This window comes from Streptomyces sp. MUSC 14 (genome assembly GCF_001866675.1).
In the GTDB taxonomy this organism is placed as follows: Bacteria; Actinomycetota; Actinomycetes; order Streptomycetales; family Streptomycetaceae; genus Streptomyces.
The window spans coordinates 1-224,802 of the sequence record NZ_MLYN01000037.1 but is presented as its reverse complement, the minus strand read 5'-3'; the positions used below and the strand labels follow the sequence as shown (position 1 = coordinate 224,802).

202 protein-coding genes and 8 pseudogenes are annotated in these 224,802 nt (G+C 72.6%); 118 read left to right on the top strand and 92 right to left on the bottom strand.

Annotated elements, in window-relative coordinates:
• The first annotated feature begins 244 nt into the window (after positions 1–244).
• The 4 genes from BIV25_RS24385 to BIV25_RS24370 all read left to right on the top strand — a co-directional run bounded on the left by BIV25_RS24385 (position 245) and on the right by BIV25_RS24370 (position 4,952).
• Complete coding sequence (locus BIV25_RS24385; protein WP_071374527.1) at positions 245–682, top strand: DUF6643 family protein; 438 nt, start codon at positions 245–247, stop codon at positions 680–682.
• 43 nt (positions 683–725) lie between these two features.
• Positions 726–1,550 (top strand): MOSC domain-containing protein, encoded by an 825-nt coding sequence (locus BIV25_RS24380; protein WP_071374526.1) that lies wholly within the window; start codon positions 726–728, stop codon positions 1,548–1,550.
• A gap of 186 nt (positions 1,551–1,736) precedes the next feature.
• A complete protein-coding gene (locus tag BIV25_RS24375; protein ID WP_071374525.1) occupies positions 1,737–2,342 on the top strand; it encodes a hypothetical protein in 606 nt (201 codons plus the stop codon).
• Positions 2,343–2,513: 171 nt separating this feature from the next.
• Positions 2,514–4,952 (top strand): right-handed parallel beta-helix repeat-containing protein, encoded by a 2,439-nt coding sequence (locus BIV25_RS24370; protein WP_071374524.1) that lies wholly within the window; start codon positions 2,514–2,516, stop codon positions 4,950–4,952.
• A 34-nt stretch (positions 4,953–4,986) separates the two neighbouring features.
• On the opposite strand, the gene BIV25_RS24365 is transcribed toward BIV25_RS24370, so the two are convergent.
• On the bottom strand, positions 4,987–7,401 hold the full coding sequence (locus BIV25_RS24365; protein ID WP_071374523.1) for a hypothetical protein: 2,415 nt from the start codon (positions 7,399–7,401) through the stop codon (positions 4,987–4,989).
• Positions 7,402–7,697: 296 nt separating this feature from the next.
• On the opposite strand from BIV25_RS24365, the gene BIV25_RS24360 reads away from it, so the two are divergent.
• The gene (locus BIV25_RS24360; RefSeq protein ID WP_071374522.1) at positions 7,698–8,540 is read left to right on the top strand and encodes a DeoR/GlpR family DNA-binding transcription regulator; all 843 of its coding nucleotides are present in this window, start codon (positions 7,698–7,700) and stop codon (positions 8,538–8,540) included.
• Between the two features lie 80 nt (positions 8,541–8,620).
• Positions 8,621–9,082 carry an SRPBCC family protein gene (locus tag BIV25_RS24355; RefSeq protein ID WP_071374521.1) on the top strand — a complete coding sequence of 154 codons (462 nt, stop codon included), beginning with the start codon at positions 8,621–8,623 and terminating at the stop codon, positions 9,080–9,082.
• Between the two features lie 418 nt (positions 9,083–9,500).
• Here BIV25_RS24355 and BIV25_RS24350 read toward each other — a convergent pair whose 3' ends face one another.
• Positions 9,501–10,625, bottom strand: coding sequence for a PLP-dependent cysteine synthase family protein (locus BIV25_RS24350; RefSeq protein ID WP_071374520.1), 1,125 nt, complete (start codon positions 10,623–10,625; stop codon positions 9,501–9,503).
• Positions 10,626–10,917: 292 nt separating this feature from the next.
• On the opposite strand from BIV25_RS24350, the gene BIV25_RS24345 reads away from it, so the two are divergent.
• Together BIV25_RS24345 and BIV25_RS53125 are read left to right on the top strand one after the other, a co-directional pair.
• On the top strand, positions 10,918–11,241 hold the full coding sequence (locus BIV25_RS24345) for a hypothetical protein (protein ID WP_071374519.1): 324 nt from the start codon (positions 10,918–10,920) through the stop codon (positions 11,239–11,241).
• Positions 11,242–11,497: 256 nt separating this feature from the next.
• Positions 11,498–11,971 (top strand): annotated as a pseudogene (locus tag BIV25_RS53125) (ATP-binding protein); the annotation flags it as partial.
• A gap of 1,160 nt (positions 11,972–13,131) precedes the next feature.
• Here BIV25_RS53125 and BIV25_RS24335 read toward each other — a convergent pair.
• Genes BIV25_RS24335 through BIV25_RS24325 form a run of 3 tightly spaced genes read right to left on the bottom strand, consistent with a single transcriptional unit; the run spans position 13,132 to position 16,732 of the window.
• The gene (locus tag BIV25_RS24335; protein WP_071374517.1) at positions 13,132–15,693 is read right to left on the bottom strand and encodes an ABC transporter permease; all 2,562 of its coding nucleotides are present in this window, start codon (positions 15,691–15,693) and stop codon (positions 13,132–13,134) included.
• The gene (locus BIV25_RS24330; protein WP_071374516.1) at positions 15,690–16,442 is read right to left on the bottom strand and encodes an ABC transporter ATP-binding protein; all 753 of its coding nucleotides are present in this window, start codon (positions 16,440–16,442) and stop codon (positions 15,690–15,692) included. Before BIV25_RS24330 ends, BIV25_RS24335 begins: the two co-directional genes overlap by 4 nt.
• Positions 16,439–16,732 (bottom strand): SHOCT domain-containing protein, encoded by a 294-nt coding sequence (locus tag BIV25_RS24325; RefSeq protein ID WP_071374515.1) that lies wholly within the window; start codon positions 16,730–16,732, stop codon positions 16,439–16,441. The genes BIV25_RS24330 and BIV25_RS24325 overlap by 4 nt, the downstream gene beginning before the upstream one ends.
• 209 nt (positions 16,733–16,941) lie before the next feature.
• Here BIV25_RS24325 and BIV25_RS24320 point away from each other — a divergent pair, with 209 nt between their 5' ends.
• The 3 genes from BIV25_RS24320 to BIV25_RS24310 are packed head-to-tail and all read left to right on the top strand — an operon-like array spanning position 16,942 to position 19,021.
• On the top strand, positions 16,942–17,532 hold the full coding sequence (locus BIV25_RS24320) for a TetR/AcrR family transcriptional regulator (protein WP_071374514.1): 591 nt from the start codon (positions 16,942–16,944) through the stop codon (positions 17,530–17,532).
• Positions 17,533–17,537: 5 nt separating this feature from the next.
• Complete coding sequence (locus BIV25_RS24315; RefSeq protein ID WP_071374513.1) at positions 17,538–18,116, top strand: DUF4865 family protein; 579 nt, start codon at positions 17,538–17,540, stop codon at positions 18,114–18,116.
• Complete coding sequence (locus tag BIV25_RS24310) at positions 18,113–19,021, top strand: phosphotriesterase (protein WP_071374595.1); 909 nt, start codon at positions 18,113–18,115, stop codon at positions 19,019–19,021. The genes BIV25_RS24315 and BIV25_RS24310 overlap by 4 nt, the downstream gene beginning before the upstream one ends.
• A gap of 50 nt (positions 19,022–19,071) precedes the next feature.
• Here BIV25_RS24310 and BIV25_RS24305 read toward each other — a convergent pair whose 3' ends face one another.
• The 3 genes from BIV25_RS24305 to BIV25_RS24295 all read right to left on the bottom strand — a co-directional run bounded on the left by BIV25_RS24305 (position 19,072) and on the right by BIV25_RS24295 (position 21,738).
• Positions 19,072–19,704: an NUDIX domain-containing protein gene (locus BIV25_RS24305; protein ID WP_107486289.1), complete on the bottom strand. Its 633-nt coding sequence runs from the start codon at positions 19,702–19,704 to the stop codon at positions 19,072–19,074.
• Between the two features lie 98 nt (positions 19,705–19,802).
• Positions 19,803–21,041, bottom strand: a complete 1,239-nt coding sequence (locus BIV25_RS24300; protein WP_071374511.1) for an ROK family protein — start codon at positions 21,039–21,041, stop codon at positions 19,803–19,805.
• 46 nt (positions 21,042–21,087) lie between these two features.
• Positions 21,088–21,738: an alpha-ketoglutarate-dependent dioxygenase AlkB gene (locus tag BIV25_RS24295; protein ID WP_071374594.1), complete on the bottom strand. Its 651-nt coding sequence runs from the start codon at positions 21,736–21,738 to the stop codon at positions 21,088–21,090.
• Between the two features lie 79 nt (positions 21,739–21,817).
• Here BIV25_RS24295 and BIV25_RS24290 point away from each other — a divergent pair, with 79 nt between their 5' ends.
• A complete protein-coding gene (locus tag BIV25_RS24290; protein WP_071374510.1) occupies positions 21,818–22,951 on the top strand; it encodes a methyltransferase in 1,134 nt (377 codons plus the stop codon).
• Positions 22,952–22,968: 17 nt separating this feature from the next.
• Here the strand turns inward: BIV25_RS24290 and BIV25_RS24285 are convergent, their stop codons facing one another.
• On the bottom strand, positions 22,969–23,829 hold the full coding sequence (locus BIV25_RS24285; RefSeq protein ID WP_071374509.1) for a class II fructose-bisphosphate aldolase: 861 nt from the start codon (positions 23,827–23,829) through the stop codon (positions 22,969–22,971).
• Between the two features lie 139 nt (positions 23,830–23,968).
• On the bottom strand, positions 23,969–24,850 hold the full coding sequence (locus tag BIV25_RS24280) for an SIS domain-containing protein (RefSeq protein WP_071374508.1): 882 nt from the start codon (positions 24,848–24,850) through the stop codon (positions 23,969–23,971).
• A gap of 123 nt (positions 24,851–24,973) precedes the next feature.
• Between BIV25_RS24280 and BIV25_RS24275 the strand changes: the two genes are divergently transcribed.
• Positions 24,974–25,753, top strand: coding sequence for a DeoR/GlpR family DNA-binding transcription regulator (locus BIV25_RS24275; RefSeq protein WP_071374507.1), 780 nt, complete (start codon positions 24,974–24,976; stop codon positions 25,751–25,753).
• Positions 25,754–26,110: 357 nt separating this feature from the next.
• On the opposite strand, the gene BIV25_RS24270 is transcribed toward BIV25_RS24275, so the two are convergent.
• Positions 26,111–26,506 (bottom strand): luciferase family protein, encoded by a 396-nt coding sequence (locus tag BIV25_RS24270; protein WP_177235397.1) that lies wholly within the window; start codon positions 26,504–26,506, stop codon positions 26,111–26,113.
• A gap of 417 nt (positions 26,507–26,923) precedes the next feature.
• Here BIV25_RS24270 and BIV25_RS24265 point away from each other — a divergent pair, with 417 nt between their 5' ends.
• Complete coding sequence (locus BIV25_RS24265; protein WP_071374506.1) at positions 26,924–28,111, top strand: MFS transporter; 1,188 nt, start codon at positions 26,924–26,926, stop codon at positions 28,109–28,111.
• 72 nt (positions 28,112–28,183) lie between these two features.
• Positions 28,184–28,960 (top strand): maleylpyruvate isomerase family mycothiol-dependent enzyme, encoded by a 777-nt coding sequence (locus BIV25_RS24260; protein ID WP_071374505.1) that lies wholly within the window; start codon positions 28,184–28,186, stop codon positions 28,958–28,960.
• A gap of 28 nt (positions 28,961–28,988) precedes the next feature.
• Here BIV25_RS24260 and BIV25_RS24255 read toward each other — a convergent pair whose 3' ends face one another.
• The gene (locus BIV25_RS24255) at positions 28,989–29,387 is read right to left on the bottom strand and encodes a MarR family winged helix-turn-helix transcriptional regulator (RefSeq protein WP_071374504.1); all 399 of its coding nucleotides are present in this window, start codon (positions 29,385–29,387) and stop codon (positions 28,989–28,991) included.
• 85 nt (positions 29,388–29,472) lie between these two features.
• Here BIV25_RS24255 and BIV25_RS24250 point away from each other — a divergent pair, with 85 nt between their 5' ends.
• Positions 29,473–30,969, top strand: coding sequence for an MFS transporter (locus BIV25_RS24250; protein WP_071374503.1), 1,497 nt, complete (start codon positions 29,473–29,475; stop codon positions 30,967–30,969).
• A 71-nt stretch (positions 30,970–31,040) separates the two neighbouring features.
• Complete coding sequence (locus BIV25_RS24245; RefSeq protein ID WP_071374502.1) at positions 31,041–31,325, top strand: DUF6332 family protein; 285 nt, start codon at positions 31,041–31,043, stop codon at positions 31,323–31,325.
• Here BIV25_RS24245 and BIV25_RS24240 read toward each other — a convergent pair.
• The 3 genes from BIV25_RS24240 to BIV25_RS24230 all read right to left on the bottom strand — a co-directional run bounded on the left by BIV25_RS24240 (position 31,286) and on the right by BIV25_RS24230 (position 33,973).
• Positions 31,286–31,951 (bottom strand): response regulator transcription factor, encoded by a 666-nt coding sequence (locus BIV25_RS24240; RefSeq protein WP_071374501.1) that lies wholly within the window; start codon positions 31,949–31,951, stop codon positions 31,286–31,288. The two genes, BIV25_RS24245 and BIV25_RS24240, sit on opposite strands and share 40 nt — an antisense overlap.
• Positions 31,948–33,186: a sensor histidine kinase gene (locus BIV25_RS24235; protein ID WP_177235396.1), complete on the bottom strand. Its 1,239-nt coding sequence runs from the start codon at positions 33,184–33,186 to the stop codon at positions 31,948–31,950. The genes BIV25_RS24240 and BIV25_RS24235 overlap by 4 nt, the downstream gene beginning before the upstream one ends.
• 100 nt (positions 33,187–33,286) lie before the next feature.
• Positions 33,287–33,973, bottom strand: a complete 687-nt coding sequence (locus tag BIV25_RS24230; RefSeq protein ID WP_071374499.1) for a TetR/AcrR family transcriptional regulator — start codon at positions 33,971–33,973, stop codon at positions 33,287–33,289.
• Between the two features lie 126 nt (positions 33,974–34,099).
• Between BIV25_RS24230 and BIV25_RS24225 the strand changes: the two genes are divergently transcribed.
• Positions 34,100–34,549, top strand: coding sequence for a nitroreductase family deazaflavin-dependent oxidoreductase (locus BIV25_RS24225; protein ID WP_071374592.1), 450 nt, complete (start codon positions 34,100–34,102; stop codon positions 34,547–34,549).
• Here BIV25_RS24225 and BIV25_RS24220 read toward each other — a convergent pair.
• The gene (locus tag BIV25_RS24220) at positions 34,539–35,780 is read right to left on the bottom strand and encodes a geranylgeranyl reductase family protein (RefSeq protein WP_071374498.1); all 1,242 of its coding nucleotides are present in this window, start codon (positions 35,778–35,780) and stop codon (positions 34,539–34,541) included. The two genes, BIV25_RS24225 and BIV25_RS24220, sit on opposite strands and share 11 nt — an antisense overlap.
• A 131-nt stretch (positions 35,781–35,911) precedes the next feature.
• Between BIV25_RS24220 and BIV25_RS24215 the strand changes: the two genes are divergently transcribed.
• Both BIV25_RS24215 and BIV25_RS24210 read left to right on the top strand, forming a co-directional pair.
• A complete protein-coding gene (locus tag BIV25_RS24215; protein ID WP_071374497.1) occupies positions 35,912–37,264 on the top strand; it encodes a dipeptidase in 1,353 nt (450 codons plus the stop codon).
• A gap of 83 nt (positions 37,265–37,347) precedes the next feature.
• Positions 37,348–38,052 (top strand): MBL fold metallo-hydrolase, encoded by a 705-nt coding sequence (locus tag BIV25_RS24210; protein WP_071374496.1) that lies wholly within the window; start codon positions 37,348–37,350, stop codon positions 38,050–38,052.
• Between the two features lie 346 nt (positions 38,053–38,398).
• Here BIV25_RS24210 and BIV25_RS24205 read toward each other — a convergent pair whose 3' ends face one another.
• Together BIV25_RS24205 and BIV25_RS24200 are read right to left on the bottom strand one after the other, a co-directional pair.
• Positions 38,399–39,442 carry an NUDIX hydrolase gene (locus BIV25_RS24205; RefSeq protein ID WP_071374495.1) on the bottom strand — a complete coding sequence of 348 codons (1,044 nt, stop codon included), beginning with the start codon at positions 39,440–39,442 and terminating at the stop codon, positions 38,399–38,401.
• A 148-nt stretch (positions 39,443–39,590) separates the two neighbouring features.
• Entirely contained in the window at positions 39,591–39,851 is a 261-nt protein-coding gene (locus BIV25_RS24200) for a hypothetical protein (RefSeq protein WP_071374494.1), read from the bottom strand.
• A gap of 221 nt (positions 39,852–40,072) precedes the next feature.
• Here BIV25_RS24200 and BIV25_RS24195 point away from each other — a divergent pair, with 221 nt between their 5' ends.
• Positions 40,073–40,930, top strand: a complete 858-nt coding sequence (locus BIV25_RS24195) for a maleylpyruvate isomerase family mycothiol-dependent enzyme (protein WP_071374493.1) — start codon at positions 40,073–40,075, stop codon at positions 40,928–40,930.
• Positions 40,931–41,144: 214 nt separating this feature from the next.
• A complete protein-coding gene (locus tag BIV25_RS24190) occupies positions 41,145–43,208 on the top strand; it encodes an NPCBM/NEW2 domain-containing protein (protein ID WP_177235395.1) in 2,064 nt (687 codons plus the stop codon).
• A gap of 392 nt (positions 43,209–43,600) precedes the next feature.
• Here the strand turns inward: BIV25_RS24190 and BIV25_RS24185 are convergent, their stop codons facing one another.
• Positions 43,601–44,545, bottom strand: coding sequence for an ROK family protein (locus BIV25_RS24185; RefSeq protein ID WP_256256031.1), 945 nt, complete (start codon positions 44,543–44,545; stop codon positions 43,601–43,603).
• 238 nt (positions 44,546–44,783) lie between these two features.
• On the opposite strand from BIV25_RS24185, the gene BIV25_RS24180 reads away from it, so the two are divergent.
• The gene (locus BIV25_RS24180) at positions 44,784–45,833 is read left to right on the top strand and encodes a LacI family DNA-binding transcriptional regulator (RefSeq protein WP_071374491.1); all 1,050 of its coding nucleotides are present in this window, start codon (positions 44,784–44,786) and stop codon (positions 45,831–45,833) included.
• Between the two features lie 24 nt (positions 45,834–45,857).
• On the opposite strand, the gene BIV25_RS24175 is transcribed toward BIV25_RS24180, so the two are convergent.
• The 6 genes from BIV25_RS24175 to BIV25_RS24150 form a co-directional block, all read right to left on the bottom strand.
• Positions 45,858–47,627, bottom strand: a complete 1,770-nt coding sequence (locus BIV25_RS24175) for a serine/threonine-protein kinase (RefSeq protein ID WP_071374590.1) — start codon at positions 47,625–47,627, stop codon at positions 45,858–45,860.
• 122 nt (positions 47,628–47,749) lie between these two features.
• Positions 47,750–49,048, bottom strand: coding sequence for an aldolase (locus tag BIV25_RS24170; RefSeq protein WP_071374490.1), 1,299 nt, complete (start codon positions 49,046–49,048; stop codon positions 47,750–47,752).
• Between the two features lie 183 nt (positions 49,049–49,231).
• Entirely contained in the window at positions 49,232–50,194 is a 963-nt protein-coding gene (locus BIV25_RS24165; RefSeq protein ID WP_071374489.1) for an electron transfer flavoprotein subunit alpha/FixB family protein, read from the bottom strand.
• 53 nt (positions 50,195–50,247) lie between these two features.
• A complete protein-coding gene (locus BIV25_RS24160) occupies positions 50,248–51,042 on the bottom strand; it encodes an electron transfer flavoprotein subunit beta/FixA family protein (protein WP_071374488.1) in 795 nt (264 codons plus the stop codon).
• Positions 51,043–51,259: 217 nt separating this feature from the next.
• On the bottom strand, positions 51,260–51,769 hold the full coding sequence (locus tag BIV25_RS24155) for a flavin reductase family protein (RefSeq protein WP_071374487.1): 510 nt from the start codon (positions 51,767–51,769) through the stop codon (positions 51,260–51,262).
• Positions 51,770–51,977: 208 nt separating this feature from the next.
• Positions 51,978–52,283, bottom strand: coding sequence for a TlpA family protein disulfide reductase (locus tag BIV25_RS24150; protein ID WP_371273062.1), 306 nt, complete (start codon positions 52,281–52,283; stop codon positions 51,978–51,980).
• Between the two features lie 336 nt (positions 52,284–52,619).
• Between BIV25_RS24150 and BIV25_RS24145 the strand changes: the two genes are divergently transcribed.
• Entirely contained in the window at positions 52,620–53,348 is a 729-nt protein-coding gene (locus tag BIV25_RS24145) for a 1-acyl-sn-glycerol-3-phosphate acyltransferase (protein WP_071374485.1), read from the top strand.
• A 428-nt stretch (positions 53,349–53,776) separates the two neighbouring features.
• On the opposite strand, the gene BIV25_RS24140 is transcribed toward BIV25_RS24145, so the two are convergent.
• The 4 genes from BIV25_RS24140 to BIV25_RS24125 all read right to left on the bottom strand — a co-directional run bounded on the left by BIV25_RS24140 (position 53,777) and on the right by BIV25_RS24125 (position 57,739).
• The gene (locus BIV25_RS24140; protein WP_071374484.1) at positions 53,777–54,370 is read right to left on the bottom strand and encodes a transglutaminase domain-containing protein; all 594 of its coding nucleotides are present in this window, start codon (positions 54,368–54,370) and stop codon (positions 53,777–53,779) included.
• Between the two features lie 89 nt (positions 54,371–54,459).
• Entirely contained in the window at positions 54,460–55,530 is a 1,071-nt protein-coding gene (locus tag BIV25_RS24135; RefSeq protein ID WP_071374483.1) for a low specificity L-threonine aldolase, read from the bottom strand.
• On the bottom strand, positions 55,527–56,276 hold the full coding sequence (locus BIV25_RS24130; RefSeq protein ID WP_071374482.1) for an SDR family oxidoreductase: 750 nt from the start codon (positions 56,274–56,276) through the stop codon (positions 55,527–55,529). Before BIV25_RS24130 ends, BIV25_RS24135 begins: the two co-directional genes overlap by 4 nt.
• Before the next feature lie 65 nt (positions 56,277–56,341).
• Entirely contained in the window at positions 56,342–57,739 is a 1,398-nt protein-coding gene (locus tag BIV25_RS24125) for a DUF6421 family protein (RefSeq protein ID WP_071374481.1), read from the bottom strand.
• Between the two features lie 396 nt (positions 57,740–58,135).
• On the opposite strand from BIV25_RS24125, the gene BIV25_RS24120 reads away from it, so the two are divergent.
• A complete protein-coding gene (locus BIV25_RS24120) occupies positions 58,136–58,819 on the top strand; it encodes a glycerophosphodiester phosphodiesterase family protein (RefSeq protein WP_079176858.1) in 684 nt (227 codons plus the stop codon).
• A 15-nt stretch (positions 58,820–58,834) separates the two neighbouring features.
• On the opposite strand, the gene BIV25_RS24115 is transcribed toward BIV25_RS24120, so the two are convergent.
• Positions 58,835–59,374 (bottom strand): GNAT family N-acetyltransferase, encoded by a 540-nt coding sequence (locus BIV25_RS24115; protein ID WP_071374479.1) that lies wholly within the window; start codon positions 59,372–59,374, stop codon positions 58,835–58,837.
• 70 nt (positions 59,375–59,444) lie between these two features.
• Here BIV25_RS24115 and BIV25_RS24110 point away from each other — a divergent pair, with 70 nt between their 5' ends.
• The 3 genes from BIV25_RS24110 to BIV25_RS24100 all read left to right on the top strand — a co-directional run bounded on the left by BIV25_RS24110 (position 59,445) and on the right by BIV25_RS24100 (position 62,461).
• Positions 59,445–59,837, top strand: a complete 393-nt coding sequence (locus tag BIV25_RS24110) for a VOC family protein (RefSeq protein WP_071374478.1) — start codon at positions 59,445–59,447, stop codon at positions 59,835–59,837.
• 700 nt (positions 59,838–60,537) lie between these two features.
• A complete protein-coding gene (locus tag BIV25_RS24105; protein WP_071374477.1) occupies positions 60,538–61,302 on the top strand; it encodes a VOC family protein in 765 nt (254 codons plus the stop codon).
• Positions 61,303–61,408: 106 nt separating this feature from the next.
• On the top strand, positions 61,409–62,461 hold the full coding sequence (locus tag BIV25_RS24100; protein ID WP_071374476.1) for an aldo/keto reductase: 1,053 nt from the start codon (positions 61,409–61,411) through the stop codon (positions 62,459–62,461).
• A gap of 9 nt (positions 62,462–62,470) precedes the next feature.
• Here the strand turns inward: BIV25_RS24100 and BIV25_RS24095 are convergent, their stop codons facing one another.
• Positions 62,471–63,190 carry a MarR family winged helix-turn-helix transcriptional regulator gene (locus BIV25_RS24095; RefSeq protein WP_256256030.1) on the bottom strand — a complete coding sequence of 240 codons (720 nt, stop codon included), beginning with the start codon at positions 63,188–63,190 and terminating at the stop codon, positions 62,471–62,473.
• Positions 63,187–64,872, bottom strand: coding sequence for an FUSC family protein (locus BIV25_RS24090; protein WP_071374475.1), 1,686 nt, complete (start codon positions 64,870–64,872; stop codon positions 63,187–63,189). Before BIV25_RS24090 ends, BIV25_RS24095 begins: the two co-directional genes overlap by 4 nt.
• A 165-nt stretch (positions 64,873–65,037) precedes the next feature.
• Between BIV25_RS24090 and BIV25_RS24085 the strand changes: the two genes are divergently transcribed.
• The 4 genes and pseudogenes from BIV25_RS24085 to BIV25_RS24070 all read left to right on the top strand — a co-directional run bounded on the left by BIV25_RS24085 (position 65,038) and on the right by BIV25_RS24070 (position 68,332).
• Positions 65,038–65,607, top strand: coding sequence for a DUF5134 domain-containing protein (locus tag BIV25_RS24085; protein ID WP_071374474.1), 570 nt, complete (start codon positions 65,038–65,040; stop codon positions 65,605–65,607).
• A gap of 115 nt (positions 65,608–65,722) precedes the next feature.
• A pseudogene (locus tag BIV25_RS24080) lies at positions 65,723–66,677 on the top strand (M56 family metallopeptidase).
• Positions 66,678–66,763: 86 nt separating this feature from the next.
• The gene (locus BIV25_RS24075; protein WP_071374473.1) at positions 66,764–67,456 is read left to right on the top strand and encodes an HAD family hydrolase; all 693 of its coding nucleotides are present in this window, start codon (positions 66,764–66,766) and stop codon (positions 67,454–67,456) included.
• 207 nt (positions 67,457–67,663) lie between these two features.
• On the top strand, positions 67,664–68,332 hold the full coding sequence (locus tag BIV25_RS24070) for a TetR/AcrR family transcriptional regulator (RefSeq protein ID WP_071374472.1): 669 nt from the start codon (positions 67,664–67,666) through the stop codon (positions 68,330–68,332).
• Between the two features lie 13 nt (positions 68,333–68,345).
• On the opposite strand, the gene BIV25_RS24065 is transcribed toward BIV25_RS24070, so the two are convergent.
• On the bottom strand, positions 68,346–69,026 hold the full coding sequence (locus BIV25_RS24065) for a DUF6214 family protein (RefSeq protein ID WP_071374471.1): 681 nt from the start codon (positions 69,024–69,026) through the stop codon (positions 68,346–68,348).
• Positions 69,027–69,234: 208 nt separating this feature from the next.
• On the opposite strand from BIV25_RS24065, the gene BIV25_RS24060 reads away from it, so the two are divergent.
• Positions 69,235–70,572, top strand: coding sequence for an FAD-dependent oxidoreductase (locus BIV25_RS24060; protein WP_071374470.1), 1,338 nt, complete (start codon positions 69,235–69,237; stop codon positions 70,570–70,572).
• Between the two features lie 145 nt (positions 70,573–70,717).
• A complete protein-coding gene (locus tag BIV25_RS24055; RefSeq protein WP_071374469.1) occupies positions 70,718–72,088 on the top strand; it encodes a nucleobase:cation symporter-2 family protein in 1,371 nt (456 codons plus the stop codon).
• Here the strand turns inward: BIV25_RS24055 and BIV25_RS24050 are convergent.
• Positions 72,059–72,412, bottom strand: coding sequence for a helix-turn-helix transcriptional regulator (locus tag BIV25_RS24050; RefSeq protein WP_071374468.1), 354 nt, complete (start codon positions 72,410–72,412; stop codon positions 72,059–72,061). The two genes, BIV25_RS24055 and BIV25_RS24050, sit on opposite strands and share 30 nt — an antisense overlap.
• Before the next feature lie 155 nt (positions 72,413–72,567).
• Here BIV25_RS24050 and BIV25_RS24045 point away from each other — a divergent pair, with 155 nt between their 5' ends.
• Positions 72,568–73,647 (top strand): NADH:flavin oxidoreductase/NADH oxidase, encoded by a 1,080-nt coding sequence (locus BIV25_RS24045; protein WP_071374589.1) that lies wholly within the window; start codon positions 72,568–72,570, stop codon positions 73,645–73,647.
• A gap of 210 nt (positions 73,648–73,857) precedes the next feature.
• Complete coding sequence (locus tag BIV25_RS24040; RefSeq protein ID WP_079176857.1) at positions 73,858–76,137, top strand: DEAD/DEAH box helicase; 2,280 nt, start codon at positions 73,858–73,860, stop codon at positions 76,135–76,137.
• Positions 76,138–76,286: 149 nt separating this feature from the next.
• Here BIV25_RS24040 and BIV25_RS24035 read toward each other — a convergent pair whose 3' ends face one another.
• The gene (locus BIV25_RS24035) at positions 76,287–76,697 is read right to left on the bottom strand and encodes a DUF6221 family protein (RefSeq protein ID WP_071374467.1); all 411 of its coding nucleotides are present in this window, start codon (positions 76,695–76,697) and stop codon (positions 76,287–76,289) included.
• On the bottom strand, positions 76,694–77,452 hold the full coding sequence (locus tag BIV25_RS24030) for a PaaX family transcriptional regulator C-terminal domain-containing protein (protein WP_071374466.1): 759 nt from the start codon (positions 77,450–77,452) through the stop codon (positions 76,694–76,696). The genes BIV25_RS24035 and BIV25_RS24030 overlap by 4 nt, the downstream gene beginning before the upstream one ends.
• Before the next feature lie 72 nt (positions 77,453–77,524).
• On the opposite strand from BIV25_RS24030, the gene BIV25_RS24025 reads away from it, so the two are divergent.
• Positions 77,525–79,204, top strand: coding sequence for an acyl-CoA dehydrogenase family protein (locus tag BIV25_RS24025; protein WP_071374465.1), 1,680 nt, complete (start codon positions 77,525–77,527; stop codon positions 79,202–79,204).
• A 147-nt stretch (positions 79,205–79,351) separates the two neighbouring features.
• Positions 79,352–81,346 (top strand): PBS lyase, encoded by a 1,995-nt coding sequence (locus BIV25_RS24020; RefSeq protein ID WP_071374464.1) that lies wholly within the window; start codon positions 79,352–79,354, stop codon positions 81,344–81,346.
• A 46-nt stretch (positions 81,347–81,392) separates the two neighbouring features.
• On the opposite strand, the gene BIV25_RS24015 is transcribed toward BIV25_RS24020, so the two are convergent.
• A complete protein-coding gene (locus tag BIV25_RS24015) occupies positions 81,393–81,983 on the bottom strand; it encodes a hypothetical protein (protein ID WP_071374463.1) in 591 nt (196 codons plus the stop codon).
• A 272-nt stretch (positions 81,984–82,255) separates the two neighbouring features.
• Between BIV25_RS24015 and BIV25_RS24010 the strand changes: the two genes are divergently transcribed.
• From BIV25_RS24010 to BIV25_RS23995, 4 genes are all read left to right on the top strand, one after another.
• The gene (locus tag BIV25_RS24010) at positions 82,256–83,344 is read left to right on the top strand and encodes a sialidase family protein (protein ID WP_071374588.1); all 1,089 of its coding nucleotides are present in this window, start codon (positions 82,256–82,258) and stop codon (positions 83,342–83,344) included.
• A gap of 101 nt (positions 83,345–83,445) precedes the next feature.
• Positions 83,446–84,123 (top strand): uracil-DNA glycosylase, encoded by a 678-nt coding sequence (locus tag BIV25_RS24005; protein ID WP_071374462.1) that lies wholly within the window; start codon positions 83,446–83,448, stop codon positions 84,121–84,123.
• Positions 84,120–85,094 (top strand): N-acetylglucosamine kinase, encoded by a 975-nt coding sequence (locus tag BIV25_RS24000; RefSeq protein ID WP_071374461.1) that lies wholly within the window; start codon positions 84,120–84,122, stop codon positions 85,092–85,094. Before BIV25_RS24005 ends, BIV25_RS24000 begins: the two co-directional genes overlap by 4 nt.
• A gap of 188 nt (positions 85,095–85,282) precedes the next feature.
• A complete protein-coding gene (locus tag BIV25_RS23995) occupies positions 85,283–86,209 on the top strand; it encodes a sirohydrochlorin chelatase (RefSeq protein WP_107486281.1) in 927 nt (308 codons plus the stop codon).
• Between the two features lie 87 nt (positions 86,210–86,296).
• Here the strand turns inward: BIV25_RS23995 and BIV25_RS23990 are convergent, their stop codons facing one another.
• Together BIV25_RS23990 and BIV25_RS23985 are read right to left on the bottom strand one after the other, a co-directional pair.
• On the bottom strand, positions 86,297–87,334 hold the full coding sequence (locus tag BIV25_RS23990; RefSeq protein WP_071374459.1) for a lactonase family protein: 1,038 nt from the start codon (positions 87,332–87,334) through the stop codon (positions 86,297–86,299).
• 114 nt (positions 87,335–87,448) lie between these two features.
• Positions 87,449–88,966, bottom strand: a complete 1,518-nt coding sequence (locus BIV25_RS23985) for an FUSC family protein (protein ID WP_071374458.1) — start codon at positions 88,964–88,966, stop codon at positions 87,449–87,451.
• A 230-nt stretch (positions 88,967–89,196) separates the two neighbouring features.
• Between BIV25_RS23985 and BIV25_RS23980 the strand changes: the two genes are divergently transcribed.
• Both BIV25_RS23980 and BIV25_RS23975 read left to right on the top strand, forming a co-directional pair.
• Entirely contained in the window at positions 89,197–89,673 is a 477-nt protein-coding gene (locus BIV25_RS23980) for an Lrp/AsnC family transcriptional regulator (protein WP_071374457.1), read from the top strand.
• Positions 89,674–89,770: 97 nt separating this feature from the next.
• Complete coding sequence (locus BIV25_RS23975) at positions 89,771–91,243, top strand: MFS transporter (protein ID WP_071374456.1); 1,473 nt, start codon at positions 89,771–89,773, stop codon at positions 91,241–91,243.
• A 63-nt stretch (positions 91,244–91,306) separates the two neighbouring features.
• Here BIV25_RS23975 and BIV25_RS23970 read toward each other — a convergent pair whose 3' ends face one another.
• Positions 91,307–92,068, bottom strand: a complete 762-nt coding sequence (locus BIV25_RS23970) for a LysR family substrate-binding domain-containing protein (RefSeq protein WP_107486278.1) — start codon at positions 92,066–92,068, stop codon at positions 91,307–91,309.
• Positions 92,069–92,173: 105 nt separating this feature from the next.
• Here BIV25_RS23970 and BIV25_RS23965 point away from each other — a divergent pair, with 105 nt between their 5' ends.
• Together BIV25_RS23965 and BIV25_RS23960 are read left to right on the top strand one after the other, a co-directional pair.
• On the top strand, positions 92,174–92,569 hold the full coding sequence (locus tag BIV25_RS23965; RefSeq protein WP_071374454.1) for a DUF5997 family protein: 396 nt from the start codon (positions 92,174–92,176) through the stop codon (positions 92,567–92,569).
• A gap of 211 nt (positions 92,570–92,780) precedes the next feature.
• Positions 92,781–94,178 carry a cytochrome P450 gene (locus tag BIV25_RS23960; RefSeq protein WP_256256029.1) on the top strand — a complete coding sequence of 466 codons (1,398 nt, stop codon included), beginning with the start codon at positions 92,781–92,783 and terminating at the stop codon, positions 94,176–94,178.
• A gap of 16 nt (positions 94,179–94,194) precedes the next feature.
• Here BIV25_RS23960 and BIV25_RS23955 read toward each other — a convergent pair whose 3' ends face one another.
• From BIV25_RS23955 to BIV25_RS23935, 5 genes are all read right to left on the bottom strand, one after another.
• Entirely contained in the window at positions 94,195–95,637 is a 1,443-nt protein-coding gene (locus BIV25_RS23955) for a DEAD/DEAH box helicase (protein WP_071374453.1), read from the bottom strand.
• Positions 95,638–95,806: 169 nt separating this feature from the next.
• Positions 95,807–96,010: a cold-shock protein gene (locus BIV25_RS23950; RefSeq protein ID WP_071374452.1), complete on the bottom strand. Its 204-nt coding sequence runs from the start codon at positions 96,008–96,010 to the stop codon at positions 95,807–95,809.
• Between the two features lie 259 nt (positions 96,011–96,269).
• Positions 96,270–97,736 (bottom strand): amidase, encoded by a 1,467-nt coding sequence (locus BIV25_RS23945; RefSeq protein WP_071374451.1) that lies wholly within the window; start codon positions 97,734–97,736, stop codon positions 96,270–96,272.
• 75 nt (positions 97,737–97,811) lie between these two features.
• A complete protein-coding gene (locus BIV25_RS23940; protein WP_256256028.1) occupies positions 97,812–98,834 on the bottom strand; it encodes a glycoside hydrolase family 3 N-terminal domain-containing protein in 1,023 nt (340 codons plus the stop codon).
• Between the two features lie 486 nt (positions 98,835–99,320).
• Positions 99,321–99,743 (bottom strand): secondary thiamine-phosphate synthase enzyme YjbQ, encoded by a 423-nt coding sequence (locus BIV25_RS23935; protein ID WP_071374449.1) that lies wholly within the window; start codon positions 99,741–99,743, stop codon positions 99,321–99,323.
• A 387-nt stretch (positions 99,744–100,130) separates the two neighbouring features.
• Between BIV25_RS23935 and BIV25_RS23930 the strand changes: the two genes are divergently transcribed.
• The 3 genes from BIV25_RS23930 to BIV25_RS23920 are packed head-to-tail and all read left to right on the top strand — an operon-like array spanning position 100,131 to position 102,820.
• On the top strand, positions 100,131–101,033 hold the full coding sequence (locus tag BIV25_RS23930; protein ID WP_071374448.1) for an ABC transporter permease: 903 nt from the start codon (positions 100,131–100,133) through the stop codon (positions 101,031–101,033).
• On the top strand, positions 101,006–101,752 hold the full coding sequence (locus BIV25_RS23925; RefSeq protein WP_071374447.1) for an ABC transporter ATP-binding protein: 747 nt from the start codon (positions 101,006–101,008) through the stop codon (positions 101,750–101,752). The genes BIV25_RS23930 and BIV25_RS23925 overlap by 28 nt, the downstream gene beginning before the upstream one ends.
• A 60-nt stretch (positions 101,753–101,812) precedes the next feature.
• Positions 101,813–102,820 (top strand): ABC transporter substrate-binding protein, encoded by a 1,008-nt coding sequence (locus BIV25_RS23920; RefSeq protein ID WP_071374446.1) that lies wholly within the window; start codon positions 101,813–101,815, stop codon positions 102,818–102,820.
• 25 nt (positions 102,821–102,845) lie between these two features.
• On the opposite strand, the pseudogene BIV25_RS49520 reads toward BIV25_RS23920, so the two are convergent.
• Positions 102,846–102,994: pseudogene (locus tag BIV25_RS49520) on the bottom strand (IclR family transcriptional regulator); the annotation flags it as partial.
• A gap of 20 nt (positions 102,995–103,014) precedes the next feature.
• Here BIV25_RS49520 and BIV25_RS53120 point away from each other — a divergent pair.
• Positions 103,015–103,317, top strand: a pseudogene (locus BIV25_RS53120) (MFS transporter); the annotation flags it as partial.
• Positions 103,318–103,806: 489 nt separating this feature from the next.
• Positions 103,807–104,886, top strand: a complete 1,080-nt coding sequence (locus BIV25_RS23910) for an NAD(P)-binding domain-containing protein (RefSeq protein ID WP_071374444.1) — start codon at positions 103,807–103,809, stop codon at positions 104,884–104,886.
• A gap of 263 nt (positions 104,887–105,149) precedes the next feature.
• Here BIV25_RS23910 and BIV25_RS23905 read toward each other — a convergent pair whose 3' ends face one another.
• Positions 105,150–106,958: an ABC transporter ATP-binding protein gene (locus BIV25_RS23905; protein WP_071374443.1), complete on the bottom strand. Its 1,809-nt coding sequence runs from the start codon at positions 106,956–106,958 to the stop codon at positions 105,150–105,152.
• Positions 106,959–107,072: 114 nt separating this feature from the next.
• On the opposite strand from BIV25_RS23905, the gene BIV25_RS23900 reads away from it, so the two are divergent.
• Complete coding sequence (locus tag BIV25_RS23900; protein ID WP_071374442.1) at positions 107,073–107,522, top strand: MarR family winged helix-turn-helix transcriptional regulator; 450 nt, start codon at positions 107,073–107,075, stop codon at positions 107,520–107,522.
• 200 nt (positions 107,523–107,722) lie between these two features.
• On the opposite strand, the gene BIV25_RS23895 is transcribed toward BIV25_RS23900, so the two are convergent.
• Entirely contained in the window at positions 107,723–109,333 is a 1,611-nt protein-coding gene (locus tag BIV25_RS23895; RefSeq protein WP_256256027.1) for a peptide-N4-asparagine amidase, read from the bottom strand.
• Positions 109,334–109,384: 51 nt separating this feature from the next.
• Positions 109,385–110,128 (bottom strand): L,D-transpeptidase family protein, encoded by a 744-nt coding sequence (locus tag BIV25_RS23890; RefSeq protein WP_256256026.1) that lies wholly within the window; start codon positions 110,126–110,128, stop codon positions 109,385–109,387.
• Between the two features lie 306 nt (positions 110,129–110,434).
• On the opposite strand from BIV25_RS23890, the gene BIV25_RS23885 reads away from it, so the two are divergent.
• The 4 genes from BIV25_RS23885 (at position 110,435) to BIV25_RS23870 (ending at position 115,314) form a co-directional block, all read left to right on the top strand.
• Positions 110,435–112,240, top strand: a complete 1,806-nt coding sequence (locus BIV25_RS23885) for an ABC transporter ATP-binding protein (protein ID WP_071374440.1) — start codon at positions 110,435–110,437, stop codon at positions 112,238–112,240.
• A complete protein-coding gene (locus BIV25_RS23880) occupies positions 112,237–114,018 on the top strand; it encodes an ABC transporter ATP-binding protein (protein ID WP_071374439.1) in 1,782 nt (593 codons plus the stop codon). Before BIV25_RS23885 ends, BIV25_RS23880 begins: the two co-directional genes overlap by 4 nt.
• Positions 114,019–114,537: 519 nt before the next feature.
• Entirely contained in the window at positions 114,538–115,008 is a 471-nt protein-coding gene (locus BIV25_RS23875) for a DUF5709 domain-containing protein (protein WP_071374438.1), read from the top strand.
• A 42-nt stretch (positions 115,009–115,050) separates the two neighbouring features.
• A complete protein-coding gene (locus BIV25_RS23870) occupies positions 115,051–115,314 on the top strand; it encodes a type B 50S ribosomal protein L31 (protein ID WP_071374437.1) in 264 nt (87 codons plus the stop codon).
• Positions 115,315–115,403: 89 nt separating this feature from the next.
• Here the strand turns inward: BIV25_RS23870 and BIV25_RS23865 are convergent, their stop codons facing one another.
• Entirely contained in the window at positions 115,404–116,198 is a 795-nt protein-coding gene (locus BIV25_RS23865; protein ID WP_071374436.1) for a metal-dependent hydrolase, read from the bottom strand.
• Positions 116,199–116,343: 145 nt separating this feature from the next.
• Here BIV25_RS23865 and BIV25_RS23860 point away from each other — a divergent pair, with 145 nt between their 5' ends.
• Together BIV25_RS23860 and BIV25_RS23855 are read left to right on the top strand one after the other, a co-directional pair.
• Entirely contained in the window at positions 116,344–118,857 is a 2,514-nt protein-coding gene (locus BIV25_RS23860; RefSeq protein WP_071374435.1) for an RNA helicase, read from the top strand.
• Positions 118,858–118,897: 40 nt separating this feature from the next.
• A complete protein-coding gene (locus BIV25_RS23855; protein ID WP_071374434.1) occupies positions 118,898–119,764 on the top strand; it encodes an acyl-CoA thioesterase II in 867 nt (288 codons plus the stop codon).
• A 47-nt stretch (positions 119,765–119,811) separates the two neighbouring features.
• Here the strand turns inward: BIV25_RS23855 and BIV25_RS54520 are convergent, their stop codons facing one another.
• From BIV25_RS54520 to BIV25_RS23820, 7 genes are all read right to left on the bottom strand, one after another.
• Positions 119,812–121,191: a DUF6397 family protein gene (locus tag BIV25_RS54520; RefSeq protein WP_371273061.1), complete on the bottom strand. Its 1,380-nt coding sequence runs from the start codon at positions 121,189–121,191 to the stop codon at positions 119,812–119,814.
• Between the two features lie 126 nt (positions 121,192–121,317).
• The gene (locus BIV25_RS23845; protein ID WP_071374433.1) at positions 121,318–121,731 is read right to left on the bottom strand and encodes a roadblock/LC7 domain-containing protein; all 414 of its coding nucleotides are present in this window, start codon (positions 121,729–121,731) and stop codon (positions 121,318–121,320) included.
• A 273-nt stretch (positions 121,732–122,004) separates the two neighbouring features.
• Positions 122,005–122,604, bottom strand: a complete 600-nt coding sequence (locus BIV25_RS23840; RefSeq protein WP_071374584.1) for an ATP/GTP-binding protein — start codon at positions 122,602–122,604, stop codon at positions 122,005–122,007.
• Positions 122,605–122,801: 197 nt separating this feature from the next.
• The gene (locus BIV25_RS23835; protein ID WP_071374432.1) at positions 122,802–123,215 is read right to left on the bottom strand and encodes a DUF742 domain-containing protein; all 414 of its coding nucleotides are present in this window, start codon (positions 123,213–123,215) and stop codon (positions 122,802–122,804) included.
• Positions 123,216–123,232: 17 nt separating this feature from the next.
• Positions 123,233–123,670, bottom strand: a complete 438-nt coding sequence (locus tag BIV25_RS23830) for a roadblock/LC7 domain-containing protein (protein WP_071374431.1) — start codon at positions 123,668–123,670, stop codon at positions 123,233–123,235.
• Positions 123,667–126,225, bottom strand: a complete 2,559-nt coding sequence (locus BIV25_RS23825) for a nitrate- and nitrite sensing domain-containing protein (RefSeq protein ID WP_177235393.1) — start codon at positions 126,223–126,225, stop codon at positions 123,667–123,669. Before BIV25_RS23825 ends, BIV25_RS23830 begins: the two co-directional genes overlap by 4 nt.
• A 48-nt stretch (positions 126,226–126,273) precedes the next feature.
• Positions 126,274–127,047, bottom strand: a complete 774-nt coding sequence (locus BIV25_RS23820; protein WP_071374430.1) for an MHYT domain-containing protein — start codon at positions 127,045–127,047, stop codon at positions 126,274–126,276.
• 151 nt (positions 127,048–127,198) lie between these two features.
• Here BIV25_RS23820 and BIV25_RS23815 point away from each other — a divergent pair, with 151 nt between their 5' ends.
• On the top strand, positions 127,199–127,798 hold the full coding sequence (locus BIV25_RS23815) for a class I SAM-dependent methyltransferase (protein WP_071374429.1): 600 nt from the start codon (positions 127,199–127,201) through the stop codon (positions 127,796–127,798).
• A gap of 128 nt (positions 127,799–127,926) precedes the next feature.
• Here the strand turns inward: BIV25_RS23815 and BIV25_RS23810 are convergent, their stop codons facing one another.
• Positions 127,927–128,832, bottom strand: coding sequence for an oxygenase MpaB family protein (locus tag BIV25_RS23810; protein ID WP_071374582.1), 906 nt, complete (start codon positions 128,830–128,832; stop codon positions 127,927–127,929).
• Positions 128,833–129,145: 313 nt separating this feature from the next.
• Between BIV25_RS23810 and BIV25_RS23805 the strand changes: the two genes are divergently transcribed.
• Positions 129,146–130,024: a hypothetical protein gene (locus BIV25_RS23805; protein WP_071374428.1), complete on the top strand. Its 879-nt coding sequence runs from the start codon at positions 129,146–129,148 to the stop codon at positions 130,022–130,024.
• A gap of 190 nt (positions 130,025–130,214) precedes the next feature.
• On the opposite strand, the gene BIV25_RS23800 is transcribed toward BIV25_RS23805, so the two are convergent.
• Positions 130,215–130,397, bottom strand: coding sequence for a hypothetical protein (locus tag BIV25_RS23800; RefSeq protein ID WP_071374581.1), 183 nt, complete (start codon positions 130,395–130,397; stop codon positions 130,215–130,217).
• Positions 130,398–130,830: 433 nt separating this feature from the next.
• On the opposite strand from BIV25_RS23800, the gene BIV25_RS23795 reads away from it, so the two are divergent.
• Together BIV25_RS23795 and BIV25_RS23790 are read left to right on the top strand one after the other, a co-directional pair.
• Positions 130,831–133,734: a DEAD/DEAH box helicase gene (locus BIV25_RS23795; protein ID WP_071374427.1), complete on the top strand. Its 2,904-nt coding sequence runs from the start codon at positions 130,831–130,833 to the stop codon at positions 133,732–133,734.
• The gene (locus tag BIV25_RS23790; protein WP_071374426.1) at positions 133,731–135,062 is read left to right on the top strand and encodes an SWF or SNF family helicase; all 1,332 of its coding nucleotides are present in this window, start codon (positions 133,731–133,733) and stop codon (positions 135,060–135,062) included. The genes BIV25_RS23795 and BIV25_RS23790 overlap by 4 nt, the downstream gene beginning before the upstream one ends.
• A 173-nt stretch (positions 135,063–135,235) precedes the next feature.
• Here BIV25_RS23790 and xylA read toward each other — a convergent pair whose 3' ends face one another.
• Positions 135,236–136,402, bottom strand: coding sequence for a xylose isomerase (xylA, locus tag BIV25_RS23785; RefSeq protein ID WP_071374425.1), 1,167 nt, complete (start codon positions 136,400–136,402; stop codon positions 135,236–135,238).
• Positions 136,403–136,523: 121 nt separating this feature from the next.
• Here xylA and xylB point away from each other — a divergent pair, with 121 nt between their 5' ends.
• From xylB to adh, 7 genes are all read left to right on the top strand, one after another.
• A complete protein-coding gene (xylB, locus tag BIV25_RS23780; protein ID WP_071374424.1) occupies positions 136,524–137,978 on the top strand; it encodes a xylulokinase in 1,455 nt (484 codons plus the stop codon).
• Between the two features lie 34 nt (positions 137,979–138,012).
• The gene (locus BIV25_RS23775; protein WP_071374423.1) at positions 138,013–139,221 is read left to right on the top strand and encodes an ROK family transcriptional regulator; all 1,209 of its coding nucleotides are present in this window, start codon (positions 138,013–138,015) and stop codon (positions 139,219–139,221) included.
• A gap of 255 nt (positions 139,222–139,476) precedes the next feature.
• Entirely contained in the window at positions 139,477–140,961 is a 1,485-nt protein-coding gene (locus tag BIV25_RS23770) for an APC family permease (protein ID WP_071374422.1), read from the top strand.
• A gap of 90 nt (positions 140,962–141,051) precedes the next feature.
• Positions 141,052–142,065 carry an acetamidase/formamidase family protein gene (locus BIV25_RS23765; protein WP_071374421.1) on the top strand — a complete coding sequence of 338 codons (1,014 nt, stop codon included), beginning with the start codon at positions 141,052–141,054 and terminating at the stop codon, positions 142,063–142,065.
• A gap of 103 nt (positions 142,066–142,168) precedes the next feature.
• The gene (locus tag BIV25_RS23760) at positions 142,169–142,822 is read left to right on the top strand and encodes an N-acetylmuramoyl-L-alanine amidase (protein ID WP_079176863.1); all 654 of its coding nucleotides are present in this window, start codon (positions 142,169–142,171) and stop codon (positions 142,820–142,822) included.
• A 182-nt stretch (positions 142,823–143,004) separates the two neighbouring features.
• Entirely contained in the window at positions 143,005–144,312 is a 1,308-nt protein-coding gene (locus BIV25_RS23755; protein ID WP_071374420.1) for a GAF domain-containing protein, read from the top strand.
• A 56-nt stretch (positions 144,313–144,368) separates the two neighbouring features.
• Positions 144,369–145,892 (top strand): aldehyde dehydrogenase, encoded by a 1,524-nt coding sequence (gene adh / locus BIV25_RS23750; protein ID WP_071374419.1) that lies wholly within the window; start codon positions 144,369–144,371, stop codon positions 145,890–145,892.
• Positions 145,893–145,980: 88 nt separating this feature from the next.
• Here the strand turns inward: adh and BIV25_RS23745 are convergent, their stop codons facing one another.
• A complete protein-coding gene (locus tag BIV25_RS23745) occupies positions 145,981–146,523 on the bottom strand; it encodes a hypothetical protein (protein ID WP_371273060.1) in 543 nt (180 codons plus the stop codon).
• Positions 146,524–146,701: 178 nt separating this feature from the next.
• Here BIV25_RS23745 and BIV25_RS23740 point away from each other — a divergent pair, with 178 nt between their 5' ends.
• Positions 146,702–148,336, top strand: coding sequence for a translation initiation factor 2 (locus tag BIV25_RS23740; protein ID WP_071374418.1), 1,635 nt, complete (start codon positions 146,702–146,704; stop codon positions 148,334–148,336).
• A 44-nt stretch (positions 148,337–148,380) separates the two neighbouring features.
• On the opposite strand, the gene BIV25_RS23735 is transcribed toward BIV25_RS23740, so the two are convergent.
• Together BIV25_RS23735 and BIV25_RS23730 are read right to left on the bottom strand one after the other, a co-directional pair.
• On the bottom strand, positions 148,381–150,399 hold the full coding sequence (locus BIV25_RS23735; RefSeq protein WP_071374417.1) for a tetratricopeptide repeat protein: 2,019 nt from the start codon (positions 150,397–150,399) through the stop codon (positions 148,381–148,383).
• Positions 150,400–151,018: 619 nt separating this feature from the next.
• Positions 151,019–152,671 carry an FAD-dependent monooxygenase gene (locus BIV25_RS23730; RefSeq protein WP_071374578.1) on the bottom strand — a complete coding sequence of 551 codons (1,653 nt, stop codon included), beginning with the start codon at positions 152,669–152,671 and terminating at the stop codon, positions 151,019–151,021.
• Between the two features lie 74 nt (positions 152,672–152,745).
• On the opposite strand from BIV25_RS23730, the gene BIV25_RS23725 reads away from it, so the two are divergent.
• The 4 genes from BIV25_RS23725 (at position 152,746) to BIV25_RS23710 (ending at position 157,300) form a co-directional block, all read left to right on the top strand.
• Positions 152,746–153,468, top strand: a complete 723-nt coding sequence (locus BIV25_RS23725; RefSeq protein WP_071374416.1) for a TetR/AcrR family transcriptional regulator — start codon at positions 152,746–152,748, stop codon at positions 153,466–153,468.
• Between the two features lie 647 nt (positions 153,469–154,115).
• Positions 154,116–155,291 (top strand): PLP-dependent cysteine synthase family protein, encoded by a 1,176-nt coding sequence (locus tag BIV25_RS23720; RefSeq protein WP_079176854.1) that lies wholly within the window; start codon positions 154,116–154,118, stop codon positions 155,289–155,291.
• Entirely contained in the window at positions 155,288–156,544 is a 1,257-nt protein-coding gene (locus BIV25_RS23715) for an MFS transporter (RefSeq protein WP_071374415.1), read from the top strand. Before BIV25_RS23720 ends, BIV25_RS23715 begins: the two co-directional genes overlap by 4 nt.
• A gap of 129 nt (positions 156,545–156,673) precedes the next feature.
• Complete coding sequence (locus tag BIV25_RS23710; protein ID WP_071374414.1) at positions 156,674–157,300, top strand: DedA family protein; 627 nt, start codon at positions 156,674–156,676, stop codon at positions 157,298–157,300.
• 60 nt (positions 157,301–157,360) lie between these two features.
• Here BIV25_RS23710 and BIV25_RS54515 read toward each other — a convergent pair whose 3' ends face one another.
• From BIV25_RS54515 to BIV25_RS23700, 3 genes and pseudogenes are all read right to left on the bottom strand, one after another.
• Positions 157,361–157,690, bottom strand: coding sequence for an amidohydrolase family protein (locus BIV25_RS54515; protein ID WP_071374413.1), 330 nt, complete (start codon positions 157,688–157,690; stop codon positions 157,361–157,363).
• 181 nt (positions 157,691–157,871) lie between these two features.
• Positions 157,872–157,961: pseudogene (locus BIV25_RS54510) on the bottom strand (hypothetical protein); the annotation flags it as partial.
• A 546-nt stretch (positions 157,962–158,507) separates the two neighbouring features.
• Positions 158,508–158,996 (bottom strand): hypothetical protein, encoded by a 489-nt coding sequence (locus BIV25_RS23700; protein WP_071374412.1) that lies wholly within the window; start codon positions 158,994–158,996, stop codon positions 158,508–158,510.
• A 141-nt stretch (positions 158,997–159,137) separates the two neighbouring features.
• Between BIV25_RS23700 and BIV25_RS23695 the strand changes: the two genes are divergently transcribed.
• Positions 159,138–159,497 (top strand): DUF779 domain-containing protein, encoded by a 360-nt coding sequence (locus tag BIV25_RS23695; RefSeq protein ID WP_071374411.1) that lies wholly within the window; start codon positions 159,138–159,140, stop codon positions 159,495–159,497.
• Between the two features lie 95 nt (positions 159,498–159,592).
• Entirely contained in the window at positions 159,593–160,828 is a 1,236-nt protein-coding gene (locus BIV25_RS23690; RefSeq protein WP_371273059.1) for a phosphodiester glycosidase family protein, read from the top strand.
• Positions 160,829–160,841: 13 nt separating this feature from the next.
• On the opposite strand, the gene BIV25_RS23685 is transcribed toward BIV25_RS23690, so the two are convergent.
• From BIV25_RS23685 to BIV25_RS23660, 6 genes and pseudogenes are all read right to left on the bottom strand, one after another.
• On the bottom strand, positions 160,842–161,036 hold the full coding sequence (locus tag BIV25_RS23685; RefSeq protein WP_071374410.1) for a hypothetical protein: 195 nt from the start codon (positions 161,034–161,036) through the stop codon (positions 160,842–160,844).
• A 103-nt stretch (positions 161,037–161,139) separates the two neighbouring features.
• Positions 161,140–162,002 (bottom strand): annotated as a pseudogene (locus BIV25_RS23680) (phosphatidylinositol-specific phospholipase C/glycerophosphodiester phosphodiesterase family protein).
• A 160-nt stretch (positions 162,003–162,162) separates the two neighbouring features.
• The gene (locus tag BIV25_RS23675; RefSeq protein ID WP_071374409.1) at positions 162,163–163,263 is read right to left on the bottom strand and encodes an acyl-CoA dehydrogenase family protein; all 1,101 of its coding nucleotides are present in this window, start codon (positions 163,261–163,263) and stop codon (positions 162,163–162,165) included.
• A complete protein-coding gene (locus tag BIV25_RS23670; protein ID WP_071374408.1) occupies positions 163,260–164,441 on the bottom strand; it encodes an acyl-CoA dehydrogenase family protein in 1,182 nt (393 codons plus the stop codon). The genes BIV25_RS23675 and BIV25_RS23670 overlap by 4 nt, the downstream gene beginning before the upstream one ends.
• Positions 164,438–165,403, bottom strand: coding sequence for an NADPH:quinone oxidoreductase family protein (locus BIV25_RS23665; RefSeq protein WP_071374407.1), 966 nt, complete (start codon positions 165,401–165,403; stop codon positions 164,438–164,440). The genes BIV25_RS23670 and BIV25_RS23665 overlap by 4 nt, the downstream gene beginning before the upstream one ends.
• Before the next feature lie 117 nt (positions 165,404–165,520).
• Positions 165,521–166,093, bottom strand: a complete 573-nt coding sequence (locus BIV25_RS23660; RefSeq protein WP_071374406.1) for a helix-turn-helix domain-containing protein — start codon at positions 166,091–166,093, stop codon at positions 165,521–165,523.
• Between the two features lie 64 nt (positions 166,094–166,157).
• Here BIV25_RS23660 and BIV25_RS23655 point away from each other — a divergent pair, with 64 nt between their 5' ends.
• The 5 genes from BIV25_RS23655 (at position 166,158) to BIV25_RS23635 (ending at position 170,880) form a co-directional block, all read left to right on the top strand.
• Entirely contained in the window at positions 166,158–167,096 is a 939-nt protein-coding gene (locus tag BIV25_RS23655) for an NAD(P)/FAD-dependent oxidoreductase (protein WP_071374405.1), read from the top strand.
• Between the two features lie 52 nt (positions 167,097–167,148).
• Positions 167,149–168,693: an ATP-dependent DNA ligase gene (locus tag BIV25_RS23650; protein WP_071374404.1), complete on the top strand. Its 1,545-nt coding sequence runs from the start codon at positions 167,149–167,151 to the stop codon at positions 168,691–168,693.
• Positions 168,690–169,163, top strand: coding sequence for an NUDIX domain-containing protein (locus BIV25_RS23645; protein ID WP_071374403.1), 474 nt, complete (start codon positions 168,690–168,692; stop codon positions 169,161–169,163). Before BIV25_RS23650 ends, BIV25_RS23645 begins: the two co-directional genes overlap by 4 nt.
• A 75-nt stretch (positions 169,164–169,238) precedes the next feature.
• On the top strand, positions 169,239–170,624 hold the full coding sequence (locus BIV25_RS23640; protein WP_071374402.1) for an NADP-dependent succinic semialdehyde dehydrogenase: 1,386 nt from the start codon (positions 169,239–169,241) through the stop codon (positions 170,622–170,624).
• 25 nt (positions 170,625–170,649) lie between these two features.
• The gene (locus BIV25_RS23635; RefSeq protein WP_071374401.1) at positions 170,650–170,880 is read left to right on the top strand and encodes a DUF6213 family protein; all 231 of its coding nucleotides are present in this window, start codon (positions 170,650–170,652) and stop codon (positions 170,878–170,880) included.
• 6 nt (positions 170,881–170,886) lie between these two features.
• Here the strand turns inward: BIV25_RS23635 and BIV25_RS23630 are convergent, their stop codons facing one another.
• Entirely contained in the window at positions 170,887–171,543 is a 657-nt protein-coding gene (locus tag BIV25_RS23630) for a transcriptional regulator (RefSeq protein WP_071374400.1), read from the bottom strand.
• 185 nt (positions 171,544–171,728) lie between these two features.
• On the opposite strand from BIV25_RS23630, the gene BIV25_RS23625 reads away from it, so the two are divergent.
• Genes BIV25_RS23625 through BIV25_RS23615 form a run of 3 tightly spaced genes read left to right on the top strand, consistent with a single transcriptional unit; the run spans position 171,729 to position 174,544 of the window.
• Positions 171,729–172,793: a type III polyketide synthase gene (locus BIV25_RS23625; RefSeq protein ID WP_071374399.1), complete on the top strand. Its 1,065-nt coding sequence runs from the start codon at positions 171,729–171,731 to the stop codon at positions 172,791–172,793.
• 7 nt (positions 172,794–172,800) lie between these two features.
• Complete coding sequence (locus BIV25_RS23620) at positions 172,801–174,015, top strand: cytochrome P450 (protein WP_071374398.1); 1,215 nt, start codon at positions 172,801–172,803, stop codon at positions 174,013–174,015.
• A gap of 7 nt (positions 174,016–174,022) precedes the next feature.
• Positions 174,023–174,544, top strand: coding sequence for a cupin domain-containing protein (locus tag BIV25_RS23615; protein ID WP_071374397.1), 522 nt, complete (start codon positions 174,023–174,025; stop codon positions 174,542–174,544).
• Here the strand turns inward: BIV25_RS23615 and BIV25_RS23610 are convergent.
• Positions 174,541–175,770 (bottom strand): acyl-CoA dehydrogenase family protein, encoded by a 1,230-nt coding sequence (locus tag BIV25_RS23610; protein ID WP_071374396.1) that lies wholly within the window; start codon positions 175,768–175,770, stop codon positions 174,541–174,543. The genes BIV25_RS23615 and BIV25_RS23610 overlap by 4 nt on opposite strands.
• Before the next feature lie 169 nt (positions 175,771–175,939).
• On the opposite strand from BIV25_RS23610, the gene BIV25_RS23605 reads away from it, so the two are divergent.
• The gene (locus tag BIV25_RS23605) at positions 175,940–176,584 is read left to right on the top strand and encodes a TetR family transcriptional regulator (protein WP_071374395.1); all 645 of its coding nucleotides are present in this window, start codon (positions 175,940–175,942) and stop codon (positions 176,582–176,584) included.
• A 129-nt stretch (positions 176,585–176,713) separates the two neighbouring features.
• Here BIV25_RS23605 and def read toward each other — a convergent pair whose 3' ends face one another.
• The gene (gene def, locus BIV25_RS23600) at positions 176,714–177,253 is read right to left on the bottom strand and encodes a peptide deformylase (protein WP_071374394.1); all 540 of its coding nucleotides are present in this window, start codon (positions 177,251–177,253) and stop codon (positions 176,714–176,716) included.
• 150 nt (positions 177,254–177,403) lie between these two features.
• On the opposite strand from def, the gene BIV25_RS23595 reads away from it, so the two are divergent.
• From BIV25_RS23595 to BIV25_RS23545, 12 genes are all read left to right on the top strand, one after another.
• A complete protein-coding gene (locus BIV25_RS23595; protein WP_071374393.1) occupies positions 177,404–178,642 on the top strand; it encodes a MurT ligase domain-containing protein in 1,239 nt (412 codons plus the stop codon).
• A gap of 37 nt (positions 178,643–178,679) precedes the next feature.
• Positions 178,680–179,408: a type 1 glutamine amidotransferase gene (locus BIV25_RS23590; protein WP_071374392.1), complete on the top strand. Its 729-nt coding sequence runs from the start codon at positions 178,680–178,682 to the stop codon at positions 179,406–179,408.
• A gap of 202 nt (positions 179,409–179,610) precedes the next feature.
• The gene (locus BIV25_RS23585) at positions 179,611–180,636 is read left to right on the top strand and encodes a 6-phosphofructokinase (RefSeq protein WP_071374391.1); all 1,026 of its coding nucleotides are present in this window, start codon (positions 179,611–179,613) and stop codon (positions 180,634–180,636) included.
• Between the two features lie 120 nt (positions 180,637–180,756).
• Complete coding sequence (locus BIV25_RS23580) at positions 180,757–181,707, top strand: cytochrome c oxidase assembly protein (protein WP_071374390.1); 951 nt, start codon at positions 180,757–180,759, stop codon at positions 181,705–181,707.
• 93 nt (positions 181,708–181,800) lie between these two features.
• Positions 181,801–181,968, top strand: a complete 168-nt coding sequence (locus tag BIV25_RS49510) for a hypothetical protein (RefSeq protein WP_107471099.1) — start codon at positions 181,801–181,803, stop codon at positions 181,966–181,968.
• Between the two features lie 37 nt (positions 181,969–182,005).
• The gene (locus BIV25_RS23575) at positions 182,006–182,500 is read left to right on the top strand and encodes an Lrp/AsnC family transcriptional regulator (protein WP_071374389.1); all 495 of its coding nucleotides are present in this window, start codon (positions 182,006–182,008) and stop codon (positions 182,498–182,500) included.
• A gap of 151 nt (positions 182,501–182,651) precedes the next feature.
• Positions 182,652–183,461, top strand: coding sequence for a dimethylargininase (gene ddaH, locus BIV25_RS23570; protein WP_071374388.1), 810 nt, complete (start codon positions 182,652–182,654; stop codon positions 183,459–183,461).
• Positions 183,461–184,693 carry an ornithine--oxo-acid transaminase gene (gene rocD / locus BIV25_RS23565; protein WP_071374387.1) on the top strand — a complete coding sequence of 411 codons (1,233 nt, stop codon included), beginning with the start codon at positions 183,461–183,463 and terminating at the stop codon, positions 184,691–184,693. Before ddaH ends, rocD begins: the two co-directional genes overlap by 1 nt.
• A 149-nt stretch (positions 184,694–184,842) precedes the next feature.
• A complete protein-coding gene (locus tag BIV25_RS23560; RefSeq protein ID WP_371273058.1) occupies positions 184,843–187,299 on the top strand; it encodes a SpoIIE family protein phosphatase in 2,457 nt (818 codons plus the stop codon).
• Positions 187,300–187,411: 112 nt separating this feature from the next.
• Positions 187,412–188,641: a PP2C family protein-serine/threonine phosphatase gene (locus BIV25_RS23555; protein WP_071374385.1), complete on the top strand. Its 1,230-nt coding sequence runs from the start codon at positions 187,412–187,414 to the stop codon at positions 188,639–188,641.
• 240 nt (positions 188,642–188,881) lie between these two features.
• A complete protein-coding gene (locus BIV25_RS23550; protein ID WP_071374384.1) occupies positions 188,882–189,616 on the top strand; it encodes a 1-acyl-sn-glycerol-3-phosphate acyltransferase in 735 nt (244 codons plus the stop codon).
• A gap of 84 nt (positions 189,617–189,700) precedes the next feature.
• Positions 189,701–190,741 (top strand): NAD(P)-dependent oxidoreductase, encoded by a 1,041-nt coding sequence (locus BIV25_RS23545; RefSeq protein ID WP_256256025.1) that lies wholly within the window; start codon positions 189,701–189,703, stop codon positions 190,739–190,741.
• Positions 190,742–190,799: 58 nt separating this feature from the next.
• Here the strand turns inward: BIV25_RS23545 and BIV25_RS23540 are convergent, their stop codons facing one another.
• The 8 genes from BIV25_RS23540 to BIV25_RS23505 form a co-directional block, all read right to left on the bottom strand.
• Complete coding sequence (locus tag BIV25_RS23540) at positions 190,800–192,407, bottom strand: alpha/beta hydrolase (protein ID WP_177235392.1); 1,608 nt, start codon at positions 192,405–192,407, stop codon at positions 190,800–190,802.
• 167 nt (positions 192,408–192,574) lie between these two features.
• Positions 192,575–193,345, bottom strand: coding sequence for an urease accessory protein UreD (locus BIV25_RS23535; protein ID WP_177235391.1), 771 nt, complete (start codon positions 193,343–193,345; stop codon positions 192,575–192,577).
• The gene (gene ureG, locus BIV25_RS23530) at positions 193,333–194,010 is read right to left on the bottom strand and encodes an urease accessory protein UreG (RefSeq protein ID WP_071374382.1); all 678 of its coding nucleotides are present in this window, start codon (positions 194,008–194,010) and stop codon (positions 193,333–193,335) included. The genes BIV25_RS23535 and ureG overlap by 13 nt, the downstream gene beginning before the upstream one ends.
• Before the next feature lie 59 nt (positions 194,011–194,069).
• Complete coding sequence (locus BIV25_RS23525) at positions 194,070–194,744, bottom strand: urease accessory protein UreF (protein WP_071374381.1); 675 nt, start codon at positions 194,742–194,744, stop codon at positions 194,070–194,072.
• Positions 194,744–196,465 carry an urease subunit alpha gene (locus tag BIV25_RS23520; RefSeq protein ID WP_071374380.1) on the bottom strand — a complete coding sequence of 574 codons (1,722 nt, stop codon included), beginning with the start codon at positions 196,463–196,465 and terminating at the stop codon, positions 194,744–194,746. The genes BIV25_RS23525 and BIV25_RS23520 overlap by 1 nt, the downstream gene beginning before the upstream one ends.
• A complete protein-coding gene (locus tag BIV25_RS23515) occupies positions 196,458–196,769 on the bottom strand; it encodes an urease subunit beta (protein WP_071374379.1) in 312 nt (103 codons plus the stop codon). Before BIV25_RS23515 ends, BIV25_RS23520 begins: the two co-directional genes overlap by 8 nt.
• Before the next feature lie 11 nt (positions 196,770–196,780).
• Positions 196,781–197,083: an urease subunit gamma gene (locus tag BIV25_RS23510; protein ID WP_071374378.1), complete on the bottom strand. Its 303-nt coding sequence runs from the start codon at positions 197,081–197,083 to the stop codon at positions 196,781–196,783.
• Positions 197,084–197,317: 234 nt separating this feature from the next.
• Positions 197,318–197,602, bottom strand: a complete 285-nt coding sequence (locus BIV25_RS23505) for a type II toxin-antitoxin system Phd/YefM family antitoxin (protein ID WP_071374377.1) — start codon at positions 197,600–197,602, stop codon at positions 197,318–197,320.
• A gap of 88 nt (positions 197,603–197,690) precedes the next feature.
• Between BIV25_RS23505 and BIV25_RS23500 the strand changes: the two genes are divergently transcribed.
• From BIV25_RS23500 to BIV25_RS23490, 3 genes are all read left to right on the top strand, one after another.
• Positions 197,691–198,326: an ATP-dependent Clp protease proteolytic subunit gene (locus tag BIV25_RS23500; protein ID WP_071374376.1), complete on the top strand. Its 636-nt coding sequence runs from the start codon at positions 197,691–197,693 to the stop codon at positions 198,324–198,326.
• 7 nt (positions 198,327–198,333) lie between these two features.
• Positions 198,334–198,639: a hypothetical protein gene (locus tag BIV25_RS23495; RefSeq protein WP_071374375.1), complete on the top strand. Its 306-nt coding sequence runs from the start codon at positions 198,334–198,336 to the stop codon at positions 198,637–198,639.
• Positions 198,640–199,217: 578 nt separating this feature from the next.
• Entirely contained in the window at positions 199,218–199,691 is a 474-nt protein-coding gene (locus BIV25_RS23490; protein WP_071374374.1) for a C40 family peptidase, read from the top strand.
• 7 nt (positions 199,692–199,698) lie between these two features.
• On the opposite strand, the gene BIV25_RS23485 is transcribed toward BIV25_RS23490, so the two are convergent.
• A complete protein-coding gene (locus tag BIV25_RS23485) occupies positions 199,699–200,205 on the bottom strand; it encodes a LysE family translocator (RefSeq protein WP_071374373.1) in 507 nt (168 codons plus the stop codon).
• Positions 200,206–200,258: 53 nt separating this feature from the next.
• On the opposite strand from BIV25_RS23485, the pseudogene BIV25_RS23480 reads away from it, so the two are divergent.
• A pseudogene (locus tag BIV25_RS23480) lies at positions 200,259–201,037 on the top strand (LysR family transcriptional regulator).
• 7 nt (positions 201,038–201,044) lie between these two features.
• Here the strand turns inward: BIV25_RS23480 and BIV25_RS23475 are convergent.
• Complete coding sequence (locus BIV25_RS23475; protein WP_071374372.1) at positions 201,045–201,476, bottom strand: ATP-binding protein; 432 nt, start codon at positions 201,474–201,476, stop codon at positions 201,045–201,047.
• Between the two features lie 211 nt (positions 201,477–201,687).
• Here BIV25_RS23475 and BIV25_RS23470 point away from each other — a divergent pair, with 211 nt between their 5' ends.
• Together BIV25_RS23470 and BIV25_RS23465 are read left to right on the top strand one after the other, a co-directional pair.
• The gene (locus tag BIV25_RS23470) at positions 201,688–202,548 is read left to right on the top strand and encodes a helix-turn-helix transcriptional regulator (RefSeq protein WP_071374371.1); all 861 of its coding nucleotides are present in this window, start codon (positions 201,688–201,690) and stop codon (positions 202,546–202,548) included.
• 15 nt (positions 202,549–202,563) lie between these two features.
• A complete protein-coding gene (locus tag BIV25_RS23465; RefSeq protein WP_071374370.1) occupies positions 202,564–202,785 on the top strand; it encodes a DUF397 domain-containing protein in 222 nt (73 codons plus the stop codon).
• Between the two features lie 80 nt (positions 202,786–202,865).
• On the opposite strand, the gene BIV25_RS23460 is transcribed toward BIV25_RS23465, so the two are convergent.
• Entirely contained in the window at positions 202,866–203,993 is a 1,128-nt protein-coding gene (locus BIV25_RS23460; RefSeq protein ID WP_071374369.1) for an 8-amino-7-oxononanoate synthase, read from the bottom strand.
• A 147-nt stretch (positions 203,994–204,140) separates the two neighbouring features.
• On the opposite strand from BIV25_RS23460, the gene bioB reads away from it, so the two are divergent.
• From bioB to BIV25_RS23440, 4 genes are all read left to right on the top strand, one after another.
• Positions 204,141–205,361, top strand: coding sequence for a biotin synthase BioB (bioB, locus tag BIV25_RS23455; RefSeq protein WP_071374368.1), 1,221 nt, complete (start codon positions 204,141–204,143; stop codon positions 205,359–205,361).
• Complete coding sequence (locus tag BIV25_RS23450; RefSeq protein WP_071374367.1) at positions 205,354–206,634, top strand: adenosylmethionine--8-amino-7-oxononanoate transaminase; 1,281 nt, start codon at positions 205,354–205,356, stop codon at positions 206,632–206,634. Before bioB ends, BIV25_RS23450 begins: the two co-directional genes overlap by 8 nt.
• A 1-nt stretch (position 206,635) precedes the next feature.
• Positions 206,636–207,352 carry a dethiobiotin synthase gene (gene bioD, locus BIV25_RS23445; RefSeq protein ID WP_071374366.1) on the top strand — a complete coding sequence of 239 codons (717 nt, stop codon included), beginning with the start codon at positions 206,636–206,638 and terminating at the stop codon, positions 207,350–207,352.
• Positions 207,353–207,421: 69 nt separating this feature from the next.
• Complete coding sequence (locus BIV25_RS23440) at positions 207,422–208,114, top strand: class I SAM-dependent methyltransferase (protein WP_071374365.1); 693 nt, start codon at positions 207,422–207,424, stop codon at positions 208,112–208,114.
• Positions 208,115–208,150: 36 nt separating this feature from the next.
• On the opposite strand, the gene BIV25_RS23435 is transcribed toward BIV25_RS23440, so the two are convergent.
• Both BIV25_RS23435 and BIV25_RS23430 read right to left on the bottom strand, forming a co-directional pair.
• On the bottom strand, positions 208,151–208,525 hold the full coding sequence (locus BIV25_RS23435; protein WP_071374574.1) for a fic family toxin-antitoxin system, toxin component: 375 nt from the start codon (positions 208,523–208,525) through the stop codon (positions 208,151–208,153).
• 4 nt (positions 208,526–208,529) lie between these two features.
• Positions 208,530–208,775 (bottom strand): toxin-antitoxin system, antitoxin component, encoded by a 246-nt coding sequence (locus BIV25_RS23430; protein WP_071374364.1) that lies wholly within the window; start codon positions 208,773–208,775, stop codon positions 208,530–208,532.
• A gap of 133 nt (positions 208,776–208,908) precedes the next feature.
• On the opposite strand from BIV25_RS23430, the gene BIV25_RS23425 reads away from it, so the two are divergent.
• The 8 genes from BIV25_RS23425 to mug all read left to right on the top strand — a co-directional run bounded on the left by BIV25_RS23425 (position 208,909) and on the right by mug (position 218,864).
• Entirely contained in the window at positions 208,909–209,703 is a 795-nt protein-coding gene (locus BIV25_RS23425) for an ABC transporter ATP-binding protein (RefSeq protein WP_071374363.1), read from the top strand.
• Positions 209,697–212,264: an ABC transporter permease gene (locus tag BIV25_RS23420; RefSeq protein ID WP_071374362.1), complete on the top strand. Its 2,568-nt coding sequence runs from the start codon at positions 209,697–209,699 to the stop codon at positions 212,262–212,264. Before BIV25_RS23425 ends, BIV25_RS23420 begins: the two co-directional genes overlap by 7 nt.
• A gap of 162 nt (positions 212,265–212,426) precedes the next feature.
• Positions 212,427–212,861 carry a GNAT family N-acetyltransferase gene (locus BIV25_RS23415; protein WP_071374361.1) on the top strand — a complete coding sequence of 145 codons (435 nt, stop codon included), beginning with the start codon at positions 212,427–212,429 and terminating at the stop codon, positions 212,859–212,861.
• Positions 212,862–213,013: 152 nt separating this feature from the next.
• Complete coding sequence (locus BIV25_RS23410; protein WP_071374360.1) at positions 213,014–214,357, top strand: hemolysin family protein; 1,344 nt, start codon at positions 213,014–213,016, stop codon at positions 214,355–214,357.
• Positions 214,354–215,373 (top strand): hemolysin family protein, encoded by a 1,020-nt coding sequence (locus BIV25_RS23405; protein ID WP_071374359.1) that lies wholly within the window; start codon positions 214,354–214,356, stop codon positions 215,371–215,373. Before BIV25_RS23410 ends, BIV25_RS23405 begins: the two co-directional genes overlap by 4 nt.
• A gap of 586 nt (positions 215,374–215,959) precedes the next feature.
• Entirely contained in the window at positions 215,960–216,748 is a 789-nt protein-coding gene (locus BIV25_RS23400) for an SGNH/GDSL hydrolase family protein (RefSeq protein WP_071374573.1), read from the top strand.
• A gap of 131 nt (positions 216,749–216,879) precedes the next feature.
• Positions 216,880–218,322: an adenylosuccinate lyase gene (purB, locus tag BIV25_RS23395; protein WP_071374358.1), complete on the top strand. Its 1,443-nt coding sequence runs from the start codon at positions 216,880–216,882 to the stop codon at positions 218,320–218,322.
• 44 nt (positions 218,323–218,366) lie between these two features.
• Positions 218,367–218,864: a G/U mismatch-specific DNA glycosylase gene (gene mug / locus BIV25_RS23390; RefSeq protein WP_079176851.1), complete on the top strand. Its 498-nt coding sequence runs from the start codon at positions 218,367–218,369 to the stop codon at positions 218,862–218,864.
• Positions 218,865–218,881: 17 nt separating this feature from the next.
• Here mug and BIV25_RS23385 read toward each other — a convergent pair whose 3' ends face one another.
• Positions 218,882–219,292: a hypothetical protein gene (locus BIV25_RS23385; RefSeq protein ID WP_071374357.1), complete on the bottom strand. Its 411-nt coding sequence runs from the start codon at positions 219,290–219,292 to the stop codon at positions 218,882–218,884.
• 41 nt (positions 219,293–219,333) lie between these two features.
• A pseudogene (locus BIV25_RS23380) lies at positions 219,334–219,816 on the bottom strand (ABC transporter permease); the annotation flags it as partial.
• Between the two features lie 100 nt (positions 219,817–219,916).
• Between BIV25_RS23380 and BIV25_RS23375 the strand changes: the two are divergent.
• Positions 219,917–221,074 (top strand): ROK family transcriptional regulator, encoded by a 1,158-nt coding sequence (locus tag BIV25_RS23375; protein WP_071374356.1) that lies wholly within the window; start codon positions 219,917–219,919, stop codon positions 221,072–221,074.
• A 58-nt stretch (positions 221,075–221,132) separates the two neighbouring features.
• On the opposite strand, the gene BIV25_RS23370 is transcribed toward BIV25_RS23375, so the two are convergent.
• Together BIV25_RS23370 and BIV25_RS23365 are read right to left on the bottom strand one after the other, a co-directional pair.
• Complete coding sequence (locus tag BIV25_RS23370; RefSeq protein WP_071374355.1) at positions 221,133–221,894, bottom strand: GntR family transcriptional regulator; 762 nt, start codon at positions 221,892–221,894, stop codon at positions 221,133–221,135.
• 248 nt (positions 221,895–222,142) lie between these two features.
• Positions 222,143–223,039 (bottom strand): RNA polymerase sigma-70 factor, encoded by an 897-nt coding sequence (locus BIV25_RS23365; RefSeq protein ID WP_256256024.1) that lies wholly within the window; start codon positions 223,037–223,039, stop codon positions 222,143–222,145.
• A gap of 192 nt (positions 223,040–223,231) precedes the next feature.
• Here BIV25_RS23365 and BIV25_RS23360 point away from each other — a divergent pair, with 192 nt between their 5' ends.
• Together BIV25_RS23360 and BIV25_RS23355 are read left to right on the top strand one after the other, a co-directional pair.
• On the top strand, positions 223,232–223,885 hold the full coding sequence (locus BIV25_RS23360; protein WP_071374354.1) for an NADPH-dependent F420 reductase: 654 nt from the start codon (positions 223,232–223,234) through the stop codon (positions 223,883–223,885).
• A 91-nt stretch (positions 223,886–223,976) separates the two neighbouring features.
• Positions 223,977–224,802: alpha/beta fold hydrolase (locus tag BIV25_RS23355; protein ID WP_071374353.1), on the top strand; the 826-nt coding region annotated here is incomplete at its 3' end.

Sequence of the window (224,802 nt, the reverse complement as noted above, 5' to 3'; positions counted from 1 at the left end):
CCGGTCATCCCTACCCGCACAACCTATTCCCGGGACGGGCGAACTCCCCTGAACAGCACCGGAAGATCGCCGGTCGACCGCCGGTAACCCCGCAGAAAGACTCCCTTTACATGATTCAAACGCGGGCCGGTGCCCCATTTTGCCAAGTTCGCTCGGATTGGGGATCCCAGGTCACTGCCGACACGGAAAAGAACCCTCTTATCGGTCTCCCCAACGAGCACATCGTGGGCTTAACTTATGTGCCATGACCTCCCCCCGCTCCACTTATGGTGGCGGCTACTACTCCGCCTCCTTCCCGGACACCCCGATCTACGACTCCCTCGTCGCCGAGCGGGGCACCCCGCAGATCGCCCCGATCCGGGTCCCCGCCGCCTACGACATGGGCAGCAACCTGCCCGCCCTGCCGTCGGCACTGCCCGCCCTCCCGGCGGCCCCCTCCCCGCAGCCGCCTGCCTACGGCTACCCGCAGACGCCGCAGCCCGCGCCGTTCCAGCAGGCGCCCACGGCGCACATCCCGCAGCAGGCGAGCGCCCCGCGCGGTTACCCCGGTCCGCAGGCCCCGCAGCCGCAGCGCCCGATGGCGGGCGGCACGGGGTACGAGGCCATGCGCCCCGCCGCGCCGCGGCCCGCCCCGGCTCCCTACCAGGACCCGTACAACAACCAGCAGTACCGCGGCTACTGACCGGCGCCCCCTCGCTGTCGGTGCCGCCTGGCACGATGGCGTCATGGGACACGCCGAAGTGCAGTCGATCCACGTCCATCCGGTCAAGGCGTTCCGGGGATTCGCACCCCAGGAAGCTGTGGTGGAGCCCTGGGGCCTGGCCGGAGACCGGCGCTGGACACTGATCGACGACGGGGGAAAGGTCGTCACCCAGCGCGAGCAGCCGCGCCTCGCGCTGGCCGTCGCCGAGCTGCTGCCCGGCGGCGGAGTTCTGCTGTCCGCGCCCGGTCGCACGCCGTTGGCGGTGACCGTGCCCGAGCCGGGCGAGACCGTGCCGATCAGCGTCTTCGGCACGAAGGTGGAGGCGGTCCCGGCCGGGCCGCCCGCGCATGCCTGGTGCAGCGCCTTCCTGGAGGCGGACGTCCGCCTGGTGCACATGGACGACCCGGCCGCCCGCCGCCCGGTCGACCCCGCGTACGCCCTGCCCGGGGAGACGGTCAGCTTCGCCGACGGCTATCCCCTGCTGGTCACCGCCGCCGCCTCCCTCGACGCCCTCAACTCCCTGATAGCCGAGGGCACTCACGGCCACGAGGGTCCGCTGCCGATGAACCGCTTCCGGCCCAACCTCGTCGTCGCGGGCACCGAAGCCTGGGCCGAGGACCACTGGTCCCGCATCTCCGTCGGCGACGTGGTCCTGCGCGTCGCGAAGCCGAGCGGACGGTGCGTCGTCACCACGACCGACCAGGACACCGGCGTACGCGGCCGCGAGCCCCTGCTCACCCTGGCGCGGCACCGCAGGGCCGGCTCGATGCTGGTCTTCGGGCAGAACCTGGTGCCCGTCACACCCGGCACGATCAGGGTCGGGGACCCGGTGCGGGTGCTGGAGTGACACGCGACAACGGCCGGACACGGACGGGAACCCAAAGGGGGACACGGTCGTTGACAGTGCATGAGAAACGCGTGAGAAGCCGCGCTCGGCACCGTCCGCGGCGGACGTGACGTCGCTCTCTCTTGCTCCGGGGCACGGATGCACGCCCGCGCCGGGGGCTATGACGGAGCGGAAGGGGGTGGGGACATGCGGGCCATCAGGGGGCTGTGGCGCTGGCGGCACAACCCGCTGCGCCGACCGACCGATCTGGCCGAGGCGTGGGTGGCGCTCGTGGCGCTGGTGCTGATCGCCGTGGCCGCGCCCGTGACGGGTGGTCTGGTCGGAGCCGTCGCCCAGGACTCGCTCCAGCGGTCGGTGCGCGAGCAGCAGCACACGCGCCATCTCGTCACCGCCACGGTGGTGCGCACCCTCAAGGACACCCCGCTGGAGACGGATCCCGACGCCGTCGCGGTGCGCGAGTCCCGCCACCGCGTCCTCGCCGACTGGACCGCGCCGGACGGCTCCCAGCGGTACGGCTCGGCCCTGGCGGACCTCAAGTCCCCGCACACGGGCGACCACTTCGCCGTCTGGACGGACCCGCGGGGCCGAATAACCACGCGTCCGCTGGACTCCCCCACCGCGACGACGCACGCGGTGCTGGCCGGGTTCGGCGCGGCCCTGCTGATCGCCGGCCTGGTCGAGGGCGTCCGGCGGCTGGCCGTATGGCGCATGATCCGCCGGCGGTACGCGTGCTGGGACCAGGCCTGGGACCGGGCCGGACCGGACTGGGGCAAGGCGGGCACCGGCAGCTGACGGCCTGACGGCTCTGGTCAACCCACCACGCACGCACACGCTACGGTGGACCGGCCGAAACGCTTTCGGCGACAACCCGCGGATGAGCGAACCGCAGGGACGCGCAGGTTTTCGAAGAGCGCGCACGCGAATCGAGTCATCAGTACGACGAGGTGGGGGCACGGCAACGCCATGGCACAGGGCACGGTCCAGGTGACGCACACCGGTACGTCGCGGTGGCGGCGCCGCACGGGTGAGTACGCATCTCTCGCCGCCGCCCTGGAGGCCGCCGCCGACGGTGACGTCCTCACCATCGCCCCCGGCACCTACCGGGAGAACCTCGTCGTGCAGCGGTCCGTGACGCTCCGCGGCCCCGACGGCTCCCCCGGATCGGTGCGGATCGCGCCCGAGGCGGGAGTGCCGCTGACGGTGCGGGCCTCGGCCGTGGTGCAGGACCTGCACGTGGAGGGCCAGGACTCGGCGGCACCGGCGTTGCTGGTCGAGGAGGGCACGCCCGAACTGATGGACGTGCGGATCGTCACGCGCTCCGCCGCCGGCATCGAGGTGCGCGGCGGCGCCCGCCCGACCGTACGCCGCTGCACGGTGGACAACCCCGCGGGCATCGGCATCGCCGTGCTCGACGGCGGCAGCGGGGTGTTCGAGGAGTGCGAGGTCGTCGCGGCCGGACAAGCGGGCGTGGCCGTCCGCGGCGGCGCCCATCCGCGCCTGGTGCGCTGCCGCGTGCACCACGCCTCCGGCACCGGGCTGACGGCGACCGGGGAGAACTCCGCCCTGGAGGCGCTGGGTTGTGAGATCTACGAGGTCCGCGGTTCCGGCGTGCAGGTGAGCCAGCGCGCCAGCGCGCATCTGACCGACTGCGACGTGCACCGCACCACCGCCGACGGCGTCACGCTGGACACGGACGCGGTGCTCACCCTCGCCGACTGCCGTATCCACGACATCCCGGAGAACGCGGTCGACCTGCGCTCCCGCTCGGTGCTGACACTGACCCGCACGACGGTCCGCCGGTTCGGGCGCAACGGCCTGTCGGTGTGGGACCCGGGCACCAGGGTGGACGCCAACCAGTGCGAGATCTTCGACAGCACGGGCGACTATCCGGCGGTGTGGGTGAGCGACGGCGCCACGGCCGTCCTCGACTCCTGCCGGGTGCACGACGTGCCGGACGCGCTGTTCGTGCTGGACCGCGGCTCGCGCGCGGACGTCGTGGACAGCGACCTGTCCCAGGTGCGCAACACGGCGGTGTCGGTGAGCGACGGGGCGACCGCGCAGCTCGACGACTGCCGAATCCGGGAGGCGGCCACCGGCGCCTGGTTCCGCGACCACGGCAGCGGCGGCACGCTGAACAACTGCACCCTGGACGGCACCCAGACCGGCGTGATCGTCACCAAGGGCGCCGACCCCACCGTCGAACGCTGCACGGTCGACTCCCCCGCCGAGGCCGGTTTCTACGTCTCCGCGGGCGGTCGCGGCAGCTTCCTCGACTGCCGGGTCAGCGGCAGCAGCGGCTACGGCTTCCACGTGATCGACGGCTGCCGGGCGACCCTGCGCAAGTGCCGTACGGAGCGTTGCGCGCGCGGCGGTTACGAGTTCGCCGACAACGGCCCGGACGCCGGTTCCGGGACGGGCCCGGTCGTGGAGGACTGCAGCAGCGACGAGAGCGGGGGCCTGCGGCCCTCGGCGGTGCGCGAGACCGCCGTTCAGACGGCGACGCACGCCGGCGGCCTGCTCGGCTCGATCCCCGGGCAGCGCACCACGGAGCAGGAGCAGGTGGCCGACACCGCGGAGCCGGCCGCACCGGCGCGCACCTCGAAGGACGTGCTCGGGGAACTCGACGCGCTGGTCGGGCTGGAGAGCGTCAAGCGCGAGGTGCGGGCGCTGACCGACATGATCGAGGTGGGCCGGCGCCGGCAGCGGGCGGGCCTGAAGGCGGCCTCGGTCAAGCGGCATCTCGTGTTCACCGGCTCCCCCGGCACCGGAAAGACGACCGTCGCCCGGCTCTACGGCGAGATCCTCGCCTCGCTCGGCGTGCTGGAGAAGGGGCACCTGGTGGAGGTGTCCCGGGTCGACCTGGTCGGCGAGCACATCGGCTCCACGGCGATCCGCACCCAGGAGGCCTTCCAACGGGCGCACGGTGGCGTGCTGTTCATCGACGAGGCGTACGCGCTCTCGCCGGAGGACGCCGGCCGGGACTTCGGCAAGGAGGCCATCGACACCCTGGTGAAGCTGATGGAGGACCAGCGGGACGCGGTGGTGGTGATCGTCGCCGGGTACACGGCCGAGATGGAGCGCTTCCTGTCCGTCAACCCCGGTGTCGCCTCCCGCTTCTCCCGCACCATCACCTTCGGCGACTACGGGCCCGAGGAACTGCTGCGGATCGTGGAGCAGCAGGCCGACGAGCACGAGTACCGGCTGGCGTCGGGCACGTCCGAGGCGCTGCTGAAGTACTTCACGGCGATCCCGAAGGGCCCGGCGTTCGGCAACGGCCGCACCGCCCGGCAGACGTTCGAGGCGATGGTGGAGCGGCACGCGAGCCGCGTCGCCCAGCTCGCCGACCCGAGCACCGACGACCTGACCCTGCTGTACGCGGAGGATCTGCCCGAACTGCCGTGAACGCCGGGCGGCACAGGTAGGTCCGGCTCACGGTCTAGCCGGCGCCGCCCGCGAAGTCTCGCGGATCCGGATCCGGTCGCCGCTCCGGACGCTGAACCGGCAGCTCCGGGCGCAACCGGGCCAGCAGGCGGGCGCGTTCGCGGTCGAAGTCGGGGTCCGCCTGATAGTCGGAGTGGCCGAGGATGGGTGCCGGGAGCGGATGGTCCGCGGTCCGGCCGTAGGCGAGGGGGTCCCGCAGGGGGCCGTGGTCGACCTCGGGGGTCGTGCCGTCGGGGACGCGGACGGGGCCGCCGATGGGGTCGGTCCGGCGGTAGAGGTTGCGCCAGCAGGCGACGTCGCGGTGCAGGGCGGCGAGCGCGGGCGGCCCGAAGTGGGCGGGGAACCAACAACCGTAGAGCCGCTCCAGCGGGGAGCCGTAGGTCAGCAGGGCGATCCGTCTGCGGGTCGGCGGGGTCAGCTGCCAGGCGGCGGCCGCGGCCAGGACGCTGCCTTGGGAGTGGCCGGAGAGGACCAGGCTGCCGCCGGTGCGCTGCGTCCAGGTCGCCATCCGCCAGGTCAGATCGGGCACGGCGCGCTCGGCGTAGCACGGGGGCGCGAAGGGATGGGCGGCGCGCGGCCAGAAGGTGCCGACATCCCACAGGATGCCGATGGTGCGCCGTGCCGAGGCGTCCTTGTAGGCGCGCCGGCCCCAGGTCACGAAGAGCAGGAAGCCGAATCCGACCAGCCAGGAGCCCAGCGCCTGCGAGGTCTCGGCCGCCGCCCGCAGCACGTCGGCGTCGCGGTGGGCGGCGCCGTCGGGCGTCGTGCCGGTGGTCATGGCGCCGGCCAGCGCCATGGCGCCGAGCACGAGGGTGGTGACGGTGAGGACGGCGACGACGAGGGGCGCACGGTCGGTGAGCGTGGCCATGGCCCGGACCTGGGCGATGGTGCGGGTACGGCCGGGGTCCTCGGGTTCGCCGGGGTGCTCGTGGCGGACGCGGGCGCGTTCGGCGCGGGCGAGCCGGGCGGTGCCCAGCCCGAGCCGGATCCCGAGGAGCAGCAGGACCGCGAGGACCGGCGGGATCGTGGACGCCTGCCAGGTCAGCAGGACGGGCGGCCCGGCGGGCAGGGCGCCGCTGCCGTCCAGCCAGCCCGCGACGCGCTGGGCGATCCCGCCGGACATCACGCCGCCCAGGGAGCATGCGAGCAGTGCGACGGCCGGGCCGCCGAGGCCGCGCATCCCGGCGCGCCGGTCGGGTGCGCGGCGGTGCAGGTCCCGGGCGACGACGGCGAGCGCGATCACCAGCAGGCCCTGGGCCAGCATGAGCGTGCCGAAGGCCGGGTCGCCGGGCAGCCGCCCGGTGGAATGCCAGCCGGGCCGGGACCAGCCGGCGTAGAGCGCGGTGAGCAGCAGCAGGCCGAGCGCGCCGAGCGGCAGCCGGCGTACGAGATGCCGGTCGAGCGCCTGGTCGAGGGTGTTCTCGCTGCGGCCCCGGCGGCAGACCACGCCCACCGCCGCTGCCGCGCCGGCCAGCAGGGCCGGGGTCAGCAGCCAGCTCAGGACGTTCAGGCTCTCGGGACCGCCGGGCCGGTGGTCGAAGCGGGTCGCCGGGGTCGCGACGGCGGCGGCCACCGTCAGCAGGCCGGCGGCGGTGTGCGCGGCGCGCAGCCGGGCCACGAGGCGACGCCCGTACCAGAAGCCGGGCATCGCCAGCGCGCTGCCGTCGGCCTCCGGCTCCGGTTCGCGGGACATCGGCCGGTGCGACTCGTACGCGCTCCAGGTGCGGCGCGAGAGGTACCAGAGCAGCACGGTCAGCGCGACGGGCACCAGCGCCGCGAGGGCGAGCCGACGGCCGGGCAGGCTCCACCAGCCGCCGTCCGCGGCGGACGCCGCGACGCCGGAGAACGTCAGCCAGGTGTGGCGGCGGGCGCACGCGGGCGCGCCCGCGCACTGCCAGGCGACCAGGTCCAGGGCCACCTCGCAGGCGGCGGCCACCAGCAGCACGGTGAGGGTGAGGGCGGTGAGACGCACGAGAAGGCCGTACAGGCGGACGGCGCGCGGCCGGTCCGTCGCGGCGGGGCGCATCCAGTGGGCGAGGTTGACCACCATGAACGGCAGCAGTAACAGCCACAGGGCACGGCTGCTGTCGCCGGAGGTCAGGTTGCACCAGACGTACGCCTCCCGCACCGGCTCGCCGCTCGGTGCCTTCCCGGGTTCGGCGTCCGCCGCGCGCCGGAACACGGCGGCGGTGTCGTCGCCGGTGACCCGGACCGTGCGCGAGTCACCGAGCATCTTCTCGGGTGTGGTGCCGCCGACTCCGTGCACCAGCAGTTCCAGCTCGGCGCGCGGCCCGGCACTCCTGTCCGCCGGAGCGGGCTCCCCCGAGGTGGGCCGGTGCGCCCGGTCGGTGCCCGGCTCGCCGGGCCGGTCGGTCTGCCGCCCCGTGGAGCGGTTCTGCGCACGTTCCACTGTCGTCGCACTCCCGTGCCCACGCCCGAAGGGTCTGAGTCGATGCGGGCTTCAGGATCTCCGCTCCGCCGGTGCCGTGTACCGCTCGTCACGGAATCTCCCCGATCCGTGTGACATCGGGACGGCACACGCGTGACACGGGTGGCATGTGCGCTTCGTGACGGGCGGGTGGCGCGACCCCTGCCGAGCCGTGAAAGGATGGGACGCCCGCGCACCTTCGGTGCTCCGGATTCTCCTGGTCGGAGCCGGTGCGGCGGGCGTGTCGGACGGTTGGCGGCGAAAGGACCGGTGCGTACGTGAGTGAGAATCAGAACCTCCTCGCGGAGCAGCGCCGCGCCCTGATCCTGGACGAGGTCCGGCGCCGGGGCGGTGTGCGGGTCAACGAGCTGACCCGCAAGCTCGGCGTGTCGGACATGACCGTGCGCCGTGACCTGGACTCCCTCGCCCGTCAGGGCATGCTGGAGAAGGTGCACGGCGGGGCGGTGCCGGTGGTCGAGGCCAGCACCCATGAGCCGGGGTTCGAGGCCAAGTCGGGTCTGGAGCTGACCGCCAAGGAGGACATCGCGCGGACGGCGGCCCGGCTGGTCAGCCCGGGCGCGGCGATCGCCCTGTCCGGCGGTACGACGACGTACGCGCTCGCGCAGCATCTGCTGGAGGTGCCCGACCTCACCGTCGTGACGAACTCGGTACGGGTCGCGGACGTCTTCCACGCGGCGCAGCGCACCTCGGGTCAGCGCCAGGGCGCGGCCACGGTGGTACTGACGGGCGGGGTGCGCACTCCGTCGGACTCGCTGGTGGGACCGGTCGCCGACCAGGCCATCGCCGCCCTCCACTTCGATCTGCTGTTCCTCGGTGTGCACGGCATATCGGTCGAGGCGGGACTGTCCACGCCGAACCTCGCGGAGGCCGAGACCAACCGGCGCCTGGTGCACTCCGCGCGCCGGGTGGTGGTGGTCGCCGACCACACCAAGTGGGGCACGGTGGGCCTCAGTTCGTTCGCCACGCTGGAGCAGGTGGACACGCTCGTGACCGACGCGGGGCTGCCGGCCGAGGCGCGTACGGAGATCTCGGAGCACCTGCCGCGGCTGATCGTGGCGGGCGAGAGCGAGAGCGAAATCGAGGCAGCCGAGGACATCTGACGGTCCGTCAACTACGCTGGAGCTCCCTCAACTTCCCTGCTGTGAGGCGGGACTTCGGACGTCACGAGAGGGTTCTCGTCATGCCGCACCGTCTGCGCCCGGTCGGGCCGGAGTTCGTCGACAACGCGCCCGTACGACTCGTGTTCACACGGGACATGGCCGCCCCTCCGGAGTCCGTCTTCCACGCCCTCGCCGAGGACGTGCCCGGCTGGCCACGCTGGTTCTCGGCCATCGCCTCCGCCCGGCCGACCGAGGGCGGGCGCGAGGTGCGGCTGCGCGGCGGCATCCGTTTCCGGGAGACGGTGCTCGCGGCGAAGGGTCCCGAGGTGTACGCCTATCGGGTCGACGTGACGAACACGCCGGGCGCCCGCGCCTGGATCGAGGAGTGGCGGCTGGCTCCGGCCGGTACGGGAACCCGGGTGCGGATGACCTTCGCCCTCGACGGCACGGCGCCCTTCCGGCTGGCGTGCGGCCTGGCCCGCCCCGGGGTCGGCCACTCCTTCCGCACGGCGGTCGCCGCCCTGGACCGACACCTGCGCTGAGCCGCCCGCCGACCCGCTCCCAGAGCCGGCCGCTCCTCCCGCACCGCGGACGCCGCCCCCGATCGACACCTACGCCGGACCGCCCACGGCACCGGACCGCCCCACCGACCCGTTCCCGAAGCCGACCGCTCCTTCCGAATTGCGGTCACAGCACTCGACCGGCACCTACGCCGAGCAACCTGCGGCGTGGGACCGACCACAGCACAGGAACCGCCCGCCGACCCACCCCAGGAGCCGGCCGCTCCTTCCGCACCGTGGTCACGCCACACCCTGGACGCGTGCGCCGAACCGCCCACGGCGCTGGACCGGCCGCACCGCCCGACCGGCACGTGCGTCGAGCACAGCCCGCGGCGGCCGGACCGCCGCCGCCCATGAACCGCCCGCGGCGTCGGAACCGCCCGTCGGACCGGCCAGGTGCTCAGTCCGGCCAGGCGCCCGTCGTCAGGAGGGTGTCGATCGCTGCCGAGTACGGCGTGATGTCGAGGCCCTGCTCCGCGAGCCAGGCGTCGGAGTAGTACTTGTCCAGGTAGCGGTCGCCCGGATCGCACAGCAGGGTGACGACGCTGCCGGTGCGGCCCTCGGCCACCATCTCGGAGACGATCTTCAGCGCGCTCCACAGCCCGGTGCCCGTGGAACCGCCCGCCTTGCGGCCGATGGCCCGCTCCAGGGCGCGTACCGCGGCGACGCTCGCCGCGTCCGGCACCTTCATCATCCGGTCGATCGCGCCGGGCACGAAGCTCGGTTCCATGCGCGGCCGGCCGATGCCCTCGATCCGGGAGCCGCAGTCGCAGGTGACGTCGGCATCGCCGGTCGTCCAGCCCTCGAAGAAACAGGAGTTGTCCGGGTCGGCGACGCAGACGCGGGTGTCGTACTGCATGTAGTGCACGTAGCGGGCGAGGGTGGCGGAGGTGCCGCCGGTCCCCGCCGTCGCGACGATCCAGGCCGGCTCCGGGAAACGTTCCAACTCCAGCTGGCGGAAGATGGATTCGGCGATGTTGTTGTTGCCGCGCCAGTCGGTGGCCCGCTCGGCGTAGGTGAACTGGTCCATGTAGTGGCCGCCGGTCTCCACCGCGAGCCGGGCCGACTCCTCGTACATCTTCCGTGAGTCGTCCACGAAGTGGCACTGGCCGCCGTGGAACTCGATCAGGCGGCACTTCTCGGCGCTGGTCGTGCGCGGCATGACAGCGATGAAGGGCACGCCGATCAGCTTGGCGAAGTAGGCCTCCGAGACGGCCGTCGAGCCGCTGGACGCCTCGATCACCGGGCGGTCGGGACGGATCCAGCCATTGCAGAGGCCGTAGAGGAACAGGGAACGGGCGAGGCGGTGCTTGAGACTCCCGGTGGGGTGCGTCGACTCGTCCTTGAGGTAGAGGTCGATGCCCCACCGCTCGGGCAGCGGGAAGCGGAGCAGGTGCGTGTCCGCCGAGCGGTTGGCGTCGGCCTGGACCTTGCGTACGGCTTCTTTCAGCCAGTCGCGGTAGGCGGGGTCGCTGCGGTCCACGTCGAGGGTGGCGCCGGTCCGGATCTGGGGGGTGGTGCTCACGGCGGTGCTCCTTACGCTGGGCGCCGACAGCGCCTGACGCGGCCGACACCTTGAGCATAGGCATCTTTGACACCGCTTCCCACCTGCATAAACGCATCTTTGGGCGCCCCAAAGCGGCCCTGGGGCACGGGCCGGCGCGGCGGCCGGGGGCGCATGGCGGGAGTGCTCCGGGCAGTCGTCGCACGCGCCCCGCGTGTACTGGTGCTCTCGGCCGCCTCGGGGCAGACTGCACGCAACGGGACCTATCGTCCCGCTGGGTCGCGGAAGCACACGCGCAAGGGGGCTGCAAGCGATGGCGGAGCCGGAGTTCACGGCCACGGGCGTGCGGATCGGCAAGCGGCTGCGTTCGCTCACGCGTGCCGGCCAGGTCCGGATCAACGACGGCAGGCTGGAGTTGCTCAACAGCTACGGCAGTGAGATCGACAGCGCGCCGGTGCAGGCGGTGCGGGCGTCGAAGCCGTGGTTCGCGGCGGACGACCGGGCGCTGGCCGATCTCAACGGCCAGCGGTATCTGCTGACGCTGGGTGAGCACGACCCCGCTCCCGGCGAGCCCGGGCCGCCCGCGGCCCGCCGGTTCATCGAGGCGGTGCGCCGGGCCGCGGGCCGCGGCGGCTGAGCGCCGTACGGCCGCCGGGCGGGGAACCGGACGGCCACACACTCCGAGCAGCGTTGCGCCGCGGCGAGTTGCGGGAGCGCATCCGCCCTGTCACGCTGTTCACACACGTCACTCTGGGTTTACCGGCGATAACGCTGCGAACCAGCCCGCCGGCCATGACAGCAGGCGGACGTTTGGACGCAAGCACCCTGCTGGATCCGTTGTTCTCCGTGTTCTTCCGGTCCCTTCGGACCTCTACATCGGGGAGTCGCGAGCCGTGATCAGTCATCCGAGCAGGCACTGCACGGTGGAGCTCCAAGCCCTGCCGTCGCGGATCGGCCAGGTCCGCAGAATCGTATCTGCGCAGTTGCGCTACTGGCATATGGACCCGTTGATAGACCGGGCGGCACTCGGTGTGACGGAGCTGCTGAGCAACGTCCACCGGCACGCCAGGCCCGACAAGACGTGCACCGTCGAGCTGGAGTTGCTGGCGGACCGGCTCACGGTCTCGGTGCGCGACAGCGACCCGCGGCTGCCGGTGCCGTCCGACACGTCCGCGGACGCGCCGGACGCCGGGCCGCTCGCCACCTGTGGCCGGGGGCTGGCGATGGTGGCCGCGGTGAGCGACAGCTGGGGCGCGCGGCCGGACGGCGAGAACGGCAAGGTCGTGTGGTTCACGCTGCCCGCCCCGGAGGAGGCCCGGACGCATCCGGCGAAGACCCCGCGCCGTCCGGCACAGGCCGCGCAGCCGGTCCGGCCGACGCCGGTACCCGTGCCCGTGGTGGCCGCGGTGCCGGTCACGGTGGCGGCTTCGGTGACCGCTGCCGGGTCTCCCGCGACTGCCGGGGCTGTGGTGGCCGCGGCGATGGCCGTGCCCACCGGAACGCCCGTGGGCGCCGCCGTCGGTGTCGCGAGCGCGACTCCTGCGCCCACCCCGACCCCGGCTCCCGTTCCCGCGGTGGCACACGCCTCCGCCGGACCCGGGGCACAGGCTCCCGCCCGGTCGGCCGTTCCCGGCTGACCGGGCGGTGAGACCGCTCCCGGACACGGACGACCGCGACTGCCTGTCGGCCCGGGCCGGACCTGGTTCGGCCGGCCGATCCGCTGCGGCCGGCCACAGCGGTTCCCGCCATCCCGAGCCGGTCACGTCGGACCCCGCACCCCGGAACCCCGACGACCACGCTCGCCCCCCGAGACACACCAGACCAAGCCCAACCAGCAGATCCCACACAGCCGGGTGCAACAGACCCCGCACCCCCGGAACCCCGACGACCACCCGGGCACGCCGGACCACGCCCAGCCAGCAGATCCGCCGCGGCCGGCCACTGCGCTACCCGCGCCCCGGAACACGAACCACCACCCCCGCCCACCGAGACACGCCACACCAAGCCCAACCAGCAGATCCCACACAGCCGGGTGCAACAGACCCCGCACCCCCGGAACCCCGACGACCACCCGGGCACGCCAAAGCACGCCGGACCAAGCCCAACCAACAGAACCGACACAGCCGACCACAGCGCTGCCCGCGCCCCAGAACACGAACCACCACCCCCGCCCACCGAGACACGCCACACCAAGCCCAACCAGCAGATCCCACACAGCCGGGTGCAACAGACCCGCGCCCCCGGGACCCGAACAACCCGCACGCCCACCGGACGAGAACGGCCCCTGCCCGGCCGCAGGATCGACGCGGCCAGTCATGGCGGACCCGGCACGCCACGAGGCGCATACAGCCACGCCCGCCGGACCGGGACGGACCGCGCACCGCCGTGAATCCGATGCAGCCGGGCACAACAGACACCGAGTCCCCGCGATTCGGCCGAGCCGACCCCCGCCGGACCAGCACGGACTGTGCCCGGCTACGGGTCCGACGCAGCCGGGCACATCAGACTCCACTCGCCCTCGGGGCGGTCACTGCGTCGCGATCGCCCGGAGGACGTCCAGGTGGGCAGCTCGTCGGGCCGGGCGTAGGCCTGCGAGGGCACCGGCGGTGAGTCCGACGAGGGCGACCACGGCGAGTCGGGTGGGGGGCAGGGCGAAGGCGAAGGCGGTGTCGCTCGCGCCGTCGGAGGCCTTCACCAGGACCCAGCCGAGGAAGGTGCCCAGGCCGAGTCCGCCGACCGTGCCGAATGCGGCGACCAGGACCGACTCCCAACGGACCATGGCCCGCAACTGGGTGCGGGTCTGGCCGACGGCCCTCAACAGCCCCAGTTCCCGGGTGCGTTCGTGCAGCGCGAGGGTCAGGGTGTTGGCGATGCCGAGCAGCGCGATGAGCACCGCGAGGGCGAGCAGGGCGTAGACGAGGGTGAGCATCATGTCGATCCCGCCCGCCGAGGACTGCGCGTACTCGTCGCGGGTCTGCACCTGTGGGTTGCCGTAGCGTGCCGCGACCTGCTTCACCGCCGCCTCGCCCGCGTCGGCGCCCACCCCGTGCCTGAAGGTGACCGCGATCAGCGTGTCGGAGTCCTGGGTGCGGTGCGGGGCCCAGGCGGCCCGGGTGATGACGTAGTCGCCGGCGAGTTCGGACCGGCCGTACACGGCCCGGACGGTGAAGTTCTCGCGCGTGCCGTCGGCGAAGGCCAGGCGGGCGGTGTCGCCGGTGCGCAGATGCTGCCGGTCGGCCTCCGCCCGGGTGAGGGCGATGCCGTCGGTGCCGAGGTCGCGCAGCGAACCGGTGACCGTGCCGAGGTCGAAGGTGCGGGCGAGCGCGGCCGGGTCGGTGACGGTCAACGCCCTTCCGGTGCCGTCGACTTCGGCGACCCCGCGGCCGAGTCCGACGGCGGTGTCCACCTGGGGGAGCCGGTTCAGCGCCGGGGCGAGCCGGGGGCTGAGTCCGCTGCCGCCCGCGCCGAAGGAGGGGTTGCTGACGGCGACGTCGCCCGCGAAGGAGCGGGACACCGTCTGGTCCATGGTGGCCTTCAGCGAGGCGCCGAAGACGGTGAACAGGGACACCACGGCCACACCGACCATCAGCGCGCTCGCCGTGGCGGCCGTCCGCTTCGGGCTGCGCAGCGCGTTGCGCCGGGCGAGGCCGCCCGTGACCCCGCGCAGCCGGTCCAGCGGACGGCCGAGCAGGCGTACGACGGTGGTCGCGGCGACCGGCCCGAGGACGACGAAGGCCGCCAGGGCGAGCAGTGCGCCGAGTCCCGCGAGCCATACGGACGGGGTGACGAGGACGCCGCCGAGGGTCGCCACGAGCGCGAGCGCGCCGAGAGCAGCGCCGGTGACCGCGCGCGGCCGGGAGGCGCCCGAGGTGTCGACGTCCGTCTCGCGCAGGGCGGCGAGCGGCGCGGTGCGTCCGGCGCGCAGGGCGGGCAGCAGCGCGGAGGCCAGACAGACCACCACGCCGACCGTGAACGGCAGGGTCAACGACAGGGTCTTGATCACCAACTCGCCGTCGGGGAACGGAAATCCGATCGCAGGGAAGAGCGCCTGGAGCCCGGCGGCGATGCCGATGCCGCCCGCGAGCCCGGTGAGCGAGGCGGTGAGCGCGACGGCGAGCGCCTCGGCCAGGGCGATGGCGGTCACCTGCCGACGGGCGGCGCCCAGGGCACGCAACAGGGCGTTGTCCCGGGTGCGTTGGGCGACCACGATCGCGAACGTGTTGTGGATGGAGAAGGTGGCGACGAGCAGGGCGACGCCGGAGAACACGAGCAGGAAGGTGGTGAAGAGGGTCAGGAACTGGCCGGAGATCATGTCGGTGTTCTCGCGCGCCGACTGCTGTCCGGTGATGGCCTCGACTCCCCTGGGCAGTACGGGAGTCAGCCGCCGTACGAGTTCGCTCTGACCGACTCCGGGCGCCGCCCGCACGTCGATGGCCGCCGCCTGTCCCGGCCGGGCGGTGAGGTAGCGCTCGGCATCCGCCTGGGTCATGCCGGTGAAGGTCACCTGGGCCATGCCGTCCTGGCCGTCGAAGGTGGCGAGGCCCACGACGGTCACGCGCACCGGGTCGGGGGTGCGCAGGGTCGTGGTGTCCCCGATCTTCAGGCCCGCCTTCTTCGCCGCGCCCCGGTTCACCACGACCTCGCCGGTGCGGGCGGGGGCGCGGCCCTCGGCGAGCCGGTACGGGTTGAGCCGCGGGTCGGTGATCCAGTTGCCGGCGAGGGTGGGCGGTCCCTGTCCGCCGACGGGTTTGCCGTCGGCGCCCACGAGTTGGCCGCGCCCCTCGATGTCCGGGGCCGCGGCGGCCACGCCGGGTACCCGCTCGACGGTGCGCACCAGCGAGGTCTCGACGGGCTGCCGTACGCCCTGGCCCTGGCCGGGGGCGGTGATGGCGTCGGCGCCGCGCACCACGGCGTCCGTGCCGGCGGTGGCCTCGCCGAACATGGTGCCGAAGCTCGCCCTGAGCGTGTCGCCCATGACGAGGGTGCCGGCCAGGAACGCGACGCCGAGGAACACGGCGAGGAAGGTGCCGGCGAAGCGGCGTCGGTGCGCGCGCAGCGAGGCGCGGCTCAGTCGGAGCGAGGCGTTCACGACCGCACCTCGAAGGCTTTCATGCGGTCCAGGACGCGGTCGGCGGTGGGCTCTGCCATGCGGTCGACCAGGTGGCCGTCGGCGAGGAAGAGCACCTCGTCGGCGTGCGCGGCGGCCACCGGGTCGTGCGTGACCATGACGACCGTGCGGTCCATCTCGCGCACGGCCCGGCCGAGCAGGCCGAGGACCTCGGCGCCGGAGCGGGAGTCGAGGTTGCCGGTGGGCTCGTCGGCGAAGACGACGTCGGGCCGGCCGGCGAACGCCCGTGCCACGGCGACGCGTTGCTGCTGGCCGCCGGAGAGTTCGGACGGCCGGTGGTGCAGCCGGTCGCGCAGCCCGACGACGTCCACGAGCGCGTCGGTCCACGCCGGGTCGCCGCGCCGGCCGGCCAGGTCCAGCGGGAGGGTGATGTTCTCGGCGACGGTCAGGGTCGGCACCAGGTTGAACGCCTGGAAGACGAACCCGATCCGGTCGCGGCGGAGCAGGGTCAGCCGGCGGTCGTCCAGCGTGCTCAGGTCGGTGTCGCCGATGCGGGCGGTGCCGGAGGTGAGGGTGTCGAGGCCGGCCGCGCAGTGCATGAGCGTGGACTTGCCGGAGCCGGAGGGGCCCATGATCGCCGTGAAGCGTCCGGCGGGGAAGTCCACGGTGACACCGTCGAGCGCGTGTACGGCGGTGTCGCCACCGCCGTACACCTTGACCGCGTCCGTCACCCCGGCCGCGGCCCGCCGCAGTGCGGTCGTCGTGGTCATGCCGGGCCGCCCTTGCCCGTGCGGCCGAACTGCTCGTCCAGGACGGACAGGCGGCGCCAGTACTCGTCCTCGTCGATCTCGCCAGAGGCGAAGCGGCGGCCCAGGACCGCGAGCGGGGAGTCCCCGGCCGGACGGCCGCCGTCGACGGGCCGCTGCCAGGGACCGCCGCGACCGCGCCACACGGTGCGGCGCAGGAGGGTGACGGCGCCGATGACGACGGCCGCCCAGATCAGCGGGAAGAACAGGATCCATGGGCCGGGCCCGCCGTGCCAGCTCGCCAGGGTCTGCACCTCGGGTCATCTCCCTTGTCGTCGTGTCGTCCCCGGTCTTCGGGGACGACACGAGACTCCCTCCGGCAGGGGGTCCGGGTCGTCGTGCGCCCGGCGGCACCGCGCGTACCTCCCGGGGAGTACGGGACCGGGGGCGCGCCTGCTCCATGAGGACCGGTGCTCCGCGGGGACGGACGCTCCTGGGGGATTGGCGGACTGTAACTACTAGTATGTACAGTGGATGCATGAGCACCCCGGAGCGACTGATCGAGTCCACGCGCGAACTGCTGTGGGAGCGCGGTTACGTGGGCACGAGCCCGAAGGCGATCCTGGAACGCGCGGGCGCGGGCCAGGGCAGCATGTACCACCACTTCAAGGGCAAGCCCGATCTCGCCCTGGCGGCGATCCGGCGGAGCGCGGACGAACTGCGCGCCACGGCCGAGCGTGTCCTCGCCGGGCCGGGCACGCCGTACGAGCGCATCGAGGCGTATCTGCTGCGCGAGCGGGACGTGCTGCGCGGCTGTCCGGTCGGCCGTCTCACGATGGATCCTGACGTGATCGCCAGCGATGAGTTGCGCGCGCCGGTGGACGAGACGATCGCGTCCATCCGGCAGCGGATCGCCGAGCTCGTCGAAGAGGGCAAGCGGCAGGGGCAGTTCGCGCCCGGACTGGACGGCGCGGAGATCGGTGCGGCCGTCCTCGCGACGGTCCAGGGCGGCTACGTCCTCGCCCGCGCCTCGGGCTCCCCCGCCGCGTTCGACGCGGGCGTGCGCGGCCTGCTCTCCCTGCTGACTCCTCCGGCCACCGGAAAGGACCGCTGAATCCGATGCATGCCATGCAGTACGAGCTGACGCTCCCCGCCGACTACGACACGGGGATCATCCGTACCCGGGTCGCCCGGATCGGGCATCTGCTCGACGACTGGGACGGCCTCGGCATCAAGGCGTACCTGCTGCGCGAACGCGGACGGCACGCCTCCATGGTGAACCAGTACGCACCGTTCTACCTGTGGAACACGGTCGAGGGCATGAACCGCTTCCTGTGGGACGGCGCCTTCCAGGGGCTGGTGAACGACTTCGGCAGGCCCGCCGTGCGGCAGTGGACCGGGCTGGGCTGCGCCGAGGGGACGGGTTCGCGCGCGGCGTTCGCGGTGCGACGCCGTCAACCGGTCGCGGAGGGTGCCGAGTTGGCCGAGACGATGGAGGATGCCGTCGCCGAGGCGGAGCGGCTGGCCGCAGAGGACGGCGCGGTGCTGGCGGCGGCGGCCGTGGACACGCGCGCGTGGGAGCTGGTGCACTTCTCGCTCTGGGAGCACGACGCCCCGAAGGCCGAGGGGGACGTCTTCCAGGTGCTGCACCTGTCCGCGCCCGGCCGGGACCGGCTCCCGCGGGGCCGGCAGTGGTGAGGTACGTCCGTACGGTCCTCGGCGACATCCCGCCCGAGGACCTGGGCGTGTGCGACGCGCATGACCATCTCTTCCTGCGCAGCCCGAAGTTCCCGGGCCAGGAGCTGGACGACGCCGCCGCGGCCCGGGCCGAGTTGGAGGCCTTCCGCGCGGCGGGCGGGGCGGCCGTCGTGCAGTGGACGCCGTACGGCATGGGACGCCGGGCGGCGGACCTGCCCGAGCTGTCCCGGGATACGGGAGTGACGCTGCTGTGCGCCACCGGCCTGCACCAAGCCGCCCACTATCCACGCGAGTTGCTCGCGGGGCTGCGCGGTCGGCTGGCCGAGGTGTTCGTGTCCGAGCTGACCGAAGGCATCGGTACGACCGGGGTCCGGGCCGGTCTGATCAAGGTGGCGGGCGGCTTCCACGCGCTCGACGCGCACGCCCGCTGGACGATGACGGCGGCGGCCGAGGCGAGCCGTGCCACCGGCGCGCCGATCGCCGTGCACCTGGAGATGGGCACCGGTGCGCTGGACGTACTGGACCTGCTGTGCGGGGAGTTGGACGTGCCGGGCGAGCGGGTGATCCTCGGGCACCTGAACCGCTCCCCCGACCCGGTGGTGCAGCGGGAGGCCGCCGGTTCCGGCTGCTGGCTGGCTTTCGACGGGCCGTCCCGCGCCCACCACGCCACCGACTGGCGCATGCCGGACGCGGTGCGCGCCCTGGCGGAGGCCGGCTTCGCCGACCGGCTGCTGCTGGGCTGCGACACCGTGCTCGCCGGCACCCGCTCGGTCGACGGCGGGCCCGGCATGCCGTATCTGCTGCGCAGGGTACGGCCGCGGCTGGTGGCGGAGTTGGGTACGGAGCTGGTGGAGCGGATCCTCACGGGGCATCCGGGGCAGGCGTTCGGGATCGACGGGCGGTGAGCGGTGGTCGCCGGCAGGGCGCGTGCGCTCCTGCGGCGGTGCGGTACGGCTCAGTTGTCGGCGTAGTGGCGTAGGACCGGATGCAGGTAGTCGACGTGCGGGCCGGGGAGCCCGGACAGGTCCGATGCCGAGCCGACCAGCTCGATCCGGTCGAACTCGGGGTCGTCACCGCGGGCGGTCTCCGTCGCCACCAGCGCGGCGTACCGGTCGTGCAGCTCCTGCGCGGGACGCGGCGGGGCGAGGAACATCACGCCGACGCTGCCGCGCTCGCCTCGGGTGGCCAGCCACCGGGTCAGGGCCTCGGGCGGGGTGTCGGAGCCGGTCTCCTCGGCCAGTTCGCGGGCCGCGTGGGCGCGCAGCGCGGCGAGGTCCAACTCGCCTGGCCGGTCCGGGGGTTCGACGGTTCCGCCGGGCAGCTGCCAGCGGCCGGGAGCGGCGGTCGAGGGGCACATCCGGCCCACCATCAGACGGCCGTCGTCGGCGGGCTGGGCCACGGCCACGAACAGGGACGAGAGCGCGGGCGCGCCGGGCACGTGCCGCAGCGCGCGGTACCGGTACGTGGCCCGCGCCCAGGTCAGCACCAGGCCGTCCGCGCTGTCGCGGTCCACTCCTACGAGCGCTGCCGCCGGGCCGTCGAAGAGGGCCGGATTCGCCCGGACCGCCTCCTCCCACGCCTCATCCATCGCCGAGCGATGCGGCCCCGACAGCCTCGGCAGAACCGACTCGACCAAACGCACCCGTGCGACCGACAAAAGCTCCACGACCGGGGCACCGTAACCAGTCACCGCAGGGCCACCAACGGGTCGTCCAGGACCGGCTGCCAGGCCAGTTCGGCCGCGCCGACCAGGCTGTTGTGGTCCAGGGTGCACGGCAGGATCGGCACGCCGCCGCTCTGGCCCCACAGGCTGCGGTCCGCGACGACCGCGCGCAGTCGGCCGGGGTCGGCGTCCAGCAGGGTGCGGTGCAGGCCGCCGAGGATGATGCGGTCGGGGTTGAGGATGTTGACGAGCCCGGCGAGACCGAGGCCCAGGCGGTCGACGAGGGCCTCGGCGGCCGTACGGACGGACGGGTCGTCGTACCGCGTGCGCAGCAGGTCGTTGGCCTGCTGGAGCAGGGACACCTCGGGGCCCGGCTCGCGGCCCGCCTCGATCAACAGCGCCAGCGGGTCCGCCTCGACGTCGAGACAGCCACGGCTGCCGCAGTGACAGGGGCGGCCCTCCGGGTTGACCGTGAGGTGGCCGACCTCCAGCGCCAGGCCCGAACTGCCGGTGTGCAGACGGCCGTCGAGGACCAGGGCACCGCCGACGCCCCGGTGTCCGGTGGCCACGCACAGCAGGTCCCGGGCACCCCGGCCGGCGCCGTGCCGGTGTTCGGCGAGCGCGGCGAGGTTGACGTCGTTGCCGGCGAACGCGGGGCCGGTGAGGCCGGCGGCGCGCACGCACTCCGCGAAGATCCGCCGGACGGGGGCGCCGACCGGCCAGGCCAGATGCAGCGGGTTGAGGGCCAGCCCGTCGGGTTCGGCGACGGCCGACGGTACGGCGAGCCCGGCGCCGACGCAACGGCGGCCGGTCGTACGCAGCAGCTCGGCGCCCGCTTCCACCACCGAGCCGAGCACCTTCGCCGGGTCGGCGTCGACGGTCTCGCAGCCCGGCGCGGTCGCCACGATCCGTCCGCCGAGGCCGACCAGCGCGGCCCGGAACCCGTCGGCGTGGACCTGGGCCGCCAGCGCCACCGGCCCGTCCTCGGCCAGCTCCAGCCGGTGCGAGGGCCGGCCCTGGGAGCCGGCGGCCGCGCCCGGCCGGGCGTCCACCCGGATCAGCCCGAGCGCCTCCAGCTCGGCGGCCACCGCTCCCGCCGTCGCCCGGGTGACCCCGAGTTCGGCGGTGAGCACGGCCCGGGTCGGTGCCCGCCCGGTGTGCACGAGCTCCAGCGCGGGCCCGAGCGCGCCGCGCCCCCGGTCCAGTCGCGCCCTCGGGGTCGTCCTCTCCCCCGCCGTCCGGGGGTCCGCCTTGCCGCTCATGAGGGCGAGTCTCCCATGATCCGCAGTCACGGGTCCGGGCCGCCCGCTACAGCCCGCTCACCCGCAGGGTGATGTTCAGCCGTCCGCGGAGCCCCAGCCAGGGCGGTGCCGTACCGGGACGTACGCGCGGCACCCCGTGGTAGGCCTGCCGGGACGGCCCGCCGAAGACGAACAGATCGCCGCTGCGCAGCTCCACGTCGGTGGACGGCCGGGCGCGCGTCCGGGTGTTGCCGAAGCGGAACACGCACGTGTCGCCGAGGCTCAGCGAGACCACCGGCGCGTCCGCGCGCTCGTCGGCGTCGCGGTGCATGCCCATGCGGGCGTCGCCGTCATAGAAGTTGATCAGCGCAATGTCGTACGACCCCGAAGGGACCGCCGCCGGGCCGAGGGTGCCGGCGACCGCGCGGCGGCCCAGCTCGCCGGGCCAGGCCGGGAGGGGCTTCACCGGGGCGCCGTCGCCGTCGACGGCCGTGGGGGCATAGGCGTACGGGTACCAGTGCCGGCCCCGGCAGACCTGCCGGGCGGTCATCGTGCCGCCGCCTGCTGTGCGGACCGTGCGCAGTCCGGCCGGGGGCCGGGCCCAGTCCCGGCAGGCGGCGAGCAGGTGCCGCTGCTCCTCGTCGTCCAGCCGGCCCGGGGCGTGCACGGCGCCCGGTGCGACTCCCGCGCGCTCCCTGGGAAACAGCTCCGCGTCCACGCGCTCCATCATGGCGCAGGCCCGCCGCACCGCCCCTGATCTGCGGCTCCGCTAGCCTGGGGGCACGATGAGCGAGCGTATGACGACACCGTGGGGCGAGGTCGAGCTGACCCGCTTCCCCGAGGATCCCCGCGACCGGCTGCGTGCCTGGGACGCCTCCGACGCGTATCTGCTGCGCCACCTGGCCGACGAGAAGGTGCCGCTCACCGGCTCGGTCGTGGTGGTCGGGGACCGCTGGGGCGCCCTGGCCACGGCGCTCGCCGCGCACCACCCGACGCAGATCACCGACTCCTTCCTCAGCCGGGAGGCGACCCGGGCGAATCTGGCGCGGGCCGGCGTGGAGCCGGGTGCCGTCCAGCTGCTCACCACCCAGGACCCGCCGCCGGAGCGCGTGGACGTGCTGCTGGTACGGGTGCCGAAGAGCCTCGCACTGCTGGAGGACCAGCTGCTGCGGCTGGCGCCCGCCGTGCACACGGGCACGGTCGTCGTCGGCACCGGCATGGTGAAGGAGATCCACACCTCCACGCTCCAGCTCTTCGAGCGGGTCCTCGGTCCGACCCGGACCTCGCTGGCGCGCCAGAAGGCCCGGCTGATCTTCTGCACCCCGGACCCGGCGCTGCGGCGGCCCGCGAACCCGTGGCCGTACACCTACGCCCTCCCGGACGGCATCGGGCCGGCCTCCGGGCGCACGGTCGTCAACCACGCCGGCGTCTTCTGCGCCGACCGGCTCGACATCGGCACGCGTTTCCTCCTGCGGCATCTGCCCGGCCCGGGCGCCGCCCGCGTGGTGGACCTCGGCTGCGGCAACGGCGTCGTCGGTACGGCGGTGGCGCTGGCGGACCCGTCGGCCGAGGTGCTGTTCGTCGACGAGTCGTTCCAGGCGGTGGCCTCGGCGGAGGCGACGTACAAGGCCAACGGGGTACCCGGGCACGCGGAGTTCCGGGTCGGCGACGGGCTGGCCGGGGTGGCTCCGGGCAGCGTGGACCTCGTCCTGAACAACCCGCCGTTCCACTCCCACCAGGCGACGACCGACGCGACGGCATGGCGCATGTTCACCGGCGCGAAGCGCGCGCTGCGACCGGGCGGCGAGCTGTGGGTGATCGGAAACCGCCATCTCGGGTATCACGTGAAGCTGAAACGGTTGTTCGGCAACTGCGAACTGGTCGCCTCCGACCCGAAGTTCGTGGTGTTGCGGGCGGTCAGGAAGGACTGACGGGACACCGCGTACGGTCAGCCCGAGGTCCGGCTCAGCACCCCGATGATCCGGCGTACCTCGTCCGCCATCGCCTCCCTCCCCACGCTCAGGTACTTCCGCGAGTCGACGGCCTCGGGGTGGGCGGCGAGGAACTCCCGGATCGCCCCGGTCATCGCCACGTTGAGCGCCGTGCCGACGTTGACCTTGGCGATGCCGCCCGCGACCGCCTCGACCAGGCCGTCGTCCGGTACGCCGGAGGAGCCGTGCAGGACGAGCGGGACGGCGAGCGCCGCGGACAGCTGCTTCAGCAGGGCGTGGTCGAGGCGGGCCGTACGGGTGGTCATCGCGTGCACGCTGCCGACGGCGACGGCGAGCGCGTCGACGCCGGTTCCGGCCACGAAGTCACGGGCCTGGTCGGGATCGGTGCGCGCGCCGGGTGCGTGGGCGTCCAGCGGAGGTCTGCCGTCCTTGCCGCCGACCTGCCCCAACTCGGCCTCGATCCAGAGCCCTTGGGAATGCGCCCAGTCGGCGGCGGCCCGGGTGGCGGAGAGGTTGTCGGCGTACGGCAGCCGGGCCGCGTCGTACATCACCGAGCCGAACCCCGCGCCCGGCGCCTGTCGCAGCAGGTCGTCGCTCTGCACGTGGTCCAGGTGCAGAGCGACGGGCACAGTGGCCCGTTCGGCGGCGGCGACGGCGGCGCGGGCCAGCGGCAGCAGGCGTCCGTAGCGGAACTTGACGGCGTTCTCGCTGACTTGGAGGACGACGGGGGCTTTGGCCGCTTCGGCGCCGGCGATGACGGCTTCGATGTGTTCCAGGGTGATGACGTTGAACGCTGCGACGGCGGAGCGGGCCGCGGAAGCGGAGGTGATCAGCTCGCCTGTGTTCACGAGGGGCACGTCGGGTGTCCTTCCGAGACGCGGACCGGGGTGGCTGAGGGCTGAAGACTGGGGTGGGCGTCGGCCGAGGACCGGTCTGGGGCCGGGGTCGGCCGGGGTCGGCCAGTTGTCCGTCCGAGACGACCCGGGCGGCCGGCCTTCAGGGAGCGAGGATCACCGAGCGGGTGAGGTGGCGGGGCCGGTCGGGGTCGAGGCCGTGCGCGGCAGCGACGGCGACCGCGAGCCGCTGGACCCGGACGAGTTCGGCCAACGGGTCGAGCTCACCCTCGATCCACAACCCGCCGGTGGCGCCGACCTGTTGAGCAAGTCCCTCGGGTGCCTCGCCGAGCATCCAGGCGGCCCTGCCCCCGCTGGTGATGCTGATCGGGCCGTGCCGGTACTCCATCGCCGGATAGGCCTCGGTCCAGGACAGCGAGGCCTCGCGCATCTTCAGCCCGGCCTCGTTCGCGAGCCCGACGGTCCAGCCGCGCCCGAGGAACGTGAACTGGGTGCAGGCGACGAGCTGTTCGGGAAGAGGAGTGGAGAGGGCCGTGCGCGCGTCGGCGACGACGGAGCCGGTGTGCAGGCCGAGATGGGCGCGCAGGAGGGTGAGGGCGGTGGTGGCGAACCGGGTCTGGACGACGGAGCGTTCGTCGGCGAAGTCCAGGACGACGAGGTCGTCGGCGGCGGACATGACGGGCGTGTCGGGGTCGGCGGTGACGGCGGTGGTCCGCGTCCGCCCCTTCAACGCCCTGAGCAGCTCCAGCACTTCGGTCGTCGTACCGGAGCGGGTGAGGGCGACGACCCGGTCGTACGACCGCCCGTGCGGGAACTCGGAGGCGGCGAACGCGTCGGTCTCGCCCTGCCCGGAACCCTCCCGCAGCCCGGCCACCGCCTGCGCCATGAAGTACGAGGTCCCGCACCCCACGATCGCGACCCGCTCCCCGGACTCCGGCAGCGCGGCCTTGTACCGCTGCGCCCCCTCGGTGGCCCGCGCCCAGCACTCCGGCTGGCTGTTCAGCTCGTCCTCGACATGGGTCATGCCCACACCCTTCCCTCGCTGATTGTTCCTGCAAGATATAGCGCACTTTCGAGCACAATCAAGCATCCACGCTCAGAGGGCCGTGCGCTAGGGTCACCGGGAACACGGAGAAGGAGGCTGCGGATGTCCCGGGACGCCCGCTGGAAGGCGCTGCTGGAACTGCTCGTGGAGCGCGGCCGGCTGGAGGTCGAGGAGGCGGCGGCCGAGCTGGAGGTGTCGGCGGCGACGATCCGCCGGGACTTCGACCAGCTCGCCGAGCAGCAGATGCTGGTGCGCACCCGGGGCGGAGCGGTGGTGCACGGGGTGTCGTACGAACTCCCGCTGCGCTACAAGACCGCCCGCCGCGCCTCCGAGAAGCAGCGCATCGCGAAGGCCGTGGCCGATCTGCTGGCGCCGGGCGAGGCGGTGGGTCTCACGGGCGGCACGACCACCACGGAGGTGGCCCGCGCCCTGGCCGTGCGCGGCGACCTGTCCAGCGGCTCACCGGCGCTGACCGTCGTCACCAACGCGCTCAACATCGCCAACGAGCTCGCGGTACGGCCCCAGTTCAAGATCGTGGTGACGGGCGGGGTCGCGCGCCCGCAGTCGTACGAACTCATCGGCCCGCTCGCGGACGGGGTGCTCGGACAGATCACGCTCGACGTGGCCGTACTCGGCGTCGTCGCCTTCGACGTCGCACACGGCGCGGCGGCGCACGACGAGGCGGAGGCCGCGATCAACCGGCTGTTGTGCGAGCGAGCGGAGCGGGTGGTGGTCGCCGCCGACTCCAGCAAGCTGGGCCGGCGCGCCTTCGCCCGGATCTGCGGAGCCGAGCTGGTGCACACACTCGTGACGGACACGGCAGTACCGCAGGAGACGGTACGCCTCTTCGAGGAAACAGGGATCCACGTCCTGGCGGTGTGACGCCCACCCGAAACCCCACCGACACGCCAGCCAACCGACCCCGCCGCAACCACCCCACGCACGACGCCGACCCACACCGACCCCACCCACCAACCCGGCCCGCACAGAACCCGCGCGCGCCACTGACGGATTCGGCTCCGCCCACGCCGGATTCGACCACGTCCGACTGGGCCGCTTCGGTACCGACCAGCGCAGGGAGGCGGCCTGTACGGCGGCCGCGCCGGATCCGGCGTCCTCGGAGCCGGCCCTTTCGAGACCGCCGACTCGGAACCGGCCGCTTCCGCGCCAACTGCTCCCGCGCCGACGACCCCTTCCGCACCGACCACCTCAGAACGGACCGCGCCGGACCCGCCCGCCTCAGAACCGACCGAGGTCAGCCTTCACGAACCCCGCCCCCCGCTGGTCGTTGCACCCGGTCGGCGGCCGGTCGGCCGGGTCGGGCCAGGCCTGCTGGGCCTGGAGGGCCACGCTCACCAGGGTCAGCAGCAGGTCGACGTCGCTCGCGGCGTCGAGGCGCAGGGTCACCCACTGGGAGCCGGGGACGATTCTGATCGCCCCCGAGTCCTTCAGGTCCTTCGCGAAGCGCCGGATGGCCCGGTCGGTCAGCCGTAGATCGACATCACGGTCCGAGTGGAAGTGGGCGATCTCGCCCTGGGCCGAACTCACCGCCTCTCCCAGACCGCAGCTCGGGACCGCCTGACTCAGGTCGGGCCAGGTCGCCAGTTGCGCGAGCGCGCGCGAGGCCAACGTCATGGGCCCATCATGGACCGCTCACCCCTCGGCAACCAGCTCGTGAGCAAGCATTAACCGACCTGTATCCACCAAGGGGCCACGCAAGGAAAGGTTCCGGCCGCCCCGAACGGGGCACGCGGTGCGCGGGGTTGACGGCCCGGCCGGCAGGAGGGCACACAAGTCGACGCAGGTCAAGGACGCATCGTTCACGCCACGCGCGGGCCGGAACCGGTCGCACGCGGCCGGAGGCGGCCCGTGCGGCACGGGGAGGCCCTCGTCACCGAGGCGGGTGATGGCGCGTTTCCGGTTGTCTCGCGATGTGAACACCCTCGGCCCGTCGGCCCGCGCGGGCTCCCGGAACCGGCCTTGCCCCTCCCCTCACCCTCCCTCTAACCTGATTTTGTGCCGCCAATAAACAAAACCCGATCGCACAGCGTCGTGCCGGGCAGCAGTATCGATCTCACCCGGCTCCGGATCGCCCTGACCGCATTCTTCGCTCTGGACGGCTTCATCTTCGCCGGGTGGGTCGTCCGGATCCCCGACATCAAGGAGCAGACCCACGCCTCGGCCAGTGATCTGGGCCTGGCACTCCTCGGTGTCTCCGCCGGTGCGGTGATCACGATGACCCTCACCGGGCGCCTGTGCCGGCGCTACGGCAGCCATCCGGTCACCGTGGTCTGCGCCGTTCTGCTCTCCCTCAGCGTCGCCCTGCCCGCGCTCACCCGCTCCGCGCCCGCGCTCGGCGCCGTACTACTGGTCTTCGGCGCCGCATACGGCGGCATCAACGTGGCCTTCAACAGCGCCGCCGTCGATCTGGTGGCCGCACTGCGGCGGCCCATCATGCCCACGTTCCATGCCGCGTTCAGCCTCGGCGGCATGATCGGGGCGGGCCTCGGCGGACTGGTCGCCGGTGCCCTCTCCCCCACCCGGCATCTGCTCGGCCTCACCGTCACGGGGCTGCTCGTCACCGCCCTCGCCGGGCGCACCCTGCTGCGGCAGGAACCGCCCGCGCCGACGCGAAACACGAGTACCCGCCCGTCGCCGCGCCGGGTGCCGCAGGCCGACCGCACACGACGCGACGGCCACCGCGGCCTGGTGCTCGTCTTCGGGCTGGTCGCGCTGTGCACGGCCTACGGCGAGGGCGCCATGGCCGACTGGGGCGCGCTCCACCTCCACCAGGACCTGGCGGCCTCGTCGGGTGTGGCGGCGGCCGGTTACTCGTGTTTCGCGCTGGCCATGACCATCGGCCGGGCGACCGGGACCACACTCCTGGAACGCCTCGGCCGCGCGCGCACCGTGATCGCCGGCGGCACCGTCGCGGCGGCGGGCATGCTGCTCGGCTCGCTCGCACCCTCCGTGTGGGCGGCGCTGATCGGCTTCGCCGTCACGGGGCTCGGGCTCGCCAACCTCTTCCCGGTCGCCGTCGAGCGAGCGGGCGCGCTGACCGGCCCGTCCGGGGTCGCCGTCGCCTCGACGCTCGGTTACGGCGGCATGCTGCTCGGACCGCCCTCGATCGGTTTCATGGCCGACTGGTTCTCCCTGCCGACCGCGCTCACGAGCGTGGCGGCGCTGGCCGCCGTCGCCGCGCTCATCGGAGTCACGACGCGGCGGACCATGGGGCGCTGACGGCCTCGGCTACCCGGCGGAAGACAGAAAAAGGCCGGCCTTCGAGCGGGCTCCATCCGGCACACTCGCCCCATGGAGACTGCCGACTTGCTTCAGACCCTGGACCGCGAGGGCCGACTGCTCGCCGCGGCCGCCGACGCCGCGGGGACCGACGCCAAGGTGCCCACCTGCCCGGAGTGGCAGGTGCGCGACCTGCTGCGGCACACCGGCGCCGTGCACCGCTGGGCCGCCGGCTACATCACCGAAGGGGGCAGCGCACGACGCCCGTTCGGCGACCTGCCGGAGCTGGACGGCGCCGAGCTGGTGGCCTGGTACCGGGACAGTCACCGCCTGCTGGTCGACGCGCTGGCCGCCGCACCCGCCGACCTGGAGTGCTGGACGTTCCTGCCGACGCCCAGCGCCTCACCGCTGGCGTTCTGGACCCGCCGACAGGCACACGAGACGACCGTCCACCGGTACGACGCGGAGGCGGCGCGCGGCGGTACGGCGTCCCCGGTCGCCCCGGACTTCGCGGTCGACGGCATCGACGAACTGCTGCGCGGCTTCCACGCCCGCTCCCGGAGCCGGCTGCGCACCGAGGAGCCGCGCGTCCTGCGGGTGCGCGCGCTGCGCGCGGGGGCGGACGGGACGGAAGGCGCGGACACCGTGTGGACCGTGCGGCTGTCGCCCGAGCCGGCGGTGACCGTGCGGAACACGGCCGGCGGACAGGAGGAGGCCGGCGAGGCCGAGGCCGAACTCTCCGGGCCCGCCGACGAGTTGTACCTGGCGCTGTGGAACCGCAAGCCCGTGCCGAGCGTGCGCGGCGATCACGCGCTGGCCGAACTGTGGCGGGAGAAGGGCGGGGTCTGACACACCCTCAGCTCCCTCCGTCACTCTTTCATTCGGCGTCGGTCAGCATCCGTGCCAGCACCGCGCGCTGCACGGGCCGCACCCGGCCGTGCAGCGCGCGCCCCTTGCCCGTCAGGGCCACCCGGACCCCGCGCCGGTCCTCGGCACACATCGCGCGGTCGACCAGACCGTCCTTCTCCAGACGGCCGATCAGCCGGGACAGGGCGCTCTGACTGAGGTGAACCCGCTCGGAGATCTCCTGCACGCGGTAGGCGCAGCCGCCGTCGGCCGCCACTCCCTCGACCAGCAGGTCGAGCACCTCGAAGTCGCTGCCGCACAGGCCGTGTTCGTGCAGCGCCCGGTCCAGCTCGCACTGGGTGCGGGCATGCAGGGCCAGGATGTCCCGCCACTGCTCCACGAGCGCCTGCTCGGCCTTGTTCGCCGCCATGGGCGCACCGTAGCAGAGAACCAAGATTGTTGCATCGTAATTAAATGCATTTGCATTCGATGCATGCGCATGTACTGTTCTCGGCATGACCTCTCCGCTCACCCACTCCGCGGCCCCGTCCCCGGCCGTCCGCTGGACTCCTCGCCTGTGGGGCACCCTGCTGGTGCTCTGCGCGGCGATGTTCCTCGACGCGCTGGACGTGTCGATGGTCGGAGTCGCGCTCCCGTCCATCGGCTCCGACCTGCATCTGTCCACGTCGACGCTGCAATGGATCGTCAGCGGCTACATCCTGGGCTACGGAGGCCTGCTCCTCCTCGGCGGACGCACCGCCGACCTGCTCGGCCGGCGCCAGGTGTTCCTCGTCGCGCTCGGGGTCTTCGCACTCGCCTCGCTGCTCGGCGGGCTCGTGGACTCCGGTCCGCTGCTGATCGCCAGCCGCTTCATCAAGGGCCTCAGCGCGGCCTTCACCGCGCCGGCCGGACTGTCGATCATCACCACGACGTTCCCGGAGGGCACGCTGCGCAACCGCGCCCTGTCCATCTACACCACCTGCGCCGCCACCGGCTTCTCCATGGGCCTGGTGCTCTCCGGCCTGCTCACCGAGGCCAGCTGGCGCTTCACCATGCTGCTGCCCGCGCCGATCGCCCTGATCGCGCTCGTGGCGGGCCTCAAGCTGCTGCCGCGCAGCGCCCGCGAGGAGAACCACGCCGGCTACGACATCCCGGGCGCCGTCCTCGGCACCGCGTCGATGCTCCTGCTGGTCTACACCGTCGTCCAGGCCCCCGAGGCCGGCTGGGCCTCGGCCCGTACGCTGCTGTCCTTCCTCGCCGTCGCCGTGCTGCTCACCGCGTTCGTCCTGGTCGAGCGGCGCTCGCCGAGTCCGCTGATCCGGCTGGGCGTGCTGCGCTCGGGCAGCCAGGTGCGCGCCCAGCTCGGCGCGATCGCCTTCTTCGGCTCCTACGTCGGCTTCCAGTTCCTGACGACGCTCTACATGCAGTCCCTGCTCGGCTGGTCCGCGCTGCACACGGCGCTCGCGTTCCTGCCGGCCGGCGCACTGGTGGCGGTGTCGTCCACGAAGGTCGGCGCGATCGTCGACCGGTTCGGCACGCAACGGCTGATCGCACTGGGCTTCGCCTTCATGGCGCTCGGGTACGCCCTGTTCCTGCGCATCGATCTCGACCCGGTGTACGCGGCGGTCGTCCTGCCGTCGATGCTGCTGATCGGCGCGGCCTGCGCGCTGGTCTTCCCCTCGCTCAACATCCAGGCCACCAACGGGGTCGAGGACCACGAGCAGGGCATGGTCTCCGGTCTGCTCAACACCTCGGTGCAGGTGGGTGGCGCGCTGTTCCTGGCGGTGGTGACGGCCGTGGTCACCGCGGGCGCCCCCGCACACGCCACCCCGCAGGCCGTCCTCGACAGCTACCGGCCCGGCTTCCTCGTCGTCACGGGCATCGCACTGGCCGGCCTGCTGATCACGCTCACCGGTCTGCGCCACGGTCGCAGCCGGCCGACCGTCGTGGTCGCCCGGTCCACGTCCACTGTGCGGGAGGCGGAAGCGGAGCGCGTGCCGGTCCGCGACTAGGGGGACGCCTCCAACCGTGCGCCCGGCGGGGCTGTTTGCTCCGCCGGGCGCACGTCTGTGAAGCTGAGGTGATGGACAGCTACGGGGGACGCCGCACCAAGGCCCGACAGGACGCGGCCACGGTCGAGATCGGCTATGCGCTGGTGAGCGCCGGCTTCGCGGCCGCGGTACTGTTCGGGGCCGTCGCGGGGCCGGCGCTGCTCTTCGATCTGCCCCGGGCGTTGGAGACGGCGCTGGTGTGGATCGGTCTCGTGGTCGCGCCCGTGGTCTTCCTGACCCGGGTGGTGAGCGTGCTGGTGCGCTTCCGGCGGGGCGCTCAGCCCAGCCAGCCGGGTCGTACCAACCCCGACTCGTAGGCCAGCACGACGAGTTGGGCGCGATCGCGGGCGCCCAGCTTCACCATCGCGCGGCTCACATGGGTCTTGGCCGTCAGCGGGCTGACCACCAGCCGGCGGGCGATCTCCTCGTTGGACAGGCCGATGCCGACCAGCGCCATCACCTCCCGCTCCCGCTCGGTGAGCCGGGCCAGGTCGTCGGCCGCCGCGGGCTCCTTGGAGCGGGCCGCGAACTCGGCGATCAGGCGCCGGGTGACGCCGGGCGACAGCAGCGCGTCGCCGTCGACCACCGCCCGTACGGCGCGCACGAGTTCGTCCGGTTCGGTGTCCTTCACCAGAAAGCCGGAGGCACCCGAACGGATGGCCTCGAAGACGTACTCGTCGAGCTCGAAGGTGGTGAGCATGACCACCTTCACGTCCCCGAGATCCGCGTCGCCGGTGATGCGCCGGGTCGCGGCCAGGCCGTCGAGCCGGGGCATGCGGATGTCCATCAGCACGACGTCCGGCGCCCGTTCGCGCACCAGACGCAGCGCCTCCTCGCCGTCGGCCGCCTCGCCGGCCACCTCGATGTCCGGCTGCGCGTCGAGCAGCGCTCTGAAGCCGGCCCGCACGAGCGACTGGTCGTCGGCGAGCAGTACCCGGATCACTGGTCCTCCCTGAGGTGCGACGGCAGTACGGCGAGCACCCGGAAGCCGCCGTCGGGGCGCGGGCCCGCCTCGATGGTGCCACCCAGCGCGGCCGCCCGCTCCCGCATGCCGGCCAGCCCGTTCCCGCCGCCTCCGGCGTCGGCGCCGGTCGCGGGTCCGTCGTCGTCGACGCGCAGCCGCAGCGCGTCGCCGTCATGGGCGAACGCCACGCGCGCGTGCCGCGATCCGGAGTGCCGTACGACGTTCGTCAGCGCCTCCTGGACGATGCGGAAGGCGGCCAGGTCGGCCCCCGCCGGCAGCTGTGGCGGCGCGCCCTCGACCTCGACCGTCAGCCCGGCCGCTGCCGCCTGTTCCACCAGTTCCGGCAGCCGGTCCAGACCCGGGGCGGGCGTGCGCGGGGCGGCGTCTGGGGCGCGCAGGGTGTCGAGCACCTGGCGCACCTCGCCGAGGGCCTCCTTGCTGGCGGCCTTGATGGTGGTGAGCGCGGTCCGCGCCTGCTCGGGGTCGCTGTCGAGCAGCGCGAGGCCCATGCCGGCCTGGACGTTGATGACGGAGATGCTGTGCGCGAGGACGTCGTGCAGTTCGCGGGCGATCCGCAGCCGTTCCTCGTCCGCGCGCCGTCTGGCCGCCTGCGCCCGGTCCGCCCGCTCCCGGGCCCACTGTTCGCGCCGTACCCGGGCCAGTTCGGCCACGGCGAAGACCGCCAGCACCCAGGCGGCGATGCCGATCTCCTGGATGATGCCGCCGCCCTGGTCCCCCGGGGGCGGAAGCCAGCGGTAGAGCCAGAGCGCGACCAGGGCGTGCCCGGCCCACAGCAGCCCCACGGACGCCCAGGCGGCCCGCCGGTGCCCGGCCACGACAGCGCTGAAGCAGGCCACCGCGACCGTCAGATAGACCGGCCCGTAGGGGTAGCCCGCGGCCAGATAGCCGAGGGTCACCGCCGCGGTGCCGAACGCCACGGCCACCGGGTGGCGGTGCCGCCACAGCAGCAGGAGCGAGGCGGCGAGCAGCAGCACGCGCGCGTAGGGGTCGAGCGGCACCCGGTGCGGCTGGCCGTGCGCGGCGAAGTTGCTGCCGACCAGCACGAACACGGTGAACAGCGCGGTCGAGCGCCAGGGCCACGCCCGCCCCCGGTGCGGCTCCGGGTCGTCCGGGCCGTCGCGCCACGGAGGGCCGTACCGCGACCACGGGGGCCCGTACCGCCACCGCGGCGAGGGGGCGCGCTGCTCTTCCATGTCCGCCACGCTAGACGCCGGCGGCGGTGCCGGACGTCAGCCGGGCGTGGTGATCACTCGTACTCCCGGGGGAGTACGACGCCCACCACGGCCACGGCGCCTACCGGAGCCCCACACCGAGCGCCAGCTGCGTGACCGCGTGCCGGAAGAAGTCCTCCCGGTCCTCGACCACGTTGCGGAACTGGCCGAACAGCTCGAAGCTCACCAGCCCGAACAGCTGGGACCAGGCCGCCACCATCGCCACGGCGACCTCGGGGGGCAGGTCGGGGGTGAGGTCGGCGGCCATGCGCTCGGCCTCGGGGCGCAGGGAGGCGGGCACGGTCAGGCCGGCGAGGCCGGGGCCCTCGTGGGCGGCGCGGATGATGCCGATGAGGACCAGGCCGACGCGGGAGGCGGCCGGGACGGTGGTCTCGGGGGCGGCGTAGCCGGGCACGGGTGAGCCGTAGATCAGCGCGTACTCGTGCGGATGCGCGAGCGCCCAGCCGCGCACCGCCTCGCACACGGCGGTCCAGCGCGCCACGGGCGCGGCCCCGTGCGCCGTGTCGCGCGCCCGCTCCGCGCTCTCGCCGAGGGAGTCGTATGCGTCGATGATCAGGGCGGTCAGCAGCTCGTCGCGGCTGGGGAAGTACCGGTACAGGGCCGAGGAGACCATGCCGAGTTCGCGGGCGACGGCCCGCAGCGAGAGCTTCGCCGCGCCCTCGTCCGCCAGCTGTCTGCGGGCCGCCTCCTTGATGGCGGCGGTGACCTCGGCCCTGGCCCGTGCGCGGGCGCCCTGTGGGGTGCTCATGCCATCAGTCTGCCACGTGAGAGAGCGGTGCACACAAAAGAGAGCACCGCTCTTGCATTCTCGTGCCGACCTCCCCCACACTGAAGTCAAGCGAGAGCACCGCTCTCCCAAGCCGTGGGGGTCACCATGTCGTCACACGTCAAGAAGCCGGGCTGGTTCACCGTCAATGTCTTCAACCGGGCGGTGGCCTGGCTCACCGGGCGCGGCATCAGCATCTGGGACTCCCGGGTCCTCGCGGTGCGCGGACGCAAGAGCGGGCAGTGGCGTACGACTCCGGTGAACCTGCTGACGGTGGACGGGCAGCAGTACCTGGTCGCCCCGCGCGGCCATGTCCAGTGGACCCACAACATGCGGGCGGCCGGCGGGGGCGAGCTGAGGCTCGGCAGCAGCGTGGACGTCTTCAGCGCCGCCGAGGTCGCCGACGACGACAAGGTCCCGCTGCTGCGCGCCTACCTCAAGCGCTGGAAGGCGGAGGTCGGGGTCTTCTTCGACGGCGTCGGCCCCGACTCCCCGGACGCGGACCTGCGCCGGATCGCCCCCGACCACCCCGTCTTCCGGATCACCGTCACGAACTGACCGGATCCTCCACCGGGTGGCCCTGCTCCCGGTCCAGCGCGGTCAGGGCGCGCTGGGCGATCGGACGGGAGCGGACGATCTCGGCGACCGAGGTCTTCCCCTGGGTGATCTCCCGGAAGGCCCGCCAGGCGGGGCGGAAGCCGGTGAGGGCCGCGTGGAAGAGGCCGGGACGCTTCTCGAACGCGGTCAGCAGCCGCCCGCCGACGCTCATCTCGACACCGAGACCGGCCTTGACCGCGAACGCGTAGTTCAGGGCCTGGCGGCGGGTGTCGACCGCGTCGTGCGCCTCGGCGATGCGCACCGCCCACTCCCCCGCGAGCCGGCCCGAGCGCAGCGCGAACGAGATGCCCTCGCGCGTCCACGGCTCCAGCAGACCGGCCGCGTCACCGCAGACCAGCACCCGGCCCCGGGACAGCGGCGAATCGTCCGCGCGGCAGCGGGTCAGATGCCCGGAGGAGATGGACGGCTCGAAGCCCGCCAGGCCGAGCCGGGCGATGAAGTCCTCCAAGTACCGCTTCGTGGCGGCGCCTTCGCCACGTGCGGAGATCACGCCGACCGTCAGGGTGTCGCCCTTCGGGAACACCCAGCCGTAACTGCCCGGCATCGGGCCCCAGTCGATGAGGACCCGGCCCTGCCAGTCCTCGGCGACGGACTCCGGGACCGGGATCTCCGCCTCCAGACCGAGGTCCACCTGGGCCGTCTTCACGCCGACATGAGCCCCTATCCGGCTCGCACTGCCGTCGGCGCCGACGACCGCGCGGGCCAGCACCGTCTCGCCGCCCTGGAGCAGGACGGCGACCGTGCGCCGGTCGGGGACCGCCGAGCCGTGCTGCTCCACGCGCTGCACCGTGACGCCCGTACGCAGCTCGGCGCCCGCCTTCTGGGCGTGCTCGACCAGCTGCTGGTCGAACTCGGGGCGGTTGATCAGTCCGAACAGCATGTGCTTGGAACGGCGGGTGCGGGCGAAACGGCCGTTGTGGGAGAAGGTGACCGCGTGCACCCGGTCACGGAGGGGCAGCTCGAAGCCCGGGGGCAGTGCGTCGCGCGAGGAACCGATGATGCCGCCGCCGCAGGTTTTGTAGCGCGGCAACTCGGCTTTCTCCAGCAACAGCACGCGCCGTCCCGCGACCGCGGCCGCATAGGCGGCCGAGGCCCCCGCGGGTCCCGCGCCCACCACGACGACGTCCCACACCTGCTGCACGTCGTCCGCCGAAGAGTTCTCGCCGCTCACGATGGTCTACTGCTCCGATCCAGCCGCTGCCGTAGTGTCCCCCGCATCCTACGGCGGTCGTCGCCGCAGGCCACTGTGCGAGTATCGGGGTACTCACCCAGTTCAACGTCGCACCCACGAGGAGCGTGCCCATGTCGTCGAATCCGGTCGCCGAGACCGTCGCCTCGCTGATGCCCCGGGCGAAGGCGGAGCTGACCGAGCTCGTCGCCTTCCGGTCGGTGGCCGACTTCGCGCAGTTCCCGAAGAGCGAGAGCGAGGCCGCCGCGCGCTGGATCACCGAGGCGCTCACCGCCGAGGGCTTCGTCGACGTGTCCCCGCTGGACACCCCGGACGGCACCCAGTCGGTCTACGGCTACCTGCCGGGCCCCGAGGGTGCGAAAACGGTTCTGCTCTACGCCCACTACGACGTGCAGCCGCCGCTGGACGAGGCCGCCTGGACCACCCCGCCGTTCGAGCTGACCGAGCGCGACGGCCGCTGGTACGGCCGCGGGAGCGCCGACTGCAAGGGCGGCTTCATCATGCACCTGCTCGCGCTGCGCGCCCTGAAGGCGAACGGCGGCGTCCCGGTGAACGTGAAGATGATCGTCGAGGGCTCGGAGGAGCAGGGCACCGGCGGCCTGGAGCGGTACGCCGAGCAGCACCCCGAGCTGCTCACGGCGGACACGATCGTGATCGGCGACGCGGGCAACTTCCGGGTCGGCCTGCCCACCGTGACCACGATCCTGCGCGGGATGACCCTGGTCCGGGTGCAGATCGACACCCTGGAGGGCAACCTGCACTCGGGGCAGTTCGGCGGTGCCGCCCCGGACGCGCTGGCCGCGCTGATCCGGGTGCTGGACTCGCTGCGTGCCGCGGACGGCTCGACCACCGTCGACGGTCTCGACGCCTCGGCCACGTGGGACGGCCTGGAGTACACCGAGGAGCAGTTCCGCTCCGACGCCCGGGTGCTCGACGGTGTCGGACTGACCGGCGGCGGCGCCGTCGCCGACCGGCTGTGGGCCCGCCCGGCGGCCAGCGTCCTCGGCATCGACTGCCCGCCGGTCGTCGGCGCGACCCCCTCGGTGCAGTCCACGGCCCGGGCCCTGATCAGCCTGCGGGTGCCGCCGGGTGTGGACGCCGCCGAGGCGACCAAGCTGCTCCAGGCGCACATCGAGGCGCACACCCCGTGGGGCGCCCGCGTCGGCGTCGAGCAGATCGGCCAGGGCCAGCCGTTCCGCGCCGACACCACCAGCCCGGCGTACCAGGCGATGGCCGACGCGATGGCCGTGGCCTACCCCGGCGAGTCCATGCAGTACGCCGGGCAGGGCGGCTCCATCCCGCTGTGCAACACGCTGGCGGGGCTGTACCCCGAGGCGGAGATCCTGCTGATCGGCCTGAGCGAGCCGGAGGCGCAGATCCACGCGGTCAACGAGAGCGTCTCCCCCGAGGAGCTGGAGCGGCTGTCGGTCGCCGAGGCGCTGTTCCTGCGCAACTACGCCGGCTGACCCCTTCGGGTCTCCCGTCCGCCCCTTCTGCCGCCGGCAGAGCGCCCTCGCCTCCGGGCGGGGGCGCTGCCTACGGTCGGGGCATGGACGTCATCGAGCTGCTCCCCCGACTGCACATGCTGCGCTTTCCCGTCGGCCAGGCCTATCTCTGGCGCGACGACGACGAGTTGACGCTCGTCGACGCGGGCGTGCTCGGCGCCGGCCGGACGATCGCCGACGCGATCACGTCCCTGGGCCGTGCACCCGGGGACGTACGGCGGATCGTGCTGACCCATTTCCACGAGGATCACGTCGGCGGGGCGGGCGAGTTCGCGGCGCTGAGCGGCGCCGAGGTGCTCGCGCACCAGCTGGAGGCCCCGATCATCCGCGGTGAACTCCCAGGCCCGCCACCGCGGTTCGAGGACTGGGAGCTGCCGATCCACGCGGAGGCCGTCAAGCACCTGCCCACGGGCGAACCGGTGCCGCCGGCCTCGGTCACCACGGTGTCCGACGGGGAGGTGCTGGACTTCGGCGGCGGTGCTCAGGTCGTCCATGCACCCGGCCACACGGACGGCAGCATCGCCCTGTTCCTGCCCGCCGAGGGCGTGCTGTTCACTGGGGACACGGTGGCGGCCTCCCCCGTCGACGGCACGGTGATACCGGGCGTCGGCAACCTCGATCTCCCCCAACTCCTCGACTCTATCGGCCGATTGGCCGCACTGGACGCGGACGTCATGTGTTTCGGCCACGGAGACCCCGTCGTCGGGGGCGCGGCCACCGCGCTGAGCCGGGTGGTGGACGCCCGCTGAGCCCGGGGTACGGCCCGCGGCCACCGCCTGCCGTTCCAGGCCACCCGACCCAGCCGCGCACACAGCCCCGCGATACCCTCTGCGCTCCCCCAGGCCGAGCAACCCAACCGACCACGGGCGCACCCCGCCGACCACCACCAGCCCCCCACAAGCCGACCCCGGGTATGGCCCCCACCACGCCGAGCAGTCCAACCGACCGCGCGGCACAGCCCGCCAACGACCACCAGCCCCACGCACGAGCCGACCGCCCCGACCAGCCAACGGGCACTACCATCCCGCCCGGGCCGGGAGGTTCGATCGGCACCGGTGCGGGCTCCGACCAGTACCGGTCCGCACGGGTCGGCGGTCAGCCGACCGGCACTCCGCCCTCCAGATACAGGGCGGTTCCCCGTTCGCGGGCCCGCAGTGCCCAGCGCAGTCGCTCGTAGCGGACCGGCGGGAGCATCGCGGCGGCCTCCTGCTCGCCGGCGAAGCGCCAGGCGCGCAGCTCCGGGCCCGGCAGCAGCACGCGGGACGCCTCGGCGGGCTCCAGTCTGCCGCCGTCGAACAACAGCCGCAGCCCGCCGAAACCGGGCGGTGCGGGCCGCTCCCAGTCCACGACGAGCAGCCGGGGCACCTCCCGCAGCTCTATCCCGGTCTCCTCGGCGACCTCCCGCATCCCGGCGCGGGCAGGCGCCTCACCGCGCTCGACCACCCCGCCGGGGAACTCCCAGCCCGGCTTGTAGGTGGGGTCGACGAGCAGCACCCGGTCCTGCTCGTCGAAGAGCAGCACCCCGGCGGCGAGCGTCTCGGCGGTCGGCTCGGGGGTCTGCACGATGTCGCAGGGGGGTACGGTCCCGCCGGAGACGGCGTCGGCGATGCGGGCGGCGGTCTCGTACGGGGTGAGATCGCCCGTGTCCACGAGGTGGGCGTCGGCGGTGAGCCAGGAGGCGAGGGCGGCGCGGTAGGGCTCGATGTGGTCGTACGCCCACTGCCGTATCCGTATCTCGCCGTCGGGCAGGTCCGGCGGGATCTCCCGGCGGGCTATCCGCTCACGCAGGATCGTTTCGGCCGGGGCGAGGAGCAGATGGTGCACGGGGATCCTGCGGGCGGCCAGGCCGCCGAAGATCTCGTCGCGGTACTCCTGGCGGAGCAGGGTCATGGGCACCACGAGGGTCCCGCCCAGTTCGGCGAGCATCGCTGCTGCCGTGTCGACGACCAGCCGGCGCCAGATCGGCAGGTCCTGGAAGTCGCCGACCTCGGCGAGGCGTTTGGGCGGCAGCAGGTGCGTGAGCGACCCGCCGACGACCTCGGGGTCGAAGAGCGTGCTGTTCGGGATCAGCTCGATCAGTTCCCGTGCGGTGGTGGTCTTCCCCGCACCGAACGCGCCGTTGATCCAGACGACGGTCACGGACTCCCCCTCTTCTGTTGGCCCCCTGTGGCTTGCCCGCAACACCCTGCCACGGAAACCCCGCCCCGGTGAGGGCGCCCGCACGGGGGTGCCGGTGCCCCCTGCGGCGGGAACACCGGCACGCACGCGGAGAACGCAGGACCCGGCTCTACCCGAGGCCCTGCCCCATGCCCTGCACGGACTCCTGCGGGAAGACCCGTTCGAAGGCGTGGTCGAAGGCCTGGGCGCCGGACTGCCTGCCGGAGGGGGCGAGACCGTCCTGATCGATGAGGTCGCCGGTCGAGTGGACGGTGTCCTGGACGCCGAGCTCGTCGAGCGTCCCGTTGTCCGCCGCGTGGGACGGGGTGACGGCGGCCACGACGAACCCGGTGGCCAGGGTGGCGAGGGCGAGGATGCTGCGCTTCTTCATGCGCTGCCCAACTGGAAAGGCGGCCGGGGGTCACGCGGACCGCGCGCTTTCCGTTCATCAGGCCGATCGCCGTCCGGCGCCCGGGCGCCCCGGACGGGTGGGCGCCCCGGCCGGAATATTCCGTGGCCCCGCCGATCATGGGCCGGATATCCTCCGGAGCCAGAGCGTCGACGATCACCTTCTTCGGCTCAACGCCCCACCACCGGACGGATCGAGGCCGCATGCGCGTGCAGGTGAGCGGTTTCCCGGCCGCCGGCTCCGACGACGATCCCCTCGGCCTCGTGACGCGCTCGGCCGACCGGCTCCTGCGGTCCGCAGGCGCGCTGTCCGACGCCGCGCTGCGTGCCCCGTCGGAGCTGCCCGGGTGGACGCGCGGCCATGTGCTGGCCCATGTCACCCACAGTGCCGACGCCTATGTCTGGCTGCTCGGTCTCGCGCGCACCGGCCGCGAGCCGGGCCCCCGCAGGGACCGGGCGGCACTGGCCGCCGCGCTGGAGCGGGACGCGGCCCTGCCCGCCGGCCGGCTCACGGCTTTGCTGCGGGAGAGCCTCGGCCGGTTCACGGCGCAGGCGCGCACGACGCCCGCCCCCGCCTGGGACCACCTGGTCGCCGCGCTGGCCGGCTGGCGACACCCGGCCTGGTATCTACTGCTGCGCTGCCTGCGGGAGTTGGAGACCCACCACCTGGACCTCGGCACCGGCTACGGCACCGAGCAGTGGCCCGGCGCGTACGTGTCCTGGGCGCTGGACGACACCCTCGGCACACTGCGGACGCAGGGCTTCGCGCTCGCCTCGGTGGAGGCCGTGGATCTGGGCCGGCGCTGGACCCTGGCGGCGCAGGGCCCCTCGGTCACTGCGGCCGGACACCGGATCCTCGGCTGGCTCACCGGACGCCTGCCCGCCGAGGCCCTGGCAATCGACCCTCTGTCCGCCGACGCCCTGCCTCCCGACGCTCTGCCCGCCGACGTTCTGATCGCTGACGCCCCGATCGCCCGTGCTCCGGCGCATCTCCTGCCCCGGCCGCCCGCCTGGCCCCAGCCTCCGCTGCCCGGCTGGGGCCGCGTCGGCGACGATGTATGAGCCGAGCGAAGCCAACACATCCGAACACTCAGCGGGCTCACAGGGTGAAATAGCTCAGCTGTCAAGGCTTTTGACGGGATATCGAACAGTCCAGACCCACCCCTTCCAACAGACTCCGACAGGTCCTACCGTAAACGCGCACAGCTGACCCTCACTGGCAACCGGGCGTCGCCCGGTCGTCAGCCACCGTTCGCGAGTCGGAGGAACGTCCACGATGCGTCACCCTCACACCCGCACGACCCGCACCGCCCGCCGAAGACTGCTCGGGGCCCTCGGCGCCGGGCTGCTGTGCACGGCGGGCCTCGCCGTCCCGGCCGCCGCCACCCCCGCCGTCACCCTCGCCGCCCGCACCCCCCTCACCACGGCCCCCGCGCAGACGCCCGCCCTGGCCGACGGTCTCGCCCTCACCCCGCCGATGGGCTTCAACAACTGGAACTCCACGCACTGCCGGGCCGACTTCAACGAAACGATGGTCAAGGGGATCGCGGACCTCTTCGTGGCCAAGGGGCTGAAGGACGCGGGCTATCAGTACGTCAACCTGGACGACTGCTGGGCCCTGCCGAACCGCGACGCGAACGGCAAGCTGGTGCCCGATCCGGCCCGCTTCCCGAACGGCATCAAGGCCGTCGCCGACTACGTCCATTCCAAGGGGCTGAAACTCGGCATCTACACCAGCGCCGGGATCAAGACCTGCAACAGCGCGGGCTTCCCGGGCGCGCTCGGCCACGAGTACAGCGACGCACAGCAGTTCGCGGACTGGGGCGTGGACTACCTCAAGTACGACAACTGCAACAACCTCGGCGTCGACGCCCAGGTGCGCTACCGGACCATGCGGGACGCGCTGAGAGCGACCGGCCGGCCCATCGTGTACAGCATCTGCGAGTGGGGCGAGAACAAGCCGTGGGAATGGGCCGCGGACGTCGGCAACCTCTGGCGGACCACCGGTGACATCAGCGACGACTGGGGCTCGATGGTCTCGATCCTCAAGCAGAACCTGCCGCTCGCGCCCTACGCCGGCCCCGGGCACTGGAACGACCCCGACATGCTGGAGGTCGGCAACGGCGGCATGACGGACACCGAGTACCGCTCGCACTTCTCGCTCTGGTCGATCATGGCCGCACCCCTGCTGATCGGCACCGATCTACGCAAGGCCACCCCGGCAACCTTCGACATCCTGGACAACAAGGACATCATCGGCGTCGACCAGGACCCGCTCGGCAAGCAGGGCACGGTCGTCTCCTCCGGAGGCGGGCGCTGGGTCATCGCCAAGGAGATGAAGGACGGCAGCCGGGCGGTCGCCCTCTTCAACGAGTCCGGCACGGCCCAGCGGATCGCCACCACCGCGAGCGCCGTCGGCCTGCCCGCCGCCCCCGCCTACACCGTGCGGGACCTGTGGCAGCACCGCGACGACAACACCGCCGGCACCCTCGCCGCGACCGTACCGGCCCACGGCACGGTGCTGCTGCGCGTCTCCACCGACCCGCGCTGGGCGACCCACCCGCCGGCGGTCGAACTCGGCCTGGACGGAAGCCCGTTGCTGGAGGCGGCCACCCCGGTCACGCTGACCGGCACGGTCACCGACCTCGGCCGTACGCCCGCGCGCCGGGTCTCCGTCTCCCTCACCGGACCGGCCGGCTGGACCGTGCGGCCGACCTCGGCGACCACGGCCGCCGTCCTTCCGACCGGCCGGACCCTGCGCACCGGCTGGCGCGTGACCGCCCCGGCCGGAACACCGGCCGGGGCCTACGACCTGACGCTCCGGGCCCGATACCGCTCACCCTCCGGCGAGCAGGTCACCAGCGCCCTCCCGCTCAGCGCGTCCGTGGTGGTGCGGCCGCCGGCCGGGACGTCGTACCTCAGCGATCTGCCCTGGCTGTCGGCGAGCAGCGGCTGGGGGCCGGTGGAACGCGACACCAGCAACGGGGAGAGCGCCGCGGGCGACGGGCACCCGATCACCATCGGCGGCACCGTGTACGCCAAGGGGCTCGGGGCGCACGCGCCGAGCGACATCTCCTTCTACGCCGGCCGGGCCTGCACGAAGGTCCGCGCGGACGTCGGTGTCGACGACGAGAAGGGACTGAAGGGCACCGTCGCCTTCGAGATCTGGGCGGACGGCACGAAGGTCGCCGCCACCGGCGTCCTGACCAACGCGATGCCCGCCCAGCCCCTCACCGCCGACGTCACCGGCGCCCAGGTGGTCCGGCTCGTCGTCACCGACGGCGGCGACGGCAACGACTCGGACCACGCGGACTGGGCGGACGCCGCTCTGACCTGCTGACGGCGCCCACCCGCCGGGGCGGTGCGACCCGCGCACGGGCGGGGCCGCTCGGGGCCGACACGGGGAACCGAACCGGGGACGCCGGTACCGACAGCGCGCACCGGCGAACAGCGCCGGCTCGTGGTCCCGGTGCAGGCGACCCCGATGCCCTGGCGACCGGCGCTGCCGGGCCCGGCACCCACCGCCGCGAGCCGCTCGGGGCCGACACGGGGAACCGAACCGGGGACGCCGGTACCGACAGCGCGCACCGGCGAACAGCGCCGGCTCGTGATCCGGTGCACGCGGCCCCGGCGCCCTGGCGACCGGCGCTGCCGGGCCCGGCACGCACCGCCGGGGAGGGGGCGCCGGGGCCCTTCGCGCGCGCGGCGCCGCGATGTGCGCCCCGTCCCCGCTCAGACCCCCGCCGCGTCCGGCCGCCGCGCCAGCGCCGCCGCGGCGGCCCCGACCAGCCCCGCGTCGGTGCCCATCTGGGCGGGGACGACCGTGAGCCGCTGCACGAACGACAGGGTCGCGTAGTCGGTGAGCGCCTTGCGCAGCGGCGTGAGGAGGATGTCGCCCGCCTTGCCGACGCCGCCGCCGATCACTGCGATGTCGATCTCGACCAGGGTCGCGGTGGCCGCGATGCCGGCGGCCAGCGCCCGGGCCGCCCGCTCGAAGGAGGCCACGGCGACCGGGTCGCCCGCGCGGGCGGCGGCGGCCACCGCGGCGGCCGAGGTGTCGCCGTCGGGGCCCGGCAGCCAGCCCTGCTCCAGGGCACGGCGGGCGATGTTGGGCCCGCTGGCGATGCGCTCCACACAGCCCCGCGAACCGCACGGACACGGGTCGCCGTCGAGGTCGACGCTGATGTGGCCGATGTGCCCGGCGTTGCCGGTCGGGCCGGGGTGCAGCTGCCCGTTCAGGACCAGGCCGCCGCCGACACCCGTCGAGACCACCATGCACAGCGCGTTGTCGTGGCCGCGCGCGGCGCCCTGCCAGTGCTCGGCCGCGGTGATCGCGACGCCGTCCCCGATCAGCTCGACCGGCAGGCCCCCGGTGGCCGTACGCACCCGCTCCACCAGCGGGAAGCCCCGCCAGCCGGGCACGTTGACCGGGCTGACGGTGCCCGCCGAGGCGTCCACCGGGCCGGCGCTGCCGATGCCGAGAAGGCTCGCTCGGCCCCACAGCGGCGACCCGGCGAGCTCGCCGAGCACCACCTCGACAGCCCGCATGACCGTTTCACCGTCCTGCTGGGCGGGAGTGGCGCGCTGGGCGCGCTCCAGGATGCGACCGTCTCCGTCCACCAGTGCGCCGGCGATCTTGGTGCCACCGATGTCCAGGGCCGCCACAAGGTCGGTCATGAGAGTCAGATCTCCCCGTCGAAGCTTGATAACCATACAGAGCAGGGCCGGTCAAGCGGTGGGGGCGCAGGCCGACAGACAGCGGTGGACAGTGTCTCGCGCAGCTGACAACGTTGTCCAGGCTCTATGCTCGACGCCACATCCTCATACAAACGCCGGATCGGCGCAGCTCCCTCGGAACAAGCGCTCACACACCGACCGCGCGGACGAGACGGACGACAGGACAGGACCCCGCATCGTGCCCGACAGCACCCGCTCCACAGACCGCCTGCCCGGCACCCGCTACGGCAACCGCCCGACGATGAAGGACGTGGCGGCGCGGGCCGGTGTCGGGCTGAAGACGGTCTCCCGGGTGGTCAACGGCGAGCCGGGCGTGACCCCGGACACCGAGCGCCGGGTGCAGGAGGCCATCGACGCGCTGGGCTTTCGCCGCAACGACAGCGCGCGCGTGCTGCGCAAGGGCCGTACGGCGAGCATCGGCCTGGTGCTGGAGGACCTCGCCGACCCCTTCTACGGCCCGCTCAGCCGCGCCGTGGAAGAGGTGGCCCGGGCCCATGGCGCCCTGCTCATCAACGGCTCCAGCGCCGAGGACCCGGAGCGTGAGCAGGAGCTGGCCCTGGCACTGTGCGCGCGCCGGGTGGACGGGCTGGTGGTGATTCCGGCCGGGGACGACCACCGTTATCTGGAACCGGAGATCCGGGCCGGGGTGGCGACCGTGTTCGTGGACCGGCCTGCCGGGCGGATCGACGCGGACGTGGTCCTGTCCGACAACTTCGGCGGCGCCCGGGACGGTGTCGCGCATCTGATCGCGCACGGCCACCGCCGGATCGGGTTCATCGGCGACATGCCCCGCATCCACACCGCCGCCGAGCGGCTGCGCGGCTACCGGGCGGCCATGGAGGACGCGGGGATACCGGTCGAGGACGCCTGGATGTCGCTCGGGCAGACCGATCCGGAGCGGGTGCGCCGGGCGGCGGAGGAGATGCTCGCCGGTCCCGAGCCCGTCACCGCGATCTTCACGGGCAACAACCGGGTGACGGTCACCGTGATCCGGGTCCTGGCCGAGCACTCCCGCCGGGTCGCCCTGGTGGGCTTCGACGACTTCGAGCTGGCCGACCTGCTCCAGCCGGGCGTCACGGTCGTCGCCCAGGACGCGGCCGCCCTCGGTCGTACGGCGGCCGAGCGCCTGTTCCGCCAGCTGGACGGCGGGCTCATCGCCCCGGAGCGCATCGAGCTGCCGACCCGGCTGATCACCCGCGGCTCGGGCGAACTGCCGCCGGCGGACTGAGCCACGCGCCACCGGAGCACCGTGTCAGCAGGTCGGCAGGCCGGGCACGCGGGCGTCGTTGTTCCCGCCTACCAGGTAGACGTCGCTGACGTAGACGCCGGTGTTGCCGCTGTCGTCGTCGGTCTTCGCCCACCACACGTTCGTCCAGCGGCCGTAGGTCTCCCGGCGGCCCAGGTTCGCCTGGCAGTAGAAGTAGTTGGTGCCCGCGTTCAGGGTCCCGGCCGCGGCGCCGGAGGCCGTGTAGGACGTGGCGGTGCGCCACACGCCGCAGGTGTACTTGCCACCACCGGTGGACCGGCACGCTGCCGTCGGGCTGGTGGTGCGGCTCGGACCGCCGGTCGGGGCCGCGCTGTGGGACGGTGTGCGCGGCGCGGCGGCCGTGGCGGAGGCCGAGGCGCGCGAGGCCGGCCCGGTGGGGTCCGGGCTGCTCGGCGTCGGGCCGGGCTCGGCGCTCTTGCTGCCGTTCGGGCGGGTGCGCCCGGGCCGGGCGGACGACTCGGTGCCGGCCCTTTTCACGGTGGCGCTCGCGGGGTGCGAGGCGGCGGCCGCGGCGGAGGTCCTCGACGGGCTCGGGGCGCGCAGCGCGGCGACGGTGACCCCGGCCGCGGCGAGCACGACGGCGACGGCAGCGGCGGCGAGCAGGGCGCGGCCCCTGCGCCGGGGTGCGACCGGCGGGGTGTCCATGGGGCCGGTGGGGATGCCGGGTGCGAAGGCGGGGGTCGGTCCGGTGGAGCCCTGGGCGTGGGCGGGCACCGGGCTCACCGGCGCACCGGCAGGGGGCGCGGGGGTGTGGGCGGACTGTCCGGCCGGGCCCCGCGGCACCGGGCCGAATCCCGGCGGCGCGGCCGGCACGGTGGGTTCCGCGGGCGCGGGCGCGCCCGGCGGCGTCGCGCGCAGGGTGGTCGTCGGCGTGTCCGGGGTCCGTGTGCCGGTCACCTCGCGCAGCGCCTCGCGGGCCTCCTCGGCGTCCGGGCGGGCGTCCGGACGCTTGTCGAGCAGGTGCCGCAGGACCGGCGCCAGCGCTCCGGCCCGGCGGGGCTCGGGCAGCGGTTCGGTGACGATCGCGGCGAGCGTCGAGTAGGTGGACGTACGGCGGAACGGGGAGGCGCCCTCGACGGCCGCGAACAGCGTGGCGCCCAGCGCCCAGACGTCGGACGCCGGGCCGGGCTCGGCGCCCTGGGCGCGCTCGGGAGCCAAGTAGTCGAGGGAGCCGACGAGTTCGCCGCTGCGGGTGAGACGGGTGGCCGAGCCGTCGCCGGGGTCGTCCATGCTGGCGATGCCGAAGTCGGTGAGGACGACGCGGCCGGAGCGGTCGAGGAGGATGTTGCCGGGCTTGACGTCGCGGTGCAGGACGCCGACGCGGTGGGCGGCGGCCAGGGCGTCCGTCACGGCGGCGCCGATGCGTGCCGCCTCGTACGGGTCGAGGGTGCCGCGCTCGCGCAGGACGTCGTCCAGGGAGGGGCCCTCGATCAGTTCCATGACGATCAGCGGGCGTCCGTCGTCCTCGGCCACGTCGTGCACGGCGACGACACCGGGGTGGCGGACCCGGGCGGCGGCCCGGGCCTCGCGCTGCATGCGCAGCCGCAGTTCGGACAGTTCCGGTCCGGCCGCGTCCGTGTACGTGCGCAGTTCCTTGACGGCGACCTCGCGGCCGAGGACCTCGTCCACCGCCCGCCAGACCACGCCCATGCCACCGCGTCCGAGCCGTGCGGTCACGCGATAGCGTCCGGCCAGCAGCCGGCCGGTTCCGTCCGTGTGCCCGTACCGCTCCGGTCCCTGTTCCCCCGAAGACACCGCCGCCCCGTTCCTGAAGTCGTTGCCTGTCGCGTTCGCCTGGTCGATGCGTGGCGTCCAGCGTACGGGGCGGCCGCGCCGGTCCACGCCCCCGGCCGGGGGTCGTGACCGGTCCGCGACGTCTACTTCGCGGAGGCGGTCAGGTCGCCGCGCCGGGGTGCGGCGAAGCCCTCCAGGTCGTGGCGGGTCAGGCCGGTGAGGCGGGCGACCTCGGCGATGTCGAGGGCGCCGCAGTCCAGGCCGCGCAGCAGGTAGCCGCTGAGGGCCTTGGCGGTGGCGGGCTCGTCCATGACGTCGCCGCCGGCGTGGTTGGCATAGCGGGCGAGGCGGCCGGCGGCCTGCTCGAAGCCCTCGCGGTAGAAGGCGAAGACGGCGGCGTAGCGGGTCGGGATGTGCCCGGGGTGCATGTCCCAGCCCTGGTAGTAGGCGCGGGCGAGGGCGCGGCGGGTGAGCCCGTAGTGCAGCCGCCAGGCGTCGTGGACCTTGGCCGTCGGGCCGACGGGCAGGACGTTGGTGGAGCCGTCGGAGACGCGTACGCCGGTGCCCGCGGCGGCGACCTGCATGACCGCCTTGGCGTGGTCGGCGGCGGGGTGGTCGCTGGCCTGGTAGGCGGCGGAGACCCCGAGGCAGGCGCTGTAGTCGAAGGTGCCGTAGTGCAGGCCGGTGGCGCGGCCCTCGGCGGCCTGGATCATCCGGGCGACGGTCGCGGTGCCGTCGGTGGCGAGGATGGACTGGCTGGTTTCGATCTGGATCTCGAAGCCGAGCCGCCCGGCGTCGAGGCCGTGCACCTTCTCGAAGGCCTCCAGGAGCCGGACGAACGCGCCGACCTGCTCGGGGTACGTCACCTTCGGCAGGGTGAGGACCAGGCCCTCGGGCAGGCCGCCCGCCTCGATCAGGCCGGTGAGGAAGACGTCGAGGGTGCGGATGCCCCGGTCGCGGACGGCGGCCTCCATGCACTTCATGCGGATGCCCATGTACGGCGCCGCCGTGCCGTTCGCGTACGCCTCCGCGATCAGGCGGGCCGCGCGGGCCGCGGTCGCGTCCTCCTCGGCGTCGGGGCGGGGGCCGTAGCCGTCCTCGAAGTCGACGCGCAGGTCCTCGACGGGCTCGCGCTCCAGCTTGGCGCGCACGCGGGCGTAGACCGGCTCGGCCAGTTCGTCCGCGAGGCCGAGGACGGCCGCGAAGGAGGCGGCGTCCGGGGCGTGTTCGTCGAGGGCGGCGAGGGCCCGGTCGCCCCAGGAGCGGATGGTGTCGGCGGCGAAGGCGTCGCCGGGGACGTAGACGGTGTGGACGGGCTGCCGGGTGCCGGGGTCCCCGGGGTAGAGGCGCTCCAGCTGCGCGTCGACCGCTGCGAGGGAGGCGCTGATCTCCTCGCTCACGGCGCCCGCGAGGCTCGTCGCCACCTTCTCCTGCTGACCCATCCCACACCCTCCAATTTTCCGCTGTACGGAATCAATAATCCGCAGAATGAAGTTATCCGGGTGGTTCACGCTGGTCAACACCCTGTCCGGACGTCGGCCCACGACAGACGGTCGTCTTCAGGATGCACCGAGGCCCCGGCGACCGCGTCGGTCACCGGGGCCTCGGACAGCGTCCGGCCGGACTCAGCCCTTGCGGGCCTTGATCTCGTCGGTCAGCTGCGGGACGACGTCGAAGAGGTCGCCGACGACGCCGTAGTCGACCAGCTCGAAGATCGGGGCCTCGGCGTCCTTGTTGACGGCCACGATGGTCTTCGAGGTCTGCATGCCAGCGCGGTGCTGGATCGCGCCGGAGATGCCGTTGGCGATGTAGAGCTGCGGCGAGACCGACTTGCCGGTCTGGCCGACCTGGTTGGTGTGCGGGTACCAGCCGGCGTCGACGGCGGCACGCGAGGCACCGACGGCCGCACCGAGGGAGTCGGCGAGCGCCTCGATGATCGAGAAGTTCTCGGCGCCATTGACACCACGGCCGCCGGAGACCACGATCGCGGCCTCGGTCAGCTCCGGGCGGCCCGTGGACTCGCGCGGCGTACGGGCGGTGACCTTGGTGCCGGCCGCCTTGTCCGAGAAGGTCACGGCGAGGGCCTCGACCGCACCGGCGGCCGGGGCGGCCTCCACGGCGGCCGAGTTCGGCTTGACCGTGATGACCGGGGTGCCCTTGGAGACACGGGACTTGGTGGTGAAGGACGCGGCGAACACCGACTGGGTGGCCACCGGACCCTCGTCACCGGCCTCCAGGTCGATCGCGTCGGTGATGATGCCGGAGCCGATGCGCAGCGCCAGGCGGGCGGCGATCTCCTTGCCCTCGGCGGAGGACGGGACCAGCACGGCGGCCGGGGACACGTGCGCGTGGGCGGCCTGGAGGGCGTCGACCTTCGGCACGACCAGGTAGTCGGCGTACTCGGACGCGTCGTGGGTGAGGATCCGCGCCGCGCCGTGCTCGGCGAGGACGGCGGCGGTGTCGGCGGCGCCGTTGCCCAGCGCGACGGCGACGGGCTCGCCGATGCGGCGGGCCAGGGTCAGCAGCTCCAGGGTGGGCTTGCGGACGGCACCGTCCACGTGGTCGACGTAGACGAGGACTTCAGCCATGGGATTGCTCTCCTGCGTAAGGAAGTTGAGGGGCGGTCAGCGGGGGCGAGCCCTTAGATGAACTTCTGGCTCGCGAGGAACTCAGCGAGCTGCTTGCCGCCCTCGCCCTCGTCCTTGACGATGGTGCCGGCCGTGCGCGCCGGGCGCTCGTTCACGGCCTCGACCGCGGTGAACGCGCCCTCCAGGCCGACCTCTTCGGCCTCGATGTCGAGGTCCGACAGGTCCCAGGACTCCACCGGCTTCTTCTTGGCCGCCATGATGCCCTTGAAGGACGGGTAACGCGCCTCGCCCGACTGGTCCGTCACGGACACGACCGCCGGGAGGGACGCCTCCAGCTGCTCGCTCGCCGCGTCGCCGTCACGGCGGCCCTTCACAGTGCCGTCCTCGACCGAGACCTCGGAGAGCAGGGTGACCTGCGGGACACCGAGACGCTCGGCGACCAGCGCCGGTACGACACCCATGGTGCCGTCCGTCGACGCCATGCCGGAGACGACCAGGTCGAAGCCGGCCTTCTCGATCGCCTTGGCCAGCACCAGCGAGGTGCCGATGGCGTCGGTGCCGTGCAGGTCGTCGTCCTCGACGTGGACGGCCTTGTCGGCACCCATCGACAGGGCCTTGCGGAGCGCGTCCTTGGCGTCCTCCGGGCCGACCGTCAGCACGGTGACCTCGGCGTCGCCGTCACCGTCGTAGTTCTCCGCGATCTGGAGGGCCTGCTCGACCGCGTACTCGTCCAGCTCGGAGAGCAGACCGTCCACGTCGTCGCGGTCGACGGTCAGGTCATCGGCGAAGTGCCGGTCGCCAGTGGCGTCGGGCACGTACTTCACAGTGACAACGATCCTCAAGCTCACGCCGGCTCTCCTACTGCATCGACATTTCCGGGCTGCCTCTTGCAGGCAGCATAGGCGCCTCAAGCGGCCGATCCCGGTCGGGGCGTCCGCGCGCTCCGACCGAAATATTACTCGTCAGTACACCCAGTCTGCGCCCGCTAAGCAAGCGCTTTGAACTGTGACCTTCGCAACGCAGCGTAATCGGAATTCGACCGGCTCGCGGAAGACGGCGGCGTGATCAATCCCGCAGGCCGTTGAAGCGCCCCTGGTGGTACAGCAGCGGGCGGCCGGTGCCCGAGGGGTCGCCCAGCACGACCTCGGCGAGCACGATGCGGTGATCACCCGCCGGCACGCGGCCGACGATCCGGCAGACCAGCCAGGCGAGCACGTCGTCGAGCACCGGTACGCCGTGCGGGCCCGCGCGCCAGGCCGTGGGCGCGCCGAACCGGTCGGCGCCGCTGCGGGCGAAGGTGCCGGCCAGCTCGCCCTGGTGCTCGCCGAGTATGTGCACCCCGACATGGTCCGTCTCCGCTATCGCGGGCCAGCTGGAGGCGCCCGTGCCGATACCGAAGGAGATCAGCGGAGGGTCGGCGGAGACCGAGGTGAGGGAGGTGGCGGTGAAGCCGACCGGACCGGCGGCGCCGCGCGCCGTGATCACCGCGACACCGGCGGCGTGCCGGCGGAACGTCGAGCGGAGCAGGTCGGGGGAGCCGAGCCGGGGAGTGCCGAGTTCGGGCGAGGCCGTCATGGAAGGGTCCTTCTGCCGAGGGGGACGAGCCGATGCGTAGCTGCTCAACAGCCCGGACAGCGCGCGCTCGCGGTGCGGGCGAGGTCGATGTGGGCCCGCCCGAAGAGAAGGAGTTCGATCGGCATACGGTCAGGCTGACGATAGGGGGCGCGTACAGTCAAGTGCGTTCCGGTGGCCGGAAGATGGAGCGCCGCCGGTGGAGACACCCTCACACCGCCTCCCCGAGGGCCGCGATGACGTCGGCCTTGCGCGGCTGTCCGGCGGCGCGCCGCACGACTCTGCCGTCCGCGTCGAGGACGAGCACAGTGGGCGTCCTGAGGATCTCCAACTCGCGTACGAGACCCAGGCGGGCCTCGGCGTCGATCTCGATGTGCGCCACACCGGGGACCAGCGCCGCCACCTCGCCGAGGACGCGCCGGGTGGCCCGGCAGGGCGCGCAGAAGGCGCTGGAGAACTGGACGAGGGTGGCCCGCTCCCCCAGCCCGGCGCCCAGTTCGGCCGCCGTCAGCCGCATGCCGTCGCGCCCGCGCACCCGTACCCCTCTCCCTGCTCCGTCATTTCTGGTCGACACTTCTGGTCGGCACTCCCGGTTTGCATCCGCACCAGCGCGGATCAGCCCGTGAAGATTCCTCCAGCATGACGGAAGCTTCGCATCGCACGTAAAGCCGATTTAAAGATCCGAGGTGGGATGTAGGCCGACGTGACGAGGATCTCGCCGCCGCAAGGCACCAGGACTGGCTACCCGTCCGTTCTTCGGGCACGATCTGCGAGACGCCGTAAACCTACGGCTGCGTAACTTTCCCGCCGGGAGCCCCTTTCCCGAGCAGAGCAGAAAGGGTCCACCCCGCCCATGGCAGAGCTGGTCTACCGTCCCGTCATCGGTTTCGCGAAGACGTTGTTCAAGGTCTGGGACCTGAAGATCGACTGCCAGGGGTCGGAGAACATCCCGCGTTCGGGCGGTGCCGTGCTGGTGAGCAATCACATCAGCTACCTCGACTTCATCTTCAACGGCCTCGCGGCCCTGCCGCAGAAGCGCCTGGTGCGTTTCATGGCGAAGGAATCGGTCTTCCGCCACAAGGTCTCCGGCCCGCTCATGCGCGGCATGAAGCACATCCCGGTCGACCGCAAGCAGGGCGAGAACGCCTACGCGCACGCGCTGAACTCGCTGCGCTCCGGCGAGGTCATCGGGGTCTTCCCGGAGGCCACCATCTCGGAGTCGTTCACGCTGAAGAGCTTCAAGTCGGGTGCGGCGCGCCTGGCCCAGGAAGCCGGCGTCCCGCTCGTCCCGATGGCGGTGTGGGGCACGCAGCGCCTGTGGACGAAGGGCCACCCGCGCAACTTCAAGCGCAACCACCTGCCCGTGACGATCCGCGTGGGCGAGTCGGTCGAGGCCCCGCGCGACCAGTACGCGGGCGCCATCACGCGCCGCCTGCGCGAACGCGTCCAGGACGTGCTCGACGCCGCCCAGCGCGCCTACCCCGGCCGCCCCAAGGACTCCGAGGACTCCTGGTGGCTCCCCGCCCACCTGGGCGGCACGGCCCCGACGATGGAGCAACTGCGCGCGGCCGAGGCGCACTGAGACACGGGGCACGGGCCGCCGAAGGGGCTCTGCGAAGCAGACTTCGGCGAGGACTCGCCAACGCGGCTTCGCCGAGGGAGCTTCGACGGCAGGCTCCGGCAGGGACCTTGCCGGCCGGGGCTCTCGGGGGTCCGGTGGCGTGTGACCAAGGCCGGGGGACCCACGGACGTACGGTCAGGGGCGGTCGGCGCGCACAGGTGACCGAGGCGCACTGACCACGCGCGTTCGACGGAGGGCCGCGGCCCGGGACACGCGGCCGGGAGGCCACCGACCCGATACGGCCCGGCCCGGCCCGGTCACCCCCGGCGGCCCAACGACCCTGCCATGCCCGGGACTTCACGCCACCGTCGGCCGAACCGGCACCGTGGCGCCGAGGCTTCCCCGTTGCTCAACGAGCAGGCAGGGCAGGCAAGCCGGCTTGGCAGGTCTCACAGTGCGTCGGGGAGTGTCCGCCACAGGGACGGCCGGTCCGGCGCGGTCTTCAGGGCGTCGAGGACGCGCGGATGCGGTGCGGCGTACAGCATCGGGTAGTCCGTCTCACCGGCCGCCGGGTCGGGGATCCAGGCCAGCCGTTCGCCACCGAGGGAGAACCGCGCGTCCACGCCCGGTTTGTTGCCGCGGGGGTCCTGCCGGTGCCAGGCACCGTGGAAGCGCACGGCGACCAGACCGTGCACGGCGTGACCGCTGCCGTCGTCGTGCGCCAGCCGCTGGTAGCACAGGGCGGTCGGGATGCCCTCGGCCCGCAGCAGCGCGGCCAGGGCGTGGGCCTTGGCGTAGCAGATGCCGGTGCGCAGTTCCAGGACGTCCGAGGCGCGCCAGGTGACCCGCAGATCACCGGCGTCGGCGGAGTGCGGAATGGTGTCGCGGACGAATGCGAAGGCGGCGCGTGCATAGGCATACGAGTCGGCGACCCCTTCGGCCAGCCGTGAGGCCGTTTCCCGGACCAGGGGATGATGATGGTCGATGGCCTCGTCGTCCGCCAAGTAGGCAGAGAGGTCGGCGGTGTTCTGGATCAGCTCCATAAGCTCAGAGCATAGGAATGCGACCGCCCGAGATTCAATCGACTTTCGGGCAGCCGCATATCTATGCAATCTGTCGAATGGCGGTGCGGCTAGCGCGCCATCTCCTCCTTGAGCGCCGCCACGAAGGTGTCGACGTCCTCCTCCGTGGTGTCGAAGGAGCACATCCAGCGCACCACTCCGGCGCCCTCGTCCCAGAAGTAGAACCGGAACCGCTTCTGCAGCCGCTCGCTCACGTCGTGCGGAAGCTTCGCGAAGACGCCGTTGGCCTGGACCGGGTAGCGGATCTCCACCCCGTGCACCGCGCGCACCCCGTCGGCGAGGCGCTGGGCCATCTCGTTGGCGTGCCGGGCGTTGCGCAGCCACAGGTCCTTCGCCAGCAGCGCCTCCAACTGCACCGACACGAAGCGCATCTTGGAGGCGAGCTGCATCGACAGCTTCCGCAGGTGCTTCATCTGCCGCACCGCGTCCTGGTTGATGACGACGACGGCCTCGCCGAAGACGGCGCCGTTCTTCGTCCCGCCGAGCGAGAGGAGGTCGACGCCGACCGCGTTGGTGAACGTCCGCATGGGCACGTCCAGCGAGGCGGCCGCGTTGGCTATGCGGGAGCCGTCCAGGTGCACCTTCATGCCGTGCGCATGGGCGTGCTCGCAGATCGCCCGGATCTCCTCGGGCGTGTAGAGCGTGCCCAGCTCCGTGGACTGGGTGATCGAGACGACCTGCGGCATCGCGCGGTGCTCGTCCTCCCAGCCCCAGGCCTGCCGGTCGATCAGCTCGGGCGTGAGCTTGCCGTCGGGCGTGGGCACGGTGAGCAGCTTCAGCCCGCCCATCCGCTCGGGGGCGCCGCCCTCGTCGACGTTGATGTGCGCGCTCTCGGCGCAGATCACCGCGCCCCAGCGGTCGGTGACCGCCTGGAGCGCGACGACGTTCGCACCGGTGCCGTTGAAGACCGGGAAGGCCTCCGCCGTGGCGCCGAAATGGCCGCGGATGATCCGCTGGAGGTTCTCGGTGTACTCGTCCTCGCCGTACGCCACCTGATGGCCGCCGTTGGCCAGGGCCAGGGCGGCCAGCACCTCGGGGTGGGCTCCGGCGTAGTTGTCACTGGCGAAACCGCGGACCTGCGGGTCGTGGTGGCGACGCGCGTCGGTCTTGGGTGGGTTCACGGCTTCTCGGTCAGCCACAGACGGTTTCCGTTCACTTCGGCGGCGGACTTGCTCCAGACGCCCTCGACGGCCTCGGCGAGGTCCTTGACGTCCGTGAAGCCCGCGAACTTCGCGTTGGGGCGTTCTGCGCGCATCGCGTCGTGCACCAACGCCTTCACCACCAGGATGGCAGCCGCCGCACGCGGACCCTCCTCGCCCCCGGCCTTGCGGAAACCGTCCGCCATGGCGAGGGTCCAGGCCTCGGCGGCCGCCTTGGCCGCGGAGTACGCCGCGTTGCCCGCCGTGGGCTTCGAGGCACCGGCCGCACTGATCAGCAGGTAGCGGCCGCGGTCGCTGCGCTGGAGGGCGTCGTAGAAGGCCAGGGAGGTGTGCTGGACCGTGCGGATCAGGAGCTTCTCCAGCAGGTCCCAGTCCGCGAGATCGGTCTCGGCGAAGTTCGCGCTGCCGCGCCAGCCGCCCACGAGGTGGACCAGGCCGTCGATGCGGCCGTGGTCCTTCTCGATGCGCGCCGCCCAGTCGCGGGTCGAGCCGAGGTCGAGCAGGTCGACCGTCTCGCCGGTGACCGTGGCGCCGCCGTTCGCGTAGCGGGCCGCGTCCACGGCCTCCGCCAGGCGCTCGGGGTTGTTGTCGGCGCCGACGACGACGGCGCCGGCCTCGGCGAGCCGGACCAGCGTCGCGTGCCCGGCGGGTCCGCCCGCGCCGGCCACCGCGATCACCGTTCCCTTGAGAGACCCGTTGTTCCCCACGTTCTTCCCCTCTTGAACAGCTTGAACAGCTCGAACAGCGTGACCGGTGCTCCGGTCGCGGTCGCTCACGCAGCGATCCGCTCGGCACCGTCCGCCGTGATGCCCTTGGTGGAGGCGATCACGTTCTTCAGCTTCTTGGACAGGGCTTCATAGAACATGCTCAGCGGAAACTCGTCCGGAAGCACGTCGTCCACGAGCTTGCGGGGCGGCTGGGTGAGGTCCAGGGCGTCCGGACCCTTGGCCCACTTGGAGCCGGGGTGCGGGGCCAGATAGGTGGCGACCAGCTCGTACCCGGCGAACCAGTGCACCAGCTTCGGGCGGTCGATGCCGTCCTTGTAGAGCTTCTCGATGTCGGCGCACAGCTGGTTGGTGACCTGCGGGGCGCGCTCCCAGTCGATGGAGAGCTTGTTGTCGGTCCAGCGGACGACGTCGTGCTTGTGCAGGTAGGCGAAGAGCAGCTGGCCGCCGAGGCCGTCGTAGTTGCGGACGCGGTCGCCGGTGACGGGGAAGCGGAACATCCGGTCGAAGAGCACCGCGTACTGCACGTCACGGGCCTGCGGGACGCCGTCCGCCTGGAGCTTCACGGCCTCCTTGAAGGCGGTGAGGTCGCAGCGCAGCTCCTCCAGGCCGTACATCCAGAACGGCTGGCGCTGCTTGATCATGAACGGGTCGAACGGCAGGTCGCCGTGGCTGTGGGTGCGGTCGTGGACCATGTCCCAGAGCACGAAGGCCTCTTCGCAGCGCTTCTGGTCGTGGACCATCGCGGCGATGTCCTCGGGCAGCTGAAGACCCAGGAGGCCGACGGCCGCGTCGGTGACGCGGCGGAAGCGGGCGGCCTCGCGGTCGCAGAAGATGCCACCCCAGGAGAAACGTTCCGGCGCCGTGCGTACGGCGATGGTCTCCGGGAAGAGGACGGCCGAGTTGGTGTCGTAGCCGGGGGTGAAGTCCTCGAAGGTGATGCCGCAGAACAGCGGGTTGTCGTAGCGGGTGCGCTCCAGCTCGGCCAGCCAGTCCGGCCAGACCATGCGCAGCACGACCGCCTCCAGGTTGCGGTCGAGGTTGCCGTTCTGCGTGTACATCGGGAAGACAACCAGGTGCTGGAGGCCGTCCGTGCGGTCGGCGGCGGGCTGGAAGGCCAGCAGCGAGTCCAGGAAGTCCGGCACCTCGAAGCCGCCCTCGGCCCAGCGGCCCAGGTCCCGCACCAGCGCCTCATGGTAGGCCTTGTCGTGCGGGAGCAGCGGGGAGAGCTGCTCGACCGCGTCCACGACACGCCGTACGGCCGCCTGGGCGTCTGCCCCGGCCGGGGCACCCACGGCGTCGAAGTCGATCGACCCGTCCTTGGACTGCCATGGCCGGATCTGCTCCACGGCACTCTTGAGCACCGGCCAGGCCGGGTGCTCAATCACCCTGGTCGACGAAGGAAGCTGCCCCTTCATAGCCGTCTGCTCAAGAATTTCCGTCATGACCCATCCTTCACGGGAGAACCTCTCGTAAGGACACCGTATGCATACCCAGATTCCGCCATCAAGAGGCAGCTCGGGAAAATTTCCCGTGACATCGCTTGGTCACCGACGATTTTCCTGCTCCAAACCGTGACGACGCTCACTTCCGTCGCGCGCAGCGCGCCTGGGCAGGGTGAGGCTCCGGCCGGTCAAGAGTCCGAGGACTCGCCCACGCGCGGGTGACGGTGGGGGCGCATATCGGCCGGTTGAGGCACGCGGCACGCACCCGTACGGCGTGCACGTGCGGGTTCATCACCGGCCCCGGCGATTAGGCTGCGAGCCTGCCCGCGCGGACGACGACGTCCGTTCGTCCGTCCCGCGCGCGCCGAGCCGCCGTCGACGGAAGCGAGTCGAACCTTGAACTTCCTTACCATCGGTCACCGCGGGGTCATGGGTGTCGAGCCCGAGAACACCCTTCGCTCCTTCGTCGCCGCGCAGGACGCCGGCCTCGATCTCATCGAACTCGATCTGCATCTGAGCAAGGACGGCGCCCTCGTCGTCATGCACGACGCCGAGGTCGACCGTACGACCGACGGCACCGGGCCGATCGCCGAGAAGACCCTGGAGGAGCTGCGCGGCCTGGACGCGGGCCGCGGGGAGCGGGTGCCCGTGTTCGAGGAGGTGCTGGACACGGTGCGCAGCCCGATCCAGGCGGAGATCAAGGACGTGGCGGCGGCCAGGGCGCTGGCGAAGGTGATGCACGAGCGGGACCTGGTCGGGCGGGTCGAGGTGTCCTCGTTCCACGACGAGGCGGTCGCCGAGGTCGCCCGGCTGGTGCCGGGGGTGCGCACGGCGCTGATCGCCGAACGCTACGGCACCGACGTGGTGAAGCGGGCCGTGACCGTCGCCGCCCCGACCCTGTGCCTCGACATCCGCAGGCTCACCCTGGAGATCGTCGAGCACGCGCGCGAGGCCGATCTGCGGATCATCGGCTGGGTGGTCAACACGCACGACCATCTGCGCCTCGTCCGCGCCCTGCAACTGGACGGCGCGACGACCGACTTCCCGGAGATCAAGCGCGCCGCGCGTTTCACCGCGTGATCGCGCGCGTGAGGGTCACACCAGCGGCTTGACCAGCAGCTCGAACTGGAGGTCGGTGCGCTGCGGGATGCCGAAGCGCTCGTCGCCGTACGGGAACGGACTCATCTGTCCCGTACGGCGGTAGCCGCGGCGCTCGTACCAGGCGATCAGGTCGTCACGCACGGAGATCACCGTCATGTGCATCTCGCGGACGCGCCACGCCTCGCGCGCCTGGCGCTCGGCCTCGGCCATGACGACCTTGCCGAGACCCGCGCCCTGCATCGTGGGGCTGACGGCGAACATGCCGAAGTAGGCGTGTTCACCGCGGTGTTCGAGCTGGCAGCAGGCGACGATACGGCCGTCCCGCTCCACCGCCAGCAGCCGGCTGTCCGGCGACTTGATCACGTCGAGCACGCCCTCGGGATCCGTGCGCTGCCCTTCCAGGATGTCCGCCTCGGTGGTCCACCCCGCCCGGCTGGCGTCGCCGCGGTACGCCGACTCGATCAGCGCGACCAGCGCGTCGACGTCGGCGTCCGTGGCGTCGCGGAAGGTGACGGAGGTGGCGCTGGTGTCCATGGGCGGCCTTTCGATCTCGGGCGTGGCTGAGCCAGGGTCGAGGGTAACCCTGCCAGTAGGCTCCGCCGGCATGGTGCATGTACTCAGCAGCCGGACGCTGCTCACCCCCACCGACCCCGAGCGCTCCCGCGTCTTCTACGGCGAGCGGCTGGGGCTGTCCGTCTACCGCGAGTTCGGTACCGGCCCCGAGCGTGGCACGGTCTACTTCCTCGGCGGCGGCTTCCTGGAGGTCTCCGGCCGCGCGGAGACCCCGCCGTCGTCCGCTGTCCGGCTCTGGCTCCAGGTCGACGACGTGACGGCGGCGCACGAGGAACTCCGTGCGACGGGCGTCGACGTCGTCCGGCCACCGGTGAAGGAGCCATGGGGCCTGATCGAGATGTGGATCTCCGATCCGGACGGCGTCCGCATCGCCCTGGTGGAGGTCCCGGCGGAACATCCGATGCGGTACCGGCCCGGGATCTGATCGGGGGGTGATGACGGTCGCGGCGGCGCGCGGGGCCGGGGGATGTGCGGTGCAGGTGCAGAGCTGCCGTGGCCCCGGGCCCCGGGAAGATTCGGCGACAGCCGGGCGGCGGCACCCCACCGGCCAGGGATCTGATGCGGTGCCGGCACGGGTCTCGCGTGTGGCCGCGCCGGCGGGCGCGCCCGCACATCGGGGTCGGTCGACGGCTCTCTGGACCCGGCGCCGCACGCTGTCTCCCGGTCGGCGGAGCAGCGTGGCCTCCGGCCGGATGTGACCGTGTTGTCGGGCACAGCCCGGCGGACGTGAGGAGCGGGCTCGCGAGCGGGGTGACAAACACGGCCGGATCCCGCCCCGCACACGGCCCGACTCCCGAACCGCGAAACCGAGCGACATCCCGACCAAACCGACCACGGCCTCCAAGACCACTCGGCAGACATGACAGACAGACCCGTAGACGGGGTGACAAACACGGCTGGATCCCGCCCCGCACACGGCCCGACTCCCGAGCTGTGAAGCGGAACGACAGCCCGGACCGGCGTGGGTGTGGTCTGCGAGACGGATCGGCGGGGCTCGTGGGAGTGGCCGGGGGACGGGGTGTTCCGGATGGCCGGGGATGTGGGGTGGGGTTAGCGTGCCGGGAGAGGGGTCCGTGGGTGCGGCGGGCCCGGCTGTTCAACGCGCCCGTCCGGAAGGAACCGCGATGGAGTTCGACAAGCCCGTGACCGGCGGCCCGTGCTGGACCGAGCTGGGGACCAGCGATCTGGAGGGGGCCAAGCGGTTCTACGCCGAGTTGTTCGGGTGGCGGCCCGAGACGGACCCGCGGCCCGAGGCGGGCGGCTACACGGTGGCCCACCTGGGCGACGCGCCCGTCGCCGCGCTCACCCCGCTCTACCAGGAGTCCCAGCCGGTGGCGTGGAACGTCTCCTTCTCCGTGCCGGACGCGGACGCGGCGGTGCGGCGTGTGGAGGAGGCCGGCGGAACGGTGGTCGTCGGCCCGATGGACGTGTTCGACGTGGGCCGGTTCGCGGTGGCCCTCGATCCGACGGGCGCGGCCTTCCAGTTGTGGCAGGCGAGGACGTTCCGGGGCGCCGGGCTGTTCAACGCGCCCGGCACGCTCGGCTGGGTGGAGCTGGCGACCCGGGACACCCGCCGGGCCCGGGAGTTCTACACCACGGTGTTCGACTGGAGCGCCCAGTCCTCCGAGTGGTACACGGAGTGGGCCCTCGACGGCGCGGAGTTCGGCGGCATGGCCGACATGACCGACCGGTTCCCGCCCGACGCGCCCGCGCACTGGATGCCGTACTTCGCGGTGACCGACGTGGACGCGACGGCCGAGGTCGCGGACCTGGCGGGCGGTGCCGTCGTCATGCCGCCCGCGACCGTCCCGGACGGCCCGCGGATCGCGCTGCTGCGGGATCCGCAGGGCGCGACTTTCGGGGTGCACCTGATGGACCCCGAGGGCTGAGGAGCGGGCCGGGCCGGTGTCCGGGGCACGCGGCGCGGCTTGCCTTCGCGCGCACTCCAACTCGTAGCGTCGTAGACCCCATCACCCATGAGGAGAGAGACCCTACGTGCGTTACACACTGTTCGGACGGACCGGTCTGCGCGTCAGTGAACTCGCGCTCGGCGGGATGACCATCGGCGACGACCTGGGCTGGGGGGCCGACAAGGACGTCAGTGCCCGTATCGTCGACGCCTACGCCGACGCGGGCGGGAACTTCATCGACACCGCGAACATCTACACCTCGGGCAGCTCGGAGCGGATCCTCGGCGAACTGCTCGCCGGGCGGCGGGATTTCTTCGTCCTGGCCGGCAAGTACACCTGCGGCACGCGCGACGGGGACCCCAACTCCGCGGGCAACCACCGGAAGAACCTCGTGCAGTCCGTCGAGGAGAGCCTGCGGCGGCTGCGCACGGACCGGCTCGACGTGCTGTGGGTGCACGCCCGCGACAACTTCACGCCGGTCGGGGAGGTGATGCGGGCCCTGGACGATCTGGTGCGCTCGGGCAAGGTGCAGTACGTGGGCGTGTCGGACTGGCCCGCGTGGGAGATCGCTCAGGCCAACACCCTTGCGGAGCTGCGGGGCTGGACGAGTTTCGCGGGTTCGCAGCTGCGCTACAGCCTGCTGGAGCGCACCCCGGAGCGTGAACTCCTGCCGCAGGCCCGGGCGTTCGACCAGGCCGTCTTCGCCTGGGCACCGCTGGCCTCCGGCAAGCTCACCGGCAAGTACCGGCGCGGGGAGACCGGCCGCCTGAACACCACGGGTGGCACATCGGAGGCCTGGGAGGAGGACGTGATCAGCGTCGTCCTGGAGATCGCCGAGCAGGGCGGATGGACTCCGGCGCAGGTGGCGCTGGCCTGGCTGCTGGGCCGGCCCGGCAACGTCGTACCGATCGTCGCGGCCACGAAGACGGCCCAGCTCGCTGACAACCTGGCGAGCACCGAGGTCCGGCTGGACGCGGACGCCGTACGGCGGCTGGACGAGGTGAGCGCGATCCCGCTGGGCTTCCCGCACGACTTCCTGCGCGAGCCGCCCGTCACGCGGAACGTCTACGGCGACCGCTGGCCGGACATCGACGACCGGCGCTCCACCCACCGCCGTACGGTCCACGACATCCTCTGACCCGGCCCGCTAGGCGCGCAGCGCCCCCGTCCGGCCCTCCAGGCGGCCGAGCAATTCCCCCAGCAGGATGGCGAGTTCAGCTTGTCCCTCCGGGGCGAGGATCGACAGTACGGCGGTCTCGTAGGCGAGTTGCTCGGGCAGGATGCCGTCGACCAGGTCACGGCCGGTGTCGGTGAGCCGGAGGTGGGCGACGCGGCGGTCGCGGGTGTCGCCACGCCGCTCGACCAGCCCGCGCTCGGTCAGCTGCTTGAGCCGCTTGGTGACGGCGGCTCCGGAGGAGAAGGTCTCGCGGGCCAGCTCGCCCGGGGTGAGCTCGTGGCCGGTGCGGCGCAGCGCGCCGAGCAGATCGAACTCCGGGCGGCTGAGCCCGGCCCTGCGCAGGGGCGCGTCCTCGGCCTGCTGGAGCAGGGCCGCACAGCGGTTGATCCGGCCGATGACCTCCATGGGCCCGGTGTCCAGCTCGGGATGCACGGCCCGCCACTGCCGGACGACGGCGGCAACGGTGTCACCGGGCGAGGCCGCGGAACCGAGGCCCGGGCCGGTACCGAGACCACCGCCGGCGCCCGTACCGGTGCCGGTGGATGTGCGGGCCCCCGCGCCGCTCCCGGCGTCGGCCCCACTGCCGCCTGCAGATCCGGAGCCGGCGCCGGAACCCGGGCCGGCGCCCGTGCCCGCCTCCGCCCCGGTCGTGTCGTCCGCGGGTGCCGGTCCGCCGTTGCTCGCCGTCATGGCCGTATGTCCTCCGTCGCCCGGCCCGGGTCCCGCCTCCGGCCCCGGGCCTGCTCCTCGTCCTGCCCCGGTACGTACCCCTGACGTCGTACCGTCGCCGCGAGCGTACGGTGTCCGGACTGCTCGGCGAGCACGACCCGCTCCTCGGGCAGCGCGCGCTGCCACCATTCGCCCGCGGCGGCGTCGGCTGTGGCGCGCAGCTCGGCGAGGGCGGCGGCGAGGGCACGGCGGGCGCTCTCCAGCGCGCGGTGGTCCGGGTGCGGCTCGGCCAGCAGCCGGGCGGCGTGCTCCCGGGCGCGTTCCGTGGCGGTCAGGTCGTGTTCGAGGCGGTCGCCCGCGCGCCGGTTGGTGACGGCGACGGCCGCACCGAAGCCGACCAGCGCGCCGACGAGGGTGTCCAGGGCCCGCTCGGTCATCAGCCGCCCCGGGTCCTGACTGCGGGCGAACTCGGTGATGAGCAGCGCCATCGGAGTGACACAGACGCTGCCGAGCCAGTAGTTGCGGCCCATCAGCGCCTCGGCGCCGAAGCTGAGGGCGAGACAGCACAGCACCAGGGCGGCCGGGTGGAGATGGGCGAGCGGGGCGAGGGCCGCGAAGGCGAGCACGCCGACGAGGTTGCCGACGACGCGCTGGACAGCCCGGTTCCAGGTGAGCGTGATGTTCGCCTGATAGAGGGAGGCCGCCGTGACCAGGGCCCAGTAGGGGCGGCCGACGCCGAGCGCGAGGGCGGCGTAGCCGGCGAGGGCACAGCCGGTCGCGGTGCGTGCGGCGATCGGCGCGAGCGGGGCGAGGCGGTGCCGCAACGACTGTGGCCGCAGGGCGAGTTCGGTGTCCGCGCCGAGGAGTTCGTCGGCGGATTCACGGGGCGGCGCGACCCGCGGTACCCGGCCGGTGCCACCCAGTTCCCGGGCCCAGGCACGCAGCCGGGCGGGGTCGCTGTCGGCGGGGGCGGCGAGGGCGACCTCGGCGCGCACCACGAGCTGTTCGAGGGCGCGGCGGGCCCGGTCGGGGCGTGCGGCGAACAGGGACTGCCAGGCGGCGTGGATCGCGGCGGCGCTCGCGGCGCGGGCCTTGGCGTGTCCGTCGCCGGTGCCGTCCGTGGCGGCGTACGCGGCGGCGGCGTTCAGGGCCTGGGCGGTGGCGCGCCGTTCGGGGCCGTACGGGCGCAGCAGCCCGGGCGCCATGCCGACCACCCAGGCCCAGGCACCCGCGGCCAGGGCGAGTCCGACGTGTCCGGGGACCTGGCCGAGGGTCTGCGGTGCGAACAGCGAGGCGGAGCTGATGAAGGTGAGGACCACGTTGGCGGGCGGCCCGAGCCGGGTCACGTCGCACACGGCCTTCTGCGCGGCCGCCATGACGGCGCCGACCGTGACCAGGACGACGGCGTTCGTGGTGAGCGATGCCGTGAGCAGCGCGACGGCGAGGCCGCCGACCATGCCGGCCACCACCCAGCCGAGGACGCGGGCGCGGGCGGCGTAGGGCCGGTTGTGGCCGTAGAGCGCGCACAGGGATCCGGCCATCGTGTACATGGCGAGGTCGAGGCGGCCGAGCGCCAGCAGGATGAGGTTGGGCGGGGCGATGGCGACGACCACGCTCAGCGCGGGCTTGAACCAGATGTCGGAGGGCCGCCCGAGGCGGAGTGCTCCGGAGAAGGGAAGTCGGCGAAGGGTCGCACTGCTCATACCCATCAATTTAGCACGTGTTTTACCTATAAAATATTTACCGCTCGACCCCGCTCACCTGCTGCGCTCCGTCGAATGCTCCCCGTGTACCCCCTTGCGCTCGCGTGCGCCCCGTCCGGCCGGGGCATCGCATCCCTCGACCGAGCGTCGAGCGGGGAGGTGCGCGTGCACGGACCGGTACCGGCCGCCTGGCTGCTGGTCGCGCTGTGCGCGGCGACCGGGGGCTACTGCCTGCTGCGGATGCGCAGCGGAGTCGAGGAGCAGCGCCGCTCCGCGGGCGGCGAGGCGCTGATGGGCTTCGGCATGGCCGTGATGGCCGTACCGGCCGCCGCCTTCACCCCGCCGAGGTGGGCGTGGCCGGCGTACGCGGCGGTGTTCGGGGCGGCAGCCCTGCGCGCACTGTGGGCCGCCCGCACGACGCCGCACCATCTGCACCACCTGGTGGGCACGTTCGCGATGGTCTACATGGCGGCGGCGATGGCCGTGGCGCCGCCCGCCGCGCACCATGCGCACGGCGGCCTGGGCGTGCCGGTGCTGACCGGCGCACTCCTGGTCTACTTCACGGGGTACGTACTGCTCGCCGGCTCCCGCCTGGTGCCGGGCGTGGTCGCCGCGGCCGGACCAGGATCCGGCCTGGCATCCGGACCGGCGCGCTGGGGAGACCGCCCGGAACTGGCCAGAGCCTGCCGCTTGTCGATGGGGATCGGGATGGTGGCCATGCTGCTCACGATGTGAGCGAGCGCCCCAGGACCCGAGGACCCGACCCGAGGACCCGACGGGAGCGATGCCTGCGTCACTTCGGCGTCACGGCCCGTACGGTGAGCGGCCCCGCGCTCATAGGGTGCTGTCCATGGTGGTCCCCGTGGCACTGTTGCCGCTCGGCGCCGTGACCGCCCTTGCCGCTCCCCGGCTGCTCGTCCGGGCCGACCGGGCGGACCGCGAACCGGTCGTCGCCCAGTGGGTGTGGCTGGGGGCACCTGCCTCTGGGGGAGCGTCGTGGGAGCCGTCCTGCTGTGCTGCGCGCTGTCGATGACCCTCAGCGCGGCTGCGGCCTGGGGGCCCTGCGCGGGAACGTGTTCGCCCCGGCGCCGCGCGGTCGTGGACGCCTACGCGCTCGGCGCCACCGGTCCGTGGGCCGCGACCACCGCCGTGCTGCTCGCCTCCGGAGGTCTGTGGAGCCTCGCGACGCTGGTGCGCGAGGTCGTACGGTCCCGGACGCGGCGGCGGGCACGGCGGACCGAACTCCTCGTGCGCGCACCGCTGTTGCCCGGCGAGGAGCAGGTGGGCGGACGGCTGGTGGTGCTGGAGGGCGAGCGTCCCGACGCCTGGTGGCTGCCCGGGCGCCGCGCCCCGGCTCGTCATCACCACGGCCGCGCTGCGCCGCCTGAAGGGGCGCCAGTTGGACGCGCTGCCGGCGCGCGAGCAGGGCCACGCACAGGCCCGGCACGACTGGCTGCTGCACGGTTCGGCCGCGCCGGCGGGCGGGTTCCCGCAGGTGCCGGTGTTCGCCGCGTTCCGCGACGAGATGCACCGGCCGGTCGAGCTCGCCGCCGACGACATGACCTCCCGGCGTTTCGGCCGGCTGACGACCGCTCTGGGGCCCTGGCCGAACTGAACGAGGAGCGCGGCATGTTCGGCCCCTCCCCGCTCCGCAGGCCCAGGTCCCGCAGCGCGTGCACCGCCTGCTCACCGCCCCGGACCGGCTCCCCGCCCTGCACCGGCTCCGCCTCACGGCGCTGCCCGCACTGGTGCCGGTTCTCCCGGTACTGGTGGCCCTCGCACCGGGGCGGCGGGCGCTGGGCTGAGCCGCCGCGCTCCGCCCCGCACCGCACCCCTCTCGGGCTCGACCGGCTCAACTCCCCTGTACTCCGGTCTCGATAAGGTCAACGGCATGACCGCTGTGCTGTTCGACTTCTCCGGGACCCTGTTCCGGATCGAGTCCACCGAGTCCTGGCTGCGCGCGACGCTGGACGCGTCGGGGCGCGGCCTTCCAGAACCGCAACTACTGGAGGCCGCAAGAGCGTTGGAAGCCTCCGGCGCACTGCCGGGCAGTGCCGTGGAGCCGGTCGGCCTGCCGGCCGAACTGGCCGGGTTGTGGGCGGTGCGGGACGAGAGCGCACAGCTGCACCGGGCCGCCTACACCGGCGCGGCCCGGCAAGTTCCGCTGCCCTGGCCGGAGTTGTACGACGACCTGTACGAGCGGCACATGACCCCCGCCGCCTGGTCCCCGTACCCGGACGCGGCCGAGGTGCTGAGCGCGCTGCGCGGGCGCGGGATAGGTGTCGGCGTGGTCAGCAACATCGGCTGGGACCTGCGTCCGGTCTTCCGCCATCACGGGCTCGACGCGTACGTGGACGCGTACGTGCTGTCGTACGAACACGGGGTGCAGAAGCCGGACCCGCGGCTGTTCTCGGTGGCCTGCGCGGCACTGGGCGCCGATCCGCGGGAGGTGGTGATGGTCGGCGACAGCAAGGAGGCGGACGGCGGTGCGGCCGCGCTCGGCTGCCGGGTGCACTTCGTCGACCATCTGCCGGTGGCGGAGCGGCCCGACGCACTGCTGCCGGTGCTGGACCTCGTGGACTGAGGCCACCCCCGGTCACGCTGCGGCCCGGTCCGTCCGAGCAGGGCACTGACGAGCGGGGAGAGTAATGGCTCGCTCACGCGCCGTCCGTCTGAGACGATCCCCCGCGTCGCCCCAGACGGACGGCAGCCCTGGACCGGTCCCACCCATGGCGGGGCCACCCGCGTTGAGTATAGTTGGCTGGCAGCCAGTCAACGCAGGAGTTACAGGATGTCCCCGCGAAGCGCCTCGGTCAATGAAGAGTTGCGACGGCGTTCCCGGGAACGGCTGTTGCAAGCGGCAGTGGAGATGGTCGACGAGCACGGCTTCGAGGCCACCACGCTGGGCGACATCGCGGACCGGGCCGGTTCGGCGCGCGGCCTGGTGTCGTACTACTTCCCCGGCAAGCGCCAGCTGGTGCAGTCCGCCGTGCACCGGCTCATGCATCGCACGCTGGAGGAGGCGCTGGAGCGCGCGCCGCACACCGAGGACGGCAGGGAGCGGCTGGCCCGGGCCATCGACGCCATCCTGGGCCTGACCCGCGATCACCCCGTCCTCATGCGCCAGCACATGGCCGGTCTGCTGCAGGCGGAGGGCTTCGTGCAGTGCCCGGAGCAGCAGCGGCTGGGCGAACTGCTGGGGGACACCGTCGCCCGGTACGGCTCCGCGGACGTCCCGGCCGACTACCCGAAGCTGCGGGCCCTGTTGATGGGAGCGGTGTACGCGGCGCTGATGCCGGGGGCGCCGATGCCGCTGCCGGTCCTGCGCGCCGAGCTGTTCCAGCGGTACGGGCTCGACTGGTCGATGGGGGTGCCGCCGGAGAGCGCGCCGGACACCGGGGCGCGGGCGCAGGACCTGTCCCGGTTCTTCGCCACGGAGGCCCGGCCGGAGCAGGGCTGAGGGCCAACCGCCCTCAGCCGCGGCGTGCGTGACGCGCCGTCAGGAATCCCGCGTCCCGTGCCTGGGCGATCAGTTTGAGGGAGCGGCGGCGACTGCGCCCGGTCGCGGTCATCACGGCGAGCACCGGATCGACGCCCTCCTCCTGCGCGGCGCGGTACTCCTGGGCCGCCCGCCGACACCCCTCGACACCACGCGGCCAGGCCGACCGCTCACGTCGAGGCGTGGCGCAGAGACCGGCCGTTTCCCCGCCGTCCTCGCCGCTCACACCGTCCTCGCCGTCCTCGCTCCTCCCGTCTGCCTCGCCCTCCTCGACCGGCGCGGTGTTCACACCCGCCTCGTACGACTCCTCGGGCACACGAGCACCCTCCTCGGCGACCGACTCGGGCGCCCCCTCGGCCACTCCTGCACCCGCACCCGCCCCCTCGCCCTCGTCCGTCCGTCCCTCCGCCGCGTCCACCGTGTCCCCCGCCACCCCGCACGCCCCGGAGAGCGGCCCCTTGAGCCAGTCCGCGAGGGCTGTCAGATCGGCGAGGGACAGGGCCGGTTCGGCCTGGACGTCCTCGATGGACACGCGTCCCTCGCGGGCGACGGCCAGCGCGTCCACGCGGGCGCCGTCGGGAAAGGCAAGCCGGACGTGGAACCAGGACAGGGTGCCGTCGCGCTCCCGCACCTCCCACGCGGGCCAGACGGACACCGCACCGTCGTCCGGGTCCCGATCAGTCAGATTGAGGTCAGAAAGATCAAGAAAGGATGCTCCAGGCACGCATGCAACGTAACCGCATGATCACACTCCATACGAACGGACACGCGTCCGCGTCACCCCGGCGGCCCCTGCCGTACCGGGCCGGGCAGTGCCATGCTGGTGACGTCCGCACACTCTCCTTCCCTCGAGGAGTTCCGCTGTGCTGCGTGTCGCCGTCGTCGGTTCGGGCCCGAGCGGGTGTTACACCGCCCAGAGCCTGGTTCAGCGGGATCCCGGGGTCCGCGTGGACGTCCTGGACCGGCTGCCGTGCCCGTACGGCCTGGTCCGGTACGGCGTCGCCCCGGACCACGAGAAGATCAAGTCGCTCCAGGGCAGCCTCGCGGCGGTGCTCGAACACGAGCGGGTGCGGTTCCTCGGCGGGGTCCGGGTGGGCGGTCCGGGCGGGCTGCCGGTCGAGCGGCTGCGGGAGCTGTACCACGCGGTGGTGTACTGCGTGGGCGCCGCCGGCGACCGCCGCCTCGGGATCCCCGGCGAGGAACTGCCGGGCAGTTGGCCGGCGACCGACTTCGTGGCCTGGTACAGCGCGCATCCGGACGCGATCGACGCGGGCTTTCTGCACCGCGTGCGCTCGGCCGTGGTCATCGGCGTGGGCAATGTGGCGGTGGACGTCGCACGGATGCTGGTCCGCGGCGCCGCGGAGCTGACCCCGACGGACATTCCGCAGGCGGCTCTCGACACCCTGACGGAGAGCAGGCTCAGCGAGGTGCACGTGGTGGGGCGGCGCGGCCCGGCACAGGCCCGCTTCACCACCAGGGAGCTGCGCGAGCTGGGCGGCCTGCCCGACACCGAAGTGACCGTACGGGCAGATGAGTTGGCGCTGGATCCGAGCGACCCCGGCGCGCTGCCAGGGGTGTCGCGGCGCAATCTGGAGGTGCTGCGCGGCTGGGCGGAGCCCGCGCCGGAGCCGGCCGTGCGACGGATCGGCCTGCGGTTCTTCCTGCGGCCGGTGGAACTGCTCGCGGGCGAGGGAGGCCGGGTGGGTGCCGTCCGCTTCGAGCGAACGGCACCGGACGGACAGGGCGGGGTCACGGGCACGGGCCGGTACGAGGAGGTGCCGGCCCAGTTGGTGCTGCGGTCGGTGGGCTATCGCGGAGTGCCGCTGGACGGGCTGCCGTTCGACCCGGTGAGCGGCACCGTGCCGCACGAGGCGGGCCGGATCGTACGGGGCGGTGCGCCCGCTCCCGGCGAGTACGTCGCGGGGTGGATCAAGCGCGGCCCGACGGGTGTCATCGGCACCAACCGGCCCTGCGCGAAGGAGACGGCCGCCTCCCTCCTCGCGGACGCGCCCGCGCTGCTCGGCAGAGCCGTGCCCGGGGATCCGGTACCGGCGCTGCGGGCGGCCGGGTTCGATCCCGTGCCGTGGTCGGGCTGGCTGGCGATCCGTCGGGCCGAAGCCGCGCTGGGCGCGCGGCTCGGGCGGGGCGTGGTGAAACTGGCCGACTGGGACGCGCTGCGCACGGCGGCCCGTACGACGTAGCCCGGCCGGCTCCGCTGTGCCATGGCAGCGCGGGCCGGGGGTGACACACACCGGCAACAGTCCGGAAATCAACAAACTGTTCAAGGCGCTTACGGTCTCCTCCTGTTCGGATGTCACTCCCCACCCGCCGCTTGCTGGAGTCCCCATGACCACCACCGCACAGGTGCACCCCGTCGACGAGATACCGCCGGTACGGCAGCTGGCCGCCTTCGGGTTGCAGCACGTGCTCGCGATGTACGCGGGCGCCGTCGCCGTGCCGCTGATCGTGGGCGGCGCGATGAAGCTGTCGCCCGCCGACCTGGCATACCTGATCACCGCCGATCTGCTGGTGTGCGGCATCGCCACGCTGATCCAGTGCGTCGGCCTCTGGCGGTTCGGGGTGCGGCTGCCGATCATGCAGGGCTGTACGTTCGCCGCCGTGTCGCCGATGGTGCTCATCGGCACGACGAACGGCGGACTGCCCGCGATCTACGGCGCGGTGATCGTCGCGGGGCTGGCGATCATGTTGCTGGCGCCGGTCTTCGGCAGGCTGCTGCGCTTCTTCCCGCCGCTGGTGACCGGCACGGTGATCCTGATCATCGGGGTGTCGCTGCTGCCGGTGGCGGGCAACTGGGCCGCCGGCGGCGCCGGGGCGAAGGACTTCGGCGAGCCGAGGAACCTGGGGCTGGCGGCCTTCGTGCTGGCGGTGGTGCTCGGCGTGCAGCGGTTCGCGCCGGCCTTCCTCGCCCGGATCGCCGTGCTGATCGGTATCGCGGTGGGCCTCGCGGTCGCGGTGCCGTTCGGGTTCACCCGCTTCGGCGGGGTCGCGGACGCCGACTGGGTCGGCATCAGCACGCCGTTCCACTTCGGCGTACCGGCGTTCCACGTGTCCGCGATCGTGTCGATGCTGGTGGTGGCGCTGGTCAGCATGACCGAGACGACCGGCGACCTGATCGCCGTCGGCGAGCTGACCGGGCGGAAGGTCGAGCCGCGGCCGCTGGCCGACGGGCTGCGCGCGGACGGTCTGTCGACCGTGCTCGGCGGGGTGTTCAACACCTTTCCGTACACGGCGTACGCGCAGAACGTGGGTCTGGTCGGCATGACCCGGGTGCGCAGCCGCTGGGTGGTCGCGGCGGCCGGCGGGATCCTGGTGCTGCTCGGTCTGCTGCCGAAGCTGGGCGCGGTGGTCGCGGCGATCCCCGCGCCGGTGCTGGGTGGCGCCGGTCTGGTGATGTTCGGCACGGTCGCGGCGAGCGGGCTGCGGACCCTGGCCCGGGTGGACTTCCGCGGCAACGACAACCTGACCGTGGTAGCCGTCTCGGTGGCGATCGGCATGCTGCCGGTGGGAGTGCCCACGGTCTACGACCGGTTCCCGGACTGGTTCCAGACGGTGATGAACAGCGGCATCAGCGCGGGCTGCCTGTCCGCGATCGTACTGAACCTGCTCTTCAACCACCGCACGACGGCGGCGGGTTCGGGTGCCGGTGACGCGGCGGGGCAGACGGACTCAGGCGCCGCCGATTCGACGGAGCTGTAGCTCGGTGGCGGCGAGCAGGCGGTCGAGCAGCCCGGGAAAGAGGTCGTCGAGATCATCCCGGCGCAGGACGTTCATCTTGGCCGTGCCCCGGTAGACCTGCCGGATGACCCCGCTCTCGCGCAGCACCCGGAAGTGGTGCGTGGTGGTGGACTTGGTCACCGGCAGGTCGAACTGCGAGCAGCTCAACTCTCCCTCACCGGAGGAGAGTTCATGGAAGATGCGCAGCCGCATCGGGTCGGCGAGCGCGTGCAGCACGGTCTCCAGCCGGATCTCGTCGCGTTCCGGGTGCGGCAGCGCGCGGCCGGTGGTGGCGGTGTCGGTCACGGCGGCGCCCCTTTCGTCCCATGATCCCTGCTGGTCTCGGCCCGTCGATCCTGCCCATCGACCATTGTACGAGACTCATAGTAGTTTGACATCTCTCGTAGTACGAGGGTTATCGTACGAGTCGACCACCGGTCCCGTGACGAATGGAGTCCGCCGTGAGCGCGCTCTTCGAGCCCTTCACCCTGCGCGAAGTCACCATCCCCAACCGGGTGTGGATGCCCCCGATGTGCCAGTACTCAGCCGACCCCGAGGGGCCGCTCACCGGCGCCCCGAACGACTGGCACCTCGCGCACTACGGAGCGCGCGCCACGGGCGGCACCGGCCTGATCATCATCGAGGCCACCGCCGTCTCGCCGGCGGGCCGGATCTCCCCCTACGACCTCGGCCTGTGGAACGACACCCAGACGGAGGCCTTCCGCCGGATCACCCGCTTCCTGACCGCCCAGGGCGCGGTACCCGGCATCCAGCTGGCCCACGGCGGCCGCAAGGCCTCCACCGACCGGCCGTGGAAGGGCGGCGCGCCGGTCGGCCCGGAGGCGCACGGCTGGCGGCCGGTGGCACCGAGCGCGGTGCCCTTCGACGAACGGCATCCCGTGCCCATCGAATTGACGGTCGATCAGATCACCAAGATCGTGGGCGAGTTCGCCGCCGCCGCGCGCCGTGCGCTCGACGCGGGCTTCGAGGTCGCCGAGATCCACGGCGCCCACGGCTACCTCGTCAACGAGTTCCTCTCGCCGCACTCCAACCGCCGTACCGACGCCTACGGCGGCTCGTACGAGAACCGCACCCGCTTCGCCCTCGACGTCGTGGACGCCGTGCGCGCGGTGTGGCCCGAGGACAAGCCGGTGTTCTTCCGCATCTCGGCCACCGACTGGCTCCAGGACGGCGGCTGGACCACGGAGGACACGGTGCGCTTCGCCCGCGATCTGCACGCCCACGGCGTGGACCTCCTCGACGTCTCCACGGGCGGCAACGCCTCCGGCGTGACCATCCCGGTCGAGCCGGGCTACCAGGTGCCGTTCGCCGCCCGGGTGAAGGCCGAGACGCCGCTGCCCGTCGCGGCCGTGGGCCTGATCACGGAGGCGGAGCAGGCCGAGAAGATCCTCACGAACGGCGAGGCCGACGCCGTCCTGCTCGGCCGCGAGCTGCTGCGCAGCCCCTCGTGGGCCCGGCAGGCGGCGCGCGAGCTGGGCGCCGAGACCCGGGTGCCGGTGCAGTACCACCGGTCGGTCTGAGCCCCGCGGTCCCCCGCCGGTCGGCCAGCGCACCGCCCGGTCGAAGCCGATCACCGCGTCGAAGTGGCCTGCCCGGCAACGAGATCGCCGGGTGACGGTGCACCCCGCCTCGGCGTAGCGGCAGATCACCACCGTCGGCGCCCTGCCGCACGCCCGTCCCCTCCCGTCCGCACCGGCCGGTGACAGGATGTGCGGGCGAGGGGAGAGCGGATGGGGCGCAGGGAACGGGAGACGGTCGCTCGCGCGGCACGGCTGTACGAGGCGGCACGGTCGCTGGCCGACGACCACGACAAGGCCGTCGAGGGGGTACGGGCGGCACTGCGGCCGATCGAGGACGCGGCGGTGGAGGAGGCGCTCGACGCCCTGCCCGTGGCCCGGCTGCAGGACGCCACCGGCGGGCGGCTGCGGCTGGGCGAGGTGGACGGCAGCGGGCTGCACACGGTGCGGCAGGTGCTCGACGCCGGTCCCTACCGGCTGCGGCAGATCCCCGGGGTGGGTGAGCGGACCGCCGGCCAGATCGTCGCGGCCGCGCGCCGGCTCGCCGACGCCGTACGGGAGACCGTCGCCGTACACCTCGACGTCGACCGGCCGCAGCCGCGCACGACGGCGCTCGTCAGGGCGCTTCAGGTGCTGGTGGAGGCCGGGCCGGAGGCGCGGCGTGCCGTCGGCGCGGCTGACGTGCTCGCGCAGCGTCTCGAACCTCTGCTGTCCGACGCCCGCCCCGCCGCCGGGCGCCTGGGCCTGCTGGTCGCCGGGCAGGAGAAGAAGGCCCGCGCGCTGACGGCCGTCGAGCAACTGCGCACGGCCCTGGCGGAGGCCCAGCGGGCCGGCACCCCCGGGGCGCTCGCGCAGGCGTCGGTGGACCTGCTGCGGGCGCCGTCGAACGACGCCGCGGCCTGGGTGGACTTCGAGCTGCGCTCCGCCGAGTACTACGGCCTGCTCACCGAGATCTCCGGGCACGTGCCCGACACGGCGGCCGCCGAGGGCTTCCTGCCCGACGAGATCGCCGAGCGGGTGCACGGCCAGCAGGTGGACGACTCCCGGCTGCGGGTGTCACTGCGCGGCTATCAGGCGTTCGGGGCCCGCTTCGCGCTGGCGCAGCGCCGGGTGCTCCTCGGCGACGAGATGGGGCTCGGCAAGACGATCCAGGCGCTGGCCGCACTGGCCCATCTGGCCGCCGAGGGGCAGCGCCACTTCCTGGTCGTCTGTCCGGCGAGCGTCCTGGTGAACTGGACGCGGGAGATCGAGGCGCGCACCTCGCTGCCTGTCACGCCGTTGCACGGACCGGACCGGCACGCGGCGTTCGCCCACTGGAAGGGGCGGGGCGGGGTGGCCGTGACGACCTTCGACGCCCTGCGCGGATTCCCGGCGCCGGGCGCGGGCGAGATCGGGATGCTGGTGGTCGACGAGGCGCACTGTGTGAAGAATCCCAAGGCCCTGCGCTCCCAGGCCGTCGCCCAGTGGGCCGGCCCCAGCGAACGGGTCCTGTTCATGACGGGCACGCCGATGGAGAACCGGGTCGCCGAGTTCCGCAACCTGGTCCGGATGCTCGACGAGGCGGTGGCGGAACGCATCGGCGACCGTACCGGGCTGCCCGGTTCCGTGGCCTTCCGGAAGGCGGTCGCCCCCGTCTATCTGCGCCGCAACCAGGTGGACGTGCTCGCCGAACTCCCCGCGCTCCAGCACACGGACGAGTGGGAGGAACCGAGCGCCGCGGACGAGGAGGCGTACCGCGACGCGGTGTGCTCGGGGAACTTCATGGCGATGCGCAGGGCGGCGTACGCGCGTCCCGAGCGGTCCGCCAAGCTCGTCCGGCTCCGCGAGATCGTGCACGAGGCGCGGGAGAACGGTCTGAAGGTGGTGGTGTTTTCCGCCTTCCGGGACGTGCTCGGCGTGGTATGGGAGGCGCTCGGCCCCGAGCCGCGCCGGGGCGGCGGGCCGGTGCTCGGCCCGCTCACCGGAAGCGTGCCGCCCGAACGGCGCCAGCTGCTGGTCGACGAGTTCGCCGCCGTGTCCGGCCCGGCGGTGCTGCTGGCACAGATCCAGACGGCGGGTGTCGGCCTCAACCTCCAGGCCGCCTCCGTCGTGGTCATCTGCGAGCCGCAGCTCAAACCGACCGTCGAACAGCAGGCGGTGGCGCGGGCTCACCGCATGGGCCAGGTACGTCCGGTCCGGGTGCACCGGCTGCTGGCGCCGGGCGGGGTGGACGAGCGGATGGTGGAGATGCTGAACCGGAAGGCCCGCCTGTTCGACGTCTACGCCCGCCGCAGCGCGCTCGCGGAGGCGACCCCGGACGCCGTCGACGTGTCGGACTCGGACCTGGCCCGCCTGATCGTCGAGGAGGAGCAGATCCGGCTGGGCCTGGCGAACGGCGGGCGGGGGGCCGGGGAGGCCGAGGCGACCGACGGCGAAGTCGGCTGTGCTGCCGAGGAGTTCCGCGGTGCGGGCGCCGCCGGCGGCGCGACGGACGGCCGTTCCTTCCCGGCGTGACGCACGCACCCGGAACGGCTCCCGGGCAGATGCACGGCGGAGGAGGGAGTCGACGCGATGGGAGGGTGCCGCCTCTGGGGGAGCACGTGCCGGACGCCACGCGCCAGGCGGCATTTTGACGACAGGGCCAAGGGGCGCCAGAGGTCGTCCTAGGGACGCCAGAGGTCGTCGTATCCGGGATGATCGGCGTAGGGCAGCGCGAGCAGACGCAGGGTGGTGCAGGGCGAGCGGGGGCGCTCTCCCGCGCGGCAGGTACGGCAGCTGCCGTCGCCGCCTGTCCGGTGCTCCGCCGACAGTGCCTGTTTCGACCGGAGTTCACGAAGCACCCGGGCCGGATCGTGCCGGGCCACGTGGGTCAGCAGCTTCACCGGGTCCTCGGCGCCGAACTGCACCATCGGCGTGTGCGTGGACCCGCCGTCCCGGGACGTGAGCACCTGCTCGGTCGCGTCCGCGAGGACGCCCCACACGGCGCCGGGCGCACCCGCGATGGCGTCGCGGGCCACCCGTTCCTCTTCCTCGAAACGGTCCCGCAGGAACGTCTCCAGAGCCGTCGGCGTCATGCGGCGCGCTCTCTGCGGCCGACCGAGGCGGACAGCTCCCGCTGGTAGTCGGCGTAGGCCGTGCGCAGAGCCTCCCCCGGCCAGTCGGCGGGGAGGAGCGCGGGCGGCAGGACGGGGTCGGTGAGCAGATGGCGGACGGCCGCCGCGCAGGCCGTGAAGCGGTCCGCCGGGCCGCGGCCGGCCGCCGTGTGCGCGAGGAGTGTCCGCGCGGTGGCGGCCCAGGAAGCCAACGGCCAGAGCCGGGCGGCCAGTTCGGGGGCGGGACCGTCGGGGCGGGCGGTGTACGTGAGGGCGACGCGGTGCAGGTCGGCCGGGAGCGGGCGGTCGAGGTTGGCCGGGCGCAGCCACACGCCCTCGCGGAGTTCGGCCAGGCGCAGTGAGGTCAACCGGGCGCGCAGGTCGGCGCGTTCCGCGGGGCCGCGGCCGGTCACCGTGATCACCACCATCTCCCACTCGCCGTCCCACGCGCGCGTGCCGGGGCGCAGTGCCTCGTCCTGGCGGCGCTGGCGGGCCAGCAGCCGGCCGCTGAGCCGGTAGACGCCGTCCGTGCGCCGCAGGTCCCCGGCGGCCACCATCCGGCTGAGCGCGGCGCGCAGCGTGGAGCCGCCCACGCCGAACGGCTCCACCAGCCGGACCAGGTCCTTCACCGGCAGCTCGGGCGGGTGGGCGCCGAGCAGGAGACTCAGCACGGCCGACCGCGCGGACAGCGGCCGCAGGTCCGCCTCCTCCGGCTCGGGCGGGACGTTCATGCGCATGGGCACGTACTCTACGTGCGCCCCGGCTGCTGCGTTATTGCTACAGCCGCAGGAAGAGTGCAACATGGCCGTATGGTCTCCATACCCGCAGAGCAGCGGTCGCAGTCTGCGGCTCAGCCGCCGTACGCCACGCACGACGTCACCAACCAGGCCCCGCCCCTGGCTCCGTACGACGCCTCCGACGACCGGGCCCTGCTGGAGGGGCTGCGCCGGGAGGGTGCCGGGTGGGCCGAGGAGGACCTCCGGCGGCTGGGGGCGCGCGCCGGGAGCGCGGAGGCGCAGGAGTGGGGCGAGCTGGCCAACCGGCACGAGCCCGAGCTGCGCACCCACGACCGCTACGGCCACCGGATCGACGAGGTCGGCTTCCACCCCAGCTGGCACCACCTGATGCGCACGGCGGTCGCCGAGGGCCTGGCCGGCGCCCCGTGGGCGGACGAGCGGCCCGGCGCCCATGTGGCCCGCAGCGCGGGCGGGCTGGTCTGGGGGCACACGGAGGCCGGGCACGGCTGCCCGACGTCGATGACGTACGCCGCCGTCCCCGCGCTGCGCGCCCAGCCGGAACTGGCCAAGATCTACGAGCCGTTGCTCACCAGCCGGGAGTACGACCCCGAGCTGCGCGTGCCGGCCGAGAAACCGGGTCTGCTCGCCGGAATGGGCATGACCGAGAAGCAGGGCGGCTCGGACGTCCGGACGAACACCACGACGGCCACGCCCACCGGCGAGCCGGGCGTGTACACCCTGCGCGGGCACAAGTGGTTCACGTCGGCACCGATGTGCGACGTGTTCCTGGTGCTCGCGCAGGCCCCGGGCGGCCTGTCCTGCTTCCTGGTCCCGCGGATCCTGCCGGACGGCACCCGCAACACGTTCCGCATCCAGCGGCTGAAGGACAAGCTGGGCAACCGCTCCAACGCGTCCTCCGAGCCGGAGTTCGACCGGACGGTGGCCTGGCTGGTGGGGCCGGAGGGGCGCGGGGTGAAGACCATCATCGAGATGGTCAACTGCACCCGACTGGACTGTGTGATGTCCACGGCGACCCTGATGCGCAAGACGCTGGTCGAGGCAGGGCACCACGCCCGGTACCGCAGCGCGTTCGGCGCCCGGCTCCTCGACCAGCCGCTGATGCGCAACGTCCTGGCCGATCTGGCGCTGGAGTCGGAGGCGGCGACGACGCTCACGCTGCGGCTGGCCGGCGCGGCCGACCGCGCGGTGCGCGGGGACGCCGGCGAGCGGTCCTTCCGGCGGATCGCCACCGCCGTGGGCAAGTACTGGGTCACCAAGCGCGGCCCCGCGTTCACGGCGGAGGCCCTGGAATGCCTGGGCGGCAACGGGTACGTGGAGGACTCCGGCATGCCCCGGCACTACCGGGAGGCCCCACTGCTGTCGATCTGGGAGGGCTCGGGCAACGTCAACGCGCTCGACGTGCTGCGCGCCCTCGGCCGCGAACCGGACTCCGCGGAGGCACTGTTCGCCGAACTCGCCCTCGCGCGCGGGGCGGACGCCCGGCTCGATGCCACGGTGGCCGGGCTGAAGGACCAGTTGGCCGAGACCGACCAGGTGGGCGCCCGCCGGCTGGTCGAGCGGATGGCGCTCGCCCTGCAGGCCTCGCTGCTGGTCCGGTACGCCCCGCAGCCGGTCGCGGACGCCTTCTGCGCGAGCAGGCTGGGCGGCGACTGGGGGCACGCGTTCGGCACGCTGTCCGCCGGGACCGGCCTCGACGCGATCCTGGAGCGCGCCCTGCCCGGCCTGAACTGACCCCTCCCTCCGGGCGAGTGCGGGCCACGCGCGCGTGTGGCCGGTGACAGCCGACGGATCGCACACAGTCAGGCCGTGGCTGCGGACCGTTGTCAGTGCCGTGGTGCACACTCGCGATCAGGTGGCACTCGCCCGGGGGAGGACTAGGTGTTCACGGGGATCGACGAGGTCGACTGGGCCTCGCTGCGGCACGCCCGCGGCAGCGCGCGGGACGTGCCCGGATGGCTGCGGGCGCTGGCCTCCGCGGACGACGCCGAGCGGGCGACCGCGCTCGACGGGATGTACGGCGCGCTGCGCCACGAGGACGGGGTGTACGACGCGACGCCGGTCTGCGTCCCCTTCCTGTTCTCGCTCGCGGCCCGCGCGGAGGTCCCGGACCGGGCCGGCATCGTGGAACTGCTGGTCGGCGTCGGCACGAAGGGCACGGACGGCGACACGCGTGCGTGGGACGCGGTGCGGGCGGGCGCGGAGGACTTCGTCCCGCTCGCCGCGGACCCGGACCCGGCGCTGCGCGCGGCGGCGGCCGGGGCCCTCGTGCGGTTCCTGACCGAGCCCGCGCGGACCCTGGAGGTGTTACGGCGGCGGCTGCGGGCCGAGCGGGACGGCCAGGTCCTGCTCGCCCTCACCGAGGCGCTCGGCCAGTTCGCCCGCGGGCACCCGGCGCACGCCGACGCCGCGGTGGACCTCCTGGCCGAGCTGAGCGCGCCGCCGCACGACGCGGGGCTGCGGCTGGCCGCCCTCGGGCAGCTCGCGCTCGCCGCGCCCGCCCGGCTTCCGGCCGGCCTGGTGCCGACGGCGGTCGGGCTGCTGCGGGAGCGGTCCGCGCGGCGCGCCGGCGCCGCCGAGCGGCCCGCGGCCGACACCCTCGTGGGGCGGCTCCGGCGACTGCGCCCCTCGGACGAGGAGGGCGCCCGTCTGCTGCGCACCCTGCACACCGCGCTCGGCGACCGCGTGGCGGACCGCAGCGCCCTGCTGTCCGGGCAGTTGACCAGCACGGACCCGGTGGACCGGTGCAACGCCGTCTGGCTGGCCGCGGCCCTGCTGCGCGGCTGGCGCGGCGACCACACGGCGACCGTGGCGCTGCTGGGCCGCCAACTGGGTACGGAACAGGACCGGTTGCGGGACGCGGCGGCCGCGGTCCTGGCGGAGCTGTTCGCGCTGGCGGCGCCCGCGGCCGACGCCCTGCACGCGCTGGTGTGCGCCCGGCCGGACCTGTGGACACACCGCTGGGAGCGCGGCTCCCCCGTGCTCGGCGGTCCGCTCAAGGCACTGGCCAGGAGCGGCGATCCCCGCGCGGTCCCGGCCCTGGCCCAGCTCCTGGCGGGCCCAGCGGCGCCGATGGACCTGGGGTTCGAACTGGCTCACCTGGGCGCCGCCGCGGCCCCGCTCGCCCCGGCGGTACGGCACCGGCTCGGCCGGGTCCTGCTGTCCTCCCCGTCCGCCGCCCGGATCGCCGCCCCGCTGCTGGCGGCGGTGGGAGCCGCGGGGGACGCGGACGCGGTCCCGGAGGTGTTACGGCTCCTGTCGGACGCCCCCGACGCCCTGGGGACACGGGACGCGCTCGCGCGTCAGGTGATCGCAACGCTGGAGGCCCTGGGCGCCACCGCGCGGGCGATCCCGCCTCTGCACGCGCTCCTGTCCACGCGCCACGCGGCCGCGGCGGCCGGAGCGCTCTGGTCGGCACACGGAGACAGCGCCGCCGTACTCCCGGTCCTGCTAAGGGAGTTGGCCGACGGCGACCCGGCCGGCCGGTGCGTGGCCGCCCGCCGGCTGGGCAGGCTCGGCCCGGCCGCGCGGCCCGCCGTGCCCGCACTGTGCCGCGCCGCCCGGTCGGGCCGGACAGGTCAGCGGACGTCGGCCGCGTGCGCGCTGTGGCACATCGCCGCGGATCCGGAGCCCGTGCTCGCCGTCTTCCGGGCGGCCTGGACGGAGGACGTGCGCACCCGCGGCACGATCGCCCACTGCCTGACCACGATGGGCCCGGCCGCGTCCCCGCTACGGGACCTGGTCACGGCGGAACTGGCCGCTCCACGGCGTCATCTGGCCCGCGCGGGCGCGTCCTGCCGCCGGGGCGTACCGAAGGACGAGGCACTGCTGCGCGCCTGCCGGGAGGTGCTGATGGTGATGCAGCGGGTGATGTGACCGGCGGTGCAGGGGATGTTGCGGGTGGCTCGTGCGGGTGTGGTGGTCAGACCATCCGGCCCCACTGCGGGCCGAGCCGCGCCCATTCCGTGTCCCAGGCGTCCATCCGGCGGCGTTCGAGCCGGCCGCGCAGGGCCAGGCCGCCGACGAAGGGCACGGCCGCGGCGCTCAGGCCCACCAGTCCGCCGATGAGGGTGCCCCGGAGAGCGGCCTCGGAGGCGGAGGTGGGGCGGCCGACGAGACGGCCCCGGGGATCGGTCCAGACGGTCACCTGCGTACCGGCCTTGCTGCCGAGCTCCACCCTGACCTGCCCGGTGTGGGCGGTGCCGTCGGCGACCGTCCAGCGCACCTCGGCCCACACCCGCGCCTCCGCGGCGGCTTGGCCGTGCCGGGAGGAGGTCTGCCCGGCGGGTCGGACGACACGGGCCACGACGGGCTGCCGTTCGGCGCGCTCCCGGGCGAGTCCGTGCTCCACCGCCCCGGCGGCCGCGAGGCCGGCCAGCACCCCGGCGACGGCGGTCAGCAGCCACGTGCCGAGCACCACCCAGGCCTCCACCACGTCGGCCCGGCGTTTGAGCGGGTTGCGCCGCCAGCGCCAGAGCCACACCTTCGGACCGCGGAACGCCTTCAAAGGCATCCTCCTCACGAGCGCACCGACCGGCCGGACCGCCCTCCCATACGCGGGAGATCGCTCCGTTGCTCACGACGAGCCGTCTCCTCGACGGTCGCACGAGACACCCGGTTCGCGCAGGCACATGCCGGAACGCATCCGGCCGATCCTCACCGCAGACCGACGACACCGCCGTGACCTGCGCCGACGCTCGGCCGGAGGGAGAGTGTCAGTGGTGGGGTGCAGACTGGCCGACATCTGACGACTACCTGGACAACGGCGTCCCGGAGGTGATCGGCATGACCGACGTTCTACTGGCGGTGGGCACCCGAAAAGGTCTGTTCATCGGGCGGCGACAAGGCGGTGGCCGCTGGGAGTTCGACGACGGCCCGTATTTCAACGCGCAGGCGATCTACTCGGTCGCCATCGACACCCGGGAGGACCGGCCCCGGCTGCTGGCGGGCGGTGACAGCGCGCACTGGGGCCCGTCGGTCTTCCACTCCGACGACCTCGGCCGCAGCTGGACCGAGCCCAAGCGGCCGGCCGTCACGTTCCCCAAGGACACCGGCGCCTCGCTGGAGCGCGTCTGGCAGCTGCATCCGGCCGCGGCCGAGCCCGGTGTGGTCTACGCGGGCACCGAGCCCGCGGCGCTGTACCGCTCGGCGGACCGCGGCGAGAGCTTCGAGCTGGTCCGGCCGCTGTGGGAGCATCCGACGCGCGCGCAGTGGGTGCCGGGCGGCGGCGGTGAGGGTCTGCACACGGTGGTCACCGACGCCCGCGACCCGAAGGCGGTGACCGTGGCCGTCTCGACGGCCGGGGTGTTCCGCACGACGGACGGCGGCGCCAGCTGGGAGCCGTCCAACTCCGGTGTGTCCGCGGTGTTCCTGCCGGATCCGAACCCGGAGTTCGGCCAGTGCGTGCACAAGATCGCCAAGGACGCGGCCGACCCGGACCGGCTGTATCTGCAGAACCACTGGGGGGTATACCGCAGCGACGACGCGGGCGGGCACTGGACCGACATCGGCGCGGACCTGCCGTCCACGTTCGGCTTCGCGGTGGCCACGCATCCGCGCCGGGGCGACACGGCGTACGTCTTCCCGATCAACGCCGACGCGGACCGGGTGCCCGCCGAGCACCGCTGCCGGGTCTTCCGCACCACGGACGCGGGCCGCACCTGGGAGCCGCTGGCCGCGGGGCTGCCGCCGGAGGATCACTACGGCACGGTCCTGCGGGACGCGCTGTGCACGGACGACGCCGACCCCGCCGGTGTGTACTTCGGCAACCGCAACGGCGAGGTGTTCGCCTCGTCCGACGACGGCGACAGCTGGCAGCAACTGGCCTCGCACCTGCCGGACGTGCTGTGCGTGCGCGCGGCGGTGATCGGCTGACACCTCACACACACGCGCGTGCGCGGCAGGACCGCGGCATGGGCGTCGAGCTCCGGCCATCGGTTGATCACGGGCCCGTGTACGGCAGTAGGGTGACGCCCGTGGCACCACGACCCTTGCATGAAATCGTCGAACCGGGCTGGGCGAAGGCCCTGGAACCCGTCGCCGGGCGGATCGCACAGATGGGCGACTTCCTGCGCGCGGAGATCGCCGCGGGACGCACCTATCTCCCGGCCGGATCCAACGTCCTGCGGGCGTTCCAGCAACCCTTCGACGACGTACGGGTCCTGATCGTCGGTCAGGACCCGTATCCGACCCCCGGGCACGCGGTGGGCCTGTCGTTCTCGGTCGCTCCCGAGGTACGCCCGCTGCCGCCGAGCCTGATCAACATCTTCCGCGAGCTGAACACCGACCTGGGCCTGCCCCAGCCGTCCAACGGCGACCTGACCCCGTGGACGCAGCAGGGCGTCCTGTTGCTCAACAGGGCGCTGACCACGGCTCCGCGCAGCCCGGGTGCCCACCGCGGCAAGGGCTGGGAGGAGGTCACCGAGCAGGCGATACGGGCGCTGGCGGCGCGCGGCACGCCGCTGGTGTCGGTGCTCTGGGGCCGGGACGCGCGCAATCTCCGCCCGTTGCTGGGCAGCCTGCCGGCGGTGGAGTCCGCGCATCCCTCGCCGATGTCGGCCGACCGCGGGTTCTTCGGTTCGCGCCCCTTCAGCCGGGTCAACGACCTGCTGGTCCAGCAGGGCGGACAGCCGGTGGACTGGCGTCTGCCGTGACCGTCCCCGGATACCTGGCGGTCGACTCCGGAGGCTCCGGTCTCCGGGTCGCCGTCGGCGTGCCGGGGCGGGCACCGGCCGCCCAGCGGGAGTCACGGGAACCCGTGCGCACGGGTGCGCGGGGCATCGATCCGGCCCATCTGCTGGCACAGCTCCTCCCCCTGGCCCGCGCGGCGGTCGCGGAGGCCGGCGTGGACGAGGTGGACACGGCCGTCGTCGGCGCCACCGGATTCGCCACGCTGGGCGACGCCCTGCGCGCCGAGCTGCCGGGCGCCCTGGCCCGGGAGCTGGGAGCGCGGCGGATGGCGCTCGCGGCCGACGCCGTCACCGCCTACGTCGGCGCCCTCGGGCCACGGCCGGGCGCGGTGCTCGCCGCGGGCACCGGGCTGATCGCGGTCGGCACCGACCTCGCGCGGTGGCGGCGGGCCGACGGCTGGGGGCATCTCCTCGGCGACTGCGGCAGCGGCGCCTGGATCGGCCGGGCCGGCCTGGAGGCGGCGCTGCGCGCCCATGACGGCCGCGAAGGCGGCTCCGCGCCCTTGCTGGCCCGCGCGGAGGAGCAGTTCGGCCCGGTGCGCGAACTGCCGGGCAAGCTCTATCCGCGCACCGACCGGCCCGCCGTGCTGGCCTCCTTCGCGCCCGGGGTGGCCGCGTGCGCCGCACACGACCCGGTGGCCGCGGACATCCTGCGCGCGGCGGCGCGGCACATGGCCGACTCCGCCGCGGCGGTGTGCCCGCCGGACGGCGCGCCCGAAGTGGCGCTCACCGGCGGCCTGTTCCGCATGGGCGAGCCCCTCCTCGGACCGCTGCGCGAGGAGCTGGCGAGCGGGCTGCCGCACGCCCGGCAGGTGCCGGCCGAGGGCGATCCCCTGCACGGCTCGGTACGCCTCGCGACCGACCTCGCGACGGGCCGGCTCACTCTGCCGGGTGAACCGGCGATGCTCTACGTGGTCCCCCGGCAAGGGGGTTGAGCGAACGGGCGGACCAAGAGGTCGAGATCGCCGTAAAAGCGGATTGTTCGCCCTGTCGGCTCATGTTCCCGGCACGTGCCCGGAACACGTGTCCACGGTATTAACTCATCAGACAAAACAGGACGGATACCGCTCACCTGCACCCTCCCCGAACGGAGGAACCCCCGAAGCCAGTAACATGCGGCGCCATGAGCTCCCCCACTGGACCCGCGTCCGGCCTGCCAGTACGAATGCCGCGACCCCGTCAGCCCGGACGGCACCGCCGACCGGAACCGCTGGCGGCTCCCGAGGGCGCGCCCGCGCTCGTCCTCGCGGTGCCCGGCGCGCCCAGCACCGCCACCCGTGGCCTCGCCGAGGAGGTCGTGAGCATCGCCCGCTCCGAGCTGCCCGGCCTGGACGCCCGGATCGGGTACCTGGACGGGGACGACGTCGAGTTCCCCACGCTCCGCTCCGTGCTGGCGTACGCCGCCGAGGAGCGCGCGGCCCGCTACGAGCAGGCCGTCGCCGCCGGTGTCGAGGGGATCAAGGAGCCCGACGGCCCGGTCGCCGTCGTCGTACCGCTGCTGGCCGGTCCGGACAGCGCCCTGCTGCGCCAGATCCGCCAGTCCGTGATGGACAGCCGGGTCGCCGCCGATCTGACCGATGCCCTCGGCCCGCACCCGCTGCTCGCCGAGGCGCTGCACGTGCGACTGTCCGAGGCGGGCCTGGCCCGCGCCGACCGTGCCCGGCTGTTCACCGTGGCCACCGCCGCCGACGGCATCGTCCTGGCGTCCGTGGGCGGCGACGAGGCGGTGCAGGCGGCGGGGATCACCGGCATGCTGCTCGCCGCGCGCCTGGCCGTGCCGGTGATGGCGGCGGCCCTGGACCAGGAGGGTTCGATCTCCTCAGTCGCCGAGCAGCTGCGTTCCTCCGGCTCGCAGCAGCTGGCCCTGGCCCCGTACCTGATCGGTCCGGAGATCGACGCGGGGCTGCTCGCGGCCGCCGCCGAGGAGGCGGGCTGCGCCACGGCCGAGTCGCTCGGCGCGTACCCGGCGATCGGCAAGCTCGCCCTCGCCAAGTACACGACCGCGCTCGGCATCGCCCCGCAGCAGCCGCAGGGCACGCCGGTCCGCTGATCCCACGCCGGCACCCGCCCGGCGTCCGCACGGCCAAGGGCCCGCTCCCCACCCCGGAGCGGGCCCTTCGCGCTGCTCCGGCACGGCTCAGCCGAAGACGACGCAGGAGGCCGCGGGCACCGGCACCGAGCCGTCGTAGCGGGGCAGCCCCGTCGCCTCGTCCACCGCGAACCAGGTGACGTCGCCGGAACGCTCGTTGGCCACGTAGAGGAAGCCGGCGTGCTCGGCGAGCGCGCGCGGCCAGTTCCCGCCGCAGGTCACCGCGCCGACGAGCCGGAGCGCGTCGCCCTCGACGGCGAGGACCGACAGGACGTCCTCGCCGCGCGTGGCGGTCCACACGAAGCGGCCGTCGGGCGAGACCACGATGCCGGACGGATAGGCGTCGCCCGCCGGGGCGCCGGGCAGCACGGGGACCTCGGTCAGCGGCTTCAGGGAGCCGCCGACGGCGTCCCAGCGGCAGACGGTCACCGTCGGGGTGAGTTCGTTGACGACATAGGCGTGCCGGCCTTCTGGATGGAAGGCCAGATGACGGGGGCCGGCGCCGGGGCGCAGGGCGATCTCGCGGTGCAGGACGGGCACGCCGGCCGCGAGGGCGCACACCCGTACCGAGTCCGTGCCGAGGTCGATGCTGACGGCCCACCGGCCGCTCGGGTCGGACTGGACCTGGTGGGCGTGGGGGCCGCGCTGGCGCCGGTCGTGCGGGCCGGAGCCGGTGTGCTGGAGCAGTCCGGAGGCCTTGGCGGCGAGAGTGCCGTCGGGACGCAGGGGTACGGCGGTGACGCTGCCGGAGCCGTAGTTGGCGGTCAGTACGTGGCCGTCGTACAGGCCGAGGTGGGTGGGGCCGCTGCCGTCCACCGGCACGGGCGGTCCGGCGAGTTCGGGCCGCTCGCCGCCGACCCGGAAGGCGGCGACGGCGCCCTCGGCCGTCTCGCTGACCGCGTAGAGCGTGCCCCCGTCGGGTGAGAGGGCCAGATACGACGGGTCGCGGACGTCGTCGGCGGCGGCGCCGAGCGTGAGGGCACCCCCGGCCGACGCCACGGTTGCGGTCACCAGTCCGGGGCCGCCCGCCGCCGTGAACGAGCCGATGAACGCCCGGTGCCCGCCGGAGCTGCCGTCCTGTGCCACCGCTGTCCCCTCTCGGTCCTCCCGGTGGAGCCGGTCCGGGGCCGACGGTAGCAGCCGATCAGGCAGGGTCTAGACCAAGAGACACGGGGCGCGTCCCCGGGTCGCGGCGCCGGCTCAGGCGCCCGCCAGCCGCGAGCCCGACGGTGCCCGCAGCGGCTCGGCGAGGTCGGCGAGGGCACGCTCCAGGCCGTGCAGATGGGCCAGGGCGGGCAGGTGCGCCTGGGCGGACTCGGCGGACGGTGCGGTGCGACCGCGGACCGGCTCCGGGCCGCCCGCGGTGAGCGCCTCGACTGCGGCCTCCACCCGCCAGCAGGCCGCGGCCAGCCGGGCGTCGTGCGAGGCCTCGGGGTCGGCCGCGACCGCCACCAGGCCGCGCACCTCGCGGACGCAGTCGTCGAGGAGCGCGAGGACACGGCGGGCGCGCTCCTTGCGGGCCGGCATCGGGTTCAGCGGGTGCACCAGCGGGGCGACCGCGAGCCGGACCCGGCCCAGCAGCTGGTCCAGCTCGGCCACGCGCGGCGCCGGGTCGGCCGTCGCGGAGCCCGCGAGCCGCTCGGCGGCCTCGGCGGTGCAGGCGTGGACGCAGCGCAGGGCGCGCTGGATCCAGCCGTCGGTGACGGCGTGGGTGGTGACCGGCAGGACGAACAGCACGGCGAGCACGGCGCCGAGCGCGCCGACACCGGTCTCGACCAGGCGCAGGCCGAGCAGGCCGGGGCTGAGGACGCCGAGGAGACCGTACAGGGACTCGGCGAGCACGGTCACCCAGAGCATCATCCAAGTGTAGGAGACGGCGGCCGAGTAGAAGATGCCGAAGACGGCGATCGTGACGAGGACGGCGGTCGGGACGGGCGCGCCGTGTACGGGCACGGCGAGGAGGAAGCCCAGGCCGATGCCGATCAGTGTGCCGAGGACACGGCGGAAGCCGCGCACCAGCGTCTCGCCGCGCGAGGCGGTGTTGACGAAGACCCACCAGGTGGCGCCGACGGCCCAGTACCAGCGCTGTTCCGACACCAGCTGGCCCACGACCAGCGCGAAACCCGCGCCCGCGGTCGCCTGGACGGCCTGTCGCGTGGTCACCCGGGCGAGGCCGGTCCCGGCCGGCCCGGACGGTGCGGGTGATGCGGCGGCCGGGGGCAGCCGGCGCTCGTAGCACCACAGGCCGAAGCGCACGACGGCCGCGCTCAGCACGGACAGCAGGACGGCGGCGTACAGCTCGGGCAGCTTCTCCGGGGTGGCGTGCACGAACTGGGCCACGAAGTAGGTCATGAAGGCGAACACGCCGAGGCTGTGCCCGCGCGGTCCCCAGCGGCGCGCGTACACCCCGGCGCCGACGACGGCCAGGAAGGCGAGGTCGCGCGCGACGGGGAACGCGTGCAGTTCGGCCGCCGCGGCGAGCACCGGCACGCCCACGACGGGCAGCAGGGCGGTGGTGACCGCCTGCCCCCGCACGGTCGCGTCGGCCACGGTGAACAGCGCGAGCAGCGCGGCTAGGCCGCCGGTGACCGCGCCGACGAGGGAGTGTCCGGCGGCGAAGCAGACGACGACCGCCAGCCCGATGCCGAGGACGGCCCGCGCGGCGAAGCGCAACCGCGCCCGGCCCGGGTCCGGCGCCACGAACATCCTCTTCAGCACTGCTGCCCTCCCCATGGAACACCGGCACAGAAAAGGCGCCGCGGGGATCCGCAGCGCCATCGACGTCCCCATGAGAGCATCACCGGGCTCACTGGCTCAAGTGTTCGCCGATTCACTGGTCCATTGGCACAGTGGAGGCGATGCGGCGGGGTTCATGGAAAAGCCAACGGACCAGGTCGGACGGTCTGCGTCCAGGCAGCAGGCCTGAGCCATTGGTACAGTCACCGGTCATGGCCGTGGACGAACTCGACACCCGCATCCTGCGACTGCTGCTGGAGCAGCCGCGCACCAGCGTGCGCGAGTACGCCCGCGTTCTCGGCGTCGCCCGCGGCACGCTCCAGGCCCGGCTGGACCGCATGGAGCGGGACGGCGTGATCACCGGCACGGGCCCGTCGCTCTCCCCCGCCGCGCTGGGCCATCCGGTGCTGGCGTTCGTGCACATCGAGGTCACCCAGGGCCATCTGGACGACGTGGGGGACGCGCTGGCCGCCGTACCGGAGATCGTGGAGGCGTTCTCCATCACCGGCGGCGGGGATCTGCTCGCGCGCGTGGTGGGCCGGGACAACGCCCATCTGGAGGACGTCATCCAGAAGCTGATCAGCCTGCCGGGCGTGGTGCGCACCCGCACCGAGGTGGCCCTGCGCGAGCGCGTCCCGTACCGGCTGCTGCCCCTGGTGGAGTCGGTCGGCCGCGCGTCCCGCGCCTGAGGCGGGGCCCGCGGATCGGCTCGGCGGGCCGGGGCACATGAGCGGTCACGGGAATCCCCGTCGTGCGCGCGCGACCGTGACTGCATAGCGTGATCGCATGACCACAGACCAGGCCGGATCGGTTCCGGTCGTCGGTGACCGGCGGTGGAAGGCGCTCGCCGTCTGTCTGACCGCGGCCTTCATGACACTGCTGGACACCTCGATCGTGAACGTGGCCCTGCCCTCGGTGGAGCGCGGGCTGCACGCCGACGAGGCCGAACTGTCCTGGGTGATGTCCGGCTACGCGCTCGCCTACGGCCTCTGTCTCGTCCCGGCGGGCCGGCTCGGGGACATGCGCGGGCGGCGGCAGACCTTTCTCACCGGGCTCGCCCTGTTCACGCTGGCGTCGGCGGCCTGCGGGCTGTCGTCCGGCGCCGCCTGGCTGGTGCTGTTCCGGCTGCTCCAGGGGGCGTCGGCGGCGCTGATCGCGCCACAGACCGCGGCGCTGATCCAGCAGATGTTCCAGGGCCCGGAGCGGGCGCGCGCGTTCGGCATGATGGGCAGCACCATCGGGATCTCCACCGCGGTCGGCCCGCTCGCGGGCGGCCTGCTGATCCAGGCGTCCGGCGGCCCCGAGGGCTGGCGCTGGGTCTTCTACGTCAATCTGCCCATCGGCGTGGCCGTGTTCTGCGCGGCCCTGCGACTGCTGCCCCGCTCCCCCGGTTCGCCGGGCAGGCGCGGCGAGGGCTTCGACCTGCTCGGCGTCCTGCTGCTCGGTGCCGGCGTGCTCGCCCTCATGCTGCCTCTCGTGCAGAACCAGCAGTGGCACGAGCGGTCGAAGTGGGCACTGCTCCCGGCCGGCGCCTGCCTGCTGGCCGCGTTCTGGGTGTGGGAGCGGCACCAGGGGCGGCGCGGCCGGGCGCCGCTGATCGACCTCGGGCTGTTCCGGCTGCGCTCCTTCACGCTCGGCGCGCTGCTGAGCCTCGTGTACTTCGGCGGCTTCACGACCCTGTTCTTCGTCTACACGCTGTTCCTCCAGAACAGCATGGGGTACGGCGCGCTCGCGGCAGGTCTGTCCTCCATGCCGTTCGCGCTGGGCGCCGCGGTGGGCGCCGCGCTCGGGGGCCGGCTGGTGCTGCGGTTCGGGCGCCGGACGGTCATCGGCGGTCTGACCACGGTGGCGGTGGGGATGGCCGGCGTCGTCACGGCCGTGCAGTTCGCACCGGGGCGGGCGGTGGCCTGGGGAGTCGCTCTGCCGCTGCTCGTCGCCGGGCTCGGCTCGGGCCTGACCATCTCCCCGAACACCACCCTCACCCTCTCCCGCGTCCCGGTGGGGCGGGGCGGGGCCGCGGGCGGGGTCCTCCAGACCGCTCAGCGCATCGGCTCGGCCGCCGGCATCGCGGTCGTGGGCTCGGTGTACTTCGCCCGTCTGGCCCACCGCGGCAGCCCCGCGACCGCACTCCAGCTGGGCCTGCTCACATCCGTCGGCATCATCCTGCTGGCCCTCGTCCTGGCCTACGCCGACCTGCGCGAACGGCGCTCGCATCCGGAGGAGGAGAGAGAGCCGGAGGCCGCCCGGCAGGGGGCGTAGCCGGAGTCGTGCCAGGGCGCGGGACGGGACGGCGCGTGCCGCGTCGCACCCACCCCGTCGGCCTCACGACCTGCGGCGCGGCTTCCCTCGCTTCGGCGTCGGTTTGCTCCCCGCCGTGCGGGCGCGGGGCGTGCGGGCCGCGGGCTTCGCCTGGGGCTTCTGGCGGGTGCCCGCGCCCTCGGAGCGCTTGGGCTTCTGTTCGGCCGGCGGTTGGGCGCGGCCGCGGGTGCTGTTGACCGTGCGGCCGCGGACGATGCCGATGAAGTCCTCCACCAGATCGGTGGTGGCCGCCTCCGGCCAGGACAGGGCGACGCCGGACCGGGGGGCGTCGGTGACCGGACGGTAGGTGAGGTCCCTGCGATGGTAGAGGCGGGCAAGGGACTGCGGGACGAGCAGGAGTCCGACGTTCGCGGCGACCAGCTCGATCGCGTCCGGCGTCGTCGCGGGCCGCTCGAAGGCGGGCTCGCCGGGCGGGCTGTCCCAGTCGAAGACGTCGTCCAGGGGGTGGAAGAGCACCTCGTCGGCGAGGTCGGCGAGGGTCACCTCGTCCACGGCCGTGATCAGGTGGTCCTTGGGGACGACGACCACCGTGGTCTCGGTGTAAAGGGGGATGGCGCTGAAGTACGTACGGTCGACGGGGAGCCGTACGAGGCCCGCGTCGGCCTCGGCGGCGCGCAGCACCCCGGGTGCCTCGGCGGCCGGGACCTGGACGAGGGTGAGCGGGATGTCCGGCCGGCGTTCGTTCCAGGTCTTCACCCATTTGGCGGGCGTCACTCCGGGAACGTACGCGAGCCGGAACGACGGTGATTCCTCCGAGCCTGTCACCAGGCCAGGTTACCGGCCGTGGGCTGCCGCGCCGTCACCGGCGGCCCGCCCTGCCGCGCACGGCCGTGGTCGGCGGCCGGGCACGCGGCCGATACTCTTGACCTCATGAGTTCGCAGCAGAACACCCAGACGATGAAGCCCGCGACCGCGGCGAAGAAGCTGGATGTGTACCTCCCCGCCACCCCCGCCTCGTTCCAGGAGGGCGTCGTCACGCGCGCCGAGCTGAACGAGCTCCAGGCGAACCCGCCGGAGTGGCTGAGCGAGCTGCGCCGCACCGGCCCCCACCCGCGTCCGGTGGTCGCCGCGAAGCTCGGCGTCTCCATCGCCGGTCTCGCGCGCGGCGGGGTGACCGAGGCACTGACCACCGAGCAGATCGAGGCACTCAAGCAGGAGCGGCCCGAGTGGCTGGAGAAGGAGCGCGCCACCCAGGCCGAGGTCCGCAAGGAAGCCGCACGGATCAAGCAGCGGAACGCCGACCGCGCGGAGCAGGCCCGCCCCTGACGCACTGAGCGTACCGCGACGCCCGGAGCGTTCCCGCTTCCCCGACGCCCCCGTCGCCGAGTCGTACGGCGGCGGGGGCGTCGTCGTGCTCAACTTCGGCTGCCCCGCTGGTGAGAGGCCCCTGGCCCGTCGTCCCCAGGGCCCAGGGGCGTTGTCAGTGGTGTGCCCTACAGTTCCGGTCACTTGATCAGTGCGGGTGCGGGAGGCACGTATGGGGTGGGTGTCGGCCGGCGACTACGAAGTCGCCCTCGACGGTGGGAAGGTGGTGTGCCGCAACGCCTCGGGGCGGCTGCTGAAGTCGGTGCCCCCGGAGATCGCGGACGATCCGGCGGTCGTGGGTCTGAAGCAGCTGACGGAGTGGCCGGAGCGGCACGAGCGGCAGTGTCTGGCCGATACCGAGCGGTGGATGGTGCGTTCGCTGCCGGTCCCGCTCGACGTCTTCCCGCTCGGCTCCGCGACCACGCTCACGGAGCTGACGGACGACCCGCACCCCCGGCTGGCCCTGCTGCGCGCCCACGAACCGGTGTCATGGGTCCCCGTGCTGGGTGGCTGGCTGGTGACCCGGCGTGATCTCGCGCTGCGCGTGATGCGCGACGCGGCGACCTTCACGGTGGACGACCCCCGCTTCTCCACCGCCCAGGTCGTCGGTCCGAGCATGCTGTCCGTGGAGGGCGCCGAGCACAAGCGGCACCGCGCCCCCTTCACCGACCCGTTCCGCGCGCAGGATGTGCACGACCGGTTCGCGGGCTTCGTGGAACGGGAAGCCGCCCGGCTCGTGGACGGTATCCGGCCGCGGGGCAGCGCCGAGCTGCGCCGTACGGTGGCCGGACCGCTGGCCGTCGCCGTCGTCGCCGAGTCCCTGGGCCTGGTCGGCGCGGCCGCGGAGGCGGTGCTGGCCTGGTACGACGCCATCGTGAGCACGGTCTCCGACATCACCGCCGGGCTGCCGGCGAACCCCGCCGGGGCGGCGGCCTTCGATCAGCTGCGGAGAAGCGTCGAGGCGACGGTCGCGGCAGGAGGCGGCACGTCGCCGCTGGTCGCGGCGGCCGAGAACGAGCGCCTGACGCTTCCTGAGGTGGTCGCCAACGCCGCGGTGCTGATGTTCGGCGGTATCGAGACCACCGAGGGCATGATCGCCAACGTGGTACTGCATCTGTTGGCACACCCCGGTCAACTCGCCCTCGTGCGCGGCGATCCGGACCTGGTCGACGCGGCGATCGAGGAATCGCTCCGTCTGGAGCCCGCCGCGGCCAACGTGGACCGCTACGCGACCGCCGACGTGACCATCGGCGGGGCCGACGTGCGGCGCGGTGATCTGGTGGTCGTCTCGCTCACCGGCGCGAACCGCGACCCCGAGACCTTCCGGGATCCCGACGTCTTCGACCTGCGGCGGGGCAACTCCCGCCTCCAGCTGGCCTTCGCGCACGGCCCGCACTTCTGTCTGGGCGCCCACCTCGCCCGTCTGGAGACCCGCGCCTGCCTCCTCGCGCTCCTCGACCGGCTCCCCGGCCTGCGGCTCGACCCGGCCTCGCCCACCGCGCCGAGAGGTCTGGTCTTCCGGAAGCCCCCGGCCCTGCGCGTCCGCTGGGACGTGCCGGTGCGGCGCTGACGCGACGCCGGCCCGGCTACGCGCCGCGACGGACCCGGGCAGCCTCGCGGGCCTCGGCCATCCGGCGGGCCTCGGCGGACCGGCGCGAGGAGCCACCGCCGCCGGCCCGCCCCGGTCGGGTGCCCAGACCGCGGAACGGGGCACCACCGCGCTGCGGACGCTCCGCGACCGGCGCACTGCCGCCGACGGGGACACCGGAGGGAGCCTGGGCTCCGGTGATGCGGCTCAGCTCGGCCTCACCGGAGCGGACCTGCGCGGTCCGCGGCCTGATGCCCGCGTCGGACATGAGACGGGCCATGTCGCGGCGCTGACCGGGAAGGACCAGGGTGACCACGCTTCCGGACGCGCCGGCGCGGGCGGTTCGGCCGGCGCGGTGCAGGTAGTCCTTGTGGTCGCCCGGCGGGTCGACGTTGACGACGAGATCGAGGTCGTCGACGTGAATGCCCCGCGCCGCGACGTTGGTGGCCACCAGCACCGTGACGTCGCCGGTCTTGAACTGAGCCAGGGTGCGGGTGCGTTGGGGCTGCGACTTGCCGCCGTGCAGCGCCGCGGCCTTCACGCCGCTGCTCAGCAGGTGCCTGGTGAACTGGTCGGCGGCGTGCTTGGTGTCCAGGAACATGATCACGCGCCCGTCGCGGGCGGCGATCTCGGTCGCGGTGGCGTACTTGTCGGCGCCGTGCACCTGCAGCACGTGGTGTTCCATCGTGGTGACGGCGCCCGCCGACGGGTCGACCGAGTGGACGACCGGGTCATGGAGGTAGCGGCGGACCAGGAGGTCGATGTTGCGGTCCAGCGTGGCCGAGAACAGCATGCGCTGGCCGTCGGGACGTACCTGGTCCAGCAGTGCGGTGACCTGCGGCATGAACCCCATGTCGGCCATCTGGTCGGCCTCGTCCAGGACGGTCACGTTCACCCGGTCCAGGCGGCAGTCCCTGCGCTCGACGAGATCCGTGAGGCGGCCGGGAGTCGCGACGACCACCTCGGCCCCGGCCCGCAGTGCGCCGGCCTGCCTGCCGATCGACATGCCGCCGACCACCGTGGCCAGCCGCAGCTTCAGCAGTCGGGCGTACGGGGTGAGCACATCGGTGACCTGCTGGGCCAGCTCGCGCGTGGGGACGAGGATCAGGGCCAGCGGTTTGCGCGCCTCGGCGCGCTGTCCGCGCGTGCGCACGAGGAGCGCCAGGCCGAAGGCGAGCGTCTTGCCCGATCCGGTGCGCCCGCGCCCCAGGACGTCGCGCCCCGCGAGGGAATTCGGCAACGTGGCCGCCTGGATCGGGAACGGCTCGTGCACGCCGCGTTCGGTCAGCATCTTCAACAACTCGGCAGGCATGTCCAGTTCACCGAAGGCCGCGACCGCGGGCAGGGCCGGGGTGACGGTGACCGGCGGCGCGAACTCTCCCTGGGATGCGGAGGGACGGCGCCCGGTATGACGGTCGTTCGTGCGGGCTGAGCGGCTCATGGAGAACCTTCCTCGACGGGGCACGCATCGAGGAATTCACGACAGGAATGAGCCGGATGAATTGCAAGAACGAGCCGAATGCAAGACTGAAAGAATTTCGCCGGAATACAAAAATACATCTGGGGCCCCGCCGCAGGACGGGGCCCCAGATATCTCACACGCTTCGCCGTCAGGCGGGGGTGATGTTCTCCGCCTGCGGGCCCTTCTGGCCCTGCGTGACGTCGAAGTTCACCTTCTGGCCCTCGTGGAGCTCACGGTAGCCCTGGGTGGCGATGTTCGAGTAGTGGGCGAAGACGTCCGGGCCGCCGCCGTCCTGCTCGATGAAGCCGAAGCCCTTTTCCGAGTTGAACCACTTCACGGTGCCAGTAGCCATGTCACATCTCCTTGGGGGCAGTGCCCGCGGGTCCACACCGTGTGAACCCCTGCGTTGCCACGCTGAACCCCGTCCGGATAAGCACCGGATAAACAATAATGCCCGGCGACATACGGTCGCCGAGGCACTTGAAGTTTCGGGAACCACAACTGCAACTACCGGTAAGTTTAGCAGAGTACGCGGACCTGTACTACTTTCATCATGGAAGGTGAACCTCCAGATGACACAGGGCGCAACCAGCTGAAACAAGGCACCGGCGTCAGGCTCCGGTCTCACATTCCGGCGCCTGGAAGCCGCCGATCCTCTGCTCCAGCAGTTCGGCCAGCCGCAGCGGGGTGCGGTCCTCGTACATCGGCCCGATGAGCTGCACTCCCACCGGCAGGCCCTCGGCGGACCGGCCCGCCGGTACGGCGGTGGCGGGCAGGCCGGGCAGGGTGGCCAGACCGGCCCAGACGAGCTGGTCGAGGTACGGGTGCTCGACGCCGTCGATGTCGATCCGGCGTTCCCCCGGATCGGGGTTGTGGTCGTGCGGGAACGCCGGAGTGGGCGTGATGGGAGACACCACGGCGTCGAACTCGGCGAAGAGCTGCCGCCACGCGTGGCGGTGAAGCTCGCGGCGTTTGTCGGCCTCGATCCAGTCCCGGTGGCTGAGCACCATGCCGCGCAGCCGGGCCGCATCGAGACTCCGGTCGTCCGCGCTCAGCGCGGCGACGCGGGTGCGCAGCCGCTCCTGCACCTCGACGGGAAAACGCCCGACGGCGCCCGAGACCACCAACTGCGTGTAGAGCAGGGCGGCTTCGGCCAGGTCCGGCAGCAGCGGACTGTGCCGTTCGACGCGGGCACCGCCGTCAACGAGCGCCTCGGCCACCCGGTCCACGCCCGCCCGCACAGCGGACCCGGTCGCAATGAACGGATGCTCGTCGAGGACCAGGACCCGGAAGTCGCGGAGCCGCTCGTGACGCGCGGGCGGCAGCCTGACGTCGTGCGCCACACCGAGCGTCAGGGGGTCGGGTCCGGCCATGACGTCGAGCAGGAGCATGAGGTCGCGGGCGCTGCGCGCCATCGGACCGACGACGGCGAGGTCGTGATCGACCGGCAGGGCCGGCGCGGGCGGCGGGACCATGCCGCGGGCCGCCGCCAGCCCCAGTGTCGGCTTGTGCGCGTAGACACCGCAGAAGTGGGCGGGGGTGCGCAACGAACCGGCCATGTCCGAGCCGATGGACAGCGCGCCGAATCCGGACGCCAGTGCCGCCGCCGAGCCGCCGGAGGAGCCACCGGGCGTGCGACTGTGATCCCACGGGTTGCCGGTGGTGCCGTAGATCTCGTTGAAGCTCTGTATGTCCTGCAGCCCCAAGGGCACATTCGTCTTGCCGAGCACCACCGCGCCCGCGGCCTTGAGCCGCGACACCTGCACCGCGTCCTCGGCCGGCAGGTAGTTCCGGTGCTGCGGTATTCCCCAGGTCGTGGGCAGCCCGGCGATGTTGTAGGACTCCTTGACCGTGACCGGAATGCCGAGCAGCGGCCGGTCCTCACCGCGGGCGCGCGCCTCGTCGGCATCGCGCGCGGCGGCCCGCGCACGGTCGAAGTCCGGCACACAGATCGCGTTGACCGACTTGTCGTCCCGCTCGATGCGGGCGATCGCCTCGCCGGTCAGTTCCACCGAGCTGACTTCACCGGCACGCAGGGCAGTCGCGAGTCCTTCGGCGGTCTGAAATCTCCACTCCATGAACCAGACCGTACCGGCCTCGGGAACAGGCCACGAAATGCCGCTTTGCACAACGGGTTTATGCCTCGGTGTTCCTCAACCGCAGTCGAGCTGGCCCGCGTTGTGCTTGGCGTCGAGTATCCGGCGCACACTGTCGTCGACCTTGGCGCGGAACGAGGCGTCCTGTCCCATCCGGGTCTGGATGGCCTGCGCCATCGCGGGTATGGTGCTCGGCCGCACCGTGAGAATCATGTCTCCGCCCGCCGCGATGAAGTTCACGGCCCGCTGGGCAGGTGTGAAGGACCGCACCGCGACTGCGTTGCCGAGGTCGTCCGAGATGACCACGCCCTTGAAGCCGAGTTGGCCGCGCAGCAGATGATCGATGACCGTCGGGGAGAAGGCCGCCAGGTGGTCGGGGTCGATCTTGGTGTAGGTGGCCGACGAGATCATCACGAAGGGTGATCCCGCCTGGATCCCGGCGCGGAACGGCGTGAGGCTGGAGCTGTCGGCGGTCGTCACCGAGTCGACGACGTCGGCGGTGGTGTCGGTGTTGCCGATCACCTGGCCCAGTCCGGGAAAGTGCTTGAGCGTCGTCATCACGCCCGACTGCGCGAAGCCGGCGGCGAAGGCGCCGGTGTGGGAGGTCACGACGTCCGGGGTGTGGCCGTACTCCCGCTGGAAGGAACCGATGGGTATGTTGCGGGCGCCCAGCGCGGCCGGGACCACGTCGGCTACCGGTGCCAGGTTCAGGTCGACCCCCGCGGCCTTGAGCTCGTTGGCCCATGCGGCGGCCCGGGTACGCAGCGTCGCGACCGGCCAGCTGCCCTGGGTCAGGCCGCTGGGCATGGCCGAGAAGCCGGGGCCGTTGAGGACCTGTACCCGGCCGCCCTCCTGGTCGGTCGAGACCAGCAGGCCGACCCGCCGGCCGGCGACCTGGTCCGCCTGGCCGCGGAAGCCGTCGACGACCTTCCTGGTCGCCGTCGTACCGGCGGTGCTGCGGCCCGTCAGCATGACGGACCCCACGTGGTTGTCGCGCAGGATGCGCAGCTGGGCCTGGTCGGGCCGGGACGCGGAGATTCCCCCCATGAGCAGCTGCCCGACCCGCTGAGCAGTGGTCATGCCCGACAGGTAACGGTCGGTGCAGGTGGCGGCAGGCGCCGACGGGCTGGCACTCGCGGTGGCCGGGGCCGCATCGGCACTGGTGCGACCCGGCAGGGGGCTGGCGGTACCTGGGCTCGGCGTGCCATGGCTGGCAACGGGGCTTCGGGGGGATTCGGGTGTCGCCCCTGGCGCTGCCGATGAACCACAGCCCGCGACGGCGAGTGCCAGGGTGACCAGCGGGACCCTGGTGCGCAGGGCTGAGCAGCGGCGGTTCCTGGGCTGCTGCCGGACGCGTATGGTCATGCTTCTTCCTCCGGCCTGGACGAGCCGGGGGCACCGCGCGCTGCGTAGCCACTTCCGTCACGGCGGGCCCGGCTTGCTGCGTCCATCACACCGTACGGTATTGGGCATTTGTTCGCCCCTCGGCCCAGCGATCGGGGCTCTGGAGCGGACCGATGCGACACCGCGGCGGCGCGTCGGCAGCCCGGGGAGCCCGCCTCGGAACTACCCGAGGAACGACAGACGCACCTGACGGTCGGGGTTGTCCTTGTTCGTGTCGACCAGGCACACCGACTGCCAGGTGCCCAGCGCCAGCCGGCCTGCGATGACGGGGAGGGTCGCATGCGGCGGGACGACGGCCGGCAGGACGTGGTCGCGGCCGTGGCCGGGGCTGCCGTGGCGATGCTGCCAGCGGTCGTCGGCGGGGAGCAGGGTGTGCAGGGCGGCGAGAAGGTCGTCGTCGCTGCCGGCGCCGGTCTCGATGACCGCGATCCCGGCGGTCGCGTGCGGGGTGAAGACGTTGAGCAGCCCGTCACGGCCCGCCGCCGCCTCCCGCAGGAAGTCGTCGCACTCGGAGGTGAGGTCGACGACGCGCTCCTGGGTGCCGGTGGCGACGTGCAGCGTTCGGGTGGTGAAGGCATCTGGCATGCTCCCATCCTGGCCCATACGCCGGGCTTCCCCCTCGGCGGCACGATCGGCTGCTGATATCCATGGTCCACAGGACGAGACACCGTTGACCGTGGACCGTCCATCTGGCTACGTTCAGCCGCATGTTGCGTTCAGCCCTGCTCACCACGCGCGGTCACATCGACCTGCTGTGGGTGGCCTCCGCCGCGTGTCGCCGCGGCCGCTGACGCCCTTTTCCACCGCATCCTTCCGCTCTCCGGCGCGCTTCGCCGTCGATTGCGCGCACTTGTGTCCACCCGGTCCGGCTGCTCCCGTACGACGGTGACCGGCTGCTGAGACGGGCATGAGACGCACCCCTTCCTTCTCTCCTTCCCTCTCCTTCGCTCACCCTCTCCCCGCGGAGCCTCCATGAGCATCAGCCATGCCCCACCCAACTCCCCCGAGCCCGATATTTCCGGTATCTCCAAGGCTGAGTCCCGCGGGGCGACGCGGACGGACGCCATCGACCTCGACCTCCAGCCCGTCGTCCCCGCCTCCACCCGCTCCGTGCGCATCCCCCGCTGGCTGCGCCGCACCACAGGCCCGATCCTGCTGCTGGCCCTGTGGCAACTCCTCAGCGCCACCGGCGTCCTGACGCCCGACGTGCTCGCCTCGCCGGGCCGGATCACGCACGTCGGCTGGGACCTGATCAGTGACGGATCGCTGCCGTCGGCCATGGGGACCTCGCTCCGGCGCGTGGCGCTCGGCCTGCTCTTCGGCACCCTCACCGGCACCGGACTCGCCCTGGTCTCCGGGCTGTTCCGGATCGGCGAGGACGTGGTGGACGCCCCGGTGCAGATGCTGCGGACGGTGCCGTTCGTCGGCCTCATCCCACTGTTCATCATCTGGTTCGGCATCGGCGAGGCCCCGAAGATCGCCATCATCACGCTCGGCGTGACCTTCCCGCTCTACCTCAACGTGTACGCCGGCATCCGCGGTGTCGACTCCCAACTCGTCGAGGCGGGCGAGTCGTTGGGGCTCTCCCGCTGGGGGCTGGTACGGCACGTCGTCCTTCCGGGTGCGCTGCCCGGCGCGCTGACCGGACTGCGCTACTCCCTCGGCATCGCCTGGCTCGCGCTGGTCTTCGCCGAGCAGGTCAACGCCGACTCCGGCATCGGCTTCCTGATGGTGCAGGCGCGGGACTTCCTGCAGACCGACGTGATCGTGGTCTGCCTGATCGTCTACGCCTTCCTCGGCCTGCTCGCCGACTTCGTCGTCCGTTCTCTCGAAAGGGTGTTGCTGCAATGGCGACCGACGTTCACCGGCCGGTGACCCGTCCGACGACCCGGGCCGTGCACGTGGAGGGGCTCACCCGGTCCTTCGACGGCCGTACGGTCATCGACGACCTGCGTCTCGACATCGCGCCCGGCGAGTTCGTCGCCCTGCTCGGCCGCAGCGGCTGCGGCAAGTCGACGCTGCTGCGCATCCTCGCCGGGCTCGACCGCGACATCCAGGGCACCGCACTGGTCCCGCGCCGCAGAGCCGTCGCCTTCCAGGCGCCGCGGCTGATGCCCTGGAAGAAGGTCTGGCGCAACGTCCTGCTCGGTCTGCCCGGCAAGCCCGAACGCGCCGTCGCCGAGCTGGCGTTGGACGAGGTCGGGCTCGGTCACCGCGTCGACGCCTGGCCGAGGACGCTGTCCGGCGGCGAGGCCCAGCGCGCCTCCCTCGCCCGCGCCCTGGTCCGCGAGCCCGATCTGCTGCTGCTCGACGAGCCGTTCGGCGCGCTCGACGCACTCACCCGGATCAGGGCCCAGCGTCTGGTCGGGGAGTTGTGGCAGCGCCGCGGCTGCGCCGTGCTGCTGGTCACACACGACGTCGAGGAGGCCGTCCTGCTCGCCGACCGCGTCCTGGTGATGGACGACGGCCGCATCGCCCATGAGCAGCACGTCGACCTCGACCGGCCGCGCGAGATCACCGATCCCCGCTTCGCCGCGCTCCGCGCCGGTCTGCTGGAACGGCTCGGCGTCAACACCGCCGCCGAAGCCGCCTGATCATCCGGTACACACCCGCATCCCCTGCACGCGCCCCCTCCGCACAGGAACGGAACCGTCATGCGACGACGACTCGTCCCCGCCGCAGCCCTTCTCCCCCTCTCGCTCCTGCTCACCGCCTGCGGCGGGAACTCGGCGGCGAACACCGACATCGACGGCACGGGCTCGGTCACCCTCGACGTCGGTGATCAGAAGGGCGGTTCCGAAGCCGTCCTGCGCGCCGCGGGGGAGCTGAAGAACCTGGACTACAAGATCAGGTGGTCCACCTTCACCTCCGGCCCGCCCCTGCTGGAGGCCGTCAACGCACAGGCTGTCGACATCGGCGGCGTCGGCAACACCCCACCCGTCTTCGCGGCCGGTGCCGGTTCGAAGATCTCCGTCGTGGCCGCCTGGCACGGCACGTCCAAGGGCGACGCGATCCTCGTGCCAGGCGACTCCAAGCTGACCGGCCCGAAGCAGCTCAAGGGCAGATCCGTCGCCGTGGCGCAGGGCTCGTCCGCGCACTACCAGCTGATCGCCTCGCTCAGGGCGGCGGGGCTCAGCCTGTCCGACGTCAAGGTCAAGTACCTCCAACCGGCCGACGCACTCGCCGCGTTCACCTCCGGCAAGGTCGACGCATGGGCGGTCTGGGACCCGTACACCTCCCAGATCCTGCGGGCCAAGCAGGGCCGTGTGCTGACCACGGGCGAGGGCGTCACCAACGGGCTCACCTTCCAGGTGGCCGCGCCCTCCGCGCTGAAGGACACGAAGAAGGGCGCCGCCATCAAGGACTACCTCACCCGGCTGCGGCGGGCGACGGCCTGGGTCCACGACCATCAGCAGGAGTGGGCCGAGGTGTGGGCCAAGGACACCGGGCTGCCGTACGACGTGGCGCTGGACTCGGTGAAGCGGACCAACTCCACACGGGTCGCCGTCGCCGTCGACAAGCCGCTCATCGCCTCCGAGCAGCAGATCGCCGACGCCTTCACCGAGTTGAAGCTGATCCCGAAGAAGGTGGCCTTCGCCGACTTCGTGGACACCCGCTTCAACGCCGGCCTGTCCCCGTCGACCACACCGGCCAAGGACTGAACCCGGCAGGACGCGGCCGGGGCCGTCAGCCGTTGCCCCGCAGTGCTCGGGACAGCCCCGGTGCGGCCGTCCGTACGGCCGGGGCACGTCGGGCGGGGCTGAAGCGGGTACGGGGCACGGCCACGGAGAGGGCGGCCACCGTGGTGCCCCAGCGACGACGGGAGCCGCGGTGCAGCCCGTATCGCCGGCACTGATGGGCGCTGCTGGTGCTGTGTCTCAGCCTGCTGATCGTGGCGGCGCCGGACATGTCGAAGGACCTGGGCCCGTCCAGCAGTGACCTGCAATGGGTCATCGACGGTCACCCCGTCCCGTACACCGCGCTGATGCTGGTGCTGGGCTCGATCAGCGACAAGTGCAGCCGCCGCGGCGCCCTGGTCCTGGGGCTGCCGATCTCCGCGGGTGGCTCGGTGGCGGGCAGCCGGGTCCACCACACCGACCTCGTCATCACCGCCCACGCCGGCATGGGCGTCGGTGCCGCCGCCGTCATGCCGGCCACCGGAGCGGCGCCGATCACTGCGGGCGGCAGACGGGAAGGGAAGACACCGTCGCGCTGTCCGTACTCCACGATGGCGTTGGCCCTGACACGGGCGGGCTCAAGGACCTCGTCGACACGTGCCGCACCCAGGTCCCGGTGGGCGAGCGCCAGGAGCATCCGGTAGCGGTCCCCCACCGGCCAGATCGACAGGGTGAATCGCACGGGTGCCCGCTCAGCCGACTCGGTTGCGGGCGCCTCGACCGCCACGGCGGCCGCGAGGGATTCGGCGGCCTCCTCGGCCAGCGCCTCCAGAGCACCGCCCGCCCGATTTGGACCGTGCATTGTGTCGCTGTGGCACGCGACCGACGGGCTGGTACACGGAAAGCCTCGATGAAGACCAGGCGCAGCACGAGCGCCTCCGATCTGACATGCGAGTCTCCGGCACGGTCTGCGGCCGCGTCGGCGGTTCCGGCCTGGGAAGATCTCAGACCCCTCCCCAGTTAGTAGAAGCGTGAACGAATCACGCGAGGTCGAGGTTGTCGTCATCGGGGCCGGTCAGGCCGGGCTGTCCAGCGCCTATCACCTGCGGCGCACCGGCCTCGGGCCGGACCGTGACTTCGTGGTGCTCGACCACTCCTTCGCGCCGGGCGGCGCCTGGCAGTTCCGGTGGCCCTCACTGACGTACGGCAAGGTCCACGGAATGCACGCGCTGCCCGGGATGGAACTGACGGACGCCGATCCGGCGCGGCCGTCGGCGGAGGTCATCGGCGCGTACTTCGACCGCTACGAGCGCGCCTTCGACCTGCGGGTGCGGCGGCCCGTCGACGTACGGGCCGTCAAGGAGGGCGTCGGCGGCCGGCTGTCCGTGGAGACCTCGGCGGGCACCTGGTCCACGCTGGCGCTGATCAACGCGACCGGAACGTGGGACCGGCCCTTCTGGCCGCGCTATCCCGGCCAGGAGACCTTCCGGGGACGGCAGTTGCACACCGCCCAGTACGCCGGTCCCGAGGAGTTCGCCGGGAAGCGGGTCGTGGTCGTGGGCGGCGGCGCCTCGGGCACCCAGCATCTGCTGGAGCTGGCTCCCTACGCGGCCGCGACCACCTGGGTGACCCGCCGGCCTCCGGTGTTCCGCGAGGGGCCGTTCGACCAGGAAGCGGGCCGGGAGGCGGTCGCGCGGGTGGAGGAGCGGGTGCGCCGGGGACTGCCTCCGCGCAGCGTGGTCTCCGTCACCGGGCTGCCCCTGAACGACGCCGTCCGGCAGGGCCTCGCGGACGGGGTGCTGGACCGGCAGCCGATGTTCGAGCGGATCACCCCGGACGGGGTGGAGTGGAGCGACGGCCGCCGTGTCGCCGCCGACGTCATTCTGTGGGCCACCGGGTTCCGGGCCGCGCTGGACCATCTCACGCCGCTGCGGTTGCGCGAGCCGGGCGGCGGGATCCGGGTCGAGGGCACCCGGGCCGTCGCCGATCCCCGTGTCCACCTCGTCGGCTATGGCCCCTCGGCCAGCACCATCGGTGCCAACCGGGCCGGACGCTCCGCCGTACGGGACATCAGACGGCTGCTGTCCGAGGAACAGCCGGTCGCCGCCTGAGACACGTACGGCTGTCGATGCCCCTCGCTCTGGTGGAGGTCGCCGAACTCCGCCATGTCGCGCAGGTGCGCCCTGCGGTCGGCGGAGAAGCGGTGGAGTCCCTCTGTAACAGCGTTCCACGGTCCTGCCGGTCGAAGACAACCCGGGCCGCCTTGCACCGTGCCCATGTCCGTCTCCGTCGCGACCTCACCCCGGACGAAACCGACGACGGTGACAGCCCGGTGGCGGAAGGCCGAGAACCCGGACAGCCCTCCCTCCCGGATTCAGCCGGCCGGCTCCAGCTGCGCGTCCCGGCGCACCAGAGCGGCATACCGCCCGTCCCGCTCCAGCAGTTCCTCGTGCGTGCCGCGTTCGGCGACGCGGCCGGAGTCCAGCACCACGATCTGGTCGGCGTCCCGGATCGTGGACAGACGGTGGGCGATGGTGATCGTGGTCCGGTCGGCGGACAGGGCGTCGATGGCCTCCTGGACAGCGGCCTCCGTACGGGTGTCGAGCGCACTGGTCGCCTCGTCGAGTATGAGGACCGGCGGATCACGCAGGATGGTGCGGGCGATCGCGAGGCGTTGTTTCTCGCCGCCGGAGAAGCGGTGGCCGCGTTCACCGACGACGGTGTCGTAGCCGTCGGGCAGCGCGGCTATGTGGTCGTGTATCTGCGCCGCCTCGGCCGCCGCGTGCAGCTCCTCGTCGGTGGCGTCGGGTTTGGCGAAGCGGAGGTTGTCGGCGACGGTGGCGTGGAAGAGGTACGTCTCCTGCGAGACGACGCCGACCGCGCGGGCGAGGGTGTCGAAGTCGAGATCGCGGACGTCGACGCCGTCCAGCGTGACGCGACCGCCGGTGACGTCGTAGAGCCGGGGCACCAGATAGCCGAGCGTGGACTTGCCGGCGCCGGTGGGGCCGACGACGGCGAGGCCGGTGCCCGCGGGCACGGTGATGTCGATGCCGCCGAGGACCGGGCGGACCTTGTCGTCGCTGTCGTAGCGGAACTCGACGTCCTCCAGCCGGACTTCGCCCTTGATCTGGTCGAGGTGAACGGGCCGCTCGCGCTCGGTGATGTCGATCGGCAGGTCGAGGTACTCGAAGATGCGCTGGAAGAGCGCAAGGGAGGTCTGGATCTGGACGCCGGTCGCGAGCAGGCTCACGGCCGGGCGGAACAGACCCTGCTGGAGCGAGACGAAGGCGACGATGGTGCCGAGCGAGACCTTCGGACCGCCGAACTGGAGGGCCAGACCTGCGGTCCAGTAGATGACGGCCGGCATCGCGGCCATGACGATCGTGATCACGGCCATACGCCAGCGCCCAGCCATGTTCGACCGCACCTCCAGGTCGACCAGGCTCTCGGACTCCTCGGCGAAGGACGCGGTCAGCGAGTCCGACCGGCCCATGGTACGGCCGAGCAGGATGCCGCTGACCGAGAGCGACTCGGTGACCGTGGCGGCCATGGCGGCCATCTGCTTCTGGCGCTGTGTGGTGATCTTCTTGCGTTCCTTGCCCACACGGCGGCTGATCCAGACGAACACCGGGAGCAGGAGCAGCGAGACGACCGTGAGCCGCCAGTCGAGCGCGACCATCGCGACGATCGTGGCGACGACGCTGGTGGCGTTGGAGACCAGGGAGGTGGCGGTGGAGGTGACGGTGGCCTGCATGCCACCGATGTCGTTGGCTATCCGGGACTGCACCTCGCCGGTGCGGGTGCGGGTGAAGAAGGCGAGCGACATCCGCTGGAGCCGACCGTAGACGGCCGTGCGCAGGTCGTGCATGACGCGCTGGCCGACGGTGGTCGAGATCAGTGTCTGGAGCACGCCGAAGACGCTGGACAGGACCGCGCTGAGGATCATGCCGAGCGCGAGCAGGCTCAGCAGGCCGGTGCGCCCCTGGGGGATGGCGACGTCGAGCGTCTCCTTCAGCAGGAACGGCGTGGCCACCGAGACCAGCGAGGCGGCGCCGACCAGCAGGCCGACGACGGCGAGCCGCCCGCGGTAGGGACGGAAGAGCTTCAGGATGCGGCGCACCTGCCGGGGCTGCTCCTTGGCGTCGGCAGGTGGAGTCCAGGAAGTATCACGGTCGGGATGCATGGGCTCCTACGGGGATGGACGGGGGCCGGTCAGGAACCGGCCGACGATGACTGACTGATCATAGCTCATTGTTACCTATACTCACAATGAATGTCGTCCTGATATTGTTCCCGCATGAGCACCCCCGATTCCGACGGCCTGCTCGCCGAGCAACTGCTGCGGCTCACCCGACGCGTGCACCGCATCCAGAAGCACCACCTGGAGCGGCGCGATCTGGGCGTCACTCCTGCCCAGTCCCGGCTGCTGCGCACCCTCGCGCACTACCCCTCGCCTCCGCGCATGGCCGACCTGGCCGAGCGCCTGGAAGTGGTGCCGCGCGCGGTGACAACGCTGGTCGACGGGCTGGAGGCGAGCGGGAAGGTACGACGGGCGGCGGATCCCGCAAACCGACGGGTGACCCGGATCGAGCTGACCGACGAGGGGCGCGCGACCCTGCGCGAACTGCGCGGCGCGCGCCGGTCGGCGGCCGAGGAGATACTGGCCCCGCTGACCGAGAAGGAGCGCGAGGTGCTCGGCGTACTGCTGGACACGCTGATCGACGGCGAGTCGGCCAAGAGCTGCTGACGGCGGAGCCCACCCCGCCGTCAGGCCCTGCCGGCGCTCCCAGGGGAACGCCGGACTCACGGAAGCCGAACGGGACTTCTGCGATGCGGAATGCGACTCCGATTGACGATCATCCTGGTGGCGCCGTCGGTCCGTTCCGAGGCACCCGTGTCACAGCAGCGCACAGCATCCTGTGCGTGGCGCATCCCGCACGGCCGCGCTCAGCACCGCTCGCGATCCTCCGTCAGCACCCCCTGAGCCGTGGCCAGCGAACGGTCGTAGCAGCCTTCGGAGCCGTAGCTGCGGTAGCGCTCGCCGGATGTGCCGACCGCGTGCCGCTGCTCGCGCGGGACATCGACCGTGTACGCCGCGTCGCCGCTGTAGGTGTCGTCGAGCCGCGACCACGCAGCGCGCCGGCCGTCCTGCCGCCGCGTCACCGACGCTCGGTCGCCGAGCGTCAGCACCGTGCGCAGCCGGTGGTCCGACCCGATGGTCGTCGTGCCGTTCAGCGTGTACGTCCGCCGTGCATGCGTCACCCCTGCGGGGCCGTGTCCACCGGTGGTGACCGTCTCGTCGTCGGTCCAGGTCGCGTCCAGCCCGTCCGTGTTCTCACCCTCGGTCCAGCGGTGCACGGAGGTGTTGGCGACGGTGCGGCTGACGGTCGTCGTCACACGGCCGTGCGAGGTGTCCAGGTATCCGGAGACGGTGAGCCGGTGTCCGGCCTCGGTGTTCACCCGGTTCTCCGAACCCGGCACGTACGTGGAGGAGTTGACGAGGTCCGTCGCCGTGTCCGCGGTGAGCGCGCCGGTGACCCGGGCACGGTGCGCGTCCTGCCAGACCAGTACGTTCACCGGCGTGCTCCAGCCCGACTGCCCCGCGGGCACGCCGACCACGGAGACCTCGACCCGGTGCGGGCGGCCGTCGTTCAGCAGGCCCGCGAAGGGCGTGAGGTCGTACTGGATGGGCCGCACGTCGAAGGCGCCCTGCGCCGGGATGACGTACCAGAGGAAGGGGTTGGACCAGCCGCCTGTCCAGACGTTCGGGAACGGCGCGGCGATTCCGGCGAGTCGGCCGTCGACCTTGACCTGCACCTCGCGGTAGGGACCGTGATCGGCCTTGCAGGAGTACGAGGCCGGGTCGGCCACGGTCAGATACCAGAACTCCTCGCAGCCGCCGCCCGAACCGGTCGCGTACACCTCGGCGACGATCCGTTCGCTGTTGCGCGGGGTGGTGAGGGTCGTGCCGTTCGGAGTGTCCGCGAGGGTGAGGACCCGGTCGGGGGTGCGCTCGGCGGGGCGGCCCGCGTAGAAGGTCAGCGTGGCGTGCACGTCGATGACGCCGGTGTACGTGCTGTCCACCACGTTGCCGATCAGCATCTCGACGTCCTGCGGCCGGCGAAAGGTGTCGCTGTAGCGGGTGACGTCCTTCTCGACGTGCCACGCGATGCCGTCGGGCGAGGGCTCAGGGGTGGAGGTGCGCAGGATCTCGACCCCGCCGACATGCAGATAGCCCAGCCTGTCGTACTGACGGCCCTTCACCTTGCCGTCGAGGCTCAGGACGACCTTGCTCCAGTGATCGCCGCAGCCCTGGGGCGGGGTGTACGTGCCGCGATAGGGCGTGAAGTCACGGAACTGGGCGTCGGCCAGGGTGACGTGGCACGACGTGGTGTGTGGCCGGTCGACGGGCGGCGCGGCGGTGACCGGGTCGTGCCAGTCGGTGCCGAACTCGGTGGGCACGTCGGCCGCTTGAGCGGTGCCGGCCCCGGTGCCGAAGAGTGCGCTTGCCAGGAGGGTCACTCCGGCGAGCATGGACATGACTATCCGTCTTCTCATGGCCGTGTTCTACGGCCAGTCGACCCCACCCCGCAATGACGCCTCGTCGCGTCAGGCGCGCAGTTCCCTCTCGTCCCCCATCACCATCACCGGATGCTGGGCCGGGTCGAGTGTGCGCAGCAGGAACTTCATCGCCCCCTTGGGCAGGCTGACACAACCGGACGTGCCGTCGCCGTGATCGAGATGCAGCCAGATACCGCCGCCCCTGTCCTCACCCAGGGGGCGGGTGGGGTTGTGCGGGACGGTGCCCGGCAGGCGGTTGTAGTCGATCGCGATGACGTAGTCGAAGACGTGGTCGTAGGCCACGGCGTTGACCGTCGGCGCGTAGGCCACGTAGTCCTGGTCGTACGGCAGCCTGCTGCCGGGGTCGTCGAGCACGCCACCCGCATCGGTGAGACCGAACACGCCGACAGGGCTGCGGTCGTCGCCCGAATAATGCTCCACGGTCCAGCCCTTCCGGCCATTATGGGCAGCCCAACGGGCCACACGCTGCCACTCCGGACCCTCCTTCATGTAGAACACGGCCGTGGAATCGGGTGAGTTCTCGCCCTCGCCGTACACCACCAGAACCTGGCCGGTGTCGGCGGGGATGCGACGCTGGAGGCGCTCGCCGACGTCCGGGATCAGGGTCGGATCGGTCGCGGGCAGCGCTGTCACGCCCGGAGCGCGGCGACCTTGCGCACCGCCGGCGTCGACGGGGCCGGACGGTCCGTCACTGCCGCACCCGGAGAGGGTCGCCAGGACAGCCCCGAACGTCACCGCGGCTGCCACGAGCCGCACGCTGTAGATCTTCACAGGACCATCGTGACATCACACGACGATCGATAATGTGACTAATGCGACCATTTCACCGGGTTGGCTGACAGCACAGCGCGGGTGACCTGCACGGGATCCGATCACCCGGCCGCCGAGGACGACCGGACCCCCTGCGTGGATGGCAACCTCGCCCCGGCCTCAGGGATCCGGTGGCCGGAAGCCGGTTGATTCGGGCGGCCCATCGGGAAAACCGTTTGAAATTCACCACTCTGCGACGCGAACCTTTCACGGCTTGTTGGCACATCCCTCCGCCTCCCCCTCCCTGACACGAGCCACTGGGACGTCATGCAGATTCAAGACCTTCCGTATTCCGATCCGGGGGTACCGGACACGCGTTCGGGTCCCCGATTCCTGTGGTGGCTCTGGCGCAACCAACTCGGCGGACAGCTGAAGTCACTCGCCTGGGGCCTGCTCCACTTCGTCTCCGTCTCGGCCCTGCCCTTCTGCGTCGGCCTGGCCGTGCAGGCTGTCGTCGACCGCTCCGGCACCCGGCTCGCCCTGACGGGCGTTCTGATGCTGCTGTGCGGCACGGGCATCGCCCTCGGCGACACCTTCCTGCACCGGGCCGCCGTCACCAACTGGATCACGTCCGCCGCCCGGGTCCAGCAACTGCTGGCCCGCAAGGCCTCCCAACTCGGCTCCGCTCTGACCCGGCGGGTCGCCGCGGGCGAAGTGGTGGCCGTGTCCACCGGCGACGTCGAGAAGATCGGCTGGTTCGTCGAGGCGATTTCCCGGTTCACCGCCGCAGCGCTCACGGTCGTCGTGGTCGGTGTCGGCCTCCTCGTCTATCAGCCCGCCCTGGGCGTGGTCGTCGCGATCGGACTGCCGATCATCGCGGTCTCCGTGCTGCCGCTGCTGCCCCGGGCCACGCGTCGCGCCGATGTGCAGCGCGAGAAGGCGGGCCGAGCCACCGAACTCGCCTCGGACACGGTCGCCGGACTGCGCGTGCTGCGCGGCATCGGCGGCGAGGAGCTGTTCCTCGACCGCTACCGCCGAGCGTCGCAGGAAGTACGGCACGCCGCCGTGCACAGCGCCCGGATGTGGTCGCTGATCTCCGCCATCCAGGTACTGCTGCCCGGACTGCTGCTCATCGCCGTCGTCTGGCACGGCATCCATCTGGCCCGTCAGGGCCGGATCACGGTCGGCGAACTCGTCACCGTCTACAGCGCGGTCATGGTCCTCAACTACCCGCTGCGGCACTTCGAGGAAATCGCCATGGCGTACTCCTTCTCCCGTCCGTCGGCCAAACGGGCGGCACGGGTGCTGTCACTCGAGCGGTCCACGGCCACGGACGGCACCCGCGCGGCAGAGGTGCCGACGGGGGATCTGTACGACCCCGAGACCAAGCTGCTCGCGCCTGCCGGCCGGCTCACCGCCGTCGTGTGCGGCGATCCCGACGCGGCCGGACGCCTGGCGGAACGTCTGGGCGGCCACCCTGCCGAGCCGGGCCGCTCGGTGCTGCTCGGCGGGGTCGCCCTGGACGAACTTCCCCTGGACAGCGCCCGGACCGCCGTCCTCGTCCAGGACAAGGACCCGGTGCTGCTCTCCGGCACCCTGCGCGAACTGCTCGACGTGCCGGCCTCCGCAGCAGTGCCGGCCGAGGATGCCCTGGCCGCTGCGCGGTGCGCCGACGTGCTGGACGCGCTCGTACAGGGATCGGTGGACGCCGCCGACCCGATGGACGCACGCATCACCGAGCGTGGCCGCTCCCTCTCCGGCGGCCAGCGCCAACGGCTCGCACTGGCCCGGTCGTTGGTCACCGATCCCGAGGTACTGGTGCTGGACGAACCGACCTCCGCGGTCGACTCGCACACCGAGGCCCGGATCGCGGACGGGCTGCACCGGCTGCGCTCCGGCCGGACGACCGTGGTCTTCACGTCCTCGCCGCTCCTGCTCGACCGCGCGGACCGGGTCGCCCTGGTCCATGAGGGCGAGGTCGTGGCGGTAGGCGTGCACCGCGACCTGGTCGACAGCGAGCCGCGGTACCGCGCGGTGGTGACGCGGGAGACGGACGAGGAACTGGCCGAGACCGACGAAGAGGTCCTGCTGGACACCTTCCAGGAGCTCGAAGAGATCGAGGAGAGCGCATGATCGGCGTTGCGCCACCGGCGTACGACCCGGCGGCCCCGACGACCGCCACCACCCTGCCCGTCGGCGCGAGCGCGACCGTGCGCGCCTACGTCACCGAGCTGTTCCGCCGTCACCGGCGGGCCTTCCTGCTGCTCGTCGCCGTCAACACGGTCGCCGTGATCGCCTCCATGGTGGGTCCGTACCTGCTCGGCGGCCTGGTCGAGCGGGTGTCCGACCGCTCCCGTCATCTCCAACTGGGTCTGACCATCGGACTGTTCGCGCTCGCGTTGGCCGTCCAGGCCGTGTTCGTACGCCAGGTGCGGCTGCGGGGTGCGGTACTCGGCGAGCGGATGCTGGCCGACCTGCGCGAGGACTTCCTCGTCCGCTCCGTCGGGCTGCCGCCGGGCGTGCTGGAACGGGCAGGCACCGGCGACCTGCTCTCCCGTATCACGACCGACATCGACCGGCTGGCCAACGCGATGCGCGAGGCCGTGCCACAGCTGGCGATCGGTGTCGTGTGGGCACTGCTGCTGCTCGGCGGGCTCGTCGTGACAGCCCCGCCACTGGCGGCCGCCGTGCTGCTCGCCGTCCCGGTGCTGCTGGCCGGATGCCGCTGGTACTTCAAACGCGCGCCCTCCGGCTACCGCTCCGAGGCCGCAGGGTACGCCGCCGTCGCCGCCGCGCTCGCCGAGACCGTGGACGCGGGCCACACCATCGAGGCGCACCGCCTGGGCGCCCGCCGCGTCGCCCTGTCGGAGCAGAGGATCAAGGAATGGACCGCCTGGGAGCGCTACACCCTGTGGTTGCGGTCCGTGCTCTTCCCGGTCATCAACGCCGTCCATGTCATCGTCCTCGGTTCGGTCCTGATGGTCGGCGGAGTCTTCGTCCTGCAGGGCTGGATCGACGTGGGTCGGCTGACCACCGGTGCCCTGATCGCGCAAATGCTGGTCGACCCGGTGAACCTGATCCTGCGCTGGTACGACGAGGTGCAGGTCGCCCAGGTGTCGCTGGCCCGGCTGGTCGGCGTGCGGGACATCGAACCGGATGCCGGGGACGCCTCGCTGGATCCCGAGGGACGGGACGTGTCCGCCGACCGGGTGCACTTCGGCTACCGCAAGGGCGTCGACGTGCTGCGCGAGGTCTCGCTGGAGATCGCCCCGGGCACCCGGCTGGCCCTGGTCGGTCCGTCGGGGGCGGGCAAGTCCACGCTGGGCAGGCTGCTGGCCGGGATCTACGCGCCCCGGGACGGCACGATCACCCTGGGCGGCGCCGAGCTGTCCCACATGCCGGCCGAGCGCGTCCGCTCGCACGTCGCCCTCGTCAACCAGGAGCACCACGTCTTCGTCGGCTCCCTGCGTGACAACCTCCTGCTGGCCCGCACCAGTGCCACCGACGCCGAGCTGTGGGCGGCGCTGGGAGCGGTCGACGCGGACGACTGGGCGCGAACCCTGGACAGCGGCCTGGACACCGAGGTCGGCTCGGGCGGCCTGGCGCTCACCCCGGCACAGGCCCAGCAGATCGCGCTGGCCCGGCTGGTGCTGGCCGATCCGCACACACTGGTCCTGGACGAGGCGACCTCGCTGCTCGACCCGCGTGCCGCCCGTCACCTGGAGCGTTCCCTGGCCCGGGTCCTGGAGGGGCGAACGGTGGTCGCGATCGCCCACCGCCTGCACACCGCCCACGACGCCGACGTGATCGCCGTCGTGGAGAACGGCCGCATCAGCGAGCTGGGCAGCCATGACGAGCTGGTCACGGCCGACGGCGCGTACGCAGCCCTGTGGCGCTCCTGGCACGGATGAGGAACCGCCGAAGCGGCCGGCGACCGGTAGCGCGGTGAGGCATCCGCTGCCGGTACCGGTCGCCCCGGTCACGGGGCTCCCGGCGCCTCGGCTGCCCTGGCGGCGTGGGACCGGTGTGGTTTCCGGGCCCGAGGTGGCTTCGGCTCCCGGGGCGCGGAGCGGCCGAGCCGTGGCCGACCACTCCGAGGCGGATGCCGCCACAGCCGGAGCCCGGACCGGCCGGACCCCGGTGCACCGGCCCGCCCCGGGTCCCGCCCCGGCCGAACCATGAGGGGATCGGGACTCGGCGGGATGCGTCTCGGGGCGCCCTGCCGGGTACCCGTGTTCGCGCGCAGGCCTCCGCCGGGAGCCGTGCCGTTGCGCGGTCCCGAGCCGGGGTGGAAGGCTGGAGAGCGGCACCGGTTCGGGGAGCGTCGACGAACCGTCTGGTTCGCGGCGTGTGGCACCCGCGCCGCACGTGCCGACGGCCCGCCGCCCCGAGCGGTGGTAGGAGGCCGTCCTCATCACCCGGAGGTACTCGTGGACAGCGCCGACAGCTGGGGGGACGATGTCTACCAGCCCGATCCCTCGGAGATCCGGGAGGACTCGGGGGTCCTCGACGTCGAGGACACACTTGACTTCGACGGCGTCGACGACCCGCTCGACCGTGGCTGGTCCCCTCCCGAGCGCCCGTGGGCGGTGGAACACACCGGTGTGACGGCCGCCGAGCGCCAGGCGGGCGAGACACTGGACCAGCGGCTCGCCGAGGAACAGCCCGACCTCGCCGCTCCCGACGGCGACGGCATAGGCGACTGCGACGGCACCGACGGGGAACTCCTGGACAACGAGGTCGGCGACCTCCGCTCCGGCCGGCTGGTGGCCCCCGACGAGGGTGCCCACGAGGACGACGAGGCCGCCCTGCTCGCCACCGATGTCGGCATCGACGGTGCCGCGGCCTCCGCCGAGGAGGCAGCGATGCACATCGTCGACGAGGACTCCTTGTCCGGCTGACCCGCAGGCCCCCTGCCCGACCGCCCCGCACGAGGAGCCGCCATGCAGCAGGACAAGCATCCCGACTACCACCCCGTGGTATTCCGCGACCGCGCCGCCGGATACGCGTTCCTGACCCGGTCCACGGCGCAGAGCGAACAGACAATCGAGTGGGACGACGGCGAGAGCTACCCGGTGATCGACGTGGAGATCTCCTCGGAGAGCCACCCCTTCTACACGGGCAAGGCCCGCACGGTCGACACGGAGGGCCGCGTCGCCCGCTTCGAGCGCCGGTACGGCGGAGCGGAGCCCGGCGAGGCAGGCTGACCGGGAGCGAGGCCTCAGCCCTTCCGGGCCAGAGCGAAGGAACCGGCCGTAGAGGCTGCCCCACGCCCACGCACGGGCGGGGCCCGTCGTCAGATCACATTGAGTGCGGCGGCGCAGCCCACCCCGCCGAGCAGCATGAACACGGGCATCAGGACCTTCAGCTCCACCCAGCTGCCGGCCCGGAACCGTATCGCCTTCGGCGGCCCCACCGGATACCAGCGCTTGCGGCCCACCGGAATGGGCCACAGGATCGGGCAGCCGGACACGGTCAGCGCGTCCCCGAGGTCGTGCACCAGCGCGCCCAGCACGATCGGCAGCCCCAGCCACAGGTACTGCTGGTCCGGCGCGGTGAACAACCAGTCGGAGCCGTTGCCCGGCTTGTCCAGGATGTCGGCGAGGATCCACGCGCTGGTCGCGGCCAGCAGCCAGACGAGAATGTCGCTGCTGGAACCCCGGGCCGCCCGCCACAGCAGGCCTTCGATCGCCAGCACCATGTGCACGAACAGGATCGCCAGCACCGCCCAGCGACCGCCCGTGATCGCCGCCGCCGAGGCGCCTGCTCCGAGCAGGACCGCCCACACCCAGGTGTGCGTCAGCGTGCGGTGGCCGCCGTTGCGTCGCGGGTCGCCCTTCATACGCGTCGCCTTGTAGACGGCCCAGGACAGCTTGTCGACGATCTCGCAGACCCAGTGGGAGAGCGGCCCGAAGGCCCGCGAGATGGTCGCCGCCTTGTGGTCGAGGTCCGGGGCGAGCGCGGCGCCGGCACAGATCAGCGCGCCGACGAGAAGAACGGGCCAGGGCATCGGGTGTCCGTACGCCGCGGCGGCCGCTCCGACCCCGAGCCAGGCCGCGGCCCCCGACAGTGAGTGTGCTGGTCCCATCATGGCCGCTTCCCGCCCCATTCCTCGTGTATCGCTGTCCAGTTGACCCGGTGCGCTGACGCTTCGTCGGCGACACAGCGTAGCTGCCATGATCTTCGTCGTCGCAGCCGATTCCCCTCTCGGGGGCCGGGCCAGGCAAGATGGGTGCGTGACCCTCATCGATCAGCTGCCGCCGACCGCCGACCCCGACGCCCTGTACGAAGCCTTCGAGTCGTGGGCGCAGGAGCGCGGCCTCACCCTCTACCCGCATCAGGAGGAGGCGCTGATCGAGGTGGTGTCCGGGGCGAACGTGATCGTCTCGACGCCCACCGGATCCGGCAAGAGCATGATCGCCGCGGGCGCACACTTCGCCGCGCTGGCCCGGGACGAGGTCACCTTCTACACCGCCCCGATCAAGGCGCTGGTGTCCGAGAAGTTCTTCGAGCTGTGCAAGATCTTCGGCACCGAGAACGTCGGCATGCTCACCGGCGACGCCTCCGTGAACGCCGATGCCCCCGTGATCTGCTGCACCGCCGAGGTGCTGGCGTCGATCGCGCTGCGCGACGGCAAGGACGCGGACGTCGGCCAGGTCGTCATGGACGAGTTCCACTTCTACGCCGAGGGGGATCGCGGTTGGGCGTGGCAGATCCCGTTGCTGGAGCTCCCCCAGGCGCAGTTCATCCTGATGTCGGCCACTTTGGGTGACATGTCCTTCTTCGAGAAGGACCTCACCCGCCGCACCGGCCGCCCCACGGCGGTGGTCCGCTCGGCGACCCGCCCAGTGCCCCTCTCCTACGAGTACGAGCTCACCCCGCTCACGGAGACGCTGACGGATCTGCTGGAGAGCAGGCAGGCCCCCGTCTACATCGTGCACTTCACACAGGCGCAGGCCGTGGAGCGGGCGCAGGCCCTGATGAGCATCAACATGTGCTCGCGCGGGGAGAAGGACCAGATCGCCGAGCTGATCGGCAACTTCCGCTTCACCACCAAGTTCGGCCGCAACCTCTCCCGTTATGTCCGGCACGGCATCGGCGTCCACCACGCCGGCATGCTGCCCAAGTACCGCCGTCTGGTCGAAAAGCTCGCCCAGGCTGGCCTGCTGAAGGTCATCTGCGGCACGGACACGCTCGGCGTGGGGGTCAACGTACCCATCCGCACGGTGCTGTTCACGGCGCTGACCAAGTACGACGGCAGTCGCGTGCGCACTCTGCGGGCCCGTGAGTTCCACCAGATCGCGGGCCGGGCCGGGCGGGCCGGCTTCGACACCGCCGGGCTCGTCGTGGCACAGGCACCCGAGCACGTCATCGAGAACGAGAAGGCCCTGGCGAAGGCGGGCGACGACCCGAAGAAGCGGCGCAAGGTGGTGCGCAAGAAGGCGCCGGAGGGCTTCGTCGCCTGGACGGAGAACACCTTCGAGAAGCTGATCGCCGCCGAGCCCGAGCCGCTGACCTCGCGCTTCCGGGTGACGCACACGATGCTGCTGTCGGTGATCGCCCGCCCGGGCAACGCCTTCGAGGCGATGCGTCATCTGCTGGAGGACAACCACGAGCCGCGCAAGCAGCAGCTGCGGCACATCCGCCGCGCCATCGCGATCTACCGTTCGCTGCTCGACGGCGGGATCGTGGAGAAGCTCGACAAGCCGGACGCCGAAGGGCGCATCGTCCGGCTCACGGTCGACCTCCAGCAGGACTTCGCGCTCAACCAGCCGCTGTCCACGTTCGCGCTCGCCGCGTTCGAACTCCTCGACCCCGAGTCGCCGTCCTACGCTCTCGACATGGTGTCCGTCGTCGAGTCCACCCTGGACGACCCGCGACAGATCCTCGTCGCCCAGCAGAACAAGGCGCGCGGCGAGGCCGTGGCCGCGATGAAGGCGGACGGCGTCGAGTACGAGGAGCGCATGGAGCGTCTCCAGGACATCACCTTCCCGAAGCCGCTGGAGGAGCTGCTCTTCCACGCGTACAACACGTACCGCAAGAGCCACCCCTGGGTCGGCGACCACCCTCTCTCGCCCAAGTCCGTCATCCGTGACATGTACGAACGGGCGCTGTCCTTCACGGAGTTGGTGTCCTTCTACGAGCTGGCCCGCACTGAGGGCATCGTGCTGCGCTACCTCGCCAGCGCCTACAAGACGCTCGATCACACCATCCCGGACGACCTGAAGTCCGAGGACCTTCAGGACCTGATCGAGTGGCTCGGCGAGATGGTGCGTCAGGTGGACTCCAGCCTGCTCGACGAGTGGGAACAGCTGGCCAACCCCGAGGAGATGACCGCCGAGGAGGCGCAGGAGAAGGCCGACGAGGTGAAGCCGGTCACCGCCAACGCGCGCGCCTTCCGGGTGCTGGTCCGCAACGCCATGTTCCGTCGCGCGGAGCTGGCCGCCCTCGACCAGGTCGAGGAACTCGGCGAGATGGACGCCGACTCCGGCTGGAACGCCGACGCCTGGGGCGAGGCGATGGACAAGTACTGGGACGAGTACGAGGATCTCGGCACCGGCCCCGATGCCCGTGGCCCCAAGCTGCTGGTCATCAAGGAGGAGCCGGAGAACGGCCTCTGGCGCGTCCGCCAGATCTTCGACGACCCGAACGGCGATCACGACTGGGGCATCAGCGCGGAGATCGATCTCGTGGCCTCGGACGCCGAGGGCCGAGCCGTCGTCCGCGTCACCGAAGTCGGCCAGCTGTGAGCCGTTCTCGACCAGGTGCGAGCCAAGGAGAGACCCACCGATGACGAACCCGGCCGAGAGACTGGTCGACCTGCTCGACCTGGAGCAGATAGAGGTCAACATCTTCCGTGGCCTCAGCCCGCAGGAGTCCTTGCAGCGGGTCTTCGGCGGCCAGGTGGCGGGCCAGGCGCTGGTCGCCGCCGGCCGCACCACGGACGGCAACCGCCCGGTGCACTCGCTGCACGCGTACTTCCTGCGCCCGGGGCGCCCGGGCGTGCCGATCGTGTACCAGGTGGAGCGGGTCCGCGACGGCCGGTCGTTCACCACGCGCCGGGTCACGGCCGTACAGCAGGGCCGCACGATCTTCAATCTGACCGCCTCCTTTCACAAGCCTGAGGAAGGACCGTTCGAGCACCAGCTGCCGCCGGCTCGCGAGGTACCGGACCCGGAGTCGCTGCCGACGGTCACCGAGGAGATCCGAAAACACCTCGGCGCGCTGCCCGAGCAGTTGGAGCGGATGGCGCGCCGCCAGCCCTTCGACATCCGGTACGTCGACCGGCTGCGCTGGAACGCCGAGGAGATCCAGGGGGCCGAGCCGCGCAGCGCAGTGTGGATGCGCGCGGTCGGACCACTGGGCGACGATCCGCTGGTCCACACGTGCGCGCTGACCTACGCCAGCGACATGACGCTCCTCGACGCGGTCCGCATCCCGGTCGAATCCCTGTGGGGTCCGCGGAACTTCGACATGGCATCGCTGGACCACGCGATGTGGTTCCACCGGCCGTTCCGCGCGGACGAGTGGTTCCTGTACGACCAGGAGTCGCCGATCGCCACGGGTGGGCGCGGGCTGGCCCGCGGGCGTATCTACGACCTACAGGGGCGACTGCTGGTCTCGGTCGTCCAGGAGGGTCTGTTCAGGTCCCTGTAGGGAACCCTCGCCCGGATCCGCGGCCCGCTGCGCGTCACCGGCCGGGCTCAGCGGCGTTCAGGGCGTGGACCTCCGCGCCTCAACCAGCCGCGCAGACCCCGGCCCGCCGGCGCCGGGGCGGCCCGCTCGGGCCGGCGGTCCCGGCGCGTGGGCGGCCCGGCCTGCCGTACCGTCGGCGCGCGATGCCACGCGAAGGCTCGGCCCGCGGCCCTGTCCTCGGGCCAGGGCACCCCGAACACCGGACCTTCGTGTCCTTTGGACTCCCCGGGAGTCGGCCTGGCGTCCGGCTCGGCAACCGCAGCAACCTGCTCACCGTCCGGCGCGGCCGCCCTTGTCGCCGGCCTCCGCCGCGTGTCCGGTGTCGCAGGCGCCGGACCGGCCGTGGGATCAGGTTTCCCCACCGCGAGCTCACCGTGCCGCTCGGATGCCTGCACCGCGGGCGCACCGTCCACCGCGCACGGCCCTGCCGCCGGCTGATCCGCCGGCTCGGTGGCCCCGGCCGCCGTCTCGTCGTCCCGCACCGGCACTCCCGTGATCATCATGCCCGCCGGCACCACCAACTCCCTGTCCCGCGTGACCGTTCGGGCCAGGGGCGGGATCGGGCGAGCCGCCGCTCGCACGGAGGGCGCGACGCGCCGGAAGGCCGGGCGCGGAGCGGGCGTCACGCTGCGGGCCTCCTCCAGCACGTGGGCCAGTTCGCCGCGCAGCCAGTCGATCTCGTCCGCGTCCTGCGCGGTCGTGATCCGCTCGGCGAGTTGCGCCGCGGCCGATCCCGGAAGGCCCTGGCCGGGTGGCGTGGGCCGGAAGCGGTTCACATACGAGCGTTCATAAGGGTCCTTGACGACGTCGGCGATCTCGACGGGTGCGAGGAACGCGGCCACGGCTCCGGCGCGCACCCACGGTTCCTCGGTCTGCCGCAGCAGGAAGCCGAGGTGCCGTCCGCGCCAGTTGCGGGCCCGCAGGTCGACTCCCGCTTCCAACTGGCCGCGCAGGGTCTCGGGGGTGCGTCCCTTGAGCAGATGCGCGTTCTCCGGGCACAGGGTGAAGTGCCGCAGGTCGTCCGCGAGATAGAGCCAGACCACGGCGCGGTAGCGGTTCACGTACCAGCGCACGGGCACGAGAAGTCCCAGTCGGGCGAGGCGGGTGAAGCGGCCGGCCGGGATCTCCATGAGCGCCGCGCCCTCGGTGGTGCCCACCACCTGGACACGCTTGCGGAGGGAATCCGGGAAGTCGCGCCGCTCGCGGAGTCGGTCGAGCTCCGTGAGCTCCACCCGCCGGGCTCCTCCCCCGCCCTCGTCGGGCACGGTGCGGATGTGACCGAGATGCACAGCGAGGTCGAACTCGCTTCGTTTGAGGCCCAGTTCCCGAGCAGCGCGGCTCAGGGTGTACGTGGCGGGCCGGGGCGGGCTGATGATGCTTGCCGACATGGTCGTCGCTCCCCCGTGGAGTGGAGGCTCACGCCTCGTGCGCGAACCGTGTACACACCGTAGCCGGGTCGGGGCAAATCGTGGCGAGCCTGTGGATAACTCCACGCGGGCAGGCAAACGTGCAGCTCAGAGATCCTGGTTGGGAGCTCGCTCGGGTTGCCTGGCGTCGACGCCGAGGTGTTCACCGACGCGGTTGACGAGCAGAGTCATCTCGTAGGCGATCTGACCGATGTCGGCCTCCGCACCGCTGAGCAGACACAGACAGCTACCGGTGCCCGCCGCGGTCACGAACAGCACGGCGTCGTCGTACTCGATCATGGTCTGTCGCACACTGCCGGCACCGAAGTGGCGCCCCGAACCCTTGGCCAGGCTGTGCAGCCCGGATGCCACCGCAGCCAGGTGCTCGGCGTCCTCGCGGCGCAGGCCCGTACTCGCCCCCGTGACGAGTCCGTCGTTCGACAGGACCAGCGCGTGTCGCACATGGTCCACCCGCTCGGTCAGATCGTCCAGGAGCCAGCCGAGTCCCTGGTTCTGCGCCATCTCCGTCTCCCCGTGTGACATCCCCCTGACTGGAGGAACTCCCCGCCAGCCTTCACCACCTCCGGCGTCCGGGCAAGCCGGATCGGCGCGTGGCACAGAAGATGACCGACGGGCAATGTCGGACCTTCGCCCCGGACGGTACAGATACGGCCAACCTGGCCACCTTGCGCGACGACGAAAACACTGACGCGCCGACCGGTCGGCTCGCGCCGGGCAGGGACGGACCGCTTTCGGCGCGAACGGGAGCACCTCGACGAGGCGCGATCTCGCGGCTCAGCCGACCGAGTTGAGGATCCGCGCCGTGTGCATCCGGCCCGCGTACTCGACGAGCCGGATCAGGACTTCCTTGCCGGAGTCCCGGTCGCGTGCGTCGCAGAGCACCACGGGGGTGCCGTGGTCGAGATCGAGGGCCCGGCAGACATCGCGGGCGCCGTAGGTACGGGCTCCCGCGAAGCAGTTGACGGCCACCACGAACGGGATGCTCCGGTGCTCGAAGTAGTCGACGGCGGGGAAGCAGTCCTCCAGGCGCCGGGTGTCCGCGAGGACGACGGCACCGAGGGCGCCCTGTGACAACTCGTCCCAGAGGAACCAGAAGCGGTCCTGTCCCGGCGTGCCGAAGAGATAGAGGGACAGCCCCGAGCGGATGGTGATACGCCCGAAATCCATGGCGACAGTGGTGGTGACCTTGCGGTCCACGCCATCGGTGTCGTCGACCAACTGCCCTGCTTCGCTGAGCAGTTCCTCCGTGCGCAGCGGCCGGATCTCGCTGACTGCCCCGACGAGGGTCGTCTTGCCCACGCCGAACCCTCCGGCGACCAGTATCTTCAGCGCCAGCGCGGTGTCGCCGGTGACGTCGGAGTGCTCGGAAGCCATGATCACTTCTCTCGGGAGGGCCGGTCGCGGTCGACACCCGCGCGCGTCGGGCGCGGCATCGACATCGTGACGAACAGGGCAGCCTTGCGGACTGTTTGACTGAAACACGACTGATATGAGCGACTTGCGCTCGGCCGGAAGCACAACGCGCCCGGATGGGGACGGGGCGCGGCGTACGACGCGCTCCGCGCGGTCATCTACAGCGCCCGCAATCCGGCGATGACCTCGCGCAGAATCCGCTCGTCGGGCAGGTGTGCCGGGGGCACAGGGCGGCTGATGACCACACGGCCGAGTTCCAGGAGGTCCCCGAGGAGCACCCTGACCACGCCGACGGGAAGGTCGGCGTCCGCGGCGAGTTCGGCAACGGACTGCGTCTCCGTGCAGCACAGCCGGATCAAGGTCCGGTGTTCGGGGCCGAGCGCCGTCGCGTCATCGAGGGCCGGGGCCGCTGGGTCGAGGGCGACGAGGGCGATCAGGTCGAAACGCACCCCGGAGGGCCCGGCCTGGGTACGTCCACCCGTCAAGGCGTACGGGCGGACCAGGGGCCCGGCCTCCCCGTCGTACCACTGGCTGCCCGGCTCCCGCGGGCCGTCCATGGGGTTCTCGGTCATCGGTGGCGCCTTTCGGCTCATCCGGCGACGGGCGGCTGTGCTGCGACGCGCGGTGGCGTGTGGAGGTGTTCGCCGACCCGCTTGACCAGGCGCGCCATCTCGTAGGCGACCAGCCCGATGTCCGCGGTGACCGCAGTGAGCACGGCGAGGCAGGAACCGTCCCCCGCAGCGGCCACGAACAAGAACGCGTCGTCCATCTCCACCATGGTCTGGCGCACCCCGCCCGCTCCGAAGTGCCGGCCCGCGCCCTTGGCGAGGCTGTTGAAGCCGGAGGCGACAGCGGCGAGATGCTCGGCATCCTCGCGTGCGAGGCCGGTGGAGGCGCCTACGGCCAGCCCGTCGTTGGAGAGCACGACGGCGTGCCGTACCTCCCTCACGCGCGTCACCAGGTCGTCGAGCAGCCAGTCCAGCTCGCCGGATCGCCGGCCGGCACTCGTGTAGGGGTCCTGGATCATGCCGGGTCTCCTTCGCTGCTGTCGTCACTGGCCGTTACGGTTCCCGGAGCGGCTCCGCGTCCGGGCTGTCTGCCGCCGCCGCGCGCCCAGCCGTCGCGGTAGGCCGCCATGCGGTCCCGCACCAGCTCGGGGGTGCGCCGGTCGTCACCACGCCGATCGGGCGCCGCTTCTTCGGGACGCTGTTGCCGGAGTTGGGGAGCGAGGCTCGCCTGGCGCACACGGCGTGGCAGGTCGCCGGAGGGCTCGGAGTCGTTCGGCGGGTGGTGCGGGCGCAAGGCGGTGACTCCGGGCGGCGGTGTTTCGACGGTCATGCCGTGTCCGCCCTGCGCCTCGTCCCTGTCGTGGTGTCCAGGCTCGCCGGCCGTGGGGTGCGGACCGGGCATGGTGGCCGCGAGGGCGGGGCGGTCCGGCCGTGCGGTGACGGCCTCGTGGAGTCCGCTCGTGCCGGGCACGCGCGCGTACGCGCGTTGCTGGTCGTGGTGGGCCTGTCCGGGGTGTGGAGCGGGGGAAGCCATCGAAGCGCCGTGGAGCAGGGCCCTGGGCAGCAGAACGACGGCGGTCGTGCCACCGTAGGGTGAGGTCCGCAGGTGCACCCTCACCTCGTGCCGCGAGGCGAGTCGGCTGACGACGAAGAGACCGAGGCGGTCGCTGTCGAACAGGTCGAGGGCCTCGGACTGTTCGATGCGCCGGTTGGCCTCCGCGAGCGTCTCGGCGCCCATGCCCAGTCCCCGGTCCTCGATCTCCAGCGCGTAACCGCTGCCGACGGGTTCGCCGGTGACACGCACGCGCGTGTGCGGCGGGGAGAACTGGGCGGCGTTCTCGACGAGTTCGGCGAGCAGGTGGGTGAGGTCGGCGACGGCGGCACCGACGACGTGCGCCTCGGGGAACTGGCGGACCTCCACGCGCGCGTAGTCCTCGACTTCCGATACGGCGGCCCGTACGACGTTCGTGAGCGTCACCGGCATGCGCCAGGCCCGGCCGGGTGCCGCGCCCGAGAGGATGATCAGGCTTTCGGCGTGGCGCCGCATCCGGGTGGTGAGGTGGTCCAGTCGGAAGAGGTCGCTCAGTTCGTCGGGATCGTCGGAACGGCGCTCCATGCTGTCGAGGAGGCTGAGCTGACGGTGGACCAGCACCTGACTGCGGCGCGCGAGGTTGACGAAGACCCCGGAGATGCCGCTGGCGAGCTCGGCGCGCTCCACGGCGGCGTGCAGGGCAGCACGGTGAACGGTGGAAAGGGCTTCCGACACCTGGCCCGTCTCGTCCTCGGCCGGTGGTCCCGCGGGGGCCTCCTCCTCGATGTCGAGTTCCTCGCCCGCGCGTAGTCTGCGCATCGCTTCCGGGAGTTTGCGGCGGGCGATGTCCAGGGCGTCGTTGCGCAGGCTCACGAGTTCGACCACGAGTCCGCGTCCGATGCGCACGGAGATGACGAGTGAGGCGACGACAGCGGCCAGGCCGAGGAGTACGGCGGCACCGGCGGGGCTGAGCAGTCCGCGGGTCACCGGGTCGGCCCGGCCCGCGACATTCCGGCCCGTGTCCGTCGCAATGCTCCGCATGCCGTCCTGCACGCGTGCGTGGGCGGCACTCCAGGCGGCTTGCGGTCCCGCCCCGGCCGGCCTGCCGCCGGGCCCTGCGGTGAGGATCTTGTCCTCGGCCGCCCCGAGGGCCGTGTAGGAGGCGCTGCGGGACAGGTCCCGCCAGGCTCTTCGCTGGGCTGTCGGAAGATCGGCGACGGCCGTGTCGGTGAACGTACGGCGCGCGGCGACAGCGGCGCCGAACAGCCGCAGCCGCTCCCCCTGAAGGCCGCCCGCGCCGCCGCCGAGCAGCGTGTCCTCCTGAGCGAGCGCCTCGGCGGCCAGGGAGAATTCGAGCAGCACGCGCGCGTCGGAGCCGACGTCGGCCTGCTGGATGCCCGTCAGAGCGCCGTCCACCGCGAAGGCTGCGCCGATGGTCTTCGTGTACTGCGCGTACGCCGTGTCCCAGCCGGACTTGTGGTCGAGTACGGCCGCCCGCAGCGCGCGCAGATGCTCGGCGCCGGTGACGAAGGCGGCGAGGCGCCCGGAGACGTCGGCGGGCAGCTCCTCGCTGTCTGCGACGGTGTTGTCCCCGCCGAGGCGCAGCTCGGCCACGGCCCGGTCGGTACGGTCGGCCAGGCCTTGGAGATCGCTGCCGTCGGCCGCGCCGGGTGAGAGGGTGTGGCGCACGGCCGCGGCGCGCTCGGCCTGGAGCGCGGCGACGGCTATGGCCACCGGCGTCCGCAGGTCGGCGTCGACCTGCTGGGACTGACGCAGCCGGGCGACGTCCTGGGCGGTGCTCACGGTGGCGTAGGCCCACAGGGAGAGCAGGGAGACGACGGGCACCATCAGCAGGCTGACGACCTTGGCGCGCACGGTACGGGGCCGCAGGTACCGGCGGCTCCCACGCGCGTGTGCCTGTGCCGGAGACGCGCCGACGAGCCGGTCGGCGACCTCGTCGGCAGGCGGACCGGCATGCGCACGGCGGCCGCGCGGGGCGGGTGCCGAGGCATCGGATTTCGGGGTGGTACGGGGCGGGCGCATGGCCTCCTCGATCGGGACGTGGGTCGGGGCGCTCCGGCCTGGCTGCCCCTAGCGGGCAACGGTCTCGACGGGCCGCTGCGCGGAGGCGGAGGCCTCGCGCTCGTCGGCCGTGGGCGAGAGGGCGACGAAGGCCGAGGTGATGAAGAGATAGGACCCGAGGCCGACGGCGAGGGGGAAGATGAACTGCATCGCCGTGGCCCCGGGCAGCTCCTGGCCGGAGGGATTCACACGTACGCTCACCGCGAACATCCCGGTGTAGTGCATGCTGCTGACGGCCGCTCCCATGACGAGGGAGGCGGCGGTGACCGCACGCGGCGACGTGATGTTGAGGCCGGCCCACAGGGCCGCCGTCGCCGCCACGACGGCGATCAGCACTGACAGTCCGACGAGGACGGGGTCGTACCGGACGTCGCCGTGCAGCCGGACCGCCGCCATGCCCAGATAGTGCATGCTGGCGACGCCCAGCCCGGTGGTGAGTCCGCCGAGCAGCAACGCCCGGTTGCGATCGCGGCTGTAGCCGACGGCGAAGACACCGGCGCAGACGACGACCATCGCGACGAGGAGGCTGAGGATGGTCAGGGGTACGTCGTAGCGGATGCCGGTGCCGCTGACGCGGAAGCCGAGCATGGCCACGAAGTGCATCGTCCAGATGCCCGTCCCGATCGCGGATGCGGCGGTGACGAGCCAGTTGCGGCGCGAGCGGCCGGTGGTGGCGAGCGCGCGGACAGTGCAGCGCAGTCCGAGTGCGGCGCCCGTACAGGCCATCAGGTACGACAGCACGGGGGTCAGCCAGCCGAAGGCGGCGTGGTCCAAGTGTCCCATGGCCAAGGGACGCTAGGGGGGCACGGGCGCACACAGGGGGCGCATTTCGAAACGTGCTGGAATATGACAGGCGGGTGCGACGGAACGATCGAGTCCGGCCCGAACATGTGCGCCCGTGTATCCCCCGTGACGGTGAGGAATTATGCGGAGCATGAGCGAAGACCACACACGCGTGCAGGAGTTCTTCGGTGTCCGGGCGGCCGACTGGGACAGCAGGTTCCCCGACGACGGCCCCGCCTACACGGCCGCCGTGACCGATCTCGGGCTGAGGAAGGGGGACCGGGTGCTGGACGCTGGCTGCGGCACGGGGCGCGCCCTGCCGCCGCTGCGGGCCGCCGTGGGCCCCTCCGGGGTGGTGCTGGGCGCCGATCTGACTCCGGCGATGCTCAAGGCGGCCGCACGGGCGGGCCGGGACCGCGACGGGCGATTGCTGCTCACGGACGTCGCCGCGCTGCCGCTGCGCTCGCGAACCCTGGACGCCGTGTTCGCGGCCGGCCTGATCGCCCATCTGCCGCAACCGGTGGACAACTTGCGGGAGCTGGCCCGCGTGGTACGGCCGGGCGGCGCGCTCGCGCTGTTCCATCCCATCGGGCGTGCGGCCCTGGCGGCCCGGCAGGGCCGGCAGATCACGACGGAGGATCTGCGCGCCGAGGCCAACCTCGGTCGGCTCCTGGCCGGTTCGGGATGGCGCATGACGTCGTACGTCGACGAGGACGCACGGTTCCTCGCTCTCGCAACACGCGAGAACTGAGCAACATATCGACAAAGACGCACTCACGCGGTGCCGTGCCGCGGCGGCGCCCGCCCTTGCGGTCCGGCCTCCCCACCACGCGGGTGTCGCGAAGCGGACCGAACTCCCCGGGCGTCGGCGCACTCGCGTCAATCGGCGGCATCGATGGCTGAGACGTCCCGGTGCCGCACCGGGCATCCGCGTAGTCCGGGGGTCGGACGGGTCCCCAGGCCGGCGACACGGTAGCCGTTCGGGTAGCCCTTGATCTCGCGGTTCTGGCGGGCGAAGTGGGGGGCGCTGCGTGGCGGCAGCAGCCGGACGAGCCTGCCACGCGTGCGTACCGCGCGACGCACCAGAGCGGTCGTGGCAGCGCCGGGTGGCGGGTAACGGAACGTACGCAGCAGCGGCTCGTCGAGCAGCGCCAGCGTCGCCGTGCGCAGCACCGGCGCCAACGGGCGCGGATACCAGGACGTCATCAGTTCGAGGGTGGCGTCGGAGACCTGCCGGGCCCGCTCGTCCCAGCCGAAGTGATCGCGCTCGTAGGAGTCGAGGAGCGCCTCGAACTCCTCATAGGTCGCGGGGATGCCAGGGATGCCCATGTGCCGGCCGAGAGTGCGGTAGTACTCGGTCGCGGCCACGATCTCGTGCCGTGACAGCCGCCGCCATCCGTAGGCGTCGATCCAGCGTCTTGGCACCACGACGAAGGTGCTCAGGACATAGCGCATGTCGTCGTCGCCGATGTCGTAGCTGCCGTGCATCTGGTTGATGCGCCGGATCGCCGTGCGGCCCTCCTCGGCGGCGAAGCCGTGCTCGACGATGGTGTCGAGGAGCAGCGCGGTGTCGTCGTACCGCTTCTGCGTACGCTCGGTCAGCTCGCCCGTCTCGGCGAGCAGCCGGCCGATGCTCGGCACGGCGTAGGTGCGGTACAGGGCCAGTTCAAGAGCGCGCGTGTAGTCCCAGGGGAACTCGAACGCCGCACTCAGCCGGTAGATCTCCACCGCGTCCGCCACCGGATCCAGCCGACGGATCCGCTCGAGGCGCTCGAACCGCTTCACCACACCGTTGCCCTTCTTCCGCCTCTTCCGACGAAAGTCCAACTCTACGGTGGGTGACCACGGATGAGCTGTCGGCGACGGTAAGATCGGGACGTGGAGGCGGTGCGCACACAACATGTTCGAGACAGCGGCGACAGCGGCCTGCGATCCGCTCGGGCCGCTCCGCACCATGGCGACGCCTCGGGTCCGGCGTGGCCGTTTCGCCCCCGTCCAGGTGGAAACCAGCAGCTCCGCGTGGTGTGGGCTGTCGTGACAAGGGGCTTGCCCTCGCACTAGGGTGCGCGCCGTTGGAAGAACCACTGGGGAGGCTGGGATGGCCGGGACGGACGATGCGGCCGTCGCCGCCGCGGACGATGCGCTGTACGTACTGACGGCGGTGCTGCTCACGCCGGCGCAGTTTCCGAGCGTGCTGGGCGACGACTATCCGGAGGCGTGCACGGCGCTGGGGCTGGCGCCCCGTGCCGACGGGTACGGCCTGGTGCTGGGCCAGGACGGTGACGGCGCCCGCTGGACGGTTGTCATCGACGACGTTTCGCTGGTCGCCGTGGCGATCGCGTCCTGGGACTGCGGCATGGAGTACGAACTGTCGCCGGACGAGCGCGCGGTCGTGGCCGCGCTGCCGGGCTGGCCCCTGGCTGTCGCAGTGTCGGCCCCTGGTGTCCCCGCGCCGCACGACCCCGCTCCCGAGCTGACGGAGGGACCCCCGCTGAGCCCGCCGGACACCAGCGCCTGGGGACCGGCCCAGCGCCGCCTGGGCGCCGACGAGATCGCGTTGCAGTGGGCGGCATGGCGGGACCAGATCGACGACGAGAAGTTCTCCGCACCGGACGGGCCGGCGCAGGCCGCCGAGCCCCCGACGCAGGGCACGGAAGCCGGCGAGTCCGCCGAACCGGCGCCGGGCGGCGGAAACCTGCCGCGCAGCGGCCATCGCGGTGTGAAGCGGGTGCTCGCGGAGGCACGCGCCTACGTCGACTCGCCGCCGCCGCTCGGCCGGGTGCGCTCGTCGTTCGCCCCGGGAGACGCCCGTACGCTGCGCGCTGACGGGCCCGGCTGGTCGATGGTGGCCCGCACCGACGACATCGCGTTCGTCCTGCTGGACGAGGAACCCGGTGAGGTTCTGCCGGTGGGCCGGGGCCCCGAGCTGCCGGGCCTGCTGGAGGCGCTCGACAAGATGGCCGTACGGCCCATCTGAGAGCAGGCGGCCCTCGTCCCGGGCCGCCGTACCCGCCGCCCTGCGCCAGACGCCCGTATCGGCCCCGGGAACCGCGCTTCCGGCGACGGCGCGCCCCTCGGAGTCGCGCCCTGATCTCCGCGGGTGCCTGTTCGAGCGCCTACGCCCGCCCGGAGCCCGGGCGGGGCATCTCCGGCTGTCCGCCGCCGCCTCAGCGACCGAGTTCCTTGCGGGTCACCCTGCGAAGCCTGCGCCGCTGCGAGGGGTCCAGCGTCAGGTACGCGGCCACGGGGACCCCGACCACAATCAGGAATGACACCCACCAGGGCAGCCATACGAGCAGGATCAGCCCGACCGCCACGCCTCCTGCGGCGATCTTCGCGTTCTTGGACATGAACGTCGCCTCCTTCGCGGCCACTGCCGCTCTCTGCTCAGAAAACGGCCCCGCGCTCCCCGCGGTTCCGGACCCCGACCCTGAGACATCCCCGAGGCCCGCCCCCTAATGGTCCTGCCGGGGCCTGCGCACAGCTCGCCCCTTATCGCGGCCCGGTCGTTGTCGCAGTCCGGGCTCTGCTCGCAGTATCGCTCGTCCACGCGCCCGGTGTCGGCCGCCGGTACGAGCAATTTCCACTCCCTCCCTCACGCGCTTTCCGGCCCGCCCAAAGCGACCGCCGGACGTGGTGACGCCAGGGCCCACGCCCCGCCGGTGCTCCGTGAACGGTCCTGCTGCGGCCCCGCTGGTCGAACAGATTGTGAAGTGACCTTGATCATGACGCCGGCATGCCCGGTTACACCCTCGGCGTGCTGTACCCTCGGCGACTCCAACCATGGTAGTCAAATTTGAGGAGTGCGGCAGAGCTGTGCAGACCATTCCCACGGCACCCTTCTCAGAATTCTCCGAACTGGCCCGCTGCTGCGTCGAGTTCCTGCCGTCCGACCCGGCGCGGGACGGCAGTTTCGCCTTCTGGAGCTGGGACGGTGGGACCCCGCCCACGGTCCCTGGTGGCTCCGCGACGGAGCTGGACGTCGTGCTGCCCACCGAGGACGGCGGTGTCGAGCAGGTCCGTACTCCCGCGGTCCTGCTCCCCGTGCAAGAGGCCCTGCCGCTGCTCACGCGCACGCGTGCATTCCCGGAGGCCCACCGCTCGGCCGACTTCTGGGCAGCTGCCTGCGGACTGGCCCTGCACTTCCTCGCCCGCGGACTGCTTCTACCGGGTCTGTCCGCGGGCGATCACGACGTCTGGCGGGTGGGCCCACTGTCCGCACAGGACGCGGAGCTGGTGCGCGAACTCGCCGCCGCCATGCCTCCGGAGGCCCATGCGGTGCCGCTCACGGCCGATGAGCCGGCCCGGCTGCCCGACCCGGAACGACTGCTCCGGGCGTTCCTGGACGCGGTCGCCGACGTGCTCCCGCGCTCTCCCGCGGCCTCCTGGGTGACCGGCGGCCCCGCGTACGCGACGCCCGAGCCGCAGCGCCTGCCCGGGCTGCGGGCCTGGGCGGACGACATCGCCGCCGCCCATGACGCCGGCATACGGCTGTCGCTGCGCGTGGAGGTGTCCGGGCTCGGCCCCGCCGCTGCGCAGGACAACGGCCGGGTCCGGTTCCGCGCGGTGCTGCAAGTACACGGGCCGAGCGGGGCGCCGGACGTCATGGACGCCGCCGGTCTGTGGAGCGGCACCGGGCAGGGACACGAGTCGTCCGGTACACGCGCGCGTACAGACACGCTGCTGGCGCTGCGCCGCGCGGCCCGCGCCTGGCCGCCGCTGACGCCCCTGCTCACCGCCGCCGTGCCGGACGCCGTGGACCTCGCCGACGACGAGACCTCCGAACTGCTGGGTGAGGGCAGCGGCGCCCTGGCCGCGGCGGGCGTCGACGTGCACTGGCCGAAGGATCTGTCGCGCGACCTGGCCGTGTACGCGACTGTCGGTCCGCCGGACGACGACAGGTCCTCCACAGGAGATGCCCCGGCTCCCTCGGCATTCCTTTCGGCAGGCACCTCCGTCGGCTTGTCCTGGGGTTTCGCTCTGGGCGGGCGGGAGCTGTCCCGGGCGGAGCTTGACCGGCTCGCGGAGGCCAAACGACCCCTGGTGCGGTTGCACGACGGATGGGCCCTGGTCGACCCGCGACAGGCGGACGACGCCCGGAGCCGGCACGACCGCTCGGTGGCTCCCGTCGAGGCACTGGTCGCCGCGCTGACGGGGTCGACCGAGGTCGACGGCCAACCGGTCGACGTGCGCTCGACAGGGTGGCTGGAACGGCTCCGGGAGCGGCTCACGGACCCCGAGCCGGTTCGCACCGTCGGCTCCCCGCCGGGCCTGTCCGCCACGCTGCGGGACTACCAGTTGCACGGCCTCGACTGGCTGGCCCGCATGACCTCCCTCGGCCTGGGCTGCTGCCTCGCCGACGACATGGGCCTCGGCAAGACCGTCACACTGATCGCACTGCATCTGTACCGGCAGACGGACGCCTCGTCCGCCGGCCCGGCGCTCGTCGTCTGCCCGGCCTCCCTGCTCGGCAACTGGCAGCGCGAGATCGAGCGGTTCGCTCCCGGTGTGCCGGTACGCAGGTTCCACGGGCCCGGGCGTGATCTCGGTTCCGTCGCGTCGGGGGAGTTCGTGCTCACCACATACGGCACCATGCGCCTCGACGCGGAGCATCTCGCCGAGGTGCCCTGGGGTCTGGTCGTGGCCGACGAGGCTCAGCATGTGAAGAACCCCTACGCGGCGACCGCGCGGGCGCTGCGCTCGATCGGCTCACGCGCGCGTGTGGCGCTCACCGGCACCCCGGTGGAGAACAACCTCACGGAACTGTGGGCGATCCTCGACTGGACGACGCCTGGCCTGCTCGGTCGGCTCGGTGCCTTCCGCGCGCGCTATGCGCAGCCGGTGGAGGGAGGCGTTGACCCGGCCGCCGCGGGGCGGCTCTCGAAGCTCGTGCGGCCGTTCCTGCTGCGGCGGCGAAAGTCGGACCCCGGCATCGCGCCCGAGCTGCCGCCGAAGACCGAGAGCGATCGCCCCGTGGCCCTCACACCCGAACAAGCAGGACTCTACGAGGCGTTGGCTCGCGAGACACTGGACCGGATCATGGCCACCGACGCCATGGCCCGCCGGGGCCTGATCGTGCAGTTGCTGACCGGCCTGAAGCAGATCTGCAACCACCCGGCGCAGTTCCTCAAGGAGGACGAGCCTCGGCTCACCGGGCGCTCCGGGAAGCTGGAGCTGCTCGACGAACTGCTCGGCACGATCCTCTCGGAGGGTTCGGGCGTGCTCGTCTTCACGCAGTACGTACGCATGGCCCACCTGCTCGAGCGGCATCTGACGAACCGTGGAGTGCCCTCGCTGCTGCTGCACGGCGGGACGCCGGTCACCGCGCGCGAGGCGATGGTTCGGCGCTTCCAGGAAGGTGAGGTGCCCGTGTTCCTGCTGTCCTTGAAGGCCGCCGAGACGGGCCTCAACCTCACGCGGGCCGAGCATGTCGTGCACTACGACCGCTGGTGGAATCCTGCGGTCGAGGCGCAGGCCACCGACCGCGCGTACCGCATCGGGCAGACCCGTCCGGTGCAGGTGCACCGGCTGATCGCCGAGGGCACTCTGGAGGACCGGATCGCGGAGATGCTTGCCCGCAAGCGGGAGTTGGCGGACGCGGTGCTCGCCACCGGAGAGGCCGCACTGACGGAGTTGACCGACACGGAACTGGCCGCGCTGGTGGAACTGCGCGGGGAGGCGCGATGAACCGTTACGGCCAGAGGAACACGCGCGTGGCCGGGCGCACGTTCGCCGCACAACCACCCGCGCATGGAAAGGCGTTCGCGGGAACCTGGTGGGGCCGCTCCTGGCTGCGAGCGCTGGAGGACGGGGCGTTGGACAACGCGGCGGTCACGGCGGGGCGCCGGCTCGCGCGCGCGGGCAGCGTGGGTGCGATGACCGTACGGCCGGGCCGCGTCACAGCCGTCGTACGGGAGCCCGGAGGCGCTGCCCACCGGGCCGACGTGCTGCTGCCGGAGCTGTCCGAGGAGGAGTGGGCCCGGTTCCTGGACGTGGCCGTGGAGCAGGCCGGTCACATGGCGGCGCTGCTCGATCGGGAGCTGCCCGCGCATCTGATCGAGGACGCCGCGGTGAGCGGTATCGATCTGCTACCGGGCCTCGGCGATCTGGAGCCGGAGTGTGACTGCGGAACGTGGGACCACTGCGGGCACACCGCCGCGCTGTGCCACCAGGTTGCGCGTCTGCTGGACGAAGATCCGTTTCTGCTCCTGCTGTTGCGGGGCCGGGAGCGGGAGGTCTTCCTCACGGAGCTGCACGTACGCGGTAGCGCCTCCGCGTCCCGGTCGGAAACCGACGCGCGCGTGGCCGAAGGAGTGGACGCGGCGGAGGCATGGGCGACCGGTGACATCCTGCCCCCGCTCCCCGGGCTGCCCGGACTGCCCCCGGTGCCCGGTACCCCGCCAAGTCTCGACACCGTTGCTGCCGCGGCGCCCGGGATCGAACCTCTGGCATTGGCGCACCTGGCGGACCGCACCGCTGTGGAGGCATACCGGCTGCTGGCAGAGGTCCTTCGCGGGGACGTGCGAGACGGGCCCGTCCTGACGGCGGCACAGGACGCCGTACGCCTCGCCTGCGCAGCGCCCGCGGGCTCGGTCACCGACCGGCTCGCCGAAGGGTGCGGCCGTGGCCGCGAGGGCTTGACGGCCGCCGTCCGGGCCTGGCGCACCGGGGGCGCGGCGGCCTTGGCCGTGCTGGACGAGGAACGGCCGGTGCGAGGCGCGGCGCTCGCACGCGCGCGTGTGGCGCTGGAAGCGGCCTGGGAGGCGGACGAGCTGCCGTCGTTCGACCGGAACGGCAACCAATGGACCGTGCCCGGCGAAGGAGTTCAGTTGCGTCTGGACCCCGACGGCCGCTGGTGGCCGTACCGCGACGAGGACGGCCGTTGGATCCCGGTGGGCGGACCCGACCCCGATCCGGCTGCCGCTCTGGCCGTGGCTCGCCTCGACATGGACACGGAGGGCACACAGCGCTGGGAACCTGCCGGATTGAAGTCCGCGGACAGCAAAGAAGTTTGAGGTGGCGCCACCACAGCATCGACACGATCCGGGTCGTACCGGCTCCGGCGGCGGCTTCGTGACCGGGTCGGGCTCGGTGGCGATCCAGGAGGGCTGGGGACAGCAGCCTGTGATGCGGCTGCTCTCCCCAGCCCTGCCTCATGCCCGGCAAGGGCACGCGTGCGTACGGCCGGTCAGCCGCGTGCTCCGAGCAGGTGGTCCATCGCCAGTTGATCGAGGCGCTCAAAGGCCATCCCGCGGGCGGCCACGGCCGTCGCATCGAAGTTTTCGAAGGCCGTACGGTCGGCGAGCAGGGCCTGAAGACCGTCGGCCGCGGTCGGCTGGGCCAGCTGGTCCAGACGCGAAGCGCGCAGTGCCTCCCGGACCTCCGGATCGGCCCGGAAGGCGGCCGCTCGCTCCTTCAGTATCAGGTAGTTGCGCATGCAGCCCGCGGCCGACGCCCACACGCCGTCCAGGTCCTCGGTCCGCGGCGGCTTGAAGTCGAAGTGGCGCGGCCCCTCGTAACCGGCACTCTCCAGCAGGTCGACCAGCCAGAACGCCGCCCGCAGGTCACCGGCGCCGAACCGCAGATCCTGGTCGTACTTGATACCGGACTGACCGTTGAGGTCGATGTGGAACAGCTTGCCCGCCCACAGAGCCTGCGCGATGCCGTGTGGAAAGTTCAGGCCGGCCATCTGCTCGTGCCCGACCTCGGGGTTGACGCCGTACAGCTCGGGGCGCTCCAGGCGCTCGATGAAGGCCAACGCGTGGCCGACGGTCGGCAGCAGGATGTCTCCGCGGGGCTCGTTCGGCTTGGGTTCGATGGCGAAGCGGAGGTCGTAGCCCTGCGCGGTGACGTACTCGCCCAGCAGGTCGAAGGCCTCCTTCATACGGTCCAGGGCGGCACGCACGTCCTTGGCGGCGCCCGACTCGGCTCCCTCGCGCCCGCCCCAGGCGACATAGGTCTTCGCGCCCAGTTCGACCGCGAGGTCGATGTTGCGGATGGTCTTGCGCAGTGCGTAGCGGCGCACGTCGCGGTCGTTGGCGGTGAAGGCGCCGTCCTTGAACACGGGATGTGTGAACAGGTTCGTGGTGGCCATCGGGACGGTCATACCGGTGGTGTCCAGAGCCTGGCGGAAGCGCTTGATGTGCGATTCGCGCTCGGTGTCCGAGGCGCCGAAGGGGATCAGATCGTCGTCGTGGAAGGTCACCCCGTGGGCGCCCAGCTCGGCCAGTCGCTGGACCGTCTCGACCGGGTCGAGGGCGCGGCGGGTGGCGTCGCCGAACGGGTCCCTTCCCTGCCAGCCGACGGTCCACAGGCCGAAGGTGAACCTGTCGTCGGGGGTGGGCTGGTAGCTCATGCCGCGGCTCCCTTGCTGCGTACGACTATTTCGTCATGGCCGTTTACAAATTAGTATGCGCACGCACCTCTGGGAAGAGACAAGATGCAGATACCGCACAGCCGCGGAGGAGGAAAGACCGATGTCAGCAGCCGAGGGTCCGCTCGTCGTCGGCGTGGACACATCCACCCAGTCCACGAAGGCACTGGTCGTCGACACGTCGACGGGGCAGGTGGTGGCGAGGGGCCAGGCGCCGCACACCGTGTCTTCCGGTGCGGGCCGCGAGAGTGATCCGCGTCAGTGGTGGGACGCGCTGTGCGAGGCGTTGCGCCAGTGCGGTGACGCGGCGCACGAGGCCGCAGCGGTGTCGATCGGCGGCCAGCAGCACGGCCTGGTCACCCTGGATGAACGCGGCGAGCCGGTGCGTCCCGCACTGCTGTGGAACGACGTCCGCTCGGCTCCGCAGGCCCGCCGGCTGATGGAGGAACTGGGCGGGCCGAAGGCCTGGGCGGAGCGCACCGGCAGCGTGCCCGGCGCGTCGTTCACGGTCACCAAATGGGCGTGGCTGGCCGAGCACGAGCCGCAGGCGGTGCGCGCCACGCGTGCTGTGCGGCTTCCCCACGACTACCTCACCGAGCGCTTGACGGGACAGGGCACGACGGACCGCGGCGACGCCTCGGGAACCGGCTGGTGGGCGTCCGGGACGGAAGGCTACGACGAGGAGACCCTCGTGCACATCGGACTCGACCCGGCGCTGCTGCCCCGCGTGGTGCGCCCGGGCGAGGTGGCCGGCACCGTGCGCGACAGGCACGACCTGCCGTTCTCCAAGGGCACGCTGGTCGCCGCGGGGACCGGCGACAACGCGGCCGCAGCACTGGGACTCGGCCTGCGGCCGGGCACCCCGGTGCTCAGCCTCGGCACGTCCGGCACGGTGTACGCCGTCTCCCGGCGCCGCCCGGCCGACCCGACCGGCACGGTGGCGGGCTTCGCGGACGCGCGCGGGGACTGGCTGCCACTGGCGTGCACCTTGAACTGCACGCTCGCCGTCGACCGCGTCGCGGCCCTGCTGGGCCTGGAGCGGGACGCCGTCGAGCCCGGCGGCTCCGCGACGCTGCTGCCGTATCTGGACGGCGAGCGCACCCCGAGCCTGCCGCACGCCTCCGGGCTGCTGCACGGACTGCGCCACGACACGACCGGAGGACAGCTGCTCCAGGCCGCGTACGACGGCGCCGTGCACGCGCTGCTCGGCGCCCTCGACCTGGTCCTGGACCCGGACGCGGACCGCAGCACCCCGCTGCTGCTGATCGGTGGCGGAGCCCGCGGGACGGCCTGGCAGCAGACGGTACTGCGACTGTCCGGACGGCCGGTCCAGGTGCCCGAGGCACGGGAACTGGTCGCCCTCGGAGCCGCCGCACAGGCCGCGGGGCTGCTCACCGGCGAGGACCCGGCCGCGGTGGCACGCCGCTGGAACACAGCGGCGGGTCCGGTGCTGGAGGCGGTGGAGCGGGACGAGGCGACGCTGGAACGGATCACCGGGGTACTCTCCGACGCGGCCCCACTGCTGGAGCGGGGGACGGACACCGGGCCGCAGGCGTGACGCCGGGCGGCGGACAGCGAGGATCGACGCAGGCATGACCCCACCGCTGCACGACGCCCGCCCGTCGGGCTCCGGGCGCACCCTGCCGGACACCCAGCAGGGCATGCGCCGGCGCAATCTGGCCCGCGTGATGCACGCCGTCAGCGCCGAGGGATCACTGTCGCGGGCCGCGGTCGCCTCGCGCATCGGGCTGACCCGGGCCGCCGTGTCGACGCTGGTGGACGAGCTGATCCGCTGGGGGCTGCTGGAGGAGCTGGGGCCGGAGCGGCCTGGCCGGGTGGGCAGGCCCGGGTCGGCACTCGCGGTGAGCGGCCGCGGTCCGGCGGGGATCGGCGCCGAGATCGGCGTCGACCACCTCGCGGTGTGCGCGGTCGATCTGCGCGGCACGGTCCGCGCCCGGGCCGTGCGACGCGGGGCGAACCGGGGCCGGGCGCCCGAGGCCGTGGCGGCGGAACTGACGGAGCTGGCCCGCCGGGTCGTCGCGGAGGCGCAGCGCGAGGAACTCTGGCCGGCCGGGCTCGCCGTGGCCGTCCCCGGACTCGTGGCCAGGGACGGCCGTACGGTCGTGCGCGCCCCGAACCTCGACTGGCACGACACCGACGTCGGCACCCTGCTGCCCGGCGAATGGCCGCTCACCGTGGACAACGAGGCGAACTACGGTGCCCTCGCCGAGCTGTGGCTCGGTGCGGACACCCCGCATGACTTCCTGCATGTGTCCGCCGAGATCGGCATCGGTGCCGCGGTCGTCGTGGACGGCGGGCTGCTGCGCGGCACCCGGGGCTTCGCGGGCGAGCTGGGCCACATACCCGTACGACCGGACGGACCGCCCTGCCCGTGCGGCGGCCGTGGCTGCCTGGAGCAGTACGCCGGCGAAGAGGCGGTGCTGCGCGCGGCCGGACTGGAACCGCGCGAGGACCGGGTGGGCCTGCTCGCAGGGCGCGCCGAGGACGGCGACGAGCGCGTAAGGGCGGCTCTGCGGGATGCTGGAGCGGCGCTCGGCATCGCGCTGACCGGAGCGGTGAACCTGCTCGACCCCGAGACGGTGGTCCTGGGCGGTGCGCTGGCCGGCCTCTCTCCCTGGCTGCTGCCGTCCCTGGAAGCGGAACTGACGGGCCGTACGGCGGGCCCGGCCTGCCCGGTGACCGTCTCCCGGCTGGGGCCGGAGGGCCCCTTGCTGGGTGCGGCGCACTCGGTCGTCCGCTCCGTGCTGGACGATCCGGCCGTGGTGGCCGAGTGGTCCTGACCGTCTCGGCACCGTGTGAGCGCCGTCGTGGCGGTCTCCCCGACCAGGACTCACCCGGTCGAGTGACGGAGTTTTCCACAGGCGGCAGCCTGTCCACGGATCCGCTGCGGGCCCTTCTGCGCGACCCGTCCGCGCCGTACCGTGATTCACGCGAGGCGCTGCCGACGAACCGTCATGGGTCGTGGTGGGCAGGCAAGATGACGGCACTTCACACAGGTCGGGTGGCAGCGGGCTGACACGTATCGGGGGACACGCATGCACGAGGAGAGGACCGAGGCGCTGCGGCGCGACGCCATCGGGTTGCGCGAGGTGCTGTTCCAGAGCGTCACGGCGATGGCACCGGCCGCCGCGGTGGCCGCGTCGATTCCGTCCGGCGCCGCCTTCGCGGGTGGCAGTCTGCCGCTGGCGGTGCTGATCGCGCTTGTGGCCTGCCTGTTCACGGCATCGTGCGTGGCCGAGCTGGCCCGGGAGTTACCGGCGGCGGGCTCGGTCGCCACCTATGCGGCACGGGGGCTGCACCCGGCCGTCGGCTTCCTCGTCGGCTGGGGCTACGTCTTCGTGGAGGCGCTGGTCCCGCCCCTGCTGCTGTTGCAACTGGGCTTCACGGCAGCCGGCACGCTGCACGAGGAGTGGCCCTCGTGGCCGGCCGACCTCTGGTGGCCGTGGTCGCTGGCCGGTGCGGCCGTGATCGCCGTCGCCGGATACCTCGGCGTCCGGGCCTCGGCCCGCTTCGGGACGGTCCTCGGTGTCTTCGAGATCCTCGTCTTCCTCGTGTTCGCGTCCCTGCTCATCGGCAAGGCGGGCAGCGCCAACACCCTGTCGGTGTTCGGGACTTCGCACACCGCCGACGGGTACCCGGGATTCAGCGGTGTGTTCGCCGGATCCGTCTACACGGTGCTGGCCTTCGCCGGGTTCGAGGCGGCGGCGCCGCTCGCCGAGGAAACGCGTGATCCCCGGCGGACGATGCACCGCGCGGTGCTCGGAGCGGCTCTCGGGATCGGTCTGTTCTACGTGATCACGACCTATGCGATGACGGTCTACTACGGCCCGGACCGCTTCACGAAGTTCGGCGCCTCGGGCGAGGCCTCCTGGGACGGCGTCGCCCGGGCCTCCTTCGGCCTCTTCTGGGTGCTGGTGTTCCTTGCGGTGATCAACTCCACGATCGCCAACGCCAACGCGTGCGCCAACGTCTCGACCCGCACGGCCTTCGCCCTGGCCCGTATCCGGGTCCTGCCCGGACTGCTCGCCACGCTCCATCCCCGGCACCGCTCCCCCGTGGCCGGTATCGCGGTGCAGACCGTCGTGGCGGTCGGGGCCGTACTGGGGCTCGGCTTGGCGTACGACCCGGTGACCGCGTTCCTGCTCCTCGCCACGGTGATCGTCACGGTCGTCGTCGGCGTCTACATCGTCGTGAACCTCGCCTGCGCCGGCTATTTCCTGCGGTCCGGCCGAGCCGTGCTCAAACCGGTGCGTCATCTGCTGTTCCCGGTACTGGGCATCGTGGCGTTCGTCCCGGCCCTGCTGACGGCCGCCGGCCTCCCGGCGTTCGACTTCGTGACCACGCTCAAGCCGCCGGTGTCCTACGCCGGCCCGGTCGTCGGCGCCTGGATAGGGGCTGGCGTCGTGGTACTGATCCTGCTGATACGGCGGCACCCGGAGCGCATAGCCGAGACCGCGCGGGTGCACCTCGACCAGTACGCCCCGGCAGGCCAACGGCAGGACGGGACCGTGTCCGGCTGACCACCACCGGCCCGCCCGGCAGCCGAGCGGGCCGACGCCCCAGAAGGCCTCCGTTCCCCGACCGCTCCTGCCAGAAGGGACCACCTCACGATGACCGACCCCCGTATCCTCACCGTACGCCCGGAACCGGACCAGTACGCCTGGACGTTCGGCGGCGCGGCGCCCGTCGCGCGGATCGCGCCCGGCACCGTGCTCGACCTGTTCACCGAGGACTGCTTCGCCGGCCGGGTCCGCTCCGAGAAGGACCTCGTCTCCGAGGTCTGCGAGTTCCCCTACCTCAATCCACAGACCGGCCCCTTCCACGTCGAGCGCGCCGAGCCCGGCGACACCGTGGCCGTGCACTTCGTGTCGATCGAACCGGCCCGCGACTGGGCCGCCTCGACGACGGTCCCGCTGTTCGGCGCCCTCACCTCCACGCACACCACGGCCACGCTTCAGCCCCCGCTGGAGGAGCGGGTCTGGATCTGGCAGTTGGACCGAACGCGGCGCACCGCCCTGTTCCAGGCACGCGACAGCGACATCCAAGTGGAACTGCCCATGGACCCGATGCACGGCACGGTGGGCGTGGCCCCCGCCAATCTCGAAGTGCGCTCGGCCCTCGTCCCGGACGCACACGGCGGGAACATGGACACGCCCGAGATGCGGGCGGGCGTCACCTGCTACCTGGGGGTCAACGTCGAGGGAGCACTGCTCAGTCTCGGCGACGGCCATGCGCGGCAGGGTGAGGGCGAGACCTGCGGGGTGGCCGTGGAGTGCGCGATGAACACGGTCGTGATCGTGGATCTCCTCAAGGGCGTCACCACACCATGGCCCCGGCTGGAGTCGGACACTCACATCATCTCAACGGGCTCGGCCCGCCCGCTGGAGGACGCGTTCCGGATATCGCAGCTCGACCTGGTGCAGTGGCTCGCGCGCGACTACGGGTTCAGTGAGCCGGACGCGTATCAATTCGCAACCCAGGCCGTCGAGTCACCGTTGGCCAACGTATGCGACACGAACTACACGTGCGTGGCCAAGCTCCGTAAGGAGTGGCTGCCCGCGCGCGAGACGTACCGGGGCGTGCACGCACGGCTGCGCGAGACCGCTCGGACACTGCGCGGCTGACACCGGCGCCACCCCTCCCGGCGTCGTCCCCGTCTCCCGAGCCCGCCCCTTCCCGTCCCCTCCCCCACCCTCCACGACGCTTGAAAGGCACCTGCCCATGGACATGGACCCGACCGGTTCGGTACAACCGGAAGAACCAGCCGGATCGGCACCCTCAGCGCACCCGACCCCCTCACACCTCACGAGGCGGAGGCTCCTGAAGGGCGCTGCGCTGGCCGCCGTGCCCTACGCACTGCTCCCGGACCCGCGGGCGGGTGCAGAGACCGAGGCCGTCGACTACCCGCCCGCCGAGTGGCAGCCGGCGAGCAGCTCCAACTACACGGCGTCCGACCGCCCGGGCAGCTATGCGATCGACCGTGTGATCATCCACGTCACACAGGAGACGTACACCAACACACTGGGGATCTTCGCCAACGCGCAGAAGAAGGTGTCCGCGCACTATCTGGTCCGCTCGGCGGACGGGCACATCGCGCAGTGCGTGCACGAGGCCGACATCGCCTGGCACGCGGGCAACTGGGACTACAACACGCGCAGCATCGGCATCGAGCACGAAGGCTGGGTGGACCAGCCCGCCTATTTCACCGACGCTCTCTACCAGGAGTCGGCCAAGCTCACCGCGGCGGTCTGCGACAAGCACGGCATCCTCAAGGACCGGGAGCACATCATCGGCCACTACGAGGTGCCGGGCACCGATCACACCGACCCGGGACCCTACTGGGACTGGGTCCGCTACATCCGCCTCGTCAATTTCGCCTAGCGGCCGACCGGCCGAAACGGAACGCCGAGCGCCACAGCCCGCCGCAGAGAGGAGCCGCAGGGCAGACACGGTCACCGCCGACGCCAAGCCGAACCGAGGTCGAACAGGTTGTCCGCACGAACACTGCGAGTGACGATGGTCCCAGCCGTATCCGCACCCTTTCATCGTCCGGGGAGGCCGAGTTGACCGATCCGTGGGTGGCCCTGGAGCCGGGGGCCGACCCCGCCGAGCGGGTCCGTGTGCTGCGCCGGGCGCACGAGACGTTCACCACGGCGGGTACGGTGCCCGGTCCGGTGCGGTCGGTGGTCGCCGAGTCGTGGCGCCGCAGCGCCCGGGCGGGGGTCGGGCCGGACGGCACCGCCAGCGTGGAGCTGACCGACGGCGACCTCGGCGCCTATCGCGCGGAACACCCGCTGGCGCGGGTGATGCCGCTGTTCCGGGAGCTGATGGGCACCTTCGCCGCGGACGGTGAGCATCTGCTGGCGGTGTGCGACGCGCATGGCAGGCTGCTGTGGGTGGAGGGGCACCGGGCGACCCGGCGCCGGGCGGACGGGATGAACTTCGTGCCGGGGGCGCGCTGGTCGGAGACGGCGGTCGGCACGAACGCGCCCGGGACCGCGGTCGCCGTGGACCGGCCGGTGCAGGTGTTCGCGGCGGAGCACTTCATACGCCGGGTGCAGCCGTGGACCTGCGCGGCCGCCCCGGTGCACGATCCACGTACCGGCCGGGTGCTGGGCGCCGTGGACATCACCGGCGGTGACGGGCTCGCTCATCCGCACAGTCTCGGGTTCGTGCACGCGGTGGCGCGCGCGGCGGAGGCTCAGCTCGCGCTGCTCACGCCACCGCCCAGCACCACGGACATCCCGATGCTCAGCGCTCTGGGCCGGGACGAGGCCGAACTCGTCCTGGACGGCCGCCGGACGCGGCTGAGCCGCCGGCACAGCGAGATGGTCGTGCTGCTGGCCCGGCATCCGGAGGGGCTGAGCGGTGACGAGCTGCTGTGCGCGCTGTACGCGGACGAGTCGGTCACACCGGTGACGCTGCGGGCCGAACTGGCTCGACTGCGCAGGCTGTTGGGGCCGGGGTTGCTCGCCTCGCGGCCGTACCGGTTCACGGCGGCGGTCGAGTCGGACGTCACCGTGGTGGAGCGACGGCTGGAGGCGGGGGCGGTCACGGCGGCGGCGGAGGCGTACTGCGGCCCGCTGCTGCCCGGTTCACAGGCACCGGCGATCGTACGGCTGCGGGAGCGGATATCCGACGGGCTGCGCACGGCACTGATCGCGCACCGCGACCCTGACCTGCTGGCGGACTGGGCGAACGCGCCCTGGGGGGAGGAGGACCTGGTGGTGTGGCGGGCGCTCGCCGCGGTGCGGCCCACGGCCACGGTGCGGGCCCGGCTCGCCGCGCTGGAAGCCGAGCTGACGGCTCCGGCCGGTCCGTCACCGGGGCGGACCGGCGGCGCAACGTACTTGCAACGTCCGCCCGCCTAGCCTCGGGCCGACAGCTGCCCAACGGCGGGCAGCGCTGCACCAGGAGGCAGACCAGCATGACTCGTTACGCGGCGCCGGGCACCGAGGGCGCGATCGTCTCCTACCAGGCGCGCTATGACCACTTCATCGGCGGGGAGTACGTCCCGCCGGTGCGCGGGCAGTACTTCGAGAATCCGTCGCCGGTCAACGGGCAGCCGTTCACCGAGGTCGCGCGCGGTACCGCGGAGGACGTGGAGCGGGCACTGGACGCGGCGCACGAGGCCGCGCCCGCGTGGGGCCGTACGTCGGCGGCGGAGCGCAGCGACATCCTGCTGAAGATCGCCGACCGTATGGCGGCGCATCTGGAGCCGCTGGCGGTGGCGGAGAGCTGGGAGAACGGCAAGCCGGTCCGCGAGACGCTGGCGGCGGACATCCCGCTGGCGATCGATCACTTCCGGTACTTCGCGGGGGCGATCCGGGCGCAGGAGGGGTCGCTCAGCGAGATCGACGACGACACGGTGGCGTACCACTTCCACGAGCCGCTCGGCGTCGTCGCGCAGATCATCCCGTGGAACTTCCCGATCCTGATGGCGACCTGGAAGCTGGCGCCGGCACTCGCCGCGGGCAACGCGGTCGTCCTCAAGCCGGCCGAGCAGACCCCGGCGTCCATCCACTACTGGGTCAGTCTGATCGCGGACCTGCTGCCGCCGGGCGTGCTGAACATCGTCAACGGCTTCGGCGTCGAGGCGGGCAAGCCGCTGGCGTCCAGCCCGCGAGTGGCGAAGGTGGCGTTCACCGGGGAGACCACGACGGGGCGGCTGATCATGCAGTACGCCTCCGAGAACATCAAGCCGGTCACGCTCGAACTGGGCGGCAAGTCGCCGAACATCTTCTTCGACGACGTGTGGACGCATGACGACGACTTCCGTGACAAGGCGCTCGAAGGCTTCACCATGTTCGCGCTCAACCAGGGCGAGGTGTGCACCTGCCCGTCCCGTGCGCTGATCCAGCGCGGCCATTACGCCGACTTCCTCCAGGCGGCGGTCGAACGCACGAAGCAGATCAAGCACGGTCACCCGCTCGACACCGACACGATGATCGGCGCCCAGGCCTCCAACGATCAGTTGGAGAAGATCCTCTCCTACCTCGACATCGGCCGGCAGGAAGGCGCGAAGGTCCTGACGGGCGGCGAGCGCATCGAGTACGACGGCGAACTGAAGGGCGGATACTACGTCCAACCGACCATCTTCGAGGGCGACAACCGCATGCGGATCTTCCAGGAGGAGATCTTCGGCCCGGTCGTCTCGGTGGCCTCGTTCGACGACTTCGACGATGCGATCAAGATCGCGAACGACACGCTGTACGGGCTGGGTGCGGGCGTGTGGACCCGGGACGCCAACACCGCGTACCGAGCGGGCCGCGCGATCCAGGCGGGCCGGGTGTGGACCAACTGCTACCACGCCTACCCGGCGCACGCCGCGTTCGGCGGGTACAAGCAGTCGGGGATCGGCCGCGAGACGCACAAGATGATGCTGGAGCACTACCAGCAGACCAAGAATCTTCTGTGCAGCTACTCCCCCAAGAAACTCGGTTTCTTCTAGAGCGATCAAATCGGGTGCCTGGCGGGAGCCCTGCCCCTCCAGGCACCGGTGCGATCTACTGGGTGACGCCTGCAGCCCGGTCCGGGCCTCAACAGGTTCTCGTGGCCTCGCTCGAAGCCCTCTGGGCCTCCTCCACGAAGACCTGCTTCGCCCGGTGCAGATCGTCCGGCGCGTCATGGCGTCGAAGGCAGTCGACGAGACGGCCGGCCGCGGCGGCGGCCGCGGCCGGTCCTTCCAGGACGACTCCGCCGAGAGCCCGTTGCAGCAGGAGCTCGTCATCGGCCTGTCCCCGTCCCGTGCGCTCGGCAAGGATCCTGGCTTCGGCGGCCCCGAGGAACTCCGCGTACACCTGTCGCCGGAGCGCGACCGCACGCTGCGCGGCCTCGCTCTGGAGGGTCATCCGAACCGATTCGAGCAGCGCATCAGCCTGTCGGTCGCCCGCGTGACGGGCCGCCGCAGCCTGTTGAATCCCGGCATTGCGGGCGTACCAACCTGTGACGATGCTGCCGGCGATCGCCGAGCCCGCGGCGATCAGGGCGATACCCCACTCACTCATGCCGCTATCCTCCCGGTTCCGTACGGCACCCGACATGACGTCTGCCGCATATGCCTCGTGCACCACCTCAAGCACCGGTACGACGACCGGTACTATCGGGTCATGTCGCCGGACGACGCCAAGAAACCTGCCCCGACCAGCGAAGACGCCGTACCCGTCCCCCAAGTCACGGACTACAATAGACAGTCGGACGGGCGACGGGCGACGGGCGACGGGCGACGGGCGACGGGCGACGGGCGACGGGCGACGGGCCGTGCTGTTCGCTGCCCGGTCAGCGGTAGCTCTGTACCGACTGCTCGATGTCGTCCCTGTCTTCTCCGGCGATGACCGGATCACTCGTCTCTTCACCCTGGTTCCCGGCTCCGGCTTCGGGGTCGACGCCCTGTCCGCCATCGACGCCGTCGGTGGCCGGAGCCTGCCCTGGGACGAGGCCTGCGCCCGCACGTACGACCTTGTGATCGCGTCGAGCCCGAAGGGCGATCTGCCCCTTCTCCGTGGCAGACACGTGTTGCTGCCGCACGGCGCCGGATACAACAAGTCAATCCCCGGGGAGGGTTCGGACTCGGCGTCCGGACTCGACCCAGCCATGCTTGTCCGTGACGGCGGCGCCCCGATAGCGCTGCACGCGGTCGCCCACCCGGACCAGGTGGCCCGGCTCGCGTTCGGTGACGTACGGGCCGCCCGCCGGGCGAAAGTGATCGGGGACCCCACTCTGGAACGTGCGCTCGCCTCCCGCCCGCTGCGTGAGAGCTACCGGGCCGCACTCAGGACCGGCCCTCGCGCGCTCCTCACGCTCGTCTCGACCTGGGGGCCGGAGTCCCTCCTGCGACGGCGTCCGGACCTGCCCGCCCGGCTCGCGGCACATCTCCCGTATGACGAGTACCAGTTGGCTCTGGTGGTACATCCCAACGAGCGCAGCCGGCTGAGCACGTACGAGCTGAGGGAGCAACTGGCACCGGCCCTCGAAGCGGGAATGATCCTCGCGGGCCCGCACGAGGAGTGGGCCTCCGTGCTGATCGCCGCAGACGCGCTGATCACCGACCACGGGTCCGCCGCGCTGTATTACTGCGCCGTCGCGGACCGGCCTGTGGTGAGCGCCCACCACGGCGGTACCGAGCTCATCGCGGACAGCCCGATGCACACGCTCCTGCACCGGATACCGCGGCTGGGGCCCGCCGAGGCGGTGGAGGAGGCCTTGCTGGCGTACCGGCCCGGGCCCGGGCGCGAGGCGGCCGAGGCGGCGTTCGCGTATCAGGGCGAAGCCCTGAACCGGCTGCGCACCGAGCTGTACGCCGTCCTGGGCCTCGCCCCGCGGGAATGCGGCAGCCCGCTCAGGCTTCTGCCCTCTCCCCGCCCCGCCGACCGCTCGCCCACGGCCTTCGACGTCCACGCCGAGATCACCACGGACGGTGTACGCATCGCACGGCACCCCGTCGGCATCACACCGGCGGGACACCATCTCGCCGTGGAGTACGGCGCCGCAGGCGAGAGCCTGACCCGCTCCGCCGGCCTGTTGTACCGCCGTCCCCGCCCCCCGTCGGCCACCCGGGCGGATGTGGCCTGGAGCGCGGACGGGTGGGCCCGGTACGCCTTGTCCGCGTACCCCGGTTGCCGCTCGGCCGCGGCGATCCTTCCCTCAGGGCTGTGCCTGCTCAGATTCCGCGGCCACGCCGATCCGTACGTCGTCGGGACCGAACCGTACGACGAGGCCGACGGACGCGTCGCACAGGCCGACCCGGCCGCCACCGCGTCGGCCGTCCATGCCTGGCTGCTCGCCGGCGGCACGCCTCCTTCCGTGCCTGCGCGCCTGACCTGCCACATCGGTGACCGCGGCTTCCGCGTCCTGCTCCGCCCGGCCGCCGCAGACGAGGCCATGCACCTGGTCTGAACGGAAATCCCTCCGGCTCCGTACGGTCCGGTTGTCAGGACGGCCTACTCGTCGTCAAGCCCGTTGCGCCGCCGGATGGCATGGGATGCCACACGATGAACCTCGGCTTCGGCGGTCTGCCCCTCCGCGTCGGCCAGTTCGGCCATCGCGTCGTGGATGCGTGCCTGATCGAAGCCGGAACCCCGTCGGCGGGCGGCGTGCAGCGACTGCTCGTACAGCGGCCGCGCCTCATCCGTACGGCCGAGTTCGCGCAGAACTCCGGCGAGCGCGAACCCAGTTCGCCGCGTCATCCTCTCGCGGCCCAGTTCCACGGCTGTGGCATGCGCCTCGGACAGCAGGCGGTACGCCGCCTCCGGTTCGCGCAGAGCAGCCTTGGCCTCGCCCAGCCGGTAGGTCTGGAGCATGACTCCGTAAGGGTTGGGAATAGCCAGGTTCATGTCGCGTGACCGGGCGAAATCGAGGGCGGCACCCTGCCAGTCGCCGCGTACACCGTTGAGCATCCCCCGGAACTCGGTCAACGACGCGGCGAGTTTGCGGTCCCGCACGCCGTCTCCCAGAATCCCGAGAACGGCTTCGGCGCTGTCGAGTTCGCCGGCGGCGTCGGTCAAGCGCCCCGCCTCCCACAACGGACGTGCGAGCTGGCATCGTGTCCGCACCAGCCATGCGGCGTTTCCACCATGGCGGACGGCGGAGGCCACGGCGAGGCGGAAGACCCCGGTCACGTCCGACTGGTGAGGATGGTCGAGCGCGTACGTCCACAGCGGCTCGGACAAGGCCACCACCTCGGCGTCCAGCTCACGCTCGTGGGCCTGCCGTACGGCGGCGAGCAGCGTGTGGCGTTCCTCGTACAGCCAGCGAGAGGCAGCTTCGGCCCGCTCGGTCCTGGCCGCGTCGTCGGCCGCCTCTGCGGGATCCTCCAGCGACACGTCCGGTGCGCCGGGCACCGTGGGGTACTCCTCCGAGACGATCAGCCGCCGGCCGGCGGCAAACCGGTCCGCGCGTTGCGCCTGCCGGACGATCCAGCGCAGTAGACGCGTCCGGGCCTGGCCCACCTCTCCGTCCTGGGTGTCCCGACCTGACCGGCGCAGCGCGTGCCCGTGCAACGGACCCGGCAGTCGCATCCGCCCGTCTCCCGTGCCGGTCAGGGAACGCAGATCGAGTAACCCGGCGCCGTGCAGTTCCTCGAGTGCGTCCTGGCAGGGCTCCTCACCGAGCCCCAGCAGGGCGGTGGCGGAGGGCACGGTGAAGGTCGCTCCGGGATGGTGCGGCAACAGGCAGTAGAGCAGCCGCGCAGGGTGGGACAGGCTGTCGTACACGGTGTCCCAGATCCGCTCCACGTCCGGCAGGCCCTTCTCCGCCAGCTCACTGCGCAGATCCGGGATCAGACGGGCGAGCGGGCGCAGCCGATGTACGCGCACCCACCGTCCGGCGGCGTGCAGGGCCGCCGGCAGACCGTCGCACAACCGCACCAGCGTCCGCACAGCCTCGGGGTCGGCGGCGAGCCGTGGATCCTGGACGATCAGGCCCAGCAGTTCGGTGGCCGCCCACTCCTCCAGCGGCGGCAGCTTCATGCCGACGGCGGCGCCGTCCTCCAGGTCGTGGAGCGGGCCGTGGCTGGTAACGATCACCAGGCTCTCCCCGGACGCGGGAAGAAGAGGGACGATCTCCGAGGCATAGCGCGCGTTGTCGACGACCAGGATCAGTCTCGCATCGGACGTCATGTTCCAGTACTGCCGGCACCGCGCCTTGAACTGTGCCGCGACCAGCTGCGGCTCCACGTCCAGGGACTCCAGCAACTGCGCCAGCACGTCGCCGGGATCCAGCACGCCGCCCAGCCGGAAGTCGTCCAGATCGACCATCAGGATGCCGTCGGGGAAGCCGTCCCGCTCCACACGGGCGATCAGATGCGCCAACTCGGTCTTCCCCATGCCGCCCGGCCCGCTGAACGTCACCACCAATGGCCTGGATCGGCCCTGCCACTCCCGCACCGCCCGAAACGCCCGCTCCCGCTGCTCGTCACGATCGACGAAATGCGTGGGCTCCGGCGGCAGTTCCACCCTCATGCGACCCCTCTCGGACTTCTCACCCTCGCTCGATTCTCCACGGTGTCCACGCAGTGCCTGTCCCTCAAGCAGGCGTGCACACAACCACGCACTCTAGAAGCCCAGTTCAGGCGTGGAGTCCATGGAGCCCTCAGCTGCCGTGAGGCGGGAACGGGCCGAGCACGTCGCTGCTCTCCTCGCCCAACAGCCGCGCGTGGGACCGACGCCGATCGCGCCGGGAAGGTACTCGAAGCCGAGGTTCCACGGTCGGGAGAGCTCGGCCGGGTCAAGCGGTGCGAGTCTGCTGCTGATGGCCTGGCGGCGACCCTCCCGGTCAGGGACGTGACGGGTAAGGCATTTGACCGCGTACCACCGCCCCGACGCGGCCGAGGTCAGCGAGAACACGCTCGCGAACGCGCCGAAGATGACACGGGGCAGGCCGAGCTCGGTCGGTTCCGGTCTTGCGTCCGGCCGGCGGCGAGGCCATTTCCCGCGTCCGCGTCGCCGACCATGCGCCCGTCCGGTCCGCGTCCGTGGACGTCAGACCCGACACATCCCCACTCCCCCACATCCCCACATCCCTCCATCCCTTGCCGAGCCAGCGAGCCTGGAGACAACCCACGGCGTCGCAGCCGTCCCTTCACCGCCGGGCCAATCCGGCGCCAGGTGCCGCACCACCTGCCCAGCGGTGCAGAGCGGCTTCCAGGCCGGCGACGGCGGCGGGGTCGGTCGTGTCGGCCGTCTCGCAGGCCCAGGCGACCACGCCGTCCGGGCGTACCAGCAGCGCGGTCGGCGTCGTCGCGTGGTCATCGGTCACGATGCTCACGCGCCCGGTCCAGGCCGCGGCGAGGCGGGCGAACGCGCCGTCCGCCGTGCGGTCGAGCAGCAGGAATCCGCCACCGTGACCGTGGTCGACCAGACGGGAGCCGCCCCTCAGCCACAGGTCGGGGACGTACCGGCCGGCCAGCGGATGATCGCCGGGCAGGTCGACGCGCTGTGTGACACCGGAGATCTTCTTGACCGCATGGGTCGCACCGGCCCGTGTGCCCAGCAGATCGGAGACGACCTCCCGGAGCGCGGCCGACTTCGCGTCCCCGCGCATCACCCCGGTCTGGGCCCGCGTCCAGTCCAGCACCCAGGCGCCGAGGGGGCGCCGCTCGGCGTCGTAGGTGTCGAGCAGCCCTTCGGGGGCCCACCCGGCGACCACGGCACCGAGCTTCCAGCCGAGGTTCATGGCGTCGCCGACCCCGAGATTGAGCCCCTGCCCGCCGAACGGCGAGTGCACGTGCGCGGCGTCACCGGCCAGCAGCACCCGCCCCGACCTATAGGCCGCGGCCTGGCGGGCGTTGTCGCTCCAGCGGGTCGCGGCGCCGCGCAGCGCGGTCAGCGTGACGTCGGTGCCCGATACCCGGCGCAGACTGGCCTGCACCTCTTCGAGGGTGACGGGCACCGATCCGGGGGCGGGTGCGCCGTCGAACTCCACGGTGACGACCCGCCCTGGCTGCGGCCCGCAGCGGTACGCACCCCGGGTCGACCACGTCCATCCGTCCGCGAGCTTCTCCGGATCGGCGATGTCGACGACCGCCAGGTGCCCGGTGAGTTCGGGGGCGGTGCCGGGGAAGTCGATGCCTGCGAGACGGCGTACGGTGCTGCGTCCGCCGTCGCACCCGACCAGCCACCCGGTGCGCACCGGGCCGGCGGTGGTACCGACGACGACACCGTCGCCGGTGTCCTCCAGCGCGGTGACCTCCACCCCACGGCGCACCGGTACGCCGAGCCGCGTGACATGGCCGGTCAGCAAGTCCTCCAGCTCACGCTGCGGCACCATCCGCGCGCCGGCGACCGCGGCGTGCGCGGCAAGGTCGGCGTCGGACCAGTCCACAAGGTCGGCATCGAGGATGATTCCGGCGAAATGCCCGGTGAACCGCGGCTCGTCGGCCCGCGGGCGGTCACCGGACGGCCGGTCGTCGGACGGCCGGTCACCGGACGGCCGGTCGTCGGACGGCCGGTCGTCGGACGCGGGAGCGAACGAGCCCACCCGGGCCAGCACCGCTCGCTGCACTTGTTCGGCGGCGGGCAGCAGGCCGCGGCGGTCCAGTGCCGCGGCCGTCGGCACGTTGACGGCCCCCGCCTTCATCGACCGGTCCGGCTCGGTCCGTCGTTCGAGTACCTGCACCCTCGCCCCGGAGAGCGCCAGTTCGGCGGCGAGCACGAGCCCCACCGGCCCGGCACCGACCACGGTCACGTCCACATCCGCGCTCACGCTCGCGTCCACACCCACGTCCACGCCCATGTCCTGGTTCACGCCCCTTGTCACGAACGGTGTTCTATAAACGAACGTCGTTCGTGTCAAGTTATGATGGTCGAGTGAACCCGAGAGAGCGACGCGCGGCGCGTCATCAGCCGCCGAACCCTGAGGCCACGACCGACGCCAAGCCACGGCGCCGCAAGGCCCCGATCACCGTCGGACAGGTCGTCGACACCGCGCTGGGCGTCGTCGCCACAGAGGGCTACGAGGCGCTGACCATGCGCCGGCTGGCCGGCGCGCTCGACACCGGACCCGCCTCGCTCTACGCCCACGTCGTCAACAAGGCCGACCTCGACGAGCTGCTCATCGGGCGGCTGTGTGCCGAACTCGTACTGCCCGTGCCCGACCCCGCGGACTGGCGGGAACAGATCCGCGGCGTGTGCGCCCAGATGCGCGACCAGTACCTGAAGTACCCCGGCATCTCCCGCGCCGCGCTCGCCATGGCCCCCACCGACCTGCAGGCCATGCGTGTCACCGAAGGCCTGCTGGCGATCCTGCTCGCCGGCGGCGTCGCCCCGCAGGCCGCCGCCTGGGCGATCGACGCCCTCCTGCTGTACGTGGCCGCCTACTGCCTCGAAGTGTCCGTCGCACGCCGGCGGGCGACGGACGACGACACCGCCTGGGTCCTCGACCGCGACGAACTCCTGCGCCGGTTCACCGCCTTGCCCGCCGAGACCTTCCCCCACACCACCCGCCACGCCGCCGAGCTCACCGCCGGCGAGGGCCACGACCGCTTCGACTTCACGCTCGGCATGCTGATCGACGGCCTCGCAGCCCGCTGAACCGAGGGCGTGGCCGATTCTCACTTCACGCACCCGTGCACTTACTCTGTGCATCCATGAGGGTCGGTCCGGAAGCCCACGACCGCCGCTCCGTGCCACGCACGGCAGCGGCGGTTCTGGTGCTGTTGGCCGCCCTCGTGCATCTCCTGGCCTGTGCACACGGCCCAACCGCATGGCCCGACGGGCCCGATGCGCGTCCGGTCGCCGGCCAGGTCGTCGTATCGGGCGCACTTCCGGCTGCGCCACCCGATGCTCCGTGGGATGCGCTGTCGGATGCGCACGGCGACTCCGGGCCGGGACCGGAGCGGCACTGCTGTCATGCGGACGAGCCGTCGATCCAGGCGCCGCGCGACACCGGCCCGGTCAAGCACCCGGGACGGGGGACGGGGCAGGAGGGCGTGCTCGGCGTCGGGGACCGCGTTCCCGCCGGATCCGTGGTCCGTTCGGGCCGTCCCCCGCGCGTCCCGGACCGCTCCGGCTCCCCGATCGGGCGGTCCCTGGCCCGCTTGGGCGTGTGGCGGACCTGATCGGCGGTCGGCCGTGTCCCTGCGCCTCGCACGCGCAGCGGAGCACGGCGGCAGTGGACCGACTCCCCCTCGTGTCACGGCCGTCGGCCGTTCGCCGACCGGCCGCAGGAGAAGCACGCCATGAACCACACCGCGCACACGCACACCCCCCGCACGCCGTCCGGGCAGCCCCGGCGGCCGATGCGCACACCGGCCGGACTGGTCGGCGACACCCCCGTCCTGTGGATCGCGGAGCCCTTCACCGCCGCCGGCCGCGGCTTCTGGGCCAAGCTCGAAGGACTCAACCCCGGCGGTCTGAAGGACCGTGCCGCCCTGCACATGGTCGCCGCGGCCCGCGCCCGCGGGCGGTTGCGGCCCGGCGCCCGGATCGTGGAGTCCAGCTCCGGAACGCTCGGCCTCGGGCTCGCGCTGGCCGGGTCCGCGTTCGGGCATCCCGTCACCGTCGTCACCGATCCCGGCATGGAACCCCTGATGAGCGGGCTGCTCACCGCGTACGGCGCCGGGATCGAGGTCGTCGCCGAGCCGCACCCGGCCGGCGGCTGGCAGCAGGCGCGCCTGCGCCGCGTCGAGGAGATCCTGGCAGGGGATCCGGGCGCCTGGCACCCGAACCAGTACGACAACCCGGACAACGTCGCCGCGTACGCATCGCTCGCCCGGGAGCTGGCCGCCCAACTCGACCGCGTCGACACGCTCGTCGTCTCCGTCGGCACCGGCGGTCACTCCGCGGGCATCGCCTCGGTGTTGCGCCGTCCGTTCCCGCGGCTGCGCGTCGTCGGCGTGGACGCGACCGGTTCGACGATCTTCGGTCAGCCCGCCGCGCCCCGCCTGATGCGCGGCCTGGGCAGCAGTGTCCACCCCCGCAACGTCGCCCACCACCTCTTCGACGAGGTGCACTGGGTCGCCGCCGGCGAGGCGGTCTGGGCCGCCCGGCGGCTGGCCCGCGACCACTACACGACCGGCGGCTGGAGCGTCGGCGCAGTCGCCCTCGTCGCCCGCTGGCTCGCCCGTACCCTGCCCGCCGGGAACCGTGTCGTCGCCGTCTTCCCGGACGGGCCGCAGCGCTACGTCGGCACGGTCTACGACGACGCCTACTGCCGTACGCACGCGCTCCTGGACCGCACGCCCGCCGACGACCCGGACGAGATCGCCCACCCCGGCGAGCGGACCGTCACCCGCTGGACCCGCTGCACCCGTATCCACGACCCGCTCGCCCCGCACGGCACGCGCAGCACGGACGGCACGCGCGGCACGGCAGAGGAGCACGGCACGTCGGCACCGAACGGAGGGGTCCGATGAGGGACTTGTGGCAGCAGACCCGATCCTTTCCGCCCCCGGCACGGTTGTTGATGGCCAATCAGTTCGCCATCAACCTGGCCTTCTACATGCTCATGCCCTACCTCGCCGCCCACCTCGCACACGGACTCGGCCTCGCCGCCTGGGCGGTGGGGCTCGTGCTCGGCGTGCGCAACTTCTCGCAGCAGGGGATGTTCCTCATCGGCGGCACCCTCGCCGACCGCCTCGGCTACAAGGCCCCGATCATGGCGGGCTGTCTGCTGCGCACCGTGGGTTTCGGGCTGCTCGGCTGGGTCGACGACCTGCCCGCCCTGATCGCCGCCTCCGCCGCGACCGGCTTCGCGGGCGCCCTGTTCAACCCCGCCGTCCGCGCCTACCTGGCCACGGAGGCCGGCGAACGACGCGTCGACGCGTTCGCCGTGTTCAACGTCCACTACCAGGCCGGCATGCTCCTCGGCCCGCTCGTCGGACTCGCCCTGCTGGCGGCCGACTTCCGCCTCGCCTGCACGACCGCGGCGGCCGTCTTCGCCGGACTCACCCTGCTCCAGTGGCGCGCCCTGCCCGCACGCCACGCCCGGCCGGCGGGCGCCGCGGGAGGCAGTGTGGCCGCGCAGTGGCGCACGGTCGTGGCGAACCGGCCCTTCCTGCTCTTCGCCACGGCGATGACCGGCTCCTACGTCCTGGCCTTCCAGGTCTACCTCGCGCTGCCCCTCGCCGCCACCGACGCCCTCGGGTCCGGCGGTACGGCGGTCACCAGCGGCCTGTTCGTGGTGTCGGCCGGGGTCGCTGTGGCCGGGCAGCTGCGGCTGACGGGCTGGGCGAAGCGGCGGTGGCGACCCGAACAGGCACTGGTGCGCGGGCTGCTCGCGATGGGGCTGGCGTTCCTGCCGCTCGTGTTCGCCCCGCGCGCCTCGTCCCCGGCCGTGCTCGGCTCGCTGGTGGCGGCGGTCGTGCTCCTCGCGGCGGGTTCGGCGGTGGTCTACCCGTTCGAGATGGACACCGTCGTCGCCCTGTCCGAAGACCGGCTCGTCGCCACGCACTACGGCCTCTACAACACCGTCTCCGGCCTCGGCATCACCCTGGGCAACCTGGTCGTCGGCGCGATGTGGGACTACGCGCTGCGCCACGGCGCCCTCTGGCTGACCTGGGCGGCACTGACGGCGACGGGGACGGCCTGCGCCGCCGCGGTGGCCGCTCTCGCGCGAAGCGGACGACTGACGGCACGGCGGCCGGAGGCGGTCGCGGCCTGGAAATAGGCACCGCCGTCAGGGCCACCTCAGTGGTCGCGACGCTCCTCGGGCGGTTTCGCGGTGGGCGGGCGATCCTGGTGAGCGAGCGGCGCTGCGCGGTGGCAGCGCTGCGCGGAGGCCAGGAGGCGCGCCCCGGTGATCGCCGTCAACCCGTTGAACAGTGCCTCGGTGCTGGCCGCCTTCGGCGCGCTGGGTGTCCTTGTGGTGCTCTTCGCGGAGTCCGGCCTGCTGGTCGTCGGCTTCGTCCTGCCCGGTGACACACTGCTGTTCCCGGCCGGGGTGCTGTGCGCCGGCAGCGCGCACCAGCCGCCACGGCTCACGCTGTGGCAGGTGCTGGTGTGCGCCGCCGTCGGGGCGGTGGCCGGCGGGCAGGTCGGCTATCTGATCGGCCGCCGCGGCGGGCAGGCGCTCCTGGCCCGCACCTCCAGCCGCCGGGTGAAGGCGGCGGCCGCCCGCGCCGAGGATCTGCTCGCCCGGTACGGCTATGGGAAGGCGCTGGTCATCGGCCGGTTCGTGCCGTTGCTGCGGACGGTACTGCACCCCGTCGCCGGTGCGCTCGGGGTGCCCGTCCGCACCTTCACGCTGTGGCAGACCGTGGGCGGCGTGCTGTGGTCACAGACGCTGGTCCTCGCCGGCTACAGCCTGGGGGCGTCGGTCCCGCACCTCGACGACTACCTGCTGCCGCTGGTCGCGGTGGTCGTCTTCGTGTCGATGCTGCCGTTGCTGATCGAGGCGTACCGCCGACGGCGCGAGAACCGATAAGGGCCGGGCCGCACGGCGCAGCCGTGGATCGCACCCGGCCCCGCGCCCCTTCAGGGCGTTTCAGACGTCCGTACCCCGATACGTGACCCGGCCCCCGACCACCGTCAGCACGACCGGCAGGTCCGCCAGATCCGTGTCGGCCACCGCCGGCGGATCGTCGGCCAGGACCGTGAGGTCGGCGCGGTGCCCCACGGAGATCGCCCCTGCCCGTGCCTCCTCCCCCGCCGCCCGGGCGGCGTTGACCGTCATGCCCTGGAGCGCCTGCAGCGGGGTGAGGGCCTGAGCCGGGCCGTGCGGGGGCGGGGAGAGGTCGGCGGGGCGGCGGTGGCGGGCGCCGGCCATCGCCTCCAGCGGCGGGTACGGCGCGATGGGCCAGTCGGAGCCGAGCACGATCCGCGCCCCGGCCTCCCACAGGTCCCGGCAGCAGTCCGGTGGGGCAGTGCGCGTCGAACAGATCGATCAAGGCGGGTACGCCGTCGAGGACGGGGCCGAGGGCGGCGGTGCCGGGGGCGGTGCCGAAGGCGTTGGGGTCCAGGCCCCAGCCGCGCAGCCGGCCGCCGGGCGGCAGGGTCCGTACCGCCTCGGCGAGCGCGCCGCGCACGGCGTCCGGATCGCGGCAGCCGGACAGGTCGACGCCCATGGTGCGCTCGGCGCCGGACACCGGGTGCAGATGCCCGTCGGTCAGGCCCGCGGTGACCACCGCGCCGCGCAGGTCGACGACCGTGGTGCCGGGTCCGGCGAGCGCGCGGGCCTCCCGATCGTCGCCGAGGAAGCTGATCCGCCCGTCCCGCGCGGCGAGCGCGGTGTGCGGCAGGGCGCCGCCCGTGGCGGGGTCGAGCAACCGGGCGGAGAGCAGGGCATCCCACGCAGCGCCGACACCCCGAACGCCCAGCGAGCGCCAGGGCCACCCGCGCCCGACCGCCGACCATGCCGCAGCCGGGCATCGGACGGAATCGGCGCGCGCGAGGAAACCCCCGCCCCGAGCTCCCTCGCGGGGCCGGCGCCCCGAACGCCCAGCGGGCGCCGAGCACGCCGCAGCCAACTACCGGCCCGCGCACCGGACACCGCACGGAATCGGCACGCGCCGGGAAACCATCAACCCGCCCCAGGCCAGCCCCTCTCCCCCGCACGACCGACGCGCCGGGCACCGAGCAGGCGGTGGTCCCGAGTCGCGCCGGTCCGCGTCGGTGGCCGTTCGCCGGGGGGTTCACCGCGGGGTGCCGCCCTTGCGGCGTTTGCGGTTCGGGCGGTGGAGGCGGTGGGCGGTGGGCAGTTCGCCGATCGCGGCGCGGACATGGGCCGGGTCGCCCTCGCGGGAGCCTCCCGCGCACCACCAGGACGGCCGTCCGTCGACCTCCCTCGGGTGCATGCCCAGGTCGTGAAGGGTGCAGACCGGCCACACCCGCCACAGCCGCTCGCTCACCGTCTCCTGGGCGGCGTCGGCGACGGCCGTCAGAGCCTCGGCGGCCGACTCGTACGGCATCAGCGGGTTGCCGTGCGCCTCGCCGTCGGAGAGGGCCACGTAGACCTGCTCGTCCGGGTCCGCCGTCTCCGGGTAGACCGTCAGCCGCAGCGGACGCTGCTCGGGGAGGGTCGCCGCCAGATCCCGGTTGACGGCCGCCAGCGCCTCGTCCCACAGCGGGTGTCGGCCGACGGGCACCTGGCTCGGCTCGGGCGGCCGGAAGGGAGCGCACATACGTACATCCTCCCAGACCGGTGACCGGCCGAATCGAACCCGTCCGAGGAAGCGGACACCGCCTTCTGGACGCCTCTGTGACGAGCCGTGAGACTGGGCCGGGAACGGCGCCCCGGCGCCCCGCTCTTCAGGACGGTGACCATGGAAGAGGAAGTCCCCCGCGTCGAACTCACCCGGCGGGCCGCGGAGCTGGTGCGGCAGCTGCGCGCCGCGCACGGTCCGCTGATGTTCCATCAGTCCGGCGGCTGCTGCGACGGCAGCGCACCCATGTGCTACCCGGACGGTGAGTTCCGCACCGGCGACTCGGACGTGCTGCTGGCGGAGCTGTCGGTGGACGGCGTGGCGGAGCCTGTCACCTTCTGGATGTCCCGCAGCCAGTACCAGGCGTGGAGCCACACCCGGCTGATCGTCGACGTCGTGCCCGGACGGGGTAGCGGCTTCTCACTGGAGGCACCCGAGGGGGTGCGTTTTCTCACCCGTTCTCGCGTAGTCGAGGCGTAGTCGGCCCGCCGTCCTCCCGCTTCTGCTCAACTGCCCCTGAATCCCTTGGAACACGGGGAAACACAAGGAAAGTTGACGAGGCATCAGGGGGCACGGTGGCAGGACGAAGCAGGCGTACGGCAACGGCGAGAGCGGTTCTCACGGTGGTCACCGCGTTCGGTGTGCTGGCCGGTGCGGCCCTGACGGGGGCGGCACCGGCCGCTGCCGTACCGGAGGGCAAGCGGATCGCGCCCGGGGTCACCTACCGGCAGTTCGACGTGCGGGCGGCCGCGGGGCCGACGCACGCCCATCTGCTCACGGTCGACCTGGGCGATCCGCACGTCCGCGTGGACCTGCTGTATCCGGGCGCGGTGGCGGCACGGGCCACCGTCTCCGGGATGGCGGACGCGGCCCGGGCGGTCGCGGGGGTCAACGGTGACTTCTTCAACATCACCGAGACCCAGCACCCGGGCGTGCCGGCCACCGGCGCGAGTGTCGGACCGGCGATCGCCCACGGGCTCGTGCTCAAGGCGGCGGTGCCGGACGGCCAGCGGTTCGGGCCCGCGCTGCCGCCGGGCACGAACACCCGGGACGTCTTCGGCGTCGGTGTCGACCGGCGGGCCCGGATGGACCGCCTCTCCCTCACCGGCTCCGTCCGCACCCCGGCGGGCCGGTTCCCGCTGAAGGGCCTGAACCAGTACGCCCTCCCGGAGAACTCCGTCGGCGCCTTCACCTCACGCTGGGGCAGCGCCTCGCGCGAGCGCGCGGTCTGCGGATCGGACACCGAGCGCTCGGCGCCGTGCAGCACCGACACCCACGAGGTGCGGATCCGCTCCGGCCGGGTCGTCTCCGCCTCCGAGACCCCGGGCAGCGGCGCGATCCCGGCGGGCACCACGGTCCTGGTCGGCCGCGAGGAGGGCGCGCGGCAGCTGCGCAAGCTCTCCGTCGGCGAGCGGGTGACCGTGACGCACACCCTGGCGGCGGCGTCGTCCGGGGTGCCGTACGCGTTCGCGATCGGCGGGTTCCCGGTGCTGCGGGACGGCCGGGAGCTGTCCGGGCTGAACGACGTCGCCTCGGCGGTGCGCACGGTCGTGGGCCTCGCGGACGGCGGACGGCGGATGCTGATCCTGGCGCTGGACGGCGCCGCCGCCTACCGGTCCGGGATGACGGTCGCCGAGGAGGCGGCCACCATGCGTTCGCTGGGCGCCACCGACGCGTTCAACCTCGACGGCGGCGGTTCGGCGGAGATGGTCACCCGGGATGCCGGCGCCCGTACGGTCACGGTCCGCAACCATCCGAGCGGCGGCGCCGAGCGGCCCGTCGCGAACGGCATCGGCGTCTTCGCCCCCTGATCCGCCCCCCGCCTCAGGGGTGCAGGCTGCTGACCAGCTCGGCGGTCGCGGTGAGCCCGGTGTTGATGGTGGGCCCCATGCTGGAGCCGGCCATGAAGAAGCCGAGCACCATGCAGACCAGGGCGTGCGAGACCTTGAGCCCGCCGTTGCGCATGAAGATCACGGCAAGGATCATGAGCAACAGCACCACAGAGATGGAAACGGCCATCGGGAACCTCCTCCGCCACGCCCCTTGAGCGGCGTTTCGGCCGCAAGTGTGGCGTAGCGGAGGGTTGGTCCGGGCGGCTGACATGTCCCCCGATCGAGTGGTGTTACGCCGCGGGACGGGCGTCGAGGAAGGCCTCCAGACCGGCGAGGTCGTCGGTGTTGAGGTAGTCGACGCCGGCGGCCTGCAGTTCCGTCCACAGGGCGTCGCGGGCCGGGCCCGCGGCGTCCGGGGTGGCCCAGAACCGCACCAGCTGCCCGTGCGCGTGCGCGGCGGCGGTGATGCTCCGCAGTCTCTGCCGCTCGGCGTCCGGGAACGCGCCCGCCCCGGTCCAGGTGAAGGTCGTCGTCCAGTCGTCGCTGATCAGCGGGATGAAGGAGGCGGGGCGGTGCTGCCGAGGTCGGTGAGCCGGCCGTCGTAGAAGGCCCGCCGCTCCGTCTGCGCCTCCATGGGGATGCGGGCGGCGCGATCGCCGGAGACGACGGCGGTGACCGGTCCGGGGTGGCTGCGCCCGTGCGCGTACCGGCTGAACAGGCGCGGGTAGCGGCGCAGCTGGCGGTCGAGTTCGAGGTACGTCGAGGAGCCCTCGGTCTTGATGTCGATCAGCAGCTGGAGCGGCCGGCGCCACCCCCGGTACACGGAGCCGTGTTCGGCCCGGACGCGCGCGGCGAGCGGGTCGAGGTAGAGGGATTCGAGGGTGCGGGTCGGGTCCAGCTCGGAGCTGTCGTGACCGATGAGGAGCTGGTCGCCGACGAGGAAGATGTCGGCCTCGACGCTGTTGAAGCGGTGGCCGAGGGCGTCGAACAGGGGGTGCGGGTGCTCGTAGTCGTTGTGGGCGTGCGCGTTCCACAGCGGGTGCGGACCCCGGTGCGCGGTGGCCGCCCGGGCCTGTGCCGTGGGCAGGGCGACCGCGCCGGCGAGGGCGGCGCCGAGGGTGGTGAGGGCTCTGCGTCGGGTGGTGAGGGCCATGCTCTGCCTCCCTTGAGGGGCCGGATGGGACCGGGGCGAGTATGCGTGTCCTCGCCGCTCAACGGGCCTGGCCTTGAAGGGAGTTGGCGCGATATTCACTGCTCCGGAGTAGCCGCGCGAAGAAGCCCGCCCCGGTGGGGCGGGCTTCAGCCGGGTGACCTCAGGGCGCCTGGAGGTCGACCAGCCCGGCCAGCGCCGAGCGATGTGCGCCCGCCGTGCCGTACGCGATCGAGTCCGCCTTGGCCCGCTTGAGGTACAGGTGGATCGGATGCTCCCAGGTCATCCCGATCCCGGCGTGCAGTTGCAGCGCCTCCTCGGCGGCGTGGACGGCGACGGGGGCGGCGTACGCCTGCGCGACCGCGACCGCGATGTCCGTGTCCTCGCCGGAGGCCAGCGCGTCGGCGGCGGCGCGGGCGGCGGCCCGGAGGTTGACCGTCTCCAGCCACAGCTGGGCGAGCCGGTGCTTGAGGGCCTGGAAGCCGCCGACCGGCCGGTTGAACTGCTTGCGCTCCTTGAGATAGCGGACCGTCTCGGTCAACAGCCAGTCGGCGACGCCCAGTTGCTCGGAGGCGAGCAGACCCGCGGCTGCGCGCAGGGCACGCCGTACGGCGGGTTCCGCGTCGCCGACACGGCGGCCGGGGGCGGCCGCGAGGGTCACCGTGGCGAGCGGCCGGGTCAGGTCCAGGGCGACCTGCGGGGTGACGGTCACGGCATCGGCGGGCACGGCGTACAGGCCGCCGTCGTCGGCCGGGACCAGCAGTACGTCGGCCACGGCCGCGTCGGCGATGCCGGTCAACTCGCCGTGCAGGGCGCCGTTCTCGATGCGCACGGCGTGGGCGGCGGTACCCGCAGCCGTGTGCAGGGCGACCGCGAGGGCGCCGATGGTGCGGCCGGAGGCCAGCCGCTCCAGCAGCTCCGCGTCGCCGCAGGCGAGCAGGGCCTCGGTGGCCACGACCGCGCTGGTGAGGTAGGGCACGGGCGCCACGGCCCGGCCCAACTCCTCCAACACGACGGCCGCTTCACGGTGCGAGGCGCCCTGGCCGCCCTGTGCCTCGGGCACCAGGAGGCCGGCCAGGCCCATGCCGTCGGCGAGCAGCTTCCACAGGGCGAGGTCGTGCGGGGCGTCCGACTCGGTGCGGGCGATGACGTCGGCCGGGGCGCAGTGGTCGGTGAGCAGGTCCCGTACGGCGGCCCGCAGCGCCTCTTCCTCCTCGGAGTAGAGCAGATCCTGCTGTGTGCGCTGTGTCGGCTGCGTTGTCATCGGGACAGGTCCTTCCACGCGACGTCCTTGTCGGTGCGCGGCTCGGCGGGCAGGCCGAGGACGCGCTCGGCGACGATGTTCAGCAGGACCTCGCTGGTCCCGCCCTCGATGCTGTTGCCCTTGGCGCGCAGATAGCGGTAGCCGGCGTCGCGGCCGGTGAAGTCGACGAGTTCGGGGCGGCGCATGGTCCAGTCGTCGTACAACAGGCCTTCCGCGCCGCGGAGTTCGACCTCCAGGCCGCTGATCTCCTGGTTGAGGCGGGCGAAGGCGAGCTTCATGCCGGCGCCCTCGGGGCCGGGCTGTCCGGCGACGAGCTGCTGGCGCAGCCGCTCGGCGGTGAGGCGGGAGACCTCGGCCTCGACCCACAGCTTCAGCAGCCGCTGATGGAGGTCGTGGGTGCGCAGTTCGGGGCGCTCGCGCCAGGTCCCCGCGACCGGGCCGATCATGCCGCCCTCGCGGGGCAGCCGCATGCCGCCGATGGCCACACGCTCGTTGTTGAGCGTGGTCTGCGCGACCCGCCAGCCGTCGCCGATCTCGCCGAGGCGGCGGGAGTCGGGGATGCGGACGTCGGTGAGGAAGACCTCGTTGAACTCGGCCTCGCCGGTGATCTGACGCAGCGGCCGGACGTCGACGCCCGGGTCGGTCATGTCGCACAGGAAGTAGGTGATGCCCGCGTGCTTGGGCACGTCCGGGTCGGTGCGGGCGATGAGGATGGCCCAGCGGGCGTTGTGCGCGCCGGACGTCCACACCTTCTGCCCGTTGACCACCCAGTCCTCGCCCGTACGGACGGCGCGGGTGCCGAGCGCGGCGAGGTCGGAGCCGGCACCGGGCTCGCTGAACAGCTGGCACCAGACCTCCTCTCCGGTCCACAGCGGCCGCAGATAGCGCTGCCTCTGCTCGTCCGTGCCGTACTTGAGGATGGTCGGCGCGGCCATACCGAGCCCGATGCCGTTGCGGCGCGCGTCGTTGTCGGGGGCGCCGGCGGCCTCCAGCTCGGCGTCCACGGCAGCCTGGAGATGCCGGGGCGCGCCCAGTCCGCCGAGGCCCTCCGGGTAGTGCACCCAGGCGAGGCCGGCGTCGAAGCGGGCCCGCAGGAACTCCAGCCGGTCGGTGCTCGCGACCGGGCAGCGGTCCAGCAACTCCCGTGTGCGGCGCACCAGTTCGTCGGCGTCGGTCATGCTGCTCCCTCCATCACCACGGCGATCCGGCCGGTGGAGCGGCCGTCCGCCACCTTCTGCACGGCCGTGGCGGCCCCGCTCAGCGGCACCCGCTCGCTCACCAGCGGCTTGATCGCGCCCCGGGCGGCCAGCTCGGTCAGTTCCTCGTGGCAGTGCCCGATGAGCCCCGGGTTCTTGGTGGCGTACAGGCCCCAGTGCAGGCCGAGGATCGAGTAGTTCTTCACCAGGGCGTGGTTGAGCGCCGGGCTCGGGATGCCGCCGCTGGCGAAGCCGACGACGACGATCCGGCCCTCGAAGGCGACCAGCTTGGCGGACTGGGCGTAGGCCTCGCCGCCGACCGGGTCGTAGATCACGTCGGCGCCCCGGCCGCCGGTCGCCTCCTTGACCGCGGAGATGACGTCCTCGGCTCGCCGGTCGACCACCACGTCGCAGCCCAACTCGCGTGCGACGGCCGCCTTTTCGGCTCCGCCGACGACACCGATCACGGTGGCGCCGGCCGCCTTGCCGAGCTGGACGGCGGCGCTGCCGACACCGCCGGCGGCGGCGTGCACGAGCAGGGTCTCGCCCGCCTCCAGGTGGGCCCGGCGGTGCAGGCCGAACCAGCCCGTCTGGTAGCCGATGTGCAGCGCGGCGGTCTCGGCGTCGTCCAGCGCGGCGGGGGCGGGCAGCAGCGCGCGGGCGTCGGCGACGGCGTACTCGGCGAAACCGCCGTGCGGCAGCGCGGGGTTGGCGATCACCCGGCGGCCGTCCTCGGTCTCGGCGCAGATCTCCACGCCGGGCGTGAACGGCAGCGGCGGCCGCACCTGGTACTGGCCCCGGCACAGCAGGGCGTCCGGGAAGTTGATGTTGGCGGCGCGCACCCGCAGCAGGACCTGGCCGTCACCGGGCGTGGGCGGCTCCACCTCCGCGAGGCGCATCACCTCGCTCGGCTCGCCGTTCTCGTGCACTTGCCATGCCTGCATGCGGGGCCTCCACGGGACTGCTTCGTCTGACCGGGTCCGACGGCATACTAAGCGGTCGCTTGCCGATCAGGGAACAGCCGGCCGCCGGGAAGCCGCGTCACATACGCGTCGACCGGATCACTTCCGCGTCGGCCGCGCCCGTACATGCATCCGTTCCCCTTGTGGCCCGAACAGACTCAGGAACTCCACCGGGCCCTCCCCCGTCGAGCCGAACCAGTGCGGCACCCGGGTGTCGAACTCGGCGGCCTCCCCCGCCGACAGCACCACGTCGTGCTCGCCGAGAACCAGCCGGAGCCGGCCCGACAGCACGTACAGCCACTCGTACCCCTCGTGGGTGCGCGGATCCGGCTCCTGCTTCCGTTGCGGTTCGAGGACCTTGAAGGCCTGGAGCCCGCCGGGCTGGCGGGTCAGCGGCCAGTGCGTGCGCCCGCCCCGGACGATCGGCTCGGCCCGCACCCGCGGGTCCCCCACCGGGGGCGCGCCGACCAGTTCGTCCAGCGGCACCTGATGGGCCTGGGCGATCGGCAGCAGCAGCTCCAGGCTGGGCTTGCGCAGGCCGGACTCCAGCCGGGACAGGGTGCTCACGGAGATCCCGGTCGCCTCCGACAGCCCGGCCAGGGTCACCTCGCGCTCCTTGCGCAGGCGCCGCAGCCGGGGGCCCACCTCGGAGAGAACGTCGTCGGTACTCATGGTCGTATTGCAGAATCGGCAAAGACATTTGTCAATACGGCAGGCCCTGGAGCACGGTCGCGCCATGACCGATAACAGCAGGTACGAAGTGGTCGTCGTCGGAGGCGGGGCCGCCGGGCTGTCCGCCGCGCTGGTCCTCGGCCGGGCCCGGCGCCGCACGCTGGTCGTCGACGCGGGCGAGCCGCGCAACGCGCCGAGCGCGCACATGCAGGGATATCTGTCCCGCGACGGCATGTCCCCGGCCGACTTCCTGGCGGTCGGGCGCGAGGAGATCGCCCGGTACGGCGTGGAGCTGGTCCGGGACCGGGCGACGGACGCGGGACGGGACGGCGAGGGCTTCACCGTCCGGCTCGCGCGGGGCCGGACGGTACGCGCCCGGCAGCTGGTGATCGCCACCGGCCTGAAGGACGAACTGCCCGACGTGCCGGGGCTGGCGGAGCGGTTCGGCCGGGACGTGGTGCACTGCCCGTACTGCCACGGCTGGGAGGTCCGCGACCGGCCGACCGGGGTGCTCGCGACCTCCCCGCTGAGCGTGCACCAGGCGCTGATGGTCACCCAGTGGTCCGATGACGTGCGGCTCTTCCTGCACGAGGTCGCCGAGTCGGAGCTGACCGACGTCGACCTGCGCCGGCTGGCCGCCGCCCGGGTGGCGGTCGTCCCCGGCCGGGTGACCGGGCTCGTCGTCGACGGCGACCGGCTCACCGGGATCCGGCTGGAGGACGGCGCGGTCCACGACCGTGCGGTGCTCTACGCCGCCCCGCGCGCCGTCCCCCGCAACGACCTGCTGAGCACGCTGGGCGCCGAACTCCGCGAGACGCCGTTCGGCGACTACCCCGTGATCGACGAACGCGGGCTGACCACCGTCCCCGGCCTCTGGGCGGCGGGCAACGCGAGCGGCTTCGCCGAGCAGGTGGTCAACGCGGCGAGCCGCGGGTACCGGGCCGGGTCGGCGATCAACGGGGAACTGCTGATGGCGGACCTGGACGCGATGGTGCGGGCGTAGCCGGGGCAACGGTGCGGGTGTAGTCGGCCGGTCTCTGCGCCACCATGGCTGCATGCTGCTTGCCCGGCTCGCCCAGGTGTCCCGGGACGTCGCCGCGACGACGGCGCGGTCCCGCAAGACGGAGCTGCTCGCGGAGCTGTTCCGGGAGACGGCGGCGGACGACGTGCCGATCGTCATCCCGTATCTGGCAGGACGCCTGCCGCAGGGCCGGCTCGGCGTCGGCTGGAAGGTGCTGAGCCACCCGGCGCCGCCCGCCGCCGGTCCCACGCTCACGGTCCGCGAGACCGATGCCCGGCTCACCGAGCTGGGCAAGGTCTCCGGGCCGGGCGCACAGGCGGAGCGGGCCCGGATCGTCGGCGCGCTGATGGGCGCGGCCACGGCGGACGAGCAGGCATTCCTGCGCGGGCTGCTCACCGGCGAGGTCCGGCAGGGCGCGCTGGACGCGGTCGCGACGGAGGGCCTCGCCCGGGCGACCGGCGCCGACCCGGCCGGCGTACGGCGGGCGGTGATGCTGACAGGGTCCTTGCAGACGGTCGCCCGGGCGCTGCTCGGCGAGGGGCCCGGGTCGCTGGAGCGGTTCCGGCTCACCGTCGGCCGGCCGGTGCTGCCGATGCTGGCGCGGAGCGCGTCGTCGGTCGCCGAGGCGGTGCGGGGGCTCGGCGCCTGTGCGGTGGAGGAGAAGCTGGACGGCATCCGGGTGCAGGTCCACCGGGACGGCGACACGGTCCGCGTGCACACCCGCACCCTGGACGACATCACCGACCGGCTGCCCGAAGTGACGTCGGCCGCACGGGAGTTGGCGGGTGAGCGGTTCGTCCTGGACGGCGAGGTGATCTCGTTCGGCGGCGACGGCCGCCCGCGCTCGTTCCAGGAGACCGCGGGGCGCGTCGGCTCCCGGACGGACGTGGCGAAGGCGGCCGGGGCGGTCCCGGTCTCGCCCGTCTTCTTCGACGTCCTGTCGGTCGACGGCCGCGATCTGCTCGACCTGCCGTTCGCCGAGCGGCACGCGGAGCTGGCCCGGCTGGTGCCCGAGCCGATGCGGGTGCGCCGTACCGTCGCCGCCGGACCCGAGGACATCCCGGCGGCGGAACGGTTCCTCGCCGACACCCTGGCCCGGGGACACGAGGGCGTGGTGGTGAAGGCGCTGGACGCGCCGTACAGCGCGGGCCGGCGCGGCGCCGCCTGGCTGAAGGTCAAGCCCGTGCACACCCTCGACCTGGTGGTGCTGGCCGCCGAGTGGGGCCACGGCCGTCGCACCGGCAAACTCTCGAACCTGCACCTGGGCGCGCGCACCGCCGACGGCGGCTTCGCGATGCTGGGCAAGACGTTCAAGGGCATGACGGACGTGATGCTCGCCTGGCAGACGAAGCGGCTGCGCGAACTGGCGGTCGACGACGCCGACGCCGGCTGGGTGGTCCGCGTCCGCCCCGAACTCGTCGTGGAGATCGCCTACGACGGCATCCAGCGCTCCTCCCGCTACCCGGCCGGCGTCACCCTGCGCTTCGCCCGCGTGGTCCGCTACCGCGAGGACAAACGCCCCGAGGAGGCCGATACGGTGGAGGCCCTGCTGGCGGCCCACCCGGAGGTCACACCGTGACGGTGCGTGCGACGAAGCGGAGCGCGGGACTGCTGTTGTTCCGGCACACCGATGAGGGACTTCAGGTGTTGCTCGGCCATATGGGCGGCCCCCTGTGGGCGAAGAAGGACGCCGGAGCGTGGACCGTCCCCAAGGGCGAGCACGAAGGCGACGAGCCCGCCTGGGAGGCGGCCCGGCGCGAGTTCCGGGAGGAGCTGGGGATCGCGCCGCCCGACGGGGAGGCCGTGGCGCTCGGCGAGGTGGTGCAAAGGAACGGCAAGATCGTCACGGCGTGGGCGGTGGCGGCGGACCCGGATCTGTCGGGGTTCAGCCCCGGCACCTTCGCCCTGGAGTGGCCGCCGAGGTCCGGCCGGGTGCAGGAGTTCCCCGAGCTGGACCGGGTGGAGTGGGTGGGCGTCGACCGCGCCCGCGAGGTGCTCGTCACGGCGCAGGCCGCGTTCCTCGACCGCTTGGCCGAACACACGGGCTGAACGGGGCCGTACGCGTTGCGGGCGCCGCGCCCGCGCGCGAAGGTCGAGGCAAGCCCGCTCCCAGGGAGGTCAGCCATGCCCATCGCCACGGTGAACCCGGCGAACGGCGAGACGCTCAAGACGTACGAGCCCATGGGCGAGGAGGAGCTGGAACGCCGGCTCCAGCTCGCGGAGGCCACGTTCCGCACCTACCGGACGACCACGTTCGCCGAGCGCGCCCGCCTGCTGCACCAGGCCGCCGACCTGCTGGACGAGGACCAGCCGGAGATCGGCCGGATCATGACCCTGGAGATGGGCAAGCCCCTCAAGCAGGCGCGCGCGGAGGCCGCGAAGTGCGCGAAGGCCATGCGCTGGTACGCCGAGCGCGCCGAGGAGCTGCTGGCCGACGAGGAGCCCGCCGCGTCGGACGTGACGGACTCGGGGGCGTCGCGGGTGCGGGTGCGCTACCGGCCGCTCGGCCCGGTGCTCGCGGTCATGCCGTGGAACTTCCCCCTGTGGCAGGTCGTACGGTTCGCCGCGCCCGCGCTGATGGCCGGCAACGTGGGCCTGCTCAAACACGCCTCCAACGTCCCCCAGACGGCCCTGTACCTGGAGGACCTGTTCCACCGGGCGGGGTTCAAGGAGGGCTGTTTCCAGACGCTGCTGATCGGGGCGGGCGCGGTGGACGGCGTCCTGCGCGACGAGCGGGTGAAGGCGGCCACGCTGACGGGCAGCGAGCCGGCGGGCCGGGCCGTCGCCGCCACCGCCGGCGAGATGATCAAGAAGACGGTGCTGGAACTGGGCGGCAGCGACCCGTACCTGGTGCTGCCGTCCGCCGACCTCGACCGCGCGGCCGAGGTCGCGGTGACCGCGCGCGTGCAGAACAACGGGCAGTCCTGTATCGCCGCCAAGCGGTTCATCGTGCACGGCGACGTCTACGACGCCTTCGCCGGGAAGTTCGTCGCGGGCATGGCGGCGCTCCGGATCGGCGACCCGATGGCGCGGGACACCGACGTCGGCCCCCTCGCCACCGAGCAGGGTCGCGCCGATCTGGAGGAACTGGTCGACGACGCGAGGCGCAGCGGCGCCGAGGTGCTGTGCGGCGGACAGCGGCCGGACGGGCCGGGCTGGTACTACCCGCCGACCGTGCTCGCCGGGATCCACCGGGACATGCGCATCCACCGCGAGGAGGCGTTCGGCCCGGTGGCCACGCTGTACCGGGCCGGTGACCTGGACGAGGCCCTGCTCATCGCCAACGACTCGCCGTTCGGGCTGAGTTCCAACGTGTGGACGCGGGACGCGGACGAAGTGGAGCGGTGCGCCCGCGATCTGGAGGCCGGTTCCGTGTTCGTCAACGGGATGACCGCCTCTCACCCCGCGTTCCCGTTCGGCGGGGAGAAACGCTCGGGGTACGGGCGTGAGCTGTCCGGGCACGGAATCCGGGAGTTCTGCAACATCACCACCGTTTGGCAGGGGGCGTGACGACGGCGGGGCTACCATCCCATTCGTGAACCGCGAAGTGACTCTGCCGCTGATCGTCGACGACCGCGGGACCCTGCAGGTGGCTGCCGCCGATGTGAGCAAGCTGTTGCGGACCGTGGGCGGGCGCTGGCTGCGGCTGGTCGAGGCCGGGGAGCAGCTGGACGAGGACACGGTGGCGGCGTTGACCATCGAGCTGGCGAAACTCGCGGACCGTATCGACGTGGCGTGCATCGCGCACAGCAGCGGGGCGCCGTAGGGATTCTCAGGCAGGTTGCCCGAGCGATTCCCAGAACATGCTCTCGTACGTTTGCAACAGCGTTCCGTACGTGTGCGCGTCGGCCGTGCTCAACGTGCCCTGGTCCAGGCCCGCCTGCACCGCGGTCCTCGCCTGCTCGTCCAGGTCCGGAGCCGGTGCCGCGAAGAAGTCGAAGAAGGCGCAGGCGTCGTCCGGGAAACCGTAGCGCGTGCGCAGGCCCTCGGCGATCCTGGCGCAGTAGCCGCCCCAGGCCGAGAAGTTGGCCGTCAGGGCGAGGACCGTGTCCGTGGGGGACGCGTTGAGGGCCAGCCAGGAGACGTAGGCGGGGTAGGCCTGGCAGCCCGGCAGCGGAACGTACGCGCGTGCGCGCTCCCGCGTCACACCGCAGGCCCGGGCGAAGGCCGTCAGGTGCTCCGCGGCCAGTTCCTCGCCCGTCGCGAGGGTGGTGAAGTAGGCCGCGGCCGCCGGGTCCGCGCGCTTCGCCAGGTGCTGGAAGGCGCGGCGGTCGGCCGGGATCACCCACCGCTGTTCCAGGGCGAGCCGGGCCAGGGCCTCGCGGGGTGCCGCGCCGCGCTCCACGAGCGGGACGAAGCGGTTGGCCGCCGGGTCCGGGGCCAGTGCCCGGGTGGTCGTCCGGAGCAGCTCTGCGGCCGTGTCCGTCATGGTGTTTCCTCCCTCGCGCGACGTGCGGCTTCGTCTCAGACCCTGACACGGTGTCCCCGGTCTGGAGTAGTCCGGCGCGAGATCGCCGCCCTCACGGGTGATCGTGGGTGGACCACCTCCTGAGGTGAACCACCTTCTGACCGGCGGGCGAAGGCCTTCCGGAAGGCTGAAAGCAGGCGCGGTTCATGGCGACTTTGTGCAGACCGGCAGTGTCGGTTCCGGAACACGTGATCACGATGGAGGAGACGCTGGAGCTGGCGCGCTCCCGTCACGCGGACCACCCACAACTCCCGCTCGCCCTGCGGCTGATCGAGAACACGGGCGTCAAGACCCGGCACATCGTGCAGCCCATCGAGGAGACCCTGAAGCACCCCGGCTTCGAGGAGCGCAACAAGCTCTACGAGGCCGAGGCCAAGGCCAGGGTCCCCGCGGTGATCCAGCGGGCGCTCGACGACGCGGAACTCCTCACCACCGACATCGACGTGATCATCTACGTCTCGTGCACGGGCTTCATGATGCCCTCGCTCACGGCGTGGCTGATCAACGAGATGGACTTCGACCCCACGACGCGGCAGCTCCCCATAGCCCAGCTGGGCTGCGCTGCCGGTGGTGCGGCGATCAACCGGGCCCACGACTTCTGCTCGGCCTACCCCGAGGCCAACGCACTGATCGTGGCGTGCGAGTTCTGCTCGCTGTGCTACCAGCCCACCGACCTCGGCGTCGGCTCGCTGCTCTCCAACGGCCTGTTCGGTGACGGCATAGCCGCCGCCGTGGTGCGCGGCACCGGTGGCACCGGCATCGAACTGGAGCGCAACGGCTCGTACCTGATCCCGAAGACCGAAGAGTGGATCATGTACGACGTCCGCGCGACCGGATTCCACTTCCTGCTCGACAAGCGGGTGCCGGCCACCATGGAGCCGCTCGCCCCGGCGCTCCAGGACCTCGCGGGCCAGCACGGCTGGGACGCGTCCGACCTGGATTTCTACATCGTCCACGCCGGAGGGCCGCGCATCCTCGACGACCTGAGCAAGTTCCTGCAGGTCGACCCGCACGCGTTCCGGTTCAGCCGGTCCACGCTCACCGAGTACGGCAACATCGCGTCCGCCGTCGTGCTGGACGCGCTGCGCCGGATGTTCGACGAGGGCGGCACCGAGCACCGGGCGCGCGGGCTGCTCGCCGGGTTCGGGCCCGGCATCACCGCGGAAATGGCGCTGGGCCGCTGGCGCGGCTCCGACCGAGAAACGGCATGAGTACGGCATGACGGAAGAGACACTCACCGAGACCCTGCCCCCGATCCGGCACTGGCCGGCGCTCGATCTGACCGGGACGGACTTCGACCCGGTGCTCAGAGAGCTGATGCGCGAGGGACCGGTCACCCGCATCCAGCTGCCCAACGGCGAGGGCTGGGCCTGGCTGGTCACCCGGTACGACGACGTGCGCATGGTGACCAACGACGCCCGCTTCAGCCGCGAGGCGGTCATGGACCAGCCGGTCACCCGGCTGGCCCCGCACTTCATCCCGGACCCGGGCGCGGTCGGCTTCCTCGACCCGCCCGACCACACCCGGCTGCGCCGTTCGGTGGCGGCCGCGTTCACCGCGAAGGGCGTGGAACGGGTCCGGGAGAAGGCGCAGGCCCTGCTGGACGAGCTGGTCGACGAACTCCTCCAGGACGGGCCGCCCACCGATCTGACGGCGCGGATCCTCAGCCCGTTCCCGATCGCGGTGATCTGCGAGATGATGGGCGTCCCGGCCGCCGACCGGCACGTCATGCACACCTGGACGCAGCTCATCCTGTCCTCCGCGCACGGCAAGGAGGTCAGCGAGAAGGCCAAGCGGGAGATGGCCGCGTACTTCTCCGACCTGATCGGGCTGCGCGAGAACAGCACGGCCGAGGACGTCACCTCGCTGCTCGGCGCCGCGGTGGGCCGGCGGGAGGTGACGCTGGGCGAGGCCGTCGGGCTCGCCGTGCTGCTCCAGATCGGCGGCGAGGCGGTCACCAACAACAGCGGGCAGATGTTCTACCTGCTGCTGACCCGCCCCGACCTGGTGAACCTGCTGCGTGAGCGCCCGGAGATCCGCCCACGGGCGATCGACGAGCTCCTGCGCTACATCCCGCACCGCAACGCGGTCGGACTGTCCCGCATCGCCATGGTGGACGTGGAGATCCGGGGCGTGCGGATCCGCGCGGGCGACCCGGTGTACGTCTCCTACCTGGCCGCGAACCGCGACCCGGACGTGTTCCCGGACCCGGAGACCATCGACTTCTCGCGCAGCCCCAACCCGCATGTCTCCTTCGGCTTCGGCCCGCACTACTGCCCCGGCGGCCAGCTCGCCCGGCTGGAGGAGGAACTGCTGGTGGACACCCTGCTGGACCGGGTGCCGGGCCTGCGCCTGGCCGTACCGCCGGACCAGGTGCCCTTCAGGAAGGGCGCGCTGATCCGGGGTCCCGAGGCCGTTCCGGTGACCTGGTGAGCGCCGGATGACCTGGACCGAGGGACTGTACGTGCCGCCGGGCCACGGCCGTGTCGTCGAGACGCCGGCCCAGCGTGTGACGTTCAAGGTCACCGGCATGCATTCGCGGATGGCCTCCACCTTCGAGGTGGAGGTCCCGCCGGGCTTCGACGTGGGTGCGCATGTGCACACCCGCAGCGAGGAGCTGTTCTACGTCCTGGAGGGCGAACTCGACGTCCTCGCCTTCGAGCCCCGCATCCGTACCCCCGACAACTGGACGGGGTGGGAGTCGAGTTCGGGCAGCCGGGTGGTCCGGGCGACCCCGGGCACGGTGATCGTCGTGCCACCGGGGTGCCCGCACGCGTTCGCGAACCCGACGGACACCCCGGCGAAGATGTTCTTCCAGGCGAGCCCCCCGCCGGATCACGAGCGCTACTTCGAGGAGCTGCTGGAGATCCTCGGCAACGGCGGCCCGCCGGACCAGGAGGCGATCGAGGCGCTGCGGGCCAAGTACGACATCGAGCAGCTGACGCCGCTCCGGCATCGTTAGCGGATCGGCATGCCCGCGAGGGTGCGGGAGATCACCAGCCGCTGGATCTCGCTCGTCCCCTCGAAGATGGTGTAGATGGCGGAGTCCCTGTGCATGCGCTCGACCGGGTACTCCCTGGTGTAGCCGTTGCCGCCGAGGATCTGGATCGCCTGGGCCGTGACCTTCTTGGCCGTCTCGCTGGCGAACAGCTTCGACATGGATCCCTCGGCGGCCGTGAACGGCTTGCCGTTGACCGCCATCCACGACGCCCGCCACACCAGCAGCCGGGCGGCGTCGATCTGCGTCCGCATGTCCGCCAGCTGGAAGGCGACGCCCTGGTTGTCGATGATCGGCCGCCCGAACTGCTCGCGGGTCCTGGCGTAGTCGAGGGCGACCTCGTACGCGGCACGGGCCGTGCCGACCGCCATGGCCCCCACGGCGGGCCGGGACGCCTCGAACGTCGCCATCGCCGCGTTCTTGACGCGCTCCCCGCCACCCGCCTTCGCCTTCTCGCGGGCCCGGGCGAGGCGTTCGTCCAGCTTCTCCTTGCCGCCCAGCAGGCAGGAGCCGGGGACGCGGACGTCGTCGAGGACGACCTCGGCGGTGTGCGAGGCGCGGATGCCGTGCTTCTTGAACTTCTGGCCCTGGGAGAGACCCTCCGTGCCGGGCGGGACGATGAAGGAGGCGTGACCCTTCGAGCCCAGCTCCGGGTCGACGCTGGCGACGACGACGTGGACGCCCGCGATACCGCCGTTGGTCGCCCAGGTCTTCGTGCCGTTGATCACCCACTCGTCCTTCGCCTCGTCGTACACGGCACGCGTGCGCAGGGAGGCCACGTCGGAGCCGGCGTCGGGCTCGGAGGAGCAGAACGCGGCGACCTTGACATCGTTCGGGTCACCGTACATCTGCGGGATCCAGGTGCCGATCTGTTCCTCGGTCCCGTTGGCGAGAACGCCCACGGCGGCGAGGCCGGTGCCCACAATGGAGAGGGCGATGCCCGCGTCGCCCCAGAACAGCTCCTCCATCGCCATCGGGATGCCGAGCCCGGTGGAGTCGAAGTACTGCTGCGCGTAGAAGTCGAGGGAGTAGATGCCGACCTTCGCCGCCTCCTGGATCACCGGCCAGGGAGTCTCCTCGCGCTCGTCCCACTCGGCGGCCGCGGGGCGGATCACGTCGGCGGCGAAGCCATGGAGCCAGTCCCGGACTTCCTTCTGTTCGTCGTTCAGCTCCATGGTGAACTCGGCCATGTCCCCTCCAGCGGCGGCAGTGCATGTTACTTGCGGTAACCCAAGTGTGTTACCCGCCAGTAGGAAAAGTCAACCGTCGACGACTCCTCGGCATCCCGTTCGATGTCAGGGGCACAGTCAGTGTTAGTTTGCGCAGGCGTCACCGAATCAGCACGGGTGGGGAGAGCACATGGACACCACACAGCGGACCGAGCAGCAGCGGTCCGCCGATCGCAGACGGCGCGAGCTGCTGGAGGCCGCGGACCGGGTGGTGCTCCGCGACGGCCCGCAGGCGTCGATGAACGCGATCGCGGCGGAGGCCGGCATCACGAAGCCGATCCTGTACCGCCACTTCGGCGACAAGGGCGGGCTCTACGCGGCACTCGCCAAGCGGCACACGGACGCGCTGCTCGCGTCGCTGCGGGCGGCGCTGGACGCCCCCGCGGACCGGCGCGAGCGGGTCGAGTCCACGCTCGACACCTACCTCGCCGCGATCGAGGCACGCCCTCAGGTGTACCGGTTCCTGATGCACCCGGCCGAGGGCAGCACCGGGGGTGACCAGGGCTTCGACGTCGGCAAGCACAGCGCACCGCTGCTGCGCAGGATGGGCGAGGAGCTGGCCCAGGTCATCGAGGAGCGGGTGGACCTCGGCCCCGGCAGCCAGCAGCTCGCACGGGTGTGGGGGCACGGCATCGTCGGCATGATGCATGCGGCCGGGGACTGGTGGCTGGGGGAACGGCCGTGTTCCCGTGCCGAGTTGGTCCGCTCGCTGGCCGACCTGCTCTGGGGCCGGCTCGCGGCGGCCGGGGACAGGATCGGCGGCCCGGGGTTCTAAGCGGGTCCGGCGAAGTCCGGTGCGGTTCGGCGGCGCCCCGAAGGGGCGCGGGGCCCCATCGACATGCGGCTCCGCCGCGTGGGCGCGACCAGCCACGACGGACCCGCAGATGACCGACGGCGCTCCCGCCTAGCGGCTCCAGGAAGCCCGGGAGATCTGCCTGAGCAGTCTTCGCCTGCGCCAGCCTTCGACGCGGTCCGCGTACACCCGGCCCTCCAGGTGGTCGCACTCGTGCTGCAGGCACCGGGCGAAGAAACCCGTGCCGTGCACGGTGACCGGCTCCCCCGTCACCGTGCGGCCCTCGACCACCGCGTGGTCGTACCGCTGCGTCCCCGCCTCCAGGCCCGGCAGGGACAGACAGCCCTCGGGGCCTCGGAGCACGATGCCGTCCGCCACCAACAGGCGGGGATTCACCACATGTCCCAGATGCCGCACATCCTCATCATCCGGACAGTCGTAGACGAACACCCGCAAAGGCACCCCGATCTGATTCGCGGCCAGGCCCACCCCCTGCGCCGCGTACATCGTGGCGAACAAGTCCTCCACGAGATCGGCCAGTTCCGGCCCGAAGTCCGTGACGTCCCGGCAGGGCTCGCGCAACGCCGCGTCGCCGAGCAGGGTGAGAGGCCGGACTCGCCCGTGGGCGCCCGCAATGGAACCGTGTCGCATGGCCGCAAGGGTACGGTTCGTTCGACCCACGCCCGTCGCGCAGGGATGGGCAGGATTCGGGTGTGCGAACGGATCTCGATAGGCTGAGGTCCACACCACGTTGCCGGATGGCCCCAGGCGCGGCGCGTACGCAAGGAGGATCGAGAACTGATGGCAGGCAACTCGGACCCGCTCACGCCGCGGGCCAAGCTGGCCGTGACGGCGGGCAAGGCGGTCGCTGCGGCATCTCGCGCCGCGGGACGCGGCAGCGGGTCGGTGATCGGTGGCCGGGTCGCGCTGAAACTCGACCCCGACCTGCTCGCCCGGCTCGCACAGAACCTGGACGTCGTCCTGGTGTCGGCGACCAACGGCAAGACCACGACGACCCGGCTGATCGCCGAGGCGCTGCGCGCCGCGGGCCCGGTCGTCTCGAACGCGCTCGGCGCCAACATGCCGGCCGGCATCACCTCCGCCCTCGCGGGCGGCTCGGAGGCCAAGTTCGGCGTCATCGAGGTCGACGAGAAGTACCTGGCCGGTGTGGCCCGGGACACCAGCCCGAAGTGCATCGCGCTGCTCAACCTCTCCCGCGACCAGCTCGACCGCGCCGCCGAGACGCGGATGCTCGCCGAGAACTGGCGCGAGGGCCTGTCCGGCTCCAAGGCCGTCATCGTCGCCAACTGCGACGACCCGCTGGTCGTGTGGGCCGCCTCGTCCTCGCCGAACGTGGTCTGGGTCGCCGCCGGACAGATGTGGAAGGACGACGCATGGTCCTGCCCGTCCTGCGGTGGCGTGATGCAGCGCCCCGGCGAGGACTGGTACTGCAACGAGTGCGGCTTCCGCCGGCCCCAGCCGACCTGGGCACTCTCCGGCGACCACGTGCTGGACCCGCACGGCTCCGCCTGGCCGATCCACCTCCAGCTGCCGGGCCGCGCCAACAAGGCGAACGCGGCCAGCTCCGCCGCCGTGGCCGCCGTCTTCGGGGTGCCGCCGCAGGTCGCCCTGGAGCGGATGTACCAGGTGCAGGCCGTGGCCGGGCGGTACGACGTCGTCCAGTTCCAGAACCGTGATCTGCGACTGCTGCTGGCCAAGAACCCGGCCGGCTGGCTGGAGACGTTCTCCCTGATCGACCAGCCTCCCGCGCCGGTGATCCTCTCCGTGAACGCCCGCGGCGCCGACGGCACCGACACCTCCTGGCTGTGGGACGTCGACTACACCCGGCTCACCGGCCACCCGATCTTCGTGATCGGCGACCGGAAGCTGGACCTCGCCGTCCGCCTGGAGGTCGCGAACCAGCACTTCCAGGTCTGCGACACCCTCGACCAGGCCGTGCAGGCGTGCCCGCCCGGCCGGATCGAGGTCATCGCGAACTACACCGCGTTCCAGGACCTGCGCCGCCGCGTCGGCAACTGATCTTCCGATCCTCTGATCCGCGAAGGGCGATCACCTCATGAGCGACAACCAACTGCGGCTGGTGTGGATCTACCCGGACCTGCTGAGCACCTACGGCGACCAGGGCAACGCGCTCGTCGTGGAGCGCCGGGCCCGGCAGCGCGGCCTGGACGTGGCCCGTCTCGACGTGCGCAGCGACCAGCCGATCCCGACCTCCGGCGACATCTATCTGATCGGCGGCGGCGAGGACCGTCCGCAGCGGCTCGCGGCGGAGCGGCTGCGCCGGGACGGTCATCTGCAGCGCGCGGTGCAGAACGGCGCGATCGTGTTCTCCGTCTGCGCCGGCTATCAGATCCTCGGGCACGAGTTCATCAACGACCTCGGCCAGCGCGAGCCCGGCCTCGGCCTGCTCGACGTGGTCTCGGTGCGCGGCGAGGGCGAGCGGTGCGTCGGCGACGTGCTCGGCGACATCGACCCGCAGCTCGGCCTGCCCCAGCTGACCGGCTTCGAGAACCACCAGGGCGTCACCCACGTCGGCCCGAACGCCCGCCCCTTCGCCCGGGTGCAGATCGGCAAGGGCAACGGCACCGGGGACGGCACGGAGGGCGCGTACAACGGGACCGTCTTCGGGACGTACATGCACGGCCCGGTCCTCGCCCGCAACCCGCAGATCGCCGACCTGCTGCTGAAGCTGGCGCTCGACGTCAACGCGCTCCCGCCGATCGACGACCGCTGGTACGAGGCGCTCCGGGGCGAGCGCATCGCGGCCGCGCAGCAGCCCGCGTAAGCCTCACGTCAGCACGCCTTCAGCGTGGTCCGGCAGACTCCGTGACGGGCCCGCCTGACGGCCCGTCCGCTCATATGCGCGGACGCGTCCAGCAGGCGGACGCCCGCTACGGAGCGACCCCCTCACGCCGGTAGGCTGGCCGGGAATCCGCCGGACGACGTGGTCCGGTTTCCCGGCCCACGTGGAGAAGGTATTTCGGGCTATGCGCATTGGTGTCCTCACGTCAGGCGGCGACTGCCCCGGCCTGAACGCCGTCATCCGGTCCGTCGTGCACCGTGCCGTCGCCGACCACGGCGACGAGGTCATCGGCTTCCGGGACGGCTGGAAGGGCCTCCTGGAGTGCGACTACACGAAGCTCGATCTCGACGCCGTGGGCGGCATCCTCGCCCTCGGCGGCACCATCCTCGGCTCCTCCCGGGTCCGCCCCGAGCATCTGCGCGACGGCGTGGAGCGGGCGAAGGGCCATGTCGAGGAGCTCGGCCTGGACGCGATCATCCCGATCGGCGGTGAGGGCACGCTGAAGGCGGCCCGGCTGCTGTCCGACAACGGACTGCCGATCGTGGGCGTGCCCAAGACGATCGACAACGACATCGCCGTCACGGACGTCACCTTCGGCTTCGACACGGCCGTCACCGTGGCCACCGAGGCCCTGGACCGGCTGAAGACCACCGCCGAGTCGCACCAGCGCGTGCTGATCGTGGAGGTCATGGGCCGGCACACCGGCTGGATCGCGCTGCACTCCGGCATGGCGGCCGGCGCCCACGCCGTCGTCGTACCGGAACGGCCCTTCGACATCGACGAGTTGACGCGGAAGGTCGGCGCGCGGTTCGAGGCGGGCAAGCGGTTCGCCATCGTCGTCGCGGCGGAGGGCGCCAAGCCCAGGGCCGGCTCGATGGAGTTCGACGAGGGCGGCAAGGACATCTACGGCCACGAGCGCTTCGCCGGCATCGCCCGGCAGCTGTCGGTCGAGTTGGAGCACCGGCTCGGCAAGGAGGCCCGGCCGGTCATCCTCGGCCACGTCCAGCGCGGCGGCACACCGACGGCCTACGACCGGGTGCTCGCCACGCGCTTCGGCTGGCACGCGGTGGAGGCCGTGCACCGGGGCGAGTTCGGCCGGATGACCGCCCTGCGCGGAACCGACATCGTGATGGTGTCGCTGGCGGAGGCCGTGGAGACGCTGAAGACGGTGCCGGTGGCGCGGTACGACGAGGCGGAGTGCGTCCTGTAGTCCCACCGCGTTCTGTGGTTCACCCGAGAACAAGCCGCCCCCGGTCACCGCCGTGACCGGGGGCGGTTCTAGTCTTGGGGCGGACAACTCGTACAACCCCCACGAATCAGGAGCCGCAGGATGGACCACAGCGGGCACGGCATGATGATGGATCTGCCGCCGTTCACGCTGGGACGGGGGCTTCAGTGGTCCACGGACCCGTTCTTCCTCGTCGCCTGCCTGCTCGGGCTCGGACTGTACGGCTGGGGTGTCGTACGGCTGCGGCGACGCGGGGACCAGTGGTCCGCCGGCCGTACGGTGGCGTACGTCGTCGGTGTGCTGACCGTCGCGCTGGTGATGTGCACCAAGCTGAACGACTACGGCATGGTCATGTTCAGCGTGCACATGGTGCAGCACATGATCATCAGCATGTTGTCGCCGATCCTGATCCTGCTCGGCGCCCCGGTCACGCTGGCGCTGCGCGCCCTGCCCGTGGCCGGCAAGGGCCGCAGGGGACCGCGCGAGCTGCTGCTGATGCTGCTGCACAGCCGCTACATGCGGATCATCACGCACCCCGCGTTCACGATCCCGATGTTCATCGCGAGCCTGTACGTGCTCTACTTCACCCCGCTCTTCGACACCCTGATGGGGTCGAGGGCCGGGCACATCGGGATGATGGTCCACTTCTTCGCCGTGGGCATGGTGTTCTTCTGGCCGATCATGGGCATCGACCCGGGTCCGCACCGGCCGGGCTATGTGATGCGGATGCTGGAGCTGTTCGCGGGCATGCCCTTCCACGCGTTCTTCGGCATCGCGTTGATGATGGCGTCGGAGCCGATGGTGAGCACCTTCCAGCACCCGGCCGCCTCGCTCGGCATCGACGCGCTGTCCGACCAGAACGCGGCCGGCGGCATCGCCTGGGCGTTCAGCGAGATCCCGTCGGTGCTGGTGCTGATCGCCCTGCTCTTCCAGTGGTACCGCTCGGAACAGCGCCAGGCCAAGCGCATGGACCGCCTCGCGGACCGCGACGGCGACAAGGAACTGGCGGCGTACAACGCCTACCTGGCCTCACTCAACGCTCACAAGAGCTGAGGCTCTGCTGTGGCCGGAGCCGTCCCGTCCGGTCCCGTCGGACCGGGTTTCGAGGCACCATGGTCAAGGACGGACCAAGAGAAGGGTGTCGCGATGCCCGGTTCCATGAACGGTTCCACCAAGGCGATGGGGGCTCTCACGGTCGGCGGGCTCGTCGTCGTGACCGCCTACACGGTCGCGCTCGGCAGCAACGGCTGGCTGTGGTTCGGCTGGGTGGTGCTGGGCCTGCTGACACTCGCCATGGTGGTCACCCAGTCCTAGATCGGTTCCGTGCGGTCCGGCTGATTACAGTGCCCGCATGAACAGCAGGACCGCCTCCTTCGACGACCTCGACCGCAAGATCGTCACCGCGCTGATGGCGAACGCCCGGACCAGCTTCGCCGAGATCGGCGCGGACGTGGGGCTGTCGGCCACCGCGGTCAAGCGGCGCGTGGACCGGCTGCGGGAGACCGGGGTGATCACCGGGTTCACGGCCACGGTGCAGCCGTCCGCGCTGGGCTGGCGCACCGAGGCGTACGTCGAGGTGTACTGCGAGGGCGCGGCGCCGCCCCGGCGGCTGGCGGAGGTCGTCCAGGCCTACCCGGAGATCACCGCGGCCATGACGGTGACCGGCGCCGCGGACGCCCTGCTGCATGTCCGGGCGCGGGACGTGGAGCACTTCGAGGAGGTGCTGGAGCGGATCCGCACCGAGCCGTTCATCCGGAAGACGATCAGCGTGATGGTGCTGTCCCACCTCCTCCCGGAGAGCCCGGAGGCAGGCGCCACCCAGCCGGCTCCGGACGGACCGGAGTGAGCAGGATCATGCGCAGCACTCCTGCGTGAACATCCTCAAGAACGCATCGATGCTGCGTATGCACGCAGCTCTTCGCACTTGTCGACCGTGGATCTCGGTTTCTACCGTTGTGACACCCCCCGTGACACACAGGAACCGGAGGAGACCCTCTGTGGCCGAAAGCCGCGTGCCGCGCCCCCGGCGCTTCCTCGTCTGCGAACCCAGACACTTCGCCGTCCAGTACGCGATCAATCCCTGGATGCATCCCGACCGGCCCGTCGACGTGGACCTCGCCCAGGAGCAGTGGCAGGAGCTGATCCGCACCTACCGCTCCCTCGGTCACACCGTCGACTCGGTCGAGCCGGTGCCCGGCCTGCCCGACATGGTCTTCGCCGCCAACGCGGCGTGCGTGGTCGGCGGCCGCGTCTTCGGCTCCCTGTTCCACGCGCCCGAGCGGCGCCCCGAGTCCCTGCACTACGACACCTGGTTCAAGACGGCCGGCTACGACGTCTACCGCCCCGAGGCGGTCACCGAGGGCGAGGGCGACCTGGTGTGGACGGGCCGGTACGTGCTGGCCGGCACCGGGTTCCGCACCACCCGCGAGGCGCACCGGGAGGCCCAGGAGTTCCTCGGCCACCCGGTGATCGGCCTGACCCTGGTGGACCCGTACTTCTACCACCTGGACACCGCGCTGTTCGTCCTCGACGACGACAACATCTGCTACTACCCCGAGGCGTTCTCGGCGGGCAGCCGCGAGGTGCTGCGGCGGCTGTACCCGGACGCGGTGCTCGCCACCCGCGACGACGCCCTCGCGTTCGGCCTGAACTCCGTGTCCGACGGCCGCAACGTCTTCATCGCCCCCCAGGCCGAGGCCCTGGCCGAGAACCTCACGGGCCACGGCTACGTCCCCGTCCCCGTCGACCTGTCGGAGTTCCACAAGGCCGGCGGTGGCATCAAGTGCTGCACCCAGGAGATCCGCTGATGACCGCGCCCACCCGTGTATCCGTGCCGACGCGTACGTCCGCCGACCTGATCCGTGCGGAGGAGCCGGTCGTCGCGCACAACTACCACCCGCTGCCCGTGGTCGTCGCCCGCGCCGAGGGCACCTGGGTCGAGGACGTCGAGGGACGGCGCTACCTCGACATGCTCGCCGGCTACTCGGCGCTGAACTTCGGCCACCGCCACCCGGCGCTGATCGAGGCCGCGCACCGCCAGCTCGACCAGCTCACCCTGACCTCCCGTGCCTTCCACAACGACCGGCTCGCCGAGTTCGCCGAGCAGCTCGCGGAGCTGACCGGCCTCGACATGGTGCTGCCGATGAACACCGGCGCGGAGGCCGTGGAGAGCGCCGTCAAGGTGGCCCGCAAGTGGGCCTACGACGTCAAGGGCGTACCGGACGGACAGGCGACGATCGTCGTCGCGGCGGACAACTTCCACGGCCGTACGACGACCATCGTCAGCTTCTCCACCGACGAGACGGCCCGCAGCGGCTTCGGCCCGTTCACGCCCGGCTTCCGGATCGTGCCGTACGACGACCTCGCCGCGCTTCAGGCGGCCGTCGACGAGACGACGGCGGCGGTGCTGATCGAGCCCATCCAGGGCGAGGCCGGGGTCGTCATCCCCGCCCCGGGCTATCTCGCCGGGGTGCGCGAGCTGACCCGGCGCGAGGGCTGTCTGTTCATCGCGGACGAGATCCAGTCGGGCCTCGGCCGCACCGGCCGCACCTTCGCCGTCGAGCACGAGGACGTCGTGCCGGACATGCTGCTGCTCGGCAAGGCGCTCGGCGGCGGCATCGTGCCGGTGTCGGCCGTGGTGGCCCGGCGCGAGGTGCTGGGGGTGCTGCACCCGGGCGAGCACGGCTCGACGTTCGGCGGCAACCCGCTCGCGGCGGCGGTCGGCACGGCCGTGATCGACCTGCTGAGGACCGGCGAGTTCCAGCGCCGGGCCGCCGAGCTGGGCGTGGTGCTGCGGGACGGACTGGCCGAGCTGGTCGGCGCCGGCGTGGTCGGCTTCCGCTCGCGCGGGCTGTGGGCCGGCGTCGACATCGACCCGGCGATCGGCACCGGCCGCGAGATCAGCGAGCGGCTGATGCGGGAGGGGATCCTGGTGAAGGACACCCACGGCTCCACGATCCGGCTGGCTCCCCCGCTCACCATCACGGAGGAGGAACTGCGCTCCGCGCTGGCGGCGCTGAGGCGGGTGCTGGCTCCGTGACGGCGGAGTGACGTCACGGGGGCGGGGGCAGCCGTACGCGGCCGCCCCCGCCCCCACTCGTTTCGCGTGCCGGATCCAATGCCCGAAGAGTGAAGATTGAGTCATGAACGGGTAGACCACTCTCAGCGACAGAGAGGTCGGCCGTGGGCATGCACGAGAAGCAGGACGTCGCCCGGCAGCGGTTCGACGTGGCCGATGCGGCGCCCCTCCTGCTCGACGCACAGGGCGTGGTGACGAGCTGGACCCCCGGTGCCCAGCGACTGCTCACGTACCGGGCCACCGAGGTGGTGGGCACCAGGGTGACCGGTCTTCTGTCCCCGGAGGACGCGGCGCGCGTGCCCGAGCTGGGCGAGCGGTGCCGCCGGAACGGCGGCTGGGCGGGGGTGCTGACCGCACGGCGCAAGGACGGGCGGCCGGTCCGCGTGATGGTCCGGATCACTCCGGCGATGGAGCCCGGCGGCGCGCCGCACTGGCTGGTCCTGCTCTGCGACATGTCCGGGTCCCGTGGCTGGGACATGAGCCGCGGGGTGCTGGAGCAGATGGTGACCGACTCCCCCGTCGGCATCGCGATCGTGGACACCGACCTGCGGTGCGTCTGGTCGAACGCGGCCCTGGAGCAGTTCGGCGGCGGCCCGCCGCCGGAGCGGCTCGGGCGGCGGCTGGCGCAGATTCAGCCGGGCCTCGACGCCGCGAGCATCGAGACGCAGATGCGGTACGTGCTGGCGACCGGGCGGCCGGTGGTCGGGTACGAGCACGTGGGCCGGGTACGCTCCACACCCCTGCGGGAGACGGCGTACATGATGTCGTTCACCCGGCTGGAGGACGACCAGGGCCACCCGATGGGCGTGTACTACACGGTCGTCGACATCACCGACCGGCACCGCGCCCGGCAGCGCCTGGCCCTGCTCGACCGGGCCGGTGAGCAGATCGGCCGCACCCTGGACATCGTGCGGACCGCGCAGGAACTGGCCGACGTGGCCGTGCAGGACTTCGCCGACTTCGTCTGCGTGGACCTGCTGGACTCCGTGCTGCGGGGCGCGGAGCCGGAGCCGGGGCCGCCGTACGGCACCGGCGGGGTGCCGCTGCGGCGGGCCGGGCACCAGTCGGTGAACCCGGGGGTCCCGGAGGCGGTCGTCGGGATCGGCCAGGTGGCCGCCTACCTCGTGGGATCACCGCCGATCCACTGTCTGACCACGGGCTCCTCCTGGCGCGAGGAGCGGCTCGACCCGCTGGGCGAGGAGTGGGGCTCGGACCTCCCGGGCGGCCACCGGGCGACCTTCCTGGAGCTGGGCCTGCACAGCGTGATGGTCGTGCCGGTCCGCGCACGCGGTGTCACGCTGGGCGTCACGTCGTTCTTCCGGCGCCGGCGTCAGGAGCCGTTCGACGCGGACGACCTCAGTCTCGCCGAGGACCTGGTGTCCCGGGCGGCGGTCTGCGTGGACAACGCCCGGCGTTACACCCGCGAGCGGGACGCCGCGCTGGTCCTCCAGCGCAGCCTGCTGCCGCGCCGGCTGCCCGAGCAGGACGCCGTGGAGGTGGCCGCCTGCTACCGGCCGGCCGACGAGCTGACCGGCCTCGGCGGCGACTGGTACGACCTGATCCCGCTGTCCGGCGCGCGCGTGGCCCTGGTCGTGGGCGAGGTGCCGGGGCACGGGATCGACGCCGCCGCGGCCATGGGCCGGCTGCGCACCGCCGTACGCACCCTCGCCGCGCTGGATCTGCCGCCCGAGGAGGTCCTCGCGCACCTCGACGACGTCGTCGCACGCACGGTCCGCGAGGAGGGGCAGCGGCCCTCGGCGTCGCAGGCCGTCGACGCCCGGGCGGAGGGGCCCGGGTGCGTGTACGTCGTCTACGACCCCGTCGACGGGCAGTGCACGATGGCTGCCGCGGACCATCCGGCGCCCGTCGTCGTGCTGCCCGACTCGACCGTCGTCCGCGTCGACGTCCCGCAGGGCCCGCCGCTCGGGGTGGGCGGCCCGCCCTTCGAGTCGGTCGAGCTGGCCCTGGCCGAGGGCAGCACGCTGGCCCTGCACACCGACGGGCTGCTGGCCCACCGGGACGGCGGCGGGGCGGCCGACACGGACCGCGACCGGCTGCGCACCGCCCTGGCCCGTCCCGCGTCCTCGCTGGACCGGCGCTGCCGTGCCGTGGTCGAGGCCCTGGTGCCGGACCGGCCCCGCGACGACGTGGTCCTGCTGATGGCACGGACCAGGCTGCTCGGCGCCGGCCGGGTCGCCGACTGGGACCTGCCCGCCGACCCGGCCATGGTCGCCGACGCCCGCAAGGAGGCCGTCCGGCAGCTGGACGAGTGGGGGCTGGAGGAACTCGCCTTCACCACCGAACTGATCGTGAGCGAGCTGGTCACCAACGCCATGCGGCACGCTCAGGGCCCGATCCAGCTGCGGCTGATCAGGAACCGGTCGCTGATCTGCGAGGTCTCCGACGGCGGCGCCACCGCACCCCATCTGCGTCATCCGCGCACCACGGACGAGGGGGGCCGTGGGCTGCTGCTGGTCTCCCAGTTCACCGAGCGCTGGGGAACGCGGTTCGTGCCCGCCGGGAAGGTCATCTGGGCCGAGCAGAACCTGACGGAGCCACCGGCCTGACGTGCGCGGCGCCCACGTCCGTCGTATGACAGAGGGACACGGACGGACGAGGGACACGGACGGACGAGGGACTCGGCGGGAACAGGTGCGATCCGGCGGATGGGCGGCAGCCATGGACGACACGGCCATCGACTACGCGGCGGTGTTCCAGGCGCTGCCCGGCATGGTGGCGCTGCTGACGCCCGAGCTGGTCTACGCGGACGCCAACGAGGAGTTCCTGCGCATGGCCGGCCGCACCCGTGAGCAGGTGGTGGGGCGGTACCTCTTCGACGTCTTCCCGGACAACCCGGAGAACGAGGGCGCGTCGGGCATGCGCAACCTGGCCGCCTCGCTGACCCGGGTCGCCACCACCGGTGAGCGTGATGCCATGGCGCTCCAGCGGTACGAGGTCGAGGACTCCGAGCGGCCCGGGGAGTGGGAGGAGCGCTACTGGAGCCCGATCAACGCGCCGGTGCTGGACGCGGAGGGGAAGGTGACGCTGCTCGTGCACCGGGTCGAGGAGGTCACCGAGCTGATCCGGGCCCGCGGCGGCCCCACGGGCAGCCGGGCCCGCGTCCTGGAGGCCGAGCTCTACACGCGCGCCCGTGAACTCCAGGAGGTCAACGAACGGCTGCGCCAGGCCCACGCCCGCGAGCGCGAGGTGGCCCTCGCCCTGCAGAAGGCGATGCTGCCCGCCCGCCGGCAGGTCGGCCGCCATCACGCCGCCGTACGTTACCGGCCCGCGGTCGGCGCGCTGAACGTGTGCGGGGACTGGTACGACATCGTCGACCTGGTGGGCGGCCACCGCATGGCCGTGGCCGTGGGCGACGTGGTCGGACACGGACTGGAGGCCGCCGGGGTCATGGGCCAGCTGCGCAGCGCGTTGAGCGCGGCGTCCCGGGTCGCCGTGGGACCGGGCGAGGCGCTGAACGTGCTGGGGCTGTACGCGCACGTCGTCGACGGCGCCGAATCGGCGACCGCCGTCTCGACGTTCATCGACTTCGACCACCACACGATCAGCTACAGCAGTGCGGGGCATCCGCCGCCCGTCCTCATCCGTGCCGAAGGCGGCGTGGAGTTCCTCGACCAGGCCACCGACCCGCCGCTCGACGCCCGCCCCGACCCGTTCCCCCGGCCGCAGGCCTGGACGTCGTACACCGAGGGCGCCACGCTCGTCCTCTACACCGACGGACTCGTGGAGCGCCGAGGCGAGGACATCGACACCGGTCTGGCCCGCCTCGCCGACTCCCTCGACCGGCACCGCGACGAGGACCCCGAGCGTCTCGCGGACCACGTCCTGCTGGAACTGCTGCCTCCCGGGGGCGCCACGGACGACACGGCGCTGGTCATCGTGCGGCTGTGATCGTGCGGCGCCCCCGTCTGCGTCAGCCCTTGCCGAGGACGAGCACCACGGGCCCCGCCGGACGGATGACGGCACCCCCTGCCCCCGGGGGCGGAGAAGCCGGCGGGCCCGCCGGGTATGACGGGGTTGCGAGGCGGTTACGTATGACTTACGTATCACTACAGACGTATGCGGGCAGGCACCGGGATCATGTCGGGACGACATCGGTGCCGCCGGGCCCGGCGGAATGAGGGGCGAACCGTGTTCTACCACCTGCTGAAGTACGTGCTGCTGGGCCCCCTGCTGAGGCTGCTGTTCCGGCCCCGGATCGAGGGCCTGGAGAACGTGCCGGCGTCGGGCCCCGCGATCGTCGCAGGGAACCATCTCTCCTTCTCCGACCACTTCCTGATGCCGGCGATCCTGAAGCGCCGCATCACGTTCCTCGCCAAGGCGGAGTACTTCACCGGACCGGGTCTCAAGGGCCGGCTCACCGCGTTCTTCTTCCGCAGCGCCGGGCAGATCCCGGTGGACCGCTCGGGCAAGGAGGCCGGCCAGGCGGCGATCCGGGAGGGTCTCGGAGTGCTGGGCAAGGGCGAGTTGCTCGGGATCTATCCCGAGGGGACGCGCTCGCACGACGGGCGGCTCTACAAGGGCAAGCTCGGCGTCGCCGTCATGGCGCTGACGGCGGGCGTGCCGGTCGTGCCGTGCGCGATGATCGGCACGTTCGAGGCCCAGCCGCCGGGCAGGGTCGTCCCGCACTTCCACCCCGTCACCATCCGCTTCGGCAAGCCCCTCGACTTCTCCCGCTACGCCGGCATGGAGCGGGAGAAGGCCATCCTGCGGGCCATCACGGACGAGATCATGTACGCGATCCTGACCCTCTCCGAGCAGGAGTACGTCGACGAGTACGCGGCCGTCGTCAAGACCCGGCAGACCGCGGAGAAGGCGGGGAAGGCCGGGAAGGAGCGCAGGTTCCCGCGTGCGCCGCTGAGTTGAGCGACCGGCCGGCTCCGCCGAACACGCCTCTGCCGCCGGCAGAACGTCCGCGCCCCGCACCGCCCGCCCGCCTAGGCTCGCCGTATGAGGAAGGCTGTGGTGATCGGGGCGAGCGGGCAGATCGGCCGTCCGACGGTGGACGCGCTGGCGCGGGACGGCTGGGAGGTGACGGCCGTCTCACGCGGCGGCGGCCGTGACCCCGCGTGGGACGACGGGGTACGGACGGTCCGGCTGGACCGCTCCGCCGACACGGCGCCCTCCGCGCTTTCCGCGCTGGTCGGCGACGGCTGTGAACTGCTGGTGGACGTGGTGGCCTACGACGCCGCGCACGCCCGGCAGTTGACGTCCCTCGCGGGCCGCGTCGGCTCGGCGGTGGTGATCTCCACCGTGTCGGTGTACGAGGACGGATCCGGGCGGAACTTCGACACGCTGCGCGATCCGGAGGGCTTCCCGGCCTTCCCGGTGCCGGTGCCCGAGAGCCAGCGGACCATTGCTCCGGGCGACAGGTCGTACAGCACCCGCAAGGCGGCGCTGGAGCGTGAACTTCTCGCCTCGGCCGTCGAGTTCCCGGTCACCGTGCTGCGGCCGGCCGCGGTGCACGGGCCGTACAGCCCGCTGCCACGTGAGCTGTACTTCGTGAAGCGGAACCTCGACGGCAGGCGAAGGCGCGTGGTCGGGTACCGGGGCGAGAGCCTGTTCCATCCGTCGAGCGCCCGGAACATCGCCGAGCTGGTGCGGCTGGCGGCGGCACGGCCCGGCACCCGGGTGCTGAACGCCTGCGACGGCGAGACGCCGACACCGGCCGGGATCGGCGCGGCGGTCGACGCGGTGATGGGCGTGACGACGGAGACGGCGTTCCTCGACGGTCCGCCCGAGAGCTCCGTCGGCAGCACTCCGTGGTCGATCCCGCTGCCGGTCGTCTTCGACATGTCCGCCGCGGAGCGGGAGTTGGGGTACCGGCCGGTGGTGTCGTACGCCGAGAGCCTGCCGGAGACGGTGGCGTGGCTGACGGACACGCTCGCCGCGCGGGACTGGCGGGAGTCCTTCCCGTTGCTCGCCCGGGCGTACCCGGACCTCTTCGACTACGCGGCCGAGGACGCCTGGTTCGGGGAGCGGGCGGCATGAGTGGGGGGGCGGCCGGATGATGGTACTCCGGCCGCCCCTCGTCACCGTACGGTTCCGGTCACGGCTTGGGCGTGGCGTGCGGGCCGCAGGTCACGTCCGCGCCGTCCAGCTTGCCGTCGAGCAGGTAGGCGTCGACGCGCTGGTTGATGCAGGGGTTCACCAGGCCCGTCACACCGTGGGAGCCCGCGTCCTTCTCGGTGATCAGACGGGAGCCCGCGAAGCGCTGGTGCAGCGTGACGGCGCCCTCGTACGGGGTGGCGGCGTCGCGCGTGGACTGCACGATCAGCACCTGCGGCAGGCCCTGGTGGGTCGTGACGTGGACCGGCGTCTGCTGCTTGACCGGCCAGGTGGCGCAGGGCAGGTTCATCCAGGCGTTGGCCCAGGTCATGAACGGGTAGTCCTGGTTGAGCCGGGTGTTGTCCCGGTCCCACTTCCGCCAGCTGGTGGGCCACTTGGCGTCGGTGCACTCGACGGCCGTGTAGACGGCGTTGCCGTTCTCCGCGCTGATGTTGCCCGCCGTGTTGGACAGGTCCGGGGCGGCGGCGGTGACCAGCGCCTGGGTGTCACCGGCGACGTACTTGCTGAACACCGTCGCGACCGGCACCCACGAGGAGTCGTAGTACGGGGCGTTCTGGAAGAAGGAGATCAGCTCGGCCGGGCCGACGACCCCGCCGATGGGGTTCTTCTTGGCGGTGGCGCGCAGTTCGAGCCATTTGGCCTGGACGGCCGCGCGGGTGGTGCCGAGGTGGAAGGCGGCGTCGTTCTTCGCGACCCAGTCCTCCCAGTCCTTCCAGCGACCCTCGAAGGCGATGTCCTGGTTCAGGTTGGCCTGGTACCAGATGTTCTCGCGGGCCGGGTTGACCACGCTGTCCACGATCATGCGGCGCAGGTGGCCCGGGAAGAGGGTGCCGTAGACGGCGCCGAGGTAGGTGCCGTAGGAGACACCGAGGTAGTTGAGCTTCTTCTCACCGAGCGCCGCGCGGATGACGTCCAGGTCGCGGGCGGTGTTGGGCGTGGTCATCTGCTGGAGCATCGCCCGGCCGGTGCGCTCCAGGCAGCCGTCCGCGTACTGGCGGGCCAGCTTGCGCTGGGCCAGCTTGTCCGCCTCGGAGCCGGGCACCGGGTCCGCCTTCGGCGCCTTGACGAACTCCTGCGGGTCCTCGCAGGAGATGGGGGCCGAGTGGCCGACGCCGCGCGGGTCGAAGCCGACGAAGTCGTAGGCCTTGGCGACGTTCGCCCAGACGGCGTTCTTGGCGGTGACGCGCGTCGGGAAGCGCAGCCCGGAGCCGCCGGGCCCGCCCGGGTTGTAGACCAGTGCGCCCTGGCGCTCGGCCTTGGTTCCGGTGTTGCCGATGCGGTCGACGGCGAGCTTGATCTGCTTTCCGTACGGGTGCGCGTAGTCGACGGGCACGCTGACCCAGCCGCACTGGATCGGCTTGGCCAGGCCCCAGCCGGCAGGGCATTCCTGCCAGTTGATGCCCGCCTTGGCGGCGCGGGCGGCGGCGACCTCGGCGCCCTTGGCCGCACGGTCCTGGCTGGGCCGGCCGACGGCGCCGGCGGCGTTGGCTGCGGGCGCCGACACGGCGCCGGCGATCAGGGTGGCGGTGACGAGTGCTCCGGCCGAACCGAGCGCCAGCAGGCGGCTCTTCGGTCTGTTGTCCCTCAAGTGGGCCCCTCCCCCTACATGTGCATCGCTGCGAGTCGTCAAGCGGGGATCCTCTCGGCTGTGAGTCGACTGTGAACAGAGGGTGTCCGTCATCTTTACCAATCCGATAACCGGACGATCATGTCCCGTTGACCGGTGTGCACGTCACACGGTGACCGGAACGCACCTCACGCGGCGAGCAGCGACCGCGCCTCGTCCAGCAGTCCCCTCAGCCGCAGCGCGTCGGGGGCGACGGCGCTGACCAGCGCCGCGGGGCCGGCCAGCGGTATCAGCGCGGCGCACTCCCCCAGAGCTTGCACCTGGACCGGGTGCTCGGCGAACTCCGGCCGCACGACGACGAGTTGGCCGACGGCGCGATGTCCCGCCAGAACCGCCGGGCCGTCCCAGCCGCCCGGGGCTCCGGGGCCGCAGGACAGTTCCTGGTCCAGCACGGTCCGCCCCGCGACGCGTACGGTCAACCGGCTGGTGAGCCGGCCGGGTTCCTCGCCGGCCCTGCCGAGCACCTGTTCCTCGCGCAGGACGAGGCAGGCTCCGGCGGCGAGTTCGGCGCGGGTGGCGACGTACAGGTCGCTGCCGCCGGCCGAGATCAACTGCTCGGGCAGCCAGTGCAGTTCGGCGCCCTCGGCCACGTCGAGCCGGACGTCGTAGCGGGCCTCGCCCCCGGTCTGGCCCGGCAGCGCGATGGTGGCGGCGGCCGACCCGACGTGCAGCCGGGCGCCCTCGGCGACGGACGCCGAGAGAGCCAGCCGGTCGCCGCCGAGCGGACCGCTCATCGCACCGACGACCATGACCCTGGCCTCGGCGCCGGTGGACCGGACGCGGCGCAGGGCCAGCGGGCCCGCGCCGTCGAGCACGGGCAGCACCGTGCCGCCACGACCGTCGGCCCGGGCGGCGATCCGCGCGTGGGCCCGGACGCCGGTGGTGGTCACACCGTCCACGCGGCGAGCCGTTCCCGGACCCAGGCGGCGACGTCCGTGACCCCGCCCTCGGTGCGCAACGACTGGAAGACCACGGGGAGTTCGGCCCGCTGGGCCTTGGCGTCGGCGGCCATCCGGGTGAGGTCGGAGCCGACGTACGGGGCCAGGTCGGTCTTGTTGACGACGAGCAGGTCGGCGGTGGTGACGCCCGGACCGCCCTTGCGCGGGATGTCGTCGCCGCCGGCCACGTCGATCACGAAGACCTGCGCGTCCACGAGCCCCTTGGAGAAGGTCGCGGTGAGGTTGTCGCCGCCGGACTCGACGAGGATCAGGTCCAGCGGGCCGACCTCGTCCTCCAGGTCCTCCACGGCTTCGAGGTTGGCGGAGATGTCGTCGCGGATCGCGGTGTGCGGACAGGCTCCGGTCTCCACCGCGGTGATCCGCTCGGGCGGCAGCACGGCCTCGCGGAGCAGGAACTCGGCGTCCTCGCGGGTGTAGATGTCGTTCGTGACCACGGCGAGGGACAGCTCGTCGCGCAGCGCCCGGCACAACGCGGCGACGGTCGCGGTCTTCCCGGACCCGACGGGCCCGCCGAGCCCGATGCGCAGCGCGCGGCGCGCGCCGTCGGGCCGGTGCGCGTCCGCGCTGACGGCGGCGGGACCGGAGTGGGTGTGATCGAGGTGCATGGGTACGGCTCCTAGAGACCGGGAGGTCGGGCAGTCGGGCAGTCGGGCAGTCGGGCAAGTCATGACGCGAACAGCCGGACCGGCCAGGCCGCGTGCCACTCCGCGCCGACCTCCAGCAGGGGGCCGGACGCCGCGGGCAGCGCGTCGACGCCGTCGGCGGCGGCTCGCCGTGCCGCCTCCACCGCCCGGTCCGCCACCCGGTCCATCTCCGGTGCGAGCCGTGCCAGTACGCCGGTCGCGTCGAACGGGTCCAGGCTCAGCAGACGCACGGTCGCCGTCGCCGGCCCGCTCACGCTCTCGTACGCCGCGCAGTACGCCGCGTCGTCCGCGCCCAGTCCGGCCATCCGTGCGGCCAGTCCGAGCACGACCGGCTGATGGGCGCCCTTGGGGAACTCCCGGGCCAGCGCGTCGAGTTCGGGTGCGGGCCAGCTCGCGCGGGCGGCTCGCAGCAGCTGTCGCCCGAGCCGGCGCGCGGCGGTGCGCAGCGCCGGGGAGGGGGTGCGGGCGTCGGCCGCCGCGTCCAGTTCCCGTACGTCCACGCCGAACGCGGCAGCCGCCGCGAGCGCGCCCGCGACCAGCCCTGCGGTGTGCAGCCGGCCCCGGCAGAAGTCCTCCAGGTGCGCGGCATCGGTGATCCGGCCCGCCTTGACGGCGGCCTCCGCCCCGCCGGAGTGCGCGTGCCCTCCGGCGGGAAAGCGGCCGTCGGCCAGGACCAGTAGTGCGGCCCTGCTCATCAGAAGAGGAAGTAGCGCTGGGCCATGGGCAGTTCGGCCGCGGGTGTCGCCTCGACCAGTTCGCCGTCGATGTGCACGGCGAAGCTGTCGGGGTCGATCCGTACGTCGGGCCGGGCGTCGTTCTCGCGCATGTCGGCCTTGGTGACCTGCCGCGTGGACTCGATCGCCACGAACCGCTTGCCGAGCTGGAGCCGCTCCGGCAGCCCGTCCTCGATCGCCAACGGGGCCACGAAGTTGACCGAGTTGGCGGCCGGGGCGCGGCCGGTCGCGCCGTACATCGGGCGGGGCAGGATCGGCTGCGGGGTGGGGATGGAGGCGTTGGCGTCGCCCATCTGCGCGTATGCGATCTGCCCGCCCTTGAGCACGAGGAGCGGCTTGACCCCGAAGAACGCCGGCTCCCACAGCACGAGATCGGCGAGTTTGCCGGTCTCGACGGAGCCGATCTCGGCGGCGAGGCCCTGGGCGAGCGCCGGGTTGATCGTGTACTTGGCGACGTAGCGCCGCACCCGGTGGTTGTCCGCGCGGCCGTCGCCGGGCAGGGCACCCCGCCGGCGCTTCATGACGTGCGCCGTCTGCCACGTCCGCAGGATCACCTCGCCGACGCGGCCCATGGCCTGGGAGTCGGAGGAGATGATCGAGATCGCGCCGAGGTCGTGCAGCACGTCCTCCGCGCCGATGGTGGACGGCCGGATCCGGGACTCGGCGAACGCCAGGTCCTCGGGGACCGCCGCGTTCAGGTGGTGGCACACCATCAGCATGTCGAGGTGTTCCTCGGCGGTGTTGACGGTGTACGGCCTGGTCGGGTTGGTGGAGCTGGGCAGCACGTTGGCCTGCGAGACCACGGTCATGATGTCCGGCGCGTGCCCGCCGCCGGCGCCCTCGGTGTGGTACGAGTGGATGCCACGGCCCGCGATCGCGGCGAGGGTGTCGCCGACGAACCCGGCCTCGTTCAGGGTGTCCGTGTGGATGGCGACCTGAATGCCCGTCCGGTCGGCCACGGTGAGCGCGGCGTCGATGACGGCCGGGGTGGAGCCCCAGTCCTCGTGCAGCTTCAGGCCGGCGGCGCCGCCCCGGATCTGGGAGAGCATCGCCTCGTGGCTGACGGTGTTGCCCTTGCCGAGGAAGCCCACGTTGACGGGGTAGGCCTCCATCGCCTCCAGCATCCGGGCCAGATGCCAGGGGCCGGGCGTCACGGTGGTCGCCTTGGAGCCCTCGGCCGGGCCGGTGCCGCCGCCGACCAGGGTGGTGATGCCGGAGGCCAGCGCCTCGTCGGCGATCTGCGGGCAGATGAAGTGGACGTGCGCGTCGATCGCACCGGCGGTCAGGATCCGCCCGTTGCCCGCGATGATCTCGGTCTCGGGGCCGATGACCAGGTCGGGGTGGACGCCGTCCATGGTGTCGGGGTTGCCGGCCTTGCCGAGCGCGGTGATCCGGCCGTCGCGGATGCCGACGTCGGCCTTGACGACGCCCCAGTGGTCCACGACGACCACGCCGGTGATCACGGTGTCGGGGGTGCCGTCGGCGCGGGTGGCCCGGGACTGGCCCATGGACTCGCGGATGACCTTGCCACCGCCGAAGACCGCCTCGTCCCCGGAGGTGCCCGGGCCGCCGGAGCGGTCCTCCTCGATCTCGATCAGCAGATCGGTGTCGGCGAGCCGGATGCGGTCACCGGCGGTGGGGCCGAACAGGTCGGCGTAGGCGCCGCGGGAGATCTCAGGCATCGAGGGGGCCTCCGGTCTCGCCGCGCAGCCCCGGGACGATCCGGGCGCCGGCGAGGGGGACGAGCTCGACGTCGACGGGGATACCGGGCTCGAAGCGCACGGCGGTGCCGGCGGCGATGTTCAGCCGCTTGCCGCGGGCGGCGCCGCGGTCGAACTCCAGGCCGGGGTTGGCCTCGGCGAAGTGGTAGTGGGAGCCGACCTGGACGGGCCGGTCGGCGGCGTTGAGGACGGTCACACGGGTGGCCTCGCGGCCCTCGTTGAAGGTGAGCGGGCCGTCCGCGAAAAGGACCTCTCCGGGAATCATCGCGGCGCCCCTCAGATGATCGGCTCGTGCACGGTGACGAGCTTGGTGCCGTCCGGGAAGGTGGCCTCCACCTGGACGTCGTGGATCATCTCGGGGATGCCCTCCATGACGTCGTCCCTGGTGAGGATCTTGCGACCGGAGGACATCAGCTCGGTGACCGTACGGCCGTCCCGCGCGCCTTCGAGGATGTGCGAGGTGATGAGGGCGACGGCCTCGGGGTGGTTGAGCCTGAGCCCGCGGGCCCGGCGCTTCTCGGCCACGTCGGCTGCCACGTGGATGAGCAGCCTCTCTTGCTCGTGCGGGGTCAGTTGCACGTCCCACCTCACAGTCCTCGCTCCGGACCATGCGGGGTCCGGTTGCCGCAGCCACCACGACGGGGACAGGTCTAACACACCGACAAATACCAGGATTGCCAGCAATCCGGGCAGAAAAACCGCTGGTGACGTGGATCGGCAGGTTAGTTCGTCGGAGTTTCAAGGACGTTAACCAGACCTTGATCGCCCGATGACCGCGGGATGGTAGGGGCCTTACCCGTTCGCTCGCGCGGATCAGGAGGTGCCGGGCCGCCGGTGCTCGGCGGCGAGCCCGAATCGCTGCCGCTGTTCACTCGGGGCGGAACCGGTCTCGCGCAGCCCCGACACGGTGCTGACGACCTGCTCCTCCCCGGCCGGCTCGTCCAGCGCGTCCAGCCGCTCCAGGTCACCGGCCGAGACCAGCGCGACCAGCGGCTTTCCATGCCGCGTCACGACGACGCGCTCACCGCCGTACACCACCCGGTTGATCAGGTCGGCGAGCTCAGCCCTGGCTTGCGTCACCGGAATCTCGTAGGCCATGACCCCATTCTAACGTCACGTACGTCCTGTACATTTTTTACAGAAGCCGAGCCGCATCCGCGGCCACGCCACACGAAGGGGTACGCCCATGTCCCGCGCATTCGCCCGTCACGTCCTGCCGGAGTTCACGGAGCGCACCAGCAGCGGCGCGCGCACGCTCGATCCCTACGGCAAGCTCTTCGAGGACCGGATCGTCTTCCTCGGCACCCCGCTCGACGACGTCGCGGCCAATGACGTGATGGCGCAGCTGATGTACCTCGAACACGCGGCACCCGAGCGGGACATCACGCTCTACGTCAACTCCCCCGGCGGCACTTTCCAGGCACTGACCGCGATCTACGACACGCTGCGTTACGTCAGCTGCGACGTGGCCACGTACTGCCTGGGCCAGGCCGTCTCCTACCCCGCGCTGCTGCTCGCGGCCGGCACTCCGGGCAAGCGGTTCGCACTGCCCGGGGCGCGCATGGTGCTCGAACAGCCACAGCTGGCCGAACCGGTGCAGGGGCAGCCCAGCGACCTCCTCATCCGGGCCGAGGAGTTGACGCGGATGCGGGCGCTGACGGAGGAGATGCTCGTGCGGCACACCGGGCGCACGGCGGAGCAGGTGCACGCCGATCTGGAGCGGCAGATGGTCCTGGACGCCCCGGCGGCTCTCGCCTACGGTCTGGTGGACGGCATCGTGCCCAGCCGGCGCGGCACGCCCGGCGCACAGGACGCGAGGTGAGCCGCGGATGGTTCCCGAGTTGCCGCCGCTGCCCGCACTCACGCGCGCCGAGGGCGAACTGATCGACCGGTACCTGGAGGCGGCCGACCTGCTGGGCAGGGTCAACCCCGCCGCCGGCGGGGACACCTACCAGGGTCTGCGTGCGGCCCAGGCGCTGGTGCGCAAGGCCGCAGAGCTGCGCGACGCCCTCGCGTTGATGCACGGCCGGGGCGAGACGGAGCTGCACGGGGACACGCTGGCACGGGCATTACGGGTGCTGGACGGTGAACGCCGTACCGCGCGCGTCGCGCTCCCGCCGGACGGGGTCGGCTGATCCGGACGCCCGGACGACCCACCGGGGTCGACATGTCGACACGATTGCTGCGGACGGGGTGTCAAACGACCCGAACGACGTACCGCCGACCGGTGTATATCCCGATCGTTTTCCCGTCCCCGCGACCCGCGCACGGCGCGGGTCGGCGGATCATGCGTGCTGACGTCTTCCCAGGTCCGGGGCTACGTACGGATTCTGACGGCGCCTCGAACACTGCCCTGTCCACCCGAACGGGCGAGTGGTGAGCAACGCCACAAATCCCCGATTCCGTTGGGATTTTCCGACTGTCATAGGTGAAGATCCCTGACTGACGACAAGCCCCCGCCGCCGCGGCGGGGCGATCCGGGCGGACGCCGAGTCCTGCCGCCGCCCGGGTGACCGGTCGACAGGAGTGGATCGGCAGGAGTGGAGGACCCGAGCAAGACGGGTCGCCGGAGCGGACGTTGTCTGTGCGTCACGGGCAGACGACCGAGGTTCCGAGCAGCCCTTGGGGTGAAGCCGCGGCAACGCGGCCGGGCACCTTCGCCAGCCCGAATCCGACAGGTCATCCTTCACAGGCGGCTGACGAAGGGTTGCGCATGACTGCGCTCAATCGTGTCCCGTCGCTCATGGCCCGGGCCGGCACGGCCTCGGCCCTCACCCTCGCCGCCGTGGGCGGCTCGATCGTGGTCCCGGGGCTCGCCACCGACGCCTCGGCCGCGACCCTCGCGACCAAAGCGCTCCAGGTCGCGGCCTCCAAGAAGGGCGCCCCGTACCAGTACGGGGCCACCGGGCCGCGCCGCTTCGACTGCTCGGGGCTGACGCTCTACTCGTTCAAGAAGGCGGGCAAGACCCTGCCGCGTACCGCCGCCGCGCAGTACAACACGTCGCATCACATCTCGGCCGGCAGCCGCAGGGCCGGTGACCTGGTGTTCTTCCACTACGGCTCGAACGTCTACCACGTCGGCATCTACGCCGGCCACAACAAGATCTGGCACGCGCCGAGGACCGGGGACGTGGTGCGCCTCCAGAAGATCTGGACCAGGAGCGTCTGGTACGGCCGGGTCAGCTGATCCGGCGTCAGCCCAGGAGTGGCTCCAGCAGCAGGGCCGCTCCCAGCACCGTCAGTGCCACCCCGGTGGCCGCCTGGAGCCCACGGGCGGCCCGGGGCCGGCACGGCCACCGGCCCAGCCGGTCCACGAGCACGGCGACCGCCTGGAACCGCAGCAGCGCCGGCGTGAAGACGATCAGGGCGAGGAAGGCCGGCGACGCCTTGGGGTTGAGGACGTTGGTGACGAAGCCCTGCCGCAGCGGGTGCGCGGCCACGCCCGCCGGCTCCTCGACGCCCTCGGCGGGCCCCCGCAGCGACGCCAGGGCGCGCACCCCGAGGCGGAGCACAGAGGCGCCGCCCAGCAGCTGCAGCGCCCGGAAGAACGCGGGCACGGCCCCCAGGACGGCCCCGACACCGACCACCGCCAGCGTGGCGTGCACGAGCAGTCCGCCCGCGATGTCCGGGGCGCGGACCGCGCCGGCCCGGCGTGAGACGAGGGCGTTGCGGACGACCGCGGCGAAGTCGGCGCCCGGCATGGCCACCAGGTCCGCGGCGATGGCGGTGAAGGCGATGAGCCGTCCGCCGTTCCGTGGACGACCCCACTCGGCCGGCCGCGCTCGTGGCGGCCGCGGAGGCCGGCTCGATCACCCGGGCCGCCGACCGGCTCGGCTGCACCCCGCCCGCGTTCTCCCAGCAGCCGGCCAAGCTGGAGCGGCAAGCGGGCGCCGCGCTGCTGGTCCGCCATCATCGCGGGGCCCGGCTGACCGAGGCGGGCGAGGTGCTGGTGGCACGGGCCCGGAGGGTGCTCGACGAACTGGAGCAGGCCCGGCACGAGCCGGCCCGGCCGACCGGGCTCACCGGTGGCTCCCTGCGGCTCGGCACGTTCCCGGCCGCCGGGGTGCGTCTGCTGCCGCCCGCGCTGAGCGCGTTCCACCGGGCGCATCCGGACGTGACCCTGTGACGGAGGAACTGGTGCTGGTCACCGCCCCGGGGCACGCGTTGAGCAGCGTCGCCGCCCGGCTCCCGCCGGCGGAGCTGGCCGGGCAGCCGCTCATCAGCATGGCTCCGCAGTATCCGGCCCGGCGGGAGATCGACGCGTTGCCGGCCCGCTCGGGCGCGACCCCGGCGCTGCTGGTGCCGACGCCCGGCTGCTCGGTGGTGTGTGCGCCGGTCAGTGCCGGGCTCGGGGTGGCCGTCGTACCGGAGGTGGTGGCGCGCGCGGCGGCCACGCCGGTCGGGACGCGGCCCCTGGAGGCGGGGCGGCCGCACCGGACGATGTCGGTGACCTACCGCCCGGACGAGCCGGCCCCGGCGGCGGACGCGTTCCGGGCACTGCTGCGGGGAGAGTTCGGCGGAGCGGGGCGCTGACGCCCCTTCAGGACGGCGTCGGCACCGCCCACGGCAGTTCGATGGACACCGTCTTGCCGCCCTCCCTCGTGGGCCGGATGCGGAGCTTGCCGCCGCACTCGGCGGTGAGCCAGCGGATGATGACCATGCCGCGGCCGTTGTCCTGCTGCACGGCGGCGGGCAGTCTCTTCGGGAAGCGGGGATGACTGTCCGTGACGCCGATGTGCAGTTGTTCGTCACGGTCCAGCGCGATGTCGACCGTGAAGGTGGGTGACTGGCCGAAGGTGTGCTGTACCGCGTTGGTGGCGAGTTCGGAGACGATGAGGCGGACGGTGTCGGCCGCTTCGGTGTCCGCCGGCAGACCCCACTCCGCGAGAGTGCCGACGACGTAGGAGCGGGCGGCGGAGACCGAGGCGGGATCGCTCGGCAGAGTGACGGATGCTTCCAGGTGGTCTGCCATGGCGACGTCGTCCCTTTCCCGCGGGATCGCACCGACAAGGAGCGGTTGGTTCGAGTACGGTCCCGGACTGGTGCTTCTTCGTCAGACTGCCATCACCGGAGCGGTCACGGGGAGCGATCCACCAAGATATGCATATATCTGTCGCCCGAAGCGGTGAACTCTACGACGGAATACCGTATTTGGGCGGCCCGGAAGGAGTAAGGAGGAGCCCATGCAGAACGGGCCGGCGGTACGGCGCCGCAAACTGGGCGCCGAACTGCGCATGCTGCGTACCGGCGCTGGGCTCACGAGTGGTGACGCGGCCCGGCTGGTCGGCTGGCACCAGTCGAAGGTGAGCCGGATCGAGACCGGTGCCAGTGGGGTGAAACCAGCCGATGTGCGCTCGCTGCTCGACGCCTACGGGGTGCGGGACGGGCATCTGCGCGAGTTGCTGCTGATGCTGGCGGGCTCCGACGGGGCGGGCGACCGGCACCGCTGGTGGCACGCCTACCGCGGGGTGCTGCCGCCGACGTACCGGGATTTCATCAGTCTGGAGTCGCAGGCGAGCGCGATGCGCACCCTGGAGACCACGGTGGTGCCGGGTCTGCTCCAGACGCCCGAGTACGCCCGTGCGGTGACCCGGGCGGCCGTGCCCGACCTGGACGAGGAACGGCTGGACACGCTGGTGGAGGTGCGGCTGGCCCGGCAGGACGTGCTGCGCTCCGACCCGCCGCTGGAGCTGTGCGCGGTGCTGGACGAGGCGGTGCTGCGGCGCGAGGTCGGCGGCCCCGGGGTGATGGCCCGTCAGCTGGAGCGGCTCATGGAGGCCGCCCGGCTGCCCCAAGTGCGGCTCCAGGTGCTGCCGTTCGGCGCCGGAGCCCATGTGGGCCTGACCGGACCTTTCGTTATCTTCTCATTTCCGAGCACTTCTGATCTGGACGTGGTTGTTCTCGACCAATTGACGAGTAGCCTCTACCTCGAACGGAAAGAAGACCTCAAGGCTTACTCGGAGGCCTTCGACACCCTTCGGATCCACGCCCTTTCCCCCGAGGACTCGTTGGATTACATCGCCGGGATAGGTGACGGCGCGTAAGGAGGCACGCCCCCCATGTCAGCACCGCCTCGGAACGTCCCTGCCAGTACCGACCTGCACGACGTGCGCTGGCTGCGCAGCAGCTACAGCACGGGAGCCAACAACTGCGTGGAGACGGCCCGGCCGCGCTCCGGCCCCTGGGCCGGAGCACTCGCCGTGCGCGACTCGAAGCGCCCGGCCGGACCCGCGCTGCTCTTCTCCGCCGACAGCTGGGCCGGGTTCCTCGCCGCTCTCTGATCAGGACCGATCGCACGTAACCGGACAGGAAGTCAGCCAGGCAGTCAGTCACGCATGAGGCACGGCCGTGTCACGCCGACTCATGGCCGCGTTTCACCGATCACCCGTACAGCGCGTTCGATCTCCGCCCCGGACAGGTCCGCCCGGGCGGTCAGCCGCAGCCGCGAGATGCCGTCGGGCACGGAAGGAGGACGGAAGCAGCCCACGGCCAGCCCCGCCGTACGGCAGTCGGCCGCCCAGCGCACCGCCTGCGCCGGGGACGGAGCCCGCACGGAGACCACCGCGGCGTCCGGACGCACCGCGTCCAGACCCGCGGCGGTCAGCCGTGCGTGCAACTCCGCGGCCACGTCACGGGCCCGCGCCGCCCGCTCCGGCTCGCGCACGAGCAGCCGCAGGGCTGCCAGCGCCGCACCGGCCGCCGCCGGGGCCAGCCCCGTGTCGAAGATGAACGTCCGCGCCGCGTTGACCAGATGGTCGATCACCCGCGCCGGTCCCAGCACCACCCCGCCCTGACTGCCCAGCGACTTGGACAGGGTGGCCGTGACCACCACGTCCGCCACGCCCGCGAGCCCCGCCGCGTACGGCGCGCCCCGGCCGCCGTCGCCCAGCACCCCGAGCCCGTGCGCGTCGTCCACGACCAGTCCGGCCCCGTGCTCGCGGCAGGCCGCGGCCAGCTCGGCCAGCGGTGCCGCGTCGCCGTCCACGGAGAACACCGTGTCGGAGACGACGATCGCCTCACCCTCGTGCGTGCCCAGCGCCTTGCGCACCGCCTCCGGGTCGGCGTGCCCGACGACCTGCCGGGCGCCCCGGGCGAGCCGGCAGCCGTCGATGAGCGAGGCGTGGTTGCCCGCGTCGGAGACGATCAGCGAGCCGTGCGGGCCGAGCACCGTGACCGCGGCCAGGTTCGCGGCGTACCCGGAGGAGAAGACCAGCGCCGCCTCGAAGCCGCAGAAGGCGGCCAGCTCGCGTTCCAGCCGGGTGTGCAGCTCGGTGGTACCGGTGACCAGCCGGGAGCCGGTGGAGCCGCCGCCCCAGGTCCGGGCCGCCCCGGCCGCGCCCTCGACGACCTCGGGGTGGTGGGCGAGGCCCAGGTAGTCGTTGCTCGCCAGGTCCAGCAGGGGCGAGTCGGCGGGGCGCGGGCGCAGGGTGCGGACGAGTCCGGCGCGGCGGCGCGCCTCGGCCTGGTCGTCGATCCAGCCGAACGCCATGGGTCCTCCGGGGCTTTTGTAGGTAGCGGACAGACACTAGCGGCACGACCAGCAGGCCAGGGTGTGGCAATACCCACACGGTGAACCGTCTCCGTTGTGCAAACTCTCCTTGGCCCCGGGCGGTCCGGTAGGACAGGATCGGACCTCATGGACCTGCTGAACACGCTGGTGGACAAGGGGCTTCGGCGCGAGCTGCCGACCCGCGAAGAAGCGCTCGCCGTACTGGCCACCTCCGACGACGACCTGCTCGATGTGGTGGCCGCGGCCGGGAAGGTGCGCCGGCACTGGTTCGGGCGCCGGGTCAAACTCAACTATCTGGTGAACCTCAAGTCGGGCCTGTGCCCGGAGGACTGCTCCTACTGCTCCCAGCGGCTCGGCTCGGACACCGGCATCCTGAAGTACACCTGGCTGAAGCCGGACGAGGCCTCCCAGGCCGCGGCGGCCGGGCTGGCCGGCGGTGCCAAGCGGGTCTGTCTGGTGGCGTCGGGCCGCGGTCCGACCGACCGTGACGTGGACCGGGTCGCGGGCACGATCAAGGCGATCAAGGAGCAGAACGAGGGCGTCGAGGTGTGCGCCTGCCTCGGGCTGCTCTCCGACGGCCAGGCCGAGCGGCTGCGCGAGGCGGGCGCGGACGCCTACAACCACAACCTCAACACGTCCGAGGGCACGTACGCGGACATCACCACCACCCACACCTACGCCGACCGGGTGGACACGGTGAACAAGGCGCACGCGGCCGGCCTGTCCGCCTGCTCCGGGCTGATCGCGGGCATGGGCGAGAGCGACGAGGACCTCGTCGACGTGGTCTTCTCGCTGCGCGCGCTGGACCCGGACTCGGTGCCGGTCAACTTCCTGATCCCGGTCGAGGGCACCCCGCTGGCCAAGGAGTGGAACCTCACCCCGCAACGCTGCCTCCGGATCCTCGCGATGGTGCGCTTCGTGTGCCCGGACGTCGAGGTGCGCATCGCGGGCGGCCGTGAGGTCCACCTGCGCACGATGCAGCCCCTCGCGCTGAACCTGGCCAACTCCATCTTCCTCGGCGACTACCTGACCACCGAGGGCCAGGCCGGCAAGGCCGACCTGGAGATGATCGCGGACGCCGGGTTCGAGGTGGAGGGCACCGGCGAGGTGACCCTGCCGGAGCACCGGGCGACGGCGGGCACGGCGGCGGGCGCCTGCGGCTCGCACGCGGGCGCCGGGTGCGGCTCGCACGAGGGTGCCGGGTGCGGCTCGCACGAGGGTGCCGAGGGTGCCGGGTGCGGGCCGGTCTGCGGCTCGCACGAGAGCGCGGGGGCGAACGAGGCGCGCACGGACCTCGTCGCCGTACGCCGCCGAGGTGCCGGAACGGACCTCGCGCCCAATGCCTGAGCTGGGCGTGTCCGAGCTGCTGGAGCTGGACCGGCGGCACGTGTGGCATCCGTACGGACCGATGCCGGGCCGTGTCGAACCGCTCGTCGTGGAGTCGGCGAGCGGGGTCCGGCTGCGGCTCGCGGACGGCTCGGGCGAGCTGGTGGACGGCATGTCGTCCTGGTGGTCGGCGATCCACGGCTACGGCCACCCGGTGCTCGACGAGGCGGCGCGGCAGCAGCTCGGCCGGATGAGCCATGTGATGTTCGGCGGGCTCACACACGAGCCCGCCGTACGGCTCGCGAAGCTCCTTGTCGACATGTCGCCGGACGGTCTGGAGCATGTCTTCCTGGCCGACTCCGGTTCGGTGTCCGTCGAGGTCGCCGTGAAGATGTGCCTCCAGTACTGGCGTTCCCTCGGCCGCCCCGGCAAGCAGCGTCTGCTGACCTGGCGCGGTGGCTATCACGGGGACACCTGGAACCCGATGTCGGTGTGCGACCCCGAGGGCGGGATGCACCAGCTGTGGTCCGGAGTGCTGCCGCGCCAGGTGTTCGCGGACGCACCGCCGGCGCAGTACGAGGAGTCGTACGCGGAGCGGCTGCGCGAGCTGGTCGCACGCCACGCGGACGAGCTGGCCGCAGTGATCGTGGAGCCGGTGGTGCAGGGCGCGGGCGGGATGCGCTTCCACTCCCCCGCGTATCTGCGGGTGCTGCGCGAGGCGTGCGACGCGCACGACGTGCTGCTGGTGTTCGACGAGATCGCCACCGGCTTCGGCCGGACCGGTGCGCTGTTCGCGGCGGACCACGCGGCCGTCACCCCGGATGTGATGTGCGTGGGCAAGGCGCTGACCGGCGGCTATCTGACGATGGCGGCGACGCTGTGCACCGCGCGGGTCGCCGACGGCATCTCGCGGGGCGAGGTGCCGGTGCTCGCGCACGGCCCGACGTTCATGGGCAACCCGCTCGCGGCGGCCGTGGCCTGCGCCTCCGTCGAACTGCTGCTGGGCCAGGACTGGCGGTCCGAGGTCGAGCGGATCGGGACGGGCCTGCGGGACGGGCTGGCGCCGGCCTCGGACCTGCCGGGTGTGAAGGACGTCCGGGTGCTCGGCGCCATCGGGGTGGTCCAGCTCGATCACGAGGTGGACATGCGGGCCGCCACGGACGCCGCGGTGCGGGAGGGCGTGTGGCTGCGCCCGTTCCGCGACCTGGTCTACACGATGCCGCCGTACGTCACCTCGGACGAGGACGTGGCACGGATCGCGCGTGCGGTGTGCGCCGCGGCGCGGGAGGGTTGAGATGCCGGTACTGGTGATCACGGGGACGGGCACAGAGGTCGGCAAGACCGTCACCACCGCCGCCGTCGCGGCCGCGGCGCTCGCGGCGGGGCGTTCGGTGGCCGTGCTGAAGGCCGCGCAGACGGGCGTACGGCCGGACGAGCGCGGGGACGCCGACGAGGTCGCGCGGCTCGCGGGTCCGCTGACGGCCGCCGAAACGGCCCGTTTCCCCGAGCCGTTGGCGCCGGGTACGGCGGCCCGGCGGGCCGGGATGGCGCCGGTGCACCCGCAGGAGGTGGCCGACCGGGCCGCCAAGCTGGCCACCGAGCACGATCTGGTGCTGGTCGAGGGCGCGGGCGGGCTGCTCGTCCGGTTCGACGCGGCCGGCGGCACGCTGGCGGACGTGGCCGCGCTGCTGGACGCGCCGGTGCTGGTCGTCGCCTCTCCCGGGCTCGGCACGCTGAACACCACGGAGCTGACGGCCCGCGAACTGCGGCACCGGGAGCTGGAGTTGGCGGGTGTGGTGATCGGCAGCTGGCCCGACTCCCCCGACCTCGCCTCCCGCTGCAACGTGAGCGACCTGCCGGAGGTGGCGGGGGCGCCGCTGCTCGGCGCCCTTCCCTGCGGGGCCGGGGCGTTGGCGCCGGGTGACTTCCGGGTGGCGGCGCCGGGGTGGCTGGCGCCACGGCTGGACGGGACGTGGGACGCGGAGGCGTTCCGGGTGCGGGTGGCGCCGTAGGGGTACGGCGCGGGTGCCTTCGTGGTTCCCGGGGGACAATCCCTCTGAGAACGTCCTCCGGGAGGTGCCATGCGACTGATGTCGGCCGGTTCTGCCAAGGTCGCGCCGAGCCCTGTCCACCATCCGCTGTTCGCCCGGTTCTACGCCCGCTGCAGCATCGACGCGGAGACCCGGCTCGGCCTCGCCGCCGTGCGGGAGCGGCTGCTCGCCGGGCTGTCCGGGCGGGTGATCGAGGTGGGCGCGGGCAACGGGCTGAACTTCGCCCGCTATCCGGCCGCCGTGGCCGAGGTCGTCGCCGTCGAACCCGAGCCGCTGCTGCGCCGGTTGGCGCTGGATGCCGCGCAGCGCGCCCAGGTGCCGGTCGACGTGGTGCCGGGCGCGGCGGAGGCGCTGCCGGTCAAGAGCGAGGCGTACGACGCGGCGGTGCTGTCGCTGGTGCTGTGCAGCGTGCGGGACGTGGCGCGGGCGCTCGCCGAGGTACGGCGGGTGCTGCGGCCCGGGGGTGAGGTGCGCTTCTTCGAGCACGGGCGGGGCGGCGGCCGGATGATGACGCAGACCCAGCGGGCCCTGGACCGCACCGTGTGGCCCGTGCTGTTCGGCGGCTGTCACGTCGCCCGCGAGCCGGTCGCGGAGCTACGCGGGGCCGGATTCGAACTCGGCCCGTACCGGCGCCTGTTGCTGCCGGAGCAGGGCCCGAAGCTGCCGACCTCGTACGGCGTGCTGGGCGTCGCCTGGCGCCCGGGCGAACCGGACCCCCGCTGACCGCCCCCGGCCCTGGCCCCGGCTGCCCTGCGTGCGTCAGATGCTCCAGCGGCGCAGCTCCCGCGCGATGGCGTCCACGTCGGCCGCGCCGTCCTTGACCAGCCGGGCCAGGTCGCGCACCTGCTCGGCGGAGGTGACGACCTTGGCGCCGCTGGCGACCAGGTAGGCGTAGGCGACCGCGGAGGCGAACAGCGCGTTGGAGCGCTCCAGCGCGGGTACGTGGATCAGCAGCTGGAGGAGGGCGGCGGCGCGGGCATGCGGGTCGTCGTAGACGGGCACGCCGAATATCTCGGCGCGGTGCCGGGCGACGGCGGCGATCAGCGCGCCCCAGTCGGTGACCTGCGGGTCGCCGGGTGTGCGCTGTTCGGCGAGCATGAGCAGCCAGGCGAGGTCGATGCTGAACTCGTTCAAGGGATCAGCGGCCGTCCCCGGTGCCGCCACCGCTGCCCCGGGTCTCGGTGAACTCCTCGGCGAACACGGTCTCGTACTGCTTCATGAAGTCGGCGGCGGCGTCCACGAACGTGCGGCCGGCCTCTCCGGTGTCCTGTCTGACCAGCTCTTCTATGTAGCGGTTGACGCTGATGCCCCGGGCCAGGGCGCGTTCGCGGGCCGCGCGGGCGGTGCCTTCGTCCACGCGCACGTTCAGCTGGGTCTTCGCCATGCTTCGACGCTAGCGCCGAGGCGCTAGCAATCGCAAGGGCGCACGGAATCGCCGTACCGCGCCTGTCTGTCCCCCGCGCGCGCCGTCCCTTACGCTCGCCCGGGACGGGCGTACCGGCGAGCGGGAGGCGGTCTTGTCCACACCTGATGCAGTTGCCGCGCAGGACGGGCCGGGGAGCGCGCCGGACGGCGGGCTCGCGGCCCGCGCCCGCGCTCTGACCAAGGCCTACGGCTCCGGCGAGACGGCCGTGATCGCCCTGGACGCGGTGGACGTGGACATCGCGCGCGGCCGGTTCACCGCCGTGATGGGGCCCTCGGGCTCCGGCAAGTCCACGCTCATGCACTGCCTGGCGGGGCTCGACACCGTGACGGCGGGCGAGGTGTGGCTCGGCGACACCGAGATCACCGGGCTGAGGGACCGCGAGCTGACCCGGTTGCGGCGGGACCGGATCGGGTTCATGTTCCAGTCGTTCAACCTCGTTCCGACGCTCACGGCCGCCGAGAACATCACGCTGCCGATGGCCATCGCGGGCCGCAGACCCGACGGACGATGGCTGGACCAGGTGATCGACACGCTCGGCCTGCGGAACCGGCTGGCCCACCGGCCCGCGCAGCTGTCCGGCGGTCAGCAGCAACGGGTCGCGTGCGCGCGGGCGCTGCTCTCCCGGCCCGAGCTGGTCTTCGCCGACGAGCCGACCGGCAACCTGGACTCGCGGGCCGGACTGGAGGTGCTGGGCTTCCTGCGCGGGGCGGTGGACGATCTCGGGCAGACGGTCGTCATGGTCACCCACGACCCCGGCGCCGCCGCCCATGCCGACCTGGTGCTCTTCCTCGCCGACGGACGCATCGTGGACGAGATGGCACGGCCGACGGCGGACGCCGTACTGGAACGCATGCGTGTCTTCTCCGGAGGGAACCCCCGGTGCTGAAGGCGACCCTGAGGAGCTTCCTCGCGCACAAGGGGCGGCTCGCGCTGTCCGCGCTGGCCGTGATCCTTTCCGTGGCGTTCGTCGCGGGCAGCCTGATCTTCTCCGACACCGTCACCCGTACCTTCGACCGGCTCTTCGCCTCCACCGCCGCCGATGTGACCGTGCAGCCGAAGCAGGACCTGAAGGCCCCGGTGCCGGGCGGTACGGTGCAGACCCTGCCCGCGGCGCTGCGGGACCGGGTGGCCCGGGTGCCCGGGGTCGCGGCCGCCCGCGCGGACGTCAAGGTGCAGAACATCGTGGTGATCGACCGCCACGACCGGTCCCTCGGGCCGACCACCGGCGCCCCCACCATCGCCACCGCCTGGTACGCCGGTCACCGCAGTCCGGTGGAGCTGGCCTCCGGCCGCGCGCCGGTCGGTGCGGGCGAGGCGCTGCTGGACGCGGACACCGCGGACAAGAAGCACGTACGGATCGGCGACCCGCTGACCGTGCAGGCGCAGCCGGGCACGTTCCGCGTCCGGGTCGTCGGGATCGCCATGTTCACCACGACCAACCCGGGCGCGGCCCTGGTCTTCCTGGACCCGGCGGTGGCGGGCCGGGAGCTGCTCGGCTCCCAGGCGCTCGCGACCAGCGTCTCGGCGGACGCCGCGAAGGGCGTCTCGGACGCGGCCCTCAAGCTGCGTGTCGGCCGGGCGGTCGGCACCGGCGTCTACGACGTGCGGACGGCCGGCGAGCAGGCCAAGTCCGCGTCGGCCGCGCTCGGCCCCTTCCTGGACGTGATCAAGTACGTGATGCTCGGCTTCGCGGGTGTCGCGCTGCTCGTCGGCGTCTTCCTGATCGTCAACACCTTCTCCATGCTGATCGCCCAACGCACCCGTGAACTGGGCCTGTTGCGGGCGCTCGGCGCGGACCGGCGGCAGGTGCGGCGCTCGGTGCTCACCGAGGCGCTGCTGCTCGGACTGGCCGGCTCGACGCTCGGCCTCGGCACCGGGATCGGGCTGGCCCTGGGGCTGATCCGGCTGATGAGCCTGTTCGGGATGAACCTCAAGGCCACGGAGATGGTCATCGGCTGGGAGACACCCGTCGCGGCGTACGTCGTCGGGCTCGGGGTCACCTTCGTGGCGGCCTATCTGCCCGCCCGGCGCGCGGCGGCGGTCTCGCCGATGGCCGCGCTGGTGGACGCCGAGGTCGCCGGCGTGGGCAAGCCGCTGACGGCGCGGGCCGTCGCCGGGGCGGTGCTCGGGGCGGCCGGGGCGGCGGCGCTGGCCGGGTGCGCGGCGGCCACGAAGACCACGCAGGCGGCCGTACTGCTGGGCGTCGGAGTCGTCCTGACGCTGATCGCGACCGTGGTCGCCGGGCCACTGCTGGTACGGCCGGTGATCCGGGTGCTGGGCGCCGCCTTCCCGGCGCTGTTCGGCCCGGTCGGCCGGATGAGCCAGCGCAACGCCCTGCGCAATCCCCGCCGTACCGGCGCCACGGCCGCGGCGCTCATGGTGGGCCTGGCCCTGGTCGGCGGGATGTCGGTGGCCAGCGCGTCGATGTCGGCGTCGTTCGACCGGCAGATCGACAAGAACCTCGGCGCCGACTTCATCGTCCAGAACACCAACTTCACCCCGTTCACCCGGCAGGTACGGGACACCGTGGCCGCCACGCACGGCGTCGGGCTCGTCGTGGCGCAGCGGCTCACCCAGGTCGCCGTACGGCTGCCGGACGGCCGCCGGGTCCAGACCTCCGCCGTCGGGTACGGCCCGGGGCTCGACGACGTCGTGCACTTCACGTACGCGCAGGGCGGCACGGCGGCCGCACTGGCGGACGGGCACCTCGCCATGGACGCCGGCTTCGCCAGGGACCACGGGCTGCGGATCGGCAGCACGCTCCCGGTCGAGTTCCCCGGCGGGCGGCACACGACGCTGACCGTCGGCGCGCTCACCCACCAGGACACGGCTCAGGGCTTCGGCGCCCAGGGCGGCCTGTACTTCGGCCTCGCCACCTTCGCGCGGTACGTGCCGAGCGGCCAGGACTCGGCGCTGTACGTCAACGCGGCCACGGGAACGAAACCGCAGGACCTGCGCCCTGTGCTGGAGCGGGCGCTGAAGCCGTTCCCGCAGGTCCAGGTGCGCAACCAGGACGACTACAAGCAACTGATCCACGACCAGATCGCCGTGCTGCTCTACCTGGTGTACGCACTGCTCGCCCTGGCGATCGTCATCGCCGTGCTCGGTGTGGTCAACACGCTCGCCCTGTCGGTGGTGGAGCGGACGAGGGAGATCGGGCTGCTGCGCGCGATCGGGCTGGGGCGCCGGCAACTGCGCCGGATGATCCGGCTGGAGTCGGTGGTGATCGCCGTGTTCGGGGCGGTGCTCGGGCTGGCGCTGGGGCTGGTGTGGGGTGTGTGCATGCAGCGGGTGCTGGCCCTGCGCGGGCTGCGGGAGCTGGCGATCCCCTGGACCACGATCGTCGCGGTCGTCGTCGGCGCGGCGGTGGTGGGCGTCGTGGCGGCGCTGCTGCCGGCCCTGCGGGCGTCACGGATGAACGTACTGGCGGCGATCGCCCACGAGTGAGGATCCCGCGGACGGGCGGGCCGTGGGCATGCGGGGAACACCGCAGGGGCCGTCGGCGCGCGGGGAGCAGCGCGGAGGGCGCCCGCTCCGCTTCTGGGTCGGCCCGCGTCCGCATCGTGGAAATCGGCGTGCGGAGCGGGGTCTGCGTGATCGGATGCGTCCATGACCGAGCCGCGCATACGCCCTGCCCTCGCCGACGACCTCGACGCCGTGCTCGCTTTCTGGAAGACGGCCGCCGAGGGCACCAGCATCAGCGACGACCGCTGCGGGGTGGAGCGCCTGGTCGCCCGTGACCCCGGGGCACTGCTGCTGGCCGAGCAGGGCGACGAGCTCGTGGGCACGGTCATCGCGGGCTTCGACGGCTGGCGCTGCCATCTGTACCGGCTCGCGGTCCGTCCGGAGCGGCGCAGGCAGGGCATCGGCTCGGCGTTGCTGGCCGCCGCCGAGGAGCGTTTCGTACGGCTCGGCGGCCGGCGCGCGGACGCGATGGTCCTGGTCCGCAACGAGACCGCGCACCGCGCCTGGGGCGCGGCCGGCTACGGCCCCGAGGAGCACTGGCGGCGCTGGGTGAAGCCGCTCTCCGATCTCGCGGACTGACCCCGACGACCAGCTTTGCCCATCCTTTACCATTGAGGGAGCACTCGGCCCCTCGATGAAAGGTTGTGAGCGTCCGCCCATGGGCGAGCCCCCAGTCCGCGACACCGCGCGTTCCGCCCCGCCCTGTCCGATCATGGGACGGGGGTGACCCGATGACCGAAGTGCTGCTCCTTCTGGTGGCGATCCTGCTGTCGCTCGCCTGCGGCGCCTTCGTGGCGGCGGAGTTCTCGCTGACCACGGTGGAGCGCGGCGAGCTGGAACGCGCGGCGCAGCGCGGCGAACGCGGAGCGCCGGGCGCTCTCAAGGCCGTACGGAACCTCACCTTCCAGCTCTCCGGCGCCCAGCTCGGCATCACCGTGACCAACCTGGTGGTCGGCATGCTCGCCGAGCCGTCGATCGCCAAGCTGCTGGCCGGGCCGTTCCGGGCGACGGGCCTGTCGGACGGCGTGGCGAGCTTGGTCGCCCTGGTGGTCGGTACGGCACTGTCGACGGTGTTCCTCATGGTCGTCGGCGAGCTGGTGCCGAAGAACTGGGCGATCTCCTCGCCGCTGGCCGTGGCCAAGCGGGTGGGCAGTCCGCAGCGCTGGTTCAGCGCGGCCTTCCGGCCCTTCATCACGCACCTGAACAACACGGCCAACCGTGTGGTGCGCCGCCTCGGCATCGAGCCGGCCGAGGAGCTGGCCTCCGCGCGCGGCCCGCAGGAGCTCGCGGCGCTCGCCCGGCACTCCGCGAAGCAGGGCGCGCTGGAGGCGGACACCGCCGAGCTGTTCGTGCGCACCCTGAACCTGGCCGACCTCACGGCGGAGAACGTGATGACCCCCCGCGTGCAGGTCGTCGCCCTGGACACCCAGGCGACCTGCGAGGACGTGGCGAACGCGACCCGGGCCACCGGACTGTCCCGGTTCCCGGTCCACCGTGGTGGCCTGGACTCGGTCGTCGGCATCGCGCACGTGAAGGACGTCCTGGCCGTGCCCGCCGCCGAGCGGGCGCGCCGCCCGGTCTCCCAGGTGATGCGCGAGCCGCTGCTCGTCCCCGGCTCCCTGACCGTCGACCGGCTGCTGGACCGGCTCGGCGGCCGGCGCACGATGGCCGTCGTCATCGACGAGTACGGCGGCACGGCGGGCGTGGCGACGCTGGAGGACATCGTGGAGGAAGTCGTCGGCGAGGTGCGCGACGAGCACGACCCGCACGAGACGCCCGACCTCGCCCCCGCCGGCGCGGACGAACAGGGCCGCGCCCTGTACTCGGCCGACGGCGCCGCCCGCACCGACCAGCTCGCGCGCGTGGGACTGCGCGTGCCCGACGGGCCGTACGAGACCCTGGCCGGTCTGGTCGCGGCACAGCTGGGCCGGATACCGCAGACCGGTGACACGGTCGAGGTCGCCGGCTGGCGGCTGGACGTGGTGGACGCCTCCGGCCGCCGGGCGGCCCGGGTGCTGCTGCACGCGCCGCTGGACGACGAACAGGCCCACGGAAGCCCGGAGGGGGCACGATGACCGCCGTACAGCTGCTGATCGGGCTGGCCACGCTCGTCGTCAACGCCTTCTTCGTGGCCGGCGAGTTCGCACTGATCTCGGTGCGTCGCTCGCAGATCGAGCCGCTGGCCCAGGAGGGCGACCGGCGCGCGAGGAGCGTGCTGTGGGGTCTGGAGCACGTCTCGGCACTGCTGGCCGCCGCCCAGCTCGGCATCACGCTGTGCACGCTGGTCCTCGGCGTGGTCGCCGAGCCGGCGATCGCGCATCTGCTGGAGCCGGTGTTCCACACGCTCGGAGTGCCCGTAGGCGCGGGCCACGCCGTGTCCTTCGTGATCGCGCTAGCCCTGGCGACGTATCTGCACATGCTGCTCGGCGAGATGGTCCCGAAGAACGTCTCCCTCGCCGAACCGGTGCGCAGCGCGCTGCTGCTCGGCCCGCCCCTGGTCGCGCTGTCGCGGGCGCTGCGGCCGGTGATCTTCGCCATCAACGCGTTCGCGAACGCGCTGCTCACGCTGTTGCGGGTGGACACGAAGGACGAGGTCGCGGCGAGCTTCACCGACGCCCAGCTGGCCGAGATCGTCAAGGACGCCGGTGAGGCCGGCCTGATCGACGACCGGGCACGGGAGCGGCTGCACGACGCCCTGGAACTGGGCAGCCGACCGGTGCGGGACGTCGTGGTGCCGCTGGAGAGGGTCGTCTACGCGCGCGTGGGCGTCACCCCGGAGGAGCTGGAGCGGCTGACGGCCGAGTCGGGCTTCTCCCGGTTCCCGGTGGTCGACGTGGGCCGGCGGATCGTGGGCTATCTGCACGTCAAGGACGCCCTGGACGCCTCACCCCGGGACATGCCCTTCCGACTCCGGGACATGCGTTCCATCGCGCGCGTACGGGAGAACACCCCGCTGGACGACGTCCTGACCGCAATGCGCGGCAGCCGCACGCACCTGGCCGCCGTCCTCGGCGACGACGGCCGCCTGTCCGGCCTGGTGACCATGGAGGACGTCCTGCGCGAACTCCTCGGCCAGCCGACCTCGGGGTGAGGCCGAGCGGGTGGGGCGAAGGGGAGGGCGAGTGGGGGCGTGGGCGCGGATCCGGAAGGCCGGGTCCGGGGGTTGTGGGGCTGGCGCCGGGCTCTCGGTCTCCCGGAGGGCCGGAGGGCCGAGTCCGGGGGCGGGTCGGGGTGGCGGGTCCGGGGGACCGGGTGGGCAAGCCGGAGGGCCAAGTCCCCGGCCGGGGCCGCGAGGACACGCCGCCGCGTCCGAGACTGGGTCCGGAAACCGGGGTCCGGGAGGGCGAGTCCGACGGCCGGAGGGCTGAGTCCAGGCCCGGGGCCGCAAGGACTGGCTACCGCGTCCGAGGCTGGGGCTGGGGAGCCGGGCAGGAGAGCCGGAGGGCCGAGTCCGGGAACCGGGTAAGCAAGCCGGAGGCCCGGGTCCGGGGCCGGGGCCGCGAGGACAAGCGACCATGGCCGCGCCGGGTCCGGGAGCCGGAAGGTCATGTCCGGGCCCGAGGCCGCATGAGCTGGTGACCGGGTCCGGGGGACCGGATCCGGCGGCCGGTGGCCGGGAGGCCGGGGCCGGGGTGACCGACCGGCAGGTATGGAAGCGGGATACCATCGCTGACGCCATGCAGACGAATCCCGCATCTCCGCCCTACAGCAGCCTGGTCGCGGTCGGCGACTCCTTCACCGAGGGCATGTCGGACCTGCTGCCCGACGGTTCCTACCGGGGCTGGGCCGATGTACTCGCCGGGCGGATGGCCGCCCGCACGCCCGGTTTCCGGTACGCCAACCTCGCCGTGCGCGGCAAGCTGATCGGTCAGATCGTCGACGAGCAGATCGACGTCGCGGCGGCCATGAACGCCGACGTGATCACGCTGGTCGGCGGCCTCAACGACACCCTGCGGCCCAAGTGCGACATGGGCCGGGTGAAGGGTCTGCTGACCGAGGCGGTGGAGCGTCTGGCGCCGTCCTGCGGGCAGCTGGTGCTGATGCGCAGCCCCGGCCGCCAGGGCCCCGTACTGGAGCGGTTCCGGCCACGCATGGAGGAGCTGTTCGCCTGCGTGGACGAGCTCGCCGCGAAGAACGGCGCGGTCGTCGTGGACCTGTACGGCGCCGCGTCGCTGGCCGACCCCCGGCTGTGGGACGTGGACCGGCTGCATCTGACGGCGGAGGGGCACCGCCGGGTCGCCGAGGCGGTGTGGCAGACGCTCGGGTACGAGCCGGAGGACACCGAGTGGCGGGTGCCGATGCCGGCCACGCCGCCGCCGGGCTGGGCGACGCGCCGGGTCGCGGACGCGCGCTTCGCCCGGCAGCACCTGCTGCCCTGGATCGGCCGCCGGCTGACCGGCCGCTCCTCCGGCGACGGCCGCCCGGCCAAGCGTCCGGAGCTGCTGCCGTACGAGGGACAGGCGTAGCCACGGGTGCTCGACGCCCGGGACCAGGACCTCGCGTACCGTCGGCGACGATCAGTGACCCCCGTCTCGTAGCTTCCGCCGAACGGGGGCGTGGCGCTGGCCTGCACAAACCGCCAGTAGAATCTGGACACGTGACTTCTGCGCCCGCCAAGCCCCGCATCCCGAACGTCCTCGCCGGACGCTACGCCTCCGCCGAGCTCGCCACGCTCTGGTCCCCCGAGCAGAAGGTGAAACTGGAGCGGCAGCTCTGGCTCGCCGTGCTGCGCGCCCAGAAGGATCTCGGCATCGAGGTGCCGGACGCGGCGATCGCCGACTACGAGCGCGTCCTCGACACCGTCGACCTGGCCTCGATCGCCGAGCGCGAGAAGGTCACCCGGCACGACGTGAAGGCGCGGATCGAGGAGTTCAACGACCTCGCCGGACACGAGCACGTGCACAAGGGCATGACCTCCCGTGACCTCACCGAGAACGTGGAGCAACTCCAGATCCGGCTCTCGCTGGAGCTGATGCGCGACCGTACGGTGGCCGTGCTGGCGCGCCTCGGCAAGCTGGCCGGCGAGTACGCCGAGCTGGTCATGGCCGGCCGCTCGCACAACGTGGCCGCGCAGGCCACGACACTCGGCAAGCGTTTCGCCACGGCGGCCGACGAGCTGCTCGTGGCCTACGGCCGGGTCGAGGAGCTCCTCACCCGCTACCCGCTGCGCGGCATCAAGGGCCCGGTCGGCACCGCGCAGGACATGCTGGACCTGCTCGGCGGCGACGCGGCGAAGCTCGCCGAGCTGGAGAACCGGATCGCCCACCATCTGGGCTTCGCGCAGGCCTTCACCTCGGTCGGCCAGGTCTACCCGCGCTCGCTGGACTACGAGGTCGTCACCGCGCTGGTGCAGCTGGGGGCGGCGCCGTCCTCGCTGGCGAAGACGATCCGGCTGATGGCCGGCAACGAGCTGGTCACCGAGGGCTTCAAGCCTGGCCAGGTCGGCTCCTCGGCGATGCCGCACAAGATGAACACCCGCTCCTGCGAGCGCGTCAACGGCCTCATGGTCATCCTGCGCGGCTACGCCTCGATGACCGGTGAGCTGGCGGGCGACCAGTGGAACGAGGGCGACGTGTCCTGCTCCGTGGTGCGCCGGGTCGCGCTGCCGGACGCGTTCTTCGCGCTCGACGGTCTGCTGGAGACCTTCCTGACCGTCCTCGACGAGTTCGGTGCCTTCCCGGCGGTCATCGCGCGCGAGCTGGACCGCTACCTGCCGTTCCTCGCCACCACCAAGGTGCTCATGGGCGCCGTGCGGGCCGGGGTCGGCCGCGAGGTCGCGCACGAGGCGATCAAGGAGAACGCCGTCGCCACCGCGCTCGCGATGCGTGAGCAGGGTGCCGAGCGCAACGACCTGCTCGACAAGCTCGCCGCCGACGAGCGCCTGCCGCTCGACCGGGAGCAGCTGGCGGCGCTGATGGCCGACAAGCTGTCCTTCACCGGTGCCGCCGCCGACCAGGTCGGTGTCCTGGTCGGCCGGATCGAGGAGATCGCCAAGCAGCGCCCGGAGGCGGCCGGATACACCCCCGGGGCGATCCTCTGACCCGCTTCAGCCGGGAGGAACTGGAGGCCGCCCGCGACCGTCTCGTGCCGGACGTCGTCGCGGACGGCCTCCGGGTGCTCTTCTGCGGCATCAACCCGGGGCTGCTGACGGCGGCGACCGGTCATCACTTCGCCCGCCCGGGCAACCGCTTCTGGCCGGTGCTGCACCTGGCCGGCTTCACACCGAGGCTGCTGAAGCCGGCGGAGCAGCGGGAGCTGCTGTCGTACGGGCTGGGCATCACGAACGTGGTGGCGCGGGCGACCGCGCGCGCCGACGAGCTGAGCAACGACGAGTACGTCGAGGGCGGCCGGCTGCTCACCGAGAAGGTGGCACGGCTCGGGCCGAGGTGGCTGGCCGTGGTCGGGGTGACCGCGTACCGGGCGGCCTTCGGGGAGCGCACGGCTCAAGTGGGGCCGCAGGAGCGGACGTTCGGGGAGACCCGGGTGTGGGTGCTGCCCAATCCGAGCGGGCTGAACGCGCACTGGACGGCGCAGACGATGGCCGGGGAGTTCGCCCGGCTCAGGGCGGCCGCACAGGCGTGACACGGCGACGTGGGCGGTCACGGCGGAGGGGTCGCCGTGACCGCGGCGAGGAGCCGTATCTCGTCCGTGTCGTCCCGGTCGGCGACGCCGAGGGCGAGCCAGCGGCCGGTCCCCGTGGGCTGCCACACGTCCAGTTCGTCGGTGAGCAGGCTGAGGGTGGCCCAGGGCTCCGGTATCTCCTCGCCCCGGGCCACGCGCAGCCGTACCGTCTGCTGGCCGCAGGGGTGCTGCCGGCCCCAGCGGTCGTGCAGCCGCTGCGCCAGTGCCTCCCGGCACGCGTGGAAGTCCGCGGCGGTCAGCTCCCGGTTCAGGGCGTCGTCCGCGCGTGTCCCATGGCTGGTCGCTAACTCCACCGTCCGATGGCCGGCTTCCGGGAACTCCCCCGTGCACAGCGACTCGACGGCGCTCAGGCACTTCGCGATGTCCATGTGATCCAGTAAAGCGGCCGGCACTGACAATTGGTGCGCCGTCAGGCGTCCCGGCGGTGCAGGCTCCACGCGCCCGCGAGCAGCGCGGCCGCCGCCCACAGCGCGGTCACCGCGAGCCCGCTCCACTGGCCGAGGGCGCCGTCCCAGGTGCTGTGCAGCGCCACCTGGCCGGCCCGGTCGGGGAGGTAGTCGACGACGCCGCCCGACAGGTCTCCGACGACGAAGGACACGATCAGTACGAACGGGATCAGGACGGACAGGGCCGCGACGCCGCTGCGCAGCACGGTCGCGAGTCCGGCGGCGGACAGGGCCATCAGGGCCAGCTGGAGGCCGCGGCCGACGGCGCCGCGCAGGCCCGCCGTCCACGTCGGCCCGCCGGCGCCGAGGACCGCCTTGCCGACCAGCAGCGTGACCAGTCCGGTGAGGAGACCGACGGCCAGCGCGGGCAGGGCGATCGCCGTGGCCTTCGCGGCGAACCACCGCCACCGGTCCGGCACCGCCGACAGCGGCAGCCGCCGGATGCCGGACGCGGCAGCCGCGGGATGCGGAGCGCGGCACTCGCCGCGGGCGTGTCCGGCCGAGTACCATCCGCCCCAACACCCCCGCGAGCTGGAAGGACGGACGGTGACGCAGCTGACCGGCGGCGATCCCTCGCTGCTGCGAAGGATCAATTCCGCGGTGGTGCTGCACGCGCTGCGCGGCACGGACTGTGCGACGCTCACGGAGATCACCCGCTTCACCGGACTGTCCCGGCCGACGGTCGAGGGTGTCGTCGAGGGGCTCATCGAGGGCGGGCTGGTCGTGGAGACGGCCGCCGACGAGGGCGGCGCGCGACGTCAGGGCCGGCCCGCGCGCCGGTTCCGGTTCCGGGCCGAGGCGGGGCATCTGCTGGGCCTGGAGATCGGGCCGCACCGGGTCGCCGCGCTGCTGTCCGACCTGGACGGACGGGTGCTGGGCGCGCAGGCCAGGGAGGTCGGCGAGACGGCCTCGGCGGACGAGCGCCTGGACCGGCTGCGCGGCGTGGTCGCCGAACTGCTGCGCCGGGCCGGGGTCGCGCGCGGCTCGCTGCGGGCAGTCGGCGTGGGCACGCCGGGGATCGTGGAGGCCGACGGCACGGTACGGCTGGGCACGGCGCTGCCGCAGTGGACCGGGCTGAACCTGGGCGAGCGGCTGGGCCGGTCCTTCACGTGCCCGGTGCTGGTGGAGAACGACGCCAACGCGGCGGCCGTCGCCGAGCACTGGAAGGGGGTGGCGAGCGATTCCGACGATGTGGTGTTCGTGCTGGCGGGGCTGAGCCCGGGCGCGGGTTCACTGATCGGCGGGCGGCTGCACCGGGGGTACGGCGGGGCGGCCGGGGAGATCGGGGCGCTGCATCTGCTGGGCCGGGAGGAGATGCCGGAGACGCTGCTGTCCACCACCGACGAGCCGCTGCATCCGCTGGACGAACAGGCGGTCGCCGAGGTGTTCGCGCTGGCGCGCAAGGGCGACCAGCGGGCGGGGGCGGCCGTCGACCGGTTCATCCAGCGGCTCGTGCACGATGTCGCCGCGCTGGTGCTCGCGCTCGATCCCGAGCTGGTCGTGATCGGCGGCTGGGCGGCAGGTCTGGACGGCGTCCTGGAGCCGCTGCGCCGCGAACTGGAGCGGTACTGCCTGCGGCCGCCGCAGGTGGCGTTGTCGTCGTTGGGTGAGGCCGCCGTGTCCACCGGGGCACTGCGGTTGGCCCTGGACCATGTCGAGGCGCAACTGTTCGCTGTGGACGGCTCGGTGACGGCCCGCCGGTGAGCGCTACGCCGTGACGGCGCGGGTCGTCGCACGACTGCCGCACCGTCACGGAAGGGCTTCAGGACGCCTGGCGTTCCGGATCGTGGTGTATCTCCACGCCCGTCGAGTCGCCGAAGGTCAGCCGGCAGGTGTCGGCCCGGTAGGTCGCGACGGACAGCACGGCCGTACGGCCCTCGGCCGCGAAGCGGGTCGTGACGACCAGGACGGGTGAGCCGGGGAGCCGGTCGAGGTCCTTGGCGTCGTCCGCACGGGCCGAGCCCAGTTCGACGGAGCGGTCCTGGCTCTCCAGGGACAGGTGCTGGAGCTCGCGCAGCACCGCACGCGCGCGTGCCGGGCCGGACGGGGCGTCGATCGCGGTGAGGCCGGGCACCGAGGCTGCCGGGATGTAGAGCAGCTCGGTGGCGACGCGCTGGCCGTGGGACATCCGGGACCGGCGCACGACGTGCACGGGCTCGTCGGCGCCGCTGTCCAGGGCCGCGGCGACGGCGGCGGGCGGTGTCGTCTGCTCGCAGTCGACGGGCTGCCAGGCGTCACCGGCGGCGCCCGGCCAGGCGTGCTGCTCGGTGCCGACGGCCACGCCGACCCGCGGCGGCGCCACGGTCGTACCGACACCGCGGCGGCGCTGGAGGCGGCCCTCCAGCTCCAGCTGTTCGAGCGCCTGGCGGAGCGTGGCGCGAGCCACGCCGAACCGGGCGGCGAGGTCGCGCTCGTTGGGCAGGATCTCACCGACCGAGAACTCGGAGTCCAGTGCCTCGCTCAGCACCGTCTTGAGATGCCAGTACTTCGGTTCCGGCACCGATTCCAGCTGCGTGGTCCCCACCCTGTCCTCCGCGAGAGCCGTGGTCCGGCGGTTTTTAGCGCCCTTGTTTATTAAAGGTTGTTGCACTTGTCTGCGACCATAGGGCGGCCGTCACCCTTGGTCAAGACCAATCCTCGATCCCTTGGGGAACCCACGGACGCGCCGCCGCGCAGCGTTCACGAGGCGTTCGCACGCGCGCGTGCGTGTGACATCGCGGCGAAGCCCCCGTCGTACGGCGGGGGCTTCGCGTGGCGGGAGGGGTGCCTGGGTCAGCCGGTGGCGAGGTGGCGCAGCTTGTCGGGGTTGCGGACGATGTAGACCGTCGTGACGCGGCCGTCCGTGATCTCCAGCTGGAAGAGGCTGTCGGGCCGGTCGCCGTCCAGGATCAGGACGGCCGGGCCGCCGTTGGCCTCCACGAAGCGGTACGACATGGTCTCCCAGGTGCCCGGTACGACGGCGGCCAGGAAGCGGCCGACCTTGTCGGCGGTGTGCACGATCCGCGAGGGCGCCTTGGCCTTCCCGCCGCTGTCGCCGACCAGGCGGACGTCGGGGGCGAGCAGGGACATGAGCGCGTCCAGGTCGCCGTCGGACGCGGCGTCGAGGAAGCGCTCGGTCACCGCGCGGCGCTGGGCGGGGTCCACGTCGTAGCGCGTCCGGCGTTCGTCGACGTGCCGTCGGGCCCGCCCGGCGAGCTGCCGTACCGCCGGCTCGCCGCGGTCGAGCAGCGCGGCGATCTCGGCGAACGGGTAGCCGAACGCCTCCCGGAGCACGAAGACGGCCCGCTCCAGCGGGGACAGCGACTCCAGGACCACCAGTACGGCGAAGGAGACGCTGTCGGCGAGCAGGACGCGGTCCGCCGCGTCCGGGGCCGTGTCGCCGGACGCGCCGAGGTACGGCTCCGGCAGCCACGGCCCGACGTACGACTCGCCGCGCGCCTGGACCTGGCGCAGCCGGTCGATGGCCAGGCGGGTGGCGATGCGCACCAGATAGGCGCCGGGTTCGCGGACCTCCGCGCGGTCGGCGCGGGACCAGCGCAGCCAGGCGTCCTGGACCACGTCCTCGGCGTCGGCCACGCGGCCGAGCATGCGGTAGGCGACCCCCATGAGCAGGGGCCGGTGTTCTTCGAAGACATCGGTGAAGACATCGGTCTCGGTGTCGGAGCTCACCTGTGCATCCCACCCGACCCACGCCGGGCGTGTCCAGTTCACTTGCCCCGCTCCGTCGCCTCCTCCCTGCGTCCCGCGCGCTTCGTCCGCGCCCTGACCCGGACCCGGCGGAATCGGCCCGTCCGCACAAGATCCGGATCACAATGACCGCGGACCGCCGGGGGTCGGCGGCCGGTGACCGGGAGGTGGCCGATGCGGTACGGGGTACTGGGCACGGGCGAGGTGGGCCGCACGCTGGCCGGCAAGCTGGTGGAGCTTGGGCACGAGGTGACCCTCGGGTCGCGCGCCAAGGACAATCCGGTGGCGCTGGAGTGGGCCGCGGGCAAGGGGGACCGGGCTCGCGCGGGCACGTTCGCGGAGGCGGCCGCGGCGGCCGAGGTGGTGGTCAACGCCGTGGGCGGCCCGGTGGCGCTCGACGCGCTGGGCGCGGCCGGCGCGGAGCATCTCGACGGCAAGGTGCTGGTGGACGTCTGCAATCCGCTGGCGTTCGTGGACGGCGAGGCGCGGCTGGAACCGGTGGAGTCGGACAGCGTGGCCGAGCGGATCCAGCGGGCCTTCCCGCACGCGCGCGTGGTGAAGACGCTGAACACGGTCAACGTCCAGGTGATGGTGGACCCGGACCGGGTGCCGGGTGCGCACAACCTCTTCGTGAGCGGTGACGACGCCGGGGCCAAGGACCAGGTGACGGCGCTGCTCGGGGAGCTGGGCTGGCCGGCGGAGCGGGTGGTGGACCTGGGCGGGCTCCGCACGGCGCGGGCGACCGAGATGTATCTGCTGCTGTGGTTCACCATGTACCGGAACTCCGGGAGCGCGGACTTCAACATCGAGGTGCGCCGGGCGGGTTGACCGACTGCGGCCCTTCCAGGGGCTACCGGCGGGTAGCGGTTGCTGACAAACTGTCTATGACGTTCGTCAGCAGCCAGACGAGGAGCACCCCATGTCCGCCACCGTCTCCTTCCCGGTCCCCGGTCCGCACGGTCCCAAGGACGTGACCGTGTCCTACGCGCGCGTGGGCCGCGGCGAGCCGCTGGTCCTGCTGCACGGCATCGGCCACCACCGGCAGGCCTGGGACCCGGTGGTGGACATCCTCGCCACCGAGCGCGAGGTGATCGCCGTCGACCTGCCGGGCTTCGGCGCCTCGCCGGGCCTGCCGGACGGCCTCGACTACACCCTGCCCGACACCAACGCCGTGCTCGGCGCCCTGTTCGAGGCCCTGGAGCTGGACCGCCCGCACGTGGCGGGCAACTCGCTCGGCGGCCTGCTCGCCCTGGAGCTGGGCCGGGAGAAGCTCGTGCGGTCCGTCACGGCCCTGTCCCCCGCCGGGTTCTGGACCGAGGCCGAGCGCCGGTACGCCTTCACGACGCTGCTCGCGATGCGGGCGGTCGCCCGGCGGACGCCGCTGCCCCTGGTGGAGCGGCTGTCGCGGACGGCGGCCGGCCGTACGGCGCTGACGAGCACGATCTACGCCCGTCCCGCACGCCGCGCGCCCGAGGCCGTGGTGGCCGAGACGCTCGCGATCGTGCAGGCCACGGGCTTCGACGCGACGCTGCGGGCGGGCCGGACGGTGCAGTTCACCGACGAACTGGCGGGCCTGCCGGTCACGGTGGGCTGGGGCACCCGGGACCGCATCCTCGTACGCCGGCAGGGCGTGCGCGCCAAGCGCATGATCCCGCACGCACGCCTGGTGCGCCTGCCCGGCTGCGGCCACGTCCCGATGAACGACGACCCCGCACTCGTCGCCCGCGTCATCCTGGACGGCAGCC

What these genes read in the sequence shown, in the direction of transcription:
- BIV25_RS24385 (WP_071374527.1), top strand. Translation starts at nt 245, where the DNA reads ATGACCTCCCCCCGCTCCACTTATGGTGGCGGCTACTACTCCGCCTCC.
- BIV25_RS24380 (WP_071374526.1), top strand. Translation starts at nt 726, where the DNA reads ATGGGACACGCCGAAGTGCAGTCGATCCACGTCCATCCGGTCAAGGCG.
- BIV25_RS24375 (WP_071374525.1), top strand. Translation starts at nt 1,737, where the DNA reads ATGCGGGCCATCAGGGGGCTGTGGCGCTGGCGGCACAACCCGCTGCGC.
- BIV25_RS24370 (WP_071374524.1), top strand. Translation starts at nt 2,514, where the DNA reads ATGGCACAGGGCACGGTCCAGGTGACGCACACCGGTACGTCGCGGTGG.
- BIV25_RS24355 (WP_071374521.1), top strand. Translation starts at nt 8,621, where the DNA reads ATGCCGCACCGTCTGCGCCCGGTCGGGCCGGAGTTCGTCGACAACGCG.
- BIV25_RS24345 (WP_071374519.1), top strand. Translation starts at nt 10,918, where the DNA reads ATGGCGGAGCCGGAGTTCACGGCCACGGGCGTGCGGATCGGCAAGCGG.
- BIV25_RS24330 (WP_071374516.1), bottom strand. Translation starts at nt 16,442, where the DNA reads ATGACCACGACGACCGCACTGCGGCGGGCCGCGGCCGGGGTGACGGAC.
- BIV25_RS24320 (WP_071374514.1), top strand. Translation starts at nt 16,942, where the DNA reads ATGTACAGTGGATGCATGAGCACCCCGGAGCGACTGATCGAGTCCACG.
- BIV25_RS24315 (WP_071374513.1), top strand. Translation starts at nt 17,538, where the DNA reads ATGCATGCCATGCAGTACGAGCTGACGCTCCCCGCCGACTACGACACG.
- BIV25_RS24305 (WP_107486289.1), bottom strand. Translation starts at nt 19,704, where the DNA reads ATGGATGAGGCGTGGGAGGAGGCGGTCCGGGCGAATCCGGCCCTCTTC.
- BIV25_RS24300 (WP_071374511.1), bottom strand. Translation starts at nt 21,041, where the DNA reads ATGAGCGGCAAGGCGGACCCCCGGACGGCGGGGGAGAGGACGACCCCG.
- BIV25_RS24290 (WP_071374510.1), top strand. Translation starts at nt 21,818, where the DNA reads ATGACGACACCGTGGGGCGAGGTCGAGCTGACCCGCTTCCCCGAGGAT.
- BIV25_RS24280 (WP_071374508.1), bottom strand. Translation starts at nt 24,850, where the DNA reads ATGACCCATGTCGAGGACGAGCTGAACAGCCAGCCGGAGTGCTGGGCG.
- BIV25_RS24275 (WP_071374507.1), top strand. Translation starts at nt 24,974, where the DNA reads ATGTCCCGGGACGCCCGCTGGAAGGCGCTGCTGGAACTGCTCGTGGAG.
- BIV25_RS24270 (WP_177235397.1), bottom strand. Translation starts at nt 26,506, where the DNA reads ATGACGTTGGCCTCGCGCGCGCTCGCGCAACTGGCGACCTGGCCCGAC.
- BIV25_RS24260 (WP_071374505.1), top strand. Translation starts at nt 28,184, where the DNA reads ATGGAGACTGCCGACTTGCTTCAGACCCTGGACCGCGAGGGCCGACTG.
- BIV25_RS24255 (WP_071374504.1), bottom strand. Translation starts at nt 29,387, where the DNA reads ATGGCGGCGAACAAGGCCGAGCAGGCGCTCGTGGAGCAGTGGCGGGAC.
- BIV25_RS24250 (WP_071374503.1), top strand. Translation starts at nt 29,473, where the DNA reads ATGACCTCTCCGCTCACCCACTCCGCGGCCCCGTCCCCGGCCGTCCGC.
- BIV25_RS24245 (WP_071374502.1), top strand. Translation starts at nt 31,041, where the DNA reads ATGGACAGCTACGGGGGACGCCGCACCAAGGCCCGACAGGACGCGGCC.
- BIV25_RS24235 (WP_177235396.1), bottom strand. Translation starts at nt 33,186, where the DNA reads ATGGAAGAGCAGCGCGCCCCCTCGCCGCGGTGGCGGTACGGGCCCCCG.
- BIV25_RS24230 (WP_071374499.1), bottom strand. Translation starts at nt 33,973, where the DNA reads ATGAGCACCCCACAGGGCGCCCGCGCACGGGCCAGGGCCGAGGTCACC.
- BIV25_RS24225 (WP_071374592.1), top strand. Translation starts at nt 34,100, where the DNA reads ATGTCGTCACACGTCAAGAAGCCGGGCTGGTTCACCGTCAATGTCTTC.
- BIV25_RS24215 (WP_071374497.1), top strand. Translation starts at nt 35,912, where the DNA reads ATGTCGTCGAATCCGGTCGCCGAGACCGTCGCCTCGCTGATGCCCCGG.
- BIV25_RS24210 (WP_071374496.1), top strand. Translation starts at nt 37,348, where the DNA reads ATGGACGTCATCGAGCTGCTCCCCCGACTGCACATGCTGCGCTTTCCC.
- BIV25_RS24200 (WP_071374494.1), bottom strand. Translation starts at nt 39,851, where the DNA reads ATGAAGAAGCGCAGCATCCTCGCCCTCGCCACCCTGGCCACCGGGTTC.
- BIV25_RS24195 (WP_071374493.1), top strand. Translation starts at nt 40,073, where the DNA reads ATGCGCGTGCAGGTGAGCGGTTTCCCGGCCGCCGGCTCCGACGACGAT.
- BIV25_RS24190 (WP_177235395.1), top strand. Translation starts at nt 41,145, where the DNA reads ATGCGTCACCCTCACACCCGCACGACCCGCACCGCCCGCCGAAGACTG.
- BIV25_RS24185 (WP_256256031.1), bottom strand. Translation starts at nt 44,545, where the DNA reads ATGACCGACCTTGTGGCGGCCCTGGACATCGGTGGCACCAAGATCGCC.
- BIV25_RS24170 (WP_071374490.1), bottom strand. Translation starts at nt 49,048, where the DNA reads ATGGGTCAGCAGGAGAAGGTGGCGACGAGCCTCGCGGGCGCCGTGAGC.
- BIV25_RS24165 (WP_071374489.1), bottom strand. Translation starts at nt 50,194, where the DNA reads ATGGCTGAAGTCCTCGTCTACGTCGACCACGTGGACGGTGCCGTCCGC.
- BIV25_RS24155 (WP_071374487.1), bottom strand. Translation starts at nt 51,769, where the DNA reads ATGACGGCCTCGCCCGAACTCGGCACTCCCCGGCTCGGCTCCCCCGAC.
- BIV25_RS24150 (WP_371273062.1), bottom strand. Translation starts at nt 52,283, where the DNA reads ATGCGGCTGACGGCGGCCGAACTGGGCGCCGGGCTGGGGGAGCGGGCC.
- BIV25_RS24145 (WP_071374485.1), top strand. Translation starts at nt 52,620, where the DNA reads ATGGCAGAGCTGGTCTACCGTCCCGTCATCGGTTTCGCGAAGACGTTG.
- BIV25_RS24140 (WP_071374484.1), bottom strand. Translation starts at nt 54,370, where the DNA reads ATGGAGCTGATCCAGAACACCGCCGACCTCTCTGCCTACTTGGCGGAC.
- BIV25_RS24125 (WP_071374481.1), bottom strand. Translation starts at nt 57,739, where the DNA reads ATGACGGAAATTCTTGAGCAGACGGCTATGAAGGGGCAGCTTCCTTCG.
- BIV25_RS24115 (WP_071374479.1), bottom strand. Translation starts at nt 59,374, where the DNA reads ATGGACACCAGCGCCACCTCCGTCACCTTCCGCGACGCCACGGACGCC.
- BIV25_RS24110 (WP_071374478.1), top strand. Translation starts at nt 59,445, where the DNA reads ATGGTGCATGTACTCAGCAGCCGGACGCTGCTCACCCCCACCGACCCC.
- BIV25_RS24105 (WP_071374477.1), top strand. Translation starts at nt 60,538, where the DNA reads ATGGAGTTCGACAAGCCCGTGACCGGCGGCCCGTGCTGGACCGAGCTG.
- BIV25_RS24095 (WP_256256030.1), bottom strand. Translation starts at nt 63,190, where the DNA reads ATGACGGCGAGCAACGGCGGACCGGCACCCGCGGACGACACGACCGGG.
- BIV25_RS24090 (WP_071374475.1), bottom strand. Translation starts at nt 64,872, where the DNA reads ATGAGCAGTGCGACCCTTCGCCGACTTCCCTTCTCCGGAGCACTCCGC.
- BIV25_RS24075 (WP_071374473.1), top strand. Translation starts at nt 66,764, where the DNA reads ATGACCGCTGTGCTGTTCGACTTCTCCGGGACCCTGTTCCGGATCGAG.
- BIV25_RS24070 (WP_071374472.1), top strand. Translation starts at nt 67,664, where the DNA reads ATGTCCCCGCGAAGCGCCTCGGTCAATGAAGAGTTGCGACGGCGTTCC.
- BIV25_RS24055 (WP_071374469.1), top strand. Translation starts at nt 70,718, where the DNA reads ATGACCACCACCGCACAGGTGCACCCCGTCGACGAGATACCGCCGGTA.
- BIV25_RS24040 (WP_079176857.1), top strand. Translation starts at nt 73,858, where the DNA reads ATGGGGCGCAGGGAACGGGAGACGGTCGCTCGCGCGGCACGGCTGTAC.
- BIV25_RS24035 (WP_071374467.1), bottom strand. Translation starts at nt 76,697, where the DNA reads ATGACGCCGACGGCTCTGGAGACGTTCCTGCGGGACCGTTTCGAGGAA.
- BIV25_RS24030 (WP_071374466.1), bottom strand. Translation starts at nt 77,452, where the DNA reads ATGCGCATGAACGTCCCGCCCGAGCCGGAGGAGGCGGACCTGCGGCCG.
- BIV25_RS24025 (WP_071374465.1), top strand. Translation starts at nt 77,525, where the DNA reads ATGGTCTCCATACCCGCAGAGCAGCGGTCGCAGTCTGCGGCTCAGCCG.
- BIV25_RS24015 (WP_071374463.1), bottom strand. Translation starts at nt 81,983, where the DNA reads ATGCCTTTGAAGGCGTTCCGCGGTCCGAAGGTGTGGCTCTGGCGCTGG.
- BIV25_RS24010 (WP_071374588.1), top strand. Translation starts at nt 82,256, where the DNA reads ATGACCGACGTTCTACTGGCGGTGGGCACCCGAAAAGGTCTGTTCATC.
- BIV25_RS23995 (WP_107486281.1), top strand. Translation starts at nt 85,283, where the DNA reads ATGAGCTCCCCCACTGGACCCGCGTCCGGCCTGCCAGTACGAATGCCG.
- BIV25_RS23980 (WP_071374457.1), top strand. Translation starts at nt 89,197, where the DNA reads ATGGCCGTGGACGAACTCGACACCCGCATCCTGCGACTGCTGCTGGAG.
- BIV25_RS23975 (WP_071374456.1), top strand. Translation starts at nt 89,771, where the DNA reads ATGACCACAGACCAGGCCGGATCGGTTCCGGTCGTCGGTGACCGGCGG.
- BIV25_RS23965 (WP_071374454.1), top strand. Translation starts at nt 92,174, where the DNA reads ATGAGTTCGCAGCAGAACACCCAGACGATGAAGCCCGCGACCGCGGCG.
- BIV25_RS23960 (WP_256256029.1), top strand. Translation starts at nt 92,781, where the DNA reads ATGGGGTGGGTGTCGGCCGGCGACTACGAAGTCGCCCTCGACGGTGGG.
- BIV25_RS23955 (WP_071374453.1), bottom strand. Translation starts at nt 95,637, where the DNA reads ATGAGCCGCTCAGCCCGCACGAACGACCGTCATACCGGGCGCCGTCCC.
- BIV25_RS23950 (WP_071374452.1), bottom strand. Translation starts at nt 96,010, where the DNA reads ATGGCTACTGGCACCGTGAAGTGGTTCAACTCGGAAAAGGGCTTCGGC.
- BIV25_RS23945 (WP_071374451.1), bottom strand. Translation starts at nt 97,736, where the DNA reads ATGGAGTGGAGATTTCAGACCGCCGAAGGACTCGCGACTGCCCTGCGT.
- BIV25_RS23940 (WP_256256028.1), bottom strand. Translation starts at nt 98,834, where the DNA reads ATGACCACTGCTCAGCGGGTCGGGCAGCTGCTCATGGGGGGAATCTCC.
- BIV25_RS23935 (WP_071374449.1), bottom strand. Translation starts at nt 99,743, where the DNA reads ATGCCAGATGCCTTCACCACCCGAACGCTGCACGTCGCCACCGGCACC.
- BIV25_RS23930 (WP_071374448.1), top strand. Translation starts at nt 100,131, where the DNA reads ATGAGCATCAGCCATGCCCCACCCAACTCCCCCGAGCCCGATATTTCC.
- BIV25_RS23925 (WP_071374447.1), top strand. Translation starts at nt 101,006, where the DNA reads ATGGCGACCGACGTTCACCGGCCGGTGACCCGTCCGACGACCCGGGCC.
- BIV25_RS23920 (WP_071374446.1), top strand. Translation starts at nt 101,813, where the DNA reads ATGCGACGACGACTCGTCCCCGCCGCAGCCCTTCTCCCCCTCTCGCTC.
- BIV25_RS23905 (WP_071374443.1), bottom strand. Translation starts at nt 106,958, where the DNA reads ATGCATCCCGACCGTGATACTTCCTGGACTCCACCTGCCGACGCCAAG.
- BIV25_RS23900 (WP_071374442.1), top strand. Translation starts at nt 107,073, where the DNA reads ATGAGCACCCCCGATTCCGACGGCCTGCTCGCCGAGCAACTGCTGCGG.
- BIV25_RS23895 (WP_256256027.1), bottom strand. Translation starts at nt 109,333, where the DNA reads ATGAGAAGACGGATAGTCATGTCCATGCTCGCCGGAGTGACCCTCCTG.
- BIV25_RS23885 (WP_071374440.1), top strand. Translation starts at nt 110,435, where the DNA reads ATGCAGATTCAAGACCTTCCGTATTCCGATCCGGGGGTACCGGACACG.
- BIV25_RS23880 (WP_071374439.1), top strand. Translation starts at nt 112,237, where the DNA reads ATGATCGGCGTTGCGCCACCGGCGTACGACCCGGCGGCCCCGACGACC.
- BIV25_RS23870 (WP_071374437.1), top strand. Translation starts at nt 115,051, where the DNA reads ATGCAGCAGGACAAGCATCCCGACTACCACCCCGTGGTATTCCGCGAC.
- BIV25_RS23865 (WP_071374436.1), bottom strand. Translation starts at nt 116,198, where the DNA reads ATGATGGGACCAGCACACTCACTGTCGGGGGCCGCGGCCTGGCTCGGG.
- BIV25_RS23855 (WP_071374434.1), top strand. Translation starts at nt 118,898, where the DNA reads ATGACGAACCCGGCCGAGAGACTGGTCGACCTGCTCGACCTGGAGCAG.
- BIV25_RS54520 (WP_371273061.1), bottom strand. Translation starts at nt 121,191, where the DNA reads ATGTCGGCAAGCATCATCAGCCCGCCCCGGCCCGCCACGTACACCCTG.
- BIV25_RS23845 (WP_071374433.1), bottom strand. Translation starts at nt 121,731, where the DNA reads ATGGCGCAGAACCAGGGACTCGGCTGGCTCCTGGACGATCTGACCGAG.
- BIV25_RS23840 (WP_071374584.1), bottom strand. Translation starts at nt 122,604, where the DNA reads ATGGCTTCCGAGCACTCCGACGTCACCGGCGACACCGCGCTGGCGCTG.
- BIV25_RS23835 (WP_071374432.1), bottom strand. Translation starts at nt 123,215, where the DNA reads ATGACCGAGAACCCCATGGACGGCCCGCGGGAGCCGGGCAGCCAGTGG.
- BIV25_RS23830 (WP_071374431.1), bottom strand. Translation starts at nt 123,670, where the DNA reads ATGATCCAGGACCCCTACACGAGTGCCGGCCGGCGATCCGGCGAGCTG.
- BIV25_RS23825 (WP_177235393.1), bottom strand. Translation starts at nt 126,225, where the DNA reads ATGCGCCCGCCCCGTACCACCCCGAAATCCGATGCCTCGGCACCCGCC.
- BIV25_RS23820 (WP_071374430.1), bottom strand. Translation starts at nt 127,047, where the DNA reads ATGGGACACTTGGACCACGCCGCCTTCGGCTGGCTGACCCCCGTGCTG.
- BIV25_RS23815 (WP_071374429.1), top strand. Translation starts at nt 127,199, where the DNA reads ATGAGCGAAGACCACACACGCGTGCAGGAGTTCTTCGGTGTCCGGGCG.
- BIV25_RS23805 (WP_071374428.1), top strand. Translation starts at nt 129,146, where the DNA reads ATGGCCGGGACGGACGATGCGGCCGTCGCCGCCGCGGACGATGCGCTG.
- BIV25_RS23800 (WP_071374581.1), bottom strand. Translation starts at nt 130,397, where the DNA reads ATGTCCAAGAACGCGAAGATCGCCGCAGGAGGCGTGGCGGTCGGGCTG.
- BIV25_RS23795 (WP_071374427.1), top strand. Translation starts at nt 130,831, where the DNA reads ATGGTAGTCAAATTTGAGGAGTGCGGCAGAGCTGTGCAGACCATTCCC.
- BIV25_RS23790 (WP_071374426.1), top strand. Translation starts at nt 133,731, where the DNA reads ATGAACCGTTACGGCCAGAGGAACACGCGCGTGGCCGGGCGCACGTTC.
- xylA (WP_071374425.1), bottom strand. Translation starts at nt 136,402, where the DNA reads ATGAGCTACCAGCCCACCCCCGACGACAGGTTCACCTTCGGCCTGTGG.
- xylB (WP_071374424.1), top strand. Translation starts at nt 136,524, where the DNA reads ATGTCAGCAGCCGAGGGTCCGCTCGTCGTCGGCGTGGACACATCCACC.
- BIV25_RS23775 (WP_071374423.1), top strand. Translation starts at nt 138,013, where the DNA reads ATGACCCCACCGCTGCACGACGCCCGCCCGTCGGGCTCCGGGCGCACC.
- BIV25_RS23770 (WP_071374422.1), top strand. Translation starts at nt 139,477, where the DNA reads ATGCACGAGGAGAGGACCGAGGCGCTGCGGCGCGACGCCATCGGGTTG.
- BIV25_RS23765 (WP_071374421.1), top strand. Translation starts at nt 141,052, where the DNA reads ATGACCGACCCCCGTATCCTCACCGTACGCCCGGAACCGGACCAGTAC.
- BIV25_RS23760 (WP_079176863.1), top strand. Translation starts at nt 142,169, where the DNA reads ATGGACCCGACCGGTTCGGTACAACCGGAAGAACCAGCCGGATCGGCA.
- adh (WP_071374419.1), top strand. Translation starts at nt 144,369, where the DNA reads ATGACTCGTTACGCGGCGCCGGGCACCGAGGGCGCGATCGTCTCCTAC.
- BIV25_RS23735 (WP_071374417.1), bottom strand. Translation starts at nt 150,399, where the DNA reads ATGAGGGTGGAACTGCCGCCGGAGCCCACGCATTTCGTCGATCGTGAC.
- BIV25_RS23730 (WP_071374578.1), bottom strand. Translation starts at nt 152,671, where the DNA reads ATGGGCGTGGACGTGGGTGTGGACGCGAGCGTGAGCGCGGATGTGGAC.
- BIV25_RS23720 (WP_079176854.1), top strand. Translation starts at nt 154,116, where the DNA reads ATGAACCACACCGCGCACACGCACACCCCCCGCACGCCGTCCGGGCAG.
- BIV25_RS23715 (WP_071374415.1), top strand. Translation starts at nt 155,288, where the DNA reads ATGAGGGACTTGTGGCAGCAGACCCGATCCTTTCCGCCCCCGGCACGG.
- BIV25_RS23700 (WP_071374412.1), bottom strand. Translation starts at nt 158,996, where the DNA reads ATGTGCGCTCCCTTCCGGCCGCCCGAGCCGAGCCAGGTGCCCGTCGGC.
- BIV25_RS23695 (WP_071374411.1), top strand. Translation starts at nt 159,138, where the DNA reads ATGGAAGAGGAAGTCCCCCGCGTCGAACTCACCCGGCGGGCCGCGGAG.
- BIV25_RS23685 (WP_071374410.1), bottom strand. Translation starts at nt 161,036, where the DNA reads ATGGCCGTTTCCATCTCTGTGGTGCTGTTGCTCATGATCCTTGCCGTG.
- BIV25_RS23675 (WP_071374409.1), bottom strand. Translation starts at nt 163,263, where the DNA reads ATGACAACGCAGCCGACACAGCGCACACAGCAGGATCTGCTCTACTCC.
- BIV25_RS23670 (WP_071374408.1), bottom strand. Translation starts at nt 164,441, where the DNA reads ATGACCGACGCCGACGAACTGGTGCGCCGCACACGGGAGTTGCTGGAC.
- BIV25_RS23665 (WP_071374407.1), bottom strand. Translation starts at nt 165,403, where the DNA reads ATGCAGGCATGGCAAGTGCACGAGAACGGCGAGCCGAGCGAGGTGATG.
- BIV25_RS23660 (WP_071374406.1), bottom strand. Translation starts at nt 166,093, where the DNA reads ATGAGTACCGACGACGTTCTCTCCGAGGTGGGCCCCCGGCTGCGGCGC.
- BIV25_RS23655 (WP_071374405.1), top strand. Translation starts at nt 166,158, where the DNA reads ATGACCGATAACAGCAGGTACGAAGTGGTCGTCGTCGGAGGCGGGGCC.
- BIV25_RS23650 (WP_071374404.1), top strand. Translation starts at nt 167,149, where the DNA reads ATGCTGCTTGCCCGGCTCGCCCAGGTGTCCCGGGACGTCGCCGCGACG.
- BIV25_RS23640 (WP_071374402.1), top strand. Translation starts at nt 169,239, where the DNA reads ATGCCCATCGCCACGGTGAACCCGGCGAACGGCGAGACGCTCAAGACG.
- BIV25_RS23630 (WP_071374400.1), bottom strand. Translation starts at nt 171,543, where the DNA reads ATGACGGACACGGCCGCAGAGCTGCTCCGGACGACCACCCGGGCACTG.
- BIV25_RS23625 (WP_071374399.1), top strand. Translation starts at nt 171,729, where the DNA reads ATGGCGACTTTGTGCAGACCGGCAGTGTCGGTTCCGGAACACGTGATC.
- BIV25_RS23620 (WP_071374398.1), top strand. Translation starts at nt 172,801, where the DNA reads ATGACGGAAGAGACACTCACCGAGACCCTGCCCCCGATCCGGCACTGG.
- BIV25_RS23615 (WP_071374397.1), top strand. Translation starts at nt 174,023, where the DNA reads ATGACCTGGACCGAGGGACTGTACGTGCCGCCGGGCCACGGCCGTGTC.
- BIV25_RS23610 (WP_071374396.1), bottom strand. Translation starts at nt 175,770, where the DNA reads ATGGCCGAGTTCACCATGGAGCTGAACGACGAACAGAAGGAAGTCCGG.
- BIV25_RS23605 (WP_071374395.1), top strand. Translation starts at nt 175,940, where the DNA reads ATGGACACCACACAGCGGACCGAGCAGCAGCGGTCCGCCGATCGCAGA.
- def (WP_071374394.1), bottom strand. Translation starts at nt 177,253, where the DNA reads ATGCGACACGGTTCCATTGCGGGCGCCCACGGGCGAGTCCGGCCTCTC.
- BIV25_RS23595 (WP_071374393.1), top strand. Translation starts at nt 177,404, where the DNA reads ATGGCAGGCAACTCGGACCCGCTCACGCCGCGGGCCAAGCTGGCCGTG.
- BIV25_RS23590 (WP_071374392.1), top strand. Translation starts at nt 178,680, where the DNA reads ATGAGCGACAACCAACTGCGGCTGGTGTGGATCTACCCGGACCTGCTG.
- BIV25_RS23585 (WP_071374391.1), top strand. Translation starts at nt 179,611, where the DNA reads ATGCGCATTGGTGTCCTCACGTCAGGCGGCGACTGCCCCGGCCTGAAC.
- BIV25_RS23580 (WP_071374390.1), top strand. Translation starts at nt 180,757, where the DNA reads ATGGACCACAGCGGGCACGGCATGATGATGGATCTGCCGCCGTTCACG.
- BIV25_RS49510 (WP_107471099.1), top strand. Translation starts at nt 181,801, where the DNA reads ATGCCCGGTTCCATGAACGGTTCCACCAAGGCGATGGGGGCTCTCACG.
- BIV25_RS23575 (WP_071374389.1), top strand. Translation starts at nt 182,006, where the DNA reads ATGAACAGCAGGACCGCCTCCTTCGACGACCTCGACCGCAAGATCGTC.
- rocD (WP_071374387.1), top strand. Translation starts at nt 183,461, where the DNA reads ATGACCGCGCCCACCCGTGTATCCGTGCCGACGCGTACGTCCGCCGAC.
- BIV25_RS23560 (WP_371273058.1), top strand. Translation starts at nt 184,843, where the DNA reads ATGCACGAGAAGCAGGACGTCGCCCGGCAGCGGTTCGACGTGGCCGAT.
- BIV25_RS23555 (WP_071374385.1), top strand. Translation starts at nt 187,412, where the DNA reads ATGGACGACACGGCCATCGACTACGCGGCGGTGTTCCAGGCGCTGCCC.
- BIV25_RS23545 (WP_256256025.1), top strand. Translation starts at nt 189,701, where the DNA reads ATGAGGAAGGCTGTGGTGATCGGGGCGAGCGGGCAGATCGGCCGTCCG.
- ureG (WP_071374382.1), bottom strand. Translation starts at nt 194,010, where the DNA reads ATGCACCTCGATCACACCCACTCCGGTCCCGCCGCCGTCAGCGCGGAC.
- BIV25_RS23525 (WP_071374381.1), bottom strand. Translation starts at nt 194,744, where the DNA reads ATGAGCAGGGCCGCACTACTGGTCCTGGCCGACGGCCGCTTTCCCGCC.
- BIV25_RS23520 (WP_071374380.1), bottom strand. Translation starts at nt 196,465, where the DNA reads ATGCCTGAGATCTCCCGCGGCGCCTACGCCGACCTGTTCGGCCCCACC.
- BIV25_RS23515 (WP_071374379.1), bottom strand. Translation starts at nt 196,769, where the DNA reads ATGATTCCCGGAGAGGTCCTTTTCGCGGACGGCCCGCTCACCTTCAAC.
- BIV25_RS23505 (WP_071374377.1), bottom strand. Translation starts at nt 197,602, where the DNA reads ATGGCCTACGAGATTCCGGTGACGCAAGCCAGGGCTGAGCTCGCCGAC.
- BIV25_RS23500 (WP_071374376.1), top strand. Translation starts at nt 197,691, where the DNA reads ATGTCCCGCGCATTCGCCCGTCACGTCCTGCCGGAGTTCACGGAGCGC.
- BIV25_RS23495 (WP_071374375.1), top strand. Translation starts at nt 198,334, where the DNA reads ATGGTTCCCGAGTTGCCGCCGCTGCCCGCACTCACGCGCGCCGAGGGC.
- BIV25_RS23490 (WP_071374374.1), top strand. Translation starts at nt 199,218, where the DNA reads ATGACTGCGCTCAATCGTGTCCCGTCGCTCATGGCCCGGGCCGGCACG.
- BIV25_RS23485 (WP_071374373.1), bottom strand. Translation starts at nt 200,205, where the DNA reads ATGCCGGGCGCCGACTTCGCCGCGGTCGTCCGCAACGCCCTCGTCTCA.
- BIV25_RS23475 (WP_071374372.1), bottom strand. Translation starts at nt 201,476, where the DNA reads ATGGCAGACCACCTGGAAGCATCCGTCACTCTGCCGAGCGATCCCGCC.
- BIV25_RS23470 (WP_071374371.1), top strand. Translation starts at nt 201,688, where the DNA reads ATGCAGAACGGGCCGGCGGTACGGCGCCGCAAACTGGGCGCCGAACTG.
- BIV25_RS23465 (WP_071374370.1), top strand. Translation starts at nt 202,564, where the DNA reads ATGTCAGCACCGCCTCGGAACGTCCCTGCCAGTACCGACCTGCACGAC.
- BIV25_RS23460 (WP_071374369.1), bottom strand. Translation starts at nt 203,993, where the DNA reads ATGGCGTTCGGCTGGATCGACGACCAGGCCGAGGCGCGCCGCCGCGCC.
- bioB (WP_071374368.1), top strand. Translation starts at nt 204,141, where the DNA reads ATGGACCTGCTGAACACGCTGGTGGACAAGGGGCTTCGGCGCGAGCTG.
- BIV25_RS23450 (WP_071374367.1), top strand. Translation starts at nt 205,354, where the DNA reads ATGCCTGAGCTGGGCGTGTCCGAGCTGCTGGAGCTGGACCGGCGGCAC.
- bioD (WP_071374366.1), top strand. Translation starts at nt 206,636, where the DNA reads ATGCCGGTACTGGTGATCACGGGGACGGGCACAGAGGTCGGCAAGACC.
- BIV25_RS23440 (WP_071374365.1), top strand. Translation starts at nt 207,422, where the DNA reads ATGCGACTGATGTCGGCCGGTTCTGCCAAGGTCGCGCCGAGCCCTGTC.
- BIV25_RS23430 (WP_071374364.1), bottom strand. Translation starts at nt 208,775, where the DNA reads ATGGCGAAGACCCAGCTGAACGTGCGCGTGGACGAAGGCACCGCCCGC.
- BIV25_RS23415 (WP_071374361.1), top strand. Translation starts at nt 212,427, where the DNA reads ATGACCGAGCCGCGCATACGCCCTGCCCTCGCCGACGACCTCGACGCC.
- BIV25_RS23410 (WP_071374360.1), top strand. Translation starts at nt 213,014, where the DNA reads ATGACCGAAGTGCTGCTCCTTCTGGTGGCGATCCTGCTGTCGCTCGCC.
- BIV25_RS23405 (WP_071374359.1), top strand. Translation starts at nt 214,354, where the DNA reads ATGACCGCCGTACAGCTGCTGATCGGGCTGGCCACGCTCGTCGTCAAC.
- BIV25_RS23400 (WP_071374573.1), top strand. Translation starts at nt 215,960, where the DNA reads ATGCAGACGAATCCCGCATCTCCGCCCTACAGCAGCCTGGTCGCGGTC.
- BIV25_RS23385 (WP_071374357.1), bottom strand. Translation starts at nt 219,292, where the DNA reads ATGGACATCGCGAAGTGCCTGAGCGCCGTCGAGTCGCTGTGCACGGGG.
- BIV25_RS23360 (WP_071374354.1), top strand. Translation starts at nt 223,232, where the DNA reads ATGCGGTACGGGGTACTGGGCACGGGCGAGGTGGGCCGCACGCTGGCC.